This window comes from Caldimonas hydrothermalis (genome assembly GCF_056746695.1).
The window spans coordinates 108,556-330,998 of sequence record NZ_JBWQXA010000002.1 but is presented as its reverse complement, the minus strand read 5'-3'; the positions used below and the strand labels follow the sequence as shown (position 1 = coordinate 330,998).

Annotated in this window: 217 protein-coding genes, 2 tRNA genes, 3 pseudogenes and 1 riboswitch (2 of these 223 only partly in view); of the genes and pseudogenes, 89 read left to right on the top strand and 133 right to left on the bottom strand. The window is 68.8% G+C overall.

The features are described 5' to 3' along the window. Positions 1-637, bottom strand: the start of a protein-coding gene (locus AC1ECW_RS04920) for an ABC transporter permease (protein WP_481201312.1). The gene continues 968 nt to the left of window position 1, outside the view; 637 of the gene's 1,605 nt are visible here — the first part of the coding sequence; its start codon is at positions 635-637; the stop codon falls past the left edge of the window. A gap of 172 nt (positions 638-809) precedes the next feature. Between AC1ECW_RS04920 and AC1ECW_RS04915 the strand changes: the two genes are divergently transcribed. From AC1ECW_RS04915 to rocF, 5 genes are all read left to right on the top strand, one after another. Next, complete coding sequence (locus tag AC1ECW_RS04915; RefSeq protein ID WP_409709280.1) at positions 810-1,898, top strand: ABC transporter ATP-binding protein; 1,089 nt, start codon at positions 810-812, stop codon at positions 1,896-1,898. A gap of 134 nt (positions 1,899-2,032) precedes the next feature. Then, complete coding sequence (locus AC1ECW_RS04910; RefSeq protein ID WP_409709283.1) at positions 2,033-3,472, top strand: S41 family peptidase; 1,440 nt, start codon at positions 2,033-2,035, stop codon at positions 3,470-3,472. Between the two features lie 97 nt (positions 3,473-3,569). Further along, entirely contained in the window at positions 3,570-4,358 is a 789-nt protein-coding gene (locus AC1ECW_RS04905) for a HesA/MoeB/ThiF family protein (RefSeq protein ID WP_409709287.1), read from the top strand. 39 nt (positions 4,359-4,397) lie between these two features. Continuing rightward, on the top strand, positions 4,398-5,303 hold the full coding sequence (locus AC1ECW_RS04900) for an LOG family protein (protein ID WP_409709290.1): 906 nt from the start codon (positions 4,398-4,400) through the stop codon (positions 5,301-5,303). A 7-nt stretch (positions 5,304-5,310) separates the two neighbouring features. Then, on the top strand, positions 5,311-6,234 hold the full coding sequence (rocF, locus tag AC1ECW_RS04895) for an arginase (RefSeq protein ID WP_409709293.1): 924 nt from the start codon (positions 5,311-5,313) through the stop codon (positions 6,232-6,234). Positions 6,235-6,243: 9 nt separating this feature from the next. Here rocF and AC1ECW_RS04890 read toward each other — a convergent pair whose 3' ends face one another. Beyond that, on the bottom strand, positions 6,244-7,452 hold the full coding sequence (locus AC1ECW_RS04890) for a urate hydroxylase PuuD (protein WP_481201311.1): 1,209 nt from the start codon (positions 7,450-7,452) through the stop codon (positions 6,244-6,246). 163 nt (positions 7,453-7,615) lie between these two features. Between AC1ECW_RS04890 and AC1ECW_RS04885 the strand changes: the two genes are divergently transcribed. From AC1ECW_RS04885 to AC1ECW_RS04865, 5 genes are all read left to right on the top strand, one after another. Continuing rightward, positions 7,616-8,419 carry a GntR family transcriptional regulator gene (locus AC1ECW_RS04885; RefSeq protein ID WP_481201310.1) on the top strand — a complete coding sequence of 268 codons (804 nt, stop codon included), beginning with the start codon at positions 7,616-7,618 and terminating at the stop codon, positions 8,417-8,419. A gap of 88 nt (positions 8,420-8,507) precedes the next feature. After that, positions 8,508-9,560 (top strand): ABC transporter substrate-binding protein, encoded by a 1,053-nt coding sequence (locus AC1ECW_RS04880; protein ID WP_409707534.1) that lies wholly within the window; start codon positions 8,508-8,510, stop codon positions 9,558-9,560. A gap of 90 nt (positions 9,561-9,650) precedes the next feature. Further along, positions 9,651-10,445, top strand: a complete 795-nt coding sequence (locus AC1ECW_RS04875) for an ABC transporter ATP-binding protein (RefSeq protein WP_409707531.1) — start codon at positions 9,651-9,653, stop codon at positions 10,443-10,445. A 12-nt stretch (positions 10,446-10,457) separates the two neighbouring features. Beyond that, positions 10,458-11,228 (top strand): ABC transporter permease, encoded by a 771-nt coding sequence (locus tag AC1ECW_RS04870; protein WP_409707528.1) that lies wholly within the window; start codon positions 10,458-10,460, stop codon positions 11,226-11,228. 3 nt (positions 11,229-11,231) lie between these two features. Continuing rightward, positions 11,232-12,071 carry an urease accessory protein UreD gene (locus AC1ECW_RS04865; RefSeq protein WP_409707525.1) on the top strand — a complete coding sequence of 280 codons (840 nt, stop codon included), beginning with the start codon at positions 11,232-11,234 and terminating at the stop codon, positions 12,069-12,071. Here the strand turns inward: AC1ECW_RS04865 and AC1ECW_RS04860 are convergent, their stop codons facing one another. From AC1ECW_RS04860 to AC1ECW_RS04845, 4 genes are all read right to left on the bottom strand, one after another. Next, positions 12,072-14,681 carry a TRAP transporter permease gene (locus AC1ECW_RS04860; protein ID WP_409707522.1) on the bottom strand — a complete coding sequence of 870 codons (2,610 nt, stop codon included), beginning with the start codon at positions 14,679-14,681 and terminating at the stop codon, positions 12,072-12,074. A 166-nt stretch (positions 14,682-14,847) separates the two neighbouring features. Then, positions 14,848-15,837, bottom strand: coding sequence for a TAXI family TRAP transporter solute-binding subunit (locus AC1ECW_RS04855; RefSeq protein WP_409707519.1), 990 nt, complete (start codon positions 15,835-15,837; stop codon positions 14,848-14,850). Between the two features lie 178 nt (positions 15,838-16,015). Continuing rightward, positions 16,016-17,362: an aspartate aminotransferase family protein gene (locus AC1ECW_RS04850; protein ID WP_481201309.1), complete on the bottom strand. Its 1,347-nt coding sequence runs from the start codon at positions 17,360-17,362 to the stop codon at positions 16,016-16,018. Further along, positions 17,359-18,258 carry a MurR/RpiR family transcriptional regulator gene (locus AC1ECW_RS04845; protein ID WP_409702709.1) on the bottom strand — a complete coding sequence of 300 codons (900 nt, stop codon included), beginning with the start codon at positions 18,256-18,258 and terminating at the stop codon, positions 17,359-17,361. The genes AC1ECW_RS04850 and AC1ECW_RS04845 overlap by 4 nt, the downstream gene beginning before the upstream one ends. Positions 18,259-18,416: 158 nt before the next feature. Between AC1ECW_RS04845 and AC1ECW_RS04840 the strand changes: the two genes are divergently transcribed. Next, positions 18,417-19,328, top strand: coding sequence for a hypothetical protein (locus AC1ECW_RS04840; protein WP_409702711.1), 912 nt, complete (start codon positions 18,417-18,419; stop codon positions 19,326-19,328). On the opposite strand, the gene urtE is transcribed toward AC1ECW_RS04840, so the two are convergent. From urtE to urtA, 5 genes are read right to left on the bottom strand one after another with little or no spacing between them, the layout of a single operon-like run. Beyond that, on the bottom strand, positions 19,325-20,032 hold the full coding sequence (urtE, locus tag AC1ECW_RS04835) for an urea ABC transporter ATP-binding subunit UrtE (protein ID WP_409702712.1): 708 nt from the start codon (positions 20,030-20,032) through the stop codon (positions 19,325-19,327). The genes AC1ECW_RS04840 and urtE overlap by 4 nt on opposite strands. Positions 20,033-20,034: 2 nt before the next feature. After that, on the bottom strand, positions 20,035-20,925 hold the full coding sequence (gene urtD / locus AC1ECW_RS04830) for an urea ABC transporter ATP-binding protein UrtD (RefSeq protein ID WP_409702714.1): 891 nt from the start codon (positions 20,923-20,925) through the stop codon (positions 20,035-20,037). Then, positions 20,922-22,061, bottom strand: coding sequence for an urea ABC transporter permease subunit UrtC (gene urtC, locus AC1ECW_RS04825; protein WP_409702716.1), 1,140 nt, complete (start codon positions 22,059-22,061; stop codon positions 20,922-20,924). The genes urtD and urtC overlap by 4 nt, the downstream gene beginning before the upstream one ends. Beyond that, positions 22,058-23,674, bottom strand: coding sequence for an urea ABC transporter permease subunit UrtB (urtB, locus tag AC1ECW_RS04820; RefSeq protein ID WP_409702718.1), 1,617 nt, complete (start codon positions 23,672-23,674; stop codon positions 22,058-22,060). Before urtB ends, urtC begins: the two co-directional genes overlap by 4 nt. 29 nt (positions 23,675-23,703) lie before the next feature. Then, on the bottom strand, positions 23,704-24,978 hold the full coding sequence (gene urtA, locus AC1ECW_RS04815) for an urea ABC transporter substrate-binding protein (RefSeq protein ID WP_409702720.1): 1,275 nt from the start codon (positions 24,976-24,978) through the stop codon (positions 23,704-23,706). A gap of 174 nt (positions 24,979-25,152) precedes the next feature. Here urtA and AC1ECW_RS04810 point away from each other — a divergent pair, with 174 nt between their 5' ends. Continuing rightward, positions 25,153-25,290 (top strand): hypothetical protein, encoded by a 138-nt coding sequence (locus AC1ECW_RS04810; RefSeq protein ID WP_409702722.1) that lies wholly within the window; start codon positions 25,153-25,155, stop codon positions 25,288-25,290. 19 nt (positions 25,291-25,309) lie between these two features. Here AC1ECW_RS04810 and AC1ECW_RS04805 read toward each other — a convergent pair whose 3' ends face one another. Together AC1ECW_RS04805 and AC1ECW_RS04800 are read right to left on the bottom strand one after the other, a co-directional pair. Beyond that, complete coding sequence (locus tag AC1ECW_RS04805; RefSeq protein WP_409702724.1) at positions 25,310-26,179, bottom strand: tripartite tricarboxylate transporter substrate binding protein; 870 nt, start codon at positions 26,177-26,179, stop codon at positions 25,310-25,312. A 113-nt stretch (positions 26,180-26,292) separates the two neighbouring features. Continuing rightward, entirely contained in the window at positions 26,293-27,216 is a 924-nt protein-coding gene (locus tag AC1ECW_RS04800; RefSeq protein WP_409702726.1) for a LysR family transcriptional regulator, read from the bottom strand. A 119-nt stretch (positions 27,217-27,335) separates the two neighbouring features. Here AC1ECW_RS04800 and AC1ECW_RS04795 point away from each other — a divergent pair, with 119 nt between their 5' ends. Then, entirely contained in the window at positions 27,336-28,685 is a 1,350-nt protein-coding gene (locus AC1ECW_RS04795) for an alpha/beta fold hydrolase (RefSeq protein WP_409702728.1), read from the top strand. A gap of 526 nt (positions 28,686-29,211) precedes the next feature. Here AC1ECW_RS04795 and AC1ECW_RS04790 read toward each other — a convergent pair. From AC1ECW_RS04790 to AC1ECW_RS04780, 3 genes and pseudogenes are all read right to left on the bottom strand, one after another. Further along, positions 29,212-29,466, bottom strand: a pseudogene (locus AC1ECW_RS04790) (IS5/IS1182 family transposase); the annotation flags it as partial. A gap of 147 nt (positions 29,467-29,613) precedes the next feature. Then, complete coding sequence (locus tag AC1ECW_RS04785; protein WP_481201308.1) at positions 29,614-30,558, bottom strand: response regulator; 945 nt, start codon at positions 30,556-30,558, stop codon at positions 29,614-29,616. Beyond that, positions 30,539-34,004, bottom strand: a pseudogene (locus AC1ECW_RS04780) (hybrid sensor histidine kinase/response regulator). The gene AC1ECW_RS04785 and the pseudogene AC1ECW_RS04780 overlap by 20 nt, the downstream one beginning before the upstream one ends. Positions 34,005-34,086: 82 nt before the next feature. Between AC1ECW_RS04780 and AC1ECW_RS04775 the strand changes: the two are divergent. Genes AC1ECW_RS04775 through ureG form a run of 7 tightly spaced genes read left to right on the top strand, consistent with a single transcriptional unit; the run spans position 34,087 to position 38,986 of the window. Then, positions 34,087-34,389, top strand: a complete 303-nt coding sequence (locus tag AC1ECW_RS04775) for an urease subunit gamma (protein WP_409702735.1) — start codon at positions 34,087-34,089, stop codon at positions 34,387-34,389. 49 nt (positions 34,390-34,438) lie between these two features. Further along, a complete protein-coding gene (locus AC1ECW_RS04770) occupies positions 34,439-35,026 on the top strand; it encodes a HupE/UreJ family protein (RefSeq protein WP_481201307.1) in 588 nt (195 codons plus the stop codon). A 17-nt stretch (positions 35,027-35,043) separates the two neighbouring features. Continuing rightward, positions 35,044-35,349 (top strand): urease subunit beta, encoded by a 306-nt coding sequence (locus AC1ECW_RS04765; RefSeq protein ID WP_481201306.1) that lies wholly within the window; start codon positions 35,044-35,046, stop codon positions 35,347-35,349. Beyond that, on the top strand, positions 35,349-37,076 hold the full coding sequence (gene ureC, locus AC1ECW_RS04760) for an urease subunit alpha (RefSeq protein ID WP_481201305.1): 1,728 nt from the start codon (positions 35,349-35,351) through the stop codon (positions 37,074-37,076). Before AC1ECW_RS04765 ends, ureC begins: the two co-directional genes overlap by 1 nt. 26 nt (positions 37,077-37,102) lie before the next feature. Then, the gene (gene ureE, locus AC1ECW_RS04755; RefSeq protein WP_481201304.1) at positions 37,103-37,660 is read left to right on the top strand and encodes an urease accessory protein UreE; all 558 of its coding nucleotides are present in this window, start codon (positions 37,103-37,105) and stop codon (positions 37,658-37,660) included. After that, positions 37,581-38,342: an urease accessory protein UreF gene (locus tag AC1ECW_RS04750; protein ID WP_481201325.1), complete on the top strand. Its 762-nt coding sequence runs from the start codon at positions 37,581-37,583 to the stop codon at positions 38,340-38,342. Before ureE ends, AC1ECW_RS04750 begins: the two co-directional genes overlap by 80 nt. Further along, positions 38,339-38,986, top strand: coding sequence for an urease accessory protein UreG (gene ureG, locus AC1ECW_RS04745; RefSeq protein ID WP_481201303.1), 648 nt, complete (start codon positions 38,339-38,341; stop codon positions 38,984-38,986). Before AC1ECW_RS04750 ends, ureG begins: the two co-directional genes overlap by 4 nt. Before the next feature lie 10 nt (positions 38,987-38,996). Here ureG and AC1ECW_RS04740 read toward each other — a convergent pair whose 3' ends face one another. From AC1ECW_RS04740 to AC1ECW_RS04725, 4 genes are read right to left on the bottom strand one after another with little or no spacing between them, the layout of a single operon-like run. After that, positions 38,997-39,956: a S49 family peptidase gene (locus AC1ECW_RS04740; RefSeq protein WP_481201302.1), complete on the bottom strand. Its 960-nt coding sequence runs from the start codon at positions 39,954-39,956 to the stop codon at positions 38,997-38,999. Between the two features lie 52 nt (positions 39,957-40,008). Beyond that, entirely contained in the window at positions 40,009-40,380 is a 372-nt protein-coding gene (locus tag AC1ECW_RS04735; RefSeq protein WP_481201301.1) for a Rieske (2Fe-2S) protein, read from the bottom strand. Further along, entirely contained in the window at positions 40,377-41,042 is a 666-nt protein-coding gene (locus tag AC1ECW_RS04730; RefSeq protein WP_481201300.1) for an HAD family hydrolase, read from the bottom strand. The genes AC1ECW_RS04735 and AC1ECW_RS04730 overlap by 4 nt, the downstream gene beginning before the upstream one ends. Then, positions 41,039-42,034: an RluA family pseudouridine synthase gene (locus AC1ECW_RS04725; RefSeq protein WP_481201324.1), complete on the bottom strand. Its 996-nt coding sequence runs from the start codon at positions 42,032-42,034 to the stop codon at positions 41,039-41,041. Before AC1ECW_RS04725 ends, AC1ECW_RS04730 begins: the two co-directional genes overlap by 4 nt. A 698-nt stretch (positions 42,035-42,732) precedes the next feature. Between AC1ECW_RS04725 and AC1ECW_RS04720 the strand changes: the two genes are divergently transcribed. Continuing rightward, positions 42,733-45,552 (top strand): Rne/Rng family ribonuclease, encoded by a 2,820-nt coding sequence (locus AC1ECW_RS04720; protein ID WP_481201299.1) that lies wholly within the window; start codon positions 42,733-42,735, stop codon positions 45,550-45,552. A gap of 3 nt (positions 45,553-45,555) precedes the next feature. Here the strand turns inward: AC1ECW_RS04720 and nagZ are convergent, their stop codons facing one another. The 22 genes from nagZ to AC1ECW_RS04610 all read right to left on the bottom strand — a co-directional run bounded on the left by nagZ (position 45,556) and on the right by AC1ECW_RS04610 (position 64,939). Next, on the bottom strand, positions 45,556-46,605 hold the full coding sequence (gene nagZ, locus AC1ECW_RS04715) for a beta-N-acetylhexosaminidase (RefSeq protein WP_409702778.1): 1,050 nt from the start codon (positions 46,603-46,605) through the stop codon (positions 45,556-45,558). 10 nt (positions 46,606-46,615) lie between these two features. Beyond that, positions 46,616-47,011: a holo-ACP synthase gene (gene acpS, locus AC1ECW_RS04710; RefSeq protein ID WP_409702756.1), complete on the bottom strand. Its 396-nt coding sequence runs from the start codon at positions 47,009-47,011 to the stop codon at positions 46,616-46,618. Further along, positions 47,008-47,802: a pyridoxine 5'-phosphate synthase gene (locus AC1ECW_RS04705; RefSeq protein WP_409702758.1), complete on the bottom strand. Its 795-nt coding sequence runs from the start codon at positions 47,800-47,802 to the stop codon at positions 47,008-47,010. Before AC1ECW_RS04705 ends, acpS begins: the two co-directional genes overlap by 4 nt. Continuing rightward, complete coding sequence (recO, locus tag AC1ECW_RS04700) at positions 47,799-48,593, bottom strand: DNA repair protein RecO (RefSeq protein ID WP_409702760.1); 795 nt, start codon at positions 48,591-48,593, stop codon at positions 47,799-47,801. Before recO ends, AC1ECW_RS04705 begins: the two co-directional genes overlap by 4 nt. A 15-nt stretch (positions 48,594-48,608) precedes the next feature. Next, positions 48,609-49,532, bottom strand: coding sequence for a GTPase Era (gene era / locus AC1ECW_RS04695; protein WP_409702762.1), 924 nt, complete (start codon positions 49,530-49,532; stop codon positions 48,609-48,611). A 35-nt stretch (positions 49,533-49,567) separates the two neighbouring features. Continuing rightward, entirely contained in the window at positions 49,568-50,251 is a 684-nt protein-coding gene (rnc, locus tag AC1ECW_RS04690) for a ribonuclease III (protein WP_409702764.1), read from the bottom strand. A gap of 28 nt (positions 50,252-50,279) precedes the next feature. Next, the gene (locus tag AC1ECW_RS04685; protein WP_409702766.1) at positions 50,280-50,642 is read right to left on the bottom strand and encodes a DUF4845 domain-containing protein; all 363 of its coding nucleotides are present in this window, start codon (positions 50,640-50,642) and stop codon (positions 50,280-50,282) included. A 47-nt stretch (positions 50,643-50,689) separates the two neighbouring features. Continuing rightward, on the bottom strand, positions 50,690-51,658 hold the full coding sequence (gene lepB / locus AC1ECW_RS04680) for a signal peptidase I (protein WP_409702768.1): 969 nt from the start codon (positions 51,656-51,658) through the stop codon (positions 50,690-50,692). Between the two features lie 22 nt (positions 51,659-51,680). After that, positions 51,681-53,489: a translation elongation factor 4 gene (gene lepA, locus AC1ECW_RS04675; protein ID WP_409702770.1), complete on the bottom strand. Its 1,809-nt coding sequence runs from the start codon at positions 53,487-53,489 to the stop codon at positions 51,681-51,683. Between the two features lie 527 nt (positions 53,490-54,016). Then, positions 54,017-55,501, bottom strand: coding sequence for a DegQ family serine endoprotease (locus AC1ECW_RS04670; RefSeq protein WP_409702772.1), 1,485 nt, complete (start codon positions 55,499-55,501; stop codon positions 54,017-54,019). Between the two features lie 56 nt (positions 55,502-55,557). Then, on the bottom strand, positions 55,558-56,604 hold the full coding sequence (locus AC1ECW_RS04665; protein WP_481201298.1) for a MucB/RseB C-terminal domain-containing protein: 1,047 nt from the start codon (positions 56,602-56,604) through the stop codon (positions 55,558-55,560). Between the two features lie 14 nt (positions 56,605-56,618). Further along, positions 56,619-57,302 carry a sigma-E factor negative regulatory protein gene (locus AC1ECW_RS04660; RefSeq protein ID WP_409708813.1) on the bottom strand — a complete coding sequence of 228 codons (684 nt, stop codon included), beginning with the start codon at positions 57,300-57,302 and terminating at the stop codon, positions 56,619-56,621. Between the two features lie 15 nt (positions 57,303-57,317). Then, positions 57,318-57,923, bottom strand: a complete 606-nt coding sequence (rpoE, locus tag AC1ECW_RS04655) for an RNA polymerase sigma factor RpoE (protein ID WP_409708816.1) — start codon at positions 57,921-57,923, stop codon at positions 57,318-57,320. Further along, positions 57,920-58,390 (bottom strand): hypothetical protein, encoded by a 471-nt coding sequence (locus tag AC1ECW_RS04650; RefSeq protein WP_409708819.1) that lies wholly within the window; start codon positions 58,388-58,390, stop codon positions 57,920-57,922. The genes rpoE and AC1ECW_RS04650 overlap by 4 nt, the downstream gene beginning before the upstream one ends. 36 nt (positions 58,391-58,426) lie before the next feature. After that, a complete protein-coding gene (gene fabF, locus AC1ECW_RS04645) occupies positions 58,427-59,671 on the bottom strand; it encodes a beta-ketoacyl-ACP synthase II (RefSeq protein ID WP_409708822.1) in 1,245 nt (414 codons plus the stop codon). A gap of 41 nt (positions 59,672-59,712) precedes the next feature. Beyond that, on the bottom strand, positions 59,713-59,952 hold the full coding sequence (gene acpP, locus AC1ECW_RS04640; RefSeq protein WP_047196359.1) for an acyl carrier protein: 240 nt from the start codon (positions 59,950-59,952) through the stop codon (positions 59,713-59,715). A 137-nt stretch (positions 59,953-60,089) separates the two neighbouring features. Beyond that, positions 60,090-60,839 (bottom strand): 3-oxoacyl-ACP reductase FabG, encoded by a 750-nt coding sequence (gene fabG, locus AC1ECW_RS04635; RefSeq protein ID WP_409708825.1) that lies wholly within the window; start codon positions 60,837-60,839, stop codon positions 60,090-60,092. Further along, a complete protein-coding gene (gene fabD, locus AC1ECW_RS04630; RefSeq protein ID WP_409708829.1) occupies positions 60,836-61,774 on the bottom strand; it encodes an ACP S-malonyltransferase in 939 nt (312 codons plus the stop codon). The genes fabG (AC1ECW_RS04635) and fabD overlap by 4 nt, the downstream gene beginning before the upstream one ends. Before the next feature lie 61 nt (positions 61,775-61,835). After that, positions 61,836-62,825: a beta-ketoacyl-ACP synthase III gene (locus AC1ECW_RS04625; RefSeq protein ID WP_481201297.1), complete on the bottom strand. Its 990-nt coding sequence runs from the start codon at positions 62,823-62,825 to the stop codon at positions 61,836-61,838. Continuing rightward, positions 62,822-63,949 (bottom strand): phosphate acyltransferase PlsX, encoded by a 1,128-nt coding sequence (gene plsX, locus AC1ECW_RS04620; protein WP_409709461.1) that lies wholly within the window; start codon positions 63,947-63,949, stop codon positions 62,822-62,824. The genes AC1ECW_RS04625 and plsX overlap by 4 nt, the downstream gene beginning before the upstream one ends. A 176-nt stretch (positions 63,950-64,125) precedes the next feature. Further along, positions 64,126-64,308, bottom strand: coding sequence for a 50S ribosomal protein L32 (gene rpmF / locus AC1ECW_RS04615; protein ID WP_409709464.1), 183 nt, complete (start codon positions 64,306-64,308; stop codon positions 64,126-64,128). Between the two features lie 73 nt (positions 64,309-64,381). Beyond that, entirely contained in the window at positions 64,382-64,939 is a 558-nt protein-coding gene (locus AC1ECW_RS04610) for a YceD family protein (protein ID WP_409709467.1), read from the bottom strand. Between the two features lie 38 nt (positions 64,940-64,977). Here AC1ECW_RS04610 and AC1ECW_RS04605 point away from each other — a divergent pair, with 38 nt between their 5' ends. Together AC1ECW_RS04605 and AC1ECW_RS04600 are read left to right on the top strand one after the other, a co-directional pair. Further along, complete coding sequence (locus tag AC1ECW_RS04605) at positions 64,978-65,589, top strand: Maf family nucleotide pyrophosphatase (RefSeq protein WP_409709470.1); 612 nt, start codon at positions 64,978-64,980, stop codon at positions 65,587-65,589. Beyond that, complete coding sequence (locus AC1ECW_RS04600; protein ID WP_409709473.1) at positions 65,586-66,368, top strand: SAM-dependent methyltransferase; 783 nt, start codon at positions 65,586-65,588, stop codon at positions 66,366-66,368. Before AC1ECW_RS04605 ends, AC1ECW_RS04600 begins: the two co-directional genes overlap by 4 nt. 8 nt (positions 66,369-66,376) lie before the next feature. On the opposite strand, the gene AC1ECW_RS04595 is transcribed toward AC1ECW_RS04600, so the two are convergent. The 9 genes from AC1ECW_RS04595 to AC1ECW_RS04555 are packed head-to-tail and all read right to left on the bottom strand — an operon-like array spanning position 66,377 to position 76,177. After that, on the bottom strand, positions 66,377-67,834 hold the full coding sequence (locus AC1ECW_RS04595) for a DEAD/DEAH box helicase (protein ID WP_481201296.1): 1,458 nt from the start codon (positions 67,832-67,834) through the stop codon (positions 66,377-66,379). A gap of 8 nt (positions 67,835-67,842) precedes the next feature. After that, positions 67,843-69,783: a polysaccharide biosynthesis protein gene (locus AC1ECW_RS04590; protein WP_481201295.1), complete on the bottom strand. Its 1,941-nt coding sequence runs from the start codon at positions 69,781-69,783 to the stop codon at positions 67,843-67,845. A gap of 2 nt (positions 69,784-69,785) precedes the next feature. Next, positions 69,786-70,385 carry a sugar transferase gene (locus AC1ECW_RS04585; protein ID WP_481201294.1) on the bottom strand — a complete coding sequence of 200 codons (600 nt, stop codon included), beginning with the start codon at positions 70,383-70,385 and terminating at the stop codon, positions 69,786-69,788. Between the two features lie 3 nt (positions 70,386-70,388). Further along, positions 70,389-71,558: a DegT/DnrJ/EryC1/StrS family aminotransferase gene (locus tag AC1ECW_RS04580; RefSeq protein ID WP_409710054.1), complete on the bottom strand. Its 1,170-nt coding sequence runs from the start codon at positions 71,556-71,558 to the stop codon at positions 70,389-70,391. Further along, positions 71,555-72,253 (bottom strand): class I SAM-dependent methyltransferase, encoded by a 699-nt coding sequence (locus tag AC1ECW_RS04575; RefSeq protein ID WP_481201293.1) that lies wholly within the window; start codon positions 72,251-72,253, stop codon positions 71,555-71,557. Before AC1ECW_RS04575 ends, AC1ECW_RS04580 begins: the two co-directional genes overlap by 4 nt. Before the next feature lie 7 nt (positions 72,254-72,260). Beyond that, positions 72,261-73,271, bottom strand: a complete 1,011-nt coding sequence (locus AC1ECW_RS04570; RefSeq protein WP_409709988.1) for a glycosyltransferase family 2 protein — start codon at positions 73,269-73,271, stop codon at positions 72,261-72,263. Further along, complete coding sequence (locus tag AC1ECW_RS04565) at positions 73,271-74,338, bottom strand: glycosyltransferase (protein WP_409709985.1); 1,068 nt, start codon at positions 74,336-74,338, stop codon at positions 73,271-73,273. The genes AC1ECW_RS04570 and AC1ECW_RS04565 overlap by 1 nt, the downstream gene beginning before the upstream one ends. Then, positions 74,335-74,910, bottom strand: coding sequence for an acyltransferase (locus AC1ECW_RS04560; protein WP_409709982.1), 576 nt, complete (start codon positions 74,908-74,910; stop codon positions 74,335-74,337). The genes AC1ECW_RS04565 and AC1ECW_RS04560 overlap by 4 nt, the downstream gene beginning before the upstream one ends. Before the next feature lie 25 nt (positions 74,911-74,935). Next, positions 74,936-76,177, bottom strand: coding sequence for an oligosaccharide flippase family protein (locus AC1ECW_RS04555; RefSeq protein WP_481201292.1), 1,242 nt, complete (start codon positions 76,175-76,177; stop codon positions 74,936-74,938). A gap of 103 nt (positions 76,178-76,280) precedes the next feature. Between AC1ECW_RS04555 and lysS the strand changes: the two genes are divergently transcribed. Beyond that, a complete protein-coding gene (gene lysS / locus AC1ECW_RS04550) occupies positions 76,281-77,807 on the top strand; it encodes a lysine--tRNA ligase (RefSeq protein WP_409709794.1) in 1,527 nt (508 codons plus the stop codon). Between the two features lie 8 nt (positions 77,808-77,815). Next, positions 77,816-78,379 (top strand): pyridoxamine 5'-phosphate oxidase family protein, encoded by a 564-nt coding sequence (locus tag AC1ECW_RS04545; RefSeq protein ID WP_409709791.1) that lies wholly within the window; start codon positions 77,816-77,818, stop codon positions 78,377-78,379. 18 nt (positions 78,380-78,397) lie between these two features. Here the strand turns inward: AC1ECW_RS04545 and AC1ECW_RS04540 are convergent, their stop codons facing one another. After that, positions 78,398-81,073, bottom strand: coding sequence for a zinc-dependent metalloprotease (locus AC1ECW_RS04540; protein ID WP_481201291.1), 2,676 nt, complete (start codon positions 81,071-81,073; stop codon positions 78,398-78,400). A gap of 140 nt (positions 81,074-81,213) precedes the next feature. On the opposite strand from AC1ECW_RS04540, the gene AC1ECW_RS04535 reads away from it, so the two are divergent. The 14 genes from AC1ECW_RS04535 to AC1ECW_RS04470 all read left to right on the top strand — a co-directional run bounded on the left by AC1ECW_RS04535 (position 81,214) and on the right by AC1ECW_RS04470 (position 93,711). Then, complete coding sequence (locus AC1ECW_RS04535) at positions 81,214-81,804, top strand: YqiA/YcfP family alpha/beta fold hydrolase (RefSeq protein WP_481201290.1); 591 nt, start codon at positions 81,214-81,216, stop codon at positions 81,802-81,804. Further along, a complete protein-coding gene (gene fabG, locus AC1ECW_RS04530; RefSeq protein ID WP_409709344.1) occupies positions 81,801-82,541 on the top strand; it encodes a 3-oxoacyl-ACP reductase FabG in 741 nt (246 codons plus the stop codon). Before AC1ECW_RS04535 ends, fabG (AC1ECW_RS04530) begins: the two co-directional genes overlap by 4 nt. Before the next feature lie 32 nt (positions 82,542-82,573). Then, positions 82,574-84,610: a ribonuclease catalytic domain-containing protein gene (locus AC1ECW_RS04525; RefSeq protein ID WP_409709347.1), complete on the top strand. Its 2,037-nt coding sequence runs from the start codon at positions 82,574-82,576 to the stop codon at positions 84,608-84,610. Positions 84,611-84,625: 15 nt separating this feature from the next. Next, entirely contained in the window at positions 84,626-85,477 is an 852-nt protein-coding gene (locus AC1ECW_RS04520; RefSeq protein ID WP_409709350.1) for an energy transducer TonB, read from the top strand. Next, a complete protein-coding gene (aroE, locus tag AC1ECW_RS04515; RefSeq protein WP_481201289.1) occupies positions 85,477-86,325 on the top strand; it encodes a shikimate dehydrogenase in 849 nt (282 codons plus the stop codon). Before AC1ECW_RS04520 ends, aroE begins: the two co-directional genes overlap by 1 nt. A 15-nt stretch (positions 86,326-86,340) precedes the next feature. Further along, positions 86,341-87,087, top strand: a complete 747-nt coding sequence (gene mtgA / locus AC1ECW_RS04510) for a monofunctional biosynthetic peptidoglycan transglycosylase (RefSeq protein ID WP_409705158.1) — start codon at positions 86,341-86,343, stop codon at positions 87,085-87,087. Positions 87,088-87,117: 30 nt separating this feature from the next. Continuing rightward, the gene (locus tag AC1ECW_RS04505) at positions 87,118-87,729 is read left to right on the top strand and encodes a hypothetical protein (RefSeq protein WP_409705161.1); all 612 of its coding nucleotides are present in this window, start codon (positions 87,118-87,120) and stop codon (positions 87,727-87,729) included. Further along, on the top strand, positions 87,726-88,253 hold the full coding sequence (locus AC1ECW_RS04500) for a TlpA disulfide reductase family protein (protein WP_409705164.1): 528 nt from the start codon (positions 87,726-87,728) through the stop codon (positions 88,251-88,253). Before AC1ECW_RS04505 ends, AC1ECW_RS04500 begins: the two co-directional genes overlap by 4 nt. 124 nt (positions 88,254-88,377) lie before the next feature. Then, on the top strand, positions 88,378-88,824 hold the full coding sequence (gene aroQ / locus AC1ECW_RS04495; RefSeq protein ID WP_409705167.1) for a type II 3-dehydroquinate dehydratase: 447 nt from the start codon (positions 88,378-88,380) through the stop codon (positions 88,822-88,824). 80 nt (positions 88,825-88,904) lie between these two features. Beyond that, a complete protein-coding gene (accB, locus tag AC1ECW_RS04490) occupies positions 88,905-89,372 on the top strand; it encodes an acetyl-CoA carboxylase biotin carboxyl carrier protein (protein ID WP_409705170.1) in 468 nt (155 codons plus the stop codon). A gap of 10 nt (positions 89,373-89,382) precedes the next feature. Continuing rightward, positions 89,383-90,732, top strand: a complete 1,350-nt coding sequence (gene accC, locus AC1ECW_RS04485) for an acetyl-CoA carboxylase biotin carboxylase subunit (protein WP_409705173.1) — start codon at positions 89,383-89,385, stop codon at positions 90,730-90,732. A 4-nt stretch (positions 90,733-90,736) separates the two neighbouring features. Next, complete coding sequence (gene prmA / locus AC1ECW_RS04480; protein WP_481201288.1) at positions 90,737-91,633, top strand: 50S ribosomal protein L11 methyltransferase; 897 nt, start codon at positions 90,737-90,739, stop codon at positions 91,631-91,633. 48 nt (positions 91,634-91,681) lie between these two features. After that, on the top strand, positions 91,682-92,779 hold the full coding sequence (locus AC1ECW_RS04475) for a zinc-ribbon and DUF3426 domain-containing protein (protein WP_481201287.1): 1,098 nt from the start codon (positions 91,682-91,684) through the stop codon (positions 92,777-92,779). A gap of 26 nt (positions 92,780-92,805) precedes the next feature. Next, positions 92,806-93,711 carry a carbohydrate kinase family protein gene (locus tag AC1ECW_RS04470; RefSeq protein ID WP_409705182.1) on the top strand — a complete coding sequence of 302 codons (906 nt, stop codon included), beginning with the start codon at positions 92,806-92,808 and terminating at the stop codon, positions 93,709-93,711. An 81-nt stretch (positions 93,712-93,792) separates the two neighbouring features. On the opposite strand, the gene AC1ECW_RS04465 is transcribed toward AC1ECW_RS04470, so the two are convergent. The 8 genes from AC1ECW_RS04465 to AC1ECW_RS04430 all read right to left on the bottom strand — a co-directional run bounded on the left by AC1ECW_RS04465 (position 93,793) and on the right by AC1ECW_RS04430 (position 104,218). Next, on the bottom strand, positions 93,793-94,263 hold the full coding sequence (locus tag AC1ECW_RS04465) for a histone H1-like DNA-binding protein (RefSeq protein ID WP_409705185.1): 471 nt from the start codon (positions 94,261-94,263) through the stop codon (positions 93,793-93,795). A 210-nt stretch (positions 94,264-94,473) separates the two neighbouring features. After that, complete coding sequence (locus tag AC1ECW_RS04460; protein ID WP_409705188.1) at positions 94,474-95,625, bottom strand: ribonucleotide-diphosphate reductase subunit beta; 1,152 nt, start codon at positions 95,623-95,625, stop codon at positions 94,474-94,476. A 208-nt stretch (positions 95,626-95,833) separates the two neighbouring features. Further along, positions 95,834-98,746, bottom strand: coding sequence for a ribonucleoside-diphosphate reductase subunit alpha (locus AC1ECW_RS04455; RefSeq protein WP_409705190.1), 2,913 nt, complete (start codon positions 98,744-98,746; stop codon positions 95,834-95,836). A 437-nt stretch (positions 98,747-99,183) separates the two neighbouring features. Then, the gene (ampD, locus tag AC1ECW_RS04450; protein ID WP_481201286.1) at positions 99,184-99,792 is read right to left on the bottom strand and encodes a 1,6-anhydro-N-acetylmuramyl-L-alanine amidase AmpD; all 609 of its coding nucleotides are present in this window, start codon (positions 99,790-99,792) and stop codon (positions 99,184-99,186) included. After that, complete coding sequence (locus AC1ECW_RS04445; protein ID WP_481201285.1) at positions 99,779-101,290, bottom strand: sigma-54-dependent transcriptional regulator; 1,512 nt, start codon at positions 101,288-101,290, stop codon at positions 99,779-99,781. The genes ampD and AC1ECW_RS04445 overlap by 14 nt, the downstream gene beginning before the upstream one ends. Further along, on the bottom strand, positions 101,287-103,161 hold the full coding sequence (locus AC1ECW_RS04440) for a sensor histidine kinase (protein ID WP_409705199.1): 1,875 nt from the start codon (positions 103,159-103,161) through the stop codon (positions 101,287-101,289). The genes AC1ECW_RS04445 and AC1ECW_RS04440 overlap by 4 nt, the downstream gene beginning before the upstream one ends. Further along, on the bottom strand, positions 103,158-103,394 hold the full coding sequence (locus AC1ECW_RS04435) for a PP0621 family protein (RefSeq protein WP_409705202.1): 237 nt from the start codon (positions 103,392-103,394) through the stop codon (positions 103,158-103,160). Before AC1ECW_RS04435 ends, AC1ECW_RS04440 begins: the two co-directional genes overlap by 4 nt. Then, positions 103,388-104,218 (bottom strand): cytochrome C assembly family protein, encoded by an 831-nt coding sequence (locus tag AC1ECW_RS04430; RefSeq protein ID WP_409705205.1) that lies wholly within the window; start codon positions 104,216-104,218, stop codon positions 103,388-103,390. Before AC1ECW_RS04430 ends, AC1ECW_RS04435 begins: the two co-directional genes overlap by 7 nt. A 74-nt stretch (positions 104,219-104,292) precedes the next feature. On the opposite strand from AC1ECW_RS04430, the gene ffh reads away from it, so the two are divergent. Next, positions 104,293-105,657 carry a signal recognition particle protein gene (gene ffh / locus AC1ECW_RS04425; protein WP_409710195.1) on the top strand — a complete coding sequence of 455 codons (1,365 nt, stop codon included), beginning with the start codon at positions 104,293-104,295 and terminating at the stop codon, positions 105,655-105,657. Positions 105,658-105,686: 29 nt separating this feature from the next. Next, the gene (locus tag AC1ECW_RS04420) at positions 105,687-106,382 is read left to right on the top strand and encodes a DUF2726 domain-containing protein (protein ID WP_409710192.1); all 696 of its coding nucleotides are present in this window, start codon (positions 105,687-105,689) and stop codon (positions 106,380-106,382) included. Here AC1ECW_RS04420 and ftsY read toward each other — a convergent pair whose 3' ends face one another. Further along, positions 106,383-107,423 carry a signal recognition particle-docking protein FtsY gene (ftsY, locus tag AC1ECW_RS04415; protein ID WP_409710189.1) on the bottom strand — a complete coding sequence of 347 codons (1,041 nt, stop codon included), beginning with the start codon at positions 107,421-107,423 and terminating at the stop codon, positions 106,383-106,385. On the opposite strand from ftsY, the gene rsmD reads away from it, so the two are divergent. From rsmD to AC1ECW_RS04400, 3 genes are read left to right on the top strand one after another with little or no spacing between them, the layout of a single operon-like run. Continuing rightward, positions 107,422-108,105: a 16S rRNA (guanine(966)-N(2))-methyltransferase RsmD gene (rsmD, locus tag AC1ECW_RS04410; RefSeq protein WP_481201284.1), complete on the top strand. Its 684-nt coding sequence runs from the start codon at positions 107,422-107,424 to the stop codon at positions 108,103-108,105. The genes ftsY and rsmD overlap by 2 nt on opposite strands. After that, positions 108,102-108,602, top strand: coding sequence for a pantetheine-phosphate adenylyltransferase (gene coaD / locus AC1ECW_RS04405; RefSeq protein ID WP_409710495.1), 501 nt, complete (start codon positions 108,102-108,104; stop codon positions 108,600-108,602). Before rsmD ends, coaD begins: the two co-directional genes overlap by 4 nt. A gap of 20 nt (positions 108,603-108,622) precedes the next feature. After that, on the top strand, positions 108,623-108,916 hold the full coding sequence (locus AC1ECW_RS04400; RefSeq protein WP_409710492.1) for a YfhL family 4Fe-4S dicluster ferredoxin: 294 nt from the start codon (positions 108,623-108,625) through the stop codon (positions 108,914-108,916). Here AC1ECW_RS04400 and AC1ECW_RS04395 read toward each other — a convergent pair. From AC1ECW_RS04395 to AC1ECW_RS04360, 8 genes are all read right to left on the bottom strand, one after another. Further along, complete coding sequence (locus tag AC1ECW_RS04395) at positions 108,908-109,330, bottom strand: hypothetical protein (RefSeq protein WP_409710489.1); 423 nt, start codon at positions 109,328-109,330, stop codon at positions 108,908-108,910. The genes AC1ECW_RS04400 and AC1ECW_RS04395 overlap by 9 nt on opposite strands. Continuing rightward, positions 109,327-109,956: an aminoacyl-tRNA hydrolase gene (gene pth / locus AC1ECW_RS04390; protein ID WP_481201283.1), complete on the bottom strand. Its 630-nt coding sequence runs from the start codon at positions 109,954-109,956 to the stop codon at positions 109,327-109,329. The genes AC1ECW_RS04395 and pth overlap by 4 nt, the downstream gene beginning before the upstream one ends. A 79-nt stretch (positions 109,957-110,035) precedes the next feature. Beyond that, positions 110,036-110,662, bottom strand: coding sequence for a 50S ribosomal protein L25/general stress protein Ctc (locus AC1ECW_RS04385; protein ID WP_409709923.1), 627 nt, complete (start codon positions 110,660-110,662; stop codon positions 110,036-110,038). A 79-nt stretch (positions 110,663-110,741) separates the two neighbouring features. After that, positions 110,742-111,704 carry a ribose-phosphate pyrophosphokinase gene (locus AC1ECW_RS04380; protein WP_409658129.1) on the bottom strand — a complete coding sequence of 321 codons (963 nt, stop codon included), beginning with the start codon at positions 111,702-111,704 and terminating at the stop codon, positions 110,742-110,744. A gap of 139 nt (positions 111,705-111,843) precedes the next feature. Beyond that, a tRNA-Gln gene (locus AC1ECW_RS04375) sits at positions 111,844-111,920 on the bottom strand. Positions 111,921-111,976: 56 nt separating this feature from the next. After that, positions 111,977-112,840 carry a 4-(cytidine 5'-diphospho)-2-C-methyl-D-erythritol kinase gene (gene ispE, locus AC1ECW_RS04370; protein ID WP_409709926.1) on the bottom strand — a complete coding sequence of 288 codons (864 nt, stop codon included), beginning with the start codon at positions 112,838-112,840 and terminating at the stop codon, positions 111,977-111,979. Then, entirely contained in the window at positions 112,837-113,376 is a 540-nt protein-coding gene (locus AC1ECW_RS04365) for a lipoprotein insertase outer membrane protein LolB (protein WP_409709929.1), read from the bottom strand. Before AC1ECW_RS04365 ends, ispE begins: the two co-directional genes overlap by 4 nt. Next, entirely contained in the window at positions 113,373-115,154 is a 1,782-nt protein-coding gene (locus AC1ECW_RS04360; protein ID WP_481201282.1) for a tetratricopeptide repeat protein, read from the bottom strand. The genes AC1ECW_RS04365 and AC1ECW_RS04360 overlap by 4 nt, the downstream gene beginning before the upstream one ends. A 53-nt stretch (positions 115,155-115,207) precedes the next feature. Between AC1ECW_RS04360 and mutM the strand changes: the two genes are divergently transcribed. The 3 genes from mutM to mutY all read left to right on the top strand — a co-directional run bounded on the left by mutM (position 115,208) and on the right by mutY (position 119,275). Next, positions 115,208-116,026 (top strand): bifunctional DNA-formamidopyrimidine glycosylase/DNA-(apurinic or apyrimidinic site) lyase, encoded by an 819-nt coding sequence (gene mutM / locus AC1ECW_RS04355; RefSeq protein WP_481201281.1) that lies wholly within the window; start codon positions 115,208-115,210, stop codon positions 116,024-116,026. Positions 116,027-116,176: 150 nt separating this feature from the next. Further along, positions 116,177-118,183 (top strand): dynamin family protein, encoded by a 2,007-nt coding sequence (locus tag AC1ECW_RS04350; RefSeq protein WP_481201280.1) that lies wholly within the window; start codon positions 116,177-116,179, stop codon positions 118,181-118,183. A gap of 42 nt (positions 118,184-118,225) precedes the next feature. Further along, a complete protein-coding gene (gene mutY, locus AC1ECW_RS04345) occupies positions 118,226-119,275 on the top strand; it encodes an A/G-specific adenine glycosylase (protein ID WP_409705752.1) in 1,050 nt (349 codons plus the stop codon). A gap of 12 nt (positions 119,276-119,287) precedes the next feature. Here the strand turns inward: mutY and AC1ECW_RS04340 are convergent, their stop codons facing one another. From AC1ECW_RS04340 to AC1ECW_RS04325, 4 genes are read right to left on the bottom strand one after another with little or no spacing between them, the layout of a single operon-like run. Then, on the bottom strand, positions 119,288-119,914 hold the full coding sequence (locus AC1ECW_RS04340; protein ID WP_409705749.1) for an LON peptidase substrate-binding domain-containing protein: 627 nt from the start codon (positions 119,912-119,914) through the stop codon (positions 119,288-119,290). Then, positions 119,911-120,816 carry an RNase adapter RapZ gene (gene rapZ / locus AC1ECW_RS04335; RefSeq protein ID WP_481201279.1) on the bottom strand — a complete coding sequence of 302 codons (906 nt, stop codon included), beginning with the start codon at positions 120,814-120,816 and terminating at the stop codon, positions 119,911-119,913. Before rapZ ends, AC1ECW_RS04340 begins: the two co-directional genes overlap by 4 nt. Then, on the bottom strand, positions 120,813-122,504 hold the full coding sequence (gene recN / locus AC1ECW_RS04330; protein ID WP_409705743.1) for a DNA repair protein RecN: 1,692 nt from the start codon (positions 122,502-122,504) through the stop codon (positions 120,813-120,815). Before recN ends, rapZ begins: the two co-directional genes overlap by 4 nt. A 4-nt stretch (positions 122,505-122,508) precedes the next feature. Continuing rightward, a complete protein-coding gene (locus AC1ECW_RS04325; RefSeq protein ID WP_409705740.1) occupies positions 122,509-123,387 on the bottom strand; it encodes an NAD kinase in 879 nt (292 codons plus the stop codon). Positions 123,388-123,506: 119 nt separating this feature from the next. Here AC1ECW_RS04325 and hrcA point away from each other — a divergent pair, with 119 nt between their 5' ends. Together hrcA and AC1ECW_RS04315 are read left to right on the top strand one after the other, a co-directional pair. After that, entirely contained in the window at positions 123,507-124,535 is a 1,029-nt protein-coding gene (gene hrcA, locus AC1ECW_RS04320) for a heat-inducible transcriptional repressor HrcA (RefSeq protein ID WP_409705737.1), read from the top strand. A gap of 29 nt (positions 124,536-124,564) precedes the next feature. Next, a tRNA-Ile gene (locus tag AC1ECW_RS04315) sits at positions 124,565-124,641 on the top strand. Positions 124,642-124,652: 11 nt separating this feature from the next. On the opposite strand, the gene AC1ECW_RS04310 is transcribed toward AC1ECW_RS04315, so the two are convergent. Continuing rightward, positions 124,653-127,295 carry a hybrid sensor histidine kinase/response regulator gene (locus AC1ECW_RS04310; protein ID WP_481201278.1) on the bottom strand — a complete coding sequence of 881 codons (2,643 nt, stop codon included), beginning with the start codon at positions 127,293-127,295 and terminating at the stop codon, positions 124,653-124,655. Beyond that, a complete protein-coding gene (locus AC1ECW_RS04305) occupies positions 127,292-128,161 on the bottom strand; it encodes a transporter substrate-binding domain-containing protein (protein WP_481201277.1) in 870 nt (289 codons plus the stop codon). Before AC1ECW_RS04305 ends, AC1ECW_RS04310 begins: the two co-directional genes overlap by 4 nt. Before the next feature lie 207 nt (positions 128,162-128,368). Between AC1ECW_RS04305 and AC1ECW_RS04300 the strand changes: the two genes are divergently transcribed. Further along, positions 128,369-129,376, top strand: a complete 1,008-nt coding sequence (locus tag AC1ECW_RS04300; protein WP_409705728.1) for a metal-dependent hydrolase — start codon at positions 128,369-128,371, stop codon at positions 129,374-129,376. A 3-nt stretch (positions 129,377-129,379) separates the two neighbouring features. Here the strand turns inward: AC1ECW_RS04300 and AC1ECW_RS04295 are convergent, their stop codons facing one another. From AC1ECW_RS04295 to AC1ECW_RS04255, 9 genes are all read right to left on the bottom strand, one after another. Next, the gene (locus tag AC1ECW_RS04295) at positions 129,380-131,050 is read right to left on the bottom strand and encodes an MBL fold metallo-hydrolase (protein ID WP_481201276.1); all 1,671 of its coding nucleotides are present in this window, start codon (positions 131,048-131,050) and stop codon (positions 129,380-129,382) included. 102 nt (positions 131,051-131,152) lie between these two features. Next, positions 131,153-132,208, bottom strand: a complete 1,056-nt coding sequence (locus AC1ECW_RS04290) for a VWA domain-containing protein (protein ID WP_409709803.1) — start codon at positions 132,206-132,208, stop codon at positions 131,153-131,155. Between the two features lie 16 nt (positions 132,209-132,224). Further along, positions 132,225-133,292 (bottom strand): DUF58 domain-containing protein, encoded by a 1,068-nt coding sequence (locus AC1ECW_RS04285; protein ID WP_409709800.1) that lies wholly within the window; start codon positions 133,290-133,292, stop codon positions 132,225-132,227. Next, complete coding sequence (locus AC1ECW_RS04280; protein ID WP_481201275.1) at positions 133,267-134,280, bottom strand: AAA family ATPase; 1,014 nt, start codon at positions 134,278-134,280, stop codon at positions 133,267-133,269. The genes AC1ECW_RS04285 and AC1ECW_RS04280 overlap by 26 nt, the downstream gene beginning before the upstream one ends. Positions 134,281-134,318: 38 nt before the next feature. Further along, entirely contained in the window at positions 134,319-135,299 is a 981-nt protein-coding gene (locus AC1ECW_RS04275; RefSeq protein WP_409709361.1) for a S1C family serine protease, read from the bottom strand. Between the two features lie 222 nt (positions 135,300-135,521). Continuing rightward, positions 135,522-136,208: a 2-hydroxychromene-2-carboxylate isomerase gene (locus AC1ECW_RS04270; RefSeq protein ID WP_409709364.1), complete on the bottom strand. Its 687-nt coding sequence runs from the start codon at positions 136,206-136,208 to the stop codon at positions 135,522-135,524. Then, positions 136,205-136,429 (bottom strand): DUF1289 domain-containing protein, encoded by a 225-nt coding sequence (locus AC1ECW_RS04265; protein ID WP_409709367.1) that lies wholly within the window; start codon positions 136,427-136,429, stop codon positions 136,205-136,207. The genes AC1ECW_RS04270 and AC1ECW_RS04265 overlap by 4 nt, the downstream gene beginning before the upstream one ends. Next, complete coding sequence (locus AC1ECW_RS04260; protein ID WP_409709370.1) at positions 136,426-136,926, bottom strand: YbaK/EbsC family protein; 501 nt, start codon at positions 136,924-136,926, stop codon at positions 136,426-136,428. Before AC1ECW_RS04260 ends, AC1ECW_RS04265 begins: the two co-directional genes overlap by 4 nt. Beyond that, positions 136,923-137,843 (bottom strand): hydroxymethylglutaryl-CoA lyase, encoded by a 921-nt coding sequence (locus tag AC1ECW_RS04255; RefSeq protein ID WP_409709373.1) that lies wholly within the window; start codon positions 137,841-137,843, stop codon positions 136,923-136,925. The genes AC1ECW_RS04260 and AC1ECW_RS04255 overlap by 4 nt, the downstream gene beginning before the upstream one ends. 122 nt (positions 137,844-137,965) lie before the next feature. Here AC1ECW_RS04255 and AC1ECW_RS04250 point away from each other — a divergent pair, with 122 nt between their 5' ends. Beyond that, positions 137,966-138,271 (top strand): hypothetical protein, encoded by a 306-nt coding sequence (locus AC1ECW_RS04250; RefSeq protein WP_409709376.1) that lies wholly within the window; start codon positions 137,966-137,968, stop codon positions 138,269-138,271. Between the two features lie 23 nt (positions 138,272-138,294). On the opposite strand, the gene AC1ECW_RS04245 is transcribed toward AC1ECW_RS04250, so the two are convergent. The 17 genes from AC1ECW_RS04245 to AC1ECW_RS04165 all read right to left on the bottom strand — a co-directional run bounded on the left by AC1ECW_RS04245 (position 138,295) and on the right by AC1ECW_RS04165 (position 158,102). Beyond that, positions 138,295-140,283, bottom strand: a complete 1,989-nt coding sequence (locus tag AC1ECW_RS04245) for an acetyl/propionyl/methylcrotonyl-CoA carboxylase subunit alpha (protein ID WP_481201274.1) — start codon at positions 140,281-140,283, stop codon at positions 138,295-138,297. Positions 140,284-140,318: 35 nt separating this feature from the next. After that, positions 140,319-141,104, bottom strand: coding sequence for an enoyl-CoA hydratase/isomerase family protein (locus AC1ECW_RS04240; protein WP_409710299.1), 786 nt, complete (start codon positions 141,102-141,104; stop codon positions 140,319-140,321). Between the two features lie 14 nt (positions 141,105-141,118). Beyond that, positions 141,119-142,726, bottom strand: coding sequence for a carboxyl transferase domain-containing protein (locus tag AC1ECW_RS04235; protein WP_481201273.1), 1,608 nt, complete (start codon positions 142,724-142,726; stop codon positions 141,119-141,121). 104 nt (positions 142,727-142,830) lie between these two features. Then, positions 142,831-143,229 (bottom strand): rhodanese-like domain-containing protein, encoded by a 399-nt coding sequence (locus AC1ECW_RS04230; protein ID WP_481201272.1) that lies wholly within the window; start codon positions 143,227-143,229, stop codon positions 142,831-142,833. 7 nt (positions 143,230-143,236) lie between these two features. Next, on the bottom strand, positions 143,237-143,842 hold the full coding sequence (locus AC1ECW_RS04225; protein ID WP_481201271.1) for a DsbA family protein: 606 nt from the start codon (positions 143,840-143,842) through the stop codon (positions 143,237-143,239). A 4-nt stretch (positions 143,843-143,846) separates the two neighbouring features. Beyond that, the gene (locus tag AC1ECW_RS04220; protein ID WP_481201270.1) at positions 143,847-145,826 is read right to left on the bottom strand and encodes a TRAP transporter large permease; all 1,980 of its coding nucleotides are present in this window, start codon (positions 145,824-145,826) and stop codon (positions 143,847-143,849) included. Beyond that, positions 145,823-146,419, bottom strand: coding sequence for a TRAP transporter small permease subunit (locus AC1ECW_RS04215; protein WP_409706416.1), 597 nt, complete (start codon positions 146,417-146,419; stop codon positions 145,823-145,825). The genes AC1ECW_RS04220 and AC1ECW_RS04215 overlap by 4 nt, the downstream gene beginning before the upstream one ends. Positions 146,420-146,526: 107 nt before the next feature. Further along, on the bottom strand, positions 146,527-147,657 hold the full coding sequence (locus tag AC1ECW_RS04210) for a TRAP transporter substrate-binding protein (RefSeq protein WP_409706413.1): 1,131 nt from the start codon (positions 147,655-147,657) through the stop codon (positions 146,527-146,529). A 214-nt stretch (positions 147,658-147,871) separates the two neighbouring features. After that, positions 147,872-149,341, bottom strand: a complete 1,470-nt coding sequence (locus AC1ECW_RS04205) for a TrkH family potassium uptake protein (protein WP_409706410.1) — start codon at positions 149,339-149,341, stop codon at positions 147,872-147,874. A 9-nt stretch (positions 149,342-149,350) separates the two neighbouring features. Continuing rightward, positions 149,351-150,793: a Trk system potassium transporter TrkA gene (gene trkA, locus AC1ECW_RS04200; protein ID WP_409706407.1), complete on the bottom strand. Its 1,443-nt coding sequence runs from the start codon at positions 150,791-150,793 to the stop codon at positions 149,351-149,353. 63 nt (positions 150,794-150,856) lie between these two features. Further along, on the bottom strand, positions 150,857-151,987 hold the full coding sequence (locus AC1ECW_RS04195; RefSeq protein WP_409706405.1) for an acyl-CoA dehydrogenase family protein: 1,131 nt from the start codon (positions 151,985-151,987) through the stop codon (positions 150,857-150,859). 22 nt (positions 151,988-152,009) lie between these two features. Further along, positions 152,010-152,678 (bottom strand): SDR family oxidoreductase, encoded by a 669-nt coding sequence (locus AC1ECW_RS04190; RefSeq protein ID WP_481201269.1) that lies wholly within the window; start codon positions 152,676-152,678, stop codon positions 152,010-152,012. 11 nt (positions 152,679-152,689) lie between these two features. Then, the gene (locus tag AC1ECW_RS04185) at positions 152,690-153,868 is read right to left on the bottom strand and encodes an acetyl-CoA C-acyltransferase (RefSeq protein WP_409706399.1); all 1,179 of its coding nucleotides are present in this window, start codon (positions 153,866-153,868) and stop codon (positions 152,690-152,692) included. 39 nt (positions 153,869-153,907) lie between these two features. Then, positions 153,908-155,713 (bottom strand): bifunctional isocitrate dehydrogenase kinase/phosphatase, encoded by a 1,806-nt coding sequence (gene aceK, locus AC1ECW_RS04180; protein WP_409706396.1) that lies wholly within the window; start codon positions 155,711-155,713, stop codon positions 153,908-153,910. A 169-nt stretch (positions 155,714-155,882) separates the two neighbouring features. Next, on the bottom strand, positions 155,883-157,061 hold the full coding sequence (locus tag AC1ECW_RS04175) for an isovaleryl-CoA dehydrogenase (protein WP_481201268.1): 1,179 nt from the start codon (positions 157,059-157,061) through the stop codon (positions 155,883-155,885). A 48-nt stretch (positions 157,062-157,109) separates the two neighbouring features. Continuing rightward, a complete protein-coding gene (locus tag AC1ECW_RS04170) occupies positions 157,110-157,574 on the bottom strand; it encodes a PaaI family thioesterase (protein ID WP_409703148.1) in 465 nt (154 codons plus the stop codon). Positions 157,575-157,676: 102 nt separating this feature from the next. Then, entirely contained in the window at positions 157,677-158,102 is a 426-nt protein-coding gene (locus AC1ECW_RS04165; protein ID WP_409658013.1) for a MerR family transcriptional regulator, read from the bottom strand. A gap of 45 nt (positions 158,103-158,147) precedes the next feature. Between AC1ECW_RS04165 and AC1ECW_RS04160 the strand changes: the two genes are divergently transcribed. Next, positions 158,148-159,206, top strand: coding sequence for an MBL fold metallo-hydrolase (locus AC1ECW_RS04160; RefSeq protein ID WP_409703145.1), 1,059 nt, complete (start codon positions 158,148-158,150; stop codon positions 159,204-159,206). Here AC1ECW_RS04160 and AC1ECW_RS04155 read toward each other — a convergent pair whose 3' ends face one another. From AC1ECW_RS04155 to AC1ECW_RS04115, 9 genes are all read right to left on the bottom strand, one after another. Continuing rightward, entirely contained in the window at positions 159,207-160,319 is a 1,113-nt protein-coding gene (locus AC1ECW_RS04155; RefSeq protein ID WP_409703142.1) for a deoxyguanosinetriphosphate triphosphohydrolase, read from the bottom strand. An 18-nt stretch (positions 160,320-160,337) separates the two neighbouring features. Next, positions 160,338-161,444, bottom strand: a complete 1,107-nt coding sequence (gene aroB / locus AC1ECW_RS04150; RefSeq protein WP_481201267.1) for a 3-dehydroquinate synthase — start codon at positions 161,442-161,444, stop codon at positions 160,338-160,340. A 36-nt stretch (positions 161,445-161,480) separates the two neighbouring features. Next, positions 161,481-162,005: a shikimate kinase gene (locus tag AC1ECW_RS04145; RefSeq protein ID WP_481201323.1), complete on the bottom strand. Its 525-nt coding sequence runs from the start codon at positions 162,003-162,005 to the stop codon at positions 161,481-161,483. Positions 162,006-162,082: 77 nt separating this feature from the next. After that, on the bottom strand, positions 162,083-163,174 hold the full coding sequence (locus AC1ECW_RS04140; RefSeq protein ID WP_409703136.1) for an Ig-like domain-containing protein: 1,092 nt from the start codon (positions 163,172-163,174) through the stop codon (positions 162,083-162,085). A gap of 46 nt (positions 163,175-163,220) precedes the next feature. Continuing rightward, a complete protein-coding gene (locus AC1ECW_RS04135) occupies positions 163,221-165,383 on the bottom strand; it encodes a type IV pilus secretin PilQ (protein WP_409703133.1) in 2,163 nt (720 codons plus the stop codon). A 5-nt stretch (positions 165,384-165,388) separates the two neighbouring features. Beyond that, positions 165,389-165,925, bottom strand: coding sequence for a pilus assembly protein PilP (locus tag AC1ECW_RS04130; RefSeq protein ID WP_481201322.1), 537 nt, complete (start codon positions 165,923-165,925; stop codon positions 165,389-165,391). Further along, the gene (locus AC1ECW_RS04125) at positions 165,925-166,611 is read right to left on the bottom strand and encodes a type IV pilus inner membrane component PilO (RefSeq protein WP_481201266.1); all 687 of its coding nucleotides are present in this window, start codon (positions 166,609-166,611) and stop codon (positions 165,925-165,927) included. Before AC1ECW_RS04125 ends, AC1ECW_RS04130 begins: the two co-directional genes overlap by 1 nt. Positions 166,612-166,621: 10 nt before the next feature. Next, positions 166,622-167,236 (bottom strand): PilN domain-containing protein, encoded by a 615-nt coding sequence (locus AC1ECW_RS04120; RefSeq protein WP_409703127.1) that lies wholly within the window; start codon positions 167,234-167,236, stop codon positions 166,622-166,624. Further along, positions 167,233-168,312: a pilus assembly protein PilM gene (locus AC1ECW_RS04115; protein ID WP_409703124.1), complete on the bottom strand. Its 1,080-nt coding sequence runs from the start codon at positions 168,310-168,312 to the stop codon at positions 167,233-167,235. Before AC1ECW_RS04115 ends, AC1ECW_RS04120 begins: the two co-directional genes overlap by 4 nt. Positions 168,313-168,685: 373 nt before the next feature. Between AC1ECW_RS04115 and AC1ECW_RS04110 the strand changes: the two genes are divergently transcribed. After that, entirely contained in the window at positions 168,686-171,049 is a 2,364-nt protein-coding gene (locus AC1ECW_RS04110; protein ID WP_481201265.1) for a penicillin-binding protein 1A, read from the top strand. Between the two features lie 32 nt (positions 171,050-171,081). On the opposite strand, the gene cyaY is transcribed toward AC1ECW_RS04110, so the two are convergent. Beyond that, positions 171,082-171,414, bottom strand: a complete 333-nt coding sequence (cyaY, locus tag AC1ECW_RS04105; RefSeq protein ID WP_481201264.1) for an iron donor protein CyaY — start codon at positions 171,412-171,414, stop codon at positions 171,082-171,084. Between the two features lie 39 nt (positions 171,415-171,453). On the opposite strand from cyaY, the gene lptM reads away from it, so the two are divergent. After that, positions 171,454-171,636, top strand: a complete 183-nt coding sequence (gene lptM / locus AC1ECW_RS04100) for an LPS translocon maturation chaperone LptM (RefSeq protein WP_409703115.1) — start codon at positions 171,454-171,456, stop codon at positions 171,634-171,636. After that, positions 171,636-172,904 carry a diaminopimelate decarboxylase gene (gene lysA / locus AC1ECW_RS04095; RefSeq protein ID WP_481201263.1) on the top strand — a complete coding sequence of 423 codons (1,269 nt, stop codon included), beginning with the start codon at positions 171,636-171,638 and terminating at the stop codon, positions 172,902-172,904. The genes lptM and lysA overlap by 1 nt, the downstream gene beginning before the upstream one ends. A gap of 22 nt (positions 172,905-172,926) precedes the next feature. Here the strand turns inward: lysA and AC1ECW_RS04090 are convergent, their stop codons facing one another. The 6 genes from AC1ECW_RS04090 to AC1ECW_RS04065 are packed head-to-tail and all read right to left on the bottom strand — an operon-like array spanning position 172,927 to position 178,416. Further along, on the bottom strand, positions 172,927-174,114 hold the full coding sequence (locus AC1ECW_RS04090) for a class I SAM-dependent rRNA methyltransferase (protein WP_409703109.1): 1,188 nt from the start codon (positions 174,112-174,114) through the stop codon (positions 172,927-172,929). Between the two features lie 21 nt (positions 174,115-174,135). Next, the gene (xerC, locus tag AC1ECW_RS04085; protein ID WP_481201262.1) at positions 174,136-175,071 is read right to left on the bottom strand and encodes a tyrosine recombinase XerC; all 936 of its coding nucleotides are present in this window, start codon (positions 175,069-175,071) and stop codon (positions 174,136-174,138) included. A 13-nt stretch (positions 175,072-175,084) separates the two neighbouring features. Further along, positions 175,085-175,774, bottom strand: coding sequence for a DUF484 family protein (locus AC1ECW_RS04080; RefSeq protein WP_481201261.1), 690 nt, complete (start codon positions 175,772-175,774; stop codon positions 175,085-175,087). Further along, a complete protein-coding gene (gene dapF / locus AC1ECW_RS04075; RefSeq protein ID WP_481201260.1) occupies positions 175,771-176,634 on the bottom strand; it encodes a diaminopimelate epimerase in 864 nt (287 codons plus the stop codon). Before dapF ends, AC1ECW_RS04080 begins: the two co-directional genes overlap by 4 nt. Positions 176,635-176,671: 37 nt before the next feature. Then, positions 176,672-177,556, bottom strand: coding sequence for an LpxL/LpxP family acyltransferase (locus AC1ECW_RS04070; RefSeq protein WP_481201259.1), 885 nt, complete (start codon positions 177,554-177,556; stop codon positions 176,672-176,674). Further along, positions 177,553-178,416 carry a lysophospholipid acyltransferase family protein gene (locus AC1ECW_RS04065; protein WP_481201258.1) on the bottom strand — a complete coding sequence of 288 codons (864 nt, stop codon included), beginning with the start codon at positions 178,414-178,416 and terminating at the stop codon, positions 177,553-177,555. The genes AC1ECW_RS04070 and AC1ECW_RS04065 overlap by 4 nt, the downstream gene beginning before the upstream one ends. Positions 178,417-178,620: 204 nt before the next feature. On the opposite strand from AC1ECW_RS04065, the gene metK reads away from it, so the two are divergent. Together metK and AC1ECW_RS04055 are read left to right on the top strand one after the other, a co-directional pair. After that, positions 178,621-179,805 (top strand): methionine adenosyltransferase, encoded by a 1,185-nt coding sequence (gene metK, locus AC1ECW_RS04060; protein ID WP_481201257.1) that lies wholly within the window; start codon positions 178,621-178,623, stop codon positions 179,803-179,805. 209 nt (positions 179,806-180,014) lie between these two features. Then, complete coding sequence (locus AC1ECW_RS04055) at positions 180,015-181,283, top strand: cyclic di-GMP phosphodiesterase (protein ID WP_481201256.1); 1,269 nt, start codon at positions 180,015-180,017, stop codon at positions 181,281-181,283. 2 nt (positions 181,284-181,285) lie between these two features. Here AC1ECW_RS04055 and AC1ECW_RS04050 read toward each other — a convergent pair whose 3' ends face one another. Both AC1ECW_RS04050 and AC1ECW_RS04045 read right to left on the bottom strand, forming a co-directional pair. Next, entirely contained in the window at positions 181,286-182,074 is a 789-nt protein-coding gene (locus tag AC1ECW_RS04050; RefSeq protein ID WP_481201255.1) for an HAD family hydrolase, read from the bottom strand. Then, positions 182,074-183,675, bottom strand: a complete 1,602-nt coding sequence (locus tag AC1ECW_RS04045) for a peptide chain release factor 3 (RefSeq protein WP_481201254.1) — start codon at positions 183,673-183,675, stop codon at positions 182,074-182,076. The genes AC1ECW_RS04050 and AC1ECW_RS04045 overlap by 1 nt, the downstream gene beginning before the upstream one ends. 162 nt (positions 183,676-183,837) lie before the next feature. Further along, a riboswitch (S-adenosyl-L-homocysteine riboswitch) is annotated at positions 183,838-183,910 on the top strand. Between the two features lie 70 nt (positions 183,911-183,980). Between AC1ECW_RS04045 and ahcY the strand changes: the two genes are divergently transcribed. The 3 genes from ahcY (at position 183,981) to metF (ending at position 187,149) form a co-directional block, all read left to right on the top strand. Further along, positions 183,981-185,417: an adenosylhomocysteinase gene (ahcY, locus tag AC1ECW_RS04040; protein ID WP_409703080.1), complete on the top strand. Its 1,437-nt coding sequence runs from the start codon at positions 183,981-183,983 to the stop codon at positions 185,415-185,417. Between the two features lie 97 nt (positions 185,418-185,514). After that, positions 185,515-186,273, top strand: coding sequence for a TlyA family RNA methyltransferase (locus tag AC1ECW_RS04035; protein WP_409703158.1), 759 nt, complete (start codon positions 185,515-185,517; stop codon positions 186,271-186,273). Positions 186,274-186,303: 30 nt separating this feature from the next. Next, on the top strand, positions 186,304-187,149 hold the full coding sequence (gene metF / locus AC1ECW_RS04030; protein WP_409703077.1) for a methylenetetrahydrofolate reductase [NAD(P)H]: 846 nt from the start codon (positions 186,304-186,306) through the stop codon (positions 187,147-187,149). Between the two features lie 7 nt (positions 187,150-187,156). Here the strand turns inward: metF and AC1ECW_RS04025 are convergent, their stop codons facing one another. Beyond that, a complete protein-coding gene (locus AC1ECW_RS04025; protein ID WP_409703074.1) occupies positions 187,157-187,738 on the bottom strand; it encodes a 5-formyltetrahydrofolate cyclo-ligase in 582 nt (193 codons plus the stop codon). A 121-nt stretch (positions 187,739-187,859) separates the two neighbouring features. Between AC1ECW_RS04025 and AC1ECW_RS04020 the strand changes: the two genes are divergently transcribed. The 3 genes from AC1ECW_RS04020 to AC1ECW_RS04010 all read left to right on the top strand — a co-directional run bounded on the left by AC1ECW_RS04020 (position 187,860) and on the right by AC1ECW_RS04010 (position 189,737). Beyond that, positions 187,860-188,552: a hypothetical protein gene (locus AC1ECW_RS04020; RefSeq protein ID WP_409703071.1), complete on the top strand. Its 693-nt coding sequence runs from the start codon at positions 187,860-187,862 to the stop codon at positions 188,550-188,552. Positions 188,553-188,661: 109 nt separating this feature from the next. Next, positions 188,662-189,408: an AzlC family ABC transporter permease gene (locus tag AC1ECW_RS04015; RefSeq protein WP_409703068.1), complete on the top strand. Its 747-nt coding sequence runs from the start codon at positions 188,662-188,664 to the stop codon at positions 189,406-189,408. Next, on the top strand, positions 189,408-189,737 hold the full coding sequence (locus AC1ECW_RS04010; protein ID WP_409703154.1) for an AzlD domain-containing protein: 330 nt from the start codon (positions 189,408-189,410) through the stop codon (positions 189,735-189,737). Before AC1ECW_RS04015 ends, AC1ECW_RS04010 begins: the two co-directional genes overlap by 1 nt. A gap of 122 nt (positions 189,738-189,859) precedes the next feature. On the opposite strand, the gene AC1ECW_RS04005 is transcribed toward AC1ECW_RS04010, so the two are convergent. From AC1ECW_RS04005 to AC1ECW_RS03990, 4 genes and pseudogenes are all read right to left on the bottom strand, one after another. Then, positions 189,860-189,988: a hypothetical protein gene (locus tag AC1ECW_RS04005; protein WP_481201253.1), complete on the bottom strand. Its 129-nt coding sequence runs from the start codon at positions 189,986-189,988 to the stop codon at positions 189,860-189,862. 154 nt (positions 189,989-190,142) lie between these two features. Then, positions 190,143-190,372, bottom strand: a pseudogene (locus AC1ECW_RS04000) (cytochrome B); the annotation flags it as partial. Between the two features lie 34 nt (positions 190,373-190,406). After that, positions 190,407-190,925 (bottom strand): hypothetical protein, encoded by a 519-nt coding sequence (locus tag AC1ECW_RS03995; protein ID WP_481201252.1) that lies wholly within the window; start codon positions 190,923-190,925, stop codon positions 190,407-190,409. 48 nt (positions 190,926-190,973) lie between these two features. Beyond that, the gene (locus AC1ECW_RS03990) at positions 190,974-191,489 is read right to left on the bottom strand and encodes a DUF1269 domain-containing protein (RefSeq protein ID WP_481201251.1); all 516 of its coding nucleotides are present in this window, start codon (positions 191,487-191,489) and stop codon (positions 190,974-190,976) included. Positions 191,490-191,647: 158 nt separating this feature from the next. On the opposite strand from AC1ECW_RS03990, the gene AC1ECW_RS03985 reads away from it, so the two are divergent. Further along, on the top strand, positions 191,648-192,841 hold the full coding sequence (locus AC1ECW_RS03985) for a phosphoglycerate kinase (RefSeq protein ID WP_481201250.1): 1,194 nt from the start codon (positions 191,648-191,650) through the stop codon (positions 192,839-192,841). Positions 192,842-192,929: 88 nt separating this feature from the next. Then, a complete protein-coding gene (pyk, locus tag AC1ECW_RS03980) occupies positions 192,930-194,363 on the top strand; it encodes a pyruvate kinase (protein WP_481201249.1) in 1,434 nt (477 codons plus the stop codon). Positions 194,364-194,370: 7 nt separating this feature from the next. Here pyk and AC1ECW_RS03975 read toward each other — a convergent pair whose 3' ends face one another. Further along, positions 194,371-195,165: a DUF481 domain-containing protein gene (locus AC1ECW_RS03975; protein ID WP_409706962.1), complete on the bottom strand. Its 795-nt coding sequence runs from the start codon at positions 195,163-195,165 to the stop codon at positions 194,371-194,373. A gap of 240 nt (positions 195,166-195,405) precedes the next feature. On the opposite strand from AC1ECW_RS03975, the gene fba reads away from it, so the two are divergent. Both fba and AC1ECW_RS03965 read left to right on the top strand, forming a co-directional pair. Further along, positions 195,406-196,470, top strand: a complete 1,065-nt coding sequence (fba, locus tag AC1ECW_RS03970; protein WP_409706959.1) for a class II fructose-bisphosphate aldolase — start codon at positions 195,406-195,408, stop codon at positions 196,468-196,470. A 69-nt stretch (positions 196,471-196,539) separates the two neighbouring features. Continuing rightward, a complete protein-coding gene (locus AC1ECW_RS03965) occupies positions 196,540-197,439 on the top strand; it encodes a phosphoribosylaminoimidazolesuccinocarboxamide synthase (protein WP_409706956.1) in 900 nt (299 codons plus the stop codon). A gap of 6 nt (positions 197,440-197,445) precedes the next feature. Here the strand turns inward: AC1ECW_RS03965 and AC1ECW_RS03960 are convergent, their stop codons facing one another. Beyond that, a complete protein-coding gene (locus tag AC1ECW_RS03960) occupies positions 197,446-198,387 on the bottom strand; it encodes a tetratricopeptide repeat protein (protein ID WP_409706953.1) in 942 nt (313 codons plus the stop codon). Between the two features lie 144 nt (positions 198,388-198,531). Here AC1ECW_RS03960 and purE point away from each other — a divergent pair, with 144 nt between their 5' ends. Genes purE through AC1ECW_RS03940 form a run of 4 tightly spaced genes read left to right on the top strand, consistent with a single transcriptional unit; the run spans position 198,532 to position 202,162 of the window. Beyond that, positions 198,532-199,008 (top strand): 5-(carboxyamino)imidazole ribonucleotide mutase, encoded by a 477-nt coding sequence (gene purE, locus AC1ECW_RS03955; RefSeq protein WP_481201248.1) that lies wholly within the window; start codon positions 198,532-198,534, stop codon positions 199,006-199,008. After that, entirely contained in the window at positions 199,005-200,165 is a 1,161-nt protein-coding gene (locus AC1ECW_RS03950) for a 5-(carboxyamino)imidazole ribonucleotide synthase (protein ID WP_409709667.1), read from the top strand. Before purE ends, AC1ECW_RS03950 begins: the two co-directional genes overlap by 4 nt. Positions 200,166-200,180: 15 nt before the next feature. Then, positions 200,181-201,161 carry an L-threonylcarbamoyladenylate synthase gene (locus AC1ECW_RS03945; RefSeq protein WP_409709670.1) on the top strand — a complete coding sequence of 327 codons (981 nt, stop codon included), beginning with the start codon at positions 200,181-200,183 and terminating at the stop codon, positions 201,159-201,161. Between the two features lie 29 nt (positions 201,162-201,190). Then, positions 201,191-202,162, top strand: a complete 972-nt coding sequence (locus AC1ECW_RS03940) for an SGNH/GDSL hydrolase family protein (protein WP_409709673.1) — start codon at positions 201,191-201,193, stop codon at positions 202,160-202,162. Here the strand turns inward: AC1ECW_RS03940 and dacB are convergent. Next, positions 202,156-203,670: a D-alanyl-D-alanine carboxypeptidase/D-alanyl-D-alanine endopeptidase gene (gene dacB / locus AC1ECW_RS03935; RefSeq protein WP_481201247.1), complete on the bottom strand. Its 1,515-nt coding sequence runs from the start codon at positions 203,668-203,670 to the stop codon at positions 202,156-202,158. The two genes, AC1ECW_RS03940 and dacB, sit on opposite strands and share 7 nt — an antisense overlap. Before the next feature lie 32 nt (positions 203,671-203,702). Between dacB and tsaB the strand changes: the two genes are divergently transcribed. Genes tsaB through AC1ECW_RS03920 form a run of 3 tightly spaced genes read left to right on the top strand, consistent with a single transcriptional unit; the run spans position 203,703 to position 205,679 of the window. Then, complete coding sequence (tsaB, locus tag AC1ECW_RS03930) at positions 203,703-204,425, top strand: tRNA (adenosine(37)-N6)-threonylcarbamoyltransferase complex dimerization subunit type 1 TsaB (protein ID WP_481201246.1); 723 nt, start codon at positions 203,703-203,705, stop codon at positions 204,423-204,425. Beyond that, positions 204,422-204,892, top strand: a complete 471-nt coding sequence (rimI, locus tag AC1ECW_RS03925) for a ribosomal protein S18-alanine N-acetyltransferase (protein ID WP_409710368.1) — start codon at positions 204,422-204,424, stop codon at positions 204,890-204,892. The genes tsaB and rimI overlap by 4 nt, the downstream gene beginning before the upstream one ends. A 10-nt stretch (positions 204,893-204,902) precedes the next feature. Beyond that, positions 204,903-205,679, top strand: coding sequence for a uracil-DNA glycosylase (locus AC1ECW_RS03920; RefSeq protein WP_409710364.1), 777 nt, complete (start codon positions 204,903-204,905; stop codon positions 205,677-205,679). Between the two features lie 7 nt (positions 205,680-205,686). On the opposite strand, the gene AC1ECW_RS03915 is transcribed toward AC1ECW_RS03920, so the two are convergent. Next, positions 205,687-206,802: a magnesium transporter CorA family protein gene (locus AC1ECW_RS03915; protein WP_481201245.1), complete on the bottom strand. Its 1,116-nt coding sequence runs from the start codon at positions 206,800-206,802 to the stop codon at positions 205,687-205,689. Beyond that, the gene (gene hemB, locus AC1ECW_RS03910) at positions 206,802-207,803 is read right to left on the bottom strand and encodes a porphobilinogen synthase (protein ID WP_409702207.1); all 1,002 of its coding nucleotides are present in this window, start codon (positions 207,801-207,803) and stop codon (positions 206,802-206,804) included. Before hemB ends, AC1ECW_RS03915 begins: the two co-directional genes overlap by 1 nt. 300 nt (positions 207,804-208,103) lie before the next feature. On the opposite strand from hemB, the gene AC1ECW_RS03905 reads away from it, so the two are divergent. From AC1ECW_RS03905 to AC1ECW_RS03875, 7 genes are read left to right on the top strand one after another with little or no spacing between them, the layout of a single operon-like run. Further along, positions 208,104-208,541: a CopD family protein gene (locus AC1ECW_RS03905; protein ID WP_409702205.1), complete on the top strand. Its 438-nt coding sequence runs from the start codon at positions 208,104-208,106 to the stop codon at positions 208,539-208,541. A gap of 11 nt (positions 208,542-208,552) precedes the next feature. Further along, entirely contained in the window at positions 208,553-209,659 is a 1,107-nt protein-coding gene (locus AC1ECW_RS03900) for a VanZ family protein (RefSeq protein ID WP_481201244.1), read from the top strand. Between the two features lie 9 nt (positions 209,660-209,668). Then, positions 209,669-209,995 (top strand): (2Fe-2S) ferredoxin domain-containing protein, encoded by a 327-nt coding sequence (locus tag AC1ECW_RS03895; RefSeq protein WP_409702201.1) that lies wholly within the window; start codon positions 209,669-209,671, stop codon positions 209,993-209,995. Further along, complete coding sequence (locus AC1ECW_RS03890; protein WP_409702199.1) at positions 209,992-210,597, top strand: alpha/beta hydrolase; 606 nt, start codon at positions 209,992-209,994, stop codon at positions 210,595-210,597. The genes AC1ECW_RS03895 and AC1ECW_RS03890 overlap by 4 nt, the downstream gene beginning before the upstream one ends. 58 nt (positions 210,598-210,655) lie before the next feature. Next, on the top strand, positions 210,656-211,810 hold the full coding sequence (locus AC1ECW_RS03885) for a D-alanyl-D-alanine carboxypeptidase family protein (RefSeq protein ID WP_409702197.1): 1,155 nt from the start codon (positions 210,656-210,658) through the stop codon (positions 211,808-211,810). 39 nt (positions 211,811-211,849) lie between these two features. Beyond that, positions 211,850-212,737 carry a D-amino acid aminotransferase gene (locus AC1ECW_RS03880; protein ID WP_409702195.1) on the top strand — a complete coding sequence of 296 codons (888 nt, stop codon included), beginning with the start codon at positions 211,850-211,852 and terminating at the stop codon, positions 212,735-212,737. Beyond that, positions 212,734-213,000, top strand: a complete 267-nt coding sequence (locus tag AC1ECW_RS03875) for a DUF493 family protein (RefSeq protein WP_481201243.1) — start codon at positions 212,734-212,736, stop codon at positions 212,998-213,000. Before AC1ECW_RS03880 ends, AC1ECW_RS03875 begins: the two co-directional genes overlap by 4 nt. A gap of 7 nt (positions 213,001-213,007) precedes the next feature. Here the strand turns inward: AC1ECW_RS03875 and AC1ECW_RS03870 are convergent, their stop codons facing one another. After that, positions 213,008-213,757 (bottom strand): tetratricopeptide repeat protein, encoded by a 750-nt coding sequence (locus AC1ECW_RS03870; RefSeq protein WP_409702191.1) that lies wholly within the window; start codon positions 213,755-213,757, stop codon positions 213,008-213,010. 117 nt (positions 213,758-213,874) lie between these two features. Between AC1ECW_RS03870 and lipB the strand changes: the two genes are divergently transcribed. From lipB to AC1ECW_RS03850, 4 genes are all read left to right on the top strand, one after another. Continuing rightward, entirely contained in the window at positions 213,875-214,537 is a 663-nt protein-coding gene (gene lipB / locus AC1ECW_RS03865; RefSeq protein ID WP_481201242.1) for a lipoyl(octanoyl) transferase LipB, read from the top strand. A 36-nt stretch (positions 214,538-214,573) separates the two neighbouring features. Then, a complete protein-coding gene (gene lipA, locus AC1ECW_RS03860; RefSeq protein WP_481201241.1) occupies positions 214,574-215,566 on the top strand; it encodes a lipoyl synthase in 993 nt (330 codons plus the stop codon). A gap of 2 nt (positions 215,567-215,568) precedes the next feature. Further along, a complete protein-coding gene (locus AC1ECW_RS03855; RefSeq protein WP_481201240.1) occupies positions 215,569-216,258 on the top strand; it encodes a helix-turn-helix domain-containing protein in 690 nt (229 codons plus the stop codon). Positions 216,259-216,330: 72 nt separating this feature from the next. After that, positions 216,331-217,191 (top strand): DMT family transporter, encoded by an 861-nt coding sequence (locus AC1ECW_RS03850; protein WP_481201239.1) that lies wholly within the window; start codon positions 216,331-216,333, stop codon positions 217,189-217,191. Here the strand turns inward: AC1ECW_RS03850 and AC1ECW_RS03845 are convergent, their stop codons facing one another. Then, positions 217,192-217,689: a TlpA family protein disulfide reductase gene (locus AC1ECW_RS03845; RefSeq protein ID WP_409702181.1), complete on the bottom strand. Its 498-nt coding sequence runs from the start codon at positions 217,687-217,689 to the stop codon at positions 217,192-217,194. 143 nt (positions 217,690-217,832) lie between these two features. Next, on the bottom strand, positions 217,833-219,002 hold the full coding sequence (locus tag AC1ECW_RS03840) for a hypothetical protein (protein WP_409702179.1): 1,170 nt from the start codon (positions 219,000-219,002) through the stop codon (positions 217,833-217,835). A 123-nt stretch (positions 219,003-219,125) separates the two neighbouring features. On the opposite strand from AC1ECW_RS03840, the gene AC1ECW_RS03835 reads away from it, so the two are divergent. From AC1ECW_RS03835 to AC1ECW_RS03820, 4 genes are read left to right on the top strand one after another with little or no spacing between them, the layout of a single operon-like run. Beyond that, entirely contained in the window at positions 219,126-219,644 is a 519-nt protein-coding gene (locus tag AC1ECW_RS03835) for a hypothetical protein (RefSeq protein WP_409702177.1), read from the top strand. Continuing rightward, positions 219,641-220,909 carry an MFS transporter gene (locus AC1ECW_RS03830; RefSeq protein ID WP_481201238.1) on the top strand — a complete coding sequence of 423 codons (1,269 nt, stop codon included), beginning with the start codon at positions 219,641-219,643 and terminating at the stop codon, positions 220,907-220,909. Before AC1ECW_RS03835 ends, AC1ECW_RS03830 begins: the two co-directional genes overlap by 4 nt. A 48-nt stretch (positions 220,910-220,957) precedes the next feature. Then, a complete protein-coding gene (locus AC1ECW_RS03825; protein ID WP_481201237.1) occupies positions 220,958-221,404 on the top strand; it encodes a PTS sugar transporter subunit IIA in 447 nt (148 codons plus the stop codon). Next, on the top strand, positions 221,373-221,642 hold the full coding sequence (locus tag AC1ECW_RS03820; RefSeq protein WP_409702171.1) for an HPr family phosphocarrier protein: 270 nt from the start codon (positions 221,373-221,375) through the stop codon (positions 221,640-221,642). The genes AC1ECW_RS03825 and AC1ECW_RS03820 overlap by 32 nt, the downstream gene beginning before the upstream one ends. A 48-nt stretch (positions 221,643-221,690) precedes the next feature. Here the strand turns inward: AC1ECW_RS03820 and AC1ECW_RS03815 are convergent, their stop codons facing one another. Beyond that, on the bottom strand, positions 221,691-222,443 hold the 3' portion of the coding sequence (locus tag AC1ECW_RS03815) for a GNAT family N-acetyltransferase (protein ID WP_481201236.1). 90 nt of this gene lie beyond the right edge of the window; only the last 753 of its 843 coding nucleotides appear in the window; the start codon falls outside the window, past its right edge — the gene reads right to left on this strand; its stop codon occupies positions 221,691-221,693.

Sequence of the window (222,443 nt, the reverse complement as noted above, 5' to 3'; positions counted from 1 at the left end):
TGTTCAATCCGAAGTAGGAGACGACGCCGAAATCGGCCAGGGTCTCCATGAGAGCCAGGGCCACGCCCGCGGCCAGGGCCGGACGGGCCAGCGGCAGGGCCACGGTGCGCACCCGCCGGGCCACCCCGGCGCCCAGCAGTCGAGCCGCCTCCATCAACTGCACCCCGCGTTCGGCCAGGGCCGCGCGCGTCAGGAGGTAGACATAGGGGTACAGGCAGAAGACGAACATGAGCACCGCCCCCCACAGACTGCGCACGTCGGGCAGCAGGCGCTGCGTCGAGCCGCTCCAGGTCCGCCAGGCGGTCTCCAGCGGCCCGCTGTACTGCAGGAAGTCGGTGTAGGCGTAGGCCAGCACGTAGGCGGGCATCGCCAGCGGCAGCAGCAGCGCCCACTCGAAGGTGCGCCGGCCCGGGAAGTCGAACAGCGTCACGGCCGCCGCCGTGAGCCCGCCCACCGCCGCCACCCCGACGGCCACCAGCAGCGACAGCCACAACGAGGTCCAGGCATAGCCCGGCAGAACGGTGGTCGCCTGGTGCCGCAGTACCTCGAGGCTGGCGGCATCGAAGCCCAGCCAGGAGCCGAAGATCGCCAGCACCGGCAGGGCCAGCACCAGGGTCACGAGGGTCAGCAGTCGCATGGCAGAAGACGCAGGCCGGGGCCGGCCGGGCCCGGCCCGCCGGCGGTCCTGACCCGCGTCAGGCCGGAATGCGAAAAGTAATCATTTGTTTTGCAGGCTCTATCATAGGGGCTGTCCGGCCCGACCCTTGCCCGCTTGCGGCAGGCCGTTGCGACGCCGCCCCGCCATCCCCATGTTTCTGGACATTCAGCAGCTTTGCGTGCGCTATGCCGGCGCACAGGCCTCCCATCCCGCCGTGCACGACGTCAGCCTGGCCCTGCCCCAGGGAGAGATCGGCGCCCTGATCGGGCCCTCGGGCTGCGGCAAGACCTCGATGCTGCGGGCCATCGCGGGGCTCGAACGCATCGCTGGCGGGCGCATCGCCATCGAAACCGAGGTGCTCAGCGCCGCCCAGCCGGGGCAGCCCGGGGTCCACCTGCCGCCCGAGCAGCGGCGCATCGGCATGGTCTTCCAGGATTACGCCCTCTTTCCCCACCTCAGCGTGGGCGAGAACGTAGCCTTCGGGATCGCCCACCGCCCGCGCCGCGAACGCGAGGCCCGCGTGGCCGAGATGCTCGAACTCGTCGGCCTGGGCCCGGTGGCGGCCCGCTATCCCCACCAGCTCTCGGGCGGGCAGCAACAGCGCATCGCGCTGGCCCGGGCGCTGGCCCCCGCCCCGCGCCTGCTGCTGCTGGACGAGCCCTTCTCGAACCTCGACGTGGACCTGCGCGAACGCCTGGCCCAGGAGGTGCGCACCATCCTGAAGCGCTCGGGCACCACCGCTCTGCTCGTCACGCACGACCAGATGGAGGCCTTCGCAGTGGCCGACCTGATCGGTGTGATGCACCAGGGCCGGCTCGAGCAATGGGACACCGCCTACCAGCTCTACCACCGCCCGGCCACCCGATTCGTGGCCGACTTCATCGGCCACGGCGTCTTCACCCCGGCCCGCATCGTCCAGCAGCCCGGCGGACCGGTGGTGCGCACCCCGCTGGGCGACCTGGTCGACCTGGAGGAGTGCCCCCTGCCCAGCGCCTACCCAGGCGGCGAATGCGATGTGCTGCTGCGCGCCGACGACATCGTCCACGACGACGACGCCCCGGTGAAGGCGCGCATCGAGCGCAAGGCCTTCCGCGGCTCCGAGTTCCTCTACACCCTGCGGCTGGCCAGCGGCGAGACCGTCCTGGCCCACGTGCCATCCCACCACAACCACGCCGTGGGCGACTGGGTGGGCATCCGCCCCGAGGTCGACCACGTCGTGACCTTTCCCCGTCAAACCTGAGGAAATTCGAGGGATTTCCACCTGCAACTTTCGTGACCCTGCGGGCGTCGAAACGAACGGCCTCAACCTATACTGATCGCCAGTGCTGCCGCTGAGCCGGCGGCATCGTTTCGCCTGAAAGGACCAGGACCATCATGGGTGCCAAATTCAAGATCGCAGGCTGGGTGGCCATCGGTGCCCTGGCCGGTGCCCTCACCACCATGCAGTTGCAGGCCACGGCGCGCAACTCGCTGGCGCCGCTGCCGCTGGAAGAGATGCAGCAGCTCGCCGCCGTGTTCGGCATGATCAAGTCGGACTACGTCGAGCCGGTGGACGAGAAAAAGCTCATCACCGACGCCATCAGCGGCATGGTCTCGGGCCTGGACCCGCATTCGCAGTACTTCGACAAGAAGAGCTTCAAGGAATTCCGCGAAGGCACGAGTGGCCGCTTCGTGGGCGTGGGCATCGAGATCGGCATGGAAGACGGCCTGGTGCGCGTGGTCTCCCCGATCGAGGGCTCGCCCGCTTTTCGCGCCGGCATCAAAACCGGCGATCTCATCACCCGCATCGACGACACCCCGGTCAAGGGCATGACCATCGACCAGGCGGTCAAGCGCATCCGCGGTGAACCCAACACCAAGATCATCCTGACGATCTTCCGCAAGAGCGAGAGCCGCACCTTCCCGGTGACGATCACGCGCGAGGAGATCCGTGTGCAAAGCGTGCGCGGGCGCATCGTCGAGCCCGGCTACGCCTGGCTGCGCATCAGCCAGTTCCAGGACCGCACCATCGAGGACTTCGCCCGCAAGCTCGAGGAGCTGTTCAAGGCCGAGCCCAACATGAAGGGCCTGGTGCTCGACCTGCGCAACGACCCGGGCGGCTTGCTCGAAGGCGCGGTGGCGGTGTCGGCCGCCTTCTTGCCGCGCGATGCCATCGTGGTCACCACCAACGGCCAGATCCCCGAGTCCAAGGCCACCTTCAAGGCCAGCCCGGAGTACTACGTCCGGCGTGGAGGCAACGATCCGCTGCGTCGCCTGCCCGAGGCGGTCAAGACCGTGCCGCTGGTGGTGCTGGTCAACGAAGGCTCCGCCTCGGCCAGCGAGATCGTCGCCGGCGCCCTGCAGGACCACAAACGCGCCATCGTCATGGGCTCCCAGACCTTCGGCAAGGGCTCGGTGCAGACGGTGCGCCAGCTCACCGCCGACACCGCGCTCAAGCTCACGACCGCGCGCTACTACACCCCGGCAGGCCGCTCCATCCAGGCCACGGGCATCGTCCCCGACCTGATGATCGACGAGACTGCTGAGGGCAACGTGTTCAGCGCCCTGCGCACCCGCGAGGTCGACCTCACGCGCCATCTCGAGAACGGCAACGGCGACAAGGACCCGGCGCGCGCCAAGGCACGCGAGGAAGCGCTCAAGCGCCTGGAAGAGGAAGCCGCCCGTCAGGGCCAGGCGCCGCAGCGCACGCTGCCCGAATTCGGCAGCGCCGAGGACTTCCAGCTCCAGCAGGCCCTCAATCGCCTCAAGGGGCAGCCGGTGGCGGTGTCCAAGACCCTGACCGAGCGCAAGCCCGAGGAAACCAAGGCCAACTGAGCAAGGTTTCCCCAACTTTCGCCAACCCGCGCGCCCGCCTCGTGCGGGCGCCTTCGCCCACGCCCATGTGCAGGCGTTTTCGCCTTATGCTGGCTGCATGAACGACGACCAGCTCCTGCGCTACAGCCGCCACATCCTGCTCGACGAACTCGGCGTGGAAGGCCAGCAGCGCCTGCTCGACAGCCATGCGCTGGTGATCGGCGCAGGCGGCCTGGGCTCACCGGTGGCCTATTACCTGGGCACAGCCGGCGTGGGCCGCCTCACGGTGGTCGACCACGACACCGTGGACCTCACCAACCTGCAACGTCAGATCATCCACGACCTCTCGCGCCTGGGCCAGCCCAAGGCGGCATCGGCGGCGCGCAGCATCGCGGCGATCAACCCCGAGGTGCACGTGCAGGCCCTGTGCGAACGTGCCGACGAAGCGCGCCTGCACGAACTCGTCGCCGCCGCCGACGTGGTGCTCGACTGCTCCGACAACTTCGCCACCCGCCACGCCCTCAACCGGGCCTGCGTCGCCCATCGCAAGCCGCTGGTGGCCGGGGCGGCCATCCGCTTCGACGGTCAGATTTCGGTGTACGACCCGCGCGATGCGTCGAGCCCCTGCTATGCCTGCATCTTCCCGCCCGAGCAGTCCTTCGAGGAAGTGCGCTGCGCCACGATGGGGGTGTTCGCGCCGCTGGTGGGCATCATCGGCAGCCAGCAGGCCGCCGAGGCGCTCAAGCTGCTCGCCGGGGTCGGTCGTTCTCTGGCCGGGCGCCTGCAGATGCTCGATGCCCGTCACATGGAGTGGACCGAGATCCGCATCGCACGCCATCCGGACTGCCCCGTGTGCCATGCGCGGCCATCGGGGTCATTGCCCGCAGCGGCAGCGCGCATCCGCTAAGCTGTCGGGCCCTTTGCCTCACAACGAGAAGAGCCCGGCATGGACGACAAGCGCCAGGAACTCACAGCCCGCAACTTCCCCACGGCCCAGGACGATGCCGCCGCAGCGGCCAGCCTGCCCCGCTATGGCAGCCCCCAGAGCGCCTACCGCCTGGCCTTCACCGACGAGGACTTCCTGCTGCGCGAGGAGCTGCGCCCGGTGCGCATGCAACTCGAGCTGCTCAAGCCCGAACTGGTCCAGAAACAGCACGGCATCGAATCGACGATCGTGATCTTCGGCAGCGCCCGCATCCTGCCCGCCGATGCCGCCCGGCAGGCGCTGGAGCAGGCGCAGCGCAGCGGGGATGCCCGCGCGATTGCGCGCGCGCAATCGCGGCTGCGGATGTCGCACTACTACGAGGAGGCCCGCCGCTTCGCCGCGCTCGTCACCGAAGCCTCCCGGCGCCTGGACCCGCCGATCTACGTGGTCACCGGCGGCGGCCCCGGCATCATGGAAGCGGGCAACCGCGGTGCGCACGAAGCCGGGGGCAAGAGCATCGGTCTGAACATCGTGCTGCCGCACGAGCAGGAGCCCAATCCCTACATCACGCCGGAGCTGTGCTTCCTGTTCCACTACTTCGGCCTGCGCAAGATGCACTTCCTGATGCGGGCCATCGCACTGGTGTGCTTCCCGGGCGGCTTCGGCACCCTCGATGAGCTGTTCGAAGTCCTCACCCTCGTGCAAACACGCAAGAGCCGCAAACGTCCGGTGCTGCTGTTCGGCCGCGAGTTCTGGAGCCGCCTCATCAACTTCGACGTGCTCGTCGAAGAAGGCATGATCGCCCCCGAAGACCTGCACCTATTCCAGTACGTCGAAACCGCCGAAGAAGCTTGGCAGCTCATTGCCCAAGCCTATGCCCTGGACGCCCCGCCCAGCACCAGCGGCGCCTTTGCCGACGATTTTTGATCCCGCCATGCCGCGTTCGCCCATTCCCGTCAGTCTCATCGGCGCCCCCACCGACGTGGGCGCCGGCTCTCGCGGCGCCTCCATGGGGCCCGAAGCCCTGCGCGTGGCGCAACTGCAACCCGTCCTCGAAGCCCAGGGCTGCGAGGTGATCGACCGAGGCAACCTGGCCGGCCCGCCCAACCCCTGGCAAGCTCCCGTGGACGGCTACCGGCACCTCGACGAGGTGGTCGCCTGGAACCAGGCCGTGCACGAGGCCGTGCATGCCGAGCTTCAGCAAGGCCGCTTGCCGATCCTGCTTGGCGGGGATCATTGCCTGGGCATCGGCTCGATCAGCGCAGTGGCAAGACACTGCCGGGAGACGGGCAAAAAGCTGCGCGTGCTCTGGCTCGACGCGCACGCCGATTTCAACACCAACACGCTCACGCCCACCGGCAACGTGCACGGCATGCCCGTGGCCGTGCTGTGCGGCCATGGGCCTCAGGCCCTGACCCATCTGGGCGGCCAGTGTCCGGCCATCCGCCCGCAGATGGTGCGCCAGATCGGCATCCGCAGCGTGGACGCCGGCGAGAAGCACCTCGTGCATGCCGAGAACCTCGAGGTCTTCGACATGCGCTACATCGACGAGATGGGCATGCGCCACACGATGGAGATGGCCCTGGCCCTGCTCGATGCGCAGACCCATCTGCACGTGAGCTTCGATGTGGACTTCCTCGACCCCGACGTCGCCCCCGGGGTCGGCACCACCGTACGCGGCGGCCCCAGCTACCGCGAAGCCCAGTTGTGCATGGAGATGATCGCCGACACCGGCCGGCTGGGCTCGCTCGACGTGGTGGAGCTCAACCCGGCGCTGGACGTGCGCAACCAGACGGCCGAGGTGGCCGTCGAGCTGATCGCCAGCCTGTTCGGCAAGTCCACGCTGATGCGGCGTTGAGCCCGGGGCTCACTCCCCCGGCGCCCCCGCCTCGAACCATCGCCGGATGAGGGCGCGCTCGTCCTCGGTGATCTGTGTGGCGTTGTTCAGCGGCATCTGCCTCAACACCACCGTTTGCTGGTAGATCGCCTGTGCATGCTGCTGCACCAACTGCGGCGTGTGCAGCGCCACGTTCTTGCTGGCCAACGCAGCGTTGTGGCACATCGCGCAGCGCTGCTCAATCACCCTGTGCACTTGCGCCACCCCCACCGGCTCGGCCGGCCGCTGCGCCGGCACCGCCGCCGGCGGTGAACGCCACACCACCACCCCCACCAGCAGCAGCACGCCGGCCATCGCATGCTCCCACGGCGTGCGCCGGCCCTGCACCTTCGCCTGGTGCCGCGCCACGAAGCTGTGCCGGATCAAGGCCCCGGCCAGCATCAAGCCCACCAGCACGATCCAGTTGTGCGCCCCCTGGTACAGCCACCCATAGTGGTTCGACAGCATCGCCACGATCACCGGCAGCGTGAAGTAGGTGTTGTGCACGCTGCGCTGCTTGCCCCGCCGCCCATGCACCGGATCGGGCGCCTGCCCCGCACGCAACGCCACCACCACCTTGCGCTGCCCCGGAATGATCCAGAAGAACACGTTGGCACTCATCGCCGTGGCCAGCATCGCCCCCACCAGCAAAAACGCCGCTCGCCCCGCAAAAAGCTGACACGCCAGCCACGACGAAAACACCACGAACCCGGCCACCAGCACCCCCACCACCAGGTCACCACGGCGGCGCTGGCCCAGCGTGCGGCAGATCCCGTCGTACACCAGCCAGAAACCCACCAAAAAACCCAGCGCCGCCGTCGCCGCCAGCGCCGGCGATGACCACGCGTACACGTTGCGGTCGATCAGAAAAGTCTCCGCCTGCCACAGGTACATCAGCGCAAACAGCGCAAAACCGCTCAGCCAGGTGGAATAGCTCTCCCAGTACGACCAGTGCAGGTTGCGCGGCAAGGGCAACCACTTGGGCGCCACCAGGTACTTGTTGGCGTGGTAAAAGCCCCCGCCGTGCACGGCCCACATCTCGCCGTCCACGCCCTTGGCCTTCAGGTCCTCGTGCTGCGGTGCGCTCAGGCTGTTGTCCAGCATCACGAAGTAAAACGACGCGCCGATCCACGCAATCGCCGTGACCACGTGCGCCCAGCGCAGCAGCAGGTTCAGCCAGTCAAGCAGGTAGGTGTCCATCGCATCGATTCCCACCGGAAGGCATGCCAGTGTAAGGACCGCCCCAACGCCGGCACAAGCGCGCCGCCCCGGCCCCGACTCGCCACGGCGGCCCCTCTCGGGTCCTTGCGGATGGCACCGTCTCCATTGGTGTATACAGTAGCGTGCACGCCACCGATCCGCCATGTCACGCACCGCCCTCGCTTCGCGTTCCACCCCCCGCCGCCCGGCGCGCCGCTCGGCGGCTTCGGCCGACGCACCGCTGGACCTGCTGGCCCCGGCCGGCGCGGGCCGGCGGCCCGGCCGGGGCGCCGCCGGCAATGCCACCGAACGCATCGTCGCGGCGATCACCGCTGCAATCGTCGAACGCCGGCTGATGCCAGGCACAAAGCTGGCCGAGCAGAAGATCGCCGACATCTTCCAGGTCTCGCGCACCCTGGTGCGCCAGGCCCTGAACCAGCTCAGCCGCGACAAACTCGTCACGCTGGAGCCCGCCCGGGGGGCCTTCGTGGCCCAGCCCAGCGTCGAGGAGGCCCGCCAGGTCTTCGAGGTGCGCCAGATGATCGAGTCGGCCATGATCAAACGGCTGGCCGCCTGCATCACACCGGCCCAGGTCGCCGAGCTGCGCGAGCACCTGAAAGCCGAGCAGGCGGCGGTGCAGCGCACCGACGTGCCGGGCCGCACCCATCTGCTGGCCGACTTCCACGTGGTCCTGGCCCGCATGCTCGGCAACGAGGTGCTGGCCGAGATGCTGCACGACCTGGTCTCGCGCAGCTCGCTGATCTCGCTGATGTACCAGTCCTCCCTGTCGGCCGAGCAGTCGCAGGCCGAGCACGTGGCCATCGTCGACGCCCTGGAGCGCGGCGATGCCCGCTCGGCCACGCGGCTGATGCTCGAGCACCTGGACAGCGTGGAGCGCAACCTGCGGCTGCATCCGCGCGTGGACGACCTGGCCGCGGCGCTGCGGCCGCTCGCGAGAAACCCATGAATGCCCCGATGCGGGGATCCGCGCCGATCCTTAAGCTGTGCATGAAACTTGCTCCAGCCGTCCCACCCTCTTGTCGGAGATCGCACCCATGACCCCATGCCATCCCTGCCCGGCCAAGCGCCGCCTCCTGGGCGCCGCCGCCGCCCTGACGCTGGCCCTGGTTGCCCCGTTCGCCCAGGCCCAGGACACCTCCATCAAATTCCAGCTCGACTGGCGCTTCGAGGGCCCTTCGGCCTTCTTCCTGTGGCCGGTGGCCAAGGGCCATTTCAAGGCCGAGAAGCTCAACGTCACCATCGACGCCGGCAACGGCTCGGGCAATGCCGTCAACCGTGTGGCCTCGGGCACCTACGACATGGGTTTTGCCGACATCGCCGCGCTGATGGAGTTCCATGCCAACAACCCCACCGCCCCGAACAAGCCGGTGGCGGTGATGATGGTCTACAACAACACCCCGGCGGCGGTGTTCTCGTTGAAGAAAACCGGCATCAAGACCCCGGCCGACCTGACCGGCAAGAAGCTCGGTGCCCCGGTGTTCGACGCCGGCCGGCGCGCCTTCCCCATCTTCCAGAAGGCCAACCAGATCGGCAGCGTCAACTGGATCAGCATGGACCCGCCACTGCGCGAGACCATGCTCGCGCGCGGTGACGTGGACGCCATCACTGGCTTTTACTTCACCTCGCTGCTCAACCTGGAGGCGCGCGGCGTCAAGCCCGAGGACATCCACGTGATGCCCTATCCCCAGTACGGCGTGAAGCTCTACGGCAACGCCATCATCGCCTCGGAGGAGTTCCTGAAGAAGAATCCCGAGGCGGTCAAGGGCTTCCTGCGTGCCTTCACCAAGGCCGCCAAGGAAGTGCTGGCCAATCCCAAGGCAGCGATCGACGTGGTCAAGGAGCGCGACGGCATCATCAATCCCGCCCTGGAAGAGCGCCGCCTGCGCCTGGCCATCGCCTCGTCCATCGTCACTGACGATGCGCGCGCCGACGGCTTCGGCGACGTGAGCAAGCCGCGCCTGGCGCTGATGGCCAGCCAGGTGGGGGATGCCTTCAACACCAAGACACGCGTGGACCCCGACGCCGTGTGGAACGGCAGCTTCCTGCCCCCGGCGGCCGAACGCGCCATCTTCCCGGCGAAGAAATGACCCCGGCGCCGGGCGCCCCACGGCGGGTGCCCGGTCGCATGCCCCTCTCCCCCAACCGGGCCCTTCCCTGGCGGCAGGGTCTCCCAGTGCATGGACGCCTTCGTCGATTTCAAGAATGTCTGGCTCGCCTACAACGACGAGCTGCTCGCCCAGAACCAGTTCGCCGTCGAGGACATCTCGCTGCAGGTGCGCGAGGGTGAGTTCATCGCCATCGTGGGCCCCTCGGGCTGCGGCAAGTCCACCTTCATGAAGCTGGCCACCGGGCTGAAACGCCCCTCACGGGGCAGCATCCTGATCGGGGGCGAACCTGTCACCGGCCCGCTGAAGATCACCGGCATGGCCTTCCAGGCGCCCTCGCTGCTGCCCTGGCGCACCACGGTGGACAACGTGCTGCTGCCGCTGGAGATCGTCGAGCCCTACCGCTCGAACTTCAAAGCCCGGCGCCGCGAGTACGAGGACAAGGCGCGCCGCCTGCTGCAAAGCGTGGGTCTGGGCGGCTACGAGGACAAGTACCCCTGGCAGCTCTCGGGCGGCATGCAGCAGCGCGCCTCGATCTGCCGGGCTCTCATCCACGAGCCGCGCATGCTGCTGCTCGACGAACCCTTCGGGGCGCTCGACGCCTTCACCCGCGAAGAACTGTGGAACACCCTGCGCGACCTGTGGACCGAGCAGCGCTTCAACGTCATCCTCGTGACGCACGACCTGCGCGAGGCGGTGTATCTCGCTGACACCGTCTACGTGATGAGCAAGAGCCCGGGGCGCATTCTGGCGCGCCGCGAGATCGACCTGCCGCGCCCACGGGACCTGGAGGTCACCTACACCCCGGCCTTCTCCGAGATCGTCCACGAACTGCGTGAGCGCATCGGCGCGATCCGCCGCCACTGAAGTCTTCCCCTCATGAGCAAGAACAAGCAACTCGAACGCCTTGCCCCTTGGGTGCTGCTGGTGGCCCTGCTGGTGCTGTGGGAAGCCATCTGCCGGGGCCTGGCCATCTCGGAATTCATCTTTCCCAGCCCGTCGCGCATCTGGGAGCAGATGGTCGAGTACCGCAGCATCATCGTGCAGCACTCCTGGCGCACCTTCTGGGTCACGCTGGCGGGCTTCGGCCTGGCGATCGCCGTGGGGGTGCTGCTGGGCTTCATCGTGGGCAGCTCGCGCCTGGCCTACGCCGCGATGTATCCGCTGATGACCGCCTTCAACGCCCTGCCCAAGGCCGCCTTCGTACCCATCTTGGTGGTGTGGTTCGGCATCGGCATCGGCCCGGCCATCCTGACGGCCTTTCTGATCTCGTTCTTCCCGATCACGGTGAACATCGCCACGGGCCTGGCCACGCTGGAGCCCGAGCTGGAAGACGTGCTGCGCGTGCTGGGTGCGCGCCGCTGGGACGTGCTCGTCAAGGTGGGCCTGCCGCGCTCCATGCCCTATTTCTTCGCCTCGCTGAAGGTGGCGATCACGCTGGCCTTCGTGGGCACCACGGTGTCGGAGATGCAGGCCTCCAACGAGGGCATCGGCTATCTGCTGGTCTCGGCCGGCTCGGCCATGCAGATGGGCCTGGCCTTCGCGGGCCTGGTGGCCGTGGGCGTCATGGCGATGCTGATGTACGAGTTCTTCTCGTGGATCGAAAAACGCACCACCGGCTGGGCCCACCGCGGCTCGCAAAGCGTCTGACGCATGGGCTGGCACGGCCATCTGACCCTGCACTACCGCCACGAGGCGCCCCGCACCCTCGTGCATGACCGCCACGACGGCCCCCTGCGGGTGCTGGCCAGCCTGCATCCGGAAGGGCCAGGCATCTGCCACAACGTGCTCGTGCACCCGCCCGGGGGCATCGTGGGAGGCGACCAGCTCGCCATCGCCGTGGACGTGGCGCCGCAGGCGCATGCACTGATCACCACACCAGGTGCCACGCGCTTCTACCGCAGCGCGGGAGAAACAGCCGAGCAGCGCCTCGTGGCGCAGCTGGCCGCGCACGCGCGCCTGGAATGGCTGCCGCTGGAAACCATCGCCTACAGCGCCACCCGCGCCGTCAACCACCTGCGCTTCGAACTGGCCCCGGGAGCCGAGATGATCGGCTGGGACTTGCTGGCCCTGGGGCTGCCCGCCTCGAACGAACCGTTTGTGCAAGGCCGCTTCGAGCAGCAGATCGAACTGCCCGGGCTGTGGCTGGAGCGTGGCGTGCTCGATGCCGATGACCCGCACACGTCCCGGCTGCTCGACAGCCCCCTGGGCTGGAACGGTCGACGGGTGCTGGCGACGATGTGGTGGGCCGGTGGTCAGGTGCTGGAGCCCGCCAGGCGCGAGGCGCTGCTGGACTTGGCACGGCAGTGCATCGAATCGTCCCCCCTGCGAGACCAGGCGGGCGTCACCTCACCGGACGAGCGGGTGGTGGTGCTGCGCACCCTGGCGGACCGCACCGAGCCTGCCCAGGCCTTGCTGGCGGCTGTGTGGGCCCGCTGGCGCGAAGCCGGCTGGGGCCTCGCGGCCTGCCCGCCCCGCGTCTGGAAGACCTGATCAGGCCGTGGCCGCCGCACCCCGGGGGGCCGGCGGCCGCTCCTGCCGCGCACGGCGACGCTGCAAGTACACGACCAAGACCAACAACGCAAAAGCCGGCACAAACATCCATTCCTTGGCCGGGCGCTCGGTGGGCATCTCGATGGCCGTGATCCTCCAACCCTGCTCCAGGCCGAGCTTCTCGGCCTGGCTGCCGAACTGCACCATGATGATTTGCAACTCGTCGCCCATGGGCACGACGCGAAGACCGGCTTGCGCCAGACGTTCACGGGCCGTGCCTGGCTCGCCCAGAGGCAGCAGCACGCCTTTGCGCACCTCTTTGCCCTCCAGCGTCAGCCCTTCGACCCAGATACGCTTGTTCGCATTGCGCGGTGCGGTTTCGGCAAAGCGCATCAGCTCGGCCGCCGGCGCCTCTTCGTAGGGCGGGTAGACCATGTCCCACCAGAAGCCGGGACGGAACAGCGTGAAGGTCACGAGCAACAGCGCCAACGTTTCATACCAGCGGTTGCGCACCAGGAACCAACCTTGCGTGGCCGCAGCAAACACGAGCATCGCCACCGTGGCACTGACAACGGTCAACATCAGATGCCAGGTGCTCGTGATCCCGATCAGCAGCAACTGCGTGTTGAAGATGAACAGGAAAGGCAGGATGGCCGTTCGCATGCTGTACCAGAAAGCCGTCACGCCGGTCTTGATCGGATCGGTGCGCGCCACGGCTGCCGCTGCGAACGAGGCCAGTCCCACCGGCGGCGTCACGTCGGCCATCAGCCCGAAGTAAAAGACGAACAGGTGCACGGCAATCAGCGGCACGATCAGCCCGCTTTGTGCGCCGAGTTCCACCACCACGGGCGCCATCAGCGTGGACACCACGATGTAATTGGCGGTGGTCGGCAAGCCCATGCCCAGCACCAGGCTGATGACGGCCACCAGCGCGAGCATGAGCATCAGATTGCCGCCCGACAGGGCCTCGACCAACTCGGTCATCACCAAGCCCACACCGGTGAGCGACACGGTGCCGACGATGAGCCCGGCCGCTGCCGTGGCCACGCCGATGCCGATCATGTTGCGTGCGCCGGTGGCCAGGCCATCGATCAGATCCGACACGCCCAGGCGCGCAGCGCCAAGCCAATCCCCCCGGCCCCGGAACACCGCCTGGATGGGGCGCTGAGTGAGCAAGATGAGAATCATGAACATCGTGGCCCAAAACGCCGACAGGCCCGGCGACATCTGCTCGACCATCAGGCACCAGATCAACACGACCACCGACAGCAAGTAGTGCAAGCCGGATTTGAGGGTGGGCCCGGTTTCAGGCAGCTCGAACACCGGAGCGTTGGGATCGTCCATTTCCAGCTCGGGCTGGCGCGCACCAAACCACAGCAGGCCGATGTACGCAGCCAACAGGCCCGCGCCGATGACCCAGATCGCGGCATCACCCAGCGCGCCCTTGATCCAGCCGATGCCCCAGTACACCAGCCCCGACAGGATGATGAACCCGGCCACCGTCAGGCCAAAAGAGAGCAAGCGCTGCATCGCCGTGCCGCCGCCGCGGCGCGGCAAGCCGGTCATGCCGCCCTTGAGCGCTTCGAGGTGAACGATATAGAACAACGCGATGTAAGAAATGATGGCCGGCAAAAAAGCGTGCTTGATCACCTGTGTGTAGGGGATGCCGACATACTCCACCATCAGAAACGCCGCCGCGCCCATCACCGGCGGCATGAGCTGGCCATTGACCGAACTGGAAACCTCCACGGCGCCGGCCTGATCGGGCCGATAGCCCACACGCTTCATCAGCGGAATGGTGAAGGTGCCGGTGGTTACCACGTTGGCGATCGACGAGCCGGAGATGACGCCGGTGGCCGCCGAGGAGACGACGGCCGCCTTGGCCGGGCCGCCGCGCATGTGACCCAACAAGGCAAAAGCCGACTTGATGAAATAGTTGCCCGCGCCAGCCTTGTCCAGCAGGGAGCCGAACAGCACGAACAGGAAGATGAAGCCACTGGACACGCCCAGTGCAATGCCGAACACGCCCTCGGTGGTCAGCCAGTAATGCGAAGCGGCGCGGTTGAGCGAGGCGCCGCGGTGCGCGATCATCTCCGGCATATAGGGCCCGCCGAAGGTGTAGGCGAGGAAGACCAGCGCAACGATCACCATGGGCAAGCCCAGCACACGGCGCGTGGCCTCCAGCAGCAAGATCACACCCACGACCGCGGCGTAGACATCCATCTCGGTCGGCTGGCCCGGCCGCTGCGCCAGTTCCCGGTAAAACAGGAACAGATAGGCCGCGCAGAAAGCGCCCACCAGCGCAAACACCCAATCGGTCACTGGCACGTAGGCCCGGGGCGAGCGTTTGAAGGCCGGGTAGGCCATGAAGGCCAAGAACACGGCAAACGCCAGGTGGATGGCGCGCGACTCGGTGTCGTTGAGCACGAACACGCCCAGGGTGAAAGGCAGCGGTGAGGCGATCCACAACTGGAACAGCGACCACGCCACGGCCACGACGAGCAGCATCTTGTGCATCCAGGGCCCGGGCTTGCGGCCGCCGGTGTCGGTATCGCTCACGAGCTGCTGCACATCGATGCTCGCGGCTTGATCCTTCTTCTTTCCGAACATGAGGCTTCCACCTTCTGAGTCAGGAGCGGTATCGGAGAACCGGCCCAGGCAGTGGTGGCCCGCCCAAGGCCGATCCATAGAAAAAGGGCCCCGGGTCACGGGGCCCCTCTTGGTCAAACCAGCATTTTACGCCCACCGCTCGACGCACAGGCGCAAGCCGGCGGGCTTACATCCAGCCTTTTTCCTTGTAGTACTTGACGGCACCGGGGTGCAGCGGCGCCGACAGGCCGTCCTTGATCATGCGCTTGGGATCGAGGTTCGCCAGGGCCGGGTGCAGCTTCTTGAACTCGTCGAAGTTCTCGAACACCGCCTTGACCAGCTCATAGACGGTGGACTCCGGCACCTTGGCCGAAGTCACGAAGGTCGCCAACACACCATAGGTGGGCGTGGGGTTGGGGTTGCCGGCATACAGACCGCCAGGGATCTCGACCTTGGCATAGAAGGGGTGTTGGGCCACCAGCTTGTCCACGGCAGGACCGGTCAGCGGCACGAGCTTGGCGCCGCAGGTGGTCGTCGGATCCTGGATATTGGCCGAGGGATGACCCACGCCGTAGAAGAAGCCGTCGATCTTGTTGTCGCACAGCGCCGGGCCGTGCTCGTCGGCCTTCAACTCCGCCGCCAAGGAAAAGTCGCTGGTCTTCCAGCCCAAGGCACCCAGCAACTCTTCCATCGAGGCGCGCGTGCCGGAGCCCGGGTTGCCGATGTTGAAACGCTTGCCCTTCAGGTCCTCGAAGCGGGTCGCGTTGATCTCCTTGCGCGCCACCACGGTGAAGGGCTCAGGGTGCAGCGAGAACACGGCGCGCAGGTCGGCGAAGGCACCATCCTTCTCGAACACCTTGGTGCCCTTGGCGGCGTGGTATTGCCAGTCGGACTGGGCCACCCCGAAGTCGAGCTCGCCAGCGCGGATGGTGTTGATGTTCACCACCGAGCCGCCCGTGGATTCCACCGAGCAGCGGATCCCGTGCTTGGCACGATCCTTGTTGACCAGCCGGCAGATGGCGCCGCCCGCTGCGTAGTACACGCCCGTGACGCCGCCCGTGCCGATGGTCATGAACTTCGGCTGGGCCACCGCCGATCCGAACGGCAAAGACAGCGACACCAGGGCCGCGGCCGCCAGCAGCCGGCGCAGGGGCTTGACTTGGGAGAGAGGATTCACTTCGACCTCCTGTGACACGTTGGGGGAGAATGAAAGGGCGGCAGCTTACCGCAAGCTCTTGCACATGTGCGATATCGGGTGCCGCGTACGGGAAATCCCGGCATGCACAGTTCGTGCCCAACGGTAGCACCAACGAAGCGCCGCGCCACCCGCGGAAACCCCCGAAAGGCCTTGTGTATCAAGCATGGGTCGATGCCAGCGCCGCATCGATGGCCTGGGCCAGGCGATCGACGATGGCGTCGAGTTCGTCGTCGCTCACGGTGAACGGGGGCGCGAGCAGCACGTGGTCTCCATGCCGGCCGTCGATCGTGCCCCCCATGGGATAGACCATCAACCCGCGCGCCATGGCTTCGCGTTTGATGCGGGCATGCAGCTTGAGTGCCGGATCGAACGGCGCCTTGCTGACCCGCTCGCGCACCAGTTCGATGCCACGGAACAGGCCGCGCCCGCGCAGATCGCCCACATGGGGATGCTCACCCAAGCGCTGCTGCAGGCGCCGGGCCAGCCCCTCGCCCTGGCGGCGGCAGGCTTCCAGCAGGCCATCGCGGCGGATCACCTGCTGTACCGCCAGCGCTGCCGCGCAAGCCACGGCGTGTCCGATGTAGGTGTGGCCGTGCTGAAACAGCCCACTGCCCTGGGCAAAGGCCTCGACCAGGCGCCGCTGCGCCAGCACCGCGCCGATGGGCTGGTAGCCACCGCCCAGGCCTTTGGCGATGGTCATCAGGTCGGGCACCACGCCCTCCTGCTCGCAGGCGTGCAAGGTGCCGGTGCGCCCCATGCCACACATCACCTCGTCGAGGATGAGCAAGATGCCGTGGCGGTCGCACAGCTCGCGCACGCCCTTCAGGTAGCCCGGTACCGGCGTCAGCGCCCCCGCGGTGGCGCCCACCACCGTCTCGGCCACGAAGGCGATCACGTTCTCGCCGCCCAGGCGATCGATGGTGTCGGCCAGCTCCTGCACGAGGCGCCGGCCGTACTGCTCGGCCGTTTCGCCGGGTTGCCGGTCGCGGTACTCGTAGCAGGGCGACACGTGGGTGACGTCCATCAGCAGCGGTGCGAACTGGGCGCGGCGCCACTGGTTGCCGCCCACCGCCAGCGCCCCCAGCGTGTTGCCGTGGTAGCTCTGGCGCCGCGCGATGAAGTGCCGCCGCTGGGGCTGGCCGATCTCGACGAAGTACTGGCGCGCCATCTTCAGCGCCGCCTCCACCGCCTCGGAGCCTCCCGAGACGAAGTAGGCATGGCTCATGCCGGCCGGCGCGTGGGCGATCAGGTCATCGGCCAGGGCCTCGGCCACCTCGGTGGTGAAGAAGCTGGTGTGGGCATAGGCGATGCGATCGATCTGGGCGTGCATCGCGGCGAGCACATCCGGGTGGCCGTGGCCCAGGCAGGACACGGCGGCCCCGCCCGACGCGTCGATGTACTGGCGGCCCAGGCGGTCGATGATGATCGACCCGCGGGCCGCCACGGCCACGGGCAAGGCGGCATGCAGTTGGCGGTGAAAGACGTGGGTGGTGCTCGGGTTCATTCAGCGCTTCTCCGGGGGGCAGCCTGGCGCGCCGGGCGCTCCCAATAGGCCTTGCGGGCTTGCAGAAGGGCCTGGCGCCGGGCCAGGTGGTCGAGGACATCGGCCCCGCCTTGCGCCGCGACGGCCGCGATGAGGGCCTCGGCCAGCGCCTGGGCACCGGTCATCGATTGGAAAAAGGACGGCGAGCTCGCCGAAAACAGCAAAGCCTGCCGTGCGCCGCGCGCGATCGGGGACAGCGCGCTGTCGGTCAAGGCGAGCACCGGGACGCCGGCCTGCACAGCCTGCTGCACGGCCTCGACCGTCTCTCGGGTGTAGGGGGCCTGGCTCACGGCCACGAGCAGGTCGCGCGGGCCGAGGAGATCGAGCTGGTCAACCCAGCCTGCGGCCGCATCGTGCAGCAGCCGTCCCCTGCTGCACAGCAGGCCGAAGGTGTAGTGCAGGTGGTAGGCGATTCCGAAGCTGGCGCGCAGCCCCAGAAACGCCACCTGGCGGCTTCGCAGCATCAGCCGGGCTGCGGCCTCGATCCGGCCGGGCGCGTTGAGCCCCGCGCAGGATCGCACATCGGCCACCTGGGCCTCGTTCAAATCGCCCATCAGTGAATGCCGGGCCGACGCAGTGCGCTGTGCGCGGCCCAGGTAGCCGACCGGGTCTTCGGCCTGCCGGGCCAAAGCCCGCCGGAAGGGCTCGCGCAAGGCCTCGAAGCCAGGCAGGCCCAACTGACGGGCCAGCCGGGTCATGGTCGCCGCCGACACGCCGGCCTGCCGGGCGCTGGCGCGCATCGACTGCAGACCCAGGGACGTCCCGTGCCGGACGATCCAGCGCGCGGCCCGGCGCAGCTCGGGGCTGAGGGCCTCGAAATGCCGCTCGACCAGTGCGTGGACGTCCTGGGGCTCCATCGGTGACGTTTCGCTGCGGGGGTGTCGGCGCAAACAGTGGACTGGAACAGATGTTTCATAGTATGCCATACGAATCATCTGTTTCACGCGCTCCCTTTCAAGGACTGCAACCCCCTACACTGAAGCCTCCTTGCGTCCGAGCCCTCATCGTGCAGCCCATGCCAGCGCCCCCTTCGTCTTCTGACCGGCCGCCCTCGACCTGGATCCTCTGGCGTGAGCGCCTGCGGCGCCGCGCCCTGCGCAGCATCAAGCGGCTCGTGCGCCCCTGGTGGATGCGACGCCTGCAACGGCGCAACCTGGAAAGCCGCGAGAGTCTCCTGGACCCGGCCGGCCCGGTGGTGTCGCTCACGAGCTTCGGGCCGCGACTGGCTGGCGTGCACTACACCATCGAAAGCATCGGTGCCGGCACGCTCAAACCTTCGCGTCTGGTGCTGTGGCTGGAACACGAGCTGATCGAGGCGGGCCTGCCCGAAACCTTGCAGCGCCTGCAGGCCCGCGGGCTGGAGGTGCGCGGCACCGAGGACTACGGCCCACACAAGAAGTACCTGCCGCAAGTCCTGTGCGAACCGCATCCGACCCGACCGCTGGTGACGGCCGACGACGATGTGCTGTACCCGCGCGACTGGCTGGCCGAGCTGATGCGCGCCCACGAACGAATGCCCTGGGCGATCGTGTGCTTCCGGGCCCACCGCATCGCCTTCGACGCCCAGGGGCGGTTGCTGCCCTACGCCCAGTGGCCCCCCTGCGAAGACACCCGCCCGGATCACCGCCACTTTCTGACGGGGGTTTCGGGCGTGCTGTACCCGGTGCGCATGCAGTTGGCTTTGCGCGAACGCGGCCTGGCCTTCCTGGACTGCTGTCCGCGTGCCGACGACATCTGGCTCAATGCCACGGCCTTGCGCACCGGCGTGCCCGTGGCACAGATCACGCCCGTCGGGCGCACCTTCTTCGAGATCCCTGGCACTCGAAGTAATGGCCTGGCACGTGGCAATGTGCAAGGCGGCGGCAACGACGCTCAGCTGCGCGCCACCTTCACGCCCGAGGAGCTAGAGCGCCTGCGCCGGCCCTAGATGGACATGCGCTGGCGCACGCCGTCGGCTGCCATGCCGGCGCCGCGGCCTTGCATCACCACTTCGCCGCGCTCCATCACGAGATACTGGTCAGCCAGTTCGGCAGCGAAATCGTAGTACTGCTCGACCAGCACGATGGCCATGGGCGGATGGCCGTCCATGCCGGTGTCGGCCAGCCTGCGGATGACGCGGCCGATGTCCTTGATGATGGACGGCTGGATGCCCTCGGTGGGCTCGTCCAGGATCAGCAGCTTGGGGCCCGCCGCCAGGGCGCGGGCGATGGCCAGTTGCTGCTGCTGCCCGCCCGAGAGATCGCCGCCGCGCCGGTGCAGCATCTGCTTGAGCACCGGGAACAGCTCGAAAAGCTGCGGCGGGATGGGCGTTCGCGCGCTCTTGTAGGCCAGCCCCATGCGCAGGTTCTCCTCCACCGTGAGGCGGCCGAAGATCTCGCGGCCCTGGGGCACGTAGCCCACACCCTTGCGCACACGCTCGTAGGGGGTGTCGCAGGTGATGGGATGGCCGTCCAGGGTGATCGTCCCGGTCTTGACCGGCACCAAGCCCATGAGGCTCTTGAGCAGCGTGGTCTTGCCCACGCCGTTGCGCCCGAGGATCACCGTGACCTCACCCGCCTTCGCCTCGAAGCCGACATTGCGCAGGATGTGCGAGCCGCCGTAGTACTGATTGATGCCTTCGACCTTGAGCATGCTCAGCGCCCCAGATAGACTTCGACGACCTTGTCGTTGGCCTGCACTTGCGCCAGCGAGCCTTCGGCCAGCACACTGCCTTCGTGCAGCACGGTCACCTTCTTGGCCGGGTTGTCTCGCGTGAGGTCATGGATGAATTTCATGTCGTGCTCGACCACCACCAGCGAATGGCTGCCTTCGAGCGACAGGAAGAGTTCGGCGGTGCGTTCGGTCTCCTCGTCGGTCATGCCGGCCACGGGTTCATCCAGCAGCAGCAGCTTAGGGTCCTGCATCAACAGCATGCCGATCTCCAGCCACTGTTTCTGGCCGTGCGACAGCAGGCCCGCCGTGCGCTGGGCCTGGTCGCGCAGGTGGATGAGCGTGAGGATCTCGGCGATGCGGTCGAGCTGCTCGCCCGAGAGCCGGAAGAACATCGAGGCGCGCACGCCCCGGTCGGCGCGCAGGGCCAGTTCCAGGTTCTCGAAGACGCTCAGGTGCTCGTAGACCGTGGGCTTCTGGAACTTGCGGCCGATGCCGATGGTGGCGATTTCGCTTTCGCGCAGGCGCAGCAGGTCGATGGTGGAGCCGAAGAAGGCGCGTCCGGCATCGGGGCGGGTCTTGCCGGTGATGACGTCCATCATCGTGGTCTTGCCAGCGCCATTGGGGCCGATGATGCAGCGCAGTTCGCCGGCGGTGATGCTCAGCGAGAGCTGGTTCAGCGCACGGAAGCCATCGAAACTGACGGTGATGTCGTCCAGATAGAGGATGGCGCCATGCGCCAGGTCCACTTCGCCTTCGCGCACCACACGGCCGTAGCTGGCATCGCGTCCGCCAGAGCCGTCGATGGGACCCCGTGAACGCTGCAGATGCTCTTCCCGGGCGCGGGCGCCTGCTTCCATCAGGTCGGGGGTCATGCGCGGTCCTCCGTGTTCTTGCGGCGCCCGCGCAGCAGGCCGACGATGCCATGGGGCAGGAACAGCGTCACCCCGATGAACAAGGCCCCGAGGAAGTACAGCCAGAACTCGGGGAAGGACACGGTGAACCAGCTCTTGGCCCCATTGACGAAGAAGGCGCCGATGATGGGGCCGATCAGCGAGGCCCGCCCGCCCACGGCCGTCCAGATGGCGATCTCGATGCTGGCCGCCGGCGACATCTCGCTGGGGTTGATGATGCCCACCTGCGGCACGTACAGGGCCCCGGCCACGCCGCACATCATGGCCGACAGCGTCCAGATCGACAGCTTGTAGCCCAGCGGGTTGTAGCCGGTGAACATCACGCGCGACTCGGCATCGCGCACGGCCTGCAGCACACGGCCGTACTTGCTGTTCACGATCCAGCGGCCCAGCAGGAAGAAGCCGATCAGCACGAAGCCCGTGATCGCGAACAGCGTCACCCGCATGCCCGAGGTGGCTATCGGGATGTCGAGGATGCGCTTGAAGTCGGTGAAGCCGTTGTTGCCGCCAAAGCCCGTCTCGTTGCGGAAGAAGAGCAGCATGGCGGCAAACGTCATCGCCTGCGTGATGATGGAGAAGTACACGCCCTTGATGCGCGAGCGGAAGGCGAAGTAGCCGAAGACGAAGGCCAGCCCGCCCGGCACGGCCACGACGAGCACGAGCGTGGCCAGGAAGGAGTCGCTCAGGGCCCAGTGCCAGGGCAGCTCCTTCCAATCCAGGAAGACCATGAAGTCGGGCAGCTCCGACTTGTAGTGCCCGTCGGTGCCGATCTGGCGCATGAGGTACATACCCATCACGTAGCCGCCCAGCGCAAAGAACAAGCCGTGGCCCAGCGAGAGGATGCCGGTGTAGCCCCAGATCAGGTCCATGGCCAGCGCGCAGATGGCGTAGCACATGATCTTGCCGAACAGGCTCACGTAGTAGTCGCTCAGGTGCCAGGCGCTGTCGGCCGGCACGGCCAGGTTGAGCAAGGGCACCAGCACGCCCACGCTCAGCGCCGCTGCGAGCACGGCCGCCCAGCCCTTGGGCCCCAGCAGCAGGCCACGACGTGGCACGAGATCGACACCAGCGGTGCCTGCGTTCAGAACCGCTGTCATGCCTCGGCACTCCTTCCCTTCATTGCGAACAGGCCCTGCGGACGCTTCTGGATGAAGGCCACGATGAGCAGCAGCACCATGATCTTGGCCAGCACCGCTCCCTGCCAGCCTTCCAGCAGCTTGTTGATGACGCCCAGGCCCAACGCGGCGTACACCGTGCCGGCCAGTTGCCCCACCCCGCCGGTCACCACCACCAGGAAGGAATCCACGATGTAGCTCTGGCCGAGATCAGGCCCGACATTGCCCACCTGCGACAGCGCGCAGCCGGCCAGGCCGGCAATGCCCGCGCCCAGGGCAAACGCATAGGTGTCGATCCGCGCCGTGTTCACCCCCATGCACGCGGCCATGGGCCGGTTCTGGGTGACCCCACGCACGAACAGCCCGAGCCGCGTGCGGGCGATCAGCAGCGCCACGCCAGCCACCACCAGCGCCGCAAACACGATGATGGCGATACGGTTGTAGGGCAGCGTGAGGTTGGGCATGAGCGTCACACCACCGCTCAGCCAAGTCGGGTTGTCCACCTGCACGTTCTGGGCGCCAAAGAGCGAACGCACCGCCTGGATGAGGATGAGGCTGATGCCCCAGGTGGCCAGCAGGGTTTCCAGCGGCCGGCCATACAGCCAGCGGATCACGCTACGTTCGAGCACCGCACCCACCACGGCCGACGCCAGGAAGGCCACGGGCACCGCGGCCAGCACATACCAGTCGAACCAGCCCGGCAGATGCGCGCGAAAGAGGTTCTGCACCACGTAGGTGGCATAGGCCCCGATCATCATCATCTCGCCGTGGGCCATGTTGATCACACCCATCAGGCCATAGGTGATGGCCAGGCCGAGCGCCACCAGCAGCAGGAGGCTGCCCAGGCTCACGCCGCTGAACAGCACCCCCGCGCGCTCGCCCCAGGCCAGGCGGTTGTCCACGGCCGCGAGTGACTTCCTCAGGGCCGCGCGCACCTGCGCGTCGGGTTCGGTGAAGCTGTCGCCGTCCTGTGCCAGCCGCTCGCGCAGCAAGGCCTGCACCGTGGGCTGGTTGCTGCGGCCCAGCAACTCGGCCGCCTCCAGGCGCAGGGCCGGATCGTGGGAGGTGATCATGGCGGTGGCCCGCAAGGCCTGCAGCTGCTCACGCAGTCCGGCATCGGTCTCGCGCTCGAGCACCTTCTCGATCACGGGAAGCTGTTCCGCGTCCAGGATCTCGCGCTGCATCTGCGCGATGGCCTGGCCGCGCACGGCCGGATCATCCGAGAAGAGCTTGAGCGCGGCCAGGGCCGCCTGCAGCGCCCGGCGGATGCGGTTGCTGTTGACCACCTCCTCCGCGCCGTCGGGCAGGGTGGCGGGCTCACCGGTGAGGGCGTTGCGCACCTCGTTGCCACGCACGATGAAGACCTGGTCGTCGCCGACGGTGCGCACCTCGTCTGCCAGCAAGGCCTCGATGTAGGGGCCCAGCAAGGGGTCGCCGGTGGCGGCCGCCTCGCTGAGCGCCTCGATGCGCTCGTCGTTATCGCCCAGGGCCAGGGCCCGGATCTGCTCGGGGCTCAGGGCCGCCGCCGGGCCCGCCAGCACCCAGGCCAGGGCGGCCAGGGCGAGGCGGATCCCCCATCGTGTCGTGGAACTCACTCGTGCATCCTCGAAAGCCCTTACTGCCCTTACTTCTTCTCGGGCTCGTCCTTCTTGCCCTTGTTCTCGGGAATGAAGGGGCTCCAGGGCTGAGCCTTGACGGGACCCTTGGTCTTCCATACCACGTTGAACTGACCATCGGCCTTCACCTCACCGATGAACACCGGCTTGTGAAGGTGGTGGTTCTTCTCGTCCATCTTGGCCATGAAGCCGCTCGGGGCCGGGAAGGTTTGGCCGGCCATCGCGGCGATCACCTTGTCGGTGTCCGTGCTCTTGGCCTTCTCGACGGCCTGCTTCCACATGTGGATGCCGATGTAGGTGGCTTCCATCGGGTCGTTGGTCAGCGGACGGTCTTTGTGGCCCGGGATGTTCTTGGCCTTGGCGTAGTCCGACCAAGCCTTGATGAAGGCGTCGTTGGTCGGGTTCTTGATCGACATGAAGTAGTTCCACGCCGCCAGGTGGCCCACCAGCGGCTTGGTGTCCACGCCGCGCAGTTCTTCCTCGCCCACCGAGAAGGCCACCACCGGCACGTCGGTCGCCTTCAGGCCCTGGTTGCCCAGCTCACGGTAGAAGGGCACATTGGAGTCACCATTGATGGTGGAGACCACCGCCGTCTTCTTGCCTGCCGCGGCAAACTTCTTGATGTTGGCGATGATGGTCTGGTAGTCGCTGTGGCCGAAGGGGGTGTAGGCCTCCATGATGTCGCTGTCGGGAATGCCTTTGGACTTCAGGAAGGCGCGCAGGATCTTGTTGGTGGTGCGCGGGTACACATAGTCGGTGCCCAGCAGCACGAAGCGTTTGACAGAGCCGCCGTCCTTGCTCATCAGGTATTCCACCGCGGGAATGGCCTGCTGGTTGGGCGCCGCGCCGGTGTAGAACACGTTCTTGCTCAGTTCCTCGCCCTCGTACTGCACGGGGTAGAACAGCAGGCTGTTGAGTTCCTCGAACACCGGGAGCACCGACTTGCGCGACACGCTGGTCCAGCAGCCGAAGACCACGGCCACCTTGTCCTGGGTGATGAGCTGGCGGGCGCGCTCGGCGAACAGCGGCCAGTTGGAGGCCGGATCGACCACCACGGGCTCGAGCTTCTTGCCCATCACGCCGCCCTTGGCATTGATCTGCTCGATCGTCATCAGGGCCACGTCCTTCAGGACGGTTTCCGAGATGGCCATGGTGCCCGACAGCGAATGCAGGATACCGACCTTGATGGTGTCGGACTGGGCATGGGCAGGCAGGCCGACGGCGGCCCCGCCCAGGGCGATGGCGCCCAGGGCCTGGTTGAAGTGGCGGCGGGAGATGGTCATGGCAGGCGCTCCTTTGGAATGGCAGGGCTGTGTGGAAGAGACAGCCTCAGCTTAGGCAGGGAGCGGTCGCACGCAAATACGCCACATGGCGTAGGCAGCGTGATGTCGCATGGCCCGAGCCCGCAACGTCGATCGGCGGGCCGGGTGAACCATCCCTCTCAGGAGCCGTCGATCATGCCCAAGGGCCGGCAGCGCAGTAACAAGGAAGCGAAGAAGCCGACGAAGGACCAGGCGCCGGCGAAACCGATTTCGCCGGATGCCGTCATGCCCACCCGTGTGACGGTGGTGCCCGATCGGCGCAAGAAGAAGTAGTTGCCGTAGGGTCCGACGCTCAGCGGCGCTGATCTTCGGCCTGCCGAGGAAGCGCCTGGTTGGCGCGGAACTCTTCCTCGATCACCCGTGCAAAGGCCTTGCGGGTCCCGCCGGTGGGCAGGGTGTTGACAGCCCGCAGGCGGGCTTGCACGTCATGCGACCGCAAGGCTTCATTGAAGGCGGCGTTGAGCCGCTCCAGCACGTCGGGAGCAGTGCCAGCCGGTGCAAAGACGCCGAACACCGACATCCGGTTGGCCGAGCCGAAACCCAGTTCCCCAAGGGTCGGCACCTCGGGCAGCACCGGCAGCCGCTCGGGTGCCCCCACGGCCAGGGGCTTGAATCGCCCTTCACGGATGTAGCGCAACTGCAGCAGGCCCACGTTGGTCGACAGGAGCTCGAAGTGGCCGCCCAAGGCGTCATTGAGCTGGGCGCCACCACCCTTGTAGGGCACGTGAATGATGTCCACCCCGGCCTCGGCAGCGATCCGTGCCAGCATCAGATGCCCCGTGGTGCCCACGCCAGAACTGGCCCAGCGCAGTGCTCCCGGTACGCGCTGCGCCTGCACCAGCGCATCAGCAAGGCTCGCGCCCGCAAAGGCCGGGGTGCCCACCACCAGCGCCGGGGTGGCCATCACGCTCACCACCGGAACGATGTCGTGCAGAGGTCGATAGCCGACGCGACCGAGATGGGGCGACAGCGTGAGGGGTGTGATGGCCGACAGCGCCAGCGTATGTCCATCGGACGGAGCCTTGGCCAGCGCCTCCATCGCCAGGGTGCCACCGGCGCCGCTGCGGTGCTCCACCACCACGGGTACATCCAGCCCCGCCGACACCTGCCGCGCCAGCAAACGCGCCATGTCGTCGCTCACCCCGCCCGGTGGGTAGGCCACGATCAGTCGGATGGGTCGAGCAGGCCAGGGCGGCGCAGCGGAAGCGGACCGGGTCCAGGCGACTGCCAGGAGCCCTGCCAGGAAGACACGACGAGACAGGGTGGGCTTGACGTTCACGATGGCGGCATCTTGCCCGGGCCATGCGCCACGATGTCGACCACCAAGGCCACGAACGTGGCCAGGGCGCCCACGCAGTCCGCTTCCCGGTAGGCCAGGGTCAGGGGGGCATCCACCCTGGCCTCCGGCGACAGGGGCAGGTAGCGGATCGCATGCGGGTGCGCTCCCTGCATCGACGCGGGCACCACCGAGATGCCAGCGCCGGCGGCGACGAGATTGAGGTTGGTCATCATGCGCGGCACCTCGGCCACCACCTTCGGTTGCACGCCCGCCTGCGCGCAGCGCATCAGCAGGTTCGCGTACAGCCCCGGTGCGCCTGGCCGGCGCACGAGGATGAGGTTTTCGCCGTCCAGGTCCTGCAAGGCCACGCGGCGGGTACGACGACGTGCCAGGGGGTGGTCGAGCGGCACCGCCACCACCGTGGCCTCGTGCAGCAGGGTGTGCAGCTTGACGCCCGCCGGGTGCGACACGGGCACCCGCAGGAAGCCACCGTGCAAGCGCCCGTCGGCGATCGCTTCGGTGATCTCGGCCGCGTTGTTCTCGCTCAGCACCAGCTCGATCTCCGGGAAGCGATGGCGGCATTCCCGCAGCGCCTGCGGCGTGAAGGCATGCGCAGCGGCCGAGCTAGTGAACGCGATGTGTAACCGCCCGCGCTCACCCCTCGCCACACGCTGCATGCGCTCTTCCATCGCCGCGATGTCCTGCAGGATGCGCCGTGCTTCGGCCAGGAACATGCGCCCGCCGTCCGTCAGCGACACACCCTTCGGATGGCGATGGAACAGCGTGATGCCCAGCCGCGCCTCCAGAGCACGGATCTGCTGGCTCAGCGGAGGCTGCTGGATGCCCAGCTGTGCCGCTGCACGGGTCATGTGCCCGGCGTCTGCCACCGCCACGAAGTAGCGCAGGAGCCTTGTCTCCATATATGGAACGTCTTGAGAATCAATGGTCAGTATATTTGACCATCATGCATCAGGCCGCTAAGGTACCTGCGAACACCTCGACGAAGGTGCCCGACAAGACCTAACCGGAGACAAGCGGCATGACACTCGCTGCGCGCCCTCGTGCGCCCCATATCCTCATATTCGGCGTGGCCGCCCTGCTGGTCGGATGTGCCCAGACCCCGGCTCCCAGCAAGGAGGCCCCTCCCTCGGTCGCCACCTGCCCCGATGGCGTGCCTGCCGAGGCCCGCTGCCTGCGTGGTCAGGACTCTGCAGGCGCACACTACCTGATCGTCGTGCCCAAGGACTGGAACCGGATGCTCGTCGTGCATGCCCACGGCGGCCCCACGTTGGGCGAACCCAAGGCCAGCCGTGCCGATGAAGACATCAAGCGCTGGGCCATCACCGTGCGGGCCGGTTACGCCTGGGCAGGCTCCGTGTTCCGCCAGGGTGGCGTGGCCGTGCGCTCGGCGGCCGAAGACACCGAGCGGGTGCGCCGCATCTTCGTGGAGCATGTGGCGCAGCCGACGTTGACCTTGCTGCACGGCCAGTCCTGGGGAGCCAACGTGGCGGCCAAGGCGGCCGAGATGTATGCTGCTCCGGGCCAACGCTCCCCATATGCCGGTGTGCTGCTCTCCAGCGGTGTGCTGGCCGGCGGCACCCGCTCTTACGACTTCCGCCTCGATCTGCGGGTGGTGTACCAGTTCCTTTGCAACAACCACCCACGGCCCGATGAACCGCAATACCCACTGTGGATGGGCCTGCCCGTCGACAGCAAGCTGACACGCGCGGAACTGGCTGCGCGTGTCGACGAGTGCCTGGGTGTGCGAAAGCCTGCCGCCCAGCGCACGCCGGAGCAGGCGAGCAGGCTCAAGACGGTGGTGGACGTGATCCGCATCCCGGAAACCTCGGTGATCGCCCACCTCAACTGGGCCACCTGGCATTTCCAGGACATCGTGCAGAACCGTACCGGCGGCCTGAACCCTTTCGACAACGCGCAGGTGCGCTACACCGGATCGACCGATGATGCGGCGCTCAACGCTGGCGTGCTGCGCTACCGCGCCGACCCGCGGGCCGTGGCCACCTTCGGCGCCGACACCGACCTGACCGGCCGGATCGGCATCCCCGTGCTGACGGTGCATGGCATCGGCGACCCGACCGCCTTCGTCGAGCTGCAGTCGGCCTTCCGCCGGACGATGGAGGGCGCCGGCACGGCTTCTCGCTTGGTGCAGGTGCTCAGCGATCATCGCGATCACAGCTACCTGAGCGACCCGACCTATGCAGCGCTTTTCGACGCCCTGGTGCGCTGGGCGCAAGAGGGCGACAAGCCCACGCCCGCCGGGCTCGCGCGGCTGTGCAAGACCTACGAGGCCCGCTTCGGCCCGGGCTGCCGCCTGCTGCCCGACTACCAGCCAGCCCCGCTGGAGACCCGCGTCGCGCCGCGGCGCTGAGGTAGGAGCTGAGAAGCTTTGAACGAAACGCCAATCGCCTGGGGTGATCGCATTGCTGCTGATGGCGGCAGTTGCGCGACCAGTCAGCGCCCGATGCGCGGCATCAGCGCTGCGTGGGTCTGTTGTGAGGGTGTGGAAGGCGTGGCGAGCCAGCGTAGCAGCCAAGGGCACGCGGCGCGCCGTGCTTCAGGCGGCCAAGGCGATGTTCAGGCTGCGCATGCGCATCAGGTTGTGCGCCAGGGCGTGCCACAGCAGTACGGCCCGTGCCTTGGCCATGCCGCAGACGTTGAACCGCTGCAGAGCGCGTCGTCGCAGTTGCGCATTGGCGCACTCGACCGTGCGCCCCGCGCTGGATGTACAACGCCTTGGCGAAGTCGCTGCGCATGAACTCGCGCCACTGCGCCTGCGCGGGCGAGTCGGTGTGCTTGGGCGCCAGGCAGTCGATGTCGGGGTTGCGGCTGCGCGGCGGCAGCAGCACCGGCTGCGTGCCGCGCTCGGTGAGTTCGTCGATGGCCTGCAGCTTGGTAAAGCCCCCGTCGGCCATCTTCATGACCCGCGCCTCGGCGTCGGTGGTGCTCACGCGAGGCTCGGCCTCAGGTTCGGCCGGTGGCTTGGCGGCTGCGCCCCCGCCCGCGGCGCTCGCAGCAGCGCTGCGGCCGCGCCGCTTGGACGGCTTGGGCTTGTTCGGCTCGGGTGGGGGCTTGCGCTGCAGCCTCTGCATGGCCGCCAAGGCCGCGGCCAGGCGCTGCTCGCGTTCACGCGCGGCGCGCTCGACGGCGGCCGCTGCGCCGAGCCTGCGGCCGGCAACTCACCACCACCGAACAGGCTCGCCTGAGTCTGTTCACCCTCGTTCCCAACCGTTGCAGCGCTCATGCACTGCTCAACGCTTCAGGGGCGAGGTTCGTTCACGCCTTCTGAGTCGTCCGCCCTAGCGGTGCCGCAGCTGCGGCACACGGCCGGTGGCCACGCCCGCCGCCGCGGTACGGGTCTCGACGCCAAGCTTCTCGAAGACATGTTCGAGATGTTTCTTCACCGTGGCGGGGCTCGCACCCAGGATGTCGCCAATGTCGCGGTTGGTCTTGCCCTGCACGACCCAGTACAGCACCTCGGCCTCGCGCGTGGTGAGCCGGAAAGCGGCGATCAGGGCTTCGAGCATCACCGCGTCGTTGGCTTCGCGCAGCACCAGAAACCATTCACCGTCGCCGGTGGGGTGATGCAGCGCCAGTGTCAGGCGACGCGTGCCCTGCACGAGGATGCGGCTGGCAGGCTCGTGGGCCGCGCGGGCCTGCTCCGCCTGCTGGCGCACCCAATCGGTCAGTTCGGCATCCAGGAACCCGTCCACGCCGCCGCGATAGGCCTCCAGGTACTGGCGGGCCAGAGGGGTCTGCCAGGTGATGCGCCCGTCGGCCAGGCGAACGGCCAGCGTGGCATGGCCGAAGACGTCCAGGGCCTGGTGTGCCTGCCGGGCTTGCCGAGCCCCTTGCAGGTGCGTGGCGATGCGGGCAATCACCTCCCGGGTACGCACCGGCTTGGTCACGTAGTCCACCCCGCCGGCCTGGAAGGCCGCCACCACGTGCTCGGTGTCGGTGAGGCCCGTCATGAAGATGATGGGGATGCCGGCAGTGGTGGGCTGGGCTTTGAGGCGGCGCGCCACCTCGAAGCCGTCCATGCCCGGCATCACCGCATCCAGCAGCACGATGTCGGGCTGCGCCTGGGCGGCTCGCTGCAACGCGCCTTCGCCATGGGTGGCCACCAGCACGGTGTAGCCCGACTCGTCCAGCGCATCGTGCAGCACGGCGACGTTGTCGGGCACATCGTCCACCACGAGGACCACGGCATCGGCGGAAGACAGGTCAGGCGAGGCGGTGTTCATCGAGGGCGTCCTGGATGATGCGGGTGATGGTGTCGAACTGGAACTCGCGCGCCAGGCCTCGCAGGCGGGCCACGAAGGCGGTGCACTGGGGCTGCTCGGATTCGATCTGGTCGAGGACGCGAACGATGCCGCGGTAGTAGCCCAGCGTCACCTGGTCTGCCAAGCCTCGCAGATGGTGAGGCGCCGGTAGGGTCTGCGGTGCCGGGGCGAGCATCAGGGGCTGGAGCGGGGACTCCGATGCCCCCACCCATTGCAGCGACAGGCGCTGGCCCAGCCAGTCGAGCAGTTCACCCACCCGCACCGGCTTCACGAGGAAATCCCGGGGCGTGATGCCTACGTCGTTGTCCAACCCCTTGTCGAAGGCATTGGCCGAAACGATGGCCACCGGTGCGGCGCTCAGGTTTTCCTGGCGGATGCGCCTCAGGGTTTCCCAGCCATCGATGCCCGGCATGGCCAGGTCCATGAAGATCGCATCGGGCTGGATCTGGCGCAACACGGCCAGGCATTCGTGGCCGGATGCGGCCTGGTGGATCTCGAAGCCCAGGGGCTGCAGCACGCTCACCAGCAATCCACGATCGACCTCCTCGTTGTCGACCACCAGGACACGCTTGCGAGGCCCCAGGTAGCCGGTGCGCAGCGCACGCGGCATCTCGGCCTCGATCACCGTGGCGCGCAGCTCGGGCAGGAAGAGGCGGATCGAAAAGCAGGTGCCCACGCCCGGGGTGCTGCGCACCGTCATCTCGCCGCCCATCAGGTCGGTCAGCATCTTCGCGATCGTCAGCCCCAGCCCCGTCCCCCCCCACCGCGGCGCCACCGGCCGCCGAACCCCGCTCGAAAGGCTCGAAGATGCGCGACATCTCCTCGGCCGTCATGCCGGGGCCGGAATCCTCGATCTCGAAGCGTGCCATCTCGCGCGCGTACTGCAGACGGAACACCACCTCGCCACGGGTGGTGAACTTCACCGCATTGCCCAGGACGTTGATGAGGATCTGGCGCACACGCTTTTCATCGGCGCGCACCGCCTCGGGCACGCCGGCGTCGAACTCGTGGCGGAACGCGATGCCTTTGCCGGCGGCCTGCAGTTCGAAGAGCCTTGCGATCTCGAGCATGCCGTCGCGAAAGCGCATGGGCTTGACCTCCAGCGCCAGCTTGCCGCTTTCGATGCGCGCGAGGTCCAGCGTGCCCTCGATCAATGACAGCAGATGCTCGCCGCCGCGACGGATCACGCGCACGGCCTGCTTACGATGCGCCGGCATGGCCTCGTCCTCGTCCAGCAGCTGGGCATAGCCCAGGATGCTGTTGAGCGGCGTGCGCAGCTCGTGGCTGATGGTGGTGATGTAGCGGCTCTTGGCCTGGTTGGCCAGCTCGGCCTGGTGCTTGGCCTGCTGGAGGGCCTCGTCGGTGCGGCGGTGCGATTCGATCTCGCGCATCAAGGCCTCGGTCTGGCGGTTCGACTCCTCCTGCGCCACCAGACGGCTGCGGTGCGCCAGCACCAGCCACCAGGCCACGATGCCCGACACCAGCAGCAGCGCGGCATAGGCTTTCAGGAAGGCGAGCTTGAGCGACGGGCCCAGCGCCGCCGCCTGCTCCCCCAGGGTACGGATCTCCTGGTGGTAGAGCAAACCGAAGAGCGCGGCCAGCACCGGCACGATCACCGTCATCAGCAGCAGGTACTGCGCCAGGCCGGTCTGGATGTAGGGTGCTGCGCGGCGCGGCAGCAGCCGTCGCAGCGCCGCCGACCACTGCGACGACAGCCGCCCCTGTGGCTTGCACAGGTCGTTGCAGCGCGCATCCAGGGTGCAGCACAAGGAACAGATGGCGCCCTGGTAGGCCGGGCACTGCGCCATGTCGTCCCGCTCGTACTCGCGCTCGCAGATCACGCAGCGCGTGACGGGACGCAGCCTGCTGTAGCCGCCTTCACTGCCGGGGTCGACCGGGGACAGGCTGTCGCCCCGGGCGATGTAGTAGCGCCCTTTTGTGGCCCAGGCGATCAGGGGCGACACCACCACGGCCGTCACCAGCGCGATCAGGGCCGAGAAAGCTTGGGCCATCTCGCCAAAGAAGCCCAAGTGCGCGGTGATGGACAGCACCGAGGCCGCCACCATCGCGCCCACACCCACCGGGTTCACGTCGTACAGGTGCGCGCGCTTGAACTCGATGCCCTTGGGCGACAGGCCCAGCGGCTTGTTGATCACCAGGTCGGCCACCACGGCCATGATCCAGGAGATGGCGATGTTCGAGTACAGCCCCAGCACCCCGCCCAGCGCCTGGAAGACGTTGAGCTCCATCAGCATCAGCGCGATCAGGGTGTTGAAGACCACCCACACCACCCGACCGGGATGGCTGTGCGTGAGGCGCGAGAAGAAATTGCTCCACGCCAGCGAGCCCGCGTAGGCGTTCGTCACGTTGATCTTGAGCTGCGACACCACCACAAAGAGTGCCGTGGCCGCCACGGCCCAGCCGTAGTCAGCAAACACGTACTCGTAGGCCGCCAGGTACATCTGGTTCGGGTCCACGGCCCGCTCAGCCGGCACCATGTGGGACAGCGCCAGATAGGCCAGCAAGGCGCCGCCCAGCATCTTGACCACCCCCAGCACCACCCAGCCCGGCCCGCCCATCAGCAATCCACCCCACCAGCGCCAGCGGTTGGCCCTGGTTTTCTCGGGCATGAAACGCAGGTAGTCCACCTGTTCGCCCATCTGGGTGATGAGCGCAATGCCCACCGTGGTCGCCGCCCCGAAGGCGAGCCACTGGAACTGCCCTCCTCGGCGATCCTCCCCGGCATACGACGTAAGCCCCGACAACAGTCCCGGGTTGTGGTGGAACACATAAAAGTAGGGCAGCACCAGCATCACCAGCCACAGCGGCTGCGTCCAGACCTGCAGACGGCTGATGATGGTCACGCCATGGGTCACCATGGGGATCACCACGAGGGCACACACCAGGTAACCCCAGGTGGGTGGCAAGCCAAAGGCCAGCTCCAGCGCATAGGCCATCACGGCCGCCTCGAGCGCGAAGAAGATGAAGGTGAAGCTCGCGTAGATCAGCGAGGTGAGCGTCGAGCCGATGTAGCCGAAGCCCGCGCCGCGCGTGAGCAGGTCCATGTCCACCCCGTGGCGCGCTGCATAGACGCTGATGGGCAGCCCGGCTAGGAAGATGATGAGGCCCGTCACGGCGATGGCCAGCGCCGCGTTGATGAAGCCGTACTGCACCAGCAGCGTGGCCCCCACCGCCTCCAGGATCAGGAAGGAGGCCGCCCCGAAAGCCGTGTTGGCCACCCGCCACTCCGACCACTTGCGAAACGAGCGTGGCGTGAAGCGCAGCGCGTAGTCCTCCATGGTCTCGCGAGCGACCCATTCGTTGTAGTCGCGCCGGATCTTGATGACGCGCTGCACCGCTCCCGGGGCAGGCGGCGAGTGGGCGGAAGGGATGGCGCTGAGGTCCATGGCGACCGGGTGCGTACAAGAATCGCACCAGCCTTGCGCGGCAGGTGACAAGGCTGGCACTCATCCTGCAAGATGCGTCTCCATGGAACTGACCCCGCGCGAAAAAGACAAGCTGCTGATCTTCACGGCGGCCCTGCTGGCCGAGCGGCGCAAGGCCCGCGGCCTGAAGCTCAACTACCCCGAGGCAGTGGCCCTGATCACGGCCGCGATCATGGAGGGGGCCCGAGACGGCAAGTCGGTGGCCGCGCTGATGAGCGAGGGCAAGACCGTGCTCACGCGCGCCGACGTGATGGAGGGCGTGCCCGAGATGATCCCGGACATCCAGGTCGAGGCCACGTTTCCCGATGGCACCAAACTGGTGACCGTGCACCAACCCATTGCGTAAAACGTTCGAGCGCTTTTTTTTGGTGCGCTCACAGCTTCCGGAGGACTCCATGACCCGATTCGCCCTGCGCCTGGCCGCCCTGGCCCTGGCCGGCCTGCCCCTGTTGACCCTGGCCCACACGGGGGGCGATGGCGGCAGCCATCACGGCTTCCTGGAAGGATTGAGCCATCCCTTCACGGGCCTGGACCACCTGGCCGCCATGCTGGCCGTGGGCTACTGGAGTGCCTTGACCGCCCGCCGCGTCTGGGTCGCCCCCCTGGCCTTTGCCGTGCTGCTGACCGTGGGAGCCGGCCTGGGCCTGGGTGGCATCGAACTGCCCGCCATCGAACCCATGATTGCCGCGTCGCTGCTGGTGGTGGGCCTGCTGGCGGCCACCCGTGCCCGGCTGCCCGCCTTGGCCGGCGGTGCCCTGGTAGGGGGGTTTGCTCTCTTCCACGGCCTGGCCCACGGCCTGGAGCTGGCGGGCGACGGGACCATCGCCCCCCTGCTGGGCATGCTACTGGGCACCGTGGTGCTGCATGCCGTCGGGATGCTGATCGGCCACCTGACCCGCGAGCGCAGCGCCTGGTGGCCCCGCCTGGCCGGCGGCGCCGTGGCCGCCTTCGGCGCCGCGCTGCTGCTGCCCCTCGTGGCCTGACGTCCAACGGAGGCCCCATGATCCCCGGCGAACTCCTCACCGACGGCCCCGACCATGCCCTGAACCCGGGCCGGCGCACGATCACGCTGGTGGTGCAGAACACCGCCGACCGCCCGATCCAGGTGGGCTCGCACTACCACTTCGCGGAAACCAACGGCGCACTGCAGTTCGACCGGGCCGCCGCGCGCGGCATGCGCCTGAACATCGCCTCGGGCACCGCCGTGCGCTTCGAGCCCGGCCAGCAACGCACGGTCGAGTTGGTCGACTATGCGGGCGACCGTGTCGTCTACGGCTTTCGCGGCCTGGTGCAAGGAAACCTGTGATGTCCACGATCCAGCGACGCGCCTATGCCGAGATGTTCGGGCCCACCGTGGGCGACCGCGTGCGCCTGGCCGACACCGACCTCGTCATCGAGGTGGAGCAGGACTACACCCTGGCCGCCGGCGGCTACGGTGAGGAGGTGAAGTTCGGCGGCGGCAAGACCATCCGCGACGGCATGGGCCAAAGCCAGCGTGTCAATGGCCCCGGGGCGATGGACGCGATGGACTGCGTGATCACGAACGCGCTCATCGTCGACCACTGGGGCATCGTCAAGGCCGACATCGGCATCAAGGGCTCGCGCATTGCCGCCATCGGCAAGGCCGGCAACCCCGATGTGCAGCCCGGCGTGGACATCGTCATCGGCCCGGGCACCGAGATCATCGCCGCCGAAGGCCTGATCGTCACGCCCGGCGGCATCGACACCCACATCCACTGGATCTGCCCGCAGCAGATCGAGGAAGCCCTGACCTCGGGCATCACCACGATGATCGGCGGGGGCACCGGCCCGGCCACCGGCACCTTCGCCACCACCTGCACGCCCGGCCCCGAGAACATCAAGCGCATGCTGCAGGCCGCCGAGGCCTTCCCGATGAACCTGGGTTTCTTCGGCAAGGGCAACGCCAGCCGGCCCGAGGCCCTGCAGCAGCAGGTGGAAGCCGGGGCCATCGGCCTGAAGCTGCACGAGGACTGGGGCACGACGCCCGCCGCCATCGACAACTGCCTGAGCGTGGCCGAAGCCGGCGACATCCAGGTGGCCATCCACACCGACACGCTCAACGAGAGCGGCTTCGTCGAGGACACCATCGCCGCTTTCAAGGGGCGCACCATCCACACCTTCCACACCGAAGGTGCAGGCGGCGGCCATGCCCCCGACATCCTCAAGGTGGTGGGCGAGGCCAATGTGCTGCCCTCCTCCACCAACCCGACACGGCCCTTCACCGTCAACACCATCGACGAGCACCTCGACATGCTCATGGTGTGCCACCACCTCGATGCGTCCATCGCCGAGGACCTGGCCTTTGCCGAAAGCCGCATCCGACGCGAGACCATCGCGGCCGAGGACATCCTGCACGACCTCGGCGCAATCAGCATGTTCTCGTCCGACAGCCAGGCCATGGGCCGGGTGGGCGAGGTCATCCTGCGCTGCTGGCAGACCGCGCACAAGATGAAGCAGCAGCGCGGCGCCCTGCCCGGCGACACCGCGCGCCATGACAACGCCCGCGTGAAGCGCTACCTCGCCAAGCTCACCATCAACCCCGCATTGGCCCACGGCATTGCGCACGAGGTGGGCAGCATCGAGGTGGGCAAGTGGGCCGACCTGGTGCTGTGGAAGCCCGGCTTCTTCGGCGTGAAACCCTCGCTCATCCTCAAAGGCGGCTTCATCGCCGCCGCCGCGATGGGCGACCCCAATGCCTCCATCCCCACGCCGCAACCCGTGCACTACCGCCCCATGTTCGGCAGCTTCGGCGGAGCGCTGTCGGCCACCTCGCTCACCTTCCTGAGCTCCTCGGCCTTCCAGTCCGGGGCCGCCGAACGCTACGGCCTGCGCAAGGCCGTGGCCACCGTGAAGGGCTGCCGCAGCGTGAAGAAGGCCGACATGGTGCATAACGCCTACGCCCCACGCATGCAGATCGACCCGCAGACCTACCAGGTCCATGCCGACGGCCAGTGGCTCACCTGCGAGCCCGCCACGGTGCTGCCGATGGCGCAGCGCTACTTCCTGTTCTGAACCCTCACCGGCGTACCATCGCGGGCATGCTGACCGTCAACAAACTCCTTCCTCAGGGCCAGGGCCTGGCTGCCGTTCTGCTCAAGCGGGCCGCCACGGTGGCGCTCGACTGGGACGTGCGCCAGAAGAGCCGCTTCGAGGCCACCGACAGCCAGGGCCGCACCCTGGGTGTGTTTCTGCCGCGCGGCACCGTCGTGCGTGGCGGCGACGTGCTGGTGGCCGAGGACGGCTCGCTGATCCGCGTCGAGGCCGCGCCCCAGCCGGTGCTGCGCGTGACCGCCTGCACCGAACACGGCTCGCCCTTCGACCTGCTGCGCGCGGCCTACCACCTGGGCAACCGCCATGTGCAGCTCGAACTGCAGCCTGACCATCTGCAGTTCGAACCCGACCACGTGCTGGCCGACATGCTGCGCCAGATGCACCTGATCGTCACCGAGGTGCAAGCCCCCTTCGAGCCGGAAGGCGGCGCCTATGCGGCCGGTGGTCATGGCCACGCTCATGGACATGACCACGACGGTCACGCCCACTCGCCCCACGACCCTGGCCACGTGCACGGCCCCGGCTGCGGCCACCACCATCACTGAGATGTCGGCCTCCGCCACCTGGCTGCAACTGATGTGGCTGGCCTCACCGGCCTTGCCAGTGGGCGGCTTCAGTTACTCCGAAGGGCTGGAAGCGGCGGTGGAGGCTGGCCTCGTCACGAACGAAGCCCAGGCCAGTGACTGGCTCAGCGATCAGCTGCACCTCGCGCTCGGGCGGGCCGATGCGGCCGTGGTGGCCCAGGCGGTGCCTGCCTGGCAGTCCCATGACCTCGCCCGGCTCACGGCCCTGAACGACTGGGTGCGACACACGCGCGAGTCGGCCGAGCTGCGCCAGCAGACCGAACAGATGGGCCGTTCGCTGGTGGACTGGCTGAACAACCGCGCAAGCGATGAACGTGTTGCCACGCTGGCCGCCTTGTCCCCCGCCCCCACCTATCCGGTGGCTTTCGCGCTGGCGGCTGCCCAGGCGGGCGCCACACCCGAACAGGCCCTGCTGTCCTTCGGCTTCGGCTGGGCCGAGAACATGGTGCAGGCGGCCCTCAAGGCCGTGCCACTGGGCCAGAGCGCCGGCCAGCGCATCCTCGCGCGCCTGGCGGCAGAGATTCCCAATGTGATGGCCACCGCGCTTGCGCTTGGCGACGCGCACCGCCAGGCCTTCACCCCCCGGCTGGCCATCCTGTCGGCCCAGCACGAACAGCAATACTCCCGACTCTTCCGATCATGAGCACCTCCCTGCATGCCATCCCCGGCCGAACCAAGAAACTGCCCCCCTTGCGTGTAGGTGTGGGCGGGCCCGTGGGCTCGGGCAAGACCACCCTCGTCGAGATGCTGTGCAAGACGATGCGCAACAACTACGACCTGGTGGTGGTCACCAACGACATCTACACCAAGGAAGACCAGCGCCTGCTCACCGTGGCCGGTGCGCTGGAGCCCGAGCGCATCATGGGCGTGGAGACCGGCGGCTGCCCCCACACCGCGATCCGAGAAGACGCCTCCATCAACCTCGAAGCCGTCGATCGCATGCTGGCGAAGTTCCCGAATGCCGACATCGTCTTCATCGAAAGTGGCGGCGACAACCTGGCCGCCACCTTCAGCCCGGAACTGTCCGACCTCACGATCTACGTGATCGACGTGGCTGCCGGCGAGAAGATCCCGCGCAAGGGCGGCCCCGGCATCACCAAGAGCGACCTCTTCGTGATCAACAAGACCGACCTCGCGCCCCATGTGGGCGCCAGCCTCGACGTGATGGCCGCCGACACCGCGCGCATGCGACCCAATCGCCCCTGGGTGATGACCAACCTCAAGACCCGCGAAGGCCTCGATCAGGTCATCGACTTCATCGAAACGAAAGGCCTGCTGAAGGCCTGAGCCCGCCGCTTCAGCGCAGGCCGCCGACGCCGCGCAACGCCGCCACCATGCCCTCGCCCACGGCGGCACCGAAGCGTTTGGCCAGGCGTTCGGCCACATTCTCGCGCGGCGTGTAGTCGATGATGTCCTCGGCCTTGACCACCTCGCGAGCGACGTAATCCAGGCTGCCGTAGCGGTCGGCCAGGCCCAGGTCGATGGCCTGCTGGCCACTCCAGACCAGGCCCGAGAAGGCCTCGGTCTGGTTGCTCAGGCGTTCACCACGCCCTTCACGCACCTCGGCAATGAACTGCTGGTGGATCTGGTCGAGCAGGGCCTGGGCATAGGCCTTGTGCTGCTCGGTCTGGGGCGAGAAAGGGTCGAGGAAACCCTTGTTCTCGCCGGCTGTGAGCAGGCGGCGCTCAACCCCCAGCTTGTCCATCAACCCGGTGAAGCCGAAGCCGTCCATCAGCACGCCGATGGAGCCCACCAGCGAGGCCTTGTCCACGAACACTTCGTCGGCCGCCACGGCGATGTAGAAGGCCGCCGAAGCGCACATCTCCTCGCACACCGCGTAGACCGGCTTGCCATGCTGCTGCCGCAGCCGCTCGATCTCGTCGTTGACCATGCCGGCCTGCACCGGGCTGCCCCCGGGCGAATTGATGCGCAGCACCACGGCCTGCGCACCGCTGTCCTCGAAGGCGTTGCGCAGGGCCGCGATGAGGTTCTCCGCACTGGCGGGCGCATCCGCCGAGATTTCGCCGCGCACATCGATCAGCGCGGTATGCGGCGCGCTCGGTGCCGAGGCTTGCAGCCCCTGCCGGTACAGCAGCACCAGCAGCGCCAGCGCCAGCAGCAGCCAGGCCAGGCGGAAAAAGATGCGCCAGCGCCGCTCGCGCCGCCGGTCATCGAGATAGGCCTGGGCCAGACGGGCGATGGCCTCGTCCCCGGTCCCTCGGGCCGGGGTGGTGGGAAGGGGGGTCTCGGGTTCCATGGAGTCCTGATGGAGAGGGGGGTCGTCGTTGTGCATGGGCTGCAAAGGGGGTTCAGTCGGTCAACGCCGGCTGCACGTCGTCGCTGGGATACCAATAGACCTTGCCGTCGCGTTCGACCACCGGCACCTCGATCAGGCGTGAGCGCGCGCAAGGTCCACCCACGCATTCGCCGCTGCGCGGGTCATAGACCGCCCCGTGGATGGAGCAGATGATCCATTCACGGCTGTCGTCGAGGAACTCGCCAGGCTGCCAGTCCATCTCGGCCGGCACATGGGCGCAGCGGTTCACATAGGCCACGACCCGGCCCTCGAAGCGCAGCGCAAAGGCCCGCACGTGTTCGCTCCACAGCCGCACGTCGAAAAGCACGGCCTTGCCGCGCTCGGACAGCGCCTGCGAATCGCACAGCTCGATGCCCGGGTTCATGCGTGAGCCTCCAGCCAGCGGTGCAACTCGGGCACCGAGCCGGCAATGAAACGGGGCGCCAGCTCGCGCAGCGCCGCCGGGTCGTGGGCGCCGTAGCTCACCGCCACGCCCACCGCACCGGCATTGGCCGCAAGCTGCAGGTCGTGCACGGTGTCGCCGATCATCAGCGTGCGCTCGGGCTGAGTGCCGAATTCGCGCATCAGCTCCAGCAGCATGCGCGGGTCGGGCTTGGAGGCCGTCTCATCGGCGGTGCGCGTGCCGTCAAAGAGACCCTGGAGCTGCACGCTGCGCAGCGCCTCGTCCAGCCCCCGGCGTGACTTGCCGGTGGCCACGGCCAGCCAGTGGTGGCGTTGCTTGAGCGCCTGCAGCATCGCCAGGCTGCCTTCGAACAGCACCAGCTCGTGCTGTTGTGCGAAGTAATGATGCCGGTAGCGCCGACCCAGCTCGGGATAAAGCTCCACCGGCAGTCCAGGCACCACCTGCTGCAGGGCATCGTGCAAGCCCAGGCCGATCACGTAGGCGGCCTCACGCTCGCCGGGCACGGGCAGGCCCAGGTCGGCGCAGGCCGCCTGGATGCAGCGCACGATCAGTGCCGTGGAATCGAACAAGGTGCCATCCCAGTCGAAGACGATCAGGTCGAACTGGCGGGGTCGCTGGCTCATAGGTGTTGGAGCAATTCTGCGCATTCGCGCGGCAAGGGCGATTCGAGCTCGAGGGCCTGCCCGGTGGCCGGATGGTCAAAACGCAAGCGCCGCGCATGCAGGAACATGCGGGCGAAGCGGTGGCCCGCAAGGGCCTGCCCCCGTGCCCAGGCCCGGTTCAGCGCGAAGTCGCCGTATTTGTCATCGCCGACGATCGGATGGCCCTCGTGGGCCAGGTGCACGCGGATCTGGTGGGTGCGGCCGGTCTTGATGGTCACGTCCAGCAAGGTGTAGTCGGCAAAGGCCTGCACCACCTGCACCAGGGTGATCGAGCGCCGCCCCTCCTCGGCACCAGGGGCAACAGCGCGCACCCGCCGCTCGCCCTCGCCGGTGAGGTATTTGTGCAGCGGCACGTCGATGACCTTCTTGTGGGCCGGCCAGGCCCCGATCACCAGGGCGGCGTAGGTCTTGCCCGTCTCGCGGCTGCGGAACTGGTCCTGCAGGGCCGTCAGCGCACTGCGCTTCTTGGCGATGAGCAGCAGGCCCGAGGTTTCCTTGTCCAGGCGGTGCACCAGCTCCAGCATCCTCGCCTGCGGCCGCGCCCTGCGAAGCTGCTCGATCACGCCGAAGCTCACGCCGCTGCCGCCATGCACGGCCACGCCGGCCGGCTTGTCCACGGCGAGCAGGTGCTCGTCTTCGTAGACGACGGGGAACTCGCGCGCCGGCGTGAGCGCTTGCTCACCGCGCGCGGCCAGGCGCACCGGCGGCACACGGACCTCGTCGCCCAGGGCCAACCGGGTGTCGGCCGTGGCACGGCCCTTGTTCACCCGCACCTCGCCGCTGCGCACGATGCGGTAGATGAGCGACTTGGGCGCCCCCTTGAGTGTCTTGGCCAGGAAGTTGTCCAGACGCTGGCCCGCCGACGCTTCATCGACGACGACATGGCGCACCGCGGGCCCCGGCGCCACACCGCTGCGCGCAGCCGGCGGTTTCGCCCGTATAATCTGTTGCACCACGTTTGCGTTGTAAGTGTTTGATTTGCAAGAGTTTACCCGTCCCGCTCCGGCGGGGGCGGTCCGAGGGCTCTCAAACACCCAGCGCCGGCGGGTCGGCCGTCGGCACGCACAGTCTGTGAGTGAGTGTCGGTGGCCACAAGAGTTGATGCAGCGTGGGCCCGTGGCTGCGGGTCGTCTCCCAAGGTGAGCCGACGGCAGTGAACACGGCCCGCGTCAGAGCCAACGCACACAAGAACCCAACAACAAGGTTTTCCGGCCGCAGGCCGGCACCGCTTGCGAGACAGTCCCGCCCCCCGGCGCGCCCCGATCTCGGAAGCACCGCCTGCAGCCTTGCGTTCAGTGATCCCATGCGGACCCTGCCTTCCGGCCTCCTTCCTCCACCGCATCGCTGCGGCATGACACCGGCCCTGCGGTTGCGCCGGCACGTCCCGCGGCTCGGCGTCGGGAGGGCGTCCGGTGCCTCCGGCCCGGGGCCGCAGCGGCGCCCGTCGTCCGCTGTCCAGTTCACTCCTCGCACGCGCCAACGCGGCTGACCCGGCGGAAGCTTCCGCCGCGCCGACCGTCCAGGGCGATTCCTTCCGGTTCCTGATTGCGTTCCTCGTGCATCGTTGAGCCGCCCCCCGGTCGTCGAGCCGGTGGCGGCATGTGGTTGTGCCTGTGCGGGCCCCGCGGGCCGCTCGGGTGAAGGAGTGCACATGAAACGCATGCTGATCAACGCGACGCAGCAGGAAGAGCGTCGCCTGGCCATCGTCGACGGCCAGAAGCTTCTCGATTTCGAGACCGAGATCGAAGGGCGCGAACAGCGCAAGGGCAACATCTACAAGGCCGTCGTCACCCGCGTCGAGCCCTCGCTGGAAGCCTGCTTCGTCGATTACGGCGAGGACCGCCACGGCTTCCTGCCCTTCAAGGAGATCTCGCGTCAGTACTTCAAGGAGGGCGTCGACGTCCGCAACGCCAAGATCGCCGACGTCATAAAGGAAGGCCAGGAACTGCTGGTCCAGGTGGAAAAGGAAGAGCGCGGCAACAAGGGCGCGGCGCTGACCACCTTCATCTCGCTGGCTGGCCGCTACCTGGTGCTGATGCCCAACAACCCCCGTGGCGGCGGCGTCTCGCGCCGCATCGAGGGCGAGGACCGCGAGGAACTCAAGGAAGCCCTGGACCAGCTCGACTACCCCAAGGGGATGAGCCTGATCGCCCGCACCGCTGGCATCGGCCGCAGCGTGGCCGAGCTGCAGTGGGACCTCAACTACATGCTCAAGCTGTGGGCCGCCATCGACGAGGCCGCCAAGGCCGGCAAGGGCGCCTTCCTGATCTATCAGGAGTCCTCACTCGTCATCCGCGCCATCCGCGACTACTTCACCTCGGACATCGGCGAGATCCTCATCGACACCGATGACATCTACGAGCAGGCCCGCCAGTTCATGAATCACGTGATGCCCGAGATGGCGCACCGCGTGAAACGCTACCGTGACGATGCCCCGCTGTTCAGTCGCTTCCAGATCGAACATCAGATCGAGACGGCCTTCTCGCGCACAGTGAACCTGCCCTCGGGCGGAGCCATCGTGATCGACCACACCGAGGCCCTGGTGTCCATCGACGTCAACTCGGCCCGCGCCACCCGCGGCAGCGACATCGAGGAAACCGCCACCCGCACCAACCTCGAAGCGGCCGACGAGATCGCCCGCCAGATGCGGCTGCGCGACCTGGGCGGCCTGATCGTCGTGGACTTCATCGACATGGAGGAGTCCAAGAACCGCCGCGAGGTCGAGCAGCGCCTGCGCGACGCGGTGCGCCCCGACCGCGCCCGCGTGCAGCTCGGCGCGATCAGCAAGTTCGGTCTGCTCGAACTGTCGCGCCAGCGCCTGCGCCCGGCCCTGAGCGAGGGCAGCCACATCACCTGCCCGCGCTGCAACGGCACCGGCCACATCCGCGACACCGAATCCTCGGCCTTGCAGATCCTGCGCATGGTGCAGGAAGAGGCCATGAAAGAGAACACCGCCGCGGTGCACGTGCAGGTGCCGGTGGAGGTGACCAGCTTCTTGCTCAACGAGAAGCGCACCGAGATCACCAAGATCGAACTGAAGCAGCGCGTCACCGTCATCCTGGTGCCCAACAAGCACCTCGAGACCCCCAACTACAAGCTCGAGCGTCTGCGCCACGACGATCCGCGCCTGGAGAACCTGCAGGCCAGCTATACGATGATCGAGGAGCCTGACGATGAGGTGGGCATCACCCGTCGTCGCGACGCCAACGAGAAGGGCCGCTCCAAGCAGGAACCGGTGATCAAGGGCATCCTGCCCGAAACCCCGGCCCCCGTGGCCGCGCCCAAGCCCGAGCCGGCCGCCCCGGCGCCCGCGCCCGCGGCGGCCCCGCCGGTGGCGGCCCCTGTGCCGGCCAGCGGTGGCTTCTTCGGCTGGCTGAAGAAACTCTTTGCCGGCCGCCCCGAAGCGCCAGCCCCAGCCGCCGCGCCTGCGCAGGCCCAGCCTGCCGCCAAGGAAGGCAAAGCCGAGCGTGGTGAAGGTCGTCGAGGCGAAGGACGCCGCAGCGGCCGCGGGGGTGAACGCGGCGAGGGCCGTCGCGACGGCCGGGGCGGGCGCGGGGACGTGCGTGCGGACGCCCGTGGTGAGGGCGGCCGCAACGACGCACGTGCCGACGGGCGCGGCGAGAGCCGCGGACGCAGTGGCGAAGCGCGTGCCGAGGCCGCCGAAGCCCCGCCGCAGCGCGGCGCACGCGGCGGCGAAGGCCGTAGCAGCGAGGCGCGTGGCGAGGCGCGCCAGGACGGCCGCCGCAACGCGCCCCGCCCCGAGCGCGAAGCCGCCGCGGCGCCGGACGCCGAGGAGGGCACCGCCTTTGTCGACACCGTGCCCCAGGACCAGGGCGAAGCCTCGGCCGAAGGCCCCCGCGAGGCAGGCCGCCGCCGCCGCCGTGGAGGTCGTGGGCGCCGTGAGCGCGAGGCTGGCGTGGAAGGCCTGGCACCCGACCAGGACAGCCTGAGCCCCGAGGCCGTGGCGGAGCCCGAGTCCCCGGTCGAACCGGTGCAAGCCGATGCCTCGCCCGAGGAGGCCTCCAGCGCCGATGTCGCCCAAGGGGAGGGCCGCCGGGGCCGGGGGCGTGACCGCTACCGTCGTGAGCGCCGCCCTCAGGAAGGCACCGAGGCGCCGGTGGAAACGACCGCCGCTGAAGCCCCCGCTCCTGCGGTGGACGCCGCACCGTCGGCCCCGGTGGCGGCCGCGCATCCTCAGCCGGTGGTGCCGCACTATGAGCTGCCGCTGTCCAGCCTCCACGAACTGGCCGCCTCCGCCGGCCTGGAGTGGGTGCATTCCGATGCGGACAAGGTGCGTGCCGCTCAGGCGCTGATCGCCAACACGCCCCAGCCCATCCGCGTGCCGCGCGAGCGCAAGCCCGTGGTGGCGCTGGACGAGGGCCCGCTGGTGCTGGTCGAGACCCGCAAGGACCTCTCCCAGATCACCCTGCCCTTCGAGGCCGTCCAGGCCCAGCAGCAACAGCAGCAGTGAGGCTCAGGGCAGGCGCGCCAGCGCCTGCTGGTAGGGCGCGTGATACATCAGCTCGTCCCAGGCCAGCGCAGCGGCCTGGGGCAGCAGGCCCACCCGCCGCGCCTCGCTGTCGGCGCTCGGCGCCCACTGGCCGCGCTCGCGGGCGTCCCACAGCCCGTCCAGCAGGGCGTCCAGCGCCGCCCCGCCGTCCACCACCGACTGGTTGCACAGCAGCACCAGGTCGCAGCCGGCGCGCAGGGCGGCCACGGCCCCCTGCACGGCATCGCCCATCACGCTGGCGCCCTGCATGCTCAGGTCGTCGCTGAAGATCGCACCGGTGAAGCCCAGTCGGCCCCGCAGGATGTCCTGCAGCCAACGGCGGGAAAAGCCCGCCGGCAAGGCATCGACCTTGGGATAGATCACGTGGGCCGGCATCACCGAGGCCAGCGAGGTGCTCAACCATTCGTAGGGCTTCGCATCATCGGCCAGGATGGCCTTGAGCGAGCGGCGGTCCACGGGGATGTCCACGTGCGAATCGGCCGCCACGTAGCCATGGCCGGGGAAATGCTTGCCGCACGACTGCATGCCGGCCAGCAGCAGGCCGTGCATCACGCTCTTGGCCAGCAGCGTCGCGACACGCGCATCGCGATGGAAGGCCCGGTCGCCGATCACACCGCTTTGTCCATGGTCGAGGTCCAGCACCGGCGTGAAGCTGAAGTCCACGCCGCAGGCGCGCAGCTCCGAGGCCAGCACATAGCCACAGGCCGTGGCCGCTTCGGTGGCGCGCAGGGCATCGTCCATCCACAACTCGCCCAGGCGGCGCATTGGCGGCAGGTGGGTGAATCCGTCCGTGCGGAAGCGCTGCACACGCCCGCCTTCGTGGTCCACACAGATCAGCACATCCGGGCGCAGGCTCTTCACCTCGGCCGTCAGCCCGATGAGCTGGCGGCGGTCGACCCAGTTGCGCGCAAACAGGATCAGGCCGCCAGTCAGCGGGTGCTGCAAGCGGCGGCGGTCGTTGTCGTCCAGCGCGGTGCCGGCGATGTCGAGGACCACCGGGGCATGCTCGGGCAGCAGGCTCATCTCACTCCTTCGTTTCCACCACCACGAAGCTGGCGGCGTAGTCGGTTTCGTCGGTCAGGCTCACGTGGGCCCGCAGGTGGCGGGCCTCGAACCAGGCGGCCAGTTCGCCATGCAAACGGATCTCGGGCTGGCCGCTCGGTGCCTTGACGATCTCGCAGGCGCGCCAGGTCATCGGCAGGCGCAGGCCCAGGCCGATGGCCTTGGAGAAGGCCTCCTTGGCCGAAAAGCGCGTGGCCAGGTAGCGCACGCCCCGCGAGGGCACCCTGGCGCGGCGCTGGCGAAAGACCTCGATCTCATGCGGGCCCAGCACCTTGAGCGCAAAGCGCTCGCCATGGCGCTGCAAGGCCGCCTCGATGCGACGGACGTCGCAGATGTCGGTGCCAATGCCGTAGATCACGCGCGCTGCCTCGCCCGCACGGCTTCGGCCTTGAAGTCGGCGATGGCCTGGCGCAGGCCCACGAAGACGGCATGGCCGATCAGCGCATGGCCGATGTGCAGCTCGGCCACGTCGGGCAGGGCCGCGATCGCCGCAGTGCTGCTCGGGCCGGGATGCGGCGCCGGGCGGTCCCACACCGCCAGGCCATGGCCCGCGTTGGTCTGCAGCCCGAGCGAGCGCCCCAGGCGCAGGCCCTGCTCGATGCGGGTCAGCTCGGACTGCATCGCGCCCGCCTCCTGGGCCCACCAGGCCTCGGCGTAGGCGCCGGTGTGGATCTCGATGCAGGGCGCACCGGCGCGGGCGCTGGCCTCGATCTGCGCCGGGTCGGCCCCGATGAAAAGCGAGACGCGGCAGCCGGCCGCCGCCAGCCGCGCACAGGCCTCCTGCACACGGCCGAACTGTCCGACCACATCCAGGCCGCCTTCGGTGGTGACCTCCTGGCGGCGCTCGGGCACCAGGCAGACATGTTCCGGGCGGATCTGTTCGATCAGGCCCAGCATCTCGTCGGTCACGGCCGCCTCGAAGTTCAGCGGCACGTGCAGCGCGGCTTTCAGACGGTGCACGTCGTCGTCACGGATGTGCCGCCGATCCTCACGCAGATGGAAGGTGATGATGTCGGCTCCGGCCTGGACGGCCAGCTCGGCAGCCGCCACCGGGTCCGGAAAGCGGCCGCCGCGCGCATTGCGCAGCGTGGCCACGTGGTCGATGTTCACGCCCAGCAAAGGCGCGTTCGGGGTGCCGGAGAGAATCATGGTTGCTGGAGTTCCATCAGGAGCTGGCGGGTGCGCAGCACGGGCGTGCCCAGATGATAGTGAAGCAGGCTGCGCAGCGCCGGTTTGAGCTCGGGCAAAGCCCGCCGGCACACCTGCTGTACGGCCGCCAAACCCTGCTCGCCGCCGGCCGTCTCCAGGGCCTGCTGGGCCTCGCGCAGCCAGTCCCCGCGCAGGCCGGCCTCACCGGGTCTGGCCGAACACACCCCCGCTTCGGCATCCAAACCATAGCGCGCGGCATCGCGCACCGGCTGCTGGGTCAGGGTCTCGGTGTGCAGCTCGGGCAGCACGCCGATCTCGCGCAGCAGCGCCAGCTCGAAGGCCCGCAAGGCCGCCTGCACGCCGGCGTCCTCGCCGCCGGCCAATGCCGGCAAGGTCGCGGCATAGTGGTCGAACAAGTGCGGATGGGCGTCCGAGCGGGCCAGCAGCTTCATCAGCAGCTCGTTGAGGTAGAAGCCGGTGAGCAGGGCCGCGCCGGTGGGCATCGGCAGCCCTCCCGCCCAATCGGCGGTCTTCAGGGTGTGCACCTCGGCCCCGTCCTCGTCGCGGCTGCTGTAGCTCACCAACAGACGCTGGAAGGGCAGCAGCACCGGACGCAACTGCGAATACGGCCGCTTGGCCCCTTTGGCCACCACCGCCACACGGCCGTGGTGGCGGGTGAAGAGGTCGAGGATCAGGCTCGACTCGCTCCAGTCGTAGTGGTGCAGCACATAGGCCGGCTCGCCCGCCACGCGGTGCGCATGCCGCCGGCCGCCCGAGGTGCGCGTGGCCATGGTGCGGCGCGCGGCCTACTCGTAGCCGTAGGAGCGCAGCCGCTCCTCGTCATCGGCCCAGCCCGAGCGCACCTTGACCCACAGCTCGAGGAAGAGCTTCGCATCCATGAGCCGCTCCAGCTCCAGACGCGCCTCCATGCCGATGCGCTTGAGCCGCTCGCCGCCTTCGCCGATCACGATGCCCTTGTGGGCCTCGCGCTCGACGATGATGGTCGCGGCAATGCGGCGCAGGCGGCCTTCCTCCTCGAACTTGTCGATCACCACGGTGGAGGTGTAGGGCAGCTCGTCGCCCGTGAGGCGGAAGAGCTTCTCGCGGATCATCTCGCTCACGAGGAAGCGTTCGCTGCGGTCGGTCAGGGTGTCCTCGTCGTACCACCACGCCTGCTCGGGCAGGTAGGGCCGCACGATCCCGAGCAGGCGCCGCACGTCCTCGGGCCGCTTGGCCGACAGCGGCACGAATTCGGCGAAGGGATGACGCTCCTGCATGCTCTTGAGCCAGGGCGCCAGTTCGGCACGGCGCACCACCTTGTCCAGCTTGTTGGCCACCAGGATCACCGGCTTGTCCTGCGGCAACAGGGCCAGCACCTTGGCATCGTCCATGCCGTAGCGGCCGGCCTCGACCACGAAGAGCACCACATCGACGTCGGCCACCGATGACAGGACCGTGCGGTTGAGGGTGCGGTTCAGCGCATTGCTGTGCCGGGTCTGGAAGCCCGGGGTGTCGACGAAGATGTACTGGGTGTCGTCCAGGGTACGGACGCCGGTGATGCGGTGCCGCGTGGTCTGGGCCTTGCGCGAGGTGATGCTCACCTTCTGGCCCACCAGGGCATTGAGCAGCGTGGACTTGCCCACGTTGGGGCGGCCCACGATGGCCACCAGGCCGCAGCGTTGGCCGCTGCGAGGCTCGGCAGGAGGCAGGTTGAGGTCTTCGAGGTTCACGACGTCAGGGCGGCCGTGCCGCCGAAAAGGGCCACTCAGGGGTGCATGGACTTCAGATGGGCCAGCATGGCCTGGGCGGCTTGCTGCTCGGCTGCGCGTCGTGAGGCGCCCTCGCCCACCCGCTCGACCTGCAACGCCGCCACCGTGCAGCGTACGACAAATTCCTGACGGTGCGCCTGACCCCGGGTTTCCACGATGGCATAGGCGGGCACCGGCAGGCGCCGAGCCTGCAGCCATTCCTGCAGCTCGGTCTTGGGGTCCTTGGCCGAGGCCTGGAGATCGCCCTGGGCCAGCACCGGCTCGAAAAGCCGGCGCACCACGGCCTGGGCGGACTCGAAGCCGGCGTCCAGGTAGACCGCCCCGACGAGGGCCTCCAGCGCGTCGGCCAGGATGGACGGCCGCCGGGCCCCGCCGCTGCGGGCCTCGCCTTCGCTCAGGCGCACGCTGTCAGGCAGTTGCAGGGCCAGGGCGATGCGGTACAGGGACTCCTGCCGCACCAGATGGGCGCGCACGCGCGACAGGTCGCCCTCGTCGCTGCGGCCCAGGCGCTCGTAGAGCAGGCTGGAGACGGCCAGCCCCAGCACCGCATCGCCCAGGAACTCCAGACGCTCGTTGTGGTCGGCGCCGAAGCTGCGGTGCGTCAGCGCGGCGCGCAGCAGCGCAGGGTCGGCGAAGCGGTGCCCCAGGCGCCGCTGCAAGGCTTCCAGGGTCTCGCTCACAGGACGGCAGGGGAGGATCGCCGACGCCTCATCGCGAGCGGCCGCGGTATTTGATGAGCAGGTAGACCGGCTCGAACAGCTCGATCTCCTTGTCGTAGGCGAAGCTGACGACGATCTTCTCGTTGACCTTGGTGATCTCCAGGTCGGCCCCGGAGATCGAGGTGATGGCGTATTCGATCTGCTTCTGGCGCTCGAAGGCAGCCCGGATCTCAGGCACCGTGGTGCCGCCCTCCTGGGCCACCTTGTTGATCGCGCGCTGGATGGTCCAGTACTCGTTGAGGGTCGGGAACACGCGCATGGCCACCAGGGCGACGAAGCCGATCAGGACCGCCCAGAACAACAGGCCGATCAAGGTCACGCCGCGCTGCCGCTGCCGCAGGATAGGGATCATCGAGCTGCTCCTCGTGGTGATGACGGTGTTCTGGAGGGCCGGTCCGCTCACTGGAAGAAGGTGCCGACGCGGCTGAGGTTACCGAAATTCATCCAGATCAAAAAGGCCTTGCCGACGATGTTGGCCTCCGGCACGAAGCCCCAGTAGCGCGAATCCTGCGAATTGTCGCGGTTGTCGCCCATCATGAAGTAGTGCCCCTCGGGCACCTTGCAGACCACGCCCTCGGCGTTGTAGCGGCAGTGGTCACGGAAGGGGAAGTTGTCGACGGCCAGCATGAACGGCGGCACGTCCTTGTGGGTCAGCACCCGGTGCTCCACGTCCCCCAGCTTCTCGCTGTAGAGCTGGGCGTAGCGGCGGCCGTCCTCGTCGTAGTACTCGCCCAGCGGCTGCATCGGCACGGGCTGGCCGTTGATGCTCAGGCGTTTGTTCAGGTAGGCCACCTCGTCGCCGGGCACGCCCACCACGCGCTTGATGTAGTCGACGCGGGTGTCCAGCGGATAGCGGAAGACCATCACGTCGCCACGCTGAGGCGTGTGGTTGTCGATGATCTTGGTGTTGATCACCGGCAGACGCACGCCGTAGTGGTACTTGTTGACCAGGATGAGGTCGCCCACCAGCAGCGTGGGCACCATCGAGCCCGACGGGATCTTGAACGGCTCGAACAGGAACGAGCGCACCAGGAAGACCGCACAGATCACCGGAAAGAGGCCGGCCGTCCAGTCCAGCCACCACGGTTGCATCAGCAGCTTCTGGCGTGCCTCCTCGACGTTGCCGTCCACCTGCGCGATGCCCTGCTGCGCCAGCGCGGTGCGGCGCTGGGCCGCCTGCTCGGCCAGCCGGGCCGCCGCACGTTCACGCTGCGGCTTGAAGTGAAAGCGCTCGGCCAGCCAGTACAGCAGCGTCACCGCGGTCAGGAGAAAGAGCACGAGCGAGAAATTGCCGTGCCATTGGCCGAAATACCAGCCGCCGAGATAGACGGCCAGACAGGCGTACAGGACTGCAGTGAGCAGCGACAAGGGACTCTCCCAGCGTTTGTGTTCAGTCGTCGACCTGGAGGATGGCCAGGAAGGCTTCTTGCGGCACCTCGACCGTGCCGATCTGTTTCATGCGCTTCTTGCCGGCCTTCTGCTTTTCCAGCAGCTTGCGCTTGCGGGTGATGTCACCCCCGTAGCATTTTGCCAGTACGTTCTTGCGCAGCGCCTTGATGTTCTCGCGCGCGATGATGTTGCTGCCGATGGCCGCCTGGATGGCCACGTCGTACATCTGGCGCGGGATCTGCTCGCGCATCTTGGCCGCCACTGCACGGCCGCGGAACTGGGCCTGCGAACGGTGCACGATGATGGACAGCGCGTCCACCCGGTCACCATTGATCAGCAGGTCCACCTTGACCACGTCGGACGGACGGTACTCCTTGAACTCGTAGTCCATCGAGGCATAGCCACGGGAGATGGATTTGAGCTTGTCGAAGAAGTCGAGCACGATCTCGGCCAAGGGCATGTCATAGGTCAACATGACCTGACGGCCGTGATAGGCCATGTTGAGCTGCACGCCGCGCTTGTGGTTGCACAGCGTCATCACCGGGCCGACGTACTCCTGCGGCATGTACAGGTGCACCGTGACGATGGGTTCGCGGATCTCGCGGATGCGCCCCGGATCGGGCATCTTCGAGGGGTTCTCGACCTCGATGACCGTGCCGTCGTTGAGCTCCACCTGGTAGACCACGCTCGGCGCGGTGGTCACCAGGTCCTGGTCGAACTCACGCTCCAGCCGTTCCTGCACGATCTCCATGTGCAGCAGGCCCAGGAAGCCGCAGCGGAACCCGAAGCCCAGCGCCTGCGACACCTCGGGCTCGAAACGCAGCGAGCTGTCGTTGAGCTTGAGCTTCTCCAGTGCATCGCGCAATTGGTCGTACTCGCTGGACTCGCTGGGGTACAGGCCCGCGAACACCTGCGGCTGGATCTCCTTGAAGCCGGGCAACGGCTCGGCAGCCGGGCCGGCATTGTTGGGCAGCTTCTTCTCCACCGTGAGGGTGTCGCCCACCTTGGCGGCGGCCAGCTCCTTGATGCCGCAGATCACAAAGCCCACCTCGCCGGCGTTCAGCTCGGCGCGGTCCACCGACTTGGGCGTGAACACACCCAGGTGCTCGACCGGGTAGACGGCATTGGTGGCCATCAGGCGGATGCGCTCGCCCTTTTTCAAGCTGCCATCGACCACCCGCACCAGCATCACCACGCCCACGTAGTTGTCGAACCAGGCGTCGATGATCATCGCGCGCAGCGGGCCATCGGGCTGACCTTTGGGTGGCGGCATGCGGGTGACCACGGCCTCCAAGATGTCGTCCACCCCCAGGCCGGTCTTGGCTGAGCAGGGGATCGCCTCGGACGCGTCGATGCCGATGACGTCCTCGATCTCCGCCTTGGCGCGCTCGGGGTCGGCTTGGGGCAGGTCCATCTTGTTCAGGACGGGGACCACCTCCACGCCCAGGTCGAGCGCGGTGTAGCAGTTGGCCACCGTCTGAGCCTCGACCCCCTGGCTGGCGTCCACCACCAGCAAGGCCCCCTCGCAGGCCGACAGCGAGCGGCTCACTTCGTAGGAGAAGTCCACATGCCCGGGCGTGTCGATCAGGTTGAGGTTGTAGACCTGTCCGTCGCGGGCGGTGTACTGCAGGGCCGCCGTCTGGGCCTTGATCGTGATGCCCCGCTCCTTCTCGATGTCCATCGAGTCCAGCACCTGCGCCTCCATCTCGCGCTCGCTCAAGCCCCCGCAGCGCTGGATGATGCGATCGGCCAGGGTGGACTTGCCGTGGTCGATGTGGGCAATGATGGAGAAGTTGCGGATGTGCTTCATGGAACCGAAGGTGTGCGTCGCGACCTCCCGGGCCACAGGCCCGACACCGGGCAGCGATGCATCAGCGACAACGGGAGGGCCAGCAAAAAAAAGGCGCGTCGAATCGGCGACGCGCCTTCCAACAAAAGGCTTGGCAACTGCTTTGTTGGGCTTTCATTGTAGCCAAATCCACCCCCTTGGACACCGCGCCAGCCGGGGCATGCAGCACGTTGCACGCCACCAACAGACAGAATATCAACAAGATATCCACAATCTCTTGTGGATGGCTTGGGGATAGTCCAGGCCGTCCCGGGGATCCTTCCGCAGCTGCATTGAAAGCGCGTCGAACCACCCCGGATTCTACCGAAGCACCAGCACAATCCTGGCCGCCCCGAACACCGTGAGCACACGCTCACATTTTTGAGCGCTGACTTATCAACACCCGAAGGGGCCGCCCAGTCGGGCGCGATCCCGGTGTCGTTCTCGCGATACGAAAAAACCCGGCGCCCTTGTCGGGTGCCGGGTCTGCCCAGGGGCCCCTTTGCGCCTTAGCGGGCGGGCCGGATCATCGTGTAGTGGGCCCACTCGCCGCGGCGGAAGAACACATTGAAAGGCCGCCCCTTGTCGAGCTTGGCCACCACGGCCTCGAACTGGCGCACATCGGAGACCTCGGTGTTGGCGATGGCCAGGATGACGTCGCCTTCGCGCAGGCCCGCACGGGCGGCCGCACCGTCGACGGATTCCACCCGCACGCCGCCCTTGACGCCCAGCGCCGCCTTCTGGGCCTCGGTGAGATTGGCCAGCGTCAGGCCCAGGCTCTGGGCCGCCCCGCTGCCCGGGGCGCTGCGGGGTTCGCTGCCGGCGACACGGCGCGGCGGGTCGGGTTCGAACTCGCCGACCAACACGCTGAGGTCCCGGTAGCTGCCGCGACGGAACACCTGGACGGTGGCCTTGGTGCCCGGCTTGGTGTTGCCCACGATGCGCGGCAGTTCACCCGCCTTGTCGATCACGCGGCCATCGAAGCGCGTGATGATGTCGCCCGCCTCGATGCCCGCCTTGGCCGCCGGGCCATTGGGCTCCACGCTGCGCACCAAGGCGCCGGTGGGCTGCCCCAGTCCGATGGACTCGGCCACGTCCTTGGTGATCTGGTCGATCTGCACCCCGATGCGCCCCCGGATCACGCGGCCCGTGGTGCGCAACTGGTCGGCCACACGCATGGCCTCGTCGATGGGGATCGCAAACGAGATACCCATGAAGCCGCCCGAGCGGCTGTAGATCTGCGAGTTGATGCCCACCACCTCGCCGCGCAGGTTGATCAGCGGGCCGCCCGAGTTGCCCGGGTTGATGGCCACGTCCGTCTGGATGAAGGGCAGGTAATCGCCGGTGTCGCGTGCCTTGGCACTGACGATGCCGGCGGTCACTGTGTTTTCCAGACCGAAGGGCGAGCCGATGGCCATCACCCATTCGCCCACGCGCAGGCGGTTGACGTCGCCGATGCGCACGGCCGGCAGGCCGGTGGCATCGATCTTGACCACGGCCACGTCGGTGCGGCGGTCGCTGCCGATGATGCGCGCCTTGAACTCGCGCTTGTCGGTGAGGGTCACGTAGACCTCATCGGCGCCTTCGACCACATGGGCGTTGGTCATCACGTAGCCGTCCGGGCTGATCACGAAGCCCGACCCGACGCCGCGCGGCACCTCCTCCTGCTGCCCCTGGCGCGGGCCGCCCCGCGGCGTGGGGGTGCCCGGCAGCGGCACGCCGAAGAAGCGCCGGAAGAACTCCTGCATCTCTTCGTCCATCTGCGGCCCCGCCCCAGGGCTGGCCGAGCGCGCGCGCTCGGTGGTGCGGATGTTCACGACCGACGGGCCCACCCGCTCGGCCAGTTCGGCGAAGTCAGGCAGCGCAGCGGCCTGCGCCTGCACAGGCATGGAAGCCACCGCCAGGATCCAGGCGGTCGCCAAGGCCATCAAGGCGGCCAGGACACGTCGAGACATCGCGGGCACGACCGTGCCCAGGTGCATTGCTGTTTTCATCTCTCACCTCAACACTGGGCCCGCAGTGCACACGGCCACGCCCCCGCGACAGCCGTTCACTGCGGCTTCTTGCGCTCCAGGCCCCGGACGAACTCGTTGAGCGTGGCGGCTGGCACCTCGCCCACGGCAGTCACCCACCAGGCCCCGTGGCGCCTCATGAGCGTATGGGTCGCCCCCATGCTCATCAGCACTTCCTTGCGATGCCGGCTGGCATCATAGGGTTCCACGAAAATCGAGACATGGGCCAGGCCGTCGGAGAAGATGGTCTGGAGCATGCTGCCACGCTCGCCGCCGTCGGACGCACCGCTGACGTCGGGCGCCCCATCCACGGCATTGCTGCTGCGCTTGACGCAGCTCACGTGGCGGAAGCCCGGCACGATGCGCCGGTACACCCAGCCTTCGTCCTCATAGAAGGTGGGGGTCATGACCGGGCGCTCAACGCGATAGCCCTTCAGGCGCTTGAGCGGCTGGGTCACCGTCTCGGGCTGGGGCTTCACGCCGATCGACACTTCCGAGAAGGCCGAGGATTCGATCACCTCGCCGGCCGCGTTGATCACGTCGGCCCGCAGCAGCAGGCCGGAGTCCTTCTCTGACCACAGACGGTAGCCGTAGCGCATCGCATCGCGCGGCACGAGCAGCAGCAGCCGGGCCTCGTGTCCGGCCACACGGTCCACCCCCTTCTTGCGCACATCGTAGTGCTCGACGATGCGATCGCCGTCGTGGTCCACCAGCCGCGGGAAAGTGTTGACCGTCTCGCGCTGCTCGATCAGTGCGGTGCGCTGGTTGGGCCACAGCGTCGCAACCAGGTTGTTGTGACGCAGCACACGGCGCGGCTGTCCATCCAGGGTTTCGATGCGCTCGAACTGCTCGTTGCCCTCCCAGTAGTGCGCGATGCGTGCGCTGGTCATCTGGCCGCCCGAACTCACGACGAAGATGCCCTGGAAGTTGCGGGTCTGCGCCGCTTCGTGGATGCGCAGCAACCAGGAACGCAGCTCGGACTTGTCCAGGGGGGGGTCGGCCGGCAGCGTCTGGGCAAGGCCCGGGCCGGCCAGCGCGATCAGGCCCGCTCCCATCCAAGGGGCCAGCCAGCGGCGGAAATGCATGCGTGTCCTCACACTCAACGGCCGGGTCCTTCGTGGGTTGCGTTGCGCAGGAAGAGGGATGGTCCGGCCCCCAGGGCCGAGCCGCCCCCGAACTGCTTGTGCGCAGCCAGGTACTGGTCCAGCCGCGCATCGCGGATCAGGGTCTGGTCTCCATGAACCACCCGCAGCTCCGTCGCGGAGGCCGCTGTCGTCGGGGCCGCCGGCGCGGCCACCGGCACCACGGCGGTGGCCGCCACGGACGACGGCACCGCCTGCTGCTGAGCCAGCGGTGTGCCGCCCGATGACGGCATGCCCACACCGGCGTCCCCCAGGCGCAGCACGATCAGCGCACCCGCCACGGCCGCCACGCCTGCCGCGGTGGCCACGGGAGTACGCCAGCGCCGACGTGCACGCCCAACCGAGGAGGCCGCCACGGACGGAGCCACGATCACCGGCTCGTGTTGCAGGCGTTGGCGCACGCCCTGCAGGAACACGTCGCCCCGCGAGCCGCCGGCCAGGTCTTCGGAGCGCATCACATCGCCGATCAGGTGATAGAGGTGCCAGGCTTCGCAGTCCTGGCGGCGCTGCTCGGGATCTCCCTGATGCGAGGCCAGCCACTCGTCGAACTGCGAGGGGGTGGCCTCACCATCGAGCAGGGCGGACAGGCGCTCGCGTGAAGTCGCCTGGCCGTCCGCACTGTCCATCCGTTGCGCAGACATCACTCACTCTCCTGATCACCAACGTTTGCCATCGGGCGTGTCCAGCAGGGGACGCAACCGCTGCGCGATGGCCTCACGCGCTCTGAATATGCGCGATCGCACCGTGCCGATCGGGCAGTTCATGACCTCGGCGATTTCCTCATAGCTCAGCCCTTCGATCTCGCGCAAGGTGATGGCCTGGCGCAAATCGTCGGACAAGGCCTCGATGGCCGCGTTCACGGTGGCGGCCACTTCCTTGCTGGCCAGCACGGCATCGGGGGTTTCGCCGTCGGTTAGTTCGTTTTCCACCCGGGAAGTTTCGTCCTCGTCGTCCGCGGACATTCGCGCCGTTTCAGTGACCAAGGGGTCACGCTTGAGCTCGACCAGGCTCTTCTTGGCCGTGTTGACGGCGATCCGGTACAGCCAGGTGTAGAAAGCGCTGTCACCGCGGAACTGGGGCAGCGCACGGTAGGCGCGAATGAAGGTCTCCTGCGCGATGTCCTGGATCAGGTCGGTGTCGCGCACCATCCGGGCAATGAGGCGCTCGATCTTGCGCTGGTACTTGATCACCAGCAGGTCGAAGGCCTTCTGGTCGCCGCGCTTGATGCGCTCAATCAGCAGAGCATCGGCGTCGGCGGTCATGCGGTGGAGGGGGTGGATCCTGCCAGGGGGTCAGCGGCGCGAGTGGGCGAATATACCGCACAGCGCAGGGCATGCCAGCGCGACTCCAGGCCGGCACGCTGCAGGGGCAGCCAAACCGTACGGCGGTCACCGTGCGCAACGAGCTGCAGCAGCATCCAATCCCCCAGGTCGATGCGGACGATCACCCGTCCACGGGATTCGTGAACCTGTTCACGATCGCGCCAGTGCCAGTCCTGTCCATCCCAGCGCAGCAGGAAGCCGGGCCGGCCCCAGTGACGGCCCGCCAGGCCCCAAAGGCCCAGGAGCAGCGCGGGTACCAGGATCGGCACGGCCCACGCGCCCCAATGCCCGGTGGCCCAGGCGGCCAGGGACAGCGCCACGGCCAGCCCCAGCGCCAGCAAAGCGGCGCGCCACAGGGCGTAACGGTGCACCACCACCGTCACCGGCGGTGCGGTGCGCTGACGCATGGGGTCGGGCGACGCGCGAGCCGCTCGCCGCGGTGTTCAGATGCGCTTGAACACCAGCGAGCCATTGGTGCCGCCGAAACCGAAGTTGTTCTTCAGCGCCACGTCGATCTTCATCTCACGCGCGGTGTTGGCGCAGTAGTCCAGGTCGCACTCGGGGTCCTGGTTGAAGATGTTGATCGTCGGCGGGGACACCTGGTGGTACACCGCCAGGGCCGTGAACACCGATTCGATGCCGCCGGCGCCGCCCAACAGGTGGCCGGTCATCGACTTGGTGGAGCTGATCACCAGGTCCTTGGCATGCTCGCCGAAGGCCAGCTTGATGGCATTGGTCTCGTTCACATCGCCCAGCGGCGTGGAGGTGCCATGGGCGTTGAGGTAGTGCACCTGGTCTGGGTTCACGCCGGCATTGCGCATCGCGGCCTGCATCGAACGGCGCGGGCCGTCGACGTTGGGCGCAGTCATGTGGAAAGCATCGGCACTCATGCCGAAGCCCGCCAGTTCGGCGTAGATCTTCGCGCCGCGCTTCTTCGCATGCTCGTATTCCTCGAGCACCATCACGCCCGCGCCTTCGCCCAGCACGAAGCCGTCGCGGTCCTTGTCCCAGGGACGCGAGGCCGTCTTGGGATCGTCGTTGCGCGTGGACAGCGCGCGCGCCGCGGCAAAGCCCCCGATGCCCAGCGGCGAGACGGTGGATTCGGCCCCGCCGGCAATCATCACATCGGCATCGCCATACTCGATGAGGCGAGCGGCCTGTCCGATGCAGTGCAGACCCGTGGTGCAGGCCGTGACGATGGCCAGGTTCGGGCCCTTGAAGCCACACTGGATCGACACATGGCCCGAGATCATGTTGATGATCGACGCCGGCACGAAGAAGGGCGAGATGCGGCGCGGGCCACGCTCGCTGAGCTCCTGCTGGGTGGTCTCGATCATCGGCAGGCCGCCGATGCCTGAGCCCACCATGCAGCCGATGCGCTCGGCCCCCTCCTGGCTCAGCGCATCGCCGGTGGGCAGGCCCGCATCCCGCACGGCCTGCAGCGAAGCCGCCAGGCCGTAATGGATGAAGGTGTCCATGTGGCGGGCTTCCTTGGCCGGAAGATAGTCCTCGATGTTGAAGCCCTTGACCTCGCCGGCAAAGCGGCAGGCGAAGTTGGAGGCATCGAACCGGGTGATGGTGTCGATGCCGGACTGGCCGGCGACCAGGTTGCTCCAGGACTCGGCCACCGTGTTGCCCACGGGGGTGACGAGCCCCAGACCGGTGATGACGACGCGGCGACGGGTCATGTGAGACGGGGGATGCGGAACCAGGAACCCAGACCGGCCGATCAGGCCTTCTGGTGCTTCAGGGCGTAGTCGATGGCGAGCTGCACCGTGGTGATCTTCTCGGCTTCCTCGTCAGGGATCTCGATGCCGAACTCGTCTTCCAGGGCCATCACCAGTTCCACGGTGTCCAGCGAATCGGCGCCCAGATCGGCGACGAAGGCCTTCTCGTTGGTGACCTCCGACTCCGCCACGCCGAGTTGCTCGGCAATGATCTTCTTGACGCGTGCTTCGATATCGCTCATGACTCCTCCAAGAGGGTTTTCCAAAACAGCCCGTGATTCTACGACCGTTAGGGTGACAACTCTAAGCCACCCTGGCGGCCGGGGTCCCGGACGGGCTCGAGCCGGTCGGCGCCCCGGACGGGGCACCTCGAATGCTTTCAGTTCATGAACATGCCGCCGTTGACATGCAACTCGGCGCCCGTGATGTAGCCGGCCTGCGGCGAGGCGAGGTAGGCCACGGCATGGGCGATGTCCTCGGGCCGGCCCAGGCGGCCCAGCGGAATCTGCGACATCAGGGCCTGGGTCTGCTGCTCGGACAATGCGCGGGTCATGTCGGTCTCGATGAAGCCGGGAGCCACGCAGTTCACCGTGATACCGCGGCTGCCCAGCTCACGGGCCAGCGAGCGGGTCATGCCGGCCACACCGGCCTTGGCGGCCGCGTAGTTGGCCTGACCGGCGTTGCCGCTGGCCCCCACCACCGAGGTAATGTTGACGATGCGGCCGTAGCGCTGCTTCATCATCGGGCGGATCACCGCGCGGCTGAGGCGGAACACGGCCTTGAGGTTGGTGTCCAGCACGGCATCCCAGTCCTCGTCCTTCATGCGCATGGACAGGGTGTCGCGCGTGATGCCGGCGTTGTTGACGAGCACGTGCAGTGCGCCATGCTCCTTGACCAGCGCCTCGACCAGGGCCTCGACGCCGGCGGCGTCGTTCACGTCGAGCCGGTGGCCACGGCAGCCGGGGAAGGCCGAGAGGGTCTCGGTGATCGCGGCGGCACCGGCGTCGGTGGTGGCCGTGCCCACGACCTTGAGCCCCTGCCGGGCCAGTTCGAGCGCGATGGCACGGCCGATGCCGCGCGTGGCCCCCGTCACCAGGGCGATCTGGTCCTTGAAGACGATCTCGTTCATGCGAGCAGCTCCCTCACCTCGGCCAGCGTGGCCGGATCGTACAGTGCGGCGCTGGTGAGCTCCGCATCGATGCGCTTGACCATGCCGGCCAGCACCTTGCCCGGCCCGCACTCCACCACGTGGGTGGCGCCGCGCGCGCGCAGCGCCTGGACGCACTCGACCCAGCGCACCGGCCCGAAGGCCTGGCGGTACAAGGCCTCGCGAATGGCCTGCGGCTCGCCGTGCACGGCCACGTCGATGTTGTGGACCACCGGAATGCGCGGCGCAACGATGTTCACCTGGGCCAGGCGCTCGCGCAAGCGCTCGGCCGCGGGCTTCATCAGACTGGAGTGAAAGGGCGCCGACACCGGCAACGGCAGCGCCCGCTTGGCCCCGGCCGCCTTGAGCACCTCGCAGGCTTTCTCGACCCCGGCCTTGCTGCCGGCGATCACGGTCTGCTTCGGGTCGTTGAAGTTCACCGCCTCGACGACCTCGCCGCTGGCCGCGGCCACCTCGGCACAGTGGCGGCGCACCTCGTCGGCCTCCAGCCCCAGGATGGCGGCCATGCCGCCCATGCCCACCGGCACGGCCTCTTGCATGGCCTGGGCACGCAAGCGCACCAGGGGCAGGGCCTCGGCCAGGCTCAGCGCACCGGCCGCCACCAAGGCGGTGTACTCCCCCAGCGAGTGCCCGGCCACCAGGGCCGGCTCGGCTCCGCCTTCGGCGCGCCAGGCGCGGTAGCAGGCGATGCCGGCCACCAGCATCACGGGCTGGGTGTTGGTGGTGAGGTCCAGGGCCTCCTTGGGGCCCTCAGCGATCAGGCGGGCGACGTCCTCGCCGAGCGCGGCGCTGGCTTCGTCCAGCGTCTGGCGCACGGCGGCATGGTCACCCCAGGCGTTGAGCATGCCCACGGCCTGGGAGCCCTGGCCGGGAAATACAAAGGCGAAAGTGCTCATGGCGTTCGAGGTGGAAGACTCAGGGAATGCGGAGAATGCGGCGGTGCCGGAGCGGCTGCGTTCAGTAGTCGAGCAGCACCGCCCCCCAGGTGAAGCCGCCGCCGACCCCTTCGAGCATCAGGGTGTCCCCCCGGCGGATGCGGCCCTGGCGCACGGCGTGGTCCAGGGCCAGCGGGATGGAGGCGGCCGAGGTGTTGCCGTGTTCGTCCACGGTGACGACCAACTTGTCCAGCGGCAGCTTCAGCTTCTTGGCCGTGCCCTGCATGATGCGGATGTTGGCCTGGTGCGGGATCAGCCAATCGATATCGCTGTCCTGGCGGCCTGCCTTTTCGAGCACGGCGCGGGCGACTTCGTCGAGCACCTTGACGGCCAGCTTGAACACGGCCTGGCCATCCATCTTGAGCAGCGGATCGCCCAACACCTGGCCGCCGCTGACCGTGCCGGGCGTGCACAGCACCCCGGCATGGCTGCCGTCGGCGTGCAGCTCGGTGGCGAGGATGCCCGGGCGGTCGCTGGCTTCGAGCACGACGGCGCCGGCGCCGTCACCAAACAGCACGCAGGTGGTGCGGTCCTTGAAGTCGAGGATGCGCGAGAAGACCTCGGCCCCCACGACCAGGGCGCAGTGGGCCGAGCCGGTCTTGATCATCGCGTCGGCCACGCTGAGCGCGTAGACGAAACCCGAGCACACGGCCTGCACGTCGAAAGCCGGGCAGCCGGCCACGCCGAGCTTGTGCTGCAGCAGGCAGGCGGTGGACGGGAACACCATGTCCGGGGTGGACGTGGCCACGATGATGAGGTCGACATCGGCCGCGGTGCGCCCGGCCGCCTCCAGGGCGTGTCGGGCCGCGTGCAGCGCCAGATCGCTGGAGCTGACCTCGGGCGCGGCGAAATGGCGCGCGCGGATGCCGGTGCGCTCGACGATCCAGGCGTCGGAGGTCTCGATGCCTTGCTGGGCCAGCTCGGCGGCGAACTCGGCATTGGTCACCCGGCGCGGCGGCAGGTAGCTGCCGGTGCCGGCGATACGGGAATAGCGGTCAGAAGAAAGGGTCATGCCGTCTGGGCGACCGGCCCCGGCTCCGCAGCCTCGTCTGTGGTGGGCAAGGCCTGCAGGGTTTCGACGATCCGATCGTGCACCCGGTCGAGCAACCGGTTCCGGGCCGCATCATACGCCCGATTCAGGGCCTGCTCGAACGCGAAGGCGTCGGCTGAGCCATGGCTCTTGAAGACGAGGCCGCGCAGCCCGAGCAGTGCCGCGCCGTTGTAGCGACGATGGTCAACGCGCTTTTTGAAGTGGTTGAGCACCGGAAGGGCAACGATCGCCGCAAGTTTGGTGAAGATGTTGCGAGTGAACTCCTGCTTGATAAAGCTGGAGAGCATCGAAGCCAGGCCTTCGGCCGTCTTGAGCGCGACATTGCCGACAAAGCCGTCACACACGACGATGTCGGTGCGGCCGGTGAAGATGTCGTTGCCCTCGACGTTGCCGTAGAAATTCAGATGGCCGGCCTGGGCAGCCGATCGCAGCAGCTCTGCGGTTTTCTTGATGGTGTCGCTGCCCTTGATGGCCTCCTCACCGATGTTGAGCAGGCCCACGCTGGGCTGGGCCTTGCCTTGCACCGCACTGACCAGGGCGCTGCCCATCAGGGCGAACTGCAACAGGTGCTCAGGCTCGCAATCGACATTGGCCCCCAGGTCGAGGACGGTGGTGTAGCCGTCTTTCTGATTGGGCATCACGGTGGCGATGGCGGGACGGTCGATGCCCTGCAGGGTCTTGAGCACGTAGCGCGACACGGCCATCAGGGCTCCGGTGTTGCCGGCCGAGACACAGGCGTCGGCCGCCGCGCGACCGTCCTCGCCCGGCTTGACCTGGCTGATGGCCACGCGCATGGACGAATCCTTCTTGCGGCGCAGCGCCACCTCGACCGGATCGTCCATCTCGACGACTTCACTGGCCTCGACGAGGATGCAACGCGCCCAGCCGCGCGCGGGCGCGAGCGCCTCGGCGCGGCCGACGAGAATCAGCTCAGCTTGCGGATGCGCCGCCAGGAAGGCCTGGCAGGCCGGCAGCGTGACGGAAGGGCCGTGGTCGCCGCCCATGCAATCGACGGCCAGGCGCACAACCCGCGCCGCGGCAGGCGCCGTCGACGCGGACGCCACAGTCTGGGATGTGGAATTCATGGCAGGCGTGGGCAGACCGACATCAGGCCGGTCGTCCGGGCGCTTGGGGCCCGCTCAGGCCAACGCCGGGACGCGCTCAACTCCAACCAGGCAGCAGCGGTCAGGCACACGCGCGCCGCCGGCGCCCCGTCGGGCATCGGCAACCGATGCGACTGCACCGCCATGACGCCGCAGGATCAGGCGTCGGCCTTGGTCTTGAGGACCTTGCGACCGCGGTAGAAACCGTTGGGGCTGATGTGGTGACGCAGGTGAACTTCGCCGGTGGTGGGCTCGATCGCCATGCCCGGCGTCGTCAGGGCATTGTGCGAACGGTGCATCCCACGCTTGGAAGGCGACTTCTTGTTCTGTTGAACGGCCATGGCTCGCTCCTTGGAAAACCCGAAATTCTAGCATGGCCGCAAGCAGCCGGGCCACGCAGCCGGCCTGATCGGCTCAGGTGAGGTTGCGCTTGAGGGCCGCCAGAGCCGCAAACGGATGGGGGGCAGAGGCGGGCTGCGCAGCGGTGTGCAGCGGCTCGGCCGCGGCCTGAGCAGGGTGACGGCAATCGACATGCCGGGGCACCAGCGGCAGCGCCAGGATGAGTTCGTCCTCCACCAGTTCTTGCAGATCCAGACTGCGATCGAGCACGAGGATGTCCTCCTCCACCTGGGCGTCGAGTTCGGCGGCCTCGCGCTCGTCGCGCACGAAACGGAAGCTGCGGTCGACTTCCAGCGCCACGTCGACCGGGTGCAGGCAGCGCTGGCACTGCAGCCGCACGGTCGCACGGGCCCCCAGGTGCAGCCAGACTTCGGCCGGCGCACCCACACGCTCGAAGCGCTGCCCCTGGGCCTCCCAGAGGACTTCCCATCCTGCGGGGGCGATGCCGTCGACCTGGCTTTCGGCCAGCCGCGGCAAGGCCGTGAGCAGCCAGCGGCCCTGCAACTCGCCGGCATCTCGGGCGAAACGCTCCATGTCCAGGCGTTGGGGATCGAAGGGCGTGGCGGACTTCATGCCAGCAGTGTAGCCCGGCGGCGAGCGACAATCGCGGCATGTCCATGTCGTCCCTGCCCCGAGCGATCCTCCTCGGCTCGACCTCCCCCTATCGCCGCGAGCTGCTGCAGCGTCTGCGGCTGCCCTTCGAGGTGGAGCCCCCCCGCGTCGATGAAACCCCGCGGCCTGGCGAAACGCCGGCGCTGCTGGCGCTGCGCCTGGCGCTGGCCAAGGCCCACGAGGTCGCCTCCCGCCATCCCGAGGCGGTGGTGATCGGCTCGGACCAGGTGGCCGACCTCGACGGGCGGCCTGTGGGCAAGCCCGGCCATCACGCCCGGGCCGTCGCCCAGTTGCGCGAGATGAGCGGGCGCACCGTGGTCTTCCAGACGGCGGTGGCCGTGGTCTGTCAGGCCACCCGGTTCGAGCAGGCTTCGCTGGTGCCGGTGACGGTGAAGTTCCGGGACCTGTCCGCCGCCGAGATCGAGGCCTATCTGGCCGCCGAGCAGCCCTATGACTGCGCCGGCAGCGCCAAGGTCGAGGGACTGGGCATCGCCCTGCTGCGCGCAGTGGAGAGCGACGATCCCACGGCCTTGATCGGGCTGCCGCTGATCCGCACCTGCGAGCTGCTGCGCGCCGCGGGGGTGCCGGTGCTGGGCCAGGGGGACCGATGAGCCCGGGCACGCTGTGGCTGGTGCCCGCCCCGCTGGACTTCGGCACGCTGGACGCCGCCGGGCAAGCGCCGGACCTGCGCGAGGTGCTGCCGATGGGCACGCTGCGCACGGCCGCCCGCCTGTCGCATTGGGTGGTGGAAAACGCCAAGACGGCCCGCGCCTTCCTCAAGCGGTTGCACGCGGTGGTGCCGCTGGCCCAACCGCTGCAATCGCTGCAAATCCAGGAACTGCCGCGCGCACCCAAAGGGTCACGGGCAGCGGTGCCCGCCCTGCCCGATGCCCTGCTGCAGCCCGCGCTGTCGGGGCTGGAGATGGGCCTGATGTCGGAAGCCGGCATGCCGGCGGTGGCCGATCCGGGAGCCGAGCTGGTGCGCCGCGCCCAGGCCCTGGGCCTGACGGTCACCCCGCTGGTCGGCCCGTCGGCGCTGCTGCTGGCGCTGGCAGCCAGCGGCATGAACGGGCAGAGCTTTGCCTTCGTGGGGTATCTGCCGGTGGACGAGGCGGCGCGGGCCGCACGGATCCGCGAACTGGAGGGCCTGTCGCGACGGCTGGGTCAGACGCAGTTGATGATCGAGACGCCCTACCGGAATGCCGCCCTCTTTCAAGCGCTGCTGCAGCACCTGCAGCCGACCACCCAGCTCTCGGTGGCCTGTGGGCTGACCCTGGAGGACGGCTGGAACCACAGCGCGCCAGTGGCCCAGTGGCGCGAGGGCCGCGGACCGGCTTCCCGGCGAGCGCCGGCCGATCGGCCCGCGGTCTTTGCGCTGCTGGCGCGCTGAGCGGGGCTTCAGGCGGCCGGCTTCTTGCCGCCGCTGCCACCCAGCAGCGCGGCCACCTTGCGCTTGGGACGGATGTAGGCCGACAGCGACTTCGGGCCGGGCACCGGCGCGGCACTGCGTTCCCGCTCCCAGGCAGGGGGTTCGTTGGCGGCGACCGGTGGTTCGTAGGGCTTGCTGAAGATGGGGTCGCTGGGCACCGACCGCGGCGGGCCGTGGCGGGGCGCAGCCCAGTCCCTGGCAGCACCGGACGTCGGGGCGTCGTCATCCTCACGACGTCGGGGCCGGCGCACTCGGTCGTCTTCGAGGTCCAGCGGCTCGATCTCGATCTTCTTCTTCAGCAGCTTCTCGAGCTCGGCCACCAGACGCTGGTCGCTGCGCGAGACGAAGGAGATCGCCAGGCCTGAGGCCCCGGCGCGGCCGGTGCGGCCGATGCGGTGCACGTAGTCTTCCGCGTTGAAGGGGATGTCGAAGTTGAAGACGGCCGGCAAGTCGGCGATGTCCAGGCCACGGGCGGCCACGTCGGTGGCCACGAGCAGCTCGACCTCGCCGCGCTTGAAGGCGTCCAGGGCCTTGAGACGCTCGTCTTGGGACTTGTCGCCATGCAGCGCGGTGGTCTTCAGGCCGTCGCGCTCGAGCGAACGGGCCAGGCGCGCCGCGCCGAGCTTGGAATTGACGAAGACGATGGCCTGGGTGATGGCGCGTTCGCGCAGCAACTGGCGCACGGCGCGGCGCTTGTCGTCGTCTTCGACACTGTAGAAGCGCTGCTCGACCGTGGCGGCCGTGGCATTGGGCCGCGCCACCTCGACGAGCACCGGGTCCTGCAGGTAGCTTTGCGCAAGCTTCTTGATCTCGGGCGAGAAGGTGGCCGAGAACAGCAGGGTCTGGCGCTGCTTGGGCAGGTAGCTCAGGATGCGCTGCAGGTCGGGCAGGAAGCCGATATCGAGCATGCGGTCGGCCTCGTCGAGCACCACGTATTCCACCTGGCCGAGGTTGCAGTTCTTGGCCTGGATGTGGTCGAGCAGACGGCCGGGGGTGGCGATCAGCACCTCGACGCCGGCCTTGAGCTCGGCCTCCTGGGGTTTCATGTCGATGCCGCCGAAGACGCAGGCCACGCGCAACTGCGTGTGGCGGGCATAGGCCTTGACGTTGTTGGCGACCTGGTCGGCCAGCTCGCGCGTGGGGGCCAGCACCAGGGCGCGTACCGGGTGGCGGGCCGGCGACATGCTGGCGTTCTGATGGCGCAGCATCTTCTGCAGCAGCGGCAGCGAGAAGGCCGCCGTCTTGCCGGTGCCGGTCTGGGCCGCGCCCATCACGTCGCGGCCGGCCAGGACGATGGGAATCGCCTTGGCCTGGATGGGCGTCATGCGGGTGTAGCCCTGCTCCGCGATGGCCTTCTGGAGCAGCGGGTCCAGGGGCAGGAGCGAGAACTCGCGGGGCTCGGCGGTTCCGGTGGATGGGTCGGTCATGGCCCGGATTATCCGCCACCCGGCGGTGCGCTGTCCGCACGGGCCGCACAAGCCCCGGCATCGGCGGGCCCGACCGGCTCGCCGGCGGGTCGGTATTCCGGCACATGGCGGCGCAGCCAGGCCCGCACCTCACGGTCATCGCCTTCGGCCAGCAGTTCCACCGAGCGGGCCAGTTCGGCCACCCAGGCCTCGTCACCCTGCCAGCCGAGTCGGGCGATGCGCAGGCGCGCAAACCGCGTGGGCAGGGTGGTGTCGGCATCGGCCAGCAGTTCCTCGTAGAGCTTCTCGCCGGGGCGCAAGCCGGTGTAGACGATCGGGATCTCATCCAGGCTGTGGCCCGACAGGCGGATCAGGTCCTGGGCAAGCTGAGCGATGCGCACCGGCTCGCCCATGTCGAGCACGAAGACCTGGCCCGACTCGCCGATCACCGCCGCCTGGATGACCAGGCGCGCGGCCTCGGGGATGGTCATGAAGTAACGGGTGATCTCGGGGTGGGTGACGGTGACCGGCCCGCCCTGGGCGATCTGGGCCTGGAACTTGGGCACCACCGAGCCGCTGGAGCCCAGCACGTTGCCAAAGCGCACGGCCATGAAGCGCGTGGTGTGGCCCTGGGCGGCGAGCTGGGAGAGCACCATCTCGGCCGCGCGCTTGGTGGCGCCCATCACGTTCGTGGGGTTGACGGCCTTGTCGGTGGAGATAAGCACGAAACGCGCCGCCCCGGCCTCGGCGGCGGCGCGGGCCGCGTTCAGGGTGCCCAGGGTGTTGTTGCGCAGCGCCGCCCAGGCGTTGTGCTCCTCGGTGAGCGGCACGTGCTTGTACGCGGCGGCATGGAAGACAAGCTGCGGCCGCCAGGCCAAGCAGCAGCGGCGCAACTGGGCGGCATCGCGCACGTCGCCCAGCAGGCGCACCAGCGGGATGTGCGGGAAGCGCCGGCCGAGTTCCTGCTCGATGGTGTAGAGGGCATATTCGCTGTGCTCGAACAGCACCAGGCGCGCCGGACCGTAGTGGGCGATGCGCCGGCACAGCTCGGACCCGATGCTGCCGCCCGCGCCGGTGACGAGCACCGTGGCCCCGGACAGCACCTCGGCGATGCCGGCCTCGTCGAGCTGCACGGGCTCGCGGCCCAGCAGGTCCTCGGGTTCGATCTCGCGCACCCGGCCCACTTGCGAGCCTTCGATGAGCTCCTGCATGGTCGGCACGGTGAGCACCGGCAGGCCGCTGCGGCTGGCCAGTTCGATCACGCGGCGGCGCTGCGGCAGGCGCAGCGAGGGCATGGCCACGATGAGGTGGGTGGCGCCCAGGCGGGCGGCATGGTCGCTCAGGCGGGCCAGGGGGCCGAGCACCGGCACACCGCCCAGGCGGGCGCCCTGCTTGGCCGGATCGTCGTCGAGCAGGCCCAGCACCACATAGCCCTGGTGCTGGATGCCCGCCAGCAGCATTCGCGCGGCCTGGCCGGCGCCCAGCACCAGCGCACGGCGCGGCGCCTGGCCGCCCAGCGACAGGCGCTCGCGCAGGTGCTCGTAGAACATGCGGTAGGCGATGCGAGCGGCGATCAGGCCCATCAGCGTCACCAGGGGGTGCAGGGCCAGCACTGAGCGCGGGATCTTGCTCCAGCCGGCCATCAGCACGACCACCGCCGCCACGAGGCCGGCACCCGCACAGGCCCAGGCCAGGCGGCGCACCTCGGCAAAGCCGGCGAAACGCCACATCGCCTGGGGCACACGCATGAGCACGAGGGCCACCAGGTACAGGCCGATCACGCCGGCCATCACCCAGGCGTCGTAGTCAGCGCGGGCGCTGATCCAGCGCTCGAAGCCCAGGCGGAAGAGGTAGGTGAGGTTCCAGGCTACGGCGATCACGGCGGCATCGATCAGCAGGGACAGGCCCTGCCGCCAGGGCCGCACACGCGCGAGGCCCCGTTCGATGGCGAGCCACAGGCGGGTGTCCATGCTCAGCGCCCCGCCATCAGGGTGCACAAGGTGCGCCACAGCACGCGCAGGTCCTGGGTGAGCGAGGCGTGGTCCACGTAGTGCTCGGCCTGGCGCAGCTTGGCCGGCAGGATCTCCTCGATGTAGGTGCGTTCGGGGTCGCTGGAGCGGCCCAGGCGCTCGCTTTCGTCGAGGTGGGCGAGCGAAGCCGGGTCGGTCAGGCCGGGGCGCACCGACAGGAGCTTGTCGCGCAGGTGCTCGGGGTAGTGCGCCACGTAGCGCGGCACCTCGGGCCGCGGGCCCACCAGGCTCATCTCGCCGCGCAGCACGTCGAACAACTGGGGCAGCTCATCGAGCCTGTGGCGGCGCAGGAAGCGGCCGGCGCGGGTGATGCGCTCGTCCTGGCCCACAGTGAGCGGGAGACCGGCCTGGGCCGCGTCGTGCACCATGGTGCGGAACTTGTGGATGCGAAAGAGCCGCCCGCCGCGGCCCACGCGCTCCTGGCGGAAGAAGACGGGGCCGGGGGAATCCAGCTTGACCCACAGCGCCACGGCCAGCAGCAGCGGGGACAGCAGCACCAGGCCCAGCACGGCCGCGGTGAGGTCGAAAGCGCGCTTGAGCATGGCTCAGCCCTGCAAGGCCTTGCGCAACACCGCGGCCACACGATCGACGTCGACCTCGCGCATGCGGGTGTACAGCGGCAGGCTGAGCAGGGTCTCGAAGGCGTGCTGGCTGTGCGGGAACTGTTCGGGGCGCAGCCCGTAGCGCTCGCGCCAGTAGGGGTGCAGATGCAGCGGGATGTAGTGCACGCTGCAGCCGATGCCCGCGGCGTAGAGCCGCTCGATCAGGGCATCGCGCCCGATGGGCGCCTCCTCGCGCAGGCGCAGCGCGTACAGATGCCAGGCATGACGTTCGCCGGCCGGGGCCCGCGGGGGCAGGATCACCGGCAGGCCCTCCAGCGCCGCATCGTAGCGCGCAGCCAGGGCCTGGCGGCGCTGCTGGAAGGCATCGGCGCGCTTGAGTTGGTGCAGGCCCAGCGCGGCGGCGATGTCGGTCAGGTTGTATTTGAAGCCGGGCGCGACGATTTCGTAATGCCAGCTCGGTCGTTTGGCGGTGAAGCGGTCGAAGGCGTCGCGGTCGATGCCGTGCAGGCGCATCACGCGGGCACGCTTGGCCAGCGCTTCGTCGCGCGTGACCAGCATGCCGCCTTCGCCGGTGGTGATGGTCTTGTTGGCGTAGAAGCTGAAGACCGTCGCGTCGCTGTCGAGCGTGCCCACCAGCCGGCCGCCGCTGGTGGTGGGCAGGGCGTGGGCGGCATCCTCGACGATCTTCAGGCCGTGACGGCGCGCGATGGCAGTGAGCGCGGGCATGTCGGCCGCCAGACCGGCATAGTGCACCGGGAGAAGGGCCTTGGTGCGCGGGGTGATCGCGGCTTGCACCGCGGCGGGGTCGAGGTTGAGCGTGGCCGGGTCGATGTCCACCAGCACCACGTCGGCCCCCAGGTAGCGCACCACCTCGGCGGTGGCGGTGAAGGTGTGGGTGGTGGTGATGACTTCGTCACCGGGGCCGATGCCCAGCGCTTCGAGGGCCAGATGCAGGCCGGCGGTGGCGGAGTTGACCGCGATGCAGTGCAGGCCGGGTTCACCGAGGTAGGCGGCGAAGGCCTCCTCGAAACGGCGCGCCTTGGGGCCGGTAGTGACCCAGCCCGAGCGCAGGGTGTCCACCACCTCGGCGATCTCGTCTTCGCCGATCTCGGGCAGGGCAAAGGGCAGGAAGGGCGTGTCAGCGGCGTTCATGCAGGTTTGGCAATCCAGGCCAGGACGTGGGTGCGCAGCCACGGCACCGCGTTGGCCACAGTGTAGGCACATGGGTGCAGCCGCACGAGGGCACGGGCCAGCGGCGGGGCCAGCGTGAGGCGGCGGGCGTCGATGCGGCCCAGGGGAAAGAGCGCGCGCACGCGGGCCAGCGGCACGCCGCGCACGTCCGGGTTGCGCGGGTTGTTGACGGTGAAGTCGTACCAGAGCACACCGCCGCCTGGGCGCACCCAGCGCCACATCGCATCGGCCAGCGCCTGCTGGGCGGCATCGTCCAGCAGGGAAGAAAACACGGTGGACTGCAGCACCACGTCCTGGCTGGCGGGCTCGATGGGAGCGGCGCTGGCGTCGCCCTCCAGGAGGCACAAGGCCGCCGGCAGGCGCTCGCGGGCCTGCGCGGCCCGCTCGGTCAGCAGCTCCAGCCCGGTGAGATGGGCCGGGGCGAAGCCCAGTTGCAGCGCGTCGAGCAGCAAGCCGCCGGTGCCGCAGCCCACCTCGACCAGGCGGCGCTGCGACAGGTCGTGCCAGCCCAGGCGCCGAAACAGCGCGGCCATGGCGCGTTGGCGCTCCTGCCAGGCGGCCAGCGCCGCCGGGTTCAGCAGGCTGTAGCGGGGGTCGTCGGGCCTGCGGCGGGCGTAACGCGCCTGCACGGCGTCCAGTTCGTCGGGTGGGGTCATCGCGCCCTCAACGGCTGAGCCGCTCCATGCGTGCACGGGGGCCCCGTCCGCTCCAGGCATCGAAGGCCCCGAGCAGGAAGCCCAGGCCGTAGCCCAGGTGGCAGGCCGGGATCACCAGCGGCAGCCACGGCACGTGCCTCCAGCGGGTCTGCGCGGCGATGGCCAGCGAAGCGGCAAGCACCACCGCGAGATAGACCCCGGGCAACGGCACGGTCATCCACACGGGCGCACCGAGCAGGGCCGACAGCAGGCTGCCGGCCAGGCCCAGCACCAGCCCCGCCGGCAGCCAGTGGCGCCATGAAGCCGCCCCGCCATGCTTGCGGATCACGAAGGGCTTCCAGTAGCCGTACTGCTGGTATTGCCGCCACAGGGCCGCCAGCGAATCGCGCGGGCGGTAAGTGGAGCGGATGGCAGCCGATTGCCAGATGCGCCCGCCGCCGCGCGTGATGCGCAGGTTGTGTTCGTCGTCCTGGTTGCGCACCAGGGTCTCATCAAAGCCGCCGAAGCGCTCGAAGGTGACGCGCGGCCAGCAGCCCAGGTAGACGGTATCGACCCAGCCGCTGTGGTCGAGCTGGCGCGAGCGCGCCCCGCCGGCCAGCCAGCGAGACTGGAAGGCTGCGGCAATCGCCGAGGACAGCGCCCCCTCGCCCTGCGCCCGCCAGGGACCGCCGACGTTGTCCGCCCCGCTGGCCTGCAAAGCGGCCAGGCATTGGGCGATGTAGTCGCTGGCATAGGTGGTGTGCACGTCCATGCGCACGATCACCTCCCCACGGCTGGCCTGCAGCGCCCGGTTCAAGCCGGTGGAGACGATGCGCTGCGGGTTGTCGATCACGCGCAGCCCGAAGCGGCCGGCGTGCTCGTCCAGCCAGGCGCGGCTGCCGTCGTCGCTGTGGCCATCGGCCACCAGCACCTCCATCGTCCAGCCTTCGGGAAGCTGCTGGGCCCGCAGCGAGCTGCAAAAGGCTTCCAGGTGGGCGCGCTCGTTGCGGCAAGGCACGATGACCGAGACGGTGGGCATCAGCAGCCCCTGTGCGTCAGCAGTTCACGGTAGAGCGCGGCCATGCGGTCCATCTGCTCCTCGCGCGACACCTCGGGCACCACGCGGCGGCGGTTGTGCCGGCCCATGGCCTCCAGGGCCCGAGCGTCGCCGGCGAGTTCGACCAGGGCCTGGGCCAGGGCCTGCCCATCGCCCACCGGCACCCGGCGTCCGCCGCGGCCATCGACCCACTGGCGGTTGGCGGGCAGGTCGCTGACGATCACGGCCAGACCGGCGGCCATGGCCTCCAGCAGGGCCACCGAGGTGGCGTCGCTCTCGGGCACCGAGAGGGCGAGATGGGCGTGGCGCACGATCTCGGCCAGTCGGTCTTCATCGACGCGGCCGTGCCAATGCACCACCCCTTGCAAGCCCAGCGTGTCAGCCAGGGCTCGCAGAGAGGCCTCCAGTGGGCCGCCCCCGCACAAATGCAGCTCGACGGGCAGCGCGGGGCGGCGTTCGCGCAACTGGGCGACGGCGTGCAGCACGAGGTCAATGCGGTAGTTCGGCTCCCAGTTGCGCAGGCTCACCAGACGCAGCGGGCTGGGCGCCTTGTGCACCGCGACGAACTTCGCCGTGTCCACGCCCCACAGCACCTGGTGCAGGGCCGCGCGCGGGCGGTAGGCGGCGATGGCCTCGAGCACGTCCTGACTGTCGGCGGTGACGAGATCGGCGCGGCGCAGGGTCCAGCCGGTGAGCGCCCGCACGAGGCGGCTCTCGCGCGGGCTCACCAGCACATCGGAGCCCCAGGCCGAGAGCACCAGGGGCCGCTGGCCCAGGCTGGCGGCCCAGAAGCCGTAGGAGGTGAGGTAGTGGCCGTGCACCAGGTCGGGCTGCAGCGCACGGGCCAAGGCGCGCACGCGCGGCAGGGCCGCGAACCAGGGCCAGCGGCCGTCCGGGGTGTCGAGCGCATGCACCTGGGCGCCCGGCACCTCGCCCGTGTGCCGCGAGATCACGCTGCAGCGATAGCCGCGCTGTGCGATCGCGCCCACCCAGCGGCGCGTGTGCACGCTGGTGGCATCGGCCACGAACAGCAGGTGGGGCGCACTCATCGCCCGGGCCAACCCTGGCCGCAGTAGGCGGACCGGGCCTGCGGGTGGCGCTCGATCCAGGCCGCATCGCCCTCGCGCACATCGCCGATCACGCGGGCCGGCTGGCCGGCCACGATGGCGTAGTCGGGGAACTCGCCGTCCACGTAGCTGAAGGCGCGCACCAGCACGCCGCGGCCCAGGCGGCTGCCCGGCATCACGACGCTGTGGGCGCCGATGAAGCAGTACGGGCCGATCACGGTGGGCTGGCGCACGAAGCCCAGGGGCTGCGGATCGCCGAAGTACTCGCGGCCCATGAGCCGGGTGGCGCGGTGGCTGGAGTGCGTGAGCACCGACACGTGATTGGTGATCTGCGTGCCCTCGCCGATCGTGAGGCCGCCCGAGGCATCGATGAAGTTGTGATGCCCGATGAAGACATGGTCGCCGAGGTCCAGGCGTTCGGGACTTTCCAGCTCGGTGGTGCTGCCAATGCGGGTGTGGGCCAGCCAGGCCCCCGAGGGGTGGCGGTGGCCATAAAGCATGCGCGGGCGCAGCAGCGCACGCAGGGTTCGGGTGATCCAGGGCTTGATCGGCATCGTGGCACAGGGCAGGCGCAACAGTCTACCGGGACGGACGCAGCAGGTCGCGCCAGCGCAGGCCCGCATGCCGGCGGAACAGGGCCAGGCCCCAGGCGATGGCCAGCCCATAGGACAGCGAGGTGGCGATCGCCGCGCCGGTGGCGCCCAGGCGGGGCACGAGCAGCCCACAGGCCCCCACGTTGATCAGCAACGACACCCCGGCCACCGCGGCCGAGAGCCTTGGCCGGCCGAGGAAGTTGGTGTAGTAGGCCGACAACGTGGACGCGCAGCCATAGGCCCACACGCCGGGCAGCAGCCACAGCATCAGCGGCACGGCCTCGGCATAGGGCGCCCCCAGCACCCGCGGCAGGGCCCAGGCGGCCAGCCCCAGCAACACCGGCGAGGCGATCAACAGCACCCCCAGGTTGGCCTGCACCAGGCGCACGGTCAGCCTCGCGGCGGCCTCGCGGTCGGGCTGGCCGATGCGGCCATAGGCGGCAGCGCTCACCGACGACGAGATGAACCACAGCAACTCGGTCACCGTCACCGCGATGGCGTAGAGGCCTGCGGCCGACAGGCTGACGAAGGATTCCACGATGAAGAGGTCGATGCGGTAGTTGAGCCAACTGATGAGGTTGGTCAGGCCCAGCACGGTGCAAAAGCCCGCCTGCGTGCGCCAGGCAGGCCAGTCCGGCGCACAGCCGCGCTGATCGCGCCAGGCCCAGGCCGCCCCGGCGAGGCCCACGAGCACGCGCGCGCCCAGCCAGGCGATCATGACGGCCCACAGGGTCATGGGTTGCCCGGCCAGCACCCAGGCCCCGAGCGCGCACAGCGCCAGCGCAGGCGGTGCCACCGTGAGGGCGTTGATCGGCCCCATGCGCCCCAGCCCCAGGTACAGGCCCGAGACCGTGGGCGTGAGCAGCAGCCAGGGCGCCGCCAGGGCCAGGGCCGGCAGGTAGCGGTAGGCCGGCGTATCGGACAGCCCCCACCCCATCGCCCAGAACACCAGGGCGCCCACGACGCCCGCCCCCAGCGCCAGCCCCAGGGCCCCGCCCAGCCAGCGGGCGGCCGCCTCGCGGTGATGAGACACCTGGCGCGCGACCACCAGGCCGAAGCCGGAGAACAGCGCCGCGTACAGCGCTTCAGTGGCCATCAACAGCGAGAACACCCCCTGCTCGGCCGGCCCCCGGCGGGCCACCAGGCCGAGCAGGACCAGTCCCAGGCCCACGGCCGCCAGCCTCGACAGGAAGTGGCCGAGGGCCGAACGGGGCAGGGACGCGAGCATCGGGCAAGGGACGGTTCAGGGCCGGCGGCAGGCGGGAGACGGCCGGATGATACGGGCGCCGGCCCGGTAAAATTGTGGGTTTCCCGCCTTTTCGCCCCCCACCATGACCGACCGCGCGACGCCTGCCGCCGCCGAGGCTGCGGCCCCGGCCACCGACACCCACCAGCTGATCGCCGAGCGTCGCGAGAAGCTCGCCGCGATCCGCCGCCAGGGCGTGGCCTTCCCGAACGACTTCAAGCCCCAGCATCGGGCGGCCGCCCTGGTGCAGCAATATGGAGACAAGCCCAACGAGGAACTCGAGCCGCTCCAGCTCAACGTCAGCGTGGCCGGGCGCATGATGCTCAAGCGCGTGATGGGCAAGGCCAGCTTTTGCACGCTGCAAGACGCCACCGGTCGCCTCCAGTTGTATGTCACCCGCGACGGTATTGGTGAGGAGGCGTACGCCGCCTTCAAGCACTGGGACCTGGGCGACATCCTCGGTGCCGAAGGCCGGCTCTTCAAGACCAAGACGGGCGAGTTGTCGGTGCATGTGACGCGGCTGCGCCTGCTCACCAAGAGCCTGCGCCCGCTGCCGGACAAGTTCCACGGCATGACGGACCAGGAGCAGAAGTACCGCCAGCGCTACGTGGACCTCATCACCGACGAGGACGCCCGTCGGCGCTTCGTGGCGCGCAGCAAGGCCGTCAGCGCGATCCGCGAGTTCATGACCGGCCACGGCTTCCTGGAGGTGGAGACGCCCATGCTCCACCCCATCCCGGGCGGCGCCAACGCCAAGCCCTTCGTGACCCACCACAACGCGCTCGATCAGGAGATGTTCCTGCGCATCGCGCCGGAGCTCTACCTCAAGCGCCTGATCGTCGGTGGCTTCGAGCGGGTGTTCGAGATCAACCGCAACTTCCGCAACGAAGGCATCTCGGTGCGCCACAACCCCGAGTTCACGATGATGGAGTTCTATGCGGCCTACTGGAACTACCACGACCTGATGGACTACACCGAGGCGCTGATCCGTCAGGCTGCACGCGACGCGACCGGCTCGGCCACCCTCACCTACCAGGGCCGCGTGGTGGACCTGGAGCAGCCCTTCGCGCGCCTGAGCATCCGCGAGGCCCTGCTCAAGCACGCCCCGCGCCTGAACGAGGCCCAGCTCGACGACCCGGCCTACTTGCGCGAGGAGCTCAGGCTCCTGGGCCAGGAGGCGCCGGCCCATTGGGGCCTGGCGCAGCTTCAGTTCGCCGTCTTCGAGGAACTGGTGGAGGACAAGCTCTGGGAGCCCACCTTCATCATCGACCACCCGGTGGAGGTCTCGCCGCTGGCGCGCGCCTCCGACACCGACCCGTCCAAGACCGAGCGCTTCGAGCTCTACATCACCGGCCGGGAGATCGCCAACGGCTTCTCGGAGCTCAACGACGCCGAGGACCAGGCCGCGCGTTTCCAGGCCCAAGCCGCGAACAAGGCCGCCGGCGACGAGGAGGCCATGTATTTCGATGCCGACTTCATCCGCGCCCTGGAATACGGCATGCCCCCGACCGGGGGGTGTGGCATCGGCATCGACCGGCTCATCATGCTGTTGACCGACAGCCCCAGCATCCGCGACGTGATCCTCTTCCCTGCCCTGCGGCGGGAGCATTGACACCCATCATGACCCGCACTGAACGCCCCGCCACGCTCGCCGCCGTCGAGGCGGCGGTGTGGCAGGAGCTGGCCCGCGCCGCACAGGACCGCCAGCACGCCTGGCGCACACCGGTGCTGGCCACCGGGCTGGCCGACGGGGCCGATGCCCGCGTCGTGGTGCTGCGCGAGGTCGATGTGCAAGCCCGCACGCTGGTCTTCTACACCGACATCCGCTCGGGCAAGGTGGCGCAGCTCCTCGAACACCCCCGCGCCACTGTGGTGATGTGGTCGCCCACGCTGGGCTGGCAGTTGCGCTGCCGCGTGCAACTCAGCCTCGACACCCAAGGCGTGAGTGTGCTGTCGCGCTGGGCGCGGCTGAAGCTCTCGCCGGCCGCCCAGGACTATCTCTCGCCGCTGCCGCCGGGCCACACGATCGACGCCCCGGTGCGCCCCACGCTGCCCCGCGACGATCGCGGACATTTCGGCGTGCTCTTTGCCCGCATCGACAGCATCGACTGGCTGGAGCTGCACCGCGAGGGCCACCGCCGCGCCCGCTTCGACGCCGAGGGCGCGCGCTGGCTGCAGCCCTGAGGCCCCACGAGCCCGGCGTCAGGGCTGGCGCAGGAAGGACGCATCCAGCGAGCGCGCCAGCAGCGCGCGGCTGTCTTCCAGATGGGCCCGCGTGGTCACCGACCGGCCCGCACCGCGCACCGCCCGGTCGAGGTCGGCCAGCAACTGGCGCGCGAGCAGGCGCTGCAGGCTCAGGGCATCGGCCGGCAACGCCCCCGCCCCCCGCATGAGCAGCCCGGACAAGCGCTGCAAATGCTCGCGCTGGAGCTGGCGCCGCAGCGGCGCGATCTCGCCACCGGTGCGCAGCTCGCTCCACACCGCTTCTTGCAGCCCGCGGTAGACCTCGTCCAGCCCCAGCACCCTCTCCCCCGCCTTCGCATACAGCGGTGCCTCCAGCACCCTGGCGGCCGTGCCTGGGCTCAGCAGCCGGTCAAGCACCGTCGACTGCACACCGCGCACCAACTCGGGCACCGACACCGGGCCGGCGACGTTGCGGTCGAGGTAGTCGGTGGGCAAGCTGCGCAGGAACTCGGGGCGGAAGCGGAAGTTGTCCTGGCTGAACAGATGCCGCGTGAGGAAGGTGAGCGCACGGCGCTGCTCGGCGGCGGCCACCGGTGTGTAGGTGGGCCGCGCCTGCGGGCCCGGCAGGTCTCGCACCTGCACCAGGCCCCCAACATACTTGGCGGCCAGGTCGGCTGCCATGCGCAGCGGGCCGAAGCCGCTGATCATCGCGCGACGCGAACGCTGCGGGTCCTCGCCCGCCTGGGGCTCGCGCGTCTGCAGGCGCTGCCACAGCTCCTGCGACAGCACGAGGCGGCGCTCGTAGTAGGTCAGCGGATCGTCGCCGAGGTCGAAACGGTTGGCCAGTGGGTCGAAGCTCTCGAAGCCGCCCATCCCCCCGGCGTCGAAGTCGTCAGCATAGGCCAGCTCGGGCTCGCGGCTGCGCGAAGCGATGCGTGCCAGGCCTTGTGCCTCCTCGTCGGGAGCAAAAGGCCGGTAGGCGTACTCGATGGCCCAGTAGTCGTAGGGCCCCAGCGTGGTGTTCACGATCGCGCCTTGCGGCTGGCCCGCCGGGGCGAGGTTGTAGGCGTTGTAGTCCATCACCGAGCCCGAGGTGCCGCGCTCAGCCGTGTAAGCCGCATCGCCCAGCCGCGCAAAAGACACCGTGGTGGAGGCCTTGAAGTTGTGCTTCAGGCCCAGGGCATGCCCCACCTCGTGCATCACCACGTCCTTGATGACGGCCTGCACGAAGGCCTCGGCCTGGGAGCCGTCGGGGCCGACATCGCCCCGGGCCTGCAGCAGCTCCCAGGCGAACTGGGCCTCGGCGGCCACCTCGCGGGCATAGAGGCAGGCCCCCGGGGCGGCTTCACCGCGCCAGGCCGCGGTGAGTTCGGCCAGCCGTTCCTCGCTGCCCGAGCGCGGGGTGTCGACGATGAAGCGGCGCGCCCCGCGGGCGAAGAGGTCGGCGATCGCGATGTCGGCGTCCAGGATCTCACCGGTGCGCGGGTCGGCATGGTGCGGCCCGCGCGCCGAGGCCGCGTCGATGCCGACGAACCAGCGGATCGACGCGTGGCGGGCGTCCAGGGTGTCCCAGTCGGCATCGTCGGGCTGCTGACGGGCCTCGATGGCCCCGACGAAGCCGATGCGCTCGAAGGCCCGGTTCCATTCCAGCACCCCCTCGCGCACCGCCCGGCGATAGCGCTCGGGGATGTTGCGGTCGAGCCAGAAGACGATGGGCTCACGCGGCGGCGAGCGCTCGGCCTGCGGATCGGCCTTCTCCAGCCGCCAGCGCGCGATGTGGTGCACCCGCGGCTGCACCGGCAGGTCGCGCGTGAGGTCGGTGTGCGCATGGGTGAAATGCCCCAGGCGCGGGTCCGCCGCGCGCGGGCGCATCGGCTCGGGCGGCAAGGCCAGGAAGTTGTAGACCAGGTCGACGAAGAAGCTGCGCGCATCGGGCAGCACCGTCGGCGGCGCCGGTTGCGCCGCCGGCACCGCACCGGTGGCCGCTGGCGGCAGCACCGGAATGCGCGGCACCATGTGGTGCTGGCGCACCCGCACCGCCGTGAGCCGTTCGGACTGACGCACGCGCTCGATCTGCGAGTTGGCGCGGTCCAGCGTGTAGCTCAGGCGAAAGGCCGACTCGATCGCACTGCCGTAGCCAGCGATGTCGCCCAGCAGAAAGCTGGCGTCCACCAGCACGGCCTGATGCTCGGGATGCGGTGCGCTGGCCAGCGGCAGCGCCACGAGCAGGCTTTCGGAATAGCCCTCGCGCACGGCACGGGTCAGGGCGGCGTCACCGTCGGCGCGCACTGCGGTGTTCAGCGCCATGAGTTGCAGGCGATCGCCCGCGCGGCGCCACTCCACCAGCCAGCTTCGGCCCATCTGACTGGCGTACAGGCCGCGCTGCCCCACCGAGCCGGCGACGTTGATGCTGAGCAGGAAGGGCCGACCCAGCCGGGATGGCGCCAGCTCGAACCAGACCTTGTCCTCGCGCCGCCACACCGGCAGGTGGCCGTCCTCGCGCGTCGCGCCCCGGGTCACCTCCGCAAAGGGTTGCGGTGTGCCAGGCGCGGGGCGGGGCGTGGAGGCGGCCGACGCAGCCGGGGCCGTCACAGGCGCCGCCGCCGGAGACGTCGGGCCGGTGCCCGCACAGGCAGCCAGACCCGCTGCCGCCACCATCGCGGCCCACCGTGCAGAAAAGACGTTCGCGTGCATGGACGCATCATGCCCCCGACGCGGGACCGCCCAGGTGCAAAACCCTTCACGCTCGCCCCCGGGACAAACCCCAGGTGCAGGCCCCGGCGGGCCCGGTCGGCTTAGACTGCGACGCTTTGCCGCCGGCCCTTGCTGTCACGATGCCCCGCCGCGACCTGCTGTACCTCCATGGCTTCCGTTCCTCGCCGCGCTCCCTCAAGGCGCAGCAGATGGGTGCGTGCATCGCGCGCCGGCAGGCCCGGGGCGAGGACTGGACCTGGCGTTGCCCGCAGCTTCCCCCGTCGCCCGCGCAGGCGTGGTCGCTCATCGAAGCCACCCTGGAGCGCCTGCCCGAAGACCGGCGCGCCGTGATCGGCTCCTCGCTGGGCGGCTTTTACGCCACGGTGGCAGCCGAGCGCTTGGGCTGCCCGGCCGTGCTGATCAACCCGGCCGTGGACCCAGCACGCGATCTTGCCCGCTACATCGGCGAGATCACCGCCTGGCACAGCGAGGAGCGCTTCTGGTTCCGCGCCGAGTACATCGACGAACTGCGCGCCCTTGCTCCGGGCACCCTCACCCGGCCCGATCGCTATTTCGTGCTGGTCGCCCAGGGCGACGAGGTGCTGGACTGGCGCGAGATGGCTGCGCGCTATGCCGGCACCCGGCTCACGGTGCTCGAGGGCGGCGACCACGCGCTGAGCAGCTTCCCCGATCACCTCGAGGACATCCTCTCCTTCCTGGAGCACGCATGAGACTGCAAGACAAGACCGCCATCGTCACCGGCGCGGCCCAGGGCATCGGCCTGGCCACCGCCCTCAAGTTCGCCCGCGAAGGCGCGCGCCTGATGGTATGCGACCTCCACCGCGAGGCCGTGGACGCGGCGGTGGCACAGTGCCGCGCCCTGGGCGCCCAGGCCGAAGGCCAGGTGGTGGACGTGACCTCGCGCGGGCAGGTTCAGGCGATGGCCGACGCCGCGCTGGCACGCTTCGGCCGCATCGACGTGCTGGTCAACAACGCCGGCATCACGCAAGACGCGCGGCTGCAGAAGATGACGCTGGAGCAGTTCGACCGCGTCATCGACGTGAACCTGCGCGGCGTCTTCCACTGTGCGCAGGCCGTGCTGCCGGCCATGCTCGAGCAAGGCGCCGGTGTGATCCTCAACGCCTCCTCGGTGGTGGGCATCTACGGCAACTACGGCCAGACCAACTACGCGGCGAGCAAGTTTGGCGTGATCGGCTTCACCAAGACCTGGTCGCGCGAACTCGGGCCCAAGGGCATCCGCGTCAATGCGGTGGCCCCCGGCTTCATCGAAACGCCCATCCTCGCCACCATCCCCGACAAGGTGCTCACCGCGATGCGAGAGGACGTGCCGCTCAAGCGCCTGGGCCGGCCCGAGGAGGTCGCCAACGTCTACGCCTTCCTGGCCAGCGACGAGGCCTCCTACGTGAACGGTGCGGTGCTGGAAGTCTCCGGCGGCCTCACGGTCTGAAGACCGGCGGCCGGACAGGCGACAATCGGGGCATGTTCGCCCTGTTTGAAGACGCCGGCAAATTCCTGGCCGGCCGCGTGATGTCCCAGGCCGAGGCTTCGGTGCAGATCGAGCTCGACTCCGGCAAGCGCGTGAAGGTCAAGTCCGCCCACGTGCTGCTGCAGTTCGAGCAGCCCGCCCCTGCACAACTGCTCGCTCAGGCCCAGGCCCTGTCCCAGGAGATCGACCTCGACCTGGCCTGGGAATTCGCCCCCGAAGACGAGTTCGGCTTCGCCGACCTGGCGCGCGACTATTTCGATGCCCGCGCCGGCGCGGTGCAGCAGGCCGCGGCGCTGCTGCGCCTGTTCGAGGCCCCGCACTATTTCCGCCGCGTCGGCAAAGGTCGCTTCAAGAAAGCCCCGCAAGAAACCGTCAAAGCCGCCTTGCTGGCCATCGAGCGCAAGCAGCAACAACAGGCCCAGATCGAGGCCTGGGCTGCCGAACTGGCCGCCGGACAGTGCCCTGCGCCGGTGCGGGAGCAGCTCTACAAAATCCTGTTCAAGCCCGACAAAAACGCCCTGGAATACAAGGCCGTCGTCGAAGCCAGCAAACGCACGCAGCAAAGCCCGCTGGACTTGCTCAAGGCCGCTGGCGCCATCGACAGCCCCTACCAGTTCCACTGGCGGCGCTTCTTGTTCGAGCACTTTCCCAAGGGCTATGGCTTCCCGGCCCTGACCGCCCCGCCCATCCCCGAGACGCTGCCCCTGGCGCCGGTGCAGGCCTTCAGCATCGACGACTCGGCCACCACCGAGATCGACGACGCGCTGTCGGTGCAGGGCCTGGGCAGCGGCACCGTGGTGTTCGGCGTGCACATCGCCGCCCCCGGCCTGGCCATCGCCCCCGGCGATGCACTGGACCAGGTCGCGCGCGCACGCTATTCCACGGTGTACATGCCGGGCTACAAGATCACCATGCTGCCCGACGAGGTGGTGCAGGCCTACACCTTGCAGGAAGGGCGCGACTGCCCGGCCGTGTCGATCTACTTCATGATCGATGAAGCCACGCTCGAAGTCCGTGGCCATGAGACGCGCCTGGAGCGGGTGCCGATCGCCGCCAACCTGCGCCACGACCAGCTCGACGGCGTGATCACCGCCGACACGCTGAGCGGCACGGCCCCGACGGCCTACCCCTTCCCGGCCGAACTGGCCTTTTGCTGGCGCCTGGCCCGCCACCTGAAGGCCCAGCGGGAAGTGGTGCGTGGCAAGCCCGAGACCTTCACCCGGCCCGACTACAGCTTCAGGCTCGTAGGCCACGACGGCCGCGAGCCCACCGGCGCGGAGACCGTGCAGATCACCACGCGCAAGCGCGGCGAGCCGCTGGACCTGATCGTGGCCGAGGCCATGATCCTGGCCAATGCCACCTGGGGCGGCTGGCTGGCCGAGCTGGGTGTGCCCGGCATCTACCGCAGCCAGGCCAGCCTGCTGCCCGGTGTGAAAGTGCGCATGAGCACCAAGCCGCTGCCGCACGCCGGCATGGGCGTAAAGCAATACACCTGGGCCACCTCGCCGCTGCGTCGCTACGTCGATCTCGTCAACCAGTGGCAGATCATCGCCTGCGCACGCCATGGCCGCACCGCCGCGCTGGCCGCCCCCTTCAAGCCCAAGGACGCCGAACTCTTCTCGGTGATCTCCGGCTTCGATGCGGCCTACAGCGCCTACAACGACTTCCAGCACGGCATCGAGCGCTACTGGACGCTGCGCTACTTGTCACAAAACGATGTCAAAGAGCTCACCGCCACCGTGCTCAAAGACGGTCTGGTGCGTGCCGACGCCCTGCCGCTGGTTTTGCGCGCCACCGGCACCGAGAACCTGCCGCGCGGCGCCCATGTGCGGGTGCGCATCACGGCCGTGGACGAACTCACGCTGGACGCGCATGCCAAGCTCGTCGAACGCCTGGACGAGATCGTCCCCGAGGCCGTGGAGGACGACGGCGAGGAGGAAGACACCGCCGGCCCGATCGCCCTGGCCATCGAGCTCGACGACGGCGACCATGCACCGGTGCAGGCCGGCCCTGCCGGCGCGGCCGCCTGACCCGACACTGCTGCAATGCTCAAGAAGCTCAGCACCCTGCAGATCGCCCTGGCCATCTCGCTGGGGGTGCATGCCCTGCTGCTGACCGTGCGCTTCGTCGATCCCGAAGCCTTCAACCGCGTCTTCGAGGACACCCCGCTGGAGGTCATCCTCGTCAACGCACGCTCTGCCGAGCGCCCTGAGCAGGCCCAGGCGATCGCCCAGGCCAACCTGGCCGGCGGAGGCAACGTCGAGCGCGGCCGCGCCAGCTCGCCCCTGCCGCCCTCGGCCGTGCTGGAAACCGGCAACGCGTTCGAAGACGCACAGCGCCAGATCGAAACCCTGATGGAGCAGCAAGAACGCCTGCTGGCCAGCCTGCGCCGCGAACTGGCCCGGCTGCCCGCACCGGACCCAAGCCACCCTCAAGGCAGCCAGGAAGCGCAATCGCAGGAGGAAAAGCGCCGCCAGTTGCTGCGCATGCTGGCCGAGATCGAAAAGCGCATCAACGAGGAAAATGCGCGCCCCAAGCGCCGCTACATCAGCCCCAGCACCCGCGAGGAGGCCTACGCGCTCTACTACGACCAGCTGCGCCGCAAGATCGAGGACCGTGGCACGCGCAACTTCCCCGAGCACCAGGGCCGGAAGCTCTACGGCGAGCTCACCATGATCGTCACCGTCGATGCCCAGGGGCGCGTGGTCGACACCGAGGTCGTGCAAAGCTCCGGCCAGCCGGTGCTCGACCGCCGCGCCGTGGCCATCGTGCACGCAGCCAGCCCTTTCGGCCCCTTCACCCGCGAAATGCGTGCCAAGGCCGACCAGATCGTGGTCGTCTCGCGCTTTCGCTTCACGCGCGAACAGGCCCTGGAAACCACCCTCACCGGCAACTGATGGACACCGCCGACCGCCCCGACCGCTATGCGGTGATCGGCCACCCCGTGGCCCACAGCAAATCCCCCTACATCCACGCCCGCTTCGCCGAGCTGACGGGTCAGCCGCTCGTCTATGAACGCGTGCTCGCGCCGCTCGACGGGTTCGCGGCCACCGTGCGCGGCTTTGCGGCCGCATCCGGCTGTGGCTGCAACGTCACCGTGCCGTTCAAGTTCGAGGCCCACGACCTGGCCCACCGGCGCAGCGAGCGCGCGTTGCTGGCCCAGGCGGTCAACACCCTGCGCTTCGATCCCGAAGGCTGGTTCGGCGACAACACCGACGGTGCCGGCCTCGTGCACGACCTGCAGCACAACGCCGGCATCGACCTGGCCGGGCGCGACTTGCTGCTGTTGGGCGCCGGCGGCGCCAGCGCCGGCGTGCTGGGCCCGCTGCTGGCCCAGCGGCCGCGCCGCGTGGTGGTGGCCAACCGCAGCCCGGACAAGGCCCAAGCCCTCGTCGCGCGCCATGCCGCGTGGGCCCGGGCCCACGGCGTGGCGCTGTCGGCCGCCGGCCTGGACGACTGCGGCAGCGGCTACGCCGTCGTGCTCAATGCCACGGCGGCCAGCCTGCAAGGCGCCGGCAGCCCGGTGTCGGCTGCCGTGCTCGGCCCCGCAGCCTTGGCCGTGGACCTGATGTACGGCCCGGCCGCCGAACCCTTCCTGCAATGGGCGCGCGAGCACGGCGCAGCCGCGCGCGACGGCCTGGGCATGCTGGTGGAGCAAGCGGCCGAAGCCTTTCATGTGTGGCGCGGCATGCGCCCGCCCACCGCCGACGTCCTGCGCGAGCTGCGCGCCGGGCGCGACCACTGAGCAGGAGCGCTGCGCATGCGTGCCGTGCTCGCCTGGGTCTGGCGCCTCGCCGCCCTCGTCGGGGTCTGCGCCCTGTCGCTGCAGTTGTATTTCCTCGCCCGGGTGGCGCTGATGCTCGTCATCGACCCGCAGTCCACCACCTTCCAGCGCAGCCAGGCCTGGCGCATCACCCTGGAGCAAGGCCGCCTGCCCTGGCGGCAGGAATGGCGTGATGACGACCGCATCTCCGACCACCTCAAGCGCGCCGTCATCGCCGCCGAGGACGCCAGCTTCGCCGAACACGACGGCGTGGACTGGGACGCCATCGAACGGGCCTGGGAGCGCAACCAGCAAGCCCTGGAGCGCGCCGAGCGCCTGGCCCGGCAGCGCCCCGACACCCCGCCACGGCCGGTGCGCATCGTCGGCGGCTCGACCATCACCCAGCAACTGGCCAAGAACCTCTTCCTGTCCGGCGAGCGCAGCTTCCTGCGCAAAGGCCAGGAGATCGTCATCACCTACATGCTCGAACACGTCCTGGGCAAGCGCCGCATCCTGGAGATCTACCTGAACCATGTCGAATGGGGGGAAGGCGTGTTCGGCGCCGAAGCCGCCGCACGGCACTACTTCCGCGTCGGGGCCGACCAGCTCACGCCCTGGCAGGCGGCCCGCCTGGCCGTCATGCTGCCCGCCCCACGCCGCTATGAGCAGCGACCGCACTCGGCCTACCTGCAGCGCCGCGCGCAGACCATCCTGGCCCGCATGGGGGCCGTGACCTTGCCCTGAACCTCGATGCCCCCCGCGGGTCTGACCGCCATGCCCCCCACCAACCTCACCGCCGAAATCGCTGCCGCAGCCGCCCGACTCATCGTCGAAGACGGGATGGAGTACGGCCCCGCCAAGCGCCGTGCCGCCAAGCTCGTGGCCTCGCGCCACAGCGGCCCGGTGGAGTTGCCCGACAACATGATGGTCGAGGACGAAGTGCGCGCCTACATCGAGCTCTTCTGTGCCGACACCCAGCCGGTGGAACTCGCCGCGCTGCGCTGTGTGGCCCTGCGCTGGATGGAGCGCCTGGCCGGCTTCGACCCGCACCTGAGCGGCGCCGTCTGGAATGGCACCGCCACACGCCACAGCGACATCTGGATCAACCTCTACTGCGACGACCCCAAGTCGGCCGAGATCACCCTGCTCAACCTGCGCATCCCCTACGACGTAGGACAGACCCTGGGCTGGCGCGGCGAGCCGGTGGAGGTGCTGACGGTCACCGACCGGCACGCCTCACTCGCGCTGCCGGTGCTCATCCACCTCGGCCTGTACGACCGCGACGACATGCGCGGAGCCCTGCGCCGCGATGCGCGGGGCCGCAGCGAACGGGGATCGCTGGCGGCCGTGCGCGCCCTGATCGACCCTGTCCCCTCCCGCGGATGAACCGACGACACTTCCTGCTGTATGCCGGCGCAGCCGGCACCGCCGCCCTGGCCGGGGCGGGCCTGGCCTGGTGGCGGTGGCGCCCCGCCGACCCGGCCGCCGGCGCCTCCGCCGCCCTGTTCGCCCAGACCTTCGACGCCCCCGATGGCCGCCAGCTGGCCCTGCGCCAGTTCGCCGGCCGACCGCTGGTGGTCAATTTCTGGGCCACCTGGTGCCCGCCATGCGTGAGGGAGATGCCCGAACTCGACCGCTTCCACCGCAGCCACCGCTCCCAGGGCTGGCAGGTGCTCGGCGTGGCCATCGACCGGCCGGAGGCGGTGCGCGAGTTCCTGATCAAGGTGCCGGTGAGCTTCCCGATCGCCATCGCCGGTTTCGCAGGCACCGAACTGGGCAAGGCCCTGGGCAACACCACGGGCGCCCTGCCCTTCACCGTCGCCCTCAATGCCGCCGGCGAGATCACCCACCGCAAGCTCGGCGAAACCCGCTACGATGAACTGCTGAGCTGGGTGCACCCCACCGCCTGAGACCCGGCCGGCCCCACCCATGCCCGCGGCGGGGCCGATTGAAACAATTTCTCGACTTCTGACGCGATTTGCGCGTAAAGTCACGCCTTCGTCACCAAAACGGGCTCAACACCCCCTTTTTCGCATGTCGATCCTCGTCCTTCACGGCCCCAACCTCAACCTGCTCGGCACCCGCGAACCGCAGGTCTATGGATCGACCACCTTGGAGCAGATCAACGCAGATCTCGAAAAGATCGCGCAAGATCACGGCCAAACGCTGGTGGCCTTTCAGAGCAACCACGAAGGGGCGTTGGTCGACCGCATCCATGCTGCCCGCCTGGACGGCACCCGCTTCATCCTGATCAACCCCGCCGCCTACACACACACCAGCGTGGCCCTGCGCGACGCCCTGGCCGCGGTGGCCCTGCCCTTCGTGGAGGTTCACCTGTCCAACATCCACCGCCGCGAGCCCTTCCGCCATCACTCCTACCTGTCGGACCTGGCCGAAGGCGTGATCTGCGGCCTGGGCGCCAGCGGCTACCGGCTCGCGCTCAGCTATGCGCTCGAGCGCCTGGCCCGGACCCCCGCCTGATTTTCATCATATAAAAAAAGATCGGTGCACAATGCGCGCCGATCACAACAATCCACCTCGAAGTCTGTTGGAGAGCCACCATGGATCTACGCAAGCTCAAAACCCTGATCGACCTGGTGTCCGAGTCGAACATCTCGGAACTGGAGATCACCGAAGCTGACGGCAAGGTCCGCATCGTGAAGTCCGATGGTCAAGCCCATGCGCTGACCCCCATGGTGGCTGCCCCGGTGCTGGCGCCTGCGCCGGTGACGGCGGCTGCCGTCCCCGCGGCCGCGCCGGCCCCTGCCCCGGCGCCCACGCCGGCCGCCCCGGCGGGTCATGCCGTCAAGTCGCCCATGGTGGGCACCTTCTATCGCGCCTCCAGCCCCGGGGCCAAGCCCTTCGTCGAAGTGGGCCAGCAGGTCAAGGAAGGCGACCCGATCTGCATCATCGAGGCGATGAAGATCATGAACGAGATCGAGGCCGACAAATCCGGCACGGTCACCCAGATTCTGTGTGAGAACGGACAGGCCGTCGAATACGGCCAGCCGCTGATGATCATCGAGTGAGGCGCACTCGATGTTCAAGAAGATCCTGATCGCCAACCGCGGGGAGATTGCCCTGCGGATCCAGCGCGCCTGCCGCGAGATGGGCATCCAATCGGTGGTGGTCTACTCCGAAGCCGACCGTGATGCCAAGTACGTCAAGCTGGCCGACGAAGCCGTGTGCATCGGCCCGGCACCGTCCTCGCAGAGCTACCTGCACATGCCGGCCATCATCTCGGCCGCCGAGGTGACCGACGCCGAGGCCATCCATCCCGGTTACGGCTTCCTGTCGGAGAACGCCGACTTCGCCGAGCGCGTCGAGCAAAGCGGTTTCACCTTCATCGGCCCCACGCCCGAGTCCATCCGCATCATGGGCGACAAGGTCTCGGCCAAAGCCGCGATGATCAAGGCCGGCGTGCCCTGCGTGCCCGGCTCTGAGGGCGCCCTGCCCGAGGATCCGAAGGAGATCATCCGCATCGCCCGTTCGGTCGGCTATCCGGTCATCATCAAAGCCGCTGGCGGCGGCGGCGGGCGGGGCATGCGCGTGGTGCACACCGAGGCCGCGCTGATCCATGCCGTGCAGACCACCCGGGCCGAGGCGGGCGCTGCCTTCGGCAACTCCGCGGTCTACATGGAGAAGTTCCTCGAGAACCCCCGCCACATCGAGATCCAGGTCCTGGCCGACCAGCACCGCAACGCCGTCTACCTGGGCGAGCGCGACTGCTCGATGCAGCGTCGGCACCAAAAAATCATCGAGGAAGCCCCCGCGCCGGGCATTCCGCGGCGCATCATCGAACGCATCGGCGCGCGCTGCGCCGATGCCTGCAAGAAAATCGGCTACCGCGGCGCCGGCACCTTCGAGTTCCTCTACGAAAACGGCGAGTTCTACTTCATCGAGATGAACACCCGCGTGCAGGTGGAGCACCCGGTGACCGAACTCGTGACCGGCATCGACATCGTGCAGATGCAAATCCGGGTCGCCGCCGGCGAGAAGCTGCCCTTCTCGCAGCGCCACATCCAGATGCGCGGCCACGCCATCGAGTGCCGCATCAACGCCGAGGACCCGTACAAGTTCACCCCCTCGCCCGGGCGCATCACGATGTGGCATGCCCCCGGCGGCCCCGGCGTGCGCGTGGACTCGCACATCTACACCAACTACTTCGTGCCGCCGCACTACGACTCGATGATCGGCAAGATCATCGTGCACGGAGACACCCGCGAACAGGCGCTGGCGCGCATGCGCATCGCGCTGTCCGAGACCCTGGTCGAGGGCATCCAGACCAACATCCCGCTGCACCGCGAGCTGATGGTCGATTCCAAGTTCATGGAAGGCGGCACCAGCATCCACTACCTGGAAGGCTGGATGGCGCAGCACCAGCGTTGAGATCATGGTCGAGCTCATCTTGCTGGCCGCCGAAGACGACGTCGAGACGGTCTCCGATGCACTGATGGAGCTTGAAGCGCTGTCGGTTTCGGTCGAAGATGCCGATGCCGACGGCGAGTCCGAGCAGGCCCTGTTCGGGGAACCCGGTATGCCCCCCCCACGGGCCGGCTGGCAACGCTCCACGGTCAAAGCCCTCTACCCCGACGAGGACGCTGCACTGGAAGCCGCCACGCTGCTGCTGGCGCAGGAGTGGGCCGGCAACGTGCACGTCGTTGCGATCCAGGACGTGCCGGACGAGGATTGGGTGCGCCTGACGCAGTCGCAGTTCGCGCCGGTGGAGATCACGCCGCGCTTCTGGATCGTCCCCACCTGGCACGAGCCGCCGGCGCAGGCCCAGAAGATCATCCGCCTCGACCCGGGCCTGGCCTTCGGCACGGGCACCCATCCGACCACACGCATGTGCCTGCGCTGGATCGCCACGCAGGCGCCGTCGCTGGGCGGCGGCTGGACGCGTGTGCTTGACTACGGCTGCGGCTCGGGCATCCTGGCCATCGGCGCGGCGCTCCATGGCGCCCGGCACATCGACGCCGTCGACATCGACCCGGCCGCCGTCGAAGCCACCGGCCGCAACGCGCAAGCCAATGGCGTCGTGCTCCACGCCGGGCTGCCCGAGCGGGCCCAGGGCACTTATCCGCTCGTGCTGGCCAACATCCTGGCCACACCGCTCAAGCTGCTTGCACCGCTGCTGTGCGGCCATGTCGAACGCGGCGGCCACCTGGTGCTCGCCGGCATCCTGGAGCGCCAGGCCGACGAACTTCGCGCCGCCTATGCCCCTTGGCTGCACCTGCAAGTGAGCGATCGGGACGAGGGCTGGATCCTGATGACCGCCCGCCGTGACTGAGCCGCGCGTCCGCCGGGACGGGCCCCTCGTCATGGCATCATTCGCGCCATGAGCCTGGCCACCCGCTGCCCCGCCTGCCATACCGCCTTCCGTGTGGTGCAGGACCAGCTCAAGGTGTCCGAGGGATGGGTGCGTTGCGGCCGCTGCAACGAAGTCTTCAATGCCCTCGAAGGGCTCTTCGACCTCGAGCGCGACCCGGCCCCCACCAGCGGCACGGCCCCGACCTCCAGCCCACCGGGAGACAGCCCGACCGCCACCGTGCAGGCCGGCCTGGGCGCCTTGCTGTCGCGGGCCTCGAGCGACCTGGCTCCGCCACCGCCCCACGCCCACCCCACGGCCGCTACCCGCCCCCCCAGCCCCACCCGGCAGGACCAAGCCGGCGACGACGACGCCCCCACCACCTCCGAGGTGCTGGACTCGCGCTTCCTTGACCGCAGCACTTACGGCGCCCAGCACGACGGGGACGTGGAACACGGGTTCGCCGATGCCCGTCTGGACAGCCGCCTGCATGGCCAGGACGACCCCGACGCACCGCGCCCTGTGGCCTGGACACCCCGGGCCGGCCCGCCTCCCGCACCGGGCGCACGGCGCCGCAGCCCACGCGCGAGCGATGCGACGCTGGATGACCCCGCCGCCACCCCCGGCTTCTTGCGACGGGCCGAGCGTGAAGCCCGCTGGCGCCACCCCGCAGTGCGTGCTGCGCTGAGCCTGGCCGCCTTGCTCCTGCTGGCCGGCCTGGCCTTGCAGTGGGGCCACCACGAACGCAACTGGCTCGCCGCCCACCACCCGAGTGCACGCCCCTGGCTGGAGCAACTGTGTGCCTGGACCGGCTGCCGTGTCGGCCCCTGGCAGTCCATCGATCATGTCGTCGTGGACAGCAGCAGCCTGACCCCCGGCGGCACGCCGGACAGCTACCGCTTGTCGGTGCAGCTGCGCAACCGAGCCGACGTGGCCCTGGCCGTGCCGGCCATCGAACTGGCACTGACCGATCTGCAAGGCGAGCTCGTCACCCGCCGCGCGCTGCTGCCCTCGGACTTCCGTGCCGGCGACACCCTTGCGGCGCGCGGCGACCTCACCTTGCGCCTGGACTTCCGCACCCCCGGTCACCGCGTGGCCGGCTACACGGTCGAAGCCTTCTACCCCTGACGATTTCCTTTGCCCGGAGCTTGTCCATGCCTGCGCTGATTTGCGGTTCCCTCGCGTTCGACACCATCACCAACTTCCACGGACGCTTTCGCGATCAGATCCTGCCGGAACAGATCCACATCCTGAACGTCTCCTTTCTCGTGCCCACGCTGCGCCGCGAGTTCGGGGGCTGCGCCGGCAACATCGCCTACACACTGCACCAGCTCGGCGGCACCCCGCTGGTGATGGCCGCCCTCGGCAGCGACGGGCAGGACTACCTCCAACGCCTGCGCGACTGGGGCGTGTCCACCGAATTCGTGCGGGTGGTCGAGGACCACTACACCGCCCAGGCGATCATCATGACCGACCTGGACAACAACCAGATCACCGCCTTCCACCCGGGCGCGATGGCGCAGGCCCACCTCACCCGCATCAGCGCACACCCGGACATCGCCCTGGCCATCATCGCCCCGGACGGACGCGAGGCCATGCTCGGCCACGCCGAACAGCTCGCTGCAGCCGGCATCCCTTTCATCTTCGATCCGGGCCAGGGCCTGCCGATGTTCAACGGCGAGGAACTGCGCCGCTTCGTGTCCCAGGCCACCTGGGTCGCACTGAACGACTACGAGGCCCGCATGCTGTGCGAACGCACCGGCCAGGACCTGGCCACGCTGTCGCGTTCGCACCTGCGCGGCGTGGTGGTCACGCTCGGTGAGCAGGGCTGTGAAGTCTGGGTCCAGGGCGAGCGTCAGCACATCCCGGGCGTGAAGGCCCAGGCCGTGGTCGACCCCACCGGCTGCGGCGATGCCTTCCGCGCTGCGCTGCTCTATGGCCTGGAGCGCGGCTGGCCCCTGGCGCGCTGCGCCGAACTGGGCAACCGGCTGGGGGCGCTGAAGATCGCCTGCAGCGGCCCCCAGAACCACCGCGTCGACCGGGCCGCGCTCGGCCTGTGACCCCCTGAAAGAAAAAACCCGGCCAAGGCCGGGTTCTTGGTGCACAGGGCGCCGCCCGCGCAAGCAGCGGCGCCCGAGCGCTCAGGGCTTGTTGCCCGTCGGGAAAGGCCAGGCCGCCTGCGGGCTCAGGGCCGTCTTGGCGGCAGGTGCTGCCGGCGCTGCAGGGGCAGCGGGGGCAGGGGCAGCCTTCGCAGCAGGCTTCTTGGCCGCCGGCTTCTTCGCAGCCGCCTTCTTGGCCGGCGCCTTCTTGGCGACGGCCTTCTTGGCGGCGACCTTCTTCACCGCCGCCTTCTTGGCGGGGGCCTTCTTCGCGGGCGCCTTCTTGGCCGCGACCTTCTTCACCGCTGCCTTCTTGGCGGGCGCGGCCTTCTTGGCCACGACCTTCTTGGCCGGGGCCTTCTTGGCCGCGACCTTCTTCACCGCCGCCTTCTTAGCGGGTGCGGCCTTCTTGGCCACGACCTTCTTGGCCGGGGCCTTCTTCGCAGCGGCCTTCTTGGCGGCCGGCTTCTTCGCTGCCGCCTTCTTGGCGGCCGGTTTCTTCGCAGTTGCCATGACGAATCTCCTTGATCAAGTGGCAAAGAGCACCGCGCCGCTCGATACAGCGCGGAGATTCACTGCCCGGGGTTCTGTCCTTGCGGGACGCCCCGGTGCGGTGAATGCGTTGGCAGGCAGTCCGGGCGGCTTCTGCGTCCGCTGCGTCTGGCCTGCAGATCCTGTTGTTTTTCGTTCATGCCCCGAAGCCCGGCCTCATGCCGCGGCGCTTCAATCCCAGGACAGCGCGCCACCGGACTGGTACTCGATGACGCGGGTCTCGAAGAAATTGCGCTCTTTCTTCAGGTCGATCATTTCGCTCATCCACGGAAACGGGTTCTCCTCGTTCGGGAAGAGCTCCTCCAGGCCAATCTGCGTGGCGCGCCGATTCGCGATGTAGCGCAGATAGCCCTTGAACATCGAGGCATTCAGCCCCAGCACGCCGCGCGGCATGGTGTCCTCGGCGTAGCGGTACTCGAGCTCGACCGCCTTGAGGAACAGCGCCTTGATCTCGGCGCGGAATTGCGGCGTCCACAGGTGCGGGTTCTCGAGCTTGATCTGGTTGATCAGGTCGATGCCGAAGTTGCAGTGCATCGACTCGTCTCGCAGGATGTACTGGTACTGCTCGGCCGCGCCGGTCATCTTGTTCTGGCGGCCCAGCGCCAGGATCTGGGTGAAGCCGACGTAGAAGAACAGGCCCTCCATCAGGCAGGCGAAGACGATCAGGCTCTTGAGCAGCGTCTGGTCGTTCTCCGGCGTGCCGGTCTTGAAGGCCGGGTCCATGATCGCGTCGATGAAGGGGATCAGGAACTCGTCCTTGTCCCGGATCGAGGGGATCTCATGGTAGGCGTTGAAGATCTCGCCTTCGTCCAGCCCCAGCGACTCGACGATGTACTGGTAGGCGTGGGTGTGGATGGCCTCCTCGAACGCCTGGCGCAGCAGGAACTGACGGCACTCGGGCGCCGTGATGTGGCGGTAGGTGCCCAGCACGATGTTGTTGGCCGCCAGCGAATCGGCGGTGACGAAGAAGCCGAGGTTGCGCTTGATGATGCGGCGCTCGTCCTCGGTCAGGCCGTTGGGGTCCTTCCACAGCGCGATGTCGCGAGACATGTTGATCTCCTGCGGCATCCAGTGGTTGGCGCACGTGGCGAGGTACTTCTCCCAGGCCCACTTGTACTTGAACGGAACGAGCTGGTTGACGTCGGTCTGGCCGTTGATGATGCGCTTGTCGGCGACATTCACGCGGCGCGTGGAGACCGGGGCGGCGGCAAGCGCTGCCGCCTGGGGTGACGATGCCGCGGACCGCGCTGCGCCAGGCGTCACGGACACGGTCTGCATCGCAAGAGAGTTCGAAGCTTGGAGGTCTTCTTCCCAGGCCAACATGGTGGACTTCCTATGGGTGCGAATTATGAGAGTGTTGTGTTCAAACACCAAGCACTTCTTGACAACGACGCGATGAACTTGTTGCTGTGCTGCATCGAAATCGGCACTCGATGCAGCTCGTCATCGCAGCCTGGAGCGGGAACACACACGATGGAGGCGATGCGAGCACGCAGCCAGGCGCCGCGCCTCGCATCGCACAGGTCTGTGTTTACTGGCAGGCCTCGCAGGTCGGATCGTCGATCGCGCAGAACTTCACATCGGTCGCGGGCACGGCGGCCATCTGCGCACGCGCCTGCTCGGCCGCGGTCTCCAGCGCCGAGGCAGCGGACGTCACGCCGCCCTGCGTGGGCACGGCATTGAGCTGGCCCGTCTTCACCGTGGACTTCTCGGCATGCGTCGCGCCGATGGTGCGCAGGTAGTAGGTGGTCTTCAGGCCACGCTGCCAGGCGAGCTTGTAGGTCTCGTCGAGCTTCTTGCCCGAGGCGCCGGCCATGTAGATGTTCAGGCTCTGGGCCTGGTCGATCCACTTCTGCCGACGCGCGGCGGCCTCGACCAGCCACATCGGCTCGATCTCGAAGGCCGTGGCATAGAGCTGCTTGAGGTCCTCGGGCACACGATCAATGCGGCGCAGCGAGCCGTCGAAATGCTTGAGGTCCATGACCATCACGTCATCCCACAGGTCCAGCTTCTTCAGGTCGCGCACCAGGTACTCGTTGACCACGGTGAATTCACCCGAGAGGTTGGATTTGACCGAGAGGTTGCCGAAGCAGGGCTCGATCGAAGCGTCCACGCCGATGATGTTGGAGATGGTCGCCGTCGGGGCGATGGCCACGCAGTTGGAGTTGCGCATGCCGTGCCGGGCGATGCGGCTGCGCAGCGCCTCCCAGTCCATCGTCGAGGAGGTGTCCACCTCGACGTAGCCGCCGCGCTCCTGCGCCAGCAGCTTCAGCGTGTCCAGCGGCAGGATGCCGCGGTCCCACAGCGAGCCGCGGTAGCTGGAATAGCGGCCACGCTCCTCGGCCAGCTCGGTGGACGCCCAGTAGGCGTAGTAGCACACCGCCTCCATGGAGCGGTCGGCGAACTCCACGGCAGCCTGGCTGGCATAGGGGATGCGCAGTTGGTACAGGGCGTCCTGGAAACCCATGATCCCCAGGCCGACCGGGCGGTGGCGCAGGTTGGAGTCGCGGGCCTTCTTGACGGCGTAGTAGTTGATGTCGATGACGTTGTCCAGCATGCGCATGGCCGTGGCCACCGTCTTCTTCAGCTTCTCGTGGTCGATGCCGCCGTCTTTGAGGTGCCGCGCCAGGTTCACCGAGCCCAGGTTGCACACGGCGATTTCCTGGTCGTTGGTGTTCAGCGTGATTTCGGTGCACAGGTTGCTGCTGTGCACCACGCCGACATGCTGCTGCGGCGAACGCACGTTGCAGGCGTCCTTGAAGGTGATCCACGGATGCCCGGTCTCGAACAGCATGGTCAGCATCTTGCGCCACAGATCGACGGCCCGCACCTTCTTGTAGAGCTTGATCTCGCCGCGCGCGACCATCTCCTCGTAGCGGGTATAGGCGGCCTCGAAGTCCTTGCCGAACTTGTCGTGCAGGTCCGGGCAGGTGGAGGGCGAGAACAGCGTCCACTCGCCGTTTTCCATCACCCGCTTCATGAACAGATCGGGGATCCAGTTCGCCGTGTTCATGTCGTGGGTGCGGCGGCGGTCGTCGCCGGTGTTCTTGCGCAGTTCGAGGAACTCCTCGACGTCCAGGTGCCAGGTTTCGAGGTAGGCGCACACCGCACCCTTGCGCTTGCCGCCTTGATTGACGGCCACGGCGGTGTCGTTGACCACCTTCAGGAAAGGCACGACGCCCTGGCTTTCCCCGTTGGTGCCCTTGATGTGGCTGCCCAGCGCGCGCACGCGCGTCCAGTCGTTGCCCAGGCCGCCGGCGAACTTCGACAGCAGCGCGTTTTCCTTGATGGCCTCGTAGATGCCGTCCAGGTCGTCGGGCACGGTGGTGAGATAGCAGCTGGATAGCTGCGAGCGGCGCGTGCCGGAGTTGAACAGGGTGGGCGTGCTCGACATGAAGTCGAAGCTCGACAGCACCTCGTAGAACTCGATGGCGCGGGCCTCGCGGTCGATCTCGTTGAGCGCCAGGCCCATGGCCACGCGCATGAAGAAGGCCTGCGGCAGCTCGATGCGCTGCTTGCGGATGTGCAGGAAGTAGCGGTCGTACAGGGTCTGCAGGCCCAGGTAGTCGAACTGCAGGTCGCGCTCGGCCTTGAGCGCCGCACCCAGACGGGCCAGGTCGAATTGCAGCAGCCGCTCGTCGAGCAGCTCGGCGTCCACCCCCTTCTTGATGAAGCCAGGGAAGTACTCGGCATAGCGCTGGTGCATCTCGGCCTGGGTGACCTCCTCGCCGAGGATCTCCTTGCGGATGGTGTGCAGCAGCAGCCGCGCGGTGGCGCGGGTGTAGGCCGGGTCCTTCTCGATCAGGGTGCGCGCGGCCAGGATGGCGGCCTTGTGCACCTCGTCCATCGGCACGCCGTCGTAGAGGTTGCGGCGCGTCTCGGCCAGGATGGGCTCGGGCTTGACGTCCTCGCCCAGGCCCTCGCAGGCGGACACGATCAGGGCTTGCAGGCGGTTCATGTCCAGCGGCACGCGGTGGCCGCCATCGACCACCATCAGCGCCGGCTGGGTCTGCTGGGCGGCGGCTTGCTCGCCCTGGCGCGCACGCTCCTGGGCGCGGCGCTCACGATAGAGCACGTAGGCCCGTGCCACCTCGTGGTGGCCGCCGCGCATCAGGCCGAGCTCGACCTGGTCCTGCACGTCCTCGATGTGGAAGGTGCCTCCGCCCGGGCGCGAGCGCAGCAGGGCGCGCACCACCGCCTCGGTGAGGCTGTCCACCGTCTCGCGCACGCTGGCCGAGGCCGCACCCTGCGTTCCGTGCACCGCCAGAAAGGCCTTCATCAGGGCCACCGCGATCTTGTGCGGCTCGAAGGCGACCACCGCACCGTTGCGGCGGATGATCTGGTAGCCGGCATAGGCCGAGGTGGTGGTACCGGCCGGACGGCCGGCGGCGGCGCTGAAGGCGGAGCCGGCGTGCGGCTCGGTGCTGGCGATGGTGGTCTGCATGGATTCCCCTAGATCTGCATACGGTGTGGCATGGCCCGCAGCGTCGGTGGCCGGGCGAGGTCCCAATGGCCGGCCCGACGGGCAGTCGTGCACTTGTTGTCTGGACATCTGCGCTGCGCGCGGCTCCGGCGGCTCGGCGGCCGGCCTGGCTGACGTGTGTCACCGTGTCTCGGAGGGGCGCACGGCATCGCAGTGAAAAACACTATATCTAGTGTACCGGACCGTTTCAAGCGCTATCCCTAGTGTCCGAAGGACACGCAATGCAGGATTGACGAATGCGGGATTTGGTGCTTGCGCTGCCCGTGCGACGAAGCGCTCGAACCGCCTGACCGGCCGCCAGGCCGCAGCACGACGGCCACCGCGCGAGCGCATCCAGGCTGGATGCGGGCTGGCGCCGCGTCGTTCGGCGCCAAGCCGCGCCGGCATTGGCGTGGGCGTCAGCTCGCCGCAGGGTCCAGGGGGGTGAAGCACGCCGGCGGCCAGCCCAGCAAGCGTTGCAAGCCCTCCCAATCGAAGGCCGCGCCGGGGTCGGCCTTGCGGAGCGGGGCCACATGTTCGTGACCGGTGACGTGGGCGATCGGATACGCTGCACGCAGATCGCGCAGCAAGGCGGCGAGCACGCGGTACTGCACCGGCGCGAAGGCCTCGCCCTCCAGGCCCTCGAGCTCGATGCCCACGCTGAAGTCGTTGCAGTTCTCGCGCCCCCGGAACGCGGAGCGGCCTGCATGCCAGGCCCGTCGATCGCAGGAGACGAACTGCAGCAGCTCGCCGTCGCGCCGCACCACGAAATGGGCCGACACCTCCAGCCCGCGCAGGCGTTCGAAGTAGGGATGCCGGCACACGTCGAGCCGGTTGGTGAAGAAGGCCTCGATCTCGTCACCGCCGTAGCGGCCCGGCGGCAGGCTGATCGAGTGGATCACCACGAGGTCGGGCACCGTGCCCGGGGGGCGTTCTCCCTGATTGGGGCTGGGCACCGCACGCGCGCCGGCCAGCCAGCCCTCGCGCCAGCGTGCGGCCGGCTCGCGCGCCGGCTCAGTCGGCGGCATCGCCATCGGTGGCCACGCCATGCTCGGCCACCATCACGCCCAGCCGCGCCATGCGGTAGCGCATCTGCCGCAGGGACAGGCCGAGGCTGGCACCGGCCGCGGTGCGGTTGTAGCGGTGCCGCTCCAGCGCACGGATGAGGATGTCGCGCTCGACGGAGTCGAGGTAGGCCTCCAGGTTGGACGGCAAGGCCGGCTCGCCGGTGGCACCGCCGTGCGCCGTCGAAGGCGGTGCGGGGGCGTCGAGATCCTGGGACTGGGTGTCGCCGTCCAGGTCGTCGGGCAGGGACAGCGCCCCTTCGTCGACCCAGTCGCCGCCGGACAGGGCGACGGCGCGGTGCAGCAGGTTCTCCAGCTCGCGCACATTGCCAGGGAAGGCATAGCGACGCAATTGCTCCAGCGCCTGCGGCGCCAGCCGCGGGGGCGGCCACACGCCGGCATCCTGGGCGATGCGTTCGAGCACACGCTCGCAGATGGCCGGCAGATCCTCCAGGCGCTCGCGCAGCGGCGGCACACGGATCTGGATGACGTTGAGGCGGTAGTACAGATCCTGACGGAAGCGCCCGGCCTGCACCTCGGCGGCCAAGTCCTTGTGAGTGGCGCTGATGATGCGCACGTCCACCGGCGTCTCGCTCACCGCCCCCACCGGGCGCACGGCACGCTCCTGGATGACGCGCAGCAGCTTGGACTGCATCGACAGCGGCAGGTCGCCGATCTCGTCGAGGAAGAGGGTGCCGCCGCGCGCGGCCTGGAAGAAGCCTTCACGGTCCTCGTTGGCGCCGGTGAAGGCCCCCTTGCGGTAACCGAAGAATTCGGCCTCCAGCAGTTGCTCGGGAATGGCACCGCAGTTGACCGCGATGAAGGGCTGATCCTGGCGCGGGCTGACCTCGTGGATGGCGCGCGCGACCAGTTCCTTGCCAGTGCCCGATTCGCCAGCCACCAGGACCGGTGCCATGCTGCGGGCCACCTTGTCGATGAGGCTGCGCACTTGCTGCATGGCCGGGGATTGGCCGGCCATGCGCTCCAGGGCCCGGCGCGCCGCACCACCGGTGCCGCCCGCGCCCGTGCGCACGGCAGACCGCGGCGCAGGGGCCGCAGCCACCGGCACCGAGGGGCCGGCTGCGCTCTGACGCCCGAGCGCCGAGGCGATCACCGCGCGGAACTGCCGCAGGTCCACCGGCTTGGTGAGGTAGTCGTAAGCCCCCGCCTTGAGCGCCTCGACGGCGTTCTCCGGCGAGCCGAAGGCGGTGATCACGATGGTCTTCTCGCGCCGGCCGGCCTGTTCGAGGCGGCGCAGCAGGTCCAGGCCGGTGCCGTCGGGCAGGCGCACGTCGGTGATCACGGCGCTGTAGGTGCGGTCGCGCAGCCGCGCCCAGGCATCCTCGACGCTGGAGGCCGTCTCCACGTCGTAGCCCTCGCGCAGCAGCGTCAGCTCGTACAGGGTGCGCAGGTCGGGTTCGTCGTCGACGACCAGCAAGCTGTAATGGGAGGCGAGCGTCATGTGTCGAGGTGCAGGGTGGGCGCGTCGGCATCGAGCGCTTCGCGCCGCATGACCAGGTAGAACTCGTTGCGCGCGACGTGGTGGGCGCCGCGCAGGCGGTAGTCGATGGTCGCGCCGTAGCGCTCGCACAACTCCTTGCAAATATACAGGCCCAGACCGGTGCCGCGGCTGCGCGTCGAGAAGAAGGGCTCGAAGAGATAGCGCTCGACCTCGGGAGGAATCGGCGCCCCGTCGCTGGCCACACTCAAGGTGACGACGCTCTCGCCATCGGGATACAGGCGCACCTCCACACTGCCGGGCCGGCCCGAGGCATGGCGGTAGGCATTGTCCAGCAGGTTGACGAGCACGCGGCGCAGGTGGTCGGGGTCGAAACGCGAGCCCAGCGGTTGCTTGGGCAGCTCCAGGCGCAGCGCGCTGCGCTCGTCCTGCGGCAGCCGTGCGGTGCGCGACCACTCGCTGCACACGGTGGCCACCAAGGCGGTCAGGTCCACCACCGGGGCGGTGGCCGCCGGTCCGCCGGGGGCGACTTCCATCACGTCATCGACGATGCGCTTGAGGCGCTCGACGTTGTCGCTGACCATCTGCGTGAGCTGGCGCTGGGCCGGCGTGACGGCATCCTCGGCCATCAGCGCATTGGCCTGGGCGATGGCCGCCAGCGGGTTGCGGATCTCATGCGCGATGCCGGCCGAGATGCGTCCCATCGCGGCGAGTTTCTCCTGGCGCACACGCGCCTGCACGTCGCGCTCGTCCTCCAGGAACAGCACGCACAGCTCCTCGCTGCTGTCCGGATCGCGACGGCGGGTGAAACGCATGCGCACCCGCAGCACGCGCTCCAGGCCCGAGTCGAAGATCAGATGGATCTCGCGCCCCGCCTGGGGCCACTGGCCTTCGGCAAAGGCACGCCGCACCGCCTGGGCCAGCGGTTCCCAGGCCGGCTGGGATTGCAGCGGGAAAGGAGCCGGCCGCGCCAGGCCCGAATCCGAGATGATGCGCCGTGCCGCCGGATTGGCCGCGCGCACCTTGCCCCGGCGGTCGACCACCAGAACGCCGTGATGCAGCTCGTCGATCACCAGGCGGTTGAGCTGCGCCTGCTGGCGGGCCAGCTCCAGGCTGCCGCGGGCGGCGAGTTCCTCGCGGGCCAGCCGGCCGGCCATCTCGCCGGCCAGGATCGCGATCACGAAGAAGCCGCTGGCCACCAAACCGGCCTGGGTCATCAGCACGCCGAGGTCGCCGCCGCGGGCCGCTTCGCGCCAGGCCTCGCCCAGCAGCATCAACGTGACGGCGGCCGCCACCGCCAGCGCGGTCTGACGCCGGGTCAGCACCCCGGCCATCAGCACCGGCAGCACCAGCAGGGGCACGAAATTGAGCCCGCCCCGCGGTGCGATCAGATGCAAACTCCCAAAGGCCGCCACATCCACCACGACGGTGGCCAGCCACTGGGCGCGGCTCAGACGCGATGGGCTGCCCCCCGCCGCGGCGCCCTGGCGGCGGTAGACGACCCAGGTGGCCAGGGTCAGGGCCGCGTAGGCCACGCATCCGGCCAGCACGGGCCAGGGCACGCCGGTGCCCAGACCTGCCGAAGCGAGCTGGGTGCTCAGCAGCAGCAGTCCCACCACCACCCGCGCGCCGAGGAAGGCCCGGAAGATGCGCTGGAACGAGGGCATGCCCGGGCCGAGCAGGCGGCGGGCGTGGCGGGTGAGGAAGCGCGAGTCCTCGCTGGGCAGGGTGCTGCCGTCGTTGTAGCGGGACTCCTCGTCGATCTGCGTGTCCTGCTCGACCCCGAGTGCGGCGAACCAGGACTCCGGCGCGGGCCGTTCGGCCTCGGCGGCCGTGCGCGGCGCGGAGCGTCGTTGCGGGATCCGCCGGCTCATCGGGGGCCGGCCAGGCGATGGGCCGCGCTGCAGTAATGTCGGCCGTCCTCGCCCTTCACGGCCTCGGCCAGGGGCAGATGCAGCCCGCAGTGTGCGCAGTCGACCATGGCCTCGGGGCGCGCCTGCGGGCCCGCGCTCCTGGGCGGCGCCGGCCCCTCGTCGCGACGGCGGGCGCTGCGCAGCAGCCACACCACCGCCAGCACGACCAGCGCCACGACGAGATACTTCACCATGCCCCTCCCGCGGACGCGGCCCGGCGCAGCAACACCTCGATCACGAAGCGCGAACCGGCATAGGCCAACAGCAGCAGGCCGGCCCCGGTGTAGAGCCAGCGCGTGGCCTTGCGTCCGCGCCATCCGAAAGCGCGACGGCCCGCCAGCAGGCCCGCGAACACGCCCCAGGCAAGCATCGAGAACACCGTCTTGTGATCCCAGCGCCAGGGATCGGCGAACCACCAGCCCAGCACGAGCGCTGCCGTCAGCACCACGAAGCCGGCCGCAACGAAGCGGAAGGTCAGCTTCTCCAGCCGCAACAGCGGCATCCCCAGCGGCGTGGGCGGCAAGGCGCCGCGGTGGATGCGCATCTGACGCTCGGCGTGCGACAGCAGGCCCGCATGCAGCACGGCCGCGCCGAACAGGCCGTAGGAGGCGATGCCCAGCACCCAGTGCAGGGGCATCCAGGGCGAGTCGGCGTGCGCCCGCACCTCGCCAGGGAAGGCCAGCATCAGGGCCACCGCCAGCACGCCCAGCGCGGCCAGCCAGCGCTGCACGCCGGGCAGCGGCACGAAGCGGCTCTCGATCGCATAGACCGCCAGCACCAGCCACAGGGTGGCCGACAGCGCAGGGGCGAAACCGAAGCGCGCCCCTTCGAGACCCGCGCCCAGCCCTGCGGTATCGAGCACGAGGGCCAGCGCATGGGCCACCCAGCCCACCGCCAGCGCCCAGCGCGCGGCGCCAAGCGCACGTTCGCTGCGCAGGGCCGCCAGCGCATAGGCCAGCAGCGCGACACCGCCGGCCGCCAGCGTCAGGAAGGACGGACCAAGGGACGCAGTCAGCATGCAAAACGAAGGTCTAGAATCATCCGCACAGTGTACTTTCGCGGCCGGGCCCCACCGGCCCGGCCGCCTCCCCCATGGCCTCCACCCTTTCCGATCGCCTGTCGCGGCTGGTCAAGCAGATGCGCGGCCAGGCCCGCATCACCGAGAGCAACGTCCAGGACATGCTGCGCGAGGTGCGCATGGCGCTGCTCGAAGCCGACGTCGCGCTGCCCGTCGTGCGCGACTTCATTGCGCGCGTGAAGGAACGTGCGTTGGGCCAGGAGGTGGTGGGCTCGCTGTCACCCGGGCAGGCGCTGGTCGGCGTGGTGCACAAGGAGCTTGCGGCGACGATGGGCGAAGGGGTCAGCGACCTCAACCTCGCGGCCCAGCCGCCGGCCGTGATCCTGATGGCCGGCCTGCAAGGCGCGGGCAAGACCACCACCACCGCAAAGCTGGCGCGCCATCTGATCCAGTCGCGCAAGAAAAAGGTGCTCACGGTCTCGGCCGACGTCTACCGGCCCGCGGCCATCGAGCAGCTCAAGACGGTCACCCGGGCCGCCGGTGCAGAGTGGTTCCCGTCCCAGCCGAGCGACCGGCCGCTGGACATCGCCCGCGCCGCGCTGGACCATGCCCGCCGGCACTACTTCGATGTGCTGATCGTCGACACCGCCGGCCGCCTGGCCATCGACGAGGCCCTGATGGCCGAGATCCGCGAGCTGCACGCGGCCCTCAAGCCGGTGGAGACGCTGTTCGTGGTCGATGCGATGCAGGGCCAGGACGCGATCAACACCGCCCGCGCCTTCAAAGAGGCCCTGCCGCTGACCGGTATCGTGCTCACCAAGCTCGACGGCGACTCGCGCGGCGGCGCTGCCCTGTCGGTGCGCACCGTCACCGGTGCGCCGATCAAGTTCGCCGGCGTGTCCGAGAAGATCGACGGCCTGGAGGTCTTCGACGCTCAACGCCATGCCGGCCGCGTGCTGGGCATGGGTGACATCGTCGCCCTGGTCGAGGAGGTGCAAAAGGGCGTCGACATGGAGGCCGCCCGCAAGTTGGCCGAGAAGGTCAAGGCGGGCGACGGCTTCGACCTCAACGACTTCCTCGCGCAGATCAGTCAGATGAAGAAGATGGGCGGGCTCTCGGGTCTGCTCGACAAGCTGCCCACGCAGCTCGCCGCCAAGGCCGGTCAGGCCGACATGGCGCGCGCCGAGCGCGAGGTGCGCCGCATGGAAGGCATCATCAACGCCATGACGCCGCTGGAGCGCCGCAAGCCCGAGCTGATCAAGGCCAGCCGCAAGCGCCGCATCGCCGCGGGTGCAGGCGTGCAGGTGCAGGAGGTCAACCGCCTGCTCAACCAGTTCGAGCAGATGCAAGGCATGATGAAGAAGATGAAGGGCGGCGGCCTGATGAAGCTGATGAAACGCATGGGCGGCATGAAGGGTCTGCCCGGAATGGGGCGCTAAAGTCGCCCCCCACGACATTCGAACCAGCCATGGATTTGATCCTTCTCCTGGTGCTCGCCGCGATCGTGGTGCTCGGCCTGGTGTTCTGGCTCACGCGCCGCCCCGCTGCGGGCAGCGGCTCGCGGCCGCGCACCGTCGAAGCCTTGGACACGCTGATGGCCTGGCAGCCCACGCCCACGCGCGTGCTCACCGGGCCGGAGCGCGAAGCCTATGTGGTGCTGCGCCGCGCCCTGCCCGAGCACCTCGTCTTCGCCCAGGTGCCGCTGGCGCGTTTTCTCAAGGTGCCCACGCGCCACTCCTACACCGAGTGGCTGCGCCGCGTGGGCCAGATCTGCGCCGACCTGGTCATCTGCGAACCCAACTCGCTGGCGGTGGCCGTCGTCGAGGTGCGCGCCCCCGAGGGTCAGGACAGCGAGCGCGCCCTCAAGCGGCAGGCGCGCATGGAGCGGGTCGTCCGCGCGGCCGGATTGCCGCTGCACGTCTGGCACGAAGGTGCGATCCCCGACGTCGAACAGGCCCGCGCCTCGATCCTGCAGTCCTTGGGCCTGCTCACCACTGAGGAGGGGGCGGCCCACGTGAGCACCCGCGGCGCCGAAGGCTCCGCAGCATCGCGTCGGCCGCCCGCAGCAGCCGAGGTGGCCGACCCCCCGTCGTCAACCTGGTTCGACGACCTGGACTCGGCGCCGGCGCCGCTGTCGCCGCCGCAGGCCTCCCGCCGCCGCTGATCAGCTCAGCAACGCCTGCGCGAATTCGCGCGCCTGGAAGGTCTGCAGGTCCTCCAGCTTCTCGCCCACGCCGATGAAGTAGACCGGGATCGGCCGCTCGCGCGCCAACGCGGCCAATGCACCGCCCTTGGCCGTGCCGTCGAGCTTGGTGACGACGAGCCCGGTGAGCTGCAAGGCTTCGTCGAAGGCCTTGACCTGGGCCAGGGCGTTCTGGCCGGTGTTGCCGTCCACCACCAGCAGCACTTCGTGCGGGGCGGTCGGATCGGCCTTGGCGATCACGCGCCTGATCTTCTTCAGCTCCTCCATCAGGTGCAATTGCGTAGGCAATCGCCCGGCCGTGTCGGCGATCACCACGTCGCAGCCGCGCGAACGGCCGGCAGTGACGGCATCGAAGGTCACGGCCGCCGGGTCGCCCCCTTCCTGGCTGACGATCTCCACCCGGTTGCGGTCGGCCCACACCGAGAGCTGCTCGCGCGCCGCCGCGCGGAAGGTGTCGGCCGCGGCCAACAGCACCTTCTGGCCGGCATCGGCCAGGTGGCGCGTGAGCTTGCCGATGCTCGTGGTCTTGCCCGCGCCATTCACCCCTACCACCATGATCACCGTGGGCTGGTGTTCGCCCACCGTCAGCGGCTTTTCCAGCGGGGCGAGCAATTCGGCCAGTGCGTCGACGAGCAGGGCCTTGACGGCCGCCGGGTCGGTGGCCTTGTGCTCCTTCACACGCCGGCGCAGGTCGTTCAGCAGGAACTCGGTGGCCTTCACCCCGGCATCGGCCATCAGCAGGGCCGCTTCGAGCTCCTCATAAAGGGCCTCGTCGATCCGAGTGCCGGTGAACACCTGCGACAGGCTGCTGCCCGTCTTGCGCAGGCCGCTGCGCAGGCGCTCCATCCAGGAGCGGCGCGCGATCGGCTCGGCCGCAGTGGCGGCCGCGGGCGCTTCGGCGGGCGGGGCGATCGGCTCGGCGGGCCCGGCCGCCGGGGCCGGCGCCGGTGCTGCGCAGGGGGTCTGAGGCGGCGGGGTCTTCTTGCGGAAAAAACTGAACATGGGTGTCGGGGTCCTCGAGCCCGATTCTAGAATCCAGGCCGTGTCTGCCCCCCGCCCCTCTTCCCCGCCCCGGCCTGAGCGTCGCGCCCCGGCCCATGAGGTGCGCATCATCGGCGGCCTGTGGAAGCGCAGCAAGCTGCCGGTGCCCGACCGCCCCGGCCTGCGGCCCACGCCCGACCGCGTGCGCGAAACCCTGTTCAACTGGCTTGGCCAGGACTTGAGCGGCTGGCGCTGCCTGGATGCCTTTGCCGGCAGCGGGGCCCTGGGGCTGGAGGCGGCCTCCCGCGGCGCCGCGCGTGTGCTGATGCTCGAACGCGATGCGGCGCTGGTGCGCGGCCTGCGCGAGACGGTGCAACGGCTGAAGGCCGGCAGCGTCGAGATCCAGGCAGCCGATGCCCTGGCCTGGATGCGCCGGCACGCCCGGCCCGACTGGGACCTCGTCCTGCTGGACCCGCCTTTCGACGCCAATCTCTTCACCGCCGCTGCGGCTGCCGCCCGGCCCTTGCTCGCCCCCGGCGGGCTCATCTACCTCGAGGCCGACCGGGCCTGGAGCGACGCCACTGCCGCCTTGCTGGGCCTCACACTGTGGCGCCAGGGCCGGGCCGGTGCGGTGCACTACCACCTGCTGCGTGCCGCCGCGCCTACACTGGCGGCACCCGCCCATCTGCCAACCACACCATGACCCGCTCCCACCGCATCACCGCCGTCTACCCGGGCACTTTCGACCCCATGACCCTGGGCCACGAAGACCTGATGCGCCGGGCCAGCACGCTGTTCGACGCCCTCATCGTGGCCGTGGCCGCCGGCCACCACAAGCGCACGCTGTTCTCGCTCGAGGAGCGCCTGGAGCTCGCCCGCGAGGCTGCCGCGAGCCATCCCAACGTACAGGTGATGTCCTTCGCCGGCTTGCTGCGCGACTTCGTCGTCTCCCAGCAAGCCAAGGTCGTGGTGCGGGGCCTGAGGGCCGTGAGCGACTTCGAGTACGAGTTCCAGATGGCCGGCATGAACCGCCAGCTGATGCCCGAGGTCGAGACGGTCTTCCTGACCCCCTCGGACCAGTACCAGTTCGTCTCGGGCACCTTCGTGCGCGAGATTGCCATGCTCGGCGGTGATGTTTCCAAGTTCGTGGCACCCTCGGTGCTCGAGCGCCTGCGCCACAAGGTGAAGCAGGCGAACTGAAAGAGGAACGGGGTGCCGCCATGGCCCTGATGATCACCGACCAGTGCATCAATTGCGACGTCTGCGAGCCCGAGTGCCCGAACCAGGCGATCTCGATGGGGCCAGAGTACTACCAGATCGACCCTCAGCGCTGCACCGAGTGTGTGGGGCATTTCGATGCGCCCCAGTGCGTGCAGGTCTGCCCGGTGGAATGCATCCCGATCAACCCCGACCACCGCGAGGACCAGGAGACACTCTGGGCCAAGTACCGCCGCCTGCAGGCGCAGCAGATGGCAGGCCCGCCCGGTGCGGCCGCGGGCCCCGGCTCAGCGTGAGGCCGGCCGGGCCTTGCCAGGTTTCGGCGGCTTTGGCAGCCTGACCTTGTAGTCCTTGGGTCGGCGCGAGCTGCGCGGGTCTTGCGCCCGATCGGCAGCAGCTGCCCGCGGCGGTTCGTCGTCCGGCGGCCGCTGTGCGGCCCGCAGGGCTGCCTCGCGGCGCAGGCGCTCCTGTTCCAGCTCGTCGGCCGTCCAGCCCTGGCGCAGGCTGTGCTCCAACGCCTGGCGTTGCTGATCGGGGGTGCGCGGGTCGGCCAGGTCGGTGCGCACCCGCGCATCGGGGCAGGGCCGGTCGCTGTACTGGTTGCCGCAGCGGTACACCGGCTGGGCCGCGACGAGCGGGGCCGCCAGCGCGAGCACGGCCCCAACCCGCCAATGGCGAGATAGCACCGGGGCTCGCGCGTGCCGGCTCATCGGGACGGCTCCGTGGGGGTGTCCTGAGGCGCGCGGGGGGGCACGGGCCGCGCATGGATGAGGCGGGAGGCGGCCTCCATCTCGCCGCGCAACAAGGGCGCCAGCGCCGCCCGGGACCGTGTGATGCAGTCCTCGATGGCCTCGCGCTCGGCCGCCGGCGGCTTGCGCAGCACGTAATCGGCCACCTCGGCCTTCACGCCCGGGTGACCGATGCCCAGGCGCAAGCGCCAGAAGTCGGGGCTGCCGAGCTGGGCCTGGATGTCCTTCAGGCCGTTGTGGCCGGCATGCCCGCCGCCCCGCTTGATCTTCATCTGGCCGGGCAGCAGGTCGAGCTCGTCGTGCACGACGAGAATCTCCTGCGGCTCGATCTTGAAAAAGCGCGCCAGCGCCGCCACCGACCGGCCCGACAGATTCATGTAGGTCTGGGGCTGGAGCAGCCACACCGCAGCCTCCACCCCGGCCAGCGGGCGGTTCACACGGGCGACCAGGCCCTGATAGGCACGCTCAGGCAGCAGGTTCACGCCGAGCTGGCGTGCGACATCGTCGATCCACCAGAAGCCGGCGTTGTGCCGGGTGGCCTCGTATTGCGGCCCGGGGTTGCCCAGGCCCACCAGCAGTCGAATCATGGGCGCCATTATTCCCCCGGCCCGCATAACGAAAAACCCCGCCGAAGCGGGGTCTGTTGCAACGTCGAAGTGCCGACGCTCACTTCTTCTTCTTCGCGTCCTTGCCCTTGGCGGGAGCAGCCGCCGGCGCCGGGGCAGCGATGACTTCCTCGACCGGCTCGACCACCGACACCACCGCCGGGTTGGGCTTGCCATGGGTCATGACCTTGATGCCCTTGGGCAGCTTCAGATCGTTGACGTGCAGGGTCTGGCCCTTGACCAGTTCGCCCAGGTCGACTTCCAGGAACTCGGGCAGGGCCTGCGCCAGGCACTGGATCTCGAGTTCGTTGAGGATCTTGTTGACGAGGCACTTGTCGGTCTTGACGGCCGGCGAGTTCTCCTCGTTGATGAAGTGCAGCGGCACTTTCTTCTGGATCTTGGTCTTGGGATCGACACGCTGGAAGTCCACGTGCAGCACCAGGGGCTTGAACGGGTGCATCTGCACGTCGCGCAGCAGCACCTTTTCGACCTTGCCGGCCAGCTCCATGTCGAGGATGGAGGCGTGGAAGGCCTCCTTCTTCAGCGCGAAGAACAGCGCGTTGTGATCGAGCTCGATCGGCTGGGGCTCACCGGCCCCGTAGACGATGCCAGGCACCTTGCCGGCGCGGCGCAGGCGGCGGCTCGCTCCGGTCCCCTGCACAGTGCGCTCGTATGCAACGAATTTCATGCAACTCTCCAATGAGTCAGCGTCCGCGACCAGACGCAAGAAACGGGGGGCTCGAAGGCCGCCCCACCAATGAACCGGATCAGAAGTTGTTGTTCTGCTCCGAGAACAGGGACGTGACCGATTCGCCGTCGGAAATGCGGCGGATGGTCTCGGCAAACAGGAAGGCCACCGAGAGCTGGCGGATCTTGGGGATCGACCGTGCCGCCTCGGCCAGCGGGATGGTGTTGGTGATCACCACCTCATCGAGTTCGGAATTGCGGATGCGCTCGAGCGCCGGACCGGAGAACACCGGGTGGGTGCAGTAGGCGTATACCGACTTGGCGTTGCGCTCCTTGAGCACCTCGGCGGCCTTCACCAGCGTGCCGGCGGTGTCGATCATGTCGTCCATGATCACGCAGTTGCGGTTCTCGATCTCGCCGATGACGTGCATCACCTCGGAGACATTGGCCTTGGGGCGGCGCTTGTCGATGATGGCCAGGTCGCAGCCGAGCTGCTTGGCCAGCGCACGCGCGCGCACCACGCCGCCCACGTCGGGCGACACCACCACGAGGTCGTGGTAGTTCTTGCTCTTGAGGTCGGACAGCAGCACCGGCGAGGCGTAGATGTTGTCGACCGGGATGTCGAAGAAGCCCTGGATCTGGTCGGCGTGCAAGTCCATGGTCAGCACGCGGTTCACGCCCACGGCTTCGAGCATGTTGGCCACGACCTTGGCGGAGATGGGCACGCGGGTGGAGCGCGGACGGCGGTCCTGACGGGCATAACCGAAATACGGGATCACCGCGGTGATGCGCCGGGCCGAGGCGCGCTTGAGCGCATCGACCATGATGAAGAGCTCCATCAGGTGCTCGTTGGTCGGCGCGCAGGTGGGCTGGATGATGAAGATGTCGCGCCCGCGCACGTTCTGCTGGATCTCGACAGCGACCTCGCCGTCGGAGAAGCGGCCGACCGAAGCCTGGCCCAGCGACAGGCCCAGGTGGTTGGCGATCTCGAGGGAAAGCGCCGGATTGGCGTTGCCGGTGAACAGCAGGGTGTCGGACAGCATCGTGGGCTCCGTCGGACCGGCACCGGCAGGAGCCGGCGCCCGTGTACGCCCCCGCGGTCCGGTGCCCGGGGGCCTTTCCAAAACTGCAGAACCTCTGGATGGTCCCCCACGGGGCTCATCCAGAGGTTCTGGATTGTGGTGGCAGGGGAGGAAGGATTCGAACCCTCGAATGTCGGAATCAAAATCCGATGCCTTAACCGACTTGGCGACTCCCCTACACCGGACGTCGCCCGGGCCTGCTGGCCCTGGCGCCGACCTTCAACTCGTCGCGCTCAATCCGAAACCCAGCCCGCAAGGGGATGTCGCTCCAGACTGCGGCACCTGCGCCACTGCCAGCCCTCGGGCAGATCGGGATCCGCCGGGCCGGCACCGGACACGGTGCCTGCTTCCTTGCCGACCCACGCGAAGACCGCACTGCCCGAACCGGTCATGCGGCTGTTGCCGCAACGCCTTTTCAAGCACTCCAGCGCTTGACCGACCGACGCGCAAAGCGCCACTGCTGCCGCTTGCATGTCGTTCCTGCCAAATCCCTGGGGGTCTGCAAGAAAGTCCGCAACTATAGCAGGTTTTGTGTCGCGTACCAAGAGGGGGCTGGCAAAGATGTCCCGGGTGGCCAGGCCCTGCGGGGGCTTGAGCACCTCCAGCACGGCCCCGGGCAGCGCAAGCGGGGTGAGGCGCTCGCCGATGCCCTCGACCCAGGCCGGCCCGGGGCCCAGGAAGAAGGGCACGTCCGCGCCCACGGTGGCCCCCAGGGCGATGAGCCGCGCGCGCGGCCAGTGCAGGCCCCACAGGCGGTTCAGCGCGATCAGCGTGGTGGCCGCATCCGAGCTGCCACCGCCCAGGCCCGCGCCCCAGGGCACCTGCTTGTCGAGGTGGATGTCGGCGCCGTAGCGGGTGCCGCTGGCCGCCTGCAGGGCGCGTGCCGCGCGCAGGCACAGGTCGTCCTCGGGCAAGGCCGCCCCCAGGTCGTGACGCCGCAGCCGGCCGTCCTCGCGACGCTCGACATGCAGGGTGTCGCACCAGTCGATGGGCACGAAGACCGATTGCAGCAGGTGGTAGCCGTCTGCGCGGCGGCCCACCAGGTGCAGGAAAAGGTTCAGCTTGGCCGGTGCCGGCAGGTCGTAGCAGGCTTTCATGAGTCCACCCGGGCCCGCACAGTCACCGGCACGGGCGCAGCGCGGCGCGCCACGATCAGCCCCTGGTCTGCGCCGTCGAGTTCGACGGTCCAGCCCAGTTGCACGAAGCCGGGCCCGCCCTCGCGCGGCCGGCTCGACGCCCCCGGCCAGGGGCGGGCCCGCAGCCAGTCGAACAAGGCTTCCACCGGCAGCGATTCGCCCATGAGCTCACGCGTGAGTTCGTCCAGGCTCGCGTAGTCCTGGCGTCGCCCCTGCGTCTGCACCCAGGCCTGGCCGGGCTGCCAGCGCGCCACGGCCAGCACGGTCCCCAGCGGACTGGCCAGGCGCAGTTCGCCCCGGTCGGGCCGGCCGAGCAGCTCGAACACGGCCGTGGTCGAGCGCACCTCCTGCGGTGCGTCCACGCGCACGGCCAGCCGCCCCGAGACAGCCAGGGCCAGGGCCTCGTCGGGCGCCGGCAGGCTGGCGCAACCGGCCAGCCCCGCCAGCGCCATCGCGGCCAGGCCTGCGCGCAGCCGGAACCCGCCCGAGCGCGTCACAGGTCCACCTTGAACCGGCGCAAGGTCTCGCGCAGCACCTCGTTGGAGGCATCACGCGCCTGGCCTTCACGCCAGATGCTGCGCGCTTCCTCGCGCCGGCCCAGCACCCACAGCACCTCGCCCAGGTGGGCGGCGATCTCGGTGTCGGGGCGCGCCTGGTAGGCCCGCTGCAGGTGCTGCAGCGCTTCCTCGCGCTGGCCCATGCGGTACTTCACCCAGCCCAGACTGTCGACGATGAAAGGCTCGTCGGGCGCGAGCGACAGGGCTTTCTCGATGAGGGCTCGCGCCTCGTCCAGGCGCAGGTTGCGATCGGCCAGCGTGTAGCCCAGGGCGTTGTAGGCATGGTAGTGGTCGGGCTTGAGCTCGATGACACGCCGCAACAGCCGCTCCATCGCATCCAGGCGGTCGGTCTTCTCGGCCATCATCGCCTGTTCGTAGAGCAGGTCCACGTCATCGGGGAAGCGTTCGCTGGCCTGTCCCAGCACCTGGTAGGCCCGCGGCCACTGGCGCTGGTCGCGCAGCAGGTGGGCCTCGGCCAGCAGCTTGGCGCGCGCCATCTCCGGCTCGTCCTCGGGCAGGCGACGGATCAGCGCGATGCCTTCGTCCAGGCGGCCCTGGCGGGCCAGCAGGGAGGCACGGCGCTGCTGCACGCTCAGCGCCGCGGCGGGGTCGTCCACACGTGCAAGCCACTGCTCGGCCTGTTGCATCTGCCCGCGCGACTCGGCGGCCTGGGCCAGCATGAGATAGGCCTGCGTCAGGCCCTCGGCCGTGACGGCCATGGCCGGGTCGTCCGAGGCCGGCGTGAGCGCGCCCAGGTCGACATAGCGCCGCAGGGCCTGTTCGGCCGCCGCAGGCTCCTTGAGCTCTAGGCGCAGGGCTCCCAGGCTGAGCCAGCCGGCCGCCAGCGCGGGTTCGAGACGAAGCGCCTCCTCGAGCTGGGCGACGGCCTCGACATAGCGCTGCAAGCTCACGAGCTGGCGCACATAGCCCAGCCGCAGCGCATGGCCCCGGGGCCGCGCCTGCAGGTAGGCGGCCATCAGGGTGTCGGCCTGCGGCTGCTGGCCCACCAGTTCGAGCGCAACGAGGGCCGGCCCCTCGGCGGCGGCATCGTGTTGCTGGGCCTGCCGGGCCAGCGCCAGTGCCTGGGCCGGCTCGCGCAGCAACAGGCGCATGCGCGCCTGCGCCACCAGCGCGGCCACACGCGTGTCGGGCTGGTCGAGGTAGGGCTGCAGCACCGCGTCGAGCATTGCAACGACCTCGGGCAACTGCGCGGCGCGGGCGAAATGGCGCGGCAGCAGCGCAATCGCCGCGGCCCGCTCGGCCGGCGGCGTACGCTCCAGCAGGGCCCGCAGGGGCTCTTGCGCCTGTGCCGCGCGGCCCAGACCCACCTGGATCTGCGCCAGGTAGCGCAGCGCGTCGAGCGAGCCGGGCGCGGCCGTGCGCCAGGCCTGCGCGGCCGCCAGGGCCTGCTCGCCGGCGCGGGCCTGCAAGGCGATGTCGGTGGCACGCTGGAACAGGCGCTCGTCGCGGGTTTTACGTCCTGCATCGAGCAGCAGTTCGTAAGCCGTGCCGGCGGCCCCGGCGCGCAGTTCCATCTCGGCGACGAGGAGCTGGTAGAACAACGCGGCGTCCAGGGCCGAGTTCACCACGGCCGGCTCGGCCGGGCGCGGCGGCACAGCGGCCGCCACAGGCTGGGCCCGGGCCGGGGCGCCCCAGAGCACGGCCGAAGCGGCCAGGGCCGCGGCCAGCACTCGCAGATTCAGGGGACGCATCGGCATGGGCAACTCCTCAAAGTCGATTCGATTCTACGGACGCCTGGATAATTCCCCGCATGCCCGAACTGCCCGAAGTCGAAGTCACCCGGCAAAGTTTCGCCTCGCAGCTGGCCGGGGCCCGCGTGCTGGGCGTGCGCCTGGGCAAGCCGCTGCGCTGGCCGCTGGGGTGTGCGCCCGAATCCTTGCACGGACAGACCCTGGGCGAGGCCCGTCGCCGCGGCAAGTATCTGTGGCTGCCGCTGGAGCGTGGCGGGCTGCTGCTGCACCTGGGCATGTCGGGTTCGCTGCGCTACGACCGCACCCATCCGCCGCCCGGGCCGCATGACCATTTCGACCTGTGGACCACCCGCGGCCTGCTGCGGCTGCATGACCCGCGGCGTTTCGGTGCCGTGGTGTGGTCGGATTCGCTGGAGGCCGACCCCGCACGCAAGCTGCTGGCCCCACTGGGAGCTGAACCGCTGGAGCCCGGCTTCGACGGGGCCGTGCTGCACGCCGGCCTGCGCGGCCGCCGGGTGGCGGTCAAGCAGGCCCTGCTGGCCGGCGACGTGGTCGTGGGCGTGGGCAACATCTACGCCAGCGAGGCGCTGTTCGCCGCGGGCATCGACCCGCGCACCCCGGCCGCTCGCCTGAGCCGGCCACGCTGCGAACGCCTGGCGGCGGCCATCCGCGACACGCTGGCGCGCGCGCTGGCCGCCGGCGGCTCGACACTGCGCGACTTCCGCGACGCCCAGGGCCACAACGGCGCCTTTCAGGACGAGGCGCGCGTCTACGGCCGCGAAGGCCGCCCCTGCGGCGTGTGCAGCACGCCCATCCGCCGCATCGTGCAAGGCCAGCGCTCCACCTACTTCTGCCCGCGGTGCCAAAAGCGCGGCTGACGGCCCGGGCCTGCACGACGGCAGCCGTAGCAAAAGGTAACGGCGGCCCCGGTCGTGACGAACGGCAGCCCCGCAGCCGCGAACGGCGGGCCCGGCGGCGGTCATGCGCTACCATGGCTGCCTTCATCCCGCTTGTCCGGTGTGACCGCCATGTCGTCTGCCGCTCCGTCACCCTCGTTCGCGCTGAAGTTCGATGCCCTCGGCCTGTGGCGCGCCGATCTCGAGGTCCAGTTGCAGGAGCTGTCGCGCTTTCTCTTCGACCATGATCTGCTGGACGAACCGGCCACCGACCTGCTGGAGTCGCTGCAGGCCCGCCTGGCCCGAGACCGCTTGGTGGTGGCCTTCGTCGCCGAGTTCTCGCGCGGCAAGTCCGAGCTGATCAACGCGATTTTCTTCGCCGACACCGGCCGGCGCATCCTGCCGGCCACGCCCGGGCGCACCACGATGTGCCCGGTCGAGCTGAGCTACGACCCCGACGAGCCGCCGTCGCTGCGCCTGCTGCCCATCGAGACCCGGCTGGGGCCGGCCTCGCTGGCCGAACTGCGCCAGCAAGCCGGCGTGTGGACCGAGGTGACGCTCAACGTGAAGCGGCCCGACGAACTGGCCGAGGCGCTGACCCGCGTGATGGCCACGCGGCGCGTGCCGCAGGACGAGGCCCGGGCGCTGGGCTTCTGGGATGACGAGCGGGCCCAGGACAACCCGCCGCTGGGCGAGGACGGGCTCGTCGAGGTGCCGGCCTGGCGGCATGCCGTCATCAACTACCCGCATCCGCTGCTCAAGCGCGGCCTGGTGATCCTGGACACCCCGGGCCTGAACGCCATCGGCGCCGAGCCCGAGCTGACCGTGAGCCTGCTGCCCTCGGCGCATGCCACGGTCTTCATCCTGGCGGCCGACACCGGCGTGACGAAGTCCGACCTGGCGATCTGGCGGGATCATCTGTGCGGCCAGCCGCTGGCGCGCTACGTGGCGCTGAACAAGATCGATGCGCTCACCGATCCGCTGAGCTCGCCGGCCGAGGTGGAGGCACACATCGGCCGCCAGCGCAGCCAGACGGCGCAAACACTGGGCATCCCCGAGGACCGGGTTTTTCCGATCTCGGCCAAGCTCGCGCTGGCCGGTCGCGTGACCGGCGATGCCGACGACTTGCGCGCCAGCCGCCTGCTGGAGCTGGAGGACGCGCTGGGCCGGCAGTTGCTGCCGCAGCGCAAGGAGGTGCTGGCGCAGCTGGTGATCGACAGCGCCCGCCGGCTGGAGGCCCAGATCGGCCGCCGCCTGGCCGACCGCCGGCGACAGTGCGCCGAGCAGTTGCTCGAGTTGCGCGGTCTGCGTGGCAAGAACGCGGGCATGGTCGAGGTGATGATCCGGCGCGTGGAGGCCGAAAGCAGCGAATTCGAGCAGTGCATCGCGCACGTGCAGGCCATGCGCTCGGTGCACACGCGCATGCTCAAGGACGCCTTGGTGGGCATCTCCAGCGACGTGGTGCGTCGCCACACCGAGGTGCTGCAGGAACGGCTGCGCTCGGCCATCCTCAACTTCGGTGCACGCAAGGCTTTCACCGAGATGGCGCAGGCGCTGCGTTCCAAGCTCGACGAGGCCCAGGCCAAGGGCCACGAGATCCACACGATGCTGGGCGCGTCCTTCCAGAAGCTCAACGCCGAGTTCGGCTTCGGCCTGGCCGTGCCGGCCGCGCCAGACCTCTCCCGCTTCGTGCGCGACCTCGAGCTGATCGAGCGCAACTACACGCAGTACCTGGGGCTGTCGCATGCATTGCGCCTGTCCAACGAGCGCTTCATGTCGCAGTTCCGGCGCATGCTGGTGTCCAAGCTGCGAGTGGTCTTCGAAGGTGCCAGCGCCGAACTCGAGCTGTGGAACAAGACCGCCTCGGCCCAGATCGACACCCAGTTGCGCGACCGACGCCGCAACTTCAAGCGCCGACGCGAGACACTGGAGCGCGTGCGCAGCGCCGCGGCCGAACTGGAGGCCCGCGTGAGCGAGATGGAAGCCCAGGAAGGGCGCATGCGTGAACTCCAGGAGCGCCTGCACCGCCTGGTGGCCCGATTGCAGCAACAGGCGGCTGCTCCGCTGCCCTCCTCCGGGATCGAGCCGCTGGCGCTGGACCTCGACCTGAGCACCCACCCCGCCCCCTTGCAGGCCTGAGCTAGTGTGAACGCGCTGGCGGACAGCCGCCACAATCGCGGCATGTCGCGTCGCCCTCCTTCCACCGCAGCACTGCGCCCGCATTTCGCTGCGGCCGTGATCGCCTGGCAGCGCACGCACGGCCGCCATGACCTGCCCTGGCAGCGCAGCCGCGAGCCCTACCACGTGTGGCTGTCGGAGATCATGCTGCAGCAGACCCAGGTGAGCACGGTGCTGGCCTACTACGAGCGTTTCCTTCAGCGCTTCCCCGATGTGCACTCGCTGGCCCGTGCAAGCAGCGACGAGGTGATGGCCGCCTGGAGCGGCCTGGGCTACTACAGCCGCGCGCGCAACCTGCACCGCTGCGCCCAGGTGGTGGTGGACCAGCACGGCGGGCAGTTCCCGCGCACGGCCCAGGCCCTGGCCGAGCTGCCGGGCATCGGGCGCTCCACCGCGGCGGCGATCGCGGCCTTCTGTTTCGGCGAGCGCGCGGCCATCCTGGATGGCAACGTCAAGCGGGTGCTCACGCGCGTGCTGGGCTTCGGCGAGGACCTGGCCCAGGCCCGTCACGAGCGCTCGCTGTGGGAGGAGGCCACCGCATTGCTGCCCGGGCAGGACATGGCTGCCTACACCCAGGGCCTGATGGACCTGGGCGCCACGGTGTGCACGGCGCGCTCGCCGCACTGTCTGCATTGCCCGGTGCAGGCCTGGTGCGCGGCCCGTGCCGAAGGCCGCCCCGAGGCCTACCCCGTCAGGACCCGCAAGCTCAGGCGCAGCCGTCGCGAGCATTGGTGGCTGTGGCTGGAGCATGAAGGCCGGGTGTGGCTGCAGCCGCGGCCCGCGCGTGGGGTGTGGGCCGGCCTGCACAGCCTGCCCGAATACGACAGCGAGGCGGCCTTGCAGGCGGACTGGCCCGGGCCGCTGACCCCCTGGCCAAGCATCTCGCATGCGCTCACGCACTTCGACTGGCTGCTGCACCCGCGCCAGTGTGTGCTGCACGGGCCCGAGCCGCGGCCGCCCGGCCCCGGCCAGTGGGTGGCCTACGAGGCCCTGGCCGACTGGGGCCTGCCGGCGCCGCTGCGCAAACTGCTGGCCTCACGCGGCCCGGTATGAACACAGAGGCCCTCAGGCCCCGCCGATGATGCCTTTGCTGCGCAGGAACTGATCGACCAGCTTCAGGCGCACCTGCGGGTCCTCCAGCTCCATCAGCTTCTGGCGCGCGGCCAGCGGGATGGGCAGGATCTCGCACCAGCGGTTGGCGATCCAGCCGGCCTCCTCGAAGCGGAAGGGCTCCAGGAACGGCAAGGGGCCGCGCTGGCGCAGCATCTGGATCGCGTTGGCCAGGGCCTGCGCGCTGGCGAGGTAGTCCTCCTGCGGCAGCACGGCCGGGTCGGGAGCCAGCCAGCCCACCTCGGCCAGCCACAGACCATCGTCACGTTGGCGTGTGGACCGGATGCGGAAACGCTGCGAGCCGCGGCAGCGCAAATGCAGGATGCCGGCCTGCTCGCTGTCAACCTCGATCAGCTCGGCCAGGCAGCCCACGGCCTCGAGGGCCACGGCCTCGCCTTCGCGTCGGACTTCCTGGCCCTGGCGCAGGGCCACCACGCCGAAGGGTCGCTGGGTGCGCAGGCACTCGCTGACGAGGTCGAGATAACGCGCCTCGAACACCTTCAGGCCCAGCAGGCCCTCGGGGAACAGCACGGTTTGCAAAGGGAAAAGCGGCAGCGAGGAAGGGTCGGGCAGATCGGTCATGAAGCAGCGTCACGCGCATCGAGCTCGCGGTGACGGATCAGGGTGGAGCCCCGCGCCCGGAAGCGCTGGGCCAGTTGTTCGACGAGGTAGACGGAGCGATGCTGCCCGCCGGTGCAGCCCACCGCCACGGTGAGGTAGGCGCGCTGGTCCTGCTCGAAGGCGGGCAGCCAGCGGCGCAGGAAGGCCTCGATCTGGGCGAGCATCTCGGCCACCTCGGGCTGCTGCTGCAAATAGGCGATCACCGGCGCGTCACGCCCGGTATGGGGGCGCAGCTCGCGGTCGTAGTACGGGTTGGGCAGCATGCGCACGTCGAAGACGTAATCCGCATCGAGCGGCACGCCGTGCTTGAAGGCGAAGGACTCGAACACCAGCGTGAGCGAGGCCGCCGGGGCCTGCACGATCTGGCGCGTCCACTGGCGCAGTTGGGCCGGCCGCAGTTCGCTGGTGTCGATGATGGTGGACATCTCGCGCAACTCGGCCAGCAGCTCGCGCTCGAGTTCGATCGCCTCGATCAGCGCACGCTGGATGGTCGGGTCGGCCGCGAGGGGGTCGGACAGCGGGTGGCGGCGGCGCGTTTCCGAAAAGCGCCGCACCAGGGTGTCAGTGGAGGCGTCGAGGAAGACCGGCCGCACCGTAACGCCCTGGTCGCGCAGCCGCGCCAGCGCGGGCTTGAGCAGGGGCAGCGACTGCGCGGCGCGCACGTCAGCCGCGATGGCCACGCGCGCGGTGAACTTCTCGTGCTCGAGCTGCACGCAAGGCTCCAGCAGCTCGGCCGGCAGGTTGTCCACGCAGAAATAGCCGGCGTCCTCCAGCGCATGCAGCGCCACCGACTTGCCCGAGCCGGAGATGCCGGTGATGAGCACCAGTTCGCGCAGCGCGGCCGCGGCGGTGGTCTCGCTCATCCGCGCCTCCGTGCCCGCGGCTCTGGCACCGGGCCGGGCGGCGTCGCGGCCGTGGCCAGCATCTCCTGGGCATGCGCGAAGCTCGTGCCGGAGAGCTGCTGCCCGCCCAGCATGCGGGCCACCTCGGCCACCCGGGCCTCGCCGGCCACGCAGCGCAGGCTGCTGGAAGTGCGACCCGCCTCGGTGGTCTTGCTGACCACCCAATGGTGATCGGCACAGGCGGCCACCTGCGGGAGATGCGTGACGGCCAGCACCTGGCGGTCGCGCCCGAGTTGCTTCATCAGCCGCCCCACGGTGTCAGCCACCGCGCCGCCCACACCGGCGTCGATCTCGTCGAAGATCAGCGTGCCGGCCTCGCCGAGTTGGCTGGTGGTGACGGCGATGGCCAGCGCGATGCGCGACAGCTCCCCCCCCGAGGCCACCTTGGCCAGCGGGCGCGGCGAGCTGCCGGCGTGGCCGGCGACGAGGAACTCCACCGACTCCAGGCCGTGGGACTGGGGTGCATCGTTGGGCACCAGCGCCACCTCGAAGCGGCCGCCAGCCATGCCGAGCTGTTGCATCGCCTGGGTGACGGCCCGGGCCAACCGGGGCGCCGCTTCGCGGCGGGCTTTGGAGACCTCGCGCGCCGCCTGGTCGTAGGCCTTGCGGGCCTGGGCCGCGGCGCGTTCCAGGCCTTCCAGGTCGGCCGCTGCATCGAGCCGGGCCAGCTCGTCCTTCCACTGCGCCCACAGCGCGGGCAGCTCCTCGGGCGGCCGGCGGTAGCGGCGCGCCAGGCCCATCCAGCTCGACAGGCGCCCGTCGAGCTCGTGCAGTCGGGCCGGATCGAGCTCACCGTGGCGCAGGTAGGCGTTCAGGCTGTGGGCGGCATCCTCGAGCTGGGCCTGGGCACTGCGCAACACCTCGATCACGTTGGCCAACGCGCCGTCGTAGTCGGCCACCGCCTCCAGGCCGTCGATGGCGCGGGCGGTCAGTTCGTCGGCGCTGCCCTCGGACTCGGACACCGCCTGCAAGGCGGCCTGCACCGCCTCGGTCAGGGCCTGGGCATGGCTCAGGCGCCGGTGCTCGGCATCGAGCTCGGCCCATTCGTCGGGACCGGGCGAGAGCTTGTCGAGCTCGCCGATCTGCCAGGCCAGGCGCTCGCGCTCACGCTGCAGGTGGTCCTGCCCGGCGCGCGCCTCCTCCAGCGCCTGGGCGGCCGAACGCCAGGCCGTCCAGGCCCGCGCCAGCGGCGCGAGGTCGCAGCCCGCATAGGCGTCGAGCAGACTGCGCACCGATTCAGGCCGGGTCAGGCTCTGCCAGGCATGCTGGCCGTGGATGTCCACCAGGTGCTCACCCACCGCCTTGAGCTGGGCCACGGTGGCCGGGCTGCCGTTGATCCAGGCGCGGCTCTTGCCTTGGGCATCGATGCTGCGCCGCAACAACAGCACCTCATCGGTCTGGAAGCCGGCCTCGTCCAGCCAGGCCGCCAAAGCGGCCGGGCTGTCGAACTCGGCGCTGATCTCGGTGCGGGCGGCCCCCTCGCGCACCACGCCGGCGTCGCCGCGCGCGCCCAGCGCGAGCTGCAGCGCATCGATCAGGATGGACTTGCCGGCGCCGGTCTCGCCGGTCAGCACGGAAAAGCCCGGGGCCAACTCGACCTCGAGCTCATGGACGATGACGAAATCCCTCAGGGCGATGCGGCGCAGCATCGGCTCAGGCTCCCAAACCTTCGTTCCAATGGAGTTTCTTGCGCAGCGTGGCGTAATAGCTCCAGCCGCGCGGATGGAGGAAGCGTACCCGGTGTGCCGAGCGGCGCACGTGGACGACGTCGCCGTGCAACAGGCTGGCCAGGCTTTGCATGTCGAAATTCACGCTCGTGTCGCGCCCGCCAACGATCTCCACTGCGACCTCGCTGTCGTCGGGCAGCACGATAGGCCGGTTGGACAGGGTGTGGGGCGCGATGGGCACCAGCACCCAGCCAGCGATGTCCGGGTGCAAGATGGGCCCCCCGGCCGACAGCGCATAGGCCGTCGAGCCCGTGGGCGAAGCCACGATGAGGCCGTCGCAGCGGATGTTGGCCATGAAGTCGCCAGCCACCTCGATGCGCAGCTCCACCATGCCAGCGGTGGCGCCGCGGTTGACCACCACGTCGTTGAGGGCAAAGGCCTCGAAGATGACACGGCCGTCGCGCACGACCTGGCCTTCGAGCATGCTGCGGCGCTCCTCCTCGAAGTCGCCGGCCATCACGGGCCCCAGCACCTCGTGCACCTCGCCCACCGGGATGTCGGTGATGAAGCCCAGGCGGCCCTGGTTGATGCCCACCAGCGGCACCCCGTGGCGCGCCACCTCGCGGGCAATGTGCAGCATGGTGCCGTCACCGCCCACCACGACGGCCAGGTCGCATTCGCGGCCCACACCTTCCACGTCGAGCATCGGGTGGCCGCTCAGGCCGGTGTTCATGGCCGTGTCGTACTCGACCGAGACCTCCGCCCCCTGGCGGCAGATGAACTGGGCAATGTCCTCCAGCACCCCCCGCATGCCCTGGGCCTGGTATTTGCCGATCAGCGCCACGTGACGGAAGCGGGATTTCATGGGCGGGATTACACCACAGCGCCCACGCCGCCACCGAGGGGCCCAAGTCCCCGCCTGGCCAGGGAAAACGCCCAAGCGGCGCCCCTTGCAGCGCGCCGGCGCGCCCTAAAATCAACGCCATGCTGGACGACCGCGCCAAGACCCTGCTCAAAACCCTGGTGGAACGCTACATTGCGGACGGCCAGCCGGTGGGTTCGCGCACTCTGTCCAAGGCCTCGGGGCTGGAGCTGTCGCCGGCCACCATCCGCAACGTGATGGCCGACCTCGAGGAGCTGGGGCTGATCGCCAGCCCCCACACCTCGGCCGGGCGGGTGCCCACCGCGCGCGGCTACCGTCTGTTCGTCGACACCATGCTCACCGCCCGGCCGCTGGACCTGAACCAGCCGCCGCCGGAGGTGGCCTGCGTGCGCGATCAGCTCCAGCCCGACCAGCCGCAGCGCGTGATCGCCAATGCGGCCCACCTGCTGTCCAACCTGTCGCACTTCGTGGGCGTGATCACTGCGCCGCGCAAGCCCTCGGTGTTCCACCACATCGAGTTCCTGCGCCTGTCCGACCGGCGCGTGCTCGTGATCCTGGTCGCCCCCGACGGTGACGTGCAAAACCGCGTGCTCTTCACCGAGCACAATTACACCCAGGCCCAGCTCGTCGAGGCCACGAACTACATCAACACCCATTTCGCCGGTTTGACGCTCGAGGAGGTGCGCAACCGCCTGCAAACCGAGGTGGAGGCCCTGCGCGGCGAGATCGCCAGCCTGATGCAGGCGGCCGTGCAGGCCGGCACCGAAGCCATGGCCAGCAGCCAGGAGCAGGTGGTCGTCTCGGGCGAGCGCAATCTGCTGACCGTGCAGGACTTCTCCAGCGACCTGGAGTCGCTGCGCAAGCTCTTCGACCTGTTCGAACAGAAGACCCAGCTCATGCGACTGCTCGACGTCTCCAGTCGCGCCGAGGGCGTGCGAATCTATATCGGCGGCGAGAGCCAGGTCGTGCCCTACGAGGAGCTGTCCGTCGTCTCAGCGCCTTACGAAGTGGACGGCCAGGTCGTGGGCACCCTGGGCGTGATCGGCCCCACCCGCATGGCCTACGACCGCATGATCCAGATCGTGGACATCACCTCCCGCCTGGTGTCCAACGCGCTGAGCCAGAAGTAGCACGGCCTACAATCGGGGCCCACCCTTTCGGGCCGTTAGCTCAGTCGGTTAGAGCAGAGGACTCATAATCCTTTGGTCGCAGGTTCGAGCCCTGCACGGCCTACCAAACCCTCGCCCCTAAGACCCCAGCCAGTGGCGCAAGCGGGCATAGAGCAAAGAGGGCTCCACCGGCTTGGCGATGTGGTCGTTCATGCCGGCGGCCAGGCAGGCCTCGCGGTCTTCGCCGAAGGCATTGGCGGTCATCGCCACGATGGGCGTGTGCGCATGAGCGGCCAAGGCGCGAATGGCCCGCGTGGCTTGCAAGCCGTCCATCTCAGGCATGTGCATGTCCATCAGAATCAGACGGTACGGATAGGCCGAAGCCATGCGCACGGCGTCCACACCGTTGCTGGCCACATCCACGTGCAAGCCCACTGCGCGCAGCAGTTCACGCGCGACCTCCTGGTTGACGGGATTGTCTTCGACCAGCAACAAGCGGCCTTGCGGCGGCACCGCTTGCGGTGGCGGCAACACGGGCGGCGGTGGCGCCTGGCTGATGCGTTCACGCAAGAGCGCGATCAAGGCATCGTGCAAAGCCGACGGCGTCACCGGCTTGAGCAGCACGGCCCCCACCCCCTGCGCCCGGGCCGCTTGGCGCAAGGCGGGGTCGTCGCGCGCGGTGACCATCAAACTCGCCGGCATGGCTTGCGCCCCCCACAGCTCACGCAAGCGGCGCAGGGTTTGCAAGCCGTCCATCTCGGGCATGAGCCAATCGGTCACGATGACATCGGGCCGACGCGCCTTGCTTTGGCTCATGTCGTGCACGGCTTGCACACCGCTGTCGCAGGCTTGCACCTGCAGGCCCATGATGTGCAGCATCTCCGCGAGTGCTTGACGGGCTTCGATCAAGTCGTCGATGAGCAAGACGTGCAAACCGCGCAAGCGCACGTCCACACGCGAGGGCTGGGTGGCCGCGCGGCGCAAGCTCACGGTGAACCAGAAGGTGCTGCCTTGGCCGGGCTGACTGTCCACGCCAATGTCGCCTCCCATCAACTGCACCAGATGGCGCGTGATGGTCAACCCCAAGCCGGTGCCGCCATGACGACGGGTGCGAGTGCCGTCGAGTTGCTCGAAAGGCTGAAAGATGCGCTCGATCTGCTCGGGCGTGAGCCCGGGGCCGGTGTCTCGCACGGAAAAGCGCAACTGAAGCTGCTCGGCAGCTTCGGCAAGCAGTTCACCGCGCAACAAGACCACGCCTTGATCAGTGAACTTCACCGCATTGCTCAGCAAATTGAGCAAGGCTTGCGACAGGCGAGTGGCATCGCCATGCACCGACACGGGCAGGTGGTCTGCATCGAGCACGAGCTCCAGGCCTTTGTCGCGCACTTTCGGTGCCACCAGATCGCAGGTGCGCGACAACATGGTGTCGATACGGAAATCGGCCGGCTCGAGTTGGAGCTTGCCGGCTTCGATTTTGGCCAGGTCCAGCACATCGTTGATGATGGACAGCAAATGCTGGGCAGCCGTATCGATTTTGTCCAGCTTGTCGGCGTGCTCGCCCGAGCCAAGCTGCTGGCGCAGCAAATGGGTCAATCCGATGATGGCATTCATCGGGGTGCGGATTTCGTGGCTCATGTTGGCCAGGAACGCGCTCTTGGCGCGGTTGGCCGCCTCGGCGCGGTCACGCGCGCGGGTGAGCTCGACGTTGAGCGCCTCCAGGTGGTCGTGCGCCACTTTCAAATCGCTCACATCGGTGGCGAAGAAGTAATAGCCGTGGATGCGTCCGTCACGCCGATCGGGCATGCGATGGGCCCAGAACTGGCGCGGCGTGCGTTCGTCCACAGACCAGGTGTATTCGCCCTCGAAACTCTCGCCTTGCAAGATGCGCTGGATCCTGGGCCACTCGCGCTGAAAGAGCTCTTGGCCAACGACCTCGGCCACTGGGCGGCCGATGGCCTGATCGGCGCTCTTGCCCAGCCATTCGAGATAGGCCTTGTTGGCAAAGCGCAAGATGAGATCTTTGTCCCAATAGGCCACCAGGGTCGGCTGGTGATCAACCACGGTGCGCCAAAACACATCGGCGCGCCGTTGCTCGGCCAAGGCCTCGTCCAGGTGGGTTTTGCGCTCGGCCGCCAGCGCGCGGTAGCGTTGTTGGGTGTCGTACAAAGCCGCTTCGATGCGCCGTTGGCGACGCCACGCACGCCACACCGCCCAGGCCAGCACAGACAGCAACACCACGGTCCACGCCAAGGCCATCCACTGGCGCCGACGCTGCTGTGCGATGGCTTCGTCAAGCTGCTGGCTCATCTCCTGCACCAAGCGTGCGGCCGCCCCATCGACCCGCCCCAGCATCAGGCGCGCGGCGCTGGAGCGCAGCCAAAGCAGGCGGTCATCGCCAGCGCTGCGCCAGGCCTGTCGCATCTGGGTGATCGCCTCGGCCAGCTCCTGCGTCGCAGCGCTGGTGGCCCCGGCCGACGTGGCCACATGGCTCAACTGGTCCAGCGCTTGGTCGATCAAGGCCAAGCCTTGCGAGGCATTCCAGGGCCCGGGCGCATCGTCTGTGGCCAAACTCAAGTGCAGCACCCCTTGGGCCACGTCGATGCGTGCCACGCGCATGTAGCGCAAGGTGCGCACGGTCTGCTCCAGTTGGCTCAAGTAGCTGCTTTGCAGCCACACGACCGTCAGACAGATCAGCCCCGAGCCGAGCACGGCCGCCCACGCCCACAGCGGCCAGCTCGACCCCCCCCGCATACGGGCGCGAAGCCCCTTCGGAGACTTCATCGGCCGCCCTCCTGCGGCTCGCGTTCGCGCGGCGGGAACACGTCCTCTCCCAACTCCCAGCGCGCCAGCACGGCGGCGTATTGCTCACTGCCGAGCACCTCGCCCAGGGCCTGGTCCCAGGCACGACGCAAGGCCTCGTCTTCATGACGGAACTGAAACGCCGGGTGATCGGCCTGGGCTCCCAGCAGCTCCCTTGCGTCCAAAGGGTGCGCCTGCAAGCGGCCTTGGCTGTGCGCCGCCATCCATTGCACCGACGGCCACGACAGCGCCAAGGCATCGGCCAAGCCTTCGAGCACGGCGGCTTGGCCGCTGGCCGCATCGGGCACGAGCATCAAGCGGTCTTGCAAGCCGCCGCCGGCCAACCAGCGCTGATGCTCCACCGAACCTTCGATCACCGCCACACGCTGCACCGGCTCCCAGCCTTTCCAGGCCGAAGCCTGCGTCTCTTCCGCGCTGCGGCGCCACAACACGCCAGAGCGCACCCGCATCATCGGCCGCGAATGCGCCACCCACGCCTCCCGCTGCGGGGTGATAAACATGCCAGCGGCCACCACATCGAAGCGATGCGCGCGCAGCTCGGGGATCAAGGCATCGAACCGAGTTTGGACCCACTCGTAGCGGCTCACCCCCAAACGCTCGCCTACCAAGCGAGCCACTTCGGGGGCCACACCGTCGACCTGCCCGTCAGGACGCACGATGGCATAGGGCGGCTCGACGGCATAGCCCACCCGCAAGGGCTCGCCCGCGCGCAGGCGCTGCAAGCGATCGGCCGGCGCGTCGGCACGATGCCACCACGCAACCGCCCCCCACGCCAAGGCCGCCCCAACGATCACCGCCGCTGCAGCCTTCATCCATCGCCGCGCCACCGAGCCCTCCTGCGCCGCACCGAGGGAGCCACACGGTGGCGACCGCCGCTTCATCCCCGAGCACTGGCTTCAAAATTTCGATGCTAGAGGGGCGTGAGTCCGCGGCCCATACCCCCAAAGTGGGGGGCTCGCGCGATAAACGCACGAAGGTGTTTGAAGTGTTCCAATCTGGCGCAATGGCAGGCGCCCATGCCTCAAGGAGGGTCCATGGATTCGGTGTCACAGTTCGCGTTGGGCTCGGCCGTCGGCCTGGCGGTGATGGGCCGGCGCACGGCACTGTGGAAGGCCGTCCTGTGGGGCGGCTTGGCCGGCACCCTGCCCGACCTGGACGCGCTGATCGACTTCGGCGATGCGGTGCGCAACATGACCTACCACCGCGGCGAAACCCACGCCCTGTTTTACCTGAGCCTGGCCTCGCCGCTGCTGGCCTGGATCGTGACGCGCGTGCACGGCGAGGCGGCCCTGTTCCGGCGCTGGTGGCTGGCTCTGTGGCTGGTGCTCGTGACCCATCCGCTGCTGGATGCCATGACGGTCTACGGCACGCAACTGGCCTTGCCCTTCAGCGACCACCCCTTCGGCGTGGGCAGCGTCTTCATCATCGACCCGCTGTACACGCTGCCCCTGCTGGTGGGCGTGACCGTGGCCTGGGGATCGCGGCAGACCGACCGCCTGCACTGGAACACCGCCGGCCTGGTGCTGAGCACGGCCTACCTTGGCTGGAGCGTGGTGGCCCAGCAGCAGGCCCTGGCCGCGGCCCGCGATTCGCTCGCGGCCCACGGGGTGGAGGTGCGGCAGGTCATGGCCACGCCCACGGCCTTCAACACCGTGCTGTGGCGCATCCTGGTGATCACACCGGACGCCCATCTGGAAGGTTTCTACTCGCTGCTGGACGACCGCCGCGAGGTGCAGTTCGACCGTTTCGACCGCGGTGCCGACCTGTACGAGAAGCTGCGCGGGCATTGGCCGGTCGATCGCATCGCCTGGTTCAGCAAGGGCTATTTCAAGATGCAGGCACGCGACGGCCATGTGCTGATGAGCGACCTGCGCATGGGGCAGGAGCCCTTCTACTTCTTCACCTTCCGGATGGCCACGCTCAGCAGCGACCCGGTGCCACTGCAACGGCCGGAACAGGTGGGCTCGCGCCCCGACCTGGCGTTGGCGCTGCCCTGGCTGTGGCGGCGCCTGTGGGGCGAGCCGCTGCCGCCACCGCGCTGAGGTTCAGCAGGCGCTCCAGCCGGCCTCGGAGGCGCGCACCCGGCCTTCGGCCTGCAACTTGAGCAGATGGGCCAGCAAGGAGCGTTCGGCCATCGCATGCAGCGCGGGCGGGATCGCGGTGTAGACCTGCTCGCGCAGGGTCCCCACCGGCGCCGGCCCCAGGCGGGCGACGGCCTGCAGCACCAGGGCCTCGCGGTGCAGACGGTGGGCGATAAGGCCCTCCAGCACGCGGCGGGGCTCGGCCATCAGGAAGCCGTGGCCCGGCGCCAGCCAGTCGAGGTCCACGTCGAGCAGGGCCCGCAGCGAGGCGAGGTAGGCCGCCATGTCACCGTCGGGCGGATTGATCACCACGGTGGATGACTGCATCACGTGGTCGCCGGTGAAGAGCAGCTTTTCCTCTTCGAGCAGGAAGCACAGGTGGTTCGAGGCATGCCCCGGGGTGTGCCACACGCGCAGATGGGCATCGGCCGCACAGGCCAGGCGCTGCCCGTGCTGCAGTTCGCGGTCCAGCATGAGTTGCGCGTCCTGACCCTGCGGATGGGCCGGCCAGCGCCCCGCCACCGGCGCGCCGGTGAGCTCGCGCAGCCGCCGCGCGGCCGGCGAGTGGTCCTTGTGGCTGTGGGTGAGGACGATGGCCTCGATGGGGCCGGGGGCGGCAGCCAGCACCGCCTGGACATGTGCCTCGTCGGCCGGACCGGGGTCGATCACGGTCCAGCGGTTGGCCGCACCGCCCCCGACGAGGTAGGTGTTGGTGCCCGGTCCGGTCATCACACTGGCATTGGGCGCGGTGACGCGGATCACCCGCTCGGACAGGCGCACCGGCACACCGGGTTCGAGCGCGTAGGACACCTGTCCATGGCCTTGCGGGTCCAGGCGACCGATCTCGGCCCAGGCCGGCTCGTCGGGCATCACGGGGCGCTCGCCCTGCGGGCCCCGGCCGATGCGCGGCATCACCAGGGCCACCTCGCGCGGCGCGCGGGCCCAGGCCATGAGGGACGCCGCATCGGCAAAGCGCGACAGCAGTTCCAGCGTGACGCGCGTGGGTGTCATCAGCTTGAAATGGGCGGGGTCGCGGGCCAGGGCCTCGGCCGGCCGGAACCAACCATGCTCGACGGTCTCGCAGGCGTCATGGGCGGTGTCCTGCCCTTCGGGGGCGACGGCGATGAAAAAGCGCGTGTCAAAGCGCTTGGCACGTCCGCGGGGCGTGAGCCAATGGCTGAGGTAGGCCAGCCGATCCACTCGCAGCGTCCAGCCGGCCTGGCGGCACAGCTCGGCAAAGGCGCGTTCGCCGCGGTGGACACCATCCCGCCAGGCCCGCAGCGTGGGCGCGTCGGGGCGCGGCCCGTCGGCAAAGAGCAGGCCGCATTCCTCAAAGCATTCGCGGATCGCGCAGACGAGGTAGTCGAGCGCCCCGTCGTCCAGGCCCAGCCGCTCGTTGGCGGTGCGCGCATCGAGCCCGCGGGCGCAGGCGCTCGCCTGCCGGTCACCCGGGTCGACCAGGCCACCGGGAAAGACCCAGGCGCCGCTGTTGTGGTCGCCCCGTTCGGCCCGGCGCAGCAGCAGTACCTCCAACCCGAACGGACCATCGCGCACGACGACCAGGGTGGCGGCAGGACGGGGAGGACGCTCGGACGGCGTGGCCGGTGCGACGGCGTGGGCAGGGGAGTCGTTCATCGGTGGGCTGTGCGAGGGGTGCAGGCATCATGCACGGCCGGACGCGGCCCGGCCGTCACGTTCGCGACCGATGATGCCTGAACCGCGGGCGCCGAGCCGTCGCTACAGCACCCGGTGGAACCAGAACACCGACAAGCCGGCGGCCAGCAGCATCAGCACCGCCGCAGCGGCTGCGAACAGGGCCGTGACCTCGATCTCGCGGGTCTCCAGCGCGAGCTTGGAATGCAGACCCTGGTAGATCTTTTTCAGATCGGGGGCCGAGCCGGCATAAAAATATTCCCCGCCGGTGAGGTTGGCGATCCCGCGCAGGGCCTCCTCGTCCAGGCGCACGCGCATGGACCAGCCGTCACCGACGAGGATCTCGCCCTGCTCGGTGCCCACCCCCACGGTGTAGACCTTCACCCCGCGTTCGGCCGCCATGCGGGCGGCCTCCAGCGGGTTGGGGCCGGTGGTGGTCTGGCCGTCGGTGAGCAGGATGATGGCGGCCGCGCCATACGAGCCCGGCTCCACCGGCGGCGGCGGGGCCCTGCTGCCAGCCCCGCTGCGCTGGTCGAGCGAGCGGCCCAGGCGGCTGTCCTCGCTGCCCGGGCGTGGATTGCTGCCGCGCAGGTCGAACTCGATGTCCGGAAAGATGGCCTGCAACGACACCAGGATGCCGCTGCCCACGGCCGTGGCGCGCTGGAAGTTGAAGCGATCGATGGCGGCGAGCACGTCCTCCTTGCTGTAGGTGGGCGGCTGGGTCAGCAGGGCCGTGCCGGCAAAGGTCACCACGCCGATGCGCGTGCTGCTGTCCTGCAGGGCCACGAACTCCCGCGCGGCAGCCTGCGCCGCCGCCATGCGGTTGGGCTCGACATCGGTGGCACGCATGCTGCCGGACACGTCGATGGCCAGAATCACCATGCGCTGCTGCGATGGCAGGATCACGCGGGCCGTGGGCCGGGCCACGGCCACGAGCAGGCCGATCAGCGCCAGCAGCATCAGCACGGGCGGCACATGGCGGCGCCAGCCCGGACCGCGGCCCAGGGCCTCGCGCACCAGAGACAGCCCGGAATAGCGCAGCGCCAGGCGCCGGCGGCGGCGCAGCAGCCACCAGTAGGCTGCCACGCTCAGGGGCACGAGCCCCAGCAGCCACAACATCTCAGGCCAGAGGAATGCCATGTCCGTCTCCCCGTGATCACAAGGGTGTCGTCGAGGTCAGGGCCGCGGCCGGGCGCGCCGACACGGCCCCGCCGCCGGCCGCCAGGCGCGAGCGCAGCCGGCGCAGTTCGACGAAACGGCGCACCGCCGCGACCAAATCCTCGTCGGTGGCCAGCTCCAGCACGTCCACCCCGGCATCACCGAAGGCCAGGCGCAATCGGGCCTCGCGGTCGCGCGCGGCCTGTTCGAAACGGCGGCGAAACGCCGCATCATGGGTGTCCACCAGTTGCTGCTCGCCGGTCTCGGCGTCCTCGAACATCACCAGGCCCAGGTCGGGCAGTGCCGCCTCCAGCGGGTCGGTCAGACGCACGGCGAGCACCTCGTGGCGTTGCACCAGGCGGCCCAGCGGCTCGGTCCAGCCCGGTGCGGCGATGAAGTCCGACACGACGAAGACCAGCGAACGCCGGCGCATCAGATGGCCCGCGCGGTGGAAGAGCTGCGCCAGATCGGTGCCGCCCGGCCCGCCCGCGCTGACCGCCGCAGGCACGGCCCGCGCCAGCAGCCGGTGCACCAGTTGCAGCACCTGGGCGCGCCCGCCGCGCGCCGGGATCACGGTGTCGACCGCCTGGCCGCAGACGATGGCGCCCACGCGATTGCCATGGCGCGTGAGCAGCCGCGCCATCAGGGCGACGAAGGCGATCAGCAGGTCGCGCTTGCTGAACTCGCCGGCGCCGAAATGCACCGAGCCGCTGAGGTCGAGCAGGAACCAGACGTTGATGTCTCGGTCCTGTTGGAATTCGCGCACATGCGGCACCTGGATGCGTGCGGTCACGTTCCAGTCGATGTAGCGCACGTCGTCGTGGAACTGGTACTCGCGCAGGTCCGCCAGATCGAGCCCCTGACCGCGGAACAGGGTGCGGTAGTCGCCTTCGAGCAGGCCGTCCAGGCGGCGCAGCACCGTCCACTCCAGCCGGCGCAGCAATCGGTCGGCCTCGCCCAGCGCGGCATGGGTCTGGCTGGCCTCGAATGGCGCGGCCTTGCCATGCGCCGCGGGGCGGGCATCGGCCCGGCGCCGGGCCTCAGACGACGGCTTCGGTGCGGGCATGGGAGTCCAGGGGCTTGTCGGGCACGGGCAGCTTGTCCATGATGCGCCGCACCAGGTGGTCGGCCGTGAGGGCCTCGGCCAGGGCCTCGTAGGACAGCACGAGGCGGTGTCGCAGCACGTCGGGCACGAGGTCGGTCACGTCCTCGGGCAGCACGTAAGGCCGCCCGCGCAGCAGGGCCAGGGCGCGCGCGCCTTCGATGAGGTGGATGGTGGCGCGCGGGCTGGCGCCGAAGCTCAGGTAGCGTGAGAGTTCGGGCAGACCGAAACGCTCTGGCGAGCGGGTGGCCGCCACCAGCTTGACCGCATACTGGATCAGCGAAGGGTCCACGAAGCACTTGCGGCATTCCTTCTGCAGTTGCGCAAGCTCCTCGGTGCTCACGACCGGGGCCACCTCCTCGGGGCTGCCCGTGACGCGCTGCACGATGACGAACTCCTCTTCCTCGCTCGGATAGCCCACCAGCACCTTCATCATGAAGCGGTCGACCTGGGCCTCGGGCAGCGGGTAGGTGCCTTCGGTCTCGATGGGGTTTTGCGTGGCCATCACGAGGAAGGGCCGGGGCACGGGATGCGTCTGCCCTGCGATGGTGACCTGGTACTCCTGCATCACCTCGAGCAAGGCACTTTGCACCTTGGCCGGGGCCCGGTTGATCTCGTCGGCCAGCAGCAGATGGGTGAAGACCGGCCCCAGCGAGGTGTTGAACTCGCCCGTCTTCTGGTTGTAGATGCGCGTGCCCACCAGGTCGGCAGGCACCAGGTCGGGCGTGAACTGCACGCGCCGGAAGCTGCCGCGCATCACCCGCGCCAGTGTCTTCACGGTGAGCGTCTTGGCCAGACCCGGCACACCTTCGACCAGCAGGTGGCCCTGGGCCAGCATGGCCACCAGCACGCGCTCAAGGAAGTGGTCCTGCCCGACGACGACGCGCTTGACTTCGTAAAGCACCCTCTGCATCTGCTCGGCCACGGCGTTGGGGGAGGTGGTGAGGTCCATGCGGGCGTCCTTTCGTCGGGGGTCCAGAGAAACAAGCGTCAGAAGGGCGACAGGCCCACGGCCGCGGCGGCGTTCTCGATGGGCACGGCAAACCCGATGCCGACGAAAACACGGTGCTCGGTCGGGTTGAGGATGGCGGTGACGATGCCCACGACCTCGCCGTCGGCCGTGACCAGCGGGCCGCCCGAACTGCCGGGGTTGGCCGCCGCATCGAACTGGATCAGGTTGGTCAGAATGCGCTCGCCCTCGGGCGAGCGGAATTCGCGGTCCAGGCCCGAGACCACGCCGGCCGTGGCCGTGGGGCCAATGCCGAAGGGAAAGCCCACGGCCACCACCGCATCGCCCACGGCCAGGTCGCCCGTGGAGCGCAGCGTGGCCGCAACGAGGTCGTCGGGCAGGCTGCGCGGCTTGATCACCGCGAGGTCGTTCTCCGGCTGGGCCGCCACCACGTCGGCCTCGGCTTCATGCCCATCGTCGAAGACCACCTGCAGCCGCGGTGCCCCCATCACGACATGCAAATTGGTGAGGATCAGGCCTTCATCGACGATGACCACGCCGGTGCCGGTGCCGATCTCCCGCTGCTGTCCCTGGGCATTGGGCAGGCTTAGCCCCCGCACGCGCACCACCGAGGGCCGGATCTTCTCGTAGGCCTTGGCCGCCATCGACGGCAGGGGCTTGTTCGCCAGGGTGTGCAGCACCGCCTTGTCGATGTCGTCCTGCGTGAGGCGCCCCAGGGGCTCGCGCCAGGCGTCTTGCAGCAGCGTCAGCGCAAGGCCCAGCAGGCCGCCGGCCAGCACCAGCCCCCAGCGCTCGTGACGCCCCGCCCAAGCCCGCAGGCGGGCCCGGCGCCCGGCAGGCTGCGACACACCGGAGGCGCCGGCGGGGGGGCTGCCCGCGGGAGGGGCCGCCGGGCCCACTGCGGGAGCGTCGGCCGATGGCCGGACCCGCGGTGTCGCAGCACGGGCCGGTTCAGCCGGCCCCACCGGCTTGGAACTGCTGTACAGCGCACGCTTGCCCATCGGTCACCTGCCCCGACCGCCACCTCGTGCGCGATGCCTGCGCAGACGCTCCGTGCGGCGGTGGCGCCGACCGCATGGAATCGCTGGCGGGCGGGTCAGCCCACCTTCCCCCGGACGCTAGCACGTCACAGGCCTGGATGCATCTTGCCGCCGGCAACCCCACAGTGCAAGCGGGTCATGTGCACGCTTCGCTCCGGCTCAGGGCGGCCGAGCGCCGAGCCCTCAAGGCTTGCCCGGCGCGGCGCGGCGCACGAGGCCGCCGGGCACACGGGCGGCGGCCTCCCAGGCCGGCCCCTCGAACCAGGGGTCTCCCCGCAGGAAGGCAGCCAGCAGCTCCAGGCCGTCCAGCCCCCAGAAAGCCCGGCCCTCGACCACCACCGTGGGCACCCCGAACAGGCCCGCGGCCACGGCCTGATCCGTGTTGCTGCGCAGCATGGCCTTGACCGTCTCGTCGCGCGAGGCGGCCAGCAGCGCCTGGGCCTGGCCGGGTGCGAGCGCCTCGGCCAGCGCCTCGAGTTGGGCGGTCTCGCCGGCGGCCTCGCCGCTGCGCCACACCCGGCGCAGCACCGTTTCGCAGGCGAAGCGGTTGGCCGCTCCCGGCACAGCCGAGGCCTGCCCATGGGCCAGCAGCAGGCGCGACAGCGGCAAGGGGTTGAACGGGTGGACCGCCGGCATCACCAGCGGGAGGTCCAGACGGTGTGCCAGCCAGGCCACCTGGCGGTAGGTCCAGTCCCGCTTGGGCGGGATCTCGGCCGGCCCGAGCTGGCCCCAATGCTGCAACAGCCCCGCGAACAGCACCGGCCGGTAGCTCACGGCGCACGACAGGCCTTCGAGCACCTGAGGCAGCCGCTCGAAGGCCAGGTAGGCATACGGAGAGACCGGGTCGAACCAGAACTGCAGTGTTTTCATGATCCCTCCGGGGACATGCGCGCTGCGGCCTGCCGGCGCGCGGGCAGTTGCTTCCATACCGCGCGCTTGTCGCCATCGCTCATCGTCGACCAGGCGGCGATCTCCTGCAGCGTGCGGTGGCAGCCCTCGCACCAGCCGGTGGCCGCGTTCATGCGGCACACGCTGACGCAGGGGCTCGGGACCCGCCCCGGCTGGGGCGGCGACGGCACACGAGGGCTCACAGCACCACGTCCTCGACCGGTGCGCCCGTGAGCGCCACCAGTTGCTGCGGCGCCACCGGAAAGACCCCGTTGGGATGCCCCGCCGCGGCCCACACCACATCGAAGCGGAAGAGCTCGCGGTCGATCAGCATGACCGGCGGCTGCAGATGCGCCACGGGCGACACGCCCCCGATCGAGAACCCGGTGCGCTCCTTGACGAACCGTGCATCCGCGCGCGCCAGCGATCCGACCAGCGCGGCCACCTTGCGCTCGTCCACGCGCTTGTCGCCCGAGGTCACGACCAGCACCGCGGCATCGTCGGCCTGGCGGCGGAACACGATGCTCTTGGCAATCTGGCCCACCACGATGCCCAGGGCATCGGCCGCCTCCTGGGCCGTGCGCGCGGCCACCTCCAGGAACACCGGCGGCTGCGGATGACCGGCTTGCGCCAGCGCCCGGGCCACGCGCTGGAAGCCCTCGGGGCGTTCGCTCAGATCGGCGGGGGCGACGACACTCATGCCGCGGCCTCCTCGCGCACACGCTTGGCCAGCAGGGCATTGGCGGCACGCGACACCGGCTTGCGGCCCAGCACGCGCGAGATGAAATCGCCCGCATCGACCAGCGCCTGTAGATCGATGCCGCAATCGATGCCCAGGCCCTGCAACAGGAAGACCACGTCCTCGGTGGCCACGTTGCCGGTCGCCCCCTTGGCATAGGGGCAACCGCCCAGGCCCGCCACGCTGGCATCGAAGTGGTGGATGCCCATCTCCAGGCAGGCGTAGATGTTGCCGATGGCCTGGCCGTAGGTGTCGTGGAAATGGCCGCTCACCTCGTGCAGCGGGTAGTGGCGCAAGGCCCGCTCCATCGCGGCGCGTACCTGGCGCGGCGTGCCCACGCCGATGGTGTCGGCCACCCCCACGTGCTGCACGCCGATGTCCTTCATCAGGCGCACCACCCGCTCGACCTCGTCGGGTGAGACCTCCCCTTGGTAGGGGCAGCCCACGGCGCACGAGATGGCCCCGCGCACCTTCAGGCCCTGCTCGCGCGCGGCCTGCACGACCGGGCGGAAGCGCTCGATCGATTCCTCGATCGAGCAGTTGATGTTGCGCCGGCTGAAGGCTTCGCTGGCCGCACCGAAGACGACGATCTCGTCGGGCCGGGTGGGCAACGCCGCCTCCAGGCCCTTCATGTTGGGCACAAGCACCGAGTAGCGCACGCCCGGCTGGCGCTGCAGGCCGGCCATCACCTCGGCGTTGTCGGCCATCTGAGGCACCCATTTGGGGGAGACGAAGCTGGTGACCTCGATCTCGCGCACACCGGCGGCCTGCAAGCGGTGGACCAGCTCGATCTTGTGGGCCGCTGGCACGGGCTGCTTCTCATTTTGCAGGCCATCGCGCGGGCCCACGTCGACCAGGGTGACACGTTCAGGAAACATCGCCAATCTCCAGCAAAGCACTCGGATTGTGCCCCCCAAAAGTAGGGGGGAACTCCACCTTAATGGGGATGGCCGACCCATGCCGGGAAGAGAAAAATTCCCCCATCACGAGGACACCCGCCATGGACCCCCGCACCCATCGCCTCCAGATCGCCACCCGCATCCACTTCGCCCTGCTGCGCGAACTGGGCAGCGGCATCGACGTGGGCTTGATGCTCAGCCGCGAGCTCTACGCGCTGGACGTGCTCAACGTGTGCCGCGCCAGCGAGAACGAGGAGCTCGAACGCCTGGCCGAGCAGTTCGTCCACGCCAGTCTGCCGCGCCCGCTGGCCGTCCCCCCGTCTACCCGCCCGGCTGCCCGCCGTGGCCGCGCCTGGTGGCGCACCCTGGGCTCGGCCCTCGGGCCGGCCGCCCTGGCCGCCCGCTGACGCCCAAGGCGCGGCGGGCGCCTTCACGACACCGTCAGCCGCAGCAGTTCGGCGCCCTCGGCCACCTGGTCGCCCACCCCGTACAGCAAGGCTTCGATCACGCCATCGGCCGGGGACGCGATCGTGTGCTCCATCTTCATCGCCTCCATCACGACCAGAGCCTGGCCCTTCTTGACGGCCTGGCCGGCACTCACATGCAAGGCCAGCACCTTGCCGGGCATCGGTGCGGTCAGCCGACCGCCGTCGTGACCGCCCTCGCCCGCATGGGCGATCGCGTCGATCCATTGGAGCGCGGCCACGCCTTCGGGGGCGAACACATGGAAATGCTCGCCCTGGCGGTACACCGTCAGGCGCCAGCGGGATTCACCCAGCACCACCTCGTGCACTTCGGCCGAGCGTGCATGCACCTGCAGCGGCTGCCGCTGCCCCCCCAGGTCGAGCATGTGCCGGCCATCGTGCAGGTATTCGAGGAAGGCCACATGACGCTCGCCGCCGGCCTCGATTTCCATGCGCCGGCGCGCCGTGCCATGCAGCCGCCAGCCGTCGCGCCGGCTCCAGGGGTCGGCATCCTGCAGCGCCGCCTCGTCGGCCAGCACACGCGCGGCCACACCGGCCACCGCACAGGCCAGGGGCAGGCCGGGCCGGCCGAAGAGATGAGCGCGCTCGCGCTCGATCAGCGCGGTGTCGAGGTCGGCCCCGGCGAATGACGCGCTGGTCACCACACGGCGCAGGAAGGCCACGTTGGTGTGCAGGCCCACGATGTGGATCTCGGCCAGCGCCGCATCGAGCCTTGCCAGGGCCTGCTCGCGCGTGTCGCCATGCACGATCAGCTTGGCGATCATCGAGTCGTAGTGGGGGGAGATCTCGTCGCCCTCGCGCACGCCCGCGTCCACGCGCACCGGCGCCACCGCGAATTCGCTGGCCTGTGCCGGCAGACGGAAAACCCGCAAGGGCCCGGTGGCGGGCAGGAAGTTGGCCTCAGGGTTCTCGGCGCACAGCCGCGCCTCGATGGCATGGCCGCGGATGCGCAACTCCTCCTGCCGCGCCGGCAGCGGCTCGCCGGCGGCCACGCGCAACTGCCACTCCACCAGGTCATGGCCGGTGATGGCCTCGGTGACCGGGTGCTCCACCTGCAGCCGCGTGTTCATCTCCATGAAATAGAAGCGGCCGTCTTGCTCGGCGATGAACTCCACCGTGCCCGCGCCCACGTAGCCCACGGCCCGCGCCGCGGCCACGGCCGCCTCGCCCATCTCGCGGCGGCGCTGCGGCGTCATGCCCGGCGCGGGCGCTTCTTCCAGCACCTTTTGGTGACGCCGCTGCACCGAACAGTCGCGCTCGAACAGGTACACACCATTGCCGTGGGCATCGCAGAACACCTGGATCTCGATGTGGCGCGGCCGGGTCACGTAGCGCTCCACCAGCACATGGTCGTCGCCAAAGCTGGAGCGCGCCTCGCGCTTGCAGGAGGCCAGCGCGCCTTCGAACTCCTCGGCCGAGTGCACCGCACGCATGCCCTTGCCACCCCCGCCGGCACTGGCCTTGATCAGCACCGGAAAGCCGATGGCGCGCGCCTGCGCCAGCAGGAAGTCGCTCTCCTGGCGATCGCCGTGGTAGCCCGGCACCAGCGGCACACCGGCCTTTTCCATCAGGGCCTTGGCCGCGGCCTTGCTGCCCATCGCGGCAATCGCCGAGGCGGGCGGGCCGATGAAGACGATGCCCGCATCCGCACAGGCCTGGGCGAAGACCTCGTTCTCGCTGAGGAAGCCGTAGCCCGGGTGGATGGCCTGCGCGCCGGTGGCACGCGCCACCTCCAAGATGCGTTCGTGGCGCAGGTAGCTCTCGCGCGGCGCCGGCCCTCCGATGTGCACGGCCTCGTCGCACACCTGCACGTGCTTGGCCTGGGCGTCGGCATCGGAATACACCGCCACGGTGCGGATGCCCAGGCGGCGGGCCGTGGCCGCCACGCGGCAGGCGATCTCGCCGCGGTTGGCAATCAGGATCTTCTTGAACATGCACAGACCTTCGTGTCGTTGAACGGGCAAGCGGCTCACACACCGGCCCAGGGCGGGCTGCGCTTGTCGAGGAAGGCGCGCACCCCGGCGCGGCCCTCATCGCTTGCACGGATGTCGGCAATCCGCCGCGCGGTGTCCTCGCGCAGCGCCGCGCTGATCGGCTGGCCTGCGACGTCGTGCACCAGGCGCTTGCAGGCCTTCACCGCCTGCGGGCTGTTGGCCACCAGGGCCGCGACGATCGCATCGACGCGCTCGTCGATCGCCTCGGCCGTACACAGCTCGTGCACGAAGCCCAGGCGATGCGCTTCGGCCGCGCTGAAGCGTTCGGCGGTGAGGAAGTAGCGCCGCGCGGCCTGCTCGCCCATCGCGCGGATCACATAAGGACTGATGGTGGCCGGCAGCAGGCCCAGCTTCGCTTCGGACAGGCAGAACTGCACGCCCTCGGCCGCCACGAGCACGTCGCACACGGCCGCCAACCCCACACCGCCGGCATAGCAGTCGCCGTGGATGCGCCCCACCACCGGCAGCGGGCAGCGATAGAGCGTCCACAGCATCTCGGCCAGGCGCGCCGCGTCGTCGCGGTTTTGCTCCCAGGTGTAGTCGGCCATCGCGCGCATCCAGTTCAGATCGGCGCCTGCGCTGAAGGCCTTGCCGTGCGCGCCCAGCACCACCGCGCGCAGCGAGGCGTCGCGGCCCAAGGCCTGGAACGTCTCGGTCAGCTCAGCGATGGTGGCATCGTTGAAGGCATTGCGGACCTCCGGCCGGTTGAGCCAGACACGGGCCACGGGGCCATCGATGCGGATGTCGAGGGTGGCGGGCATGGAGCCTCCTGAGCTCAGATGCGAAAGACGCCGAAGCGTGTGTCCGGGATGGGGGCATTCAGACTGGCGCTCAGGCCCAAGGCCAGCACGCGGCGCGTGTCGGCCGGGTCGATGACACCGTCGTCCCACAGCCGGGCCGAGGCGTAGTACGGGTGTCCCTGCTCCTCGTACTGCTGGCGGATCGGGGCCTTGAAGGCCTCTTCCTCCTCGGCGCTCCAGGTGCCGCCCTTGGCCTCGATGCCGTCGCGCTTGACGGTGGCCAGCACGCTGGCGGCCTGCTCGCCGCCCATCACGCTGATGCGCGCATTCGGCCACATCCACAGGAAGCGGGGCGAATAGGCCCGGCCGCACATGCCGTAGTTGCCGGCCCCGAAACTGCCACCGATGATCACGGTGAACTTCGGCACCTGGGCGCAGGCCACGGCCGTCACCATCTTCGCGCCGGCGCGGGCGATGCCCTCGTTCTCGTACTTGCGGCCCACCATGAAGCCGGTGATGTTTTGCAGGAAGACCAGCGGCACCTTGCGCTGGCAGCACAGCTCGATGAAATGTGCCCCCTTGTTGGCGCTTTCGCTGAAGAGGATGCCGTTGTTGGCCACGATGCCCACCGGCATGCCCTCGATGTGGGCGAAGCCGCACACCAGGGTGCTGCCATAGCGGGCCTTGAACTCGTCGAACTCGCTGGCATCGACGATGCGCGCGATGACCTCGCGCACATCGAAGGGCTTGCGCGTGTCGGTGGGGATCACGCCATGCAGCTCTTCGGGCGCATACTTCGGCGGGCGCGGCGGCACGCAGGCCAGCGGCTGGGGCTTGCGCCGGTTCAAGCGCGCCACCGCGGCGCGCGCCAGCGCCAGCGCGTGCAGGTCGTTTTCGGCCAGGTGGTCGGCCACGCCCGACAGGCGCGTGTGCACGTCCCCGCCGCCCAGGTCCTCGGCGCTGACCACCTCGCCGGTGGCCGCCTTCACCAGCGGCGGGCCACCCAGGAAGATGGTGCCCTGGTTCTTCACGATGATGGCCTCGTCGCTCATCGCCGGCACGTAGGCACCGCCTGCGGTGCACGAGCCCATCACCACCGCCAGCTGCGGGATGCCGGCCGCGCTCATCGTGGCCTGGTTGTAGAAGATGCGCCCGAAGTGATCGCGGTCGGGAAAGACCTCGTCCTGGTTGGGCAGGTTGGCCCCGCCGCTGTCCACCAGGTAGATGCAAGGCAAGTGGTTCTGCTGGGCCACCTCCTGCGCACGCAGGTGCTTCTTCACCGTCATGGGGTAGTACGTGCCCCCTTTGACAGTGGCGTCGTTGCAGACGATCACGCAGTCCACGCCCGACACCCGGCCGATGCCGGCGATCAGCCCGGCCCCCGGCGCCTCGTTGCCGTACAGGTTCAGCGCCGCCAACGGGGCCAGCTCCAGGAAGGGCGTGCCCGGGTCGAGCAGCATGTCCACCCGCTCGCGCGGCAGCAGTTTGCCGCGGGCCAGATGCTTGGCCCGCGCCGCCTCGCCGCCGCCCTGGGCGATGGTGGCGAGCTGACGGTTCAGGTCATCCACCAAGGCCCGCATCGCCGCGGCATTGCTCTTGAATTCGTCGGAACGGGGATGGAGTCGGGACTCGAGGACGCTCATGCAGGCTCCCAGCCGGCCGGCCCATGGCAGGCCGGCACTTCATTGACGTTTACGTAAACGTCAATTCTAGGCCGACCCGGGGCGACTTGACCAGCGGGCAGACCCTATTTCTTCGGTTTGTCGGCCACCGGCGCGCCGGCCCCCTTCCAGGCGGTGAAGCCCCCCTCGATGTGGGCCACGCGGGGCAGCCCCATGTCCTGCAGGGTCTTGGTGGCCAGGGCCGAGCGCCAGCCGGCGGCGCAAAACAGGATGAACTCCTTGTCCTCGGCAAACACCGGCCGGTGATAGGGCGATTCGGGATCGACCCAGAACTCCAACATGCCGCGCGGGGCGTGAACCGCGCCGGGGATGACCCCCTCGCGCTCGAGCTCACGCACGTCGCGCACGTCGACGAAGCACACGCCGGGGTCGCCGAACTTGGCGCGTGCCTGCTCGACGCTGTAGGTCTTCACCTGGGCCATGGCCTCGTCCACCAGGGCCTTGTAACCTTTTTTCATCCGCACCTCCGGATCAGAACGGCCCCTGCGAGAGCCAGCGCTCGATCTGGGCCTTGCGATCGTTGCCCCAGAAGGGTTCGCCATCGACCACGATGTACGGCGCACCGAACATGCCGGCGGCCACCGCCGCCTCGTTGGCATGCTTGAGGCGCTCTTTCCACACGGGGTCGTTCCAGACGGCCTCGGCCTGGTGGGCGTCGAGCCCGAACTCCGAGGCCAGCCCTTTGAGGGCCTGCACATCCGACAGGTTGACCCCACGAGCGAAATAGGCCCTCAGGCAGGCGCGCGCCCAGGCCACGGCACGCGCCGGATCGCTGTCGTGCAGCCACCAGAACACGCGCGCGGCGTTCTGCGTGGGGATGGGAAAGGCCTCAGGCTGGGTGTAGGGCACACCCTCGAAGCGTGCCGAGCGTGCGAAGTCGCGCAGCACGTACTCGCGCTTGATCGGATGGTTCACCGGCGGGCGCAACTCGGCGGCCTGGAAGGTCACACCCAGCAGCACGGCATGCCAGCGCACAGTGCGCCCGTGCCGCGCCGCCAGGGCCTCGATCCATTCGGAGGCGATGTACGAGTACGGCGAGGAGAAATCGAAGTAGAAGTCGATCGGCGGCTTGTTCATGCCCTCAACGGTACAACAGTTGCGGCAGCCACAGGCCAATGCCCGGGAAAACGTAGAGCAGCACGATCGCGATGATCTGGATCCCCATGAAGGGCAGCATGCCCAGGAAGATCTGGTTCAGCGTCACATGCGGTGGAGCCACCCCCTTGAGGTAGAAGGCCGACATCGCCACCGGCGGGCTGAGGAAGGCCGTCTGCAGGTTCAGCGCCACCAGCAGGCCAAAAAAGAGCGGGTCTATGCCGAAATTGTCCAGCAGCGGGATGAAGATGGGCATGAAGATCACGATGATCTCCGTCCACTCCAGCGGCCAGCCCAGCAGGAAGATCAGGACCTGCGACAGGATCAGAAACTGGGTGGGCGACAGGTTCAGGCCGAGCACCCAGTTCTCCACCAGCTCCTGGCCGCCCAGCAGCGCAAACGCGGCCGAGAAGATCGCCGAGCCGACGAAGAGCCAGCACACCATGGCCGAGGTCTTGGCCGTGAGGAAGACCGACTCCTTGAGCACGGTGAAGTTGAGCTGCCGGTAGGCCGCGGCCAGCACGAAGCCCCCCAAGGCTCCCATCGCGGCGGCCTCGGTCGGCGTGGCCAGGCCGAAGACGATGGAGCCCAGCACGGCGAGGATCAGGATCACCAGCGGAAAGAAGGAGGCCAGGAGCATCTTGAAGATCTCCAGCCGCGCAAAGCTCAGGAACAGGTAGAACGCGGTGACGATGGCGCCGGCGATCGAGAACACTACCCACCACCAGGTGGGGGCCGGGCGGGTCGTGTCACCGGCGGCGGACCCGTCCACGGTCTGCCCGCCGGGTTCGGTCAGGGCGGGCGAAGCCGGCTCGGCGGCCTCCTGCACCTCGGCCCCTGAAGGCTCCCCCAGGCCTTCGGGTTCGGCGGCGGCCTCCTCGTCCGCCGCAGGTTCGGTCAGACCGCCCTCCACCGCGGGCTCGGTCAGACCGCCCGCCACCGGGGGTTCCTGCAAGCCGCCCGTGGACGACGGAGCGTCGGACGAGAAGCTGATGGGCTCGATGTCGTACTCCGGCTCGGCCTGCACGGTCGTCACGGCACGGTAGCTGCTCGTGGCCAGCAGCACGAACAGCAGACCCGGCATCAGCACGATGCCCAGTTGCCTGAGCACGTGCGACAGCGGCACGTCGGCGTTGCGACGGCCCTTCAGGGCCGACAGCAGGCGCAGCAACGCGTGATGGGTGCCCGTGTCGGCCAGGCGCTGGTTGGCCGGCGCCAGCACGACGTGCCGCTCGGCCTGCGACAGCGGCGGCGCCCACTGCGGCCTGAGTTTGGCCATCAGGATGACGTACACCACGTACAGGCCAGCCAACATCAGCCCGGGGAAGAAGGCCCCCGCATACAACTGCACGACCGACACCCCCGCCGTGGCACCGTACAGGATGAGCAACACCGACGGTGGAATCAGGATGCCCAAACAGCCGCCCGCCGTGATCGAGCCCGCGGCCATCGGTGTGCTGTAGCCCGCGCGCAGCATGGCCGGCAGCGCCAGCAGCCCCATCAGCGTGACCACGGCCCCCACGATGCCCGTGGCCGTGGCAAACACCGCGCAGGTGACCAGCGTGGCCACGGCCAGCGAACCGGGGATGCGCGCCATGGCCAGGTGCAGGCTCTTGAAGAGCTTTTCGATCAGGTTGGCGCGCTCGACCAGATAGCCCATGAAGACGAACAAGGGCACCGCGATGAGCACGTCGTTGGTCATGCTCTTGTAAGCGGCCTGCACCATCAGGTCCAGTGTGCGCGTGATGTCTCGGTCATAAGCCAGCCAGGTGAAGATCATGCCCATGCCCATCAGCGTGAAGGCCGTGGGAAAGCCCAGCATGATGGCCACCACGACGAGTGAGAGCATCAGCAGGCCCAGGTGGCCCTTGGTGATGGTGTCCACGCCCAGCAGCAGCCCAACGATGCCCCCCACGACCAGGGTCATGATGCCCAGGCCGAAACGCAGTTCAGGACGGATTCTCACGGGCGCCCTCCCGTGGCGGCATTGCCTTCGTTCACGTGGACCATCTCCTTGAGTTTCTCGACATCGACCTCCTCGACGTCATGCTCGCGCGAGGGCCACTGGCCGTCGCGCAGGCACACGAGGCAGCGCGCGATCTCGGCCAGGCCCTGCAGCAGCAGCGTGGCGCCGGCCAGCGGGATCACGAACTTGAAGGGATACAGCGGCAGCGGCGTGGCCGAGAAGGTCTGCTCCCGGATCGCCAGTGACTCCTGGGCATAGGTCCAGCCCGCCCAGGTCAGCGCCACCACGCCGGGCAGGAAGAACAGGAAGTACAGCACCAAATCCACCATGGCCTGGGCCCGCGGGCTGAAGAAGCCGTAGAGCACGTCGCCGCGCACATGGCCGTTCTTCGACAGCGTGTAGGCGCCGGCCAGCATGAACATGGTGCCGTAGAGCATGATCTGGGCATCGAGCACCCAGGCATGGGGGTCGTTGAGCACGTAGCGCGAAAAGACCTCCCAGCTGATCAGCAGGGTCAGACCCACGGCCGCCCAGGCAGCGGCCTTGCCGATCCACGTAGACACCGCATCGATGGCGAGCAGCAGTTTTTGCATGGCACGAAGCGACGGCACAGTCCGTCGTGGCAGGGGGACCATACGCAAGCGCCGCAGGCGGGGGCATCCCCTCGGCCCGCGGCGCGTGGAGGCAGGTGGCCGGCGCGTCAGCTCTTCTTGGGCGCGAAGTAGTGGTTGTAGGCCATGCGGTAGTCAACCATCGTGTCGAACTGCCAGCGCCCGGCGCGCTGCGCGAAGGCCCGCATCGAATCCATCACCTTCTTGAACATGGGATTCTCGGCCGCCTTCTTGGCCGTGACCTTGTCCCACGATGCCAGTTGAGCCCGCAAGATGGCGTCCGGCGTCTTGTAGAACTTCACGCCCTGCTTGCTCTGCATCTCCAGGTAGTCGGTGGAATAGCGGTCGGCGGCCTTCCAGCTCATGTCAGCCGAGGCCGCCTGAATGGCGTAGTCGATCACCGACTTGAGCTCAGCCGGCAGTGCGCTGTACTTGGTCTTGTTGAACAGCACCTCGAACTGCTCGCTGCTCTGATGGAAGCTTTGCAGCATGCAGACCTTGGTCACGTCCGGGAAGCCCAGCACGCGGTCGCTGGACGCGTTGTTGAATTCGGCCGCGTCCAGCAGGCCGCGGTCCAGCGCCGGCACGATCTCGCCGCCGGGCAGCGGGTTGACAGCCACCCCCAGGTCGGTGAAGACATCCACCGCGAGCCCCACGGTACGGAACTTCAAGCCCTTGAGATCCTGGACCTTGGCCACCGGCTTCTTGAACCAGCCCAGCGGCTGGGTGGGCATGGGGCCGTAGAGGAAGGACTGCACGTCCAGGTTCAGGCTCTTGTAGATCTCGTCGAGCAGTTCCTTGCCGCCGCCATAGTAGTGCCAGGCCAGCACCATGTTGGCATCCATGCCGAAGGCCGGGCCCGAGCCCCACAGGGCCACCGCCTGGTTCTTGCCGTACCAGTAGGCGACCACACCGTGGCCACCATCGAGCGTGCCCTTGGACACCGCATCGAGCAACTGGAAGGCCGGCACGACGGAGCCGGCGGGCAGCACCTCGATCTTCAGACGGTTGCCCGCCATGTCGTTGACCTTCTTGGCGAAGTCGTTGGCGTACTCGTGGAAGATGTCCTTGGCCGGCCAGGTGCTCTGGAAGCGCATCGACACCGTCTGGGCGGTCGACACCATCGGGAAGGCGGCTGCTCCAGCCCCCACGGCGCCGACGGCCGCCGACTTGAGAAAGCGCCGCCGCTGGGGGGCCTTCTGGGATTTCGTCTCGCTCACATTCGTCTCCTGGTGATGCTGCACGGAAGGGAAACCCTGCCCGTCTGCGCGCGGGTTCGGGTGGAAACATGCTAGGCAGACCGCCCTTCGAGCGAGATAGCACAAACCCGTGCCCCCACCCTTGTCGTGCGCGGTCTGTGCGTTGCTCGCCCGATGGCCGACGCAAGGCCTGAACGAAGGCGGAATCCTGTGACACCCTCACCCGGTCGGCGGCTCACTTGCGCCAGAACGAAGGGGTCAGCAGCACCATGAAAGACAGCATCTCCAGCCGGCCCAACAGCATGGCCAGGGTGCACACCCAGGTCTGAAAATCGCTCAGGTCGGCGAAGTTGCTCGCCGGCCCGACGGCACCCAGGCCCGGGCCCATGTTGTTGACGCTGGCCACCACGGCGGTGAATGCGGTGACCACGTCCAGGTCGGTGACCAGCAGCACCATGGTCAGCCCGATGATCGTGGCGCCGTAGACGAGCATGAAACCCAGCACGGCGAAGATGGTGTTGTTGTCCACGGTGCTGGCCCCCAGCGTCACTGGCTGGACCGCCCGGGGGTGCACGATGCGCGACATCTCGCGCCGGGCCTGCTTGAGCAGGATGATGACGCGCACCATCTTGACCCCCGCCCCCGTGGAGCCGGCACTGGTGCTCAAGCCCGAGAGCATGAGCATCAGCACCGGCGCGAAGATGGGCCATTGGGCGTAGTCGGTGTTGGCGTAACCCGTGGTGGTGGCGATCGAGATCACGTTGAAGAAGGCCATGCGCACCGCCTGCAAGGGCTCCTCGTAGACCCCCTTGCTCCACAGCAGCACGGCCACGATGGCCGAGGACAGCAGCAGCAGACCGAGGGTGCCGCGGGCTTCCGGATCCATCCACAGGCGCTGCAGGCTGCGCTTGCGCATGGCGACGAAATACATCGCGAAGTTGCAGGCGGCCACCAGCATGAAGACGACGCAGACGGCCTCGATCAGCGGCGAGTCGAAATGCCCAAAACTGGCGTCATACGACGAAAGCCCCCCCAGGCTGACGGTGGTGAACATGTGCACCCAGGCGTCGTACCAGCTCATGCCCGCGGCCCGATAAGCCAGCACGCACAGCACCGACAGCACACAATAGATGCTCCACAGACCCTTGGCCGTCTCGGTGATGCGCGGCGTCAGCTTGGTGTCCTTCAGCGGGCCGGCCACCTCGGCCCGGAAGAGCTGGCTGCCACCGACCCCCAGCATCGGCAAAATGGCCACCGCCAGCACGAGGATGCCCATGCCGCCCATCCACTGCATGAAGCAGCGCCACAGGTTGATCGACGGTGGCAGTGCATCCAGGCCACTGAGCACCGTGGCCCCAGTGGTCGTGAGGCCGGACATGGCCTCGAAATAGGCATCGGTGAAGGACAGGGGGATGCCCGCCTGCCTGAAATAGACCATCAACGGCACGCTGGCGAACAGCGGCAGCACCGTCCACACCAGCGAGACCAGCATCACGCCATCGCGGGGCTGCAGCTCGCTGCGGTGACGGCGCGCCAGCAGGCGCATCGCCACGCCCGCACCGAAGGTCAGGGCGATGCCCACATGCCACGATGCAAGGGCCTCGTCGCGGCTGAACCAGGCCACCCCCAGGGGCACGCCCATGGTCAGGGCGAAGGCCATCACGATGATGCCGAGGATCGACAGGGCCGGTAGGAAGGATGGCATGGACCTCGATCAGAAGAAAGTGGCGCTGACCTGCAGGAGCTTTTCCACCTCACGCACCATGCGCTTGCGCGGCAGGAACACGATCACATGGTCGTTGGCCTGGATCACCGTGTCGTGGTGGGCGATGATGACCTGCGCCCGGCGCAGCGCCTGTTCGCGCAGCTCCTCCTCGACATCGTCCTCGGGCAGGCCGCGCACGATGGCGCCGATCTGCGCTCCCGGCGGCAGCTTGAGCTCGCCAATGGGCCGCCCCACCACCTTCGAGGTCTTGGCATCCCCGCGCACCACCGCCTCCAGCGCCTCGGCCGCGCCGCGGCGCAGCGAATGCACGGCCTCGACGTCCCCACGGCGCACGTAGGCCAGCAGCTCACCGATCACCGTCTGGGCCGGCGACAGCGCAATGTCGATCTGCGAGCCCTGCATCAGGTCGGCATAGGCCTTGCGGTTGATCAGGGCCAACACCCGCTTGGCGCCCATGCGCTTGGCCAGCAGGCAGGCCATGATGTTGTCCTCGTCGTCGCTGGTCAGCCCGAGGAAGAGGTCCATGTCGTGGACGTTCTCGCCCTCAAGCAGCTCCTCGTCGGTGGAATCGCCGTGCAGGATAAGGGTGTCGGCCGGCAGTTGCGAAGCCAGGTACTCGCAGCGCTTGCCGTCGTGCTCGATGATCTTGACGCGGTACTCCCCCTTGAGCTCGCGTGCCAGGCGCAAGCCGACGCGGCCGCCGCCGGCAATCATCACGCGCTTGACGGGGCGGTCGCGCCGCCGCAGCGCCTCCAGCACTGTGCGGATGTGCTGCGTGGCTGCCAGCACGAAGACCTCGTCGCCGGGCTCGATGCGGGTGACGCCATCACAGACGATGGCCTGGTCGGGGCCTTCCGGATCGGGCCGGTAGATCGACACGATGCGCATGTCCGCTTCCGGCACCAGGCTGGGCAGCTCCGAGATGGTGTGGCGCACCAGGGGGGCTCCGGCCACCGCGCGCACCGCGATCAGGCTCACCAGCCCCTGTGCGAATTCCAGCACCTGCAGGGCCTCAGGGTAGGCGATGAGCTGGCGCACATAGCGCGTCACCGAGGCCTCCGGACAGATGACCCGGTCCACCGCGAAGCCGCTCTTGTCCATCAGCGGCGAGCCGTCGGGAAACTCGGGCGAGCGCAGGCGTGCGATCGTCGTGGGGATGTTGAAGACATCGTGGGCGATCTTGCACGCGACCAGGTTGGTCTCATCCAGCGGTGCACAGGCGATCATCATGTCGGCATCCTGCGCGCCGGCCTCCTGCAGCACCGAGGGCTGGATGCCATTGCCCACGACACCACGCAGGTCCAGGCGGTCCTGCAGCTCGCGCAGGCGCTGCGGGTTGGTGTCGATCACCGTGATGTCGTTTCTTTCCGACACCAGGCTTTCGGCCACGCTCTCGCCCACCCGCCCAGCGCCGAGGATGATGATGTTCATGGGCCGCGATTATGCGCGGACACCACGGCGCGGCAAGCCGGCCGATGCACGCCCCAACCGGGATCAGCCCAGGGCGCGACCGATCAGGATGCGCTGCACATCCGAGGTGCCTTCGTAGATCTGGCACACGCGCACGTCGCGGTAGATGCGCTCGACCGGGAAGTCGCTGACATAGCCATACCCCCCGTGGATCTGGATGGCATCCGAGCACACCCGCTCGGCCATCTCGCTGGCAAAGAGCTTGGCCATGGCCGCCTCCTTCAGGCAGGGCACACCCGCATCCTTCAGGCTGGCCGCATGGTGGATCATCTGGCGCGCCACCTCGATCTGCGTGGCCATGTCGGCCAGGCGGAACTGCACCGCCTGGTGGTTGAAGATGGGCTGCCCGAAGGCCACGCGCTCCTTGCTGTAAGCCAGCGCCGCCTCGAAGGCCGCGCGCGCCATGCCCAGGCTCTGCGCCGCAATGCCGATGCGCCCCCCCTCCAGGCCCGACAGCGCAATCTTCAGCCCCATGCCCTCCTCGCCCAGCCGGTTCGCCACGGGCACGCGACAGTCCTCGAAGAGGATCTGCGCGGTGTCGCTGCTGTGCTGGCCCATCTTGTCTTCCAGGCGCGCCACGGTGTAGCCGGGCGTGTCGGTGGGCACCACGAAGGCACTGATGCCCTTCTTGCCCGCGGCCTTGTCGGTCACGGCCATCACAATGGCCACGTCGCCGTGCTTGCCGCTGGTGATGAACTGCTTGACACCGTTGAGGACATAGTGGTCCCCCTCGCGCACGGCCGTGGTCTTCAGGCCGCCGGCTTCGCTGCCCACATGAGGTTCGGTCAGGCAGAAAGCCCCGAGCATGTCGCCACGCGCCAGCGGCTTCAGGAAGCGCTGCTTCTGCTCCTCGCTGGCGTAGGCCATCAGGATGGAACACACTGGGCAGTTGTTCACGCTCACCACGGTGCTGGTGCCGCCGTCTGCGGCGGCGATCTCCTCCAGGATCACGGCCAGGGCCAGGTAATCCAGCCCGGCGCCGTCGTATTCGGACGGTACGGCCACGCCATAGCAGCCCAGCGCGGCCAGGCCCTTCAACTCCTCGGCCGGAAAATGGTGCTCCTTGTCCCAGCGCGCCGCGTTGGGCGCGATGCGGTCCTGCACATAGGCGCGCACGGCGTCCTGCACCGCGCGATGGTCTTCGCTCAACAGCATGATGTCGACAGGGATGCGCGGCTCACCACGCGATGGGTGTGCCGTCGTGGTTGAGGAAATGCCCGTTGTCGTCGGGCGTCAGGCGTGCGAGCAGCTCGCGCAAGGCCGCCACACTGTCCTCGGGTGCGAGGCTGGCGTTGGGCCCGCCCATGTCGGTGCGCACCCAGCCCGGATGCACGGCCACGCAGGTGATGCCGCGCGGCCCGAGCGACAGGGCGGCATCGCGCAGCACCGAGTTCAGCGCGGCCTTGGAGGCGCGGTAAAGCCAGCCGGTGCTCGAACTGCGCTGGCCGATCGAGCCCATCATCGACGACAGCACCATGAGCTTGGCTCCGCGGGCCAATGCCGTCTCGATCTGCGGCAGCACACGCATCGGCCCGAGCACGTTGGTGCGCATCACCACGTCGAAATCGTCCTGGGTCGGCGTCTCCAGCCCCTGCGTGCGCGGGCCGTAGATCCCGGCATTGAGGATCACGGCGTCGAAGCGCTCGCCATCCAGGCGCCACCCCAGGCCGGCCACGCTCGCGGCGTCCAGCAGGTCCAGCGGCCAGGCCTCGCAGCCCAGGCCACGCAGCCTCGCCAGGTCCTCGTCGCTGCGCGCCGTGGCCACCACGCGGTCGCCCGCCGCCCGATACTGGCGGACGAACTCCAGGCCCAGCCCGCGCGAGGCTCCGATCACCAGCACCTGCATGGCCCAGGCCTTCAGAGCAGCTCGACGGCCATGGCCGTGGCCTCACCGCCGCCGATGCACAGCGAGGCCACACCCTTCTTGAGACCGTGCTTGCGCAGCGCCCCCAGCAGGGTCACGACGATGCGCGCGCCGCTGGCACCGATGGGGTGGCCCAGCGCCACGGCCCCGCCGTTGACGTTCACCTTCTCATGAGGCAGCTTGTGCTCGGTCATCGCCGCCATGGTCACGGCGGCGAAGGCTTCGTTGATCTCCCACAGGTCCACGTCCTTGGCAGCCCATCCGGCCTTCTTCAGCACCTTGTCGATGGCGCCCACCGGGGCGGTGGTGAACCATTCGGGCGCCTGGGCATGCAGGCTGTGGGCCACGATGCGCGCCACCGGCGTCACGCCCAGCCTGGCTGCGGTGGACTGGCGCATCAGCACGAGGGCCGCGGCACCGTCGGAGATGCTCGACGAGGTGGCCGCCGTGATGCTGCCGTCTTTCTTGAACGCAGGCTTCAGACCGGGGATCTTGTCGAGCTTGGCCTTGGCGGGCTGCTCGTCTTTGGTGATGCTCACCTCGCCGCCCTTGCCGGGCACGGCCACGCTCACCATCTCCCAGTCGAAGCTGCCGTCCTCATTGGCGCGGCGGGCCCGCTCGGTCGAGGTGATGGCGTAGTGGTCCTGGGCCTCGCGGCTGAAGCCATACTTGGCCACACAGCTCTCGGCGAACACGCCCATGGCCTTGCCGCGCTCATAGGCATCTTCCAGGCCGTCCAGGGCCATGTGGTCGTAGAAGGCCGTGGCGCCGTATTTCTGACCCTTGCGAATGAAGGCCAGGTGCGGGGCATTGGTCATGCTTTCCATGCCGCCGGCGACCATCACGTCCGCACTGCCGGCCGCCAGCATGTCGTGCGCGAACATCATCGCGCGCATGCCCGAGCCGCACATCTTGGACAGCGTGACGGCACCGGCCGAATCGGGCAGGCCGGCACGGCGGGCGGCCTGACGCGCCGGGGCCTGGCCCTGGCCGGCCATCAGGCAGTTGCCCATGAGCACCTCGTCGACGGCCGCGGCGTCGATGCCGGCGCGCTCGACCGCCGCCCGGATGGCAACGGCCCCGAGTTCCCAGGCCTGCAGGCCGGCGAAATCACCCAGCAGGCCCCCGATGGGGGTGCGGGCGGCAGAAGCGATGACGATGGGGTCGGACATGATGCTCTCCTTCTGGAAACACGGACCATGGGCCAGGCGTCAGGACACCATCGCGGGATGACCCGCCGCCTGGGGGGGATGGGACGGCTGCACCTGGCGCAGCCGCGAGAAGCGCTTGTGGGCGTCGTAAGGGAACACGTCGTGCACATGGCCGGCGAGGATGCGCTCCTTGTGCGCCTGCCAGTAGGCCGGGTCGAGCAGGTCGGCGTGATGTCGCATGAACACCTCGCGCACCGCCGCATTGCCCAGCAGAAACGGTCCGAAGGTTTCCGGGAAGACATCCTTCGGCCCGACGCTGTACCACACCTCGCCCGACAGCTCCTCTTCCTCGGTGCGCGGCTGCGGCACCTTGCGGAAATTGCAATCGGTGAGGTATTCGATCTCGTCGTAGTCGTAGAACACCACCTTGCCATGGCGCGTGACGCCGAAGTTCTTCCAGAGCATGTCGCCGGGAAAGATGTTGGCCGCCACCAGATCCTTGATGGCATTGCCGTACTCGATCACGGCATGGGTGATCTGCTCGGGCGAGGCTTCCTGCAGGTAGATGTTGAGCGGGATCATGCGCCGCTCGATATAGAGATGCCGGATGACGAGGTCGTCGCCGTCCTCCTCGATCAGGCTGCCGCAGAAGTGCTTGAGTTCGGCCACCAGTTCGTCCTCGAAGCGTGCGCGGGGGAAGGCCACGTTCGAGTACTCCAGCGTGTCGGCCATGCGCCCGACACGGTCGTGCGTCTTGACCAGCAGGTACTTGCGCTGGATCAGCTCGCGCGAGGTGTCCTTCTGCGGCGGATAGAAATCCTTGATGACCTTGAAGACATAAGGAAACGAGGGCAGGTCGAACACCAGCATGACCATGCCCTTGATGCCCGGCGCGATGCGGAAGCGGTCGCTGGAGTGCTTCAGGTGATACAGGAAATCGCGGTAGAAGAGGTTCTTGCCCTGCTTGTGCAGGCCCAGTGCGTTGTAGATCTCCGAACGCGGCTTGCGCGGCATCAGCGAACGCAGGAACTGCACGTAGGCCGCCGGGATCTCCATGTCCACCATGAAGTAGGCCCGTGCGAAGCTGAAAAGCATCTGCAGATCGTCCTCGCCGAACAGGGCCGCATCGATGACGAGCTGGTGCCGGGAGGTGTGCAGGATCGGCAGCGCAAACGGGATCTCGCGAAAACCGTTGACGATCTTGCCGACGATGTAGGCCCCCTTGTTGCGGAAGAACAGGGACGACAGCACCTGGAGCTGGAAGTTGGTGCGCAGCCGCACCTCGCCGAACTCCTTGCGCATGGCCTGCAACACGAAATCCACGTCGCGCCCCAGGTCCTCGAACTCCACGGCCAACTGGAAGTTGGTCACCACCCTCAGCAAGGTCTCGCGCAGGGTCTCGCGTGTCGGGTAGTAAGCGCGGTAGGTCGGCTGAGAGCCGGGCTCGTCGTTCTCGAGGTACTCCGTCGAGATGGCCGGACGCACGAAGATGAAGTCGTTGTGGAAATAACTGCGGTGCAGGATCTTGGTCGTCACCGAGTTGAAGAAGGTCTCGGCCAGCTCGGGCTGCAGGTGGTTCGTCAGCAATCCGATGTAATGCAGCTTGACCTGGTGCCACACGTCCATGGGCAGTTGATGCGCCCGGAACTGGCTTTGCAGCCGCTCCACCGCCTCGTCCACGCGCTTGTCGTAGAACTCGATGCGCTCCCGCTGAGCGCGCTGCTGTCCGTGCCAGTCGGCCATCTCGAAGCGCCGCTTGGCCTCGATGCTGGTCTGGCGGAACAGCCGATAGTGCCGGTTGAAGCCCTCCAGCAGGGCCGCGGCAATGTCGAAGGCTCGGGGATCGGTGAGCTTTTGGGGAAACATCAGGCGCTCCAACGCAAGACGTCGAGCCGGCCTGCCACGGCAGCCTGCGTCCCGACCGACCGGGACGCATCGGCCTGTTGCTCGATGCTAAAGCACATGCACGACGGGCTCTCAGCGCACAGTGTAGGCGCTGCGGCCACCGCACGCTGCAGATGCGACGCCCGGCGCCTCACATCGTCTCGGCAAACAGCTCCCGGCCGATGAGCATGCGGCGGATCTCCGAGGTGCCGGCACCAATCTCGTAGAGCTTGGCATCGCGCCACAGCCGGCCCAGCGGGTACTCGTTGATGTAACCGTTGCCGCCGAAGATCTGGATGCCCTCGCCGGCCATCCAGGTGGCCTTCTCGGCGCACCACAGGATCACGCTGGCGCAGTCCTTGCGCACCTGCCGCACGTGCTCGCTGCCCAGCATGTCCAGGTTCTTGCCCACGGTGTAGCAGAAGGCGCGTGCGGCCTGCAGCACGGTGTACATGTCGGCCACCTTGCCCTGGATGAGCTGGAACTCACCAATGCTCTGGCCAAACTGCTTGCGGTCGTGGATGTAGGGGATGACGTTGTCCATCACCGCCTGCATGATGCCGATGGGGCCGGCGGCCAGCACGGCACGCTCGTAGTCCAGACCGCTCATCAGCACCTTGGCACCACCGTTGACCGCCCCCAGGACGTTCTCGGCCGGCACCTCCACGTCGCGAAAAACCAGCTCGCCGGTGTGCGAGCCGCGCATGCCCAGCTTGTCGAGCTTCTGCGCCACCGAGAAGCCCTTCATGCCCTTCTCGACGAGGAAGGCCGTGACGCCGCGTGCGCCCAGTTCGGGCTCGGTCTTGGCATAGACCACCAGGGTGTCGGCATCGGGGCCATTGGTGATCCACATCTTGGTGCCGTTGAGCAGGTAGTAGCCGCCCTTGTCTTCGGCGCGCAGCTTCATGCTGATCACGTCCGAGCCCGCACCGGGCTCGCTCATCGCCAGCGCGCCCACATGCTCGCCGCTGATCAGCTTGGGCAGGTACTTGCGCTTTTGCGCCTCGGTGCCGTTGCGCCGGATCTGGTTCACGCACAGGTTGGAGTGGGCGCCATAGGACAGGCCGACCGAGGCGCTGGCGCGGCTGATCTCCTCCATCGCCACCATGTGGGCCAGGTAGCCCATGTTGGCTCCACCGTATTCCTCGGGCACGGTGATGCCCAGCACACCGAGCTCGCCCATCTTGCGCCACAGGTCCATCGGGAACTGGTCTGTGGCGTCGATCTCGGCCGCGCGCGGGGCGATCTCGGCCTGCGCGAAGGCGCGCACCGTGTCGCGCAGCGCGTCGATGTCCTCGCCGAGCTGGAAGTTGAGTCCGGGCAGTTGCATGGTCATGGGTCCTTCGTCTGCAGATAAGAGGCGGATCGCCGCGGCGTCTCAATGCCGCACGCCGTCACGGCCGAGCACGGTCATGATCGTTGCCGTCATCGTGGCCACCAGTCGCTCGCCGTCCGGTCCGCTCTCCAGGGCCCGGCCGTCGACGACCGAGATGGTGCGCCCGGCCTTGGTGACCTCGGCCTCGACACGGAATCCGGGCCCGCGCGCCGGCGCGAGCAGGTTCACCTTGAACTCGATGGTCAGCACCGCCGCCTCCGGCGGCATCAGGGAAAACGCGGCATAGCCACAGGCCGAGTCCAGCGCGGTGGACACCACCCCGGCATGCAGGAAGCCGTGCTGCTGGGTCAGGTCGTCTCGGTGCCGCATCTTCAGCACCACCCGCCCGGCCTGCACCTCCTCGAGCGTGATGCCCAGGGTGGCCATCACCGCCTGGCGCGCAAACGAGGCGCGCACCCGGGCAGCGAAGTCCGGATCGGCCGGGGCCGGTTCGGCGGGGCTGGACATGAGCGACTCCTGGACCGCAAGCGACGTAAACCCGCAGCCTAATTGACGTTGACGTAAACGTCAATTCTGGCTTGCACAAACGCCCATGGCAGGGCGCCGGGCTCAGGCGCGCTTTTTGCGCTCGAACTCGCCCAGCAGGCGCCGTGCCTCGCGTTCGTGGCTGCTCACTTCCTCCAGGGTCACCTGCAGGTCGGCGAGCTGCTGCTCGAGCTGCTCGCGATGCGCCGCCAGCACGACCAGGAACTTCTTCAACTGGGGCACGGTGTCGCGGGGCGACTCGTACATGTCCACCAGCTCCTTGATCTCGGCCAGACTGAGCCCCAGCCGCTTGCCCCGCAGCGTGAGCTTCAGACGCGTGCGGTCGCGTGCCGTGTAGACGCGGTTGCGGCCGTTGGGGCCGCTGCGCTCGGGGCTGAGCAGGCCGCAGTCTTCGTAAAAGCGGATGGCCCGGGTGGTCAGGTCGAACTCACGCGCCAGCTCGCTGATGGTGTAGCTGGGCGACGCGGTGGTGACAGCGGAATTGGCCATGGCTGCCTATACTGGGGCGAATGACGTTTACGTAAAGTGTAGCGAATGAACCCGCAGGAACAGCGTCTCGAATACCCGCTGGGCGAGCGCCTGCCGCCGCCCGGCGCCAGCCTGGAAGTGGCCCCCGGGCTGCGCTGGGTGCGCATGGGCCTGCCCTTTGCACTCGACCACATCAACCTGTGGCTGCTGCGCGACCGGCTGGACGGCCGCGAGGGCTGGACGCTCGTCGACTGCGGCATCGCCAACGATGCCACGCGCCAGGCCTGGGAGCAGGTCTTCGACCGGGAGCTGGAGGGGCTGCCCGTGCTGCGCGTGATCGTCACCCACATGCACCCCGACCACATCGGCCTGGCCCACTGGCTCACCGAGCGCTGGGGCTGCCGCCTGTGGATCAGCGCCACCGACTACAACGCCGCCCGGCTGGGCAGCCTGCGCGCTGGCGGGCACGGCGGCGACAGCGCCGCCGCCTTCTTCGCCAGCCACGGCCTCACCGACCCACTGTCCGTGGAGCGGGTGCGCCAGCGGGGGAACTACTATGCCTCCATGGTGCCCCGGGTGCCCGAGCAGTTCCGGCGCCTGATGCACGACCAGGTGCTGCGCATCGGCGGTCGAGACTGGCGTTGCATCGCCGGCTATGGCCACGCCCCTGAACACATCTCGCTGTACACCGAGGACGGCGGCCCGCTGCTCATTGCCGGAGACATGTTGCTGCCGCGCATCTCCACCAACGTCAGCGTCTTCGACCTCGAACCCGAGGGCAATCCCCTGCCGCTGTACCTGGCATCGATCCAGGGCCTGTGCAGCCTGCACGAGGACACGCTGGTCCTGCCCTCGCACGGGCGACCCTTCCTCGGGCTGCACGAGCGGGTGCGGCAGTTGCAGGCCCACCATGCCGAGCGCCTGCACGAAGTGATGCAAGCCTGCAGCAGCGCGCCGCGCAGCGCGGCCGATCTGCTGGGCGTGATGTTCAAGCGCCCGCTCGACCTGCACCAGACGACCTTCGCGATGGGCGAAGCCCTGGCCCACCTGCACGCCCTGTGGTTCGAGGGCCGGCTCGAACGCCGGCTTGGCGAGGACGGGGTCTGGCGCTTTGCGAATGCCTGATCAGAACAGCCGCACGCCCGTGAGCCGTTCGTGCTCGCGGATGGCATAGCGGTCGGTCATGCCGGCGATGTAGTCGGCAATCGCCCGGCGCCCCTTGCGGCCGTCCTGCCAGTGATCGGCTGGCATCTCGCGCGGGTCGTGATCGTAGGCGGCGAACAGCTCCCGCACGACCCGTTTGCCGCGCTCGGTGGTCTCCACCACCTGCGGGTGCCGGTAGAGGTTGGCGCGCAGGAAACGCTTGAGCTCATCGCTTTGCGCGCGCATGGTCGGGCTGAAACGAAGCAGGACGGGCAGCCGACGCACCTCATCGACGTCCCGCGGCCGATGGGCCTCCAACGCAGCCCGCGTCGCATCGATGACGTCGTACACCTGGTCCGACAGCATGCGGCGGATCGCCTCGGCCAGCACGCGCTTGACCGGAAGATCCGGGTGCTCGCGCAGCACCGCATGACGGTAGCGTGCCACCAGCGGCACTTCTTCGAGCTGCTCGAAACGCAGCAGGCCCGAGCGCACGCCATCGTCGATGTCGTGGGCGTTGTAGGCGATCTCATCGGCCAGGTTGCACAACTGGGCCTCCAGGCTGGGCCGCGTGCCCTCCAGGAAGCGCCGTCCCACCTCCCCCAGTCGCTCAGCGTTGGCACGCGAGCAGTGCTTGAGCACCCCCTCGCGTGTCTCGAAACTGAGGTTGAGCCCGTCGAAGCCGGGGTATCGTTCCTCCAGCTCGTCAATCACCCGCAGGCTCTGCAAGTTGTGCTCGAAGCCGCCGTCCTCGCGCATGCATTCGTGCAGCGCATCCTGGCCTGCATGGCCGAAGGGCGTGTGGCCCAGATCATGCGCCAGCGCGATGGCCTCGACCAGATCCTCATGCAGCCCCAGCACCCGGGCGATGGAGCGACCCAGCTGGGCCACCTCCAGCGAATGTGTCAGACGTGTGCGGAACAGGTCGCCCTCGTGGTTCAGGAAGACCTGGGTCTTGTAGACCAGTCGCCGGAAGGCCGTGCTGTGCACGATGCGGTCGCGGTCGCGCTGGAAGGCGTTGCGGGTGGGCGCCTCGGGTTCGGGATGGCGCCGTCCTCGCGAATGGGCCGGGTCACAGGCGTAGGGGGCGAGCATCGCGCTGCTGGCCAGGCGTCAAGCCGTGCAGGCCTCGATCACTTCGACCACCAAGGCATCGGGCACTGCACGCAAGCCCGCGCGCCCCAAGGCCTCGATGACCACGAAGCGGATCTGCCCACCCTCGTTCTTCTTGTCCACCCGCATGAGATCGAGATAACGCGACGCGCCCAGGGGCGGCCCCTGTACCGGCAATCCTGCCCGCTCGATGAGACGGCGCATGCGATCCACGAACGAGGCTGGCATCAAACCCAGACGGGCCGACAACTCGCTGGCCATCACCATGCCGCAGCCCACCGCCTCGCCATGCAGCCAGTGCCCATACCCCAGGCCCGCCTCGATCGCATGTCCGAACGTGTGGCCGAAGTTCAGGATCGCGCGCAGGCCGGACTCGCGCTCATCCTGCCCGACCACCCAGGCCTTGATCTCGCAGGAGCGGCGCACCGCATGAGCAAGCGCGGCCTTGTCGCGAGCGCGCAGGGCCGCGATGTTCGCCTCGATCCAGTCCAGGAAGGCCGGATCGGCGATGGGGCCGTACTTGATCACTTCGGCCAGGCCGGCCGACAGCTCACGCTCGGGCAGGGTGTCGAGCACGTCGAGGTCGCACACCACCGCTTGCGGCTGGTAGAAGGCCCCGATCATGTTCTTGCCGCGCGGGTGGTTGATCGCCGTCTTGCCGCCCACCGAGGAGTCCACCTGCGCGAGCAGCGTCGTGGGCACCTGCACGAAGGGCACCCCCCGCATGTAGCAGGCGGCGGCAAAACCGGTCATGTCGCCGACCACCCCACCGCCCAGGGCATAGAGCACCGTCTGACGATCGCAGCCTTCGGCCAGCAGGGCATCGAAGATGCGGTCGAGCGTGGGCCAATCCTTGTGCACCTCGCCATCGGGCAGCACGACCTGGATGACCCGCTCGTGGCGAGCGGCCAGCGCATCGGCCAGTGCCCCGGCGTACAGCGGCGCCACCGTCTCGTTGCTGACGATGGCGGCCATCCGGCTGCGGGGCAGCCCGGCATAGCTGTCCGCCGAGCCCAGCAGACCGGGGCCGATCAAGATGGGGTAGCTGCGCTCGGCCAGTTGAACCGTCAGCGTCTGAGGCCGTAGAGAAGAGGGGCTGCCATGCATGCCCTCAGTGTAGTGGATCGTGACAGCCGCCCGACGCTAGGCTTGGGGTGGCCACAGCCCGCCGAGCTCCAGTTGTGTGGCGATCGTCTGCGTCAACAAAGCCACTGAGGGCCGGCCGGTTTCCACGGTGAAATGGGCGACCTCTCGATAAAGGGGGTCACGCACCCGATAGAGTTCTCGCAACTTGGCCAGAGGATGAGCCACCTGAAGCAGCGGCCGCTGCCGATCGTGCCGCAGCCGCCGGGCCAGATCCTCGGGTGAAGAGCGCAAGTAGACCACGACGGCACCGCGGGCCAGGAGGCACCGATTGTCTTCGCGCAACACGATGCCTCCCCCGGTGGCCATGACACATCGACGCGGGGGGGTCAGGGCGTCCCGGAGGGTCTCGTGCTCGATCTGCCGAAACCGCTCCTCCCCTTCACGCTCGAAAAACGCCCGGATCGTCTCGCCCAGGCGCTTTTCGATCAGCGCATCGGTATCGATCAAATCGAGCTGCAAACGGCGAGCCAGATGGCGGCCGATCGTGGACTTGCCACTGCCGGGCAAGCCGACGAGAGCGATGACGCCCGCGGCGCGCGCCGTCGAGTCGCTCGGCGCATGCGGCGAATCTGCAGGGAGACGGACCTCTTCCGAGGCCATCACGGCATCGTGACCACGGTATTGACCTCATAGGACTTGAATTTGGCCACGACCGTGACATTCGCTCCGCTGCAAGTTCCGGCGCCGCTCAAGCGATGTTCCGTCGGCGCAATGTCCCCATCACTGACCTGCGCCGGAGAGACGGAAATCGTGCATCCGCTGGGCACTCCTTGTACAGACAAGGCTGTGCCCGCCGGGGCTGCCGTGCGACGGGTGCCGTATTGTGCGAACAATCGAACCCGCGCCGCCCCCGCAGTACTCGCGTCTTCGAGCCCCATGACGCGGGGATCGGACACCGGCAATATCGTTCGGGTGCGAATGATCGAACGCCCCCAAACCCCATCGCAGGTGCCCGGCACCGACAAGGGCACCGAGTTATCGTTCAGATAGTCGTCGTACGTAGAGCCCGGCTGAACACACGTCGATGTGCCTATTCCAAGCGCACCCGAAGCGCTGCTCCCCAGGTTCAATTCGTCAATGCCCGAGTCGTACGTTGCGTTTTCGTTGTCGTCCCTGAACAAACGACCGGCGTCCCAGAACGGCTCACCGGCATCGTAGCGACCGCTGCCGTTCAGATCGACGTAGGCTTCCTCACCCTCCAACCAAGCCAGCACAGACACATAACCATCGCTGGGACGACGGTTCTGCGTCGCAAATGTGACGCTACACGCAGAAATGTTCGATGCTCCAGAGGTGGCGCCCGTCAATCGGCAGGATGTTTGGATTTGCCCGCCCTCGGTGGAAAACTGCACCACCGAACCTTCAGGTACGGGGTTGCCCGCCGTGTCGGTCACGCGCACTGTGATCGTGGTGGTGTCGCCATCGACCGACCAATCCAACGCGTACTTTTCTGCGGAGATCGAAATGGATTTCTGACTCGGCAAATTGGTGCTGACATCGGAAATGCCTCCGCCAGGCGCACTGCCGCCCCCACCCGTTCCAGAGCCCCCGCCATCACCGCTCGATCCGCTTCCACTGCCTCCACTGCCAAATGGCGAGTCACCTGCGTCCCCCCCGCCGCCACCGCAGGCCGCGACAAGGGCGAGCACAGCAATGGCCAGACCGGCCTGTTTGAACATCCGTTTGTACATGATCCCGTTCCTGAACGTTCGACTTATGCCAAAGCTTTAGGGCCACTCACTGCACCCCGCCGCGCTCGGAAACGATGCGGGGCGTGAGGAACACCAGCAGTTCGGTCTTCTCCCGCGACGTGCCGCGCTGCTTGAACAGATGGCCCAGCACCGGGATGTCGCCCAGCAGCGGCACCTTGCTGACATCCTCGCGCTCGCTCATCGTGAAGATGCCACCGATCACCACCGTGCCACCGTTCTCCACCAACACCTGGGTCTTGACGTGCTTGGTGTCGATCGCATAGCCGCCGGGTGTCAGGATGCCCGGGGTGTCCTTGTTGACGTCCACGTCGAGGATGATGCCGCCCTCGGGCGTGATCTGGGGCTTGACTTCGAGCTTGAGGCTGGCCTTGCGGAATTCCACGCTGGTGGCACCGCTGGAGGTGGCGTTCTGGTAGGGCAGTTCGGTGCCCTGCTCGATCAGCGCCGTCACCTGGTCGGCCGTGATGACACGCGGACTGGAGACCACACGGCCCTTGCCGTCGGCTTCCAGGGCCGAGATTTCCAGGTTCAGGAAGCGGTTGGCCGCGGAGCTGAACAGCGACAACGCCAGCGTGGCCGGGTTGGAGCCGTCGATGGACTGCGCCGGCAGGTTCACGAAATAGCTGTTCGGGATGTAGCTGCCCCCGGTGACCGCCGCCTGCAGGGTCTGCTCACCGATGCCGAGGTAGGTGCCCCCGATACCGATGCGGTTGTTGCCACCCAGGCTCCAGCCCGGCGTGCCGCCCCGCACGCCACGCAGGTCGGTGGCACCGAGCTTGACACCCAGTTGGCGGCCGAAGCTGTCGTCAGCCTCGACGATGCGCGCCTCGATCATGACCTGCCGCACCGGGATGTCGATCTTGCTGATGAGCTGCTGCACTTCCTCCAGCTTGGAGGCGATGTCCGTGATGAACAACTGGTTGGTACGCGGCTCGGCAATGACACTGCCACGCGGCGTGAGGATGCGCATGCCTCCCCCGCCGCCACCCGGCGCCCCCGGGGAGCCCGCCCCTGCGCCGGAGCCCACCAGGCTGCGCACCACGTCGGTGGCCTTGGCGTAGTTGAGCTGGAAGGACTGGGTGCGCAGCGGTTCGAGCTGGGCGATCTGGGCCTTGGCCTCGAGCTCGAGCTTCTCCTTGGCCGCGATCTCGTCCTTGGGAGCGATCCACAGCACATTGCCGGCCTTGCGGTAGCCCAGCCCCTTGGCCTGCAGGATGATCTCCAGGGCCTGGTCCCAGGGCACGTCGCGCAGGCGCAGCGTGACGTTGCCGGTCACGGAGTCGCTGGTCACCACGTTGAAGTTGGTGAAGTCCGCGATCACCTGCAGCAACGAGCGCACCTCGATGTTCTGGAAGTTCAGCGAGAGCTTCTCGCCCTGGAAGGTGGGGCCCTGCACGAGGCGGTTGGGATCCTCCTTCTGCGGGCGGACCTCCAGCACGAACTGGGTGTCGGTCTGGTAGGCGCTGTGCTCCCAGTTCCCGCGGGGCTCGACCACCATGCGCACCAGGTCACCCACCTGCGTGGTGGAGACCGTCTGCACCGGCGTGCCGAAATCGGTCACGTCCAGGCGGCGGCGAAGGCTGTCGGGCAGGGTCGTGCGCAGGAACTCCACCACCAGGTTCGCACCCTGCTGACGGATGTCCACGCCCACCTGGGTGCTGGGCAATTCGACCACCACACGGCCGGCCCCTTCGGCCCCGCGCCGGAAGTCCACGCCGCGCAGGGCCTGCGCAGTCTCGTTGGTGCTGGGGGCGAAATGGACGGTGCTGCCGGCAGCCGACGCAGCCGCCCCGGTGTTCTCCAGCACCAGCAGCAAGGCATTGCCTTGGATCTGTGCGGTGTAGTTGGCCGGCTGCTTCAGGTTCAGCACGAGGCGGGTGCGCTCACCGGCCTGGGCGATGTTGGCCGAGCGCACATTGCCCTGGTTGATGTCCACGCTGGAGCGCGGCAGGTCACTGGTCACGCCAGGCAGGTCGATGGCGATGCGCGGCGGCGTCTGCACGGTGAAGCCGCCGGGCACGGCCTGCAGAGGCTGAGACAGCTCGATGCGCACGACCTCGGCGCCTGCGCTCTGGCTGGCGCTGATCGAACGGATGGCCGCCTGCGCCAGGGCCAAGGCCGGCGCCACGAACAAGACCAGCCCCAGGGCGCCGATGCGCAGGTTCTTCATCTTGGTGTGTTGCTGCATGGTTCTCATTGGGTCTTCTCCTGAAGCTGCAGGCTGCTGGTGCGCTCGATCCACTCGCCAGCGGCGTCCTGAACGATCTCCCGGAGAGAAACCTCCGTCTCGGTGATGCGGGTGATGCGACCGTAGTTCTGTCCCAGGTAGTCGCCGACCTTGACCTGGTAGAGCAGGTTGTCCACGCGCAGCAAGGCGTATTGGCGTCCCTGGCGGGAGACACTACCGACCATGGTCATGCTGTCCAGGGGGTAGGCCTCCAGCGGTTCGCGCCGCCGGTTCAGTTCGGCCGCGATCAGCGAGTTCGGCTGGCGCGCCTCCTGCTTGAGCGCGACGGTGAGCTTCTGGGGGCTGAAAGGCTCGACGCCGTCGGCTGCCACGTAGGGCTGAGGGTCGAACTTCTTGGGCGGCTCCAGCGGGGTGACGCGGGGCTGGACCTCGCGCTTTTGCTGCTCCATCCAGGCCTGCAACTCGTCTTGCGGCCCCCCGCAGCCGGACAGGGCAGCCAGCGCCACCAGGGGCAGCGCGAGTGACTTCATGCACCGGCGCATCATTGCTTGCCCCCCTGCTTGGCAGCCTCGGCCTTGGCCTTGCGCTGCGCTTCGATCTCCGACTGATCCAGGTAGCGGTAGGTGCGGGCCGTCGCCTCCATGCCCAAAACCCCGCTGGTCTCGCCGCCCTTGGGCACGCTCACGTTCAGCCCATGCAGGGTCACGATGCGCGAGAGATTGGCGATGTCAGCGGTGAAGGCGCCGATGTCGTGGTAGCGGCCGGTCACGCGGATCGCGATGGGCAGCTCGGCGTAGTAGTCCTTGACGACCACCTGACCGGGGCGGAACAGCTCGAACTGCAGGGCGCGGCCCAGGCCGGCCTGGTTGATGTCCGACAGCAAGGCGTCCATCTCGGCCTTGCCGGGCAACTGCTTCTCGAGCTGGGTGACGTATTCCTGGACCTGCAGCCGCTGCTTGCGCAGTTCACCGAGGTTCACCGCCTGGGCGAGCTTGTTGCGGTAGGTCTGCTTCAGCTCGGGCTCACGGTTGCGTTCGGACTCCAGCAGGTCGGCCTCACCGGTGAGCACCAGGAACCAGCCCAGCACCACCACCGCCACGGCCGCCAGCAGCCACACCGCCGCTTGCGGGAGGATGGGCCATTGCCCGGGTTCGTTCGGATCCAGCCCCCGGAACTGGGAGGCGATCTCGTCGGACAGCTCGCTCAGATTGAGGTTTGCTTTGGCCATGACGTCTTCCTCAAGAGGGCGAACCCGCCGGTGCGCTGGCCGCCGCAGCCGGTACCGGGGCGTCCTGCGGGCGCTTGAGCGCCACGCGCATCGAGAACTCGAAAAGCCGGCGTTGCTCGCGCCCGTCGGTGCGCACATTGGCCGCCTTGATCTCGATGAGCTCCGGGCGCTCCAGCCAGGTGGAGTTGTAGGCGGTGTTGCGCAGCAGTTCGGACACGCGCTCGTTGGTCTGGGCCACGCCGTTGATCGACACGGTCTGCCCGTCCTGGCGAATGGTGGTGAGGTACACGCCTTCGGGTGTCTGGCGCACCAGTTCGTTGAGCAGGTGCACCGGCATGTTGCGGTCGGTCTGCAGATCCTCCACCGCCTTCTGGCGCGCCTTGAGCGCCTCGATCTCGGCCCGCAGGTTGGCGATGTCCTTGATCTGTTCGTCGAGCTTGCGGATCTCCTGCTGCAAGAAGGCGTTGCGCTCCTGCTGGGTGGAGATCATTTGTTGCAGCACGGCGTACCACAGCACCACGATGAGCGCCCCGCCCAGGGCGGAGAAGCCCAGGACGGCAAAAAAGGCCTGCTTGCGGCGGCGGCGCTTTTCTTCCCGGTGGGGAAGCAGGTTGATGAGGATCATTGCAGGAACCTCCGCATCGCCAGGCCGCAGGCCGTGAGGTACGACGGGGCCTCACGGCGCAGCTTGCTCTCGCGCACGCTGGAACCGAGCTTCATGCCTTCGAAGGGGTTGACGATCATCGACGCGAAGCCTGTCTGCTCGGTGACGCGCTCCTTCAGTCCGGGCAGGGCTGCGCTGCCGCCGGCCAGCATCACGTAATGCACCTTGTGGTGAGGCGTGCTGGTGAAGAAGTACTGCAGCGCGCGGCCGACTTCCTGGGCCATGCTGTCGACAAAGGGATTGAGGATGGTCTGCTCGTAGTCCTCGGGCAGGTCTGCGGCGAGCTTCTTCTGCTCGGCCTCCTCGAAAGAGAAGCCGTACTGACGCGAGATCAATTGGGTGAGCTGGCTGCCGCCAAACGCCTGGTCGCGATCGTAGAGGAGTTCGTCGTCACGCAGCACTTTCAGGCTCGTGGTCTCGGCCCCGATCTCGAACAGCGCCACCAGCGAATCGCGCCCCTCATTGGGCAGGGCCTGGATCAGGCGGCTGACGGCCAGGCGCGAGGCATGCGACTCGATGTCGAGCACCACCGGTTTGAGCCCGGCCGCCTCGGCCAGGCCCTGGCGATCCTGCACGCGGTCCTTGCGGGAGGCGGCGATCAGCACCTCCACGTCGCCGGCCGAGGTGGGGCTCGGACCGACCACGCAGAAATCCAGGCTGACTTCATCGAGCGAGAAAGGGATGTACTGGTTGGCCTCGGACTCGACCTGCATCTCGAGTTCCTCCTCGCGCAGGCCGGCCGGCAGCACGATCTTCTTCGTGATCACTGAGGACTGGGGCATCGCCATGGCCACATGCTTGGTGCGCGTGCCGCTCTTGACGACCACACGGCGCACTGCGTCGGCCACTTCGTCGAACTTCTCGATCTGACCGTCGGCGATCCAACCCTTCTCGAAACTCTCGGTGGCGAAACGTTCGACGACGTACTCACCGGAGGCGGTCTGCCCCAGTTCGACCAGCTTCACGCTCGACGAACTGATGTCCAGCCCGACAAGCGGCGGATGCTTGCGGCCCAGCAAAACGTCAAGAAAGCTCACAGGGGTCCCCCAACGGCACGGACAGGTGCGCCGGATTGTTAATAAGTTACTTCAATGCTAGCAGTAAACCCTTTGAGCAACAAAGATTTTTTCACGCTTTAAACGTTTGTTTCCGTTGCCGGAAGTTGACGTCAAAACCCCGTTTCCGGGAGAACCCTGAGCCTGCGCCGGACATTGAAACAAGCTGTGTCAAGATGCCGACCCGCCAGGTGGGCAAGGGCGGTTCGTGCGGGTGCTGCAGGCGCGGTGCGGCATGGGGGCTTCCTATAATCGGAACAGCGATCCACCCACCCCGCGGCGCGCGGCGCCGGGGCGAACGCCGGCACGTGGCCGGCAAGGCCGCGTCCTGCGGCGGCCCATCGAAAGCGCATGCATGTCTGATTCCTCCCGCTCGTCTTCGCCCCAAGGTCGCCCCACATTGCCGCCCTGGGCGCACTGGGCAACCCGTGTGGCAGCCTGGACGCTGGGCCTGCTGGCCGCCGGGGCGGCGGCCGGCGCGATGCTGGTGGCCATGGCGCTGGCCGTGGCCTATCCGAACCTGCCGGACATCGACGGCCTGACCGACTACCGGCCGAAGCTGCCGATGCGCGTGTTCTCGGCCGACGGGGTGCTGCTGGGCGAATTCGGCGAGGAGCGCCGCAAGTTCGTGCCGATCGAGCAGATCCCCGTGGTGATGAAACAGGCCGTGCTGGCCATCGAGGACGCGCGCTTCTACGACCACAGCGGCATCGATTACAAGGGCATGCTGCGGGCGGCGCTGGCCAACTTCGGCTCGGTGGGCAGCCAGGGGGCCTCGACGATCACGATGCAGGTGGCGCGCAATTTCTACCTGTCCTCCGAGAAGACCTTCACCCGCAAGGTCTACGAAGTGCTGCTGGCCCTGAAGATCGAGAACATGCTGAGCAAGGACGAGATCCTCGAGCTCTACATGAACCAGATCTACCTGGGCCAGCGGGCCTATGGTTTCGCCGCCGCGGCGGAGATCTATTTCGGCAAGGATCTCAAGGACATCAGCATCGCCGAAGCGGCGATGCTGGCCGGCCTGCCCAAGGCACCGGCGGCCTACAACCCGATCCGCAACCCGCCTCGTGCAAGGGTGCGTCAGCAGTACATCATCGACCGCATGCTGGACAACGGCTTCATCACCGAGGCCCAGCACGCCGCGGCCAAGGCCGAAGTGCTGCGTTACCGCCAGGCCCCGACCCTGCCCGTCCACGCCGAGTACGTGGCCGAGACCGCACGGCAGCTCATCTACAACCAGTACGGGGAAGAAAGCTACACGCGGGGGCTGAATGTCTACACCACGATCCGCTCGGACGAGCAGGTCGCGGCCTACCGCGCGCTGCGCAAAGGCATCATGGACTACGAGCGCCGCCAGTGGTACCGCGGCCCCGAAGGCCATGTGGACCTGCCCAAGGATCCGGCCCAGGTCGATGCCCGTGTGGCCGAAGCGCTGGTGGAGTACCCGGACAACGACGAGGTGCGCGCCGCCGTGGTGCTCGAGGTGGACCCGAAGAAGCTCGTGGCCATGCTGGCCGATGGCCAGACCGTCACCGTGCAGGGCGAGGGCCTGCGCCCGGCACAATCGGGCCTGTCACCCAAGGCCAAGCCGAACATCCAGATCCGCGTGGGCTCGGTGATCCGGGTCATCGACCTCGGCCGCGCCGGTTGGTCGATCACCCAGTTGCCCGAGGTAGAAGGGGCCTTCGTCTCGCTCGACCCGCGCACCGGCCAGATCCGCGCGCTGGTGGGCGGCTTCGATCACGCCAAGAGCCGCTTCAACCATGTCACCCAGGCCTGGCGCCAGCCTGGTTCGAGCTTCAAGCCCTTCATCTACTCGGCCGCGCTGGAGCGCGGGTTCACCCCGGCCACGGTGATCAACGACGCGCCGCTCTTCTATGACGCGACGACCACCGGCAGCAAGCCCTGGGAACCCAAGAACTACGATGGCACCTTCGACGGGCCGATGTCGCTGCGCCGGGCCCTGGCCCGTTCGAAGAACATGGTGTCCATCCGCATGCTGGAGGCCATCGGCCCGGCCTATGCGCAGGAGTGGGTGACCCGTTTCGGCTTCGACCCGCAACGCCATCCCCCCTACCTCACCCTGGCGCTGGGCGCGGGCTCGGTCACGCCGCTGCAGATGGCCACCGCCTATGCGGTCTTTGCCAACGGGGGCTACCGGGTGCCGCCGTCGCTGATCACCAAGGTCACCGACAACCGGGGCCGGGTGCTCGTGGAGCACACCCCCGCACCGCTGGACGAGTCGATGCGGGCGATCGATCCGCGCAATGCCTTCGTGATGAGCAGCCTGCTGCAGGAAGTCACCCGCAGCGGCACGGCCGCCCGGGCCCAGGCCACGCTCAAGCGACCCGATCTGTACGGCAAGACCGGCACCACCAACGACTCGGTGGATGCCTGGTTCGCCGGCTACCAGCCCGAGGTGGTGGCGGTCGTGTGGATCGGCTACGACACCCCGCGCAAGCTGGGCGACCGCGAAACCGGCGGGGGCCTGTCGCTGCCGGTGTGGATCGACTACATGGCCACCGCGCTCAAAGGGGTGCCAGTGAGCCAGCCTGAACCGCCGCCGGGACTGATCCAGGTGGGCGGCGAATGGTTCTATGACGAATACGCCCACGGCGCGGGGGTGTCGAGCCTGGGCCTGGACGCCCCGCCACCGCCGGGCACCGCCACCTCGGAAGAGGAACGCCGCAGCATCCTCGATCTGTTCAGGCCCTGACAGCCCGGTTCCGGGCGGCCAAGCGCCGGGCCTCAGCCGGCGGTGAACGGCAGGGGCTGCCCGGCCAGTTCGCTGGCACAGTGTGAGAGCCGCTCGAAGAACTCGCCCCCTTCGCGGGTGTCGAGCCAGCGGCCCTGCACATACTTGTAGTGGTAGCCCCCGGAGCGGGCCGCGAGCCAGATCTCGTGCAGGGGCGGCTGGGTGTTGATGACCAGCTTGGCCCCGCCGGGAAAGACGAGTTCGAGCAGCCCGCCGGTGCGGTGGGTGTCGATGTCGATCACGTCGTCCTCGAGCAGGCGGTCCACCCAGGCCTCCACCGAGGCCAGCACGGACTGCGCGCGTTCGTGGTATTCGCTGTCGCTCAAGGGAGTGGGTTCGAGGGCCATCGCCGATAGAATCCGCGCATGTCAAAACGGGCATTCATTCTAGCGGCCGGCCTGCTGACGCTACTGGCGGTGGGCCTATCGGCCTGCGGCCAGAAGGGGCCGCTGTACCTGCCCGCCGCGTCGCCGGCCGCCGCGCCCGCGGCGGCACCGGCCTCGGCGCCCCCTCCTCCCCCTTCAGCCCCCTCTGCCCCGCGTTCCTGATGAAACTGCCCGGCGCTCCTTTTCTCGCCTACCGGGGCGAGTCGCTCCACCTCGACGGCTGCGAGCTGGCCGCCCTGGCCGATCGCTTCGGCACGCCCCTGTATGTCTACTCCCAGGCTGCGATGCTGGCGGCGCTGGCGCCGTACCAGCAGGCACTGGCCGGTCGCGAACACCTGATCTGCTATGCGATGAAGGCCAACTCCAATCTGGCCGTGCTGCAGACCTTCGCGCGGGCAGGATGCGGCTTCGACATCGTCTCGGGTGGCGAGCTTGCACGGGTGCTGGCCGCGGGCGTGAGCGCCGATCGCGTGGTGTTTTCCGGCGTGGGCAAGACCCGCGAGGAAATGCGAGACGCCCTGCGTGCGGGGGTGAAGTGCTTCAACGTGGAAAGCGAAGCCGAGCTGGAGGTGCTGTCGGCCGTGGCGGTGCGAGAGGGGCTCACGGCGCGCGTCAGCCTGCGCGTGAACCCCGACGTGGATGCCGGCACCCACCCCTACATCTCCACCGGGCTCAAGGCCAACAAGTTCGGTGTGGCCCATGACCGCGCCGTGGCCACCTACCGCCGGGCCGCCGCGCTGCCGGGCCTGTCGGTGATCGGCATCGATTGCCACATCGGTTCGCAGATCACCGAGACCGCGCCTTACCTGGACGCGCTGGACCGGGTGCTGGACCTGGTGGAGGCCATCGAGGCCGAAGGCATGCGCCTGCAGCACCTGGACCTGGGCGGCGGGCTGGGCATCACCTACACCGACGAGACGCCACCGGCGGCCGACGAGCTCATCGGTGCCCTGCTGGCCCGCCTGGATGCGCGCGGCCACGGTCACCGCATGCTGATGTTCGAACCCGGACGCTCGCTGGTGGGCAATGCCGGCGTGCTGCTCACCGAGGCGCTCTACCTCAAGCCGGGGGAAGAGAAGAACTTCTGCATCGTCGATGCCGCGATGAACGACCTGATGCGCCCGGCGATGTACGAGGCCACGATGGCCATCGTGGCCTGCCGGCGGCGCAACGAGGCGCCGATCACCTACGACGTGGTGGGGCCGGTGTGCGAGTCCGGCGACTGGCTGGGCCGCAACCGGGCGCTGGCCGTGCAGCCGGGCGACCGGCTCGCGGTGTTGTCGGCCGGGGCCTACGGCATGAGCATGGCCAGCAACTACAACACCCGCGGCCGGGCGGCCGAGGTGCTGATCGTCGGCGGCGAGGCCCATCTGGTGCGCGAACGCGAGCAGCCGGCCGACCTCTTCCGCGGCGAGCGGCTGCTGCCCTGAAGCCCGGCCTGGGAAGCCGGGCTCAAGCCGCCTGCTTGAGTATGGCCAATCCCTTGAGGTATTCGCCCTCGGGAAAGCAGATCGTCATCGGATGGTCGGGCGAGGCCTCCAGGCGTGACAGGATCATCCCGTCCACCTCGGCGTCGAGTCCGGCGCCGGCGACGATCTTGTGAAAGAGCTCGGCACCGATGCCGCCGGAGCATGAGAAGGTCAGCAGCAGGCCCCCCGGGGCCAGCAGCTTGAAGGCCAGGCGGTTGATGTCCTTGTAGGCTCGCGCCGCACGTTCGGCATGGGCCGCCGAGGGGGCGAACTTGGGCGGATCGAGCACGATGGCGTCGAAGGTCCGGCCTTCGCGCACGAAGCGGCGCAGCGTTTCGTTCACGTCGGCATCGATGGCCTGGTGGCGTGCGGCCTCAAAGCCGTTGAGCACCACATGGGCCTGGGCCCGGGCCAGGGCCGGCGCCGAGGAGTCGACGCTCAGCACCTCCTGCGCCCCGCCGGCCAGCGCGGCGACGCTGAAGCCGCCGGTGTAGCTGTAGCAGTTGAGCACCCTCTGGCACCCGAAGTGGCGCACCCACTGCGCAAAGCGTTGCCGGTTGTCGCGCTGGTCGAGGTAGTAGCCGGTCTTGTGCCCCTCGGCCACATCGAGCGTGAGCTGCCAGCCGTGTTCGCGAATGGTGATCTCGGTAGGCCCCTGACCGCGCAGCCATCCGCGCTGCGCCGGCAGTCCCTCCAGGCCGCGCACCCCGGAGTCCGAGCGCTCGTACAGGCGCGTCAGGCCGGTGGCCGCGAGCAATTGGTCGGCGATCACGGCTTTCCAGCGCTCGGTGCCAGCCGAGAGGAACTGGGCGCTGAGCGTGTCGCCGTAACGGTCCACGATGAGGCCGGGCAGGGCGTCGGCTTCCCCATGGATCAAGCGCACGGCGTCGCTGTCGATCGGCAGGCGCGCGCGCAGCGCCAACGCGCGGCCGATGCGGCGGGCGAAAAAGTCCGCATCGATGCGTTCGGTCTCGTCGAAGCTCCACGCGCGTGCGCGGATCATCGAGGCGGGGCTGTAGGCCGCCCAGGCGAGGAAGCGGCCGTCCTGGGCTTCGACACGCACGGTGTCGCCGGCATTGGCTTGTCCGCGGGCGATGGACCCCTGAAAGACCCAGGGGTGGTGGCGCAGCAGGGAACGCTCCTTGCCTTCGCGCAGGGTGATGACATTCATGGAAGGGAGGGGTTCAAAGGATCAGGGCTTGCGACGTGCCCGCGGATGGGCCGCGTCGTAGGCCCGAGCGAGGTGTTGGAAGTCCAGCCGGGTGTAGATCTGGGTGGTGGTGATGTGGGCATGGCCGAGCAGTTCCTGCACCGCGCGCAGGTCGCCGCTGGACTGCAGGAGATGCGAGGCGAAGGAATGGCGCAGCATGTGTGGATGGACCCGTGTGGGCACGCCGGCCTGCAGGGCGCGCCGGGACAGGCGCACGCGGATCTGCTGGACCGACAGCCGCTTGCCGCGCTCGCTCAGCAGCAGCGCGGCCTCGTCGCTGGGCACCAGGCGCGGCCGCTGCGCCAGCCACTCGCGCAGCGCCTGCAGCGCCGCCCGCCCCACCGGCACGCTGCGCCGCTTGCCGCCCTTGCCCAATACGTGGACTTCGGCGCCGTCCAGATCGACCCAGCCGCGCGAGGCCGGTGTGGCGCGCAGGTCCAGACCGGCGAGTTCGCTGACGCGCAAGCCGCACCCGTACAGCAGCTCCACGATGCAGCGGTCGCGCGCGGCCAGCACGGGGTCGTCTGCGGCGCTCGGCCCCTGTTCGGCCAAGGCCACCGACTGCTCCACCGACAGGGCTTTGGGCAGCGTCCTGGGGGCCTTGGGAGCCTTGACGCCCTCGACAGGGTTGTGGGCGATGCCCCCCTGGCGCCCCCACCAGCGGTAGCAGCCCCGCCAGGCACTGAGCGTGCGCGCCAGGCTGCGTCCGGACAGCCCCCCCGCATGCAACCGGCCGAGCCAGCGGCGCACGTGATGGGCCTGGACCGCTTCCAGTGCCACGCCAACCTCGCCGGCCAGCCGGGCCAGTTGTGCGAGGTCGCGCGCATAGGCGCGCAGCGTGAGCTCGGCCACGCGCCGCTGCACGCGCAGATGCTCGAGATAGCCCTCGATGGGCGGCGGCAGCGGCTCGTCCTTCATGGCCGCTCCCGCCTCAGCCTTCCGGCAGCAGGCGCGTGAGGCTGGCACTGGCCAGGTCGCCCACACGCATCAGGAACTCGGTGCCCATGTCGGCGGTGTAGCGGGTCGGGTCCGGGGAGCCCAGCACGAGCAGGCCGAACGCGTCGGTGCCCACGCCATGACGCAGCGGGATCAGGGCCACCGAGGTCACCGTGGTGGGCTCGTCCAGCCAGCCCACGGCCTCGAAGCCGGCATTCACCCCGCAATAGGGCTGCACCAGGCTGCTTGCGAAGGCGCGCGTGTCCTGGCTGGCCCCCTGGGCGAAAGGCTGGTCGGCATAGGCGCCCACCACGCCCCAGACGCGGATGCCGGCCTGGGGGATGAGGAACTGGGCCTTGAGTTCGTGCACCAGGGTGCCGGGCAGGTCGGCCGGATCGGCGGTGAGCATCAGGGCGCGCGTCCAGCGGTGCAGCTTGTCGGCGATCGCCATGTTCTCCTGGCCGTGGCGGATCATCTCCATCAGGCGCATCTCCAAGCCGCGGATCTTCTCGCGCAGCATCTCCATCTGACGCTCCTGCAGCGAGACGGCGCGATGGCCGTGCGGGCTGGTGAGCTGGATGCTGGCCAGCAGCTCGGCATGGCGCTCGAAGAAACCGGGCGTGTTGGCGAGGAAGTGGGCGATGTCGTCCTCGGTGATGCCGTGGATGCCGGAAGCAGTGCTCACAGTTCGATTTCTCCTTCAAAGACAGTCTGCGCAGGGCCGGTCATGAAGACGTGGGCCTCGCCGCCCGCCCATTCGATGCGCAGCCGGCCGCCGCGCGTATCGACCTCGACCGCGGGATCGAGCAGGCCTTGGCGGATGCCGGCCACCACGGCCGCGCAGGCGCCGGTGCCGCAGGCCAGCGTCTCGCCCGCATCGCGCTCGTACACGCGCAGCTTCACGTGGCCGCGGTCGATGATCTGCAGGAAGCCGGCGTTGACCTTGCGCGCAAAGCGCGGATGCCGCTCGATGCGCGGGCCCCACTGCGCCACCGGGGCATCGTCCACGTCGTCGACCCGCAAGACGGCATGGGGATTGCCCATGGACAGCACCGCCACCTCGACCGTCACATCGCCCAGGTCCAGCGGCCACAGCGGCAAGCCGGGCTGCGGGCCTGCGAGGCGGGGCGTGAGCCCCGTGGCATCGAAGGGCACGCGATCGGGCTCGAAGATCGGTGCGTTCATGTCCACCGTCACCCGGCCATCGGCCTGGGCCTGCAGCACCAGGCGGTTGTTGACGGTCTCGACCCGCAAGGGGTTGCGCTCACTCAGGCCCTTGTCGTGCACGAAGCGCACGAAGCAGCGCGCACCGTTGCCGCAGTGCTCGACCTCCTCGCCCGAGGCGCCGTTGAAGATGCGGTAGCGGAAATCGGCATCGGCCGACGAGGCGCGCTCGACCACGAGGATCTGGTCGGCCCCCACGCCCAAGCGCCGGTCGCCCAGGCGCTGCAGCTGCGCCACAGACAGCGACAGCGGGGCCGCGGTGGCGTCGATCACGACGAAGTCGTTGCCCGCCCCGTGCATCTTGGTGAAGCGCAGTTTCATGCGCCGATTATCCCCCGCCGCGCCGGCCACCGGGCGGTCAGTACAGGGGGGGTTCGCCGGGCGGGCGGGTCTTGAAACGCTTGTGCACCCACAAGTACTGGGCAGGCATGCGCTCGATCTCGCGCTCGATCCACTGGTTCATCCGCCGCGTGTCGGCCAGCGCGTCGTCGGTGGGGAAATCCGTCCAGGGCGGCAGGAAGCGCACCACATACCCCTGGCCGCCCGGCAGCATTTCGGCCACCACGGGCTGCACCACCATGTCCAGGGCGCGGGCCATGCGCGAAGGCGCCAGCAGCGTGGCCGCAGGCACGCCGAAGAAGGGCACGAAGGCCGCATCCTTGGGGCCGAAGTCCATGTCGGGCAGGTTGAAGAAGGGCTGGCCGCGGCGGATGCAGCGCATCAGCGGCTTGGCCGACTCCTTGCGCGAGAAGATCTCGGCATTGCCGAAGCGCAGCCGCCCGCGGCGCATCGCCGCGTCGAAGACCTTGTCACTCTGGGCCTGGTAGATGGAGGTGCCGGTCTTCTTCACATGCAATTGAATGGCCACGCCGGCCACGTCCAGCGCCATGAAGTGGGGGGCCAGCCACATCACCGGCTTGTCGCTGCGGTCGGCCAGGCCGATGTCGCCTTCGACGCGGATCAGGCGCTCCAAGCGGCTGCGCGAGCCGTACCACAGCAAGCCGCGCTCGAGCAGGCTGCGACCCAGCCACTGGAAGTGCTCGCGGGCCAGGGCCTCACGCTGGGGGGCGGTCCAGTGCGGAAAGCACAGCTCCAGGTTGCGCAGGGCAATGCGCCGGCGCGAACGCCCCAGCGCGAACAGCGCGCGTCCAAGGCTGCGGCCCAGACCAGCCTGCACCGGCAGCGGCAGCCAGTGCAGCAGCCACATCAGGCCGATCGCGGCGTGGCTGGCCCAGCGCCTCACGGCTGAGCTCCATCGGCCGGCAGCGTCCGCGGGCCTTTGTAGCGGTGGTAGCCCCACAGGTACTGGCCGGGGCATTGCAGGATCAGTCGTTCCATCGCACGGTTGATGCAAGCGGCCGCCGATTCTGCCTCAACGGGCAGGGCCTCCTCCAATGGCGAAAACCGCACCACATACCCCGCTCCGCGGGCCAGGCGCTCACCCCAGGCCAGCAGCACCTGGGCGCCGGTCTGGTGGGCCAGGCGTGCGGCCAGGGTCATCGTGTAGGCGGGCCGGCCAAAGAAGGGCGCCCAGACCCCCAGGCCCTCGGGCGGCACCTGATCGGGCAGCAGGCCCACCGCCTCGCCCGCCTTGAGCGCGCGGATCATCTGTCGCACGCCGGCCAGCGTCGCGGGCGCCGTCTTCAGGCCGGGGCGGTGTCGCGCCGTGTCCACCAGGTCGCGCAGCACCGCCTTGCGCGGCGGCCGGTACAGGGCGGTGAGCGGCCCGCACAAGGCGCTGAAGTGCTCGGCGTAGGCCTGTGCCGTCACTTCGAAGCACCCCAGGTGGGGGGTCAGGAAGATCAGTCCGCGTCCCTGGGCATGGGCCGCCCGGATGTGTTCGCCCCCCTCGACACGCACCCACGAGCCCAGGAGACGGTCGTGCGGACGCATCCACAGCCACGGCAGCTCGGCGGCCATGCGCCCGGCCGAGGCCACGGCCGGGCGAGCCTGCGCCCAGTCCAGGCCGGCCTGGGCGGCGTTCTCGCGGAAACGGTGCCGGTAGGCAGGGGACAGGCCAAACGCAAGCCATCCCAGGGCGGCCCCGATGTGGTGGAGCAGCCACAAGGGACATCGGGACAGCAGGCGAAAGAGGATCAACATCTGTTTCTATAATGGGCGGATCGCCGGGTTAAGGAACAACTTGCGGGGCGATGTGCAGGTGGCAAGCATAGCGAGCCCCTGCCGGGCGGGCGCCGGCTTCGGTCGGGGGCCCACCCTACAAGTACCGCTAAAGCGTTCGCCGCTCCTCCTCCAGGACCCGGGTCGGCAAACGCCCGGAGTGTCATCGAAACAGGAGGCCCTGCAGTGGCGAACGATTTTCTCTTCACGTCCGAATCCGTGTCCGAAGGCCACCCCGACAAGGTGGCCGACCAGATCTCCGACGCCATCCTCGATGCCATCTTCGAGCAGGATCCGCGCTCGCGCGTGGCCGCCGAGACCCTGTGCAACACCGGTCTGGTGGTGCTGGCCGGCGAGATCACGACCAACGCCCATGTCGACTACATCGAGGTGGCGCGCGACACCATCAAGCGCATCGGTTACGACAACACCGAATATGGCATCGACTACAAGGGCTGTGCGGTGCTGGTGGCCTATGACAAGCAGAGCAACGACATCGCCCAGGGCGTGGATCAGGCCAGCGACGACTACCTGAACATGGGCGCCGGCGATCAGGGCCTGATGTTCGGCTACGCCTGCGACGAGACGCCTGAGCTGATGCCCGCGCCGATTTACTACGCGCACCGCCTGGTCGAGCGCCAAGCCCAGTTGCGCAAGGACGGCCGCCTGCCCTTCCTGCGCCCGGATGCCAAGAGCCAGGTGACGATGCGCTATGTGGACGGCCGTCCGCACAGCATCGACACCGTGGTGCTGTCCACCCAGCACAGCCCCGACCAGAGCGAGACGCCCAAGAAGATGAAGGCCTCGTTCATCGAGGCGGTGATCGAAGAGATCATCAAGCCGGTGCTGCCCAAGGAGTGGCTGAAGGACACCAAATACCTGATCAACCCGACCGGACGCTTCGTCATCGGCGGCCCGCAGGGCGACTGCGGCCTGACCGGCCGCAAGATCATCGTCGACACCTACGGTGGCGCCTGTCCGCACGGTGGCGGGGCCTTCTCCGGCAAGGACCCGTCCAAGGTCGATCGTTCGGCCGCCTATGCCGCGCGCTACGTGGCCAAGAACATCGTGGCCGCCGGCCTGGCCCGTCAGTGCCAGATCCAGCTCAGCTACGCCATCGGCGTGGCACGCCCGATCAACGTGACCGTCTACACCGAGGGCACCGGCGTGATCCCGGACGAGAAGATCGCCGCCCTGGTCAACGAACACTTCGACCTGCGGCCCAAAGGCATCATCCAGATGCTGGACCTGCTGCGCCCGATCTATTCCAGGACTGCGGCCTACGGTCACTTCGGCCGCGAGGAGCCCGAGTTCACCTGGGAGCGCACCGATAAAGCGCAGGCGCTGCGTGCAGCAGCCGGTCTCGAATAGAGACCGGCAGGCGGCGCCAGCTGCACCCTGCGCTTTGGGGGACGCTCATATGGCCATGCCATGTGAGCGGCCACCACAAGGCGGCAGCGCTGCGTGCAGCGGCCGGGCTGAAGTCAGGCAAGCCGTCGGCCGGAAGTCGGAACAAACGTATCTTTCGGCGCGCTTTTCCAGGCATGCGCTGCGATCCACGGCCCTAGCATGGCGGCTCCATGCTGAAGAAGATCCCCGTCGACCAGGTGCGCCTGGGCATGTACCTGCATGCCCTGTGCGGCACGTCTTGGCTGGAGCATCCGTTTTGGAAAACCTCCTTCGTCCTGAAGTCTGCCGAGGACCTGGACAAGCTGTTGCGCTCGCCGGTCAAGGAGGTGGTGATCAACGTGGACAAGGGCCTGGACGTGGCGCCCGAACCCGGCGCGCCAAGCTTGCCGACAGAAGGCTCGGCCGATGACGAGCGCTTGCGAGCCGAACTGCGCGCGCAAGGCCCCCACGGCCTCGAAGCGCCGCTCCCTGCGCGTACGGTGAGCCTGGAGGGCGAGCTGGAGCGCGCGCAGCGGGTGCTCACTCAAGCCAAGAAGGAAATCAAGCTCCTCTTTCAGCAGGCCCGCTTGGGCAAAGTGGTCGACACCACGCCGCTGAAAGCCCTGGCCGGGGACGTGTCGGATTCTCTGCAACGCAACCCGCACGCGCTGATCAGCTTGGCCCGACTCAAGACCAAGGACGACTACACCTATTTGCACTCGGTGGCCGTGGCCGCCTTGTGTGCCGCCTTGGCACGACAGCTTGGACTCAGCCCCGAGGAAATCCGGGAAGCGGCTCTGGCCGGGCTGCTGCACGACCTGGGCAAGGCCGCCATCGCGCTGGACATCCTGAACAAGCCGGGCCGCCTCACCCCCGAGGAATTCGCCCAGGTCCAGGCCCATCCCAGGGCAGGCTACGAGATGCTGCGGCAAGCAGGGGTGCGCTCCGAGATGGCCTTGGACGTGTGCCTGCATCACCACGAGAAGATCGACGGCAGCGGCTACCCCGATCGTCTGAAGGGCGAGGCCATCAGTCTGTACGCCAAGATGGGGGCGGTGTGCGACGTCTACGACGCCATCACCTCCGACCGCCCGTACAAGGCCGGCTGGCCGCCGGCCGAGTCGCTGCGCAAGATGGCGCTGTGGGCCAAGGAGGGCCACTTCGACGAGCGCATCTTTCAAGCCTTCGTCAAATGCGTGGGCATCTACCCCACGGGCTCGCTGGTGCGCCTGCAATCGGGCCGGCTGGGCGTGGTGCTCGAACAGAGCGAACGTTCGCTGCTGCTGCCTCGGGTGAAGGTGTTCTTCTCGACCAAATCGAACACCTATATCGTGCCCGAGGTGCTGGAGCTGGGCACGGTGCAGACCAACGACCGCATCGTCGGCCATGAGGACCCCCAGGCCTGGGGCATCGCCAACCTTGACGAACTGTGGACGGGCATTGCCGGCCGCAAGCCCTGAGATCAACGCGCCGCCAGCACGCAGCGCGCCACCTCGGCGAAGCCGGCGCCTTGCTCGGACGGCGTGACATAGCGGGGCAGGTGCTGCATCTGCGGCACGAAGCGCATGATGTTGGCCACACCGACGCTGTGCTCGAAGCGCTCGAACATGGGCTGATCGTTGGTGGAGTCGCCCACATAGGCCCAGCGGTCGAGCTCGCGCTCCAGGTCGATGCCCAGCAGTTCCCTGGCGATCCAGCAGGCGCCGCTCCACTTGCCATGCGTGCCAAACCAGCCGTTGATGTGGATCGAGCTGACAGTGGCCACCATGCCCTCGGCGTGCATCAGCGCAACGACCTGGTCGATGCGTTCGGGCGGCAGGTGCGCGAACTCGCTGTGGTCGATCGCGATGTCGGTGAGACGACCGGCGCTGTCGCGTGCCAGTCGGGCACCCGGCACCTGCGCCAGGATGCGCTGAGCCACCTCGGCCAGGCGGCGGGCGTTGCGCGCCCGCGTGGCCTCGTCCTGTACGTACAGGCGCCGACCGTCGGGCAGCACGGCCAAGGCGCCGTTCTCGGGCACGATGGCCGCCACTGGCCACTCGCGTGTCAAGGGCTCGGACCAGCCCAGCGGCCGTCCCGTGATCGGAATGACGATCAAGCCTGCATCGCGCAGCGCGTGCAAGGCGTGCAAGGCCTCGGGCGTGATCGCCCCGTCGCGGGTGAGCGTGTCGTCGATGTCGGTGAACAACCCTCGAAGGTGCCGGCGCGCCGGCACCGGCCAGGCCGACAGGGGCTGCATCGTCGGGTGCATCAGGCGGCCTGCTGCAAGGTCAGGCCCGCATGCTCGCGCAGCGGATGGAAGCGGATGTTGGGATGCCGCTCCTGCGTCAGGCGCAGGTCATAGGGCGAGGTCATCAGATAGGCCAGGGTGTCGGCCGCATCCAGCGCCAGCTTGCTGCCGTTGACGTCGATGAACTTCTTGAGTTCCTCGGGCGAATCGGCCGTGACCCAGCGGGCCCCGACGAAACGCGAGGGCATCAGACGCACCTCCACGCCGTACTCAGCTTTGAGGCGGTGCTGCACCACCTCGAACTGAAGCTGGCCCACGGCCCCCAGCAGCATCGCGCCGCCCTCGTGCGGACGGAAGACCTGGATGGCCCCCTCTTCGCCCAACTGCATCAGGCCGGCCTGGAGCTGCTTGCTCTTCATGGGGTTGGCCAGTTCCACCGCCTGGAAAAGCTCGGGCGCGAAGAACGGCAGCCCGGTGTACTGCAGGGCCTCGCCCTCGGTGAGGGTGTCGCCCAATTGCACGCCGCCGTGGGTGGTGAAGCCGATGATGTCGCCGGCGTAAGCCTCGTCCACCGCCTCGCGGCGCTGCGAGAGGAAGGTCACGACGCTGGTGGGGCGCAGCTCCTTGCCGGTGCGCTGCACCTTGAGCTTCATGCCCTGGGTGTAGCGGCCGGAGTACACGCGCACGAAGGCGATGCGGTCGCGGTGCGCCGGGTCCATGTTGGCCTGCACCTTGAACACCACGCCGGAGAACTGCGCCTCCTCCGGGCGCACCAGCCGCGTGGTGCTGCGGCGCGGCGCCGGCGGCGGCGCGAGGTCGACCAGGGCATCAAGCACCTCCTGCACGCCGAAGTTGTTGACGGCCGAGCCGAAGAACACCGGTGTCTGCTTGGCGGCCAGAAAGGCCTCCATATCGAAGGCCGGCGCGGCCTCGGTCAGCAGCTCGATGTTCTGTTCGGCCTGCTCGAAGTCGTGCCCGAAACGTGCCCGCAAGGCCTCGGCCTCGTCGAGCGACACGACTTCATCATCAGTCACACGGTCCTGACCCGGCTTGAACAGGCGCATGCTCCTCTGGCGCAGGTTGATGATGCCGGCAAAGGCCTTGCCTTGCCCCACCGGCCAGGTCATGGGCACGCAGGGCATGCCGAGTTCCTGCTCGATCTCGTCGAGCAAGGCGATGGGGTCGCGGCCCTCGCGGTCCATCTTGTTCACGAAGGTGAGGATGGGCGTGTCGCGCTGGCGGCACACCTCGATCAGACGCCGGGTCTGGGCCTCCACACCATTGGCCGCGTCGATCACCATCAGCGCCGAATCCACCGCCGTCAGCACGCGGTAGGTGTCTTCCGAGAAGTCCTTGTGGCCGGGCGTGTCGAGCAGGTTCACCACATGGTCGCGGTAGAGCATCTGCATCACCGAACTGGCCACCGAGATGCCACGCTGTTTCTCGATCTCCATCCAGTCGGAGGTGGCGTGGCGGCTGGCCTTGCGCGCCTTCACCGAGCCGGCGATGTGGATCGCGCCCGAGAACAGCAGCAGCTTCTCCGTCAGCGTGGTCTTGCCGGCGTCGGGGTGGGAAATGATGGCGAAGGTCCGGCGGCGCCGGGTTTCGGGGGCGAAGGACACGGAAAACTCTCCAGAGTCTCGGCCGGTGGGCCAAGGGATCGGACGCCTGGCGACGCCCGGGCACGCTTTGGGGCCGCGCGCAAAGTGCAAATGCTACCGGTTTTGGCGCCCGCGAGGCAGCCCACTGCCACATACCCCCGCCGGGGCGGCTACAATGATGGTCTGTCCGAGGAGCGTTGCAAGGCCCTCAGGCCCCAGGCTCGGACGGCTTCGATTGCAACGGCGCTCACCCGCATGTGTCCTGCCGGGTGGGTCTCGCAATGTTCTCCCCCGGTGCACAGCGGTTTTTCCACCAGGAGAAACACATGAACGCTGTCCTCAAGCCCGCCCTGTCGAGCGACCAGTACGTCATCGCCGACCTGTCGCTCGCCGACTGGGGGCGCAAGGAAATCCGGATCGCCGAGACCGAGATGCCCGGCCTGATGGCCATCCGCGAGGAATTCGCGGCCAGCCAGCCCCTGCGCGGCGCGCGCATCGCCGGCAGCCTGCACATGACGATCCAGACGGCCGTGCTGGTCGAGACGCTGCAGGCCCTGGGGGCCAGTGTGCGTTGGGCCTCGTGCAACATCTTCAGCACTCAGGACCATGCCGCCGCCGCGCTGGTGGCCCAAGGCACGCCCGTGTTCGCCTACAAGGGCGAGTCGCTGAAGGACTATTGGGACTACACCCACCGCATTTTCGAGTTCGGGCCTGCCGGCTCCGAGGCCGAAGGCCCGAACATGATTCTGGACGACGGCGGCGACGCCACGCTGCTGATGCACCTGGGCCGGCGCGCCGAGCAAGACCCCTCTGTACTGGACAAACCGGGCAGCGAGGAAGAGCGCGAGCTTTTCGCCGCGATCCGGGCCAAACTCGCCCAGGACCCGACCTGGTACAGCCGCAAGAGCGCGAAGATCATCGGCGTGACCGAGGAAACCACCACCGGTGTGCACCGCCTCAACGAGATGAGCGCGCGCGGCACCCTGCTCTTCCGCGCCATCAATGTCAACGACAGCGTCACCAAGAGCAAGTTCGACAATCTCTATGGCTGCCGCGAGTCGCTGGTGGACGGCATCAAGCGCGCCACCGACGTGATGATCGCCGGCAAGATCGCGGTGGTGTGCGGCTACGGCGACGTGGGCAAGGGTTCGGCCCAGGCGCTGCGCGCCTTGTCGGCCCAGGTGTGGGTGACCGAGATCGACCCCATCAACGCGCTGCAGGCGGCCATGGAAGGTTATAAGGTCGTCACGATGGACTACGCCTGCGACAAGGCCGACATCTTCGTCACAGCCACCGGCAACAAGCATGTGATCACCCATGACCACATGCTGAAGATGAAGGACCAGGCCATCGTCTGCAACATCGGCCACTTCGACAACGAGATCGACATCGCCTCGATCGAGCAGTACCGCTGGGAGGAGATCAAGCCCCAGGTGGACCATGTCATCTTCCCCGACGGCAAGCGCATCATCCTGCTGGCCAAAGGCCGCCTGGTGAATCTGGGCTGCGCCACGGGCCACCCGAGCTACGTGATGTCGTCGAGCTTCGCCAACCAGACGCTGGCGCAGATCGAGCTGTACACCAAGCCCGGCCAGTACGAAGTGGGCAAGGTCTACGTGCTGCCCAAGCACCTGGACGAGAAGGTGGCGCGCCTGCAACTGTCCAAGCTCGGCGCCATGCTCACCGAGCTGACGGACGAGCAGGCGGCCTACATCGGCGTCAGGAAAGAAGGCCCCTACAAGCCCGACACCTACAGGTATTGATGGACCACCCCCTGCGGCCGCCCCCCTCCAGGGGGCGGCGCTGGCGGACCGGCCCCGCCGGATCCGCGGCGTGCGCCGGATGTCTGAGGCTTCGATGATGCGAGCGGATCAATTGCTGGTGCAGCAGGGCTTGGCACCGTCGCGTTCGGCGGCCCAGCGGCTGATCGAGCGTGGGGCCGTGCGCTGGAAGGGGCCGCAGGGCTGGCAGGTGCCGAAGAAGGCGGGGGAGGACCTGCCCGAAGGCTGCACGCTGCAGGTGACCGACGATGCCGAGCTGCGCTTCGTTTCCCGTGGCGGACTCAAGCTGGAGGGGGCCCTGCGCGAGAGCGGCCTGGACGTGCGCGGCTGGCGCTGCCTGGACGTGGGCCAGAGCACCGGCGGCTTCACCGACGCGCTGCTGCACGCCGGGGCGGCCGCGGTGGTGGGGCTGGAGGTGGGCCAGGCGCAACTGCACGAGCGCCTGCGCTGCGATGCGCGCGTGACGGTCTACGAAGGCCTCAATGCGCGCTCGCCCGAGGGCACGGCCTTCGCACGTGAACAGGCACCGGCCAGTTTCGATCTGATGGTGGGCGATCTGTCCTTCATCTCGCTGACCCTGGTGCTGCCGGCGCTGGCGCCTTGGCTCAAGCCCGGCGCCCAGGTGCTGATGCTGGTGAAGCCACAGTTCGAGCTGAGCCCCGGCCAGGTGGGCAAAGGCGGGCTGGTGAAAGACGCCGGCCTGTACCCGCTGGTAGAGCAGCGCCTGCGCACGGCTTGCCAGGCCCTGGGCTGGGTGGTGCGCGGCTGGTTCGAAAGCCCCATCACCGGCGGCGACGGCAACCGCGAGTTCTTCATCTGGGCGCACACGCCGGGCTGACCCCCACCCGAACACACAAGAGAGGATCCGATGAAAGCCACCCAGAACCGGCTGCCGATCAGCCTGGAGTTCTTCCCGCCCAAGACCGCCGAAGGCGCGGTCAAGCTCGCGGCCGCGCGCGCGCAGCTCTACGCGTTGAAGCCCGAGTACTGCTCGGTGACCTACGGCGCCGGGGGATCCACCCAGGACGGCACCGTGCAGACGGTGCAAGCCATCCTGTCCGAAGGCGTGGACGCTGCGCCGCACTTCTCCTGCATCGGCGCCACCCGCGACAGCGTGCGCGCCCAGCTCGCGCAGTTCCGGCACATGGGCATCCGCCGCCTGGTGGCCTTGCGTGGCGACCTGCCCAGCGGCTACGGCAGCTTTGGCGAGTTCCGCCATGCCAGTGACCTGGTTGCCTTCATCCGCGCCGAGACAGGCGATCACTTCCACATCGAGGTGGCCGCCTACCCCGAGATGCACCCGCAGGCCCGCTCGCCCGAGGCCGACCTGCAGGCCTTCGCCACCAAGGTGCGCTCCGGGGCGAATGCGGCGATCACGCAGTACTTCTTCAACAGCGACGCCTACTTCCGCTTCGTCGATGATGCGCACAAGCTCGGCGTGGATGTGCCCATCGTCCCGGGCATCATGCCCATCACCAATTCCTCGCAGCTCATGCGCTTTTCCGACGCCTGCGGCGCCGAGATCCCGCGCTGGATCCGGCTGCGGCTGATGGCTTACGGCGACGACAAGGCCTCGATCCAGGCCTTCGGGTTGGACGTGGTCAGCGACCTTTGCGACCAGTTGCGCACGGCCGGTGCGCCGGGCCTGCACTTCTACACGATGAACCAGGCCAACGCCACGCTGCAGATCTGCGAGCGGCTGGGCTTGGCCTGAGAAGACCTCAGCCGCGCTCCCACATCACCCCTTCTTCGGTGAGGAGGGTGTCGAGGCAGGCCTCCCCGGGCAGGGGCTTGAGCAGCGGCAGGAAGCCGTGTGCATAGCCCAGGCCCACCGACCAGGGACGCGGATGCAGCGCCGCCAGCGTGCGGTCGATGAAGCCGCCGCCATAGCCCAGGCGCAGGCCCGCCGGCCCAAAGCCGACGCAGGGCACCAGCAGCAGTTCGGGCTCGAAGGTCTCGGTGTCCTTGGGCTTGGGAATGCCGTAGGCGTCCTCCTCCATCGGGCAGCCCGGGAACCACACATGGAAGCGCAACCGGCCGCTGGCCTTGTCCACCACGGGCAGGCCGATCTGGCGCGTCGTGCCCTCAGGAGCCCCCTCCTGCCAGCGGTACAGCGCCGGCAGCGGGTCGAACTCGCCCTTGATGGGCCAGTAGGCGCCGATGCGGGTCTCACGCCGGCCCACCAGCCAGCTCCGCAGCACCGTCTGCAGCCCCACGGCCCGCTCCAGCCGGTCGGGCAGGGCCTGGCGGGCGGCCAGCAGGCGCTCGCGCAACGCGCGGCGGTCTTGGTCGGGTGAGCTCATCGGGGCGGTCTCCTCCTGGGCCACAGGCCCTTGCCGGTGCCGGGGATTGTGCCTGGGCAAGGCCATCGCGCGCGCTCGGGCTTGCCCGGCCATCGGAGCCCATTCATGGCAGGATCAGTCCATGGACGCCGCCATCGTCAAGCGCTGGTTCGAGGACATGCCCTTGCCCCTGGGCCCGGGCGGCTGGGCCTCGCTGGCGCTGTGGCTGCTGGGCCTGTTCTTCATGGCCGCCGCCTTTCGCAGCCTGCTGCGCGCCCGGCCACTGGGCCTGCTGGTCCACACCCTGGTGGGGCTCGTGCTGCTGGTGAGCGGGGTGGCGATCAGCCTGATCGGGCTGGGGATGCACGGCTACCGTGCGCTCACGCATGAACAGGTGGCCGCTCACATCCGCATCGAGCCGCTGGGGCCACAGCACTTCCGCGCCCACTTCACCTTGCCCGACGGCCGCCGCCAGGCTTTCGAGCTGCGCGGCGATGCGCTCTACGTGGATGCCCACGTGCTGAAGTGGAAGCCGGTGGCCCACCTGCTGGGCCTGCACACCGCCTATGAGCTGGACCGCGTAGCGGGCCGTTATCTCTCGCTCGACCAGGAACGCGCGGCCGAGCGCACGGTGCACAGCCTGCGCCTGGACCGGCCGGTGGATCTGTTCACCCTGCGTGAGCGCTTCGGCTGGCTGTCGGGCCTGCTCGACACCGATTACGGCTCGGCCAGCTTCAAGGCCGTGAATGGAGCCAGCGAGATGGAGCTGCGCGTGTCCACCACGGGACTGCTGCTGCGGGCCGTTGCGCCCGGGACCCCTTTGCCCGCCGACTGACCGGCCCTCCGGTTCCGGCGCAGCCCGGCCAGGCGGCGGCCTCGAATCATCCGATGTTCAGGTCGCTGTACGCCAGTTTTGGCGACAATGGCGGGTTGTTGTCGCCTGCATGAACACCGCCCTGCTCCGCGCCACCTGGCGCCACCCCGAATTCCGTCTCGGCGCCCGCCACATGGTGAGCCTGGCGCTGGGCATCGCGGCCTGGGGGCTGGTCACCGGCGTGGCGATGGTCAAGTCTGGGCTGTCGGTGCCGCTGGCGCTGTTCATGACCTTCTTCGTGTTCGCCGGCAGCGCCCAGCTCGCCGCGCTGCCGCTGATGGCCGCCGGCGCGCCGATGTGGGTGGTGTGGGCCGCGGCCACCTGCGTGAACCTGCGCTTCGTGATCTTTAGCGCGATGTGGCGGCCCTATTTCGCACGCTTCCCACTGCGCCAGCGCTGTGTGCTGGGCTATTTCAGCGGTGACCTGAACTACGTGATGTTCATGAAGCGCTTCCCCGATCCCGAACACCGGGTGGAGGATCAGATGCCCTACTACTGGGGCGGCGTGGCGACGAACTGGATCGCCTGGCAGAGCGCCTCGGTGCTGGGCATCGTGCTGGCCAACGTGATCCCGCCCGCATGGGGTTTGGGCTTTGCCGGCGTGCTGGCGCTGCTGGGCGTGATGTGCTCGCTGCTGAAGGAACGCTCCACCTGGGTGGCCGCTGGCGTGGCCGGTGCCGCTGCGGTGGCGGCCTATGCCCTGCCGCTCAAGCTCAACATCGTGGTGGCCATTGCCGCTGCCGTGGCCGCCGGCCTGGCGATGGAGGCGGCCGAGCGCGCCTGGAAGCGCGCACGCCGTCCAGGAGCAGGGACATGATGAGCCCCTGGGAAGCGGTCCTCACGATCGCCGGGCTGGGCGTGATCACCGTGCTCACGCGCAGCTTCTTCCTGCTGCCCGAGCGCGAGCTGCACCTGCCCGGCTGGGTCAAGCGCGGCTTGAAGTACGCCCCGCTGGCCGCGCTGGCGGCCGTGATCGCGCCCGAAGTGCTGATGACCCAGGGGGAGCTGATCACCACCTGGCGCGACGCCCGGATCTTCGGGCTGGCGGCTGCCACGGCTTACTACTTCTGGCGCCGCGACATCCTGGGCACCATCCTCGTGGGCATGGCCCTGTACCTGCCGCTGCGGCTGGGGCTGGGCTGGTGAAGGCGCTCACGCCCCGAGCGTGGCATCCACCAGCAGCAGTGCGAACAACCCGAAGAGGTAGGTGATCGAGCAGCGGAACAGCGGCAAAGCCACGCGCAGGTCGCGCTGCAGCTTCCGGGCCATCACCACGAAGCGCACACCTGCAAGGCCTGGCGGTCGCAGGACCCGTCGGCCGCCAGCTCACGCCAGCGGCCGGCCGCGGCGCAGGCAGCGCCTGCGGGTGAGGACGGCGGGGCGAGGATGCTGCTCATGCCGGGCTCCTCAGGCCGTGCCGCACAGGTAGGCCACAAGCTCGGGCGTGAGTCAGCCCAGCGCGGCAAAGCGCACGACCCACACCGCGGCTGGAAGGAAATGCCCGTAGCGCGCGCACAGGCCCAGCCGCCACGCCGCAGCCTGCGCTTGCGGCTCCAGTCGGTGGTTCTCCGGTTCATAGGCCGCGCGATCGCCCTCGCGATGGCGGTAGCGCCAGATCGTGTAGGACAAGAGGTTGATCGCGATGAAGATGACCCCGTGATGGTCAGGGTATCGTCCATGTGCTCCCAATGGGTGGCCAGCGGCGTGGTCCACCAGGGTGTGAACAGGTGGAAGGCCACCGAGCCCAGGACGATGCACAGCAGGACAGCCGCGATGACCATGCCGCCCTCCCCGCAAGACCGGCCCCGCCCGACATCAGGCGGCGGCGTCGCGCCGCGCGAGCTCCCAGTACAGCAGCGCTGCGCTGATGCCGAACACCAGGTGCGCCATCAGGGTCGCCCAGCCGCGCAGCTCCAGGAACCAGGGGAAGACCTGGGCCAGCAGATGGAAGTTGACGAGATAGAGCATCACCCCGAAGGCGGCCCCGAGCGCCTCCATGCGACCCAGCAGGCTGTCCAGGCGCAGCCAGGACACCAGCACGCCCAGCGCCAGGCCGAACAGCACGCCCAGTGCGTAATGCACCACCAGCGCGGCCGCCACCACGCCGGCGTGGAAGGCGTAGCCCTGCGCCGCGGCCGCGTCCAGCCAGCCGGCCCCCAAAACGAGGGCGGCCACCATGTGAGGCAGCCGCCAGGGTCCGTCGCCGCCCATGCTGGCGGCCCAGAACAGTTCAAGCACCATCAGCACGGCGCCGGCCGCCAGCCCCGACACGGCAGCGGCCGTCCAGTCCGGGCGGGTCGAGCCCGCCCGCCACGTAGACAGATGCAGTTCCATGGTCTTGCCTCCTCATGCCCATGCCGGCACCGGCCCGGGCCCGCGAATTCAGGGAAAGGCCGGGATGTTGGGCTCGACGCCCTCGAGATGGGCCTCGGGATGCAGGGCCTGCAGCCGGGCCTCGATCTCGGCCACACGCGAGCGCGGCACGTCGACCATCAGCAGGATCTGCCCCTGCTCGATGGCCGGCCGGAAGCGCTCGAGGCGGTGGCTGGGCGCGGAGATGCCGATCATGCTGGCCGCCCAGGCGCCGAACAATCCGCCAAGCACCGCCAGCACCGCCGCCACACCCCATTGCGGAGAATCGCCGACGATGGGGAAGAAGACCGCCACAGCCAGGCCCGCCACCGTGCCCACCACGCCCCCGATCACCAGCCCGAGCTGGGCGGCGCGCAGCACGTCGGAGGTCTGCAGCACATTGGCTGCATGCAGGCCGCTCATGTCGACGCCTTCCCGTGCCACGAAATGGATATGAGGCTCGGCGATGCGCGCGAGCAAAAGATCATCCATCGTCCGCCTGGCACTGGCCAGGTCGGGCAGAAGCCAATAAATGCGTCTGCGCATGGGGCCCTCCTTGCGTCACAAAGGATGTGAACGAAGCGAGCGTTGCTGTCCTTGTACGCCTGAATTTGACGCGTGACAAGCCGCCGGCCCCCGGAATCGGGTGGAGGCGGCCCCTCTAAAATCTCGGCTTCCTTTGCTGCCACTGCCACCCTTTCGCCATGAACGTGCTTCGCTTCTCCGATCTGATCGCCCAAGGCCAGGTGGCTGGGCGCCGCGTCTTCATCCGCGCCGACCTCAACGTCCCGCTGGACGACGCAGGGCGCATCACCGAAGACACCCGCATCCGCGCCTCGGTGCCCTGCATCGAGATGGCCCTGCAGGCCGGAGCCGCCGTGATGGTGACCTCGCATCTGGGCCGACCCACCGAAGGCGAGTTCAAGCCCGAGGACTCGCTCGCCCCGGTGGCACAGCGCCTGGGCGAGCTGCTGGGGCGCGAGGTGCCGTTGCGTGCGAACTGGGTCGATGGCGTGGACGTGCAGCCCGGCCAGGTCGTGCTGCTGGAGAACTGCCGTCTGAACAAGGGCGAGAAGAAGAACGACGAGACGCTGGCGCGCAAGATGGCCGCGCTGTGCGACATCTTCGTACACGACGCCTTCGGCACCGCCCACCGCGCCGAGGCCTCCACCTACGGCATCGCGCAGTTCGCGAAGGTGGCCTGCGCCGGCCCCTTGCTGGCCGCCGAGATCGACGCGATCACCCGCGCGCTGGCCAGCCCCAAGCGCCCGCTGGTGGCCATCGTGGCCGGCTCCAAGGTCAGCACCAAGCTCACCATCCTGCAAAGCCTGGCCAAGAACGTCGATCAGCTCATCGTGGGCGGCGGCATCGCCAACACCTTCATGCTGGCCGCCGGCCTGCCCATCGGCAAGTCGCTGGCCGAACCCGACCTGGTGGACGAAGCCCGCGCCGTGATGGAAGCGATGCAGGCCCGCGGCGCGGCCGTGCCCATCCCCGTGGATGTGGTGGTGGCCAAGGCCTTCAAGGCCGATGCCGCGGCCACCATCAAGGCGGCCGCCGACGTCGCCGACGACGACCTGATCCTCGACATCGGTCCGAAGACCGCCGCGCTGCTGGCCGAGCAGCTCAAGGCCGCCGGCACCATCGTGTGGAACGGCCCGGTGGGGGTGTTCGAGTTCGAAGCCTTCTCCAAGGGCACCGAAACCCTGGCCCGAGCGATTGCCGAGTCCAGCGCTTTCTCGATCGCCGGTGGCGGCGACACCCTGGCGGCCATCGCCAAGTACGGCATCGAGAAGGACGTGGGCTACATCTCCACCGGCGGCGGCGCCTTCCTGGAGGTGCTCGAAGGCAAGCAGCTGCCGGCCTTCGAGATCTTGGCACGCCGCGCCGCGGCGTGATCGGCGCAGGGTGGCGCTGTAACTCCAAAGGCCTTCTGAAGGCGCTCAAAATGGAATAAAGTTACATCCTCACCGGAGACAAGCTGCCATGAACCGCGCCACCAAGATCGTCGCCACCCTGGGCCCCGCCTCGTCCACTCTCGAGATCTTGGAGCGCATGATCCGCGCTGGGGTCGACGTGGTGCGGTTGAACTTCTCTCACGGCACCGCCCAGGACCACATCGACCGCGCGGCTGTGGTGCGTGAAGCCGCCCAGCGTGCCGGCAAGGAGGTGGCCATCATGGCCGACCTGCAAGGCCCCAAGATCCGGGTGGGCAAGTTCGAAGGTGGGAAGACCCTGCTCGAACCTGGCCAGACCTTCATCCTGGATGCAGGCTGGACGGACCTGGGCAACAACGAACGAGTGGGTCTGGACTACAAGGAACTGCCGCGCGACGTGAAGCCGGGCGATACCCTGCTGCTCAACGACGGTTTGATCGTGCTCGCCGTCGAACGTGTGGCCGGCGATGCGGTGTTCACTCGCGTGAAGATCGGCGGCGAGCTGTCGAACAACAAGGGCATCAACAAGCAAGGCGGTGGGCTCACGGCTCCGGCACTGACAGCCAAGGACATGGAAGACATCCGCACCGCGATGAGCTTCCAGTGCGAATACCTGGCGGTGAGCTTCCCCAAGAGTGCCACCGACATGGAAATGGCCCGCCAGCTCGCCAACGTGGCCGGCGAGCCCTGGCGGCACAAGCCCGCGCTGATCGCCAAGATCGAGCGCAGCGAGGCCATCCCGCAGCTCGAGGGCATCCTCAAGGCCAGCGACGGCATCATGGTGGCGCGCGGCGACCTGGCCGTTGAGGTGGGCAATGCGGCCGTGCCGGCGCTGCAAAAGCGCATGATCCGCCTGGCACGCGAGATGGACAAGGTGGTCATCACCGCCACGCAGATGATGGAGTCGATGATCGTCAACCCCGTGCCCACGCGCGCCGAGGTCAGCGATGTGGCCAACGCCGTGCTCGACGGCACCGATGCGGTGATGCTCAGCGCCGAGACCGCCGCGGGCAAGTACCCGGTGGAGACCATCGAGCACATGGCGCTCATCGCGCTGGAGGCCGAGCGCGCCGAGGAGATCGAGCTCGACTCGGACTTCGTCAACAAGAAGTTCGGCCGCATCGACCAGGCCATCGCAATGGGTGCGCTCTTCACCGCCCACCACCTGGGGTGCAAGGCCATCATCGCACTGACCGAATCGGGCTCCACCGCCTTGTGGATGAGCCGGCACAAGATCCACGTGCCGATCTTCGGCCTGACCTCACAGCCCGTCTCCCAGCGCAAGATGGCCTTGTACCGCAACGTGCGCCCGATGCTGATGCCGGCCTACCACGACCGCGACGAAGCCCTGCACAAGGCCGAGGCCCTGCTGGTCGAGCGCGGCGTGCTCAAGCCGGGCGACACCTATGCCATCACCTGCGGTGAACCGATGGGCTACCCCGGTGGCACCAACATGCTGAAGGTCTGCCGCGTGGGCGGCTGACCTGGGATCAGTCCAGGCCGAGCGAGACGCCCGTCACGAACAGCGTGTCCGACTTGCTGAAGCCCGCGCCGGGCTGGGTGTCGTGGCGATGGGTGAGGCTGGCGGTCAGGCTGAGCCGGGCATTGATGGCCACCGCCAGGCTGGCCGTCAGCTCGGCACGAAACTCCCCCGATTCACGCAGGCTCGGCAGCAGCCGGGCCTGCTGCTTCAGGCGCGCGGTGTCGGACAGATAGGTGGTGGATTCCTGGGCCAGCACCAGTTCCAGGCGGTCGCGGCTGCGGCGGCTCAAGCCATCGATCACTGTGGCCGCCTCGAAGCGGTCGCGCGTGTAGCCCAGGCCGGCAGACACATCCCAGTAGCTGTCCTCGGTGCGCAGCAGGTGATAGCCCACCCCCGAGGCCACCGAAGCGCGCGACTCGATGTTCGCCGCCTCGTCATGCAAGGCCGCGAGGCTGCCGTAGCCGAACCACAGCAACGACAGGTCGCGGTCGTACTGGGTCTTGATCTCGGCGCGCTGCGCGGCCGTGTCGCCCTCGGTGCGCGATTGCAGCGCGCTGCCCGTCAGCGACCATTTGTCCTCGTAGGTGGCCCGCACACTGTCCAGCGAGAGGTTCACACTGGTGGTGCGCGTGTTGCCCGAGGCCACGCTGGCGCCCAGCCCGATGAGGTGGCGCCACTGGCCATCGGGACGCTGCGTCACTTGCGCCGGGGCCGCAGCACAGGCCATCAGCAGGCCCAGGGCCAGGACGAGCCCCACACTGCGGCGCAATGCGGAAATGGGGGGAAACACGCGTCGGGTCATCTCGGCGTCAGCGGTGGCGTGAAGGGGAAAGGGCCCGACTTTAGGGCGCCTGGCCGCACACCGCCACTGCGGGCCCGGAAACCCCATGCTGCACTGCGGCATCCCTCCCCGGTCCCAGGGGGGCAGGGGCGCCCCGCTCCAGTGGGGTCGGTAGAATCCTGGACGATTACGACGCGGTTTCATGCCGCCGCCCGGCGATTTCCGTTTCTCCGACTTCCTAGCGTCCCAAGAGGCCCCACCATGCCACTCGTCTCGATGCGTCAACTGCTGGACCATGCTGCCGAAAACAACTACGGCATCCCGGCCTTCAACGTCAACAACCTCGAGCAGGTGCAGGCCGTGATGGCCGCCGCCGACGAAGTCGGCGCACCGGTGATCCTGCAGGCCAGTGCCGGCGCCCGCAAGTACGCCGGCGAGAGCTTCATCAAGCACCTGATCCAAGCGGCCGTCGAGGCCTATCCGCACATCCCGCTGGTGATGCATCAGGACCACGGGACCTCGCCCAAAGTCTGCCAAGGCGCCATCGAGCTGGGCTTCGGCTCGGTGATGATGGACGGCTCGCTGATGGAAGACGGCAAGACCCCGGCCTCCTTCGACTACAACGTCAAGGTCACGCGCGAGGTGGTCGAGATGGCCCACAAGGTGGGCGTCACCGTCGAGGGGGAGCTCGGCTGCCTGGGCTCGCTGGAGACCGGCATGGCCGGCGAGGAAGACGGCATCGGCGCCGAGGGCAAGCTCGACCATTCCGCCTTGCTGACCGACCCCGAGGAGGCCGCCCGGTTCGTGAAGGCCACCCAGCTCGATGCGCTGGCCATTGCCATCGGCACCAGCCACGGCGCCTACAAGTTCACCCGCAAGCCCACCGGCGACATCCTGGCGATCTCGCGCGTCAAGGAGATCCACGCCCGCATTCCCAACACCCACCTGGTGATGCACGGCTCGTCCTCGGTGCCGCAGGAACTGCTGGCCATCATCAACCAGTACGGCGGCAAGATGAAGGAGACCTACGGCGTGCCCATCGAGGAAATCCAGGAAGCCATCAAGCATGGGGTGCGCAAGATCAACATCGACACCGACATCCGTCTGGCCATGACCGGCGCGGTGCGCAAGTTCCTGGCCGAGAACCCCGACAAGTTCGACATGCGCGAGTGGATGAAGCCTGCCCGCGAAGCGGCCAAGCAGGTCTGCAAGGCGCGCTACCTGCAGTTCGGCTGCGAAGGCCAGGCCGGTAAAATCAAGCCCATTGCCCTGTCCGAGATGGCGCGCCGCTACGCGGCCGGCGAACTGGCCCAGGTGGTCCAGTAAGACCCGCGGCCCGATCCGCACCTGCCGAGCCCGCTGGACCAGCGGGCTCGTTGTTTTCCGGAGACCTTCGTGACCGCCGCCCTGCTCCACTCCTCGATCACCTCCCTGCCCCTGCTCGCACGCGGCAAGGTGCGCGACAACTACGCGGTGGGCACCGACCGCATCCTGATGATCGCCACCGACCGGCTCTCGGCCTTCGACGTGGTGATGGGCGAGCCCATCCCCGGCAAAGGGGCCCTGCTCACCGAGGTGGCGCTGTTCTGGTTCGACAAGCTGGGCCACCTCGTGCCCAACCACCTCACCGGTGACGACCCGCAAAGCGTGGTGACCGAGGCCGAACGTGCCCAGGTGCGCGGCCGCGCGATGCTGGTCAAGCGCCTCAAGCCCCTGCCGGTGGAGGCCGTGGTGCGCGGCTACCTGGCCGGCAGCGGCTGGAAGGAATACCAGCACACCGGCGAAGTCTGCGGCGTGAAGCTGCCGGCCGGGCTGAAGAACGCCAGTCGGCTGCCCGAGCCCATTTTCACCCCGGCCACCAAGGCCGAGATCGGCGAGCACGACGAGAACATCTCCTTCGATCGCATGGGCGAGATCATCGGGCGGGACCTGGCCGAGCGCGTGCGCGCGGTGTCCATCGAGCTCTACCGCACCGCGGCCGACTATGCGCTGTCGCGCGGCATCATCATCGCCGACACCAAGTTCGAGTTCGGTCTGGACGAGCACGGCACCCTCACGCTGATGGACGAGGTGCTCACGCCCGATTCCTCGCGCTTCTGGCCGGTGGAAGGCTATGCCGAAGGCGCCAACCCTCCGAGCTATGACAAGCAGTTCGTGCGCGACTGGCTGGAGCAGGCCACGGTGAACGGCCGGCCCTGGAACAAACAGGCCCCCGCCCCGGCGCTGCCGGCCGAGGTGATCGAGAAGACCGCTGCCAAGTACCGCGAGGCACGCGACCGGCTGATCGGCGCCTGAGCGTCCTCAGAACAGCGTCATCGACAGCTTGCGGCGGTACTGCTCGACAATCGGATCGGCCGCAGCCACCGTCGTCTTGCCGGTGAGCTCCAGCGTGCCCTTGGCTTCGGCCGCGGCCGGCTTGGGCGCGGGCTTGCTCATCATCTCGAGAATGGCCACATAGGTCTTGCGCGCCAGACCCTCGTTCCAGGCCTTGTCGCGCATCAGGATCTCGAGCAGCTCGTCCATCGCCTGCGTGAACCGGCCGGCGGCAAAGTGCACCTGGGCCAACTCGTGGCGGGCCTCGAAGTCGCGCTTGTTGGCCGCGATCGCGGCAGCCAGGTCCTGCGTCGATCGGGCCTTCGGGGCGCGCTCGCAGGCCTCCAGGTACAGCCCCAGAGCGGCCAGGCGGGCGTCCACCGCCGCCTTGGAGGCCACCGGCTCGTAGGCGGCGCGCGCCTCGGCCACCTGGCCCCGTTCGAGCAGCAGCTTCACGTAGTCGAAGCGCGCCACGTCGTTGGCCGGGTCGATGGCCACGGCCTGCTGCAGCTTCTCCAGCGCCGCATCGGTGTTCCCCTCGGCGGCGAGCTCGACGGCCGCCTCGGCCTCCTCCTCAGCCTGCAACTCGGCATCGCTGGGCACGTGCTTGTCCAAGAACTGCTGGATCTGCGCCTGCGGCAACGCCCCCACGAAGCCGTCGACGGGCTGCCCGTCGCGGAACATCACGCAAAACGGGATGGAGCGCACACCGAACATCTGCGAGAGCTGGCCGGCGATCTCGGGCTGCTCGTCGGAATTGAGCTTGGCCAGCACGAAGCGGCCGCCGTACTGGGTTTCGAGCTTCTCGAGCAAGGGCCCCAAGGTGCGGCACGGGCCGCACCAGGGCGCCCAGATGTCGAGCAGCACGGGACGCGACACCGAGGCTTGCAGCACCTCGGCTTCAAAGTTCTGGAGGGTGATGTCGATCATGGCAAAGCCGTTCAAAAGGGGCGGGGCACCGGCCCGGGCAAAGATGGGGTCGGGCCAGGCCTTTCCCAGCCCCGCCTAAAATCGCGGTTTCTGCCCAGCCTGGAGCCATCCTTGTCGAGCGCTTCGCCCCTCATCGGTGTGGTCATGGGTTCCAACAGCGATTGGGACGTCATGCAGCACGCCGCCCAGATTCTCGCCGACTTCGGCGTGCCTTACGAGGCACGGGTGGTTTCCGCCCACCGCATGCCCGACGACATGTTCCGTTATGCCGAGCAGGCCGCGCCGCGCGGCCTCAAGGCCCTCATCGCCGGCGCCGGCGGTGCGGCCCACCTGCCGGGCATGCTGGCGGCCAAGACGGTGGTGCCGGTGCTGGGCGTGCCGGTGCCGAGCAAGCACCTGCAAGGCGTCGATTCCCTGCACTCCATCGTGCAGATGCCCAAGGGCATCCCGGTGGCGACCTTCGCCATCGGGACGGCCGGCGCCGCCAATGCGGCCCTCTTCGCCGTGGCCCTGCTGGCCAACGAGAACCCCGCGCTGCGCGAGAAGCTGCTGGACTTCCGCGCCCGCCAGACCGAGGCGGCGCGGGCGATGACGCTGCCGCCTGCAGGAGCGCCGGCATGAACGGCACCGTGCAGCCGGGTGCGACCCTGGGCGTGATGGGCGGCGGCCAGCTCGGCCGCATGTTCGTGCACGCGGCCCAGACCCTGGGCTACTTCACCGTCGTGCTCGACCCGGACGTGAGCAGCCCGGCCGGGCTGGTGGCACACCACCACATCCAGGCCGACTACCTGGACGAGCAAGGCCTGGCGCAGCTGATGCAGCGCAGCGCCGCGATCACCACCGAGTTCGAGAACGTGCCCTCGGCGGCCCTGGTCACGCTGCAGGCGCATCGTCCGGTCGCCCCGGGTGCGCAAGCGGTGGCGATCTGCCAGGACCGCGCCCTGGAAAAAGCGCATTTCAGGCGCTGCGGTGTGCCCTGCGCACCCCATGCCGTGATCGAAACGCCCGAGCAGCTCGCCGCGGTCGATGCCGAGCTGCTGCCGGGCCTGCTCAAGACCGCCCGCCTGGGCTACGACGGCAAGGGCCAGGTCGCGGTGACGACACCGCAGGACCTGGCAGCCGCCTGGGAGCAGCTCGGCCGCGTGCCCTGCGTGCTCGAACAGCGCCTGGACCTGGCCTTTGAGGTGAGCGTGATCGTCGCGCGCAACGCCCAGGGCGAGGTGGTGCATTACCCGGTGCAGCGCAACCTGCACCGGGAGGGCATCCTGGCGGTCACCACCGTGCCGGCCCCGGACGTGAGCCCCGAGCTGCAAGCGCAGGCCATCGGCGCGGCCGAGCACCTGGCCGCCTCGATGCACTACGTGGGCGTGCTGTGCGTGGAGTTCTTCGTGCTGCGCGACGGCCGGCTGCTGGCCAACGAGATGGCGCCGCGGCCGCACAACTCGGGCCATTACACGCTGGACGCCTGCGACGTGTCGCAGTTCGAGTTGCAGGTGCGCACGATGACCGGGCTGCCGCTGGTGGCCCCGCGCCAGCACTCTGCGGCCGTGATGCTCAACTTGCTGGGCGAGTTGTGGTTCGACGCCCAGGGGCGCGAGCGCGAGCCGGCCTGGGCCGAGGTGCTGGCCCTGCCCGGGGTGCATCTGCACCTGTACGGCAAGCTGGCCGCACGCCCCGGACGCAAGATGGGCCACCTGACCGTGACGGCAGCCTCTGCGGCCCAGGCCGACGAGGTGGCGCGGCGTTGTGCCGAGCGACTCGGCATCGCTCGCTGGTGAAGGGGCACGACCACCGTGGCGCGCATCCTTGACGGCACCCCTGCCGCCCAGATCGCCGAGGCCCTGGAGGCCCTGGCGGCCGGCCGCCTCGTGGCCTTCCCGACCGAAACGGTCTATGGCCTGGGCGCAGATGCCGGCCAGGACGAGGCCGTGCGCGGCATCTTCGCCGCCAAGGGCCGGCCGGCCGACCACCCGCTGATCGTGCACGTGGCCAATGCCGAAGCCGCCCTGGCGCTGGCCCGGGCCGTGCCGCCGGCGGCCCGCCGGCTGATGGACGCCTTCTGGCCCGGCCCGCTCACCGTGATCGTGCCGCGCCGCGAAGGGGTGGCCACAGCGGCGGCCGGCGGACAGGACACGATCGGCCTGCGCTGCCCGGCCCATCCGGTGGCCCAGGCCCTGCTCCAGGCGGCCAGCCGGCGCGGCCTGCTCGGACTGGCCGGCCCCAGCGCCAACCGCTTCGGCCGGGTCAGCCCGACCACCGCCGCCCACGTGGCAGCAGAGTTCGGCGACGAGGTGCTGGTGCTCGACGGCGGGCCCTGCCCGGTGGGCATCGAATCGACCATCATCGACTGCTCACGCGCCCGCCCCGTGCTGTTGCGCCCCGGCACGCACACCCGAGCCCAGATCGAGGCCGCGCTGGGCGAACCCCTGCTCGACCGCGATGCACAGGCCCCGCGGGCCCCCGGCACCCTCAAAGCCCACTACGCGCCCCGCGCGGTCGTGCGCCTGATGAGCACGGACGTGCTGCGCACGGCCCTGCAAGTCTGGGGCCAGACCCCGGGGCCGGTGGCCTTGTATGCCCGTACCGTTCGCCCGGCCAAAGGCATGTTGTATCGGGCCATGCCCGATGATGCCGCTGCGGCCGCGCGGGAGTTGTTTGCCGCCTTGCGTGAATTCGACGAGCGCGGTGCGCGGATCATCTGGGTCGAAAGCCCGCCCCCCGGCCCCGAGTGGGACGGTGTGCGCGACCGACTCACACGCGCTGCTGCCGCCTGATCCCCCCCCCAATGCTTCGTGGAGTGTGCATGTCTTTGTCGTCTTTCGGTGCCCGCTGGCGCCAACGATCGCTGGCGGCCGTGGCGGCCGCCTTGGCCCTGGCAGGCTGTGGCGGTGATGTTTACGATCCCTTTCAGCCTACGCGCATTTTTTCCTTCGGCGACGGCCACAGCGCGATGGCCAGCGACGGGCGCAAGTACACCGTGAACGATCTGGCCGACTGCCGGAACTACCGCACTTGGAACCAGCTCGTGGCCGAAAACTACGGCTTTGCCTTTGCGGCCTGCAACCCATCCAACCTCACCGGCAACCGCGTGGCCCAGCTCTACGCCGACGAAACCTGGACCCTGGCCAACGTGCGCACCCAGGTGGAGGCCCAGCTGCCCAACCTGGGCACCGGCGACATGGTGCTGCTGCAAGTGGGCGCGCAAGACGTGTGGGCACTGTACGCACAGGACCCGAGCGCCGTGCCCCCGAACTACGAGGACGAGGGGCTGTGCAGCCAGGCCAACCTGCCCACCACCCTGCGCGAAGCCTGCAACCGCGGCGCCGACCTCGGCCGGCTGGTGCAGCAGATCACCGACCGCGATGCGCGCGTGCTGGCCATCGATGTGGTCAACCAGGGCAAGACCCCGCGCGGGCTGGCCGAACCCGTGGCCGGGCGCACTTTGCTCAAGGCCTTGACCGATGCCTTCAATTCCGGCTTCTACAACAGCTTCGGCAACAACAGCCGCAAGGCGGCCTATGCCCAGGTGAACAACCTGGTGCGCCTGGCCACCGATGGCGACAGCAACACCGGCTACCGGTTCACCCATGAAGGCACGGCGGCGTGCACCGTGCAGCCCGCCATCGATTGCTCGACGTCGACCGTACAGTCGGACTACGACACCAGCTTGAGTTCCTACAAGTACGTGTGGGCCGACGATTTGTACTTCAGCCCCCAGATGAATCGCCTGATCGGCAACCTCGCCTGGCAGCGCGCCGAGCGGCACCCCTACTGACCGCCCCGGCCGGGGCCTGCGGACCCGGGGGCTGGGCCCTCGGCGCGGTCGCGCAAGGCCCATTGCACCAAAGCCTCCAGGGCCGGGCGTGCGGCGGCCGCGCGCGGGTGGTTGACGATGGCCACAAAGCTGTAGCGCTGTCCACTGTCGCCCAGCACATAGCCGGCCAGGCCGGCCACATCACGCAGCGAGCCGGTCTTCAGATGCGCACGCCCGGGCTCGGTGCGGCTGCGCCGCAAGGTGCCATCGCGGCCCAGGACCGGCAGCGAGGCCATCAGCTCGGGCATCACCGGGTCGGCCCAGGCCGCTTGCAGCAGCCGGGTGAACACCGCTGCGCTCGCGCGGGCCTGCCGCGACAGCCCGGCACCGTTGTCCAGCACCACCGCGGCATCGGGCACCCCCAGGCGGGTGCGCAGCCAGTCCTGCACCACCGCCCGTGACGACGCCAAATCGCCCTGGCCACGGCGCTCGCGCCCCAACGTCAGGAACAGCTGGCGGGCCATCACGTTGTTGCTGAACTTGTTGATGTCGCGCACCACCTCGGCCAAGGCCGGCGAGGTGCTGGCCACCAGCGGCTTGAGGCCCTCGGGCACCCGGCCTTCGCGCACCGTGCCTGACAACTGCCCCCCCAGGCTGCGCCACAGCCCCAGCACGGCCTGGGCGTTGTAGCCGCGTGGATCGGCGTGCGCGATGGCCCATTGGTTCTCGCCGCAGCGCGCCGGATAGGCGCCGCGCAAGCGCAGCCGGGCGGGATCGCCCAGCTCGGCCTTGAGCAGGGCCCGCCAGTCGGCGCACTCGGCAGTGAAGTCCAGCGGCACCCAGGGGTCGACCGCAAAGCCGTGCAGCGGCGGCTCCACCGTGACCCAGGCCCGCGCGCGGGCCGGATCGGGCACGAAGCCCAGCGCGATGGACTTGTAGTTGATCAGCAGCGCGTCGGGCAGCACGTTGTACGGGCGCCAGGGCTCCTCGTCGAAGGCCCCCGGATCGCCCGGCGGCAGCTCGAAGGCCGAGCCGTCGAGCACGATGTCCCCCCGGATCTCGCGGACGCCCAGTTGCTGCACGCGCCGCAGCAGCAGCCACAGCCGCTCGACCACCAGCTTCGGGTCGCCCTGGCCCTGCAGGTACAGCGTGCCTTGCAGCACCCCGTCGGCCACCGCTCCCTCGGCATAGACCGGCGTGGTCCAGGTGTAGGCCGGCCCAAGCAAGTCCAGCGCGGCATAGGTGGTGACGAGCTTCATCAGCGAGGCCGGGTTCATCGGCACCTGGGCCTGGTGGCTCAGGCGGGGCGCGCCGCCGCCGACCGGCACCACCTCGACGGCCAGGGCCTCGCGCGGCACCTGGGCCTGCGCCAGCGCCGCCTCCACCGGCGCCGGCAGGACCGGTGGCACGCTCTGGGCCTGCGCGGGGCCGCGCGCCAGCGCGAGCCCCAGGACGATCGCAGCAAGGGTCCAGGCGCCGGCCCGGGACAGGGCACGGCGCCGCATCGAGGGCAAGTCAGGGCAAAGCATTCGCCGATTATCCCGGCCGCTACACTGTGGGCATGTCCTTCCCTGCGCGAGACCCTTGCCTGCTGGCGATCGAGACCGCCACCGAGACGATGCACCTGGGCCTGCGTTGCGGCAGCCAGGTGCACGTGTTCACCGGCCCGGGCAGCGCCCACACCTCGGCCACCCTGCTGCCGGCCGTGCGCCGGCTGCTGGACGAGGCCGGGCTCGCCCCGCGGGATCTGGATGCCATTGCCTTCGGCCGCGGCCCGGGCGCCTTCACCGGCCTGCGCACCGCCTGCTCGGTGGCGCAGGGTCTGGCGCTGGGTGCGGGCTGTCCGGTGATCCCGGTGGACACCCTGCTCGTGGTGGCCGAGGACGCCCGCCGCACCCACGGGCACACCGAGGTCTGGGTCGCCCAGGATGCGCGCATGGGCCAGCTCTATGCCGCCCGTTACCGGCACGGGGGTGAGCGTTGGCAGACCCTGGCCGCACCGGCCCTGCACGAGCCCGAGGCCTTCAACACGCTGTTGCGCGCCGACCCGCAAGCCGCGCTGGTCGGCAATGCGCTGGCCGCACTCGGCGCGCGGCTGGACACCGGCGCGCGCCCCCTGCACCCCGAGGCCGCTCCCAGCGCACACGCCCTGCTGGCGCTGGCGCTGGCGGCCTGGCAGCGCGGCGAGGCAGTCGACGCCGCCCTGGCCTTGCCGCTGTACGTGCGCGACAAGGTGGCCCAGACCACCGCCGAGCGCGACGCCGTCCGCTCAGCCCTGACATGAACGCCCTGCTCCACCCAGCCGGGCGTCGCCTGGAGCCGCTGCGTGTCGAGGATCTCGATGCGCTGCTGGCCATCGAGGTGCAGGCCTATGAATTCCCCTGGACGCGCGGCAACTTCATCGACTCCCTGGCCGCCGGCCATGCGGCCTGGTGGCTGCGTGAGGGAGACGGCCCGATGATCGGCTACTTCCTGGCCATGCTCGGGGTCGAGGAGATGCACCTGCTCAACCTGACCGTGGCCCCCTCCCAGCAGGGACGCGGCCACGCCGTGTGGATGCTCGACCGCCTGTGCGAGATCGCGCGCGGCGAAGGCGCCACCCAGCTGTGGCTGGAGGTGCGCCCGAGCAATCAGCGGGCCCGGCGTCTGTACGAGCGCTACGGCTTCGCCGAGGTGGGCCTGCGCCGCGGCTACTACCCGGCCGCGCGGGGGCTGCGCGAGGACGCGCTGGTCATGAGCCTGCCGCTGTGAGGACCGCCCCGTGAACCTGGACGATCGTCGCCTGGGCCTGCTGCGCGAGATGGGCCTGACGGCCTGGGTGCCGCGCCATGCCGGCAGCGCCCCCGACGCCCCTGCGGTCGCCGCAGCCGACGGGCCCGTCGCCGCCGCCCCGGGGCCGGAAGGCCTGGCTGCCGCGCCGCCGGAGGCCCTGCCGCCGCGCGGCACGCGCCCCAGCGGCATCGAGCAGATGGATTGGCCGGCCCTGCGCGAGGCGGTGGCCGGCTGCCGCGCCTGTGCGCTGTGCGAAAGCCGCCGCCACACCGTGTTCGGCGTGGGTCATGAGCAGGCGCACTGGATGATCGTCGGCGAAGCCCCGGGCGAGAACGAGGACCGCCTGGGCGAGCCCTTCGTCGGCCAGGCCGGCCGCCTGCTCGACAACATGCTGCGCGCCATCGGCCTGACGCGCGAGGCCGCGCCGCCGCAGCGGCAGGTCTACATCTGCAACGTGCTCAAATGCCGCCCGCCGGGCAACCGCAACCCCGAGCCCCAGGAAGTCGCCCAGTGCGAGCCTTTCCTGAAGCGCCAGGTGGCCCTGGTGAAGCCGCGCATCATCCTGGCCATGGGGCGCTTTGCCGTGCAGTCGCTGCTGCGCACCACCGAGCCCATCGGCCGGCTGCGCGGGCGGGTGCATGACTACGAGGGCGTGCCCCTCATCGTCACCTACCATCCCGCCTACTTGCTGCGCAACCTGCCCGACAAGGCCAAGGCCTGGGACGACCTCTGTCTGGCTCTGGACACGCTCCAGGCGCGCCCCTGAGCCGCGGTCAGTCCCGTGTGCCCAGGTAGCGCTTGCGCCAGAAGAACAGACCCAGCCCCAGGCCGAGCGCGGCCATCAGGCCCAGCGTGATCCACACCCCGGTGGCCTCGTGGATGAGCGGCAGGGTGTCGAAGTTCATGCCGAAGATGCCGGTGATGAGGTTGAGCGGCAGGAAGATGGCCGTCAGCACAGTGAGCGTGCGCATGATGTCGTTGGTGCGGTTGCTCTGCGCCGAAAAGTGCATCTGCACCGCCGTCTCGGCCGACGACTCAAGCCGGCGCACATGACCCAGCACCCGCTCGATGTGCTCGAGCACGTCGCGTGAGCGCAGGCGCAGCAGCTCGCGCTCGCGCTGCGCCGCCGGCGTGGTCTCGGGGGGCCATTCCTGCAGGGCATCGATCCACTCCTGGATCGCGTTGCGCTGGTCTTCGCAGATGTCTTCCAGCAGATGCAGGGTGTTGCGCGAATCGAGCAGCAACTGCCAGCTGCGGAACCTTGCCCGCGGGTTGAACAGCGCCTGCTGCAGCACGCCGAACTGGCGCGTGAGCAGCCGCCGCAGCTCCAGGTAGCCGTCCACGATGTGGTTGACCATGCGCAGCATCTGGTCGGCCGGACTGGTGGGCAGCCGCACCGCCACCGGCCGCCCCTCGGCGCGTGGATCGGCCTGGCCCTGGGCAATCTGGGTGTAGCGCTGCGCAAAATGCTCGCGCACCAGGCAATCGGCCGGATGCACGGTCAGCAGCACGCGGTCGAAGACGGCAAAACCCACCGGGCTGGTGTCGATGGCCTCCAGGGCGCGGCGGGCGCCGTGGAGGTCGCCGCCGGCATCGTCGAGGAAGAGTGCACTCGTGCCGGGGCCGGCGGCCAGACGCCGGAACACCAGCACGTCATACCAGGGTGTGTCCTCGAAGTGGGAGGGCAGTTGCGGGTTGAGCAGATCCGAGACGTGCAGGTCCACCAGGGGCCCGCCGGTCCAGGCCTGCAGGCAGGCCTGCAGCCGGGCGATGTCCGTCTCGAACTCGCCGCGCGTCACCCCCACCCACAGGTAGCCCGTGTCGGGCAGCCCGGCTGGCAGGGCCGGCCATTCGTCGAAGCCGTCTGGGCGGACGTGGAAGACGCGCATCAGGCTTTGAGCAGCGCCGCCGCGTCCAGCGCGAAGTAGCTCAGCACCCCATCCGCTCCGGCACGCTTGAAGGCCAGCAGCGACTCCATCATCACGGCATCGTGGTCGAGCCAGCCGTGGGCCGCCGCCGCCTTGAGCATCGCGTACTCGCCACTGACCTGGTAAGCGAACGTGGGCATGCGGAACTCGTCCTTCACGCGGCGCACGATGTCCAGGTAGGGCAGGCCGGGTTTGACCATCACCATGTCGGCGCCTTCGGCAATGTCCAGCGCCACCTCGCGCAGGGCCTCGTCGCTGTTGGCCGGGTCCATCTGGTAGACCTTCTTGTTGCTCTTGCCCAGGTGGGCTGCCGAGCCCACCGCGTCGCGGAACGGGCCGTAGAAGGCCGAGGCGTATTTGGCGCTGTAAGCCATGATGCGGGTGTGGATGAGCCCGCGCGCCTCCAGCGCCCGGCGGATCGCACCGATGCGCCCGTCCATCATGTCCGAGGGCGCCACGATGTCCACCCCGGCGTCGGCCTGCACCAGGGCCTGACGCACCAGCACCTCGACCGTCTCGTCGTTCAAGATGTAGCCGGTGTCGTCCAGCAGCCCGTCCTGGCCGTGGCTCGTGAAGGGGTCGAGCGCGACATCGGTCATCAGGGCCAGTTCCGGGAAACGGCGCTTGAGCTCGCGCACCACCCTCGGCACCAGGCCCTCGGGGTTCAAGGCCTCGCGGCCGTCCGGCGTCTTCAGGGCCGGGTCGATCACTGGAAAGAGCGCCATCGCCGGCACGCCCAGCGCCAGACAGCGCTCGGCCAGCGGCAACAGGCGATCCACGCTGAGGCGCTGTACACCCGGCATCGACGCGACATCCTGGGTCTGCCCCTGGCCGTCGAGCACGAAGACCGGCAGGATCAGGTCGTCAGCACGCAGGGCATGTTCACGCACCAGCCGGCGGGTGGCGTCGTCGCGGCGCAGACGGCGGGGGCGGGCCGCCGGGAAGGAAGCGGGGAAGGCCAAGGCAGGATCCTGTAACAAGCGTTCGAAATCGTGAAAAGCTGGTGTTTTCCATGCCCGAGTGGATCACTGGGGCCCTCCAGCCGGTCACGGATCTGTGATAAGCTCACATATGAATGATACGTCGCAAGGCGGTCATTCCCTGCTTTTCCTCCCTGAGCAGGTGCCTTACCGTGATGACAGCGTTAAGGCTTTGAAGCCCCAGTCCCCGACTGGGGCTCTTTCTTTTGGGCGGCCGTTTGGGGGTGGGCGGCTCGAGCGGCCTCGACGCCCGCGGCGGGCAGGGTGGCTATCATGCCGCGCATGCTCTACGCCCTGGTCAAATCCCTGCACATCGTGTTCGTGGTCGGCTGGTTCGCCGGTCTGTTCTACCTGCCCCGCATCTTCGTGAACCTGGCGATGGTCAGCCCCGACAGCCACGCCGAGCGTGAACGCCTGCTGCTGATGGCGCGCAAGCTCTACCGCTTCATGTCGCTGCTGATGGTGCCGGCGCTGGGCTTCGGCGTGTGGCTGTGGTGGGGCTTTGGCATCGGGCGCGGCCCGGGCAGCGGCTGGATGCACGCCAAGCTCGTGCTCGTCCTCGGCCTGGTGGGCTACCACCACGGCTGCCGTCGCCTGCTGCGCGACTTCGAGCAATTCCAGGCCCCGCCCCGCTCCCACGTGTGGTACCGCTGGTTCAATGAGGTGCCGGTGATCGTGCTGCTGGCGGTCGTGCTGCTGGTGGTGCTCAAGCCCTTCTGAGTGGGGCGCCGGTGTCCCGCCATCGCAGCTCGCTGGTACCGCTGGCGCTGCTGTACGCCGCGCTCATCGTCTATGCGAGCCTGTACCCCTTCCGAGGCTGGGTCGCACCGAACCGGCCGCTGTGGGCCTTCGTGCTCGAACCCTGGCCGCGTTGGTGGACGGGCTTCGACCTGGTGTCCAACCTGCTGGGCTACATGCCCTTGGGGATGGCGGTGGCCGGTGCGGCGCTGCGCAGCGGCCGCCCCCGCGCGTGGGCCTTCGGCATCGCCCTGGGCTGCGGGGCGCTGCTGTCGGGCACGATGGAGACCTTGCAGAACTTCCTGCCCGAGCGCGTGCCGTCCAACCTGGACTGGGCCCTCAACGTGCTGGGCACTGCGGCCGGCGCGCTGGTCATGCTGGCGCTGCAGGTCCTGGGCGCGCTGGGGCGCTGGCAAGCCTTGCGCGAGCGCTGGTTCATCGAGCGCAGCGCCGGCGGGCTGACCCTGTTGCTGCTGTGGCCCGCGGCCCTGCTCTTCCCCACCCCGGCGCCGCTGGGTGTGGGCCAGGTGGCCGACCGGGTGGACGACCTGATCGCGCGCGCGCTGCAGGGCACCGCGCTGGAGGGCTGGGTCCAGGCTCCGGTGGCCGGGGCCGTTTCGCGGCTGCCAGCGGTCACCGAGCTGGTGGTGGTGGCGCTGGGCGTGCTGGCCCCGTGCCTGCTGGCCTTCTCGATCAGCCCGCCGCGCTGGCCGCGTCTGGCGCTGGTGGCCGGGGCGGCGGCCCTGGGCTTTGCCACCACCACCTTGTCCACGGCCCTGAGCTACGGTCCGCAGCATGCGCTGGCCTGGATCACGCCGGCCACCCCGCTGGGGCTGACTGTGGGCGTGGCCGCTGCCCTCGTGCTGGCCCCCGTGCCCCCGCGCGCGGCCGCCGCGCTGGGGCTGGTGGCCATCACCGCGCTGGCCGGCTTCGTCAACGACGCGCCGGCCGACCCCTACTATGCCCAGAGCCTGGCGGCCTGGGAGCAGGGCCGCTTCATCCGCTTCCACGGCCTGGCCCAGTGGGTGGGCTGGCTGTGGCCGTACGCGGTGCTGGTCTACCTGGTCGCGCGCGCGGCCTCGCGGGAGCGCGCGCCTTAAAATTCCCCGATGAGCTATTACGAGCGCCACATCTTCTTCTGCCTGAACCAGCGCGACAACGGCGAGTCCTGCTGTGCGGATCAGGGGGCCGAGGCGGCCTTCAACCACTGCAAGTCCCGCGTCAAGGCGGCCGGCCTGGCCGGTGCGGGCCGGGTGCGGGTGAACCGCGCGGGCTGCCTGGACCGCTGCGCCGGGGGCCCGGTGGCGGTCGTCTATCCCGAAGCCACCTGGTACACCTACGTCGACCAGGCCGACATCGATGAGATCGTCGAGCGCCACCTGCGGCACGGCGAGGTCGTCGAACGGCTGCTGCTGGCGCCCGACGTCGGCCGATGAACGCCCAGACCGAGAAGCACCTGATCGCCGGTCCGGCCGGCGAGCTCGAATGTGCCCTGGACGCGCCGGCCGGGCCGCCCATGGGCCTGGCCGTCGTGGCCCACCCGCACCCGCTGCACGGCGGCACCTTGGACAACAAGGTGGTGCAGACGCTGGCCCGCGCCTTCGTGCAGCGCGGCTGGCGCGTGCTGCGCTTCAACTTCCGCGGCGTGGGGCGCTCGCAAGGGGCCTGGGATGCCGGGCGTGGCGAGATCGACGACATGATGGCCGTGATCACGCACGGACGCCAGCACGGGGAACCTTTGGCCCTGGCCGGGTTCTCTTTCGGGGCCTATGTCGCCTCGCACGCCGCACAGCGGCTGGGGGGCAGCGTGGCCCACCTGGTGCTGGTGGGCCCGGCCACCGGCAACTTCGAGGTGGCGCCCGTGCCGGCCCACACGGTCGTGATCCACGGTGAGCACGACGACGTGGTGCCGCTGCAGTCCACGCTGGACTGGGCCCGTCCGCAGCACCTGCCGGTCGTGGTGGTGCCCGGCGTGGGCCACTTTTTCCATGGGCAGCTGCCGCTGCTGAAGACCCTGGTGCTGCGCGCCCTGGCCTGAGACGGTGTGAGACACACCGCCGGAGCCGGGCCTGCCGCACCCCAACCGAACCGCATCGATGAAACGACTGCTTGCCTCCTTGCTGACCGCCGCCTCGCTGGCATGCCCCCCCCTTGCGTCCGCCCAGCCCCTGCCGCCCCCGGAGGTCGCAGCCAAGTCCTACGTGCTGCTGGACATGAACAGCAACCAGGTGCTCGCCTCGCGCGAGCCCGATGCCCTCTCGGACCCGGCCTCGCTGACCAAGCTGATGACCGCCTACGTGGTCTTCGGCGCCCTGCGTGACAAGCGCCTGTCGCTGGAGCAGGACCTGCCGGTGTCGGTGCGTGCCTGGAACGAGCGCAAGGGCGGCGCCTCGGTGATGTTCATCGAACCTCGCATGCGCGTGAAGGTCGAGGACCTGCTCAAGGGCATGATCGTGCAGTCGGGCAACGACGCCTCGGTGGCCCTGGCCGAGGGCGTGGCCGGCAGCGTCGAGGCCTTCGTGGAGCTGATGAACCGCGAGGCCCAGCGCATGGGCCTGAAGAACACCCGCTTCGCCAACGTGACCGGCATGACCGAGCCCGGGCACCACAGCACCGCGCGCGACCTGTCGGTGCTGGCCTCGCGGCTGATCACCGACTTTCCCGAGTACTACCCGATGTACTCGATCCGCGAGTTCCGCTTCAACAACATCACCCAGCCCAATCGCAATCTGCTGCTGCGCCGCGACCCCAGCGTCGACGGGCTCAAGACCGGCTACACCGAAGCCGCAGGCTACTGCCTGATCGCCTCGGCGCAGCGCGACTTCCCCAACGGCAAACGCCGCCTGCTCAGCGTGGTGCTCAACACCACCTCGATGGAGGCACGCGCCAGCGAAAGCCAGCGCCTGCTCAACTGGGGCTTCCAGGCCTTCGACACACTGCGCCTGTTCGAAGGCGGCCAGCCGGTGGTCGAGCCCCAGGTGTGGAAGGGCAAGGCCGCCAAGGCCCGGCTGGGGGCCGCCGGCCCCTTGTTCGTGACCGTGCCGCGCGGCGAGGGCGACAAGGTCACCACCAAGATCGAACGCATGGATCCGCTGGTGGCCCCGCTCCAGCAGGGCCAGGCCGTGGGCCGCATCAAGGTGCTGCTGGGCGACACCGTGATCGCCGAGACCCCGCTGGTGGTGCAGCAGGCTGTGCCCGAAGCGGGCCTCCTGGGCCGCGCCTGGGATGCCATCCGCCTGTGGATCCAGTAAGCTCGACATCCCTGCCGTACCGAACCGAAGGACCCGACCATGCCAGCCCTGCCCGACACCCTGTGCTACCTGAATGGCGAGTACGTGCGCCTGTGCGACGCCAAGGTGTCGGTCCTGGACCGCGGCTTCATCTTCGGCGACGGCTGCTACGAGGTGGTGCCGGTCTACGGGCAGCGCCTGTTCCGCTTCGAGGAGCACATGGCCCGCCTGGAGCGCTCGCTGGCCAAGCTGCGCATCCCCAATCCGCACTCGCGCATGGAGTGGCTGGAGCGCATGCGCAAACTCATCGCAGCCCACGCCGACCGGGAAGGCGCCCGGGACCAGCTCGTCTATCTGCAGCTCACCCGCGGCGTGGCACTGCGCGACCATGTGATGCCCCCCGACATCACGCCCACGGTCTTCATGATGGTCAGCACGATGAAGCCGGCCACGCCCGAGCAGCGTCATTCCGGCGTGGCCTGCACCACCGCGCGCGACTTCCGCTGGGAACGCGGCGACATCAAGTCGATCTCGCTGCTGGGCAATGTGCTGGCGCGCCAGATGTCGGCCGACCAGGGCGCGGCCGAGACCATCATGTTTCGCGACGGCCATCTCACCGAGGCCTCGGCCAGCAACGTCTGGATCGTGCACGAGGGCGCGGTGCTGGGCCCACCCAAGAGCGAGCATGTGCTCGAAGGCATCCGCTACGGCCTGATCGCCGAACTCTGCGAGGAACTGGGCATTGGCTTCAACCTGCGCCCGATCAGCGAGGCCGAGGTGTTCGCCGCCGACGAGATCATGCTGTCCTCGGCCACCAAGGAGGTGCTGCCGGTCACCCGCCTGGACGGCGAACCGGTGGGCCATGGGGCCGGCAAAGGCAAGCCCGGCCCGGTCTATGCCCGCCTGTACGAGGCCTATCAGCGCGCCAAAGCAGAGCAGTCGATATGACCCCCGACCGGTCCTTGATCGAATACCCCAGCGCCTTCCCCATCAAGGTGATGGGACCCAACGTCGACGGGTTCGCCACCGCGATCGCCGAGGTGGCGCTGCAGTTTGATCCGGGCTTCGATCCCGCGACGATCGAGATGCGCCCCAGCCGCAGCGCCAACTACCTCGGCCTGACCCTCACGGTAACGGCCACCAGCCGCGAACAGCTCGACGGCCTGTACCGGGCGCTGACCTCGCATCCGATGGTCAAGGTGGTGCTTTAAGCGGGCCTCACAGCGCCCGCCCCCGCAGCACCTCGTCCATCTCCTTGACCTTGTAAGGCGCGATCTCGTCGCCGTTGGCGGCGGCCGCCTCGTACCAGTAGCGCGCCAGGCGCGCATCCCTGGGCACGCCCAGCCCCTTCTCGTACATCGACGCCAGCAGATACTGCGCCGCCATCTCGCCTTGCAAGGCCGCGCGGCGGTACCACTGCGCCGCCTGGCCCCAGTCCTGGGGCACGCCACGCCCGAGGTAGTAGGCCGTGCCGGCGGCCACCTGGGCTTGCACATGCCCGCGCTCGGCCGCCTTCAAGTACCACTGCACCGAGCGCGCATGGTCGGGCAGGCCGGCCAGGCCCCGCTCGTAGATCTCGCCCAAGGCGTGCTCGGAGCGCACGAAGCCCTGGGCGGCCGAGGTCTCGAGCAGTTCGAGCGCCTTGTGCATGTCAGGCCGGGCGGCCTCGCCCCGCACATGCATCATCGCCAGGTTGTAGCGGCCCACCGGGCTGCCCTGCTCGGCCAGAGCGGTGAAACGGCGCTCGGCCTGCGCCCACCGCCCGGCCTGGTGCTCGGCCAGGGCCTCGTCGATCTCACGCCGCTCCTGCAGGTAGCGCTGCAGGTTCTCCGGCGTCACGAAAACCCCCGGCCGGCTCGCCGGCTGGGCCCAGGCCCCATGGAGCAGCACCATGGCGAGCACGGCCGCCAGGCCCTTGAAGGCCGGCCTGCGGCCGCCGCGCGTTCCAACCCGCCACATCCGTGTCATGCGCGTCTCCCGCTTCAGGCATGCGCCCCGCAGATCGCCAACGTTAACGCGTTTGCGATGTCCGGGCACGCACCGTGGATACTCTGCCGGGGCGGTCAGACCGATAGACTCCCGGGCATGGAAATCCGTTGGCTCGGGCGCGTCGAGTATGCGCCAACCGTCCAGGCCATGCAGGCCTACACCGAGGCACGCACCCCCGACAGCCCCGACGAGTTGTGGCTGTGCGAGCATCCGCCGGTCTACACCCTGGGCCTGGCCGGCAAGGCCGAGCACCTGCTCGCCCCGGGGGACATCCCGGTCGTGCCCACCAACCGCGGCGGTCAAGTGACCTACCACGGCCCCGGGCAAGTGGTCGCTTACCCTCTGGTGGATCTGCGCCGGCTGGGCATCTACGTCAAGGAATACGTGCACCGGCTCGAGCAGGCCGTGATCCAGACGCTCGAAGGCTTCGGCGTGACCGGCCACCGTGTGACGGGCGCCCCAGGCATCTATGTGAACCTGGCCGACCCGTTTGGCCATGCGCGGTTGCCCCCCGACCGGCCCGACCCCTTCGCCGGCCTGGGCAAGATCGCCGCCCTGGGGATCAAGATCAGCCAGCACCGCACCTACCACGGCGTGGCGCTGAATGTGGCGATGGATCTGAGCCCCTATGAGGGCATCAACCCTTGCGGCTACGCCGGCCTGCGCAGCATCGACTTGGCTACACTGGGGGTTTGCATCGACTGGGACACGGTGGCCGCCCGCCTGGGCGAGCGCCTGCAGGCCCACCTGAGTCCCTGACACCGCAGCCTGCCGGCTGAGACGGAGCACCCGCGCATGTCCACCCCGAACGTCGTCCACGAGGCCCAGCCCAGCGGCGCCTATGACGCCACGGCCAAGCAGAAGGCCCAGGCCAAAACCGCGCGCATCCCCATCAAGATCGTGCCGGCCGAACAGCTGAAGAAGCCGGACTGGATCCGCGTGAAGGCCGGCTCGCCCAGCACGCGCTTCTACGAAATCAAGCAGATCCTGCGCGAGCACAAGCTGCACACGGTGTGCGAGGAAGCCTCCTGCCCCAACATCGGCGAATGCTTCGGCAAGGGCACGGCCACCTTCATGATCATGGGCGACAAGTGCACCCGCCGCTGCCCCTTCTGCGACGTCGGCCACGGCCGCCCCGACCCGCTGGACGCGGACGAGCCGCTCAACCTGGCCAAGACGATTGCCGCACTCAAGCTCAAGTACGTGGTGATCACCAGCGTGGACCGTGACGACCTGCGCGACGGCGGCGCGGCCCATTTCGTGGATTGCATCCGCCGCACGCGCGAACTCTCGCCGCAAACCAAGATCGAGATCCTCACGCCCGACTTCCGCGGCCGCATGGACCGCGCGCTGGAGATCCTCAAGGCCGCGCCGCCCGACGTGATGAACCACAACCTCGAGACGGTGCCGCGGCTGTACAAGGAAGCCCGTCCGGGCTCCGACTACCAGTACAGCCTGAACCTGCTCAAGCGCTTCAAGGAATTCGCCCCCCACGTGCCGACCAAGAGCGGCCTGATGGTGGGCCTGGGCGAAACCGACGAGGAGATCCTGCAGGTCATGCGCGACATGCGCGAGCACGGCATCGACATGCTCACCATCGGCCAGTACCTCGCCCCCTCGAACCACCACCTGCCGGTGCGCCGCTACGTGCACCCGGAGGTGTTCAAGATGTTCGAGGAAAAAGCCTACGAGATGGGCTTCACCCACGCCGCCGTGGGCGCGCTGGTGCGCTCGAGCTATCACGCCGACCAGCAGGCTCACGAAGCGGGTGTGGCCAACGCCGTGTGAGCATGGACATGGCCGCCCGCCTGAGCCGGCGCTGCTACGGCGAATCGAAGGGCAGCCATGCCCACGATCACTTCCAGCTCCTGTGGGGCTGGCAAGGCGCCCTGGAACTGGAGATCGAAGGCCGCGGCACGCGGATGACCGCAGGCCGCGTGGCCGTCATCGCCCCCGGCGACCGCCATGACTTCTGGTCGGCTGGCGGCAGCACCTGTTTCGTGCTCGATGCCGACGACACCGCCAGCCCCGTGCTCGCGGCCCTGGCCGGCCGTGTGTTGGATGCCGACGGCTCGGCCCTGCACCTGCTGCGCTTCCTGGCCAGCCGCCACGACCTGGCCGACCTGCAAGGCCCGGCCACCGCGCTGCTGCTGTCCACCCTGCCCGGCGAAGTCGCCCTGCCGCGCGGCACGCGACGGCCCATCGACTGGGGCCGGCTGGACGCCTGGATCGACACCCATCTGGATGAACCGCTGGGCGTGGCCGACCTGGCGGCACAGGTGTGCCTGAGCCCGTCGCAGTTCGCCGCCCGCTGCCTGGCCGAGACGGGCCAGGCCCCGATGGCCTACGTGCGCGAACGCCGCCTGGCCGCTGCCCGCTGGCTGCGCGCTCAGGGGCTGCAGGTGCAGCAGGTGGCGCAGCGCTGCGGCTACCGTTCGCCGTCGGCGCTCACGGCGGCGCTGCGGCGTGCCGCCGGCTGACCGGCGATACGCGACGACCGACCCGCGTGGCGCGACGATCGCGCCGCCGGCTCGCCGCTATGCTCTCCCGCCATGAACCCTGCGACCCTGGCCGCGAGCCGCGGCACCACCGCTTCCCACCTTTACGCCCTGGGCGCGATTGCGCTGTGGGCCCTGCTGGCCACGCTGGGCGTGGCCTTGTCGCATGTGCCGCCCTTCCTGCTCACCGGCGCGGCGCTGGTGATCGGCAGCGTGCCGGCCTGGCCGCTGTGGCGGCAGTGGCGCATCCCGCTGCGCACGCTGGCGCTGGGCGTGTACGGGCTCTTCGGCTTCCATTTCCTGCTTTTCATCGCGCTGCGCCACGCGCCGGCAGTGGAGGCCAATCTGGTGAACTACCTGTGGCCGCTGCTGATCGTGGTGATGGCCCCGCTGTTCCTGCCGGGGATGACCCTGAGCGTGGTGCACGTGGTGGCCGCGCTGGCGGGCTTCGCAGGAGCCGGTCTGGCCATCGCCGGGGGCCGAGAGCTGGCGGGGGGCTGGTCCTGGGGCTATGTCGCCGCGCTGGGCTCGGCCTTCATCTGGGCCAGCTATTCGCTGGGGACGCGCCGCGTCGGCCCTTTCCCTACCGCGGCGATCGGGCTCTTCGGCCTGGTGTCAGGGGGCTTGTCACTGGCCTGCCACTGGCTGCTGGAGCCGCGTGTGGCGCTGTCGGCCCCCGACTGGGGCCTGCTCGTGCTGATGGGGCTGGGCCCGCTGGGGGCGGCCTTCTTCCTGTGGGACAAGGCCCTGAAGACCGGCGATGCGCGGCGCATCGGCATCCTGAGCTACCTCACGCCGCTGGCGAGCACGGTGCTGCTGGTGCTGGTCACCGGACGCGGCTTGTCGGGGTGGATCCTGGCGGCCGCCGCGCTCATCATCGGCGCGGCCGTGGTGGGCGTGCGCGCCCGTGCCTGATCAGGCTTCGGCCAGCAGTCGCTCGATGAGCTGGTGGAGCTGGGCAAAGTCAGGTTCGCCCACGTAGCGCTTGACGATCTCGCCGCGCTTGTTGACCACATAGGTCGTGGGTGTGAGCTTCACGTCGCCGAACCGGCGGGCGACCTCCCCGGTGTTGTCGATGGCCACCTTGAAAGGCAGTTGGCGGCTCTGGGCAAAGTTGGACACATAAGCCGGCGGGTCGTAGCTCATCGCCACAGCCACCATGTCGAGCCCGCGCTCGCGGTACTGGCGGTAGGTGTCGATGAGTTGGGGCATTTCCTTCACGCAGGTCACGCAGCTCGTGGCCCAGAAGTTCACCAGCACCACCTTGCCGCGCAGGTCGGCGAAGTTTTCCTTGCGGCCATCCAGCAACACGTAGTCCACTGCCGGGGCCTCGTCGCGGGACAGGGCCATCCAGCCGGTGGCGGCGACAGCCAGGGCCACCACCGCGGCGGCCAGGAGGGTGGGCTTTTTCATCAGGGGGAAAACTCCATGCGCAAGACGCCAGTGTACGGCCGGGGGCTGACCGGTGCCGGGCCGGGCGGGTGTCCCGGCCGCACCGATGGACTCGCGCACCGGGCGAAAAGTTCGCCAGGGCCCGGCGGCGGCTCATATCGGGCTCACATCGTCTTGGACAGCTCGAACAACAGGGCTGACGGCAGCGATGTGAGGATGGCGCCTCGACCGACACGCGCGATCGAGGCGTGGCCGAAGCCCGAGACCTCGAACATGTCGCCCTCCTCGACGATCTCGATGAAGACGAGGTCGGGCGCCTCGTGGGTGAGATCCTCGCGCAGCTGGTTGAAGCGTTCACCGCGCAGGATGGACTCGATGATGACGGCGTGTGGCAGGCCTTCGCGGCAGAAGGCGGCCGCCTCGTCGACCGAGGACACGAAATCGACCACCAGACCCATGTGCCGGATGGCCTCGCGCACCTGCACCCGCACCTCGCGCCGCGAGGCCACGACGAGTACATGGCTGCCGGCCAGCGGGCGGGAGTTGGCCGAGGAAACGGCAAACCCGGTGTCCTCCTCGACGACGCTCAGGCCGGGCATTTCGTCGGCGACGGTGCGCGGGAAGAGCAGTGTCACGGCGGTGGCCGACTCGCCGTCCTGACGTTCCAGCTCCAGCCCCATCGTCGCGGCGGCCTGCTGCACCAGGCACCAGCTCACGTCGTCCAGCGCGGGGCCGTCCTGGGGGGCCAGCGTGGCCGCAAAGCCGTTCGTGCCGGCCTCGTCGGGCGGGGTGTGATGGAATCGGCACAGCAAGCGGGCCTGCACCGGCCAGGGCTTGGTGTCCAGGCGCAGCTCGATCGAGCCCTGGGCGTGGGTCAAGGCCCAGTCCAGCAGCGTGTTGAGCAGGGAGAACAGCAGCGCCGGGTCGACGATCACCTCCACCGGCTTGAGCACCTGGCGGATCTCCAGCCCGTGGGATTGCGTCTCGCGGCTGCGGTGCGCCAGCACGCCCTGCAGCGTCTGCGTCAGGTGCAGCCGTTCGGCGCTCTGGCGCACGCGACCGGAGGCGAAGCGCACGATCTGCTGGCTGCACATGCCCACGCGCCGCGCGCGCTCGAGTTCGTCGCGCAGGCTGCGCAGGCTGCGGCGATCGATCTGGCCGGTGGCGATCAGGCCGTGCACACGCTCCAGCGCGCTGCTCAGCGGGGCGGCGATCTCCTCGCCGATCTGGGTGAGGAGACGGTGCCAGCGCTCGGTGGCCGGTTCGGGCATCGCAGGGGGAGCCGGCCGCTGGCGCCCAGCGGGCGTCGGGCCGGAGAGCTCGGACAAGTCCATGGGCGCTCCAGCGGCATGTGGTCGATAACGGTGGGCGCAGTATTCCGAAATGTGACAAATTGCGTCGACCCCCCGATCAAGGGTCCCGGCGCCAACGGTCGCGCCCGACGGATAATCGGGGCGATGTCGTCCCGAATGCTTCCCGGCCTGGCCTTTGCGCTCGGCCTGTCGGCCTGCGCCCCGACGCTGGACTGGCGCGAGGTGCGCCCCGAGGACAGCCCCCTGGTCGCCCTGTTCCCCTGCAAGCCCAAGACCCACGCCCGCACCGTCGAGCTGGCTGGCGCCCGGGTGCGCATGAGCCTGTACGCCTGCACGGCCGGTGGGCACACCTATGCCCTGAGTTGGGCTGACATGGGCGATCCGGCCCGGGTGACACCGGCGCTGCGTGCGCTGCGGGAAGCCACGGCGGCCAACCTTGGGGCAACTTCACCGGCGACCCAGGCCCTGCGGGTGCCGGGCATGACGCCGAACCCGCAGGCGCTGCGCGTGCGCGTGGCCGGCACCCTGCCCGATGGGCAAGCCATCGTTCAGGTGGCCGGTTACTTCGCCCACGCCACCCGCGTGCACCAGGTCAATGTGCTGGGCCCGAACCCGCCGGACGAGGCCGTGCAGACCTTCTTCGACGGGTTGCGCCTGCCATGAGCCCGCCCAGTCCCCCCGACACGCCCCTGGGGGGGCGTCAGGCCCTGGCCCTCTTCCTGGTCTTTGCCTGGGCCTATTTTCTTTCGGCGCTGATCCGCGCGGTCACCGCCACGCTGGCACCCACCCTGACGACCGACCTGGGCCTGGGCCCGGGCGACCTGGGCCTGTTGGCGGGTGCCTACTTCCTCGGTTTTGCGGCCACCCAGTTGCCCCTGGGCCACTGGCTGGACCGCTTCGGCCCCCGCCGGGTGCTGGCGGCCTTCCTGGCCGTGGCGGTGCTGGGCTGCGCCGCCTTCGCGCTGGCGCAGGGCTTTGCCGGGCTGACGGTGGCACGCATGCTGATCGGCGCGGGGGTGAGCGCCTGCCTGATGGCGCCGCTGACGGGCTTTCGGCGCTGGTTCACCCCCACCCAGCAACTGCGCGCGAACTCGTGGATGCTGATGACGGGCTCTCTGGGCATGCTGGCCTCCACGCTTCCGGTGCAGTGGCTGCTGCCGCTGACGGGCTGGCGCGGGCTGTTCTGGCTGCTGGGGGCCTGCCTGGCGCTGAGCATCGCCAGCCTGTGGTGGGTGCCGCGCGACCGGCCAGTGGCCACGCCGGCACCGGCCGGTCCTGCGGCCGGTGCCGGCGAGGGCTACGGGACGATCTGGCGCGATCCGGCGTTCCGCCGCTACGCCGGCCTGGGCTTCGTCAACTACGGGGGCATGATTGCACTGCAGACGCTGTGGATCGGGCCCTGGCTGGTCCATGTGGCCGGCTGGTCGCCCACTGAATCAGCCGGCGGTCTGTTCGTCGTCAATGCCGCGATGCTGCTGACCTTCCTCGCCTGGGGACTGGTGATGCCCCGGCTGCAGGCCCGGGGCTGGCCCGCCGCCCGGCTGATCACGGTGGGGGCGCCCTGGAGCCTGGGCGTGCTGGTCCTGAACCTGGTGTTGGGCCCCCAGGCCACCGCGGGGCACTGGGCCCTGTACTGCGTGAGCTGCACCTTCATGGCGCTGGCGCAGCCGCTGGTGGGTCAGTCCTTCCCGGCGCACCTGGCCGGACGCGCCCTGTCGGCCTACAACCTGGTGATCTTCGCCGGCGTGTTCGCCATGCAATGGGGCATCGGCCTGGCGGTGGATCTGGGGCGTGCCCTGGGCCTGGACGTGATCGGTGCCTACCGGCTGGCCCTGGGTCTGTACGCCGCGCTGGCGGCCGCGGCCTACGTGCAGCACTGGCGTTCCAGCCGCATCGCCACCCCCCCGACCCGGGTGTCCGCCGAATGACACACCGGCCTGGCGCGATGGGTCGATAATCGTTCATCCCCGTTCCCCATGCCTGGCTTCCTCATCATCGCCCACGCCCCGCTGGCCAGCGCCCTGCAGGCCTGCGCCCGGCACACATTTCCCGAGTGTGCGGCCACGCTCGAAGCCCTGGACGTGCCCGCCCAGATGGGCATCGACGAGGTCGAGACGCGTGCACGCACCCTGCTGGCGCGCGTGCGCAGGCCCGAGGCGCTGATCCTGACCGACGTGTTCGGAGCCACGCCGTGCAACGTCGCCCAGCGCTTGGCCGACGGGGTCCAGGTCAAGGTGGTGGCCGGCGTCAACGTGCCCATGCTGTGGCGCAGCCTGTGCTATCAGCACGAACCGCTCGAAGTGCTGGTCGCGCGCGCGGTGGCCGGCGCCAACCAAGGCATCATGCAGGTGGGCCACACCGCCCCGCAGAACCAGGTGCAAGCACCCGTCCATGCTCAAAACACGAATCACCATCAGCAATAAGCTCGGCCTGCACGCGCGGGCCTCGGCCAAGCTCACCAAGCTGGCCGGCAGTTTCAAGAGCGATGTCCACATGAGCCGCAACGGCCGGCGCGTCAATGCCAAGAGCATCATGGGCGTGATGATGCTGGCCGCCGGCCTGGGCAGCGAGGTCGAGATCGAGACCTGCGGCGAGGACGAGCAAGCCGCGATGGACGCGCTGTGCGCGCTCATCGAGGACAAATTTGGCGAAGGGGAATGAAGTCCGGCTCCCACCGCACGTGATGCGGGCAGGAGCTGGGCGCAGGGTTCATTCGCCCAGGAAATGCCGGCGGTACTTGGCCGGCAGGTCGGCGATGCGCATCAGCATGGGCAGGTCGGCGGTGTTGAAGTCGGGGTCCCAGGCCGGTGCCCCCAGGACCTTCGCGCCGCAGCGCAAATAGCCTTTGATCAGCGCCGGGGGTTCCACCGCCAAATCCTGCTGGAGTTCGTCCACCGGCAGGGGCAGGCGCGGCTGCACCCGGTACTCGATGGGGGCCAAGTGGGTCCCCCGCAGTTGCGACCACAGACTGGCCGCGTAATGGCCGCCGTCGCGCATGCTCACGCTGGCGCAGCCGACCATCGTGTCCAGGCGGTTGCGCACCATGAACTCAGCCAACGCCCCCCACAAGGCCAAAATGGCCCCGCCGCTGCGGTGGTCCGGGTGCACACAGGACCGGCCCAGCTCGACCATGCGCTCACGCAAGGGACGCAGTCGCGTCAGGTCGAATTCCGTCTCGCTGTACAAGCCGCCGACGCGGCGCGCGGCCTCAGGAGTGAGCACGCGATAAGTGCCGATGACCGGGCCAGGCTCGCCATCGCACGAAGGCGCGCGCACCAGCAAGTGCTCGCAGTAGGCATCGAACACATCGATGTCATGGCCCGGTGGCGAGCCTTTGGGCACGCTCAAACGGGCGCCCATCTCTTCGGCGAAAACCTGGTACCTCAGCCGCTGCGCTTCACGAACTTCGTCTTCATGGCGCGCCCAAACCACTTCCAGCCGCGCACGGGCAGAGCCCTCAGC

Bases quoted from the DNA above. Each gene is read 5' to 3' on its own strand.
- AC1ECW_RS04625 (WP_481201297.1), bottom strand. From the start codon at position 62,825: ATGACCCTTTCTTCTGACCGCTATTCCCGTATCGCCGGCACCGGCAGC.
- fabD (WP_409708829.1), bottom strand. From the start codon at position 61,774: ATGAGCACTTTCGCCTTTGTATTTCCCGGCCAGGGCTCCCAGGCCGTG.
- AC1ECW_RS04140 (WP_409703136.1), bottom strand. From the start codon at position 163,174: ATGTACAAACGGATGTTCAAACAGGCCGGTCTGGCCATTGCTGTGCTC.
- AC1ECW_RS04295 (WP_481201276.1), bottom strand. From the start codon at position 131,050: ATGAACGACTCCCCTGCCCACGCCGTCGCACCGGCCACGCCGTCCGAG.
- AC1ECW_RS04910 (WP_409709283.1), top strand. From the start codon at position 2,033: ATGGGTGCCAAATTCAAGATCGCAGGCTGGGTGGCCATCGGTGCCCTG.
- purE (WP_481201248.1), top strand. From the start codon at position 198,532: ATGGGTTCCAACAGCGATTGGGACGTCATGCAGCACGCCGCCCAGATT.
- AC1ECW_RS04845 (WP_409702709.1), bottom strand. From the start codon at position 18,258: ATGGAGCCCCAGGACGTCCACGCACTGGTCGAGCGGCATTTCGAGGCC.
- AC1ECW_RS04245 (WP_481201274.1), bottom strand. From the start codon at position 140,283: ATGTTCAAGAAGATCCTGATTGCCAACCGCGGCGAGATCGCCTGCCGC.
- AC1ECW_RS04545 (WP_409709791.1), top strand. From the start codon at position 77,816: ATGACCCGCACTGAACGCCCCGCCACGCTCGCCGCCGTCGAGGCGGCG.
- AC1ECW_RS04860 (WP_409707522.1), bottom strand. From the start codon at position 14,681: ATGTTCGGAAAGAAGAAGGATCAAGCCGCGAGCATCGATGTGCAGCAG.
- AC1ECW_RS04720 (WP_481201299.1), top strand. From the start codon at position 42,733: ATGAAACGCATGCTGATCAACGCGACGCAGCAGGAAGAGCGTCGCCTG.
- trkA (WP_409706407.1), bottom strand. From the start codon at position 150,793: ATGAACATCATCATCCTCGGCGCTGGGCGGGTGGGCGAGAGCGTGGCC.
- AC1ECW_RS04735 (WP_481201301.1), bottom strand. From the start codon at position 40,380: ATGAACCCGGGCATCGAGCTGTGCGATTCGCAGGCGCTGTCCGAGCGC.
- lipB (WP_481201242.1), top strand. From the start codon at position 213,875: ATGGAAATCCGTTGGCTCGGGCGCGTCGAGTATGCGCCAACCGTCCAG.
- AC1ECW_RS04870 (WP_409707528.1), top strand. From the start codon at position 10,458: ATGAGCAAGAACAAGCAACTCGAACGCCTTGCCCCTTGGGTGCTGCTG.
- AC1ECW_RS04730 (WP_481201300.1), bottom strand. From the start codon at position 41,042: ATGAGCCAGCGACCCCGCCAGTTCGACCTGATCGTCTTCGACTGGGAT.
- ahcY (WP_409703080.1), top strand. From the start codon at position 183,981: ATGAACGCTGTCCTCAAGCCCGCCCTGTCGAGCGACCAGTACGTCATC.
- AC1ECW_RS04130 (WP_481201322.1), bottom strand. From the start codon at position 165,925: ATGCGCCGGTGCATGAAGTCACTCGCGCTGCCCCTGGTGGCGCTGGCT.
- recO (WP_409702760.1), bottom strand. From the start codon at position 48,593: ATGGCCACGCGCACCTCGGGCGGCCGGCGGCATGCGCACCGCGTGGCG.
- AC1ECW_RS04460 (WP_409705188.1), bottom strand. From the start codon at position 95,625: ATGTTGGCCTGGGAAGAAGACCTCCAAGCTTCGAACTCTCTTGCGATG.
- mutM (WP_481201281.1), top strand. From the start codon at position 115,208: ATGCCCGAACTGCCCGAAGTCGAAGTCACCCGGCAAAGTTTCGCCTCG.
- AC1ECW_RS04600 (WP_409709473.1), top strand. From the start codon at position 65,586: ATGAGCCCGGGCACGCTGTGGCTGGTGCCCGCCCCGCTGGACTTCGGC.
- AC1ECW_RS04445 (WP_481201285.1), bottom strand. From the start codon at position 101,290: ATGACGCTCGCCTCCCATTACAGCTTGCTGGTCGTCGACGACGAACCC.
- AC1ECW_RS03830 (WP_481201238.1), top strand. From the start codon at position 219,641: ATGAGCCCGCCCAGTCCCCCCGACACGCCCCTGGGGGGGCGTCAGGCC.
- AC1ECW_RS04050 (WP_481201255.1), bottom strand. From the start codon at position 182,074: ATGCACCCGACGATGCAGCCCCTGTCGGCCTGGCCGGTGCCGGCGCGC.
- AC1ECW_RS04765 (WP_481201306.1), top strand. From the start codon at position 35,044: ATGATCCCCGGCGAACTCCTCACCGACGGCCCCGACCATGCCCTGAAC.
- AC1ECW_RS04430 (WP_409705205.1), bottom strand. From the start codon at position 104,218: ATGCTGACTGCGTCCCTTGGTCCGTCCTTCCTGACGCTGGCGGCCGGC.
- AC1ECW_RS03940 (WP_409709673.1), top strand. From the start codon at position 201,191: ATGTCTTTGTCGTCTTTCGGTGCCCGCTGGCGCCAACGATCGCTGGCG.
- ureC (WP_481201305.1), top strand. From the start codon at position 35,349: ATGTCCACGATCCAGCGACGCGCCTATGCCGAGATGTTCGGGCCCACC.
- AC1ECW_RS04325 (WP_409705740.1), bottom strand. From the start codon at position 123,387: ATGAAATCCCGCTTCCGTCACGTGGCGCTGATCGGCAAATACCAGGCC.
- AC1ECW_RS04740 (WP_481201302.1), bottom strand. From the start codon at position 39,956: ATGGAACCCGAGACCCCCCTTCCCACCACCCCGGCCCGAGGGACCGGG.
- AC1ECW_RS04580 (WP_409710054.1), bottom strand. From the start codon at position 71,558: ATGAACGCCGCTGACACGCCCTTCCTGCCCTTTGCCCTGCCCGAGATC.
- AC1ECW_RS04170 (WP_409703148.1), bottom strand. From the start codon at position 157,574: ATGTCCAGCCCCGCCGAACCGGCCCCGGCCGATCCGGACTTCGCTGCC.
- hrcA (WP_409705737.1), top strand. From the start codon at position 123,507: ATGCTGGACGACCGCGCCAAGACCCTGCTCAAAACCCTGGTGGAACGC.
- AC1ECW_RS04285 (WP_409709800.1), bottom strand. From the start codon at position 133,292: ATGCCCGCACCGAAGCCGTCGTCTGAGGCCCGGCGCCGGGCCGATGCC.
- AC1ECW_RS04525 (WP_409709347.1), top strand. From the start codon at position 82,574: ATGTTCGCCCTGTTTGAAGACGCCGGCAAATTCCTGGCCGGCCGCGTG.
- aroE (WP_481201289.1), top strand. From the start codon at position 85,477: ATGGACACCGCCGACCGCCCCGACCGCTATGCGGTGATCGGCCACCCC.
- AC1ECW_RS04800 (WP_409702726.1), bottom strand. From the start codon at position 27,216: ATGGAGACAAGGCTCCTGCGCTACTTCGTGGCGGTGGCAGACGCCGGG.
- AC1ECW_RS04380 (WP_409658129.1), bottom strand. From the start codon at position 111,704: ATGCTGTCCGACACCCTGCTGTTCACCGGCAACGCCAATCCGGCGCTT.
- ureE (WP_481201304.1), top strand. From the start codon at position 37,103: ATGCTGACCGTCAACAAACTCCTTCCTCAGGGCCAGGGCCTGGCTGCC.
- AC1ECW_RS04010 (WP_409703154.1), top strand. From the start codon at position 189,408: ATGAGCCCCTGGGAAGCGGTCCTCACGATCGCCGGGCTGGGCGTGATC.
- AC1ECW_RS03975 (WP_409706962.1), bottom strand. From the start codon at position 195,165: ATGACCCGACGCGTGTTTCCCCCCATTTCCGCATTGCGCCGCAGTGTG.
- urtC (WP_409702716.1), bottom strand. From the start codon at position 22,061: ATGACAGCGGTTCTGAACGCAGGCACCGCTGGTGTCGATCTCGTGCCA.
- AC1ECW_RS04665 (WP_481201298.1), bottom strand. From the start codon at position 56,604: ATGCATTTCCGCCGCTGGCTGGCCCCTTGGATGGGAGCGGGCCTGATC.
- AC1ECW_RS03950 (WP_409709667.1), top strand. From the start codon at position 199,005: ATGAACGGCACCGTGCAGCCGGGTGCGACCCTGGGCGTGATGGGCGGC.
- AC1ECW_RS04650 (WP_409708819.1), bottom strand. From the start codon at position 58,390: ATGCGTCAGCGCACCGCACCGCCGGTGACGGTGGTGGTGCACCGTTAC.
- ispE (WP_409709926.1), bottom strand. From the start codon at position 112,840: ATGAAAGCCTGCTACGACCTGCCGGCACCGGCCAAGCTGAACCTTTTC.
- AC1ECW_RS04395 (WP_409710489.1), bottom strand. From the start codon at position 109,330: ATGAGCCGGCACGCGCGAGCCCCGGTGCTATCTCGCCATTGGCGGGTT.
- AC1ECW_RS04005 (WP_481201253.1), bottom strand. From the start codon at position 189,988: ATGAGCAGCATCCTCGCCCCGCCGTCCTCACCCGCAGGCGCTGCCTGC.
- pyk (WP_481201249.1), top strand. From the start codon at position 192,930: ATGAACCGCGCCACCAAGATCGTCGCCACCCTGGGCCCCGCCTCGTCC.
- AC1ECW_RS04435 (WP_409705202.1), bottom strand. From the start codon at position 103,394: ATGGTGAAGTATCTCGTCGTGGCGCTGGTCGTGCTGGCGGTGGTGTGG.
- AC1ECW_RS04555 (WP_481201292.1), bottom strand. From the start codon at position 76,177: ATGCTCGCGTCCCTGCCCCGTTCGGCCCTCGGCCACTTCCTGTCGAGG.
- lepA (WP_409702770.1), bottom strand. From the start codon at position 53,489: ATGAAGCACATCCGCAACTTCTCCATCATTGCCCACATCGACCACGGC.
- AC1ECW_RS04520 (WP_409709350.1), top strand. From the start codon at position 84,626: ATGCTCAAGAAGCTCAGCACCCTGCAGATCGCCCTGGCCATCTCGCTG.
- AC1ECW_RS04215 (WP_409706416.1), bottom strand. From the start codon at position 146,419: ATGCAAAAACTGCTGCTCGCCATCGATGCGGTGTCTACGTGGATCGGC.
- ftsY (WP_409710189.1), bottom strand. From the start codon at position 107,423: ATGTTCAGTTTTTTCCGCAAGAAGACCCCGCCGCCTCAGACCCCCTGC.
- AC1ECW_RS04055 (WP_481201256.1), top strand. From the start codon at position 180,015: ATGCTGAAGAAGATCCCCGTCGACCAGGTGCGCCTGGGCATGTACCTG.
- dapF (WP_481201260.1), bottom strand. From the start codon at position 176,634: ATGAAACTGCGCTTCACCAAGATGCACGGGGCGGGCAACGACTTCGTC.
- AC1ECW_RS03885 (WP_409702197.1), top strand. From the start codon at position 210,656: ATGAAACGACTGCTTGCCTCCTTGCTGACCGCCGCCTCGCTGGCATGC.
- AC1ECW_RS04540 (WP_481201291.1), bottom strand. From the start codon at position 81,073: ATGCACGCGAACGTCTTTTCTGCACGGTGGGCCGCGATGGTGGCGGCA.
- AC1ECW_RS04135 (WP_409703133.1), bottom strand. From the start codon at position 165,383: ATGCAGCAACACACCAAGATGAAGAACCTGCGCATCGGCGCCCTGGGG.
- AC1ECW_RS04235 (WP_481201273.1), bottom strand. From the start codon at position 142,726: ATGAGCGTCCTCGAGTCCCGACTCCATCCCCGTTCCGACGAATTCAAG.
- rpoE (WP_409708816.1), bottom strand. From the start codon at position 57,923: ATGACCGCCGACGCCGATGCTCTGCTGATTGAGCGCATCAAGCGCGGC.
- AC1ECW_RS03985 (WP_481201250.1), top strand. From the start codon at position 191,648: ATGAACGTGCTTCGCTTCTCCGATCTGATCGCCCAAGGCCAGGTGGCT.
- AC1ECW_RS03915 (WP_481201245.1), bottom strand. From the start codon at position 206,802: ATGCGCGTCTTCCACGTCCGCCCAGACGGCTTCGACGAATGGCCGGCC.
- lipA (WP_481201241.1), top strand. From the start codon at position 214,574: ATGTCCACCCCGAACGTCGTCCACGAGGCCCAGCCCAGCGGCGCCTAT.
- AC1ECW_RS03895 (WP_409702201.1), top strand. From the start codon at position 209,669: ATGAGCTATTACGAGCGCCACATCTTCTTCTGCCTGAACCAGCGCGAC.
- ffh (WP_409710195.1), top strand. From the start codon at position 104,293: ATGGCCTCCACCCTTTCCGATCGCCTGTCGCGGCTGGTCAAGCAGATG.
- AC1ECW_RS03835 (WP_409702177.1), top strand. From the start codon at position 219,126: ATGTCGTCCCGAATGCTTCCCGGCCTGGCCTTTGCGCTCGGCCTGTCG.
- lptM (WP_409703115.1), top strand. From the start codon at position 171,454: ATGTCAAAACGGGCATTCATTCTAGCGGCCGGCCTGCTGACGCTACTG.
- AC1ECW_RS04350 (WP_481201280.1), top strand. From the start codon at position 116,177: ATGTCGTCTGCCGCTCCGTCACCCTCGTTCGCGCTGAAGTTCGATGCC.
- urtA (WP_409702720.1), bottom strand. From the start codon at position 24,978: ATGACCATCTCCCGCCGCCACTTCAACCAGGCCCTGGGCGCCATCGCC.
- fabF (WP_409708822.1), bottom strand. From the start codon at position 59,671: ATGACCCGTCGCCGCGTCGTCATCACCGGTCTGGGGCTCGTCACCCCC.
- AC1ECW_RS03990 (WP_481201251.1), bottom strand. From the start codon at position 191,489: ATGCGCAGACGCATTTATTGGCTTCTGCCCGACCTGGCCAGTGCCAGG.
- pth (WP_481201283.1), bottom strand. From the start codon at position 109,956: ATGATTCGACTGCTGGTGGGCCTGGGCAACCCCGGGCCGCAATACGAG.
- AC1ECW_RS04660 (WP_409708813.1), bottom strand. From the start codon at position 57,302: ATGTCTGCGCAACGGATGGACAGTGCGGACGGCCAGGCGACTTCACGC.
- urtD (WP_409702714.1), bottom strand. From the start codon at position 20,925: ATGACCCCCGACCTGATGGAAGCAGGCGCCCGCGCCCGGGAAGAGCAT.
- AC1ECW_RS04020 (WP_409703071.1), top strand. From the start codon at position 187,860: ATGGACGCCGCCATCGTCAAGCGCTGGTTCGAGGACATGCCCTTGCCC.
- AC1ECW_RS04225 (WP_481201271.1), bottom strand. From the start codon at position 143,842: ATGAACAAGCCGCCGATCGACTTCTACTTCGATTTCTCCTCGCCGTAC.
- aroB (WP_481201267.1), bottom strand. From the start codon at position 161,444: ATGCATGGCAGCCCCTCTTCTCTACGGCCTCAGACGCTGACGGTTCAA.
- aceK (WP_409706396.1), bottom strand. From the start codon at position 155,713: ATGTTTCCCCAAAAGCTCACCGATCCCCGAGCCTTCGACATTGCCGCG.
- AC1ECW_RS04260 (WP_409709370.1), bottom strand. From the start codon at position 136,926: ATGAGTGTCGTCGCCCCCGCCGATCTGAGCGAACGCCCCGAGGGCTTC.
- lysS (WP_409709794.1), top strand. From the start codon at position 76,281: ATGACCGACCGCGCGACGCCTGCCGCCGCCGAGGCTGCGGCCCCGGCC.
- AC1ECW_RS04360 (WP_481201282.1), bottom strand. From the start codon at position 115,154: ATGCCGATGCGTCCCCTGAATCTGCGAGTGCTGGCCGCGGCCCTGGCC.
- AC1ECW_RS04110 (WP_481201265.1), top strand. From the start codon at position 168,686: ATGTCTGATTCCTCCCGCTCGTCTTCGCCCCAAGGTCGCCCCACATTG.
- AC1ECW_RS03840 (WP_409702179.1), bottom strand. From the start codon at position 219,002: ATGGACTTGTCCGAGCTCTCCGGCCCGACGCCCGCTGGGCGCCAGCGG.
- acpP (WP_047196359.1), bottom strand. From the start codon at position 59,952: ATGAGCGATATCGAAGCACGCGTCAAGAAGATCATTGCCGAGCAACTC.
- AC1ECW_RS04035 (WP_409703158.1), top strand. From the start codon at position 185,515: ATGCGAGCGGATCAATTGCTGGTGCAGCAGGGCTTGGCACCGTCGCGT.
- AC1ECW_RS04310 (WP_481201278.1), bottom strand. From the start codon at position 127,295: ATGAAGTCTCCGAAGGGGCTTCGCGCCCGTATGCGGGGGGGGTCGAGC.
- AC1ECW_RS04165 (WP_409658013.1), bottom strand. From the start codon at position 158,102: ATGGCCAATTCCGCTGTCACCACCGCGTCGCCCAGCTACACCATCAGC.
- AC1ECW_RS04750 (WP_481201325.1), top strand. From the start codon at position 37,581: ATGACCACGACGGTCACGCCCACTCGCCCCACGACCCTGGCCACGTGC.
- AC1ECW_RS03875 (WP_481201243.1), top strand. From the start codon at position 212,734: ATGACCCCCGACCGGTCCTTGATCGAATACCCCAGCGCCTTCCCCATC.
- AC1ECW_RS04775 (WP_409702735.1), top strand. From the start codon at position 34,087: ATGGAACTGACCCCGCGCGAAAAAGACAAGCTGCTGATCTTCACGGCG.
- AC1ECW_RS04670 (WP_409702772.1), bottom strand. From the start codon at position 55,501: ATGAAAACAGCAATGCACCTGGGCACGGTCGTGCCCGCGATGTCTCGA.
- AC1ECW_RS04420 (WP_409710192.1), top strand. From the start codon at position 105,687: ATGGATTTGATCCTTCTCCTGGTGCTCGCCGCGATCGTGGTGCTCGGC.
- AC1ECW_RS04795 (WP_409702728.1), top strand. From the start codon at position 27,336: ATGACACTCGCTGCGCGCCCTCGTGCGCCCCATATCCTCATATTCGGC.
- AC1ECW_RS04500 (WP_409705164.1), top strand. From the start codon at position 87,726: ATGAACCGACGACACTTCCTGCTGTATGCCGGCGCAGCCGGCACCGCC.
- AC1ECW_RS04605 (WP_409709470.1), top strand. From the start codon at position 64,978: ATGTCCATGTCGTCCCTGCCCCGAGCGATCCTCCTCGGCTCGACCTCC.
- tsaB (WP_481201246.1), top strand. From the start codon at position 203,703: ATGTCCTTCCCTGCGCGAGACCCTTGCCTGCTGGCGATCGAGACCGCC.
- urtE (WP_409702712.1), bottom strand. From the start codon at position 20,032: ATGCTCAAGGTCGAAGGCATCAATCAGTACTACGGCGGCTCGCACATC.
- AC1ECW_RS03850 (WP_481201239.1), top strand. From the start codon at position 216,331: ATGAACCCTGCGACCCTGGCCGCGAGCCGCGGCACCACCGCTTCCCAC.
- AC1ECW_RS04560 (WP_409709982.1), bottom strand. From the start codon at position 74,910: ATGCCGATCAAGCCCTGGATCACCCGAACCCTGCGTGCGCTGCTGCGC.
- plsX (WP_409709461.1), bottom strand. From the start codon at position 63,949: ATGAATTCCACATCCCAGACTGTGGCGTCCGCGTCGACGGCGCCTGCC.
- dacB (WP_481201247.1), bottom strand. From the start codon at position 203,670: ATGCTTTGCCCTGACTTGCCCTCGATGCGGCGCCGTGCCCTGTCCCGG.
- prmA (WP_481201288.1), top strand. From the start codon at position 90,737: ATGGTCGAGCTCATCTTGCTGGCCGCCGAAGACGACGTCGAGACGGTC.
- AC1ECW_RS04275 (WP_409709361.1), bottom strand. From the start codon at position 135,299: ATGGGCAAGCGTGCGCTGTACAGCAGTTCCAAGCCGGTGGGGCCGGCT.
- AC1ECW_RS04535 (WP_481201290.1), top strand. From the start codon at position 81,214: ATGCCCCGCCGCGACCTGCTGTACCTCCATGGCTTCCGTTCCTCGCCG.
- AC1ECW_RS04185 (WP_409706399.1), bottom strand. From the start codon at position 153,868: ATGTCCGACCCCATCGTCATCGCTTCTGCCGCCCGCACCCCCATCGGG.
- AC1ECW_RS04565 (WP_409709985.1), bottom strand. From the start codon at position 74,338: ATGAGTGCGCCCCACCTGCTGTTCGTGGCCGATGCCACCAGCGTGCAC.
- AC1ECW_RS04595 (WP_481201296.1), bottom strand. From the start codon at position 67,834: ATGACCGACCCATCCACCGGAACCGCCGAGCCCCGCGAGTTCTCGCTC.
- lysA (WP_481201263.1), top strand. From the start codon at position 171,636: ATGAAACTGCCCGGCGCTCCTTTTCTCGCCTACCGGGGCGAGTCGCTC.
- AC1ECW_RS03960 (WP_409706953.1), bottom strand. From the start codon at position 198,387: ATGATCGACATCACCCTCCAGAACTTTGAAGCCGAGGTGCTGCAAGCC.
- AC1ECW_RS04155 (WP_409703142.1), bottom strand. From the start codon at position 160,319: ATGCTCGCCCCCTACGCCTGTGACCCGGCCCATTCGCGAGGACGGCGC.
- AC1ECW_RS04590 (WP_481201295.1), bottom strand. From the start codon at position 69,783: ATGGACACCCGCCTGTGGCTCGCCATCGAACGGGGCCTCGCGCGTGTG.
- fba (WP_409706959.1), top strand. From the start codon at position 195,406: ATGCCACTCGTCTCGATGCGTCAACTGCTGGACCATGCTGCCGAAAAC.
- accB (WP_409705170.1), top strand. From the start codon at position 88,905: ATGGATCTACGCAAGCTCAAAACCCTGATCGACCTGGTGTCCGAGTCG.
- AC1ECW_RS04290 (WP_409709803.1), bottom strand. From the start codon at position 132,208: ATGGCATTCCTCTGGCCTGAGATGTTGTGGCTGCTGGGGCTCGTGCCC.
- mutY (WP_409705752.1), top strand. From the start codon at position 118,226: ATGTCGCGTCGCCCTCCTTCCACCGCAGCACTGCGCCCGCATTTCGCT.
- AC1ECW_RS04770 (WP_481201307.1), top strand. From the start codon at position 34,439: ATGACCCGATTCGCCCTGCGCCTGGCCGCCCTGGCCCTGGCCGGCCTG.
- AC1ECW_RS04885 (WP_481201310.1), top strand. From the start codon at position 7,616: ATGTCACGCACCGCCCTCGCTTCGCGTTCCACCCCCCGCCGCCCGGCG.
- AC1ECW_RS04205 (WP_409706410.1), bottom strand. From the start codon at position 149,341: ATGCCATCCTTCCTACCGGCCCTGTCGATCCTCGGCATCATCGTGATG.
- AC1ECW_RS04125 (WP_481201266.1), bottom strand. From the start codon at position 166,611: ATGGCCAAAGCAAACCTCAATCTGAGCGAGCTGTCCGACGAGATCGCC.
- metF (WP_409703077.1), top strand. From the start codon at position 186,304: ATGAAAGCCACCCAGAACCGGCTGCCGATCAGCCTGGAGTTCTTCCCG.
- AC1ECW_RS04240 (WP_409710299.1), bottom strand. From the start codon at position 141,104: ATGCCCGCCACCCTCGACATCCGCATCGATGGCCCCGTGGCCCGTGTC.
- AC1ECW_RS04015 (WP_409703068.1), top strand. From the start codon at position 188,662: ATGAACACCGCCCTGCTCCGCGCCACCTGGCGCCACCCCGAATTCCGT.
- AC1ECW_RS04570 (WP_409709988.1), bottom strand. From the start codon at position 73,271: ATGCCCACCGTCTCGGTCATCGTGCCTTGCCGCAACGAGCGCGCCCAC.
- AC1ECW_RS03905 (WP_409702205.1), top strand. From the start codon at position 208,104: ATGCTCTACGCCCTGGTCAAATCCCTGCACATCGTGTTCGTGGTCGGC.
- AC1ECW_RS04875 (WP_409707531.1), top strand. From the start codon at position 9,651: ATGGACGCCTTCGTCGATTTCAAGAATGTCTGGCTCGCCTACAACGAC.
- AC1ECW_RS04915 (WP_409709280.1), top strand. From the start codon at position 810: ATGTTTCTGGACATTCAGCAGCTTTGCGTGCGCTATGCCGGCGCACAG.
- AC1ECW_RS04175 (WP_481201268.1), bottom strand. From the start codon at position 157,061: ATGCAACTGCCCGGACTCAACTTCCAGCTCGGCGAGGACATCGACGCG.
- AC1ECW_RS04905 (WP_409709287.1), top strand. From the start codon at position 3,570: ATGAACGACGACCAGCTCCTGCGCTACAGCCGCCACATCCTGCTCGAC.
- AC1ECW_RS04400 (WP_409710492.1), top strand. From the start codon at position 108,623: ATGGCCCTGATGATCACCGACCAGTGCATCAATTGCGACGTCTGCGAG.
- AC1ECW_RS04585 (WP_481201294.1), bottom strand. From the start codon at position 70,385: ATGCTCAAGCGCGCTTTCGACCTCACCGCGGCCGTGCTGGGCCTGGTG.
- AC1ECW_RS03995 (WP_481201252.1), bottom strand. From the start codon at position 190,925: ATGGAACTGCATCTGTCTACGTGGCGGGCGGGCTCGACCCGCCCGGAC.
- AC1ECW_RS04475 (WP_481201287.1), top strand. From the start codon at position 91,682: ATGAGCCTGGCCACCCGCTGCCCCGCCTGCCATACCGCCTTCCGTGTG.
- AC1ECW_RS04840 (WP_409702711.1), top strand. From the start codon at position 18,417: ATGCCAGCGCCCCCTTCGTCTTCTGACCGGCCGCCCTCGACCTGGATC.
- AC1ECW_RS04685 (WP_409702766.1), bottom strand. From the start codon at position 50,642: ATGATCCCTATCCTGCGGCAGCGGCAGCGCGGCGTGACCTTGATCGGC.
- AC1ECW_RS04025 (WP_409703074.1), bottom strand. From the start codon at position 187,738: ATGAGCTCACCCGACCAAGACCGCCGCGCGTTGCGCGAGCGCCTGCTG.
- AC1ECW_RS04300 (WP_409705728.1), top strand. From the start codon at position 128,369: ATGGATTCGGTGTCACAGTTCGCGTTGGGCTCGGCCGTCGGCCTGGCG.
- AC1ECW_RS04505 (WP_409705161.1), top strand. From the start codon at position 87,118: ATGCCCCCCACCAACCTCACCGCCGAAATCGCTGCCGCAGCCGCCCGA.
- AC1ECW_RS04880 (WP_409707534.1), top strand. From the start codon at position 8,508: ATGACCCCATGCCATCCCTGCCCGGCCAAGCGCCGCCTCCTGGGCGCC.
- ureG (WP_481201303.1), top strand. From the start codon at position 38,339: ATGAGCACCTCCCTGCATGCCATCCCCGGCCGAACCAAGAAACTGCCC.
- aroQ (WP_409705167.1), top strand. From the start codon at position 88,378: ATGTCGATCCTCGTCCTTCACGGCCCCAACCTCAACCTGCTCGGCACC.
- AC1ECW_RS03870 (WP_409702191.1), bottom strand. From the start codon at position 213,757: ATGACACGGATGTGGCGGGTTGGAACGCGCGGCGGCCGCAGGCCGGCC.
- AC1ECW_RS04470 (WP_409705182.1), top strand. From the start codon at position 92,806: ATGCCTGCGCTGATTTGCGGTTCCCTCGCGTTCGACACCATCACCAAC.
- xerC (WP_481201262.1), bottom strand. From the start codon at position 175,071: ATGAAGGACGAGCCGCTGCCGCCGCCCATCGAGGGCTATCTCGAGCAT.
- rsmD (WP_481201284.1), top strand. From the start codon at position 107,422: ATGGGTGTCGGGGTCCTCGAGCCCGATTCTAGAATCCAGGCCGTGTCT.
- AC1ECW_RS04440 (WP_409705199.1), bottom strand. From the start codon at position 103,161: ATGAGCCGGCGGATCCCGCAACGACGCTCCGCGCCGCGCACGGCCGCC.
- AC1ECW_RS04120 (WP_409703127.1), bottom strand. From the start codon at position 167,236: ATGATCCTCATCAACCTGCTTCCCCACCGGGAAGAAAAGCGCCGCCGC.
- AC1ECW_RS04280 (WP_481201275.1), bottom strand. From the start codon at position 134,280: ATGGACCTCACCACCTCCCCCAACGCCGTGGCCGAGCAGATGCAGAGG.
- AC1ECW_RS04195 (WP_409706405.1), bottom strand. From the start codon at position 151,987: ATGCTGTTGAGCGAAGACCATCGCGCGGTGCAGGACGCCGTGCGCGCC.
- rocF (WP_409709293.1), top strand. From the start codon at position 5,311: ATGCCGCGTTCGCCCATTCCCGTCAGTCTCATCGGCGCCCCCACCGAC.
- AC1ECW_RS04160 (WP_409703145.1), top strand. From the start codon at position 158,148: ATGAACCCGCAGGAACAGCGTCTCGAATACCCGCTGGGCGAGCGCCTG.
- fabG (WP_409709344.1), top strand. From the start codon at position 81,801: ATGAGACTGCAAGACAAGACCGCCATCGTCACCGGCGCGGCCCAGGGC.
- AC1ECW_RS04465 (WP_409705185.1), bottom strand. From the start codon at position 94,263: ATGGCAACTGCGAAGAAACCGGCCGCCAAGAAGGCGGCAGCGAAGAAG.
- AC1ECW_RS04190 (WP_481201269.1), bottom strand. From the start codon at position 152,678: ATGCAGGTGCTGGTGATCGGAGCCTCGCGCGGGCTGGGCCTGGAGTTC.
- AC1ECW_RS04810 (WP_409702722.1), top strand. From the start codon at position 25,153: ATGCCCAAGGGCCGGCAGCGCAGTAACAAGGAAGCGAAGAAGCCGACG.
- AC1ECW_RS03890 (WP_409702199.1), top strand. From the start codon at position 209,992: ATGAACGCCCAGACCGAGAAGCACCTGATCGCCGGTCCGGCCGGCGAG.
- rpmF (WP_409709464.1), bottom strand. From the start codon at position 64,308: ATGGCCGTTCAACAGAACAAGAAGTCGCCTTCCAAGCGTGGGATGCAC.
- AC1ECW_RS04270 (WP_409709364.1), bottom strand. From the start codon at position 136,208: ATGAAAACACTGCAGTTCTGGTTCGACCCGGTCTCTCCGTATGCCTAC.
- AC1ECW_RS04340 (WP_409705749.1), bottom strand. From the start codon at position 119,914: ATGACCGATCTGCCCGACCCTTCCTCGCTGCCGCTTTTCCCTTTGCAA.
- rapZ (WP_481201279.1), bottom strand. From the start codon at position 120,816: ATGAGCGAGACCACCGCCGCGGCCGCGCTGCGCGAACTGGTGCTCATC.
- AC1ECW_RS04255 (WP_409709373.1), bottom strand. From the start codon at position 137,843: ATGTTTCCTGAACGTGTCACCCTGGTCGACGTGGGCCCGCGCGATGGC.
- AC1ECW_RS04705 (WP_409702758.1), bottom strand. From the start codon at position 47,802: ATGATTCTCTCCGGCACCCCGAACGCGCCTTTGCTGGGCGTGAACATC.
- AC1ECW_RS04890 (WP_481201311.1), bottom strand. From the start codon at position 7,452: ATGGACACCTACCTGCTTGACTGGCTGAACCTGCTGCTGCGCTGGGCG.
- AC1ECW_RS04575 (WP_481201293.1), bottom strand. From the start codon at position 72,253: ATGACCCCACCCGACGAACTGGACGCCGTGCAGGCGCGTTACGCCCGC.
- fabG (WP_409708825.1), bottom strand. From the start codon at position 60,839: ATGAACGAGATCGTCTTCAAGGACCAGATCGCCCTGGTGACGGGGGCC.
- mtgA (WP_409705158.1), top strand. From the start codon at position 86,341: ATGCGTGCCGTGCTCGCCTGGGTCTGGCGCCTCGCCGCCCTCGTCGGG.
- AC1ECW_RS04455 (WP_409705190.1), bottom strand. From the start codon at position 98,746: ATGCAGACCACCATCGCCAGCACCGAGCCGCACGCCGGCTCCGCCTTC.
- AC1ECW_RS04090 (WP_409703109.1), bottom strand. From the start codon at position 174,114: ATGAATGTCATCACCCTGCGCGAAGGCAAGGAGCGTTCCCTGCTGCGC.
- AC1ECW_RS04785 (WP_481201308.1), bottom strand. From the start codon at position 30,558: ATGAACACCGCCTCGCCTGACCTGTCTTCCGCCGATGCCGTGGTCCTC.
- AC1ECW_RS03845 (WP_409702181.1), bottom strand. From the start codon at position 217,689: ATGAAAAAGCCCACCCTCCTGGCCGCCGCGGTGGTGGCCCTGGCTGTC.
- coaD (WP_409710495.1), top strand. From the start codon at position 108,102: ATGACCCGCTCCCACCGCATCACCGCCGTCTACCCGGGCACTTTCGAC.
- AC1ECW_RS03820 (WP_409702171.1), top strand. From the start codon at position 221,373: ATGCTCAAAACACGAATCACCATCAGCAATAAGCTCGGCCTGCACGCG.
- AC1ECW_RS04250 (WP_409709376.1), top strand. From the start codon at position 137,966: ATGGACCCCCGCACCCATCGCCTCCAGATCGCCACCCGCATCCACTTC.
- AC1ECW_RS04850 (WP_481201309.1), bottom strand. From the start codon at position 17,362: ATGAACCCGAGCACCACCCACGTCTTTCACCGCCAACTGCATGCCGCC.
- AC1ECW_RS04900 (WP_409709290.1), top strand. From the start codon at position 4,398: ATGGACGACAAGCGCCAGGAACTCACAGCCCGCAACTTCCCCACGGCC.
- recN (WP_409705743.1), bottom strand. From the start codon at position 122,504: ATGCTGCGCCGCATCGCCCTGAGGGATTTCGTCATCGTCCATGAGCTC.
- AC1ECW_RS04610 (WP_409709467.1), bottom strand. From the start codon at position 64,939: ATGAAGTCCGCCACGCCCTTCGATCCCCAACGCCTGGACATGGAGCGT.
- AC1ECW_RS03855 (WP_481201240.1), top strand. From the start codon at position 215,569: ATGGACATGGCCGCCCGCCTGAGCCGGCGCTGCTACGGCGAATCGAAG.
- AC1ECW_RS03825 (WP_481201237.1), top strand. From the start codon at position 220,958: ATGCCTGGCTTCCTCATCATCGCCCACGCCCCGCTGGCCAGCGCCCTG.
- AC1ECW_RS04865 (WP_409707525.1), top strand. From the start codon at position 11,232: ATGGGCTGGCACGGCCATCTGACCCTGCACTACCGCCACGAGGCGCCC.
- AC1ECW_RS04065 (WP_481201258.1), bottom strand. From the start codon at position 178,416: ATGTTGATCCTCTTTCGCCTGCTGTCCCGATGTCCCTTGTGGCTGCTC.
- AC1ECW_RS04385 (WP_409709923.1), bottom strand. From the start codon at position 110,662: ATGAAATTCGTTGCATACGAGCGCACTGTGCAGGGGACCGGAGCGAGC.
- accC (WP_409705173.1), top strand. From the start codon at position 89,383: ATGTTCAAGAAGATCCTGATCGCCAACCGCGGGGAGATTGCCCTGCGG.
- rimI (WP_409710368.1), top strand. From the start codon at position 204,422: ATGAACGCCCTGCTCCACCCAGCCGGGCGTCGCCTGGAGCCGCTGCGT.
- ampD (WP_481201286.1), bottom strand. From the start codon at position 99,792: ATGCCGCCGACTGAGCCGGCGCGCGAGCCGGCCGCACGCTGGCGCGAG.
- AC1ECW_RS03880 (WP_409702195.1), top strand. From the start codon at position 211,850: ATGCCAGCCCTGCCCGACACCCTGTGCTACCTGAATGGCGAGTACGTG.